193 protein-coding genes, 4 tRNA genes, 2 rRNA genes and 10 pseudogenes (2 of these 209 running past the window's edge) are annotated in these 211268 nt (G+C 60.3%); 104 read left to right on the top strand and 105 right to left on the bottom strand.

From position 1 onward, the window contains the following. The 3 genes from JHX88_RS19945 to JHX88_RS19935 all read left to right on the top strand — a co-directional run. Positions 1-756, top strand: a 23S ribosomal RNA gene (locus JHX88_RS19945); it begins 2074 nt to the left of the window's first position. 100 nt (positions 757-856) lie between these two features. Then, positions 857-971 (top strand): 5S ribosomal RNA (gene rrf / locus JHX88_RS19940). A 68-nt stretch (positions 972-1039) separates the two neighbouring features. Next, positions 1040-1116, top strand: a tRNA-Met gene (locus JHX88_RS19935). Positions 1117-1447: 331 nt separating this feature from the next. On the opposite strand, the pseudogene JHX88_RS19930 reads toward JHX88_RS19935, so the two are convergent. Then, positions 1448-2443: pseudogene (locus JHX88_RS19930) on the bottom strand (IS3 family transposase); the annotation flags it as partial. Between the two features lie 43 nt (positions 2444-2486). Further along, positions 2487-2750: pseudogene (locus tag JHX88_RS22405) on the bottom strand (SGNH/GDSL hydrolase family protein); the annotation flags it as partial. 168 nt (positions 2751-2918) lie between these two features. Here JHX88_RS22405 and JHX88_RS19920 point away from each other — a divergent pair. Next, positions 2919-3134, top strand: a pseudogene (locus tag JHX88_RS19920) (transposase); the annotation flags it as partial. On the opposite strand, the gene JHX88_RS19915 reads toward JHX88_RS19920, so the two are convergent. From JHX88_RS19915 to JHX88_RS19895, 5 genes are all read right to left on the bottom strand, one after another. Continuing rightward, the gene (locus JHX88_RS19915; protein ID WP_084203315.1) at positions 3078-3758 is read right to left on the bottom strand and encodes an RraA family protein; all 681 of its coding nucleotides are present in this window, start codon (positions 3756-3758) and stop codon (positions 3078-3080) included. The pseudogene JHX88_RS19920 and the gene JHX88_RS19915 overlap by 57 nt on opposite strands. Positions 3759-3767: 9 nt before the next feature. Continuing rightward, positions 3768-5051, bottom strand: a complete 1284-nt coding sequence (locus JHX88_RS19910) for a TRAP transporter large permease (protein WP_076528529.1) — start codon at positions 5049-5051, stop codon at positions 3768-3770. A gap of 3 nt (positions 5052-5054) precedes the next feature. After that, on the bottom strand, positions 5055-5618 hold the full coding sequence (locus JHX88_RS19905) for a TRAP transporter small permease (RefSeq protein WP_076528531.1): 564 nt from the start codon (positions 5616-5618) through the stop codon (positions 5055-5057). Continuing rightward, positions 5615-6616 carry a TRAP transporter substrate-binding protein gene (locus JHX88_RS19900; protein ID WP_076528532.1) on the bottom strand — a complete coding sequence of 334 codons (1002 nt, stop codon included), beginning with the start codon at positions 6614-6616 and terminating at the stop codon, positions 5615-5617. The genes JHX88_RS19905 and JHX88_RS19900 overlap by 4 nt, the downstream gene beginning before the upstream one ends. Before the next feature lie 398 nt (positions 6617-7014). Next, complete coding sequence (locus JHX88_RS19895) at positions 7015-7716, bottom strand: GntR family transcriptional regulator (protein WP_084203316.1); 702 nt, start codon at positions 7714-7716, stop codon at positions 7015-7017. 116 nt (positions 7717-7832) lie between these two features. Here JHX88_RS19895 and JHX88_RS19890 point away from each other — a divergent pair, with 116 nt between their 5' ends. The 8 genes from JHX88_RS19890 (at position 7833) to JHX88_RS19855 (ending at position 18762) form a co-directional block, all read left to right on the top strand. Further along, positions 7833-9932 (top strand): hydantoinase/oxoprolinase family protein, encoded by a 2100-nt coding sequence (locus JHX88_RS19890; protein ID WP_076528534.1) that lies wholly within the window; start codon positions 7833-7835, stop codon positions 9930-9932. Beyond that, positions 9929-11539, top strand: coding sequence for a hydantoinase B/oxoprolinase family protein (locus JHX88_RS19885; protein WP_076528537.1), 1611 nt, complete (start codon positions 9929-9931; stop codon positions 11537-11539). Before JHX88_RS19890 ends, JHX88_RS19885 begins: the two co-directional genes overlap by 4 nt. Before the next feature lie 71 nt (positions 11540-11610). Then, entirely contained in the window at positions 11611-13143 is a 1533-nt protein-coding gene (locus tag JHX88_RS19880; RefSeq protein ID WP_076528539.1) for an ABC transporter substrate-binding protein, read from the top strand. 10 nt (positions 13144-13153) lie between these two features. Next, entirely contained in the window at positions 13154-14113 is a 960-nt protein-coding gene (locus JHX88_RS19875) for an ABC transporter permease (RefSeq protein ID WP_076528541.1), read from the top strand. Further along, positions 14110-15981, top strand: a complete 1872-nt coding sequence (locus JHX88_RS19870; protein WP_076528543.1) for a dipeptide/oligopeptide/nickel ABC transporter permease/ATP-binding protein — start codon at positions 14110-14112, stop codon at positions 15979-15981. The genes JHX88_RS19875 and JHX88_RS19870 overlap by 4 nt, the downstream gene beginning before the upstream one ends. Next, positions 15981-16997 (top strand): ABC transporter ATP-binding protein, encoded by a 1017-nt coding sequence (locus tag JHX88_RS19865; protein WP_272848123.1) that lies wholly within the window; start codon positions 15981-15983, stop codon positions 16995-16997. Before JHX88_RS19870 ends, JHX88_RS19865 begins: the two co-directional genes overlap by 1 nt. Next, the gene (locus JHX88_RS19860) at positions 16994-17713 is read left to right on the top strand and encodes an SDR family NAD(P)-dependent oxidoreductase (protein ID WP_272848122.1); all 720 of its coding nucleotides are present in this window, start codon (positions 16994-16996) and stop codon (positions 17711-17713) included. Before JHX88_RS19865 ends, JHX88_RS19860 begins: the two co-directional genes overlap by 4 nt. 239 nt (positions 17714-17952) lie before the next feature. Beyond that, positions 17953-18762, top strand: a complete 810-nt coding sequence (locus JHX88_RS19855) for a creatininase family protein (protein WP_076528545.1) — start codon at positions 17953-17955, stop codon at positions 18760-18762. Between the two features lie 66 nt (positions 18763-18828). Here the strand turns inward: JHX88_RS19855 and JHX88_RS19850 are convergent, their stop codons facing one another. Further along, positions 18829-19743, bottom strand: a complete 915-nt coding sequence (locus JHX88_RS19850) for a LysR family transcriptional regulator (RefSeq protein WP_076528547.1) — start codon at positions 19741-19743, stop codon at positions 18829-18831. 38 nt (positions 19744-19781) lie between these two features. On the opposite strand from JHX88_RS19850, the gene JHX88_RS19845 reads away from it, so the two are divergent. After that, a complete protein-coding gene (locus JHX88_RS19845) occupies positions 19782-20714 on the top strand; it encodes a 2-hydroxyacid dehydrogenase (protein WP_076528550.1) in 933 nt (310 codons plus the stop codon). A gap of 286 nt (positions 20715-21000) precedes the next feature. Here the strand turns inward: JHX88_RS19845 and JHX88_RS19840 are convergent, their stop codons facing one another. From JHX88_RS19840 to JHX88_RS19790, 11 genes are all read right to left on the bottom strand, one after another. Further along, on the bottom strand, positions 21001-21732 hold the full coding sequence (locus JHX88_RS19840) for an SDR family NAD(P)-dependent oxidoreductase (protein ID WP_076528552.1): 732 nt from the start codon (positions 21730-21732) through the stop codon (positions 21001-21003). A gap of 68 nt (positions 21733-21800) precedes the next feature. Continuing rightward, positions 21801-23468, bottom strand: a complete 1668-nt coding sequence (ggt, locus tag JHX88_RS19835; protein WP_076528554.1) for a gamma-glutamyltransferase — start codon at positions 23466-23468, stop codon at positions 21801-21803. 274 nt (positions 23469-23742) lie between these two features. Further along, the gene (locus JHX88_RS19830; protein ID WP_076528556.1) at positions 23743-24087 is read right to left on the bottom strand and encodes a RidA family protein; all 345 of its coding nucleotides are present in this window, start codon (positions 24085-24087) and stop codon (positions 23743-23745) included. Between the two features lie 10 nt (positions 24088-24097). After that, positions 24098-25240: an NAD(P)/FAD-dependent oxidoreductase gene (locus JHX88_RS19825; protein WP_076528559.1), complete on the bottom strand. Its 1143-nt coding sequence runs from the start codon at positions 25238-25240 to the stop codon at positions 24098-24100. Further along, on the bottom strand, positions 25237-26631 hold the full coding sequence (locus JHX88_RS19820; protein WP_076528561.1) for an NAD(P)/FAD-dependent oxidoreductase: 1395 nt from the start codon (positions 26629-26631) through the stop codon (positions 25237-25239). The genes JHX88_RS19825 and JHX88_RS19820 overlap by 4 nt, the downstream gene beginning before the upstream one ends. Beyond that, positions 26628-26921, bottom strand: coding sequence for a (2Fe-2S)-binding protein (locus JHX88_RS19815; protein ID WP_076528564.1), 294 nt, complete (start codon positions 26919-26921; stop codon positions 26628-26630). The genes JHX88_RS19820 and JHX88_RS19815 overlap by 4 nt, the downstream gene beginning before the upstream one ends. After that, complete coding sequence (locus tag JHX88_RS19810; protein ID WP_076528566.1) at positions 26914-28032, bottom strand: NAD(P)/FAD-dependent oxidoreductase; 1119 nt, start codon at positions 28030-28032, stop codon at positions 26914-26916. Before JHX88_RS19810 ends, JHX88_RS19815 begins: the two co-directional genes overlap by 8 nt. After that, on the bottom strand, positions 28029-28829 hold the full coding sequence (locus JHX88_RS19805; protein ID WP_076528568.1) for an ABC transporter permease: 801 nt from the start codon (positions 28827-28829) through the stop codon (positions 28029-28031). The genes JHX88_RS19810 and JHX88_RS19805 overlap by 4 nt, the downstream gene beginning before the upstream one ends. Further along, positions 28826-29677 carry an ABC transporter permease gene (locus tag JHX88_RS19800; protein WP_076528570.1) on the bottom strand — a complete coding sequence of 284 codons (852 nt, stop codon included), beginning with the start codon at positions 29675-29677 and terminating at the stop codon, positions 28826-28828. The genes JHX88_RS19805 and JHX88_RS19800 overlap by 4 nt, the downstream gene beginning before the upstream one ends. Continuing rightward, positions 29674-30741, bottom strand: coding sequence for an ABC transporter ATP-binding protein (locus tag JHX88_RS19795; protein WP_076528572.1), 1068 nt, complete (start codon positions 30739-30741; stop codon positions 29674-29676). The genes JHX88_RS19800 and JHX88_RS19795 overlap by 4 nt, the downstream gene beginning before the upstream one ends. A gap of 77 nt (positions 30742-30818) precedes the next feature. Continuing rightward, positions 30819-31847, bottom strand: coding sequence for an ABC transporter substrate-binding protein (locus tag JHX88_RS19790; RefSeq protein WP_076528575.1), 1029 nt, complete (start codon positions 31845-31847; stop codon positions 30819-30821). Positions 31848-31937: 90 nt separating this feature from the next. Between JHX88_RS19790 and JHX88_RS19785 the strand changes: the two genes are divergently transcribed. Next, positions 31938-32870, top strand: coding sequence for a LysR substrate-binding domain-containing protein (locus JHX88_RS19785; RefSeq protein WP_076528577.1), 933 nt, complete (start codon positions 31938-31940; stop codon positions 32868-32870). A 78-nt stretch (positions 32871-32948) separates the two neighbouring features. On the opposite strand, the gene JHX88_RS19780 is transcribed toward JHX88_RS19785, so the two are convergent. The 7 genes from JHX88_RS19780 to JHX88_RS19750 form a co-directional block, all read right to left on the bottom strand. Further along, on the bottom strand, positions 32949-34094 hold the full coding sequence (locus JHX88_RS19780; RefSeq protein ID WP_076528579.1) for an iron-containing alcohol dehydrogenase: 1146 nt from the start codon (positions 34092-34094) through the stop codon (positions 32949-32951). After that, positions 34091-35479: an aldehyde dehydrogenase family protein gene (locus JHX88_RS19775; protein WP_076528581.1), complete on the bottom strand. Its 1389-nt coding sequence runs from the start codon at positions 35477-35479 to the stop codon at positions 34091-34093. The genes JHX88_RS19780 and JHX88_RS19775 overlap by 4 nt, the downstream gene beginning before the upstream one ends. Before the next feature lie 32 nt (positions 35480-35511). Then, positions 35512-36873 carry a glutamine synthetase family protein gene (locus JHX88_RS19770; protein ID WP_076528583.1) on the bottom strand — a complete coding sequence of 454 codons (1362 nt, stop codon included), beginning with the start codon at positions 36871-36873 and terminating at the stop codon, positions 35512-35514. A gap of 164 nt (positions 36874-37037) precedes the next feature. Continuing rightward, a complete protein-coding gene (locus JHX88_RS19765) occupies positions 37038-38078 on the bottom strand; it encodes a TRAP transporter substrate-binding protein (RefSeq protein WP_076528585.1) in 1041 nt (346 codons plus the stop codon). An 18-nt stretch (positions 38079-38096) separates the two neighbouring features. Beyond that, entirely contained in the window at positions 38097-39422 is a 1326-nt protein-coding gene (locus JHX88_RS19760) for a TRAP transporter large permease (RefSeq protein ID WP_076528587.1), read from the bottom strand. Further along, on the bottom strand, positions 39419-39955 hold the full coding sequence (locus JHX88_RS19755) for a TRAP transporter small permease subunit (RefSeq protein WP_076528589.1): 537 nt from the start codon (positions 39953-39955) through the stop codon (positions 39419-39421). The genes JHX88_RS19760 and JHX88_RS19755 overlap by 4 nt, the downstream gene beginning before the upstream one ends. Next, positions 39955-40689, bottom strand: a complete 735-nt coding sequence (locus JHX88_RS19750) for an N-formylglutamate amidohydrolase (protein ID WP_076528591.1) — start codon at positions 40687-40689, stop codon at positions 39955-39957. The genes JHX88_RS19755 and JHX88_RS19750 overlap by 1 nt, the downstream gene beginning before the upstream one ends. 124 nt (positions 40690-40813) lie before the next feature. Between JHX88_RS19750 and JHX88_RS19745 the strand changes: the two genes are divergently transcribed. Then, positions 40814-41755 carry a MurR/RpiR family transcriptional regulator gene (locus tag JHX88_RS19745; protein WP_084203317.1) on the top strand — a complete coding sequence of 314 codons (942 nt, stop codon included), beginning with the start codon at positions 40814-40816 and terminating at the stop codon, positions 41753-41755. A gap of 172 nt (positions 41756-41927) precedes the next feature. Here the strand turns inward: JHX88_RS19745 and JHX88_RS19740 are convergent. Then, a pseudogene (locus tag JHX88_RS19740) lies at positions 41928-42700 on the bottom strand (ISL3 family transposase); the annotation flags it as partial. Here JHX88_RS19740 and JHX88_RS19735 point away from each other — a divergent pair. Further along, positions 42691-43095, top strand: a complete 405-nt coding sequence (locus tag JHX88_RS19735; protein WP_076528593.1) for an ATP-binding cassette domain-containing protein — start codon at positions 42691-42693, stop codon at positions 43093-43095. The pseudogene JHX88_RS19740 and the gene JHX88_RS19735 sit on opposite strands and share 10 nt — an antisense overlap. A 216-nt stretch (positions 43096-43311) precedes the next feature. On the opposite strand, the gene JHX88_RS19730 is transcribed toward JHX88_RS19735, so the two are convergent. Then, positions 43312-43662, bottom strand: coding sequence for a winged helix-turn-helix transcriptional regulator (locus JHX88_RS19730; protein ID WP_076528595.1), 351 nt, complete (start codon positions 43660-43662; stop codon positions 43312-43314). A gap of 150 nt (positions 43663-43812) precedes the next feature. Between JHX88_RS19730 and JHX88_RS19725 the strand changes: the two genes are divergently transcribed. Continuing rightward, positions 43813-44475 carry a glutathione S-transferase family protein gene (locus JHX88_RS19725; protein WP_272848121.1) on the top strand — a complete coding sequence of 221 codons (663 nt, stop codon included), beginning with the start codon at positions 43813-43815 and terminating at the stop codon, positions 44473-44475. A gap of 416 nt (positions 44476-44891) precedes the next feature. Here the strand turns inward: JHX88_RS19725 and JHX88_RS19720 are convergent, their stop codons facing one another. After that, positions 44892-45197 carry a hypothetical protein gene (locus JHX88_RS19720; RefSeq protein ID WP_141225937.1) on the bottom strand — a complete coding sequence of 102 codons (306 nt, stop codon included), beginning with the start codon at positions 45195-45197 and terminating at the stop codon, positions 44892-44894. A gap of 218 nt (positions 45198-45415) precedes the next feature. After that, positions 45416-45616 (bottom strand): annotated as a pseudogene (locus tag JHX88_RS19715) (IS630 family transposase); the annotation flags it as partial. 92 nt (positions 45617-45708) lie between these two features. On the opposite strand from JHX88_RS19715, the gene JHX88_RS19710 reads away from it, so the two are divergent. The 3 genes and pseudogenes from JHX88_RS19710 to JHX88_RS19700 form a co-directional block, all read left to right on the top strand. After that, on the top strand, positions 45709-46266 hold the full coding sequence (locus JHX88_RS19710) for a dihydrofolate reductase family protein (protein WP_076528600.1): 558 nt from the start codon (positions 45709-45711) through the stop codon (positions 46264-46266). A 215-nt stretch (positions 46267-46481) separates the two neighbouring features. Further along, positions 46482-47522 (top strand): IS110 family RNA-guided transposase, encoded by a 1041-nt coding sequence (locus JHX88_RS19705; RefSeq protein ID WP_146364680.1) that lies wholly within the window; start codon positions 46482-46484, stop codon positions 47520-47522. A gap of 365 nt (positions 47523-47887) precedes the next feature. Beyond that, positions 47888-48360, top strand: a pseudogene (locus JHX88_RS19700) (IS6 family transposase); the annotation flags it as partial. A gap of 75 nt (positions 48361-48435) precedes the next feature. Here the strand turns inward: JHX88_RS19700 and JHX88_RS19695 are convergent. The 7 genes and pseudogenes from JHX88_RS19695 to JHX88_RS19665 all read right to left on the bottom strand — a co-directional run bounded on the left by JHX88_RS19695 (position 48436) and on the right by JHX88_RS19665 (position 60016). Next, positions 48436-49683 carry a glycosyltransferase gene (locus JHX88_RS19695; RefSeq protein WP_076528813.1) on the bottom strand — a complete coding sequence of 416 codons (1248 nt, stop codon included), beginning with the start codon at positions 49681-49683 and terminating at the stop codon, positions 48436-48438. Positions 49684-49704: 21 nt separating this feature from the next. Continuing rightward, positions 49705-53661 (bottom strand): non-ribosomal peptide synthetase, encoded by a 3957-nt coding sequence (locus JHX88_RS19690; protein WP_084203330.1) that lies wholly within the window; start codon positions 53659-53661, stop codon positions 49705-49707. A 166-nt stretch (positions 53662-53827) separates the two neighbouring features. Continuing rightward, positions 53828-54088: pseudogene (locus JHX88_RS19685) on the bottom strand (IS3 family transposase); the annotation flags it as partial. A gap of 71 nt (positions 54089-54159) precedes the next feature. Beyond that, positions 54160-54877, bottom strand: a pseudogene (locus tag JHX88_RS22400) (Crp/Fnr family transcriptional regulator). Between the two features lie 331 nt (positions 54878-55208). Continuing rightward, the gene (locus tag JHX88_RS19675) at positions 55209-56378 is read right to left on the bottom strand and encodes a DUF4185 domain-containing protein (protein WP_084203331.1); all 1170 of its coding nucleotides are present in this window, start codon (positions 56376-56378) and stop codon (positions 55209-55211) included. A 172-nt stretch (positions 56379-56550) separates the two neighbouring features. After that, on the bottom strand, positions 56551-57978 hold the full coding sequence (locus tag JHX88_RS19670) for a protein O-mannosyl-transferase family (RefSeq protein ID WP_176011504.1): 1428 nt from the start codon (positions 57976-57978) through the stop codon (positions 56551-56553). A gap of 223 nt (positions 57979-58201) precedes the next feature. After that, the gene (locus JHX88_RS19665) at positions 58202-60016 is read right to left on the bottom strand and encodes an AsmA-like C-terminal region-containing protein (protein ID WP_141225949.1); all 1815 of its coding nucleotides are present in this window, start codon (positions 60014-60016) and stop codon (positions 58202-58204) included. Between the two features lie 672 nt (positions 60017-60688). Here JHX88_RS19665 and JHX88_RS19660 point away from each other — a divergent pair. The 6 genes from JHX88_RS19660 to JHX88_RS19635 all read left to right on the top strand — a co-directional run bounded on the left by JHX88_RS19660 (position 60689) and on the right by JHX88_RS19635 (position 65413). Further along, a complete protein-coding gene (locus JHX88_RS19660; RefSeq protein WP_272848120.1) occupies positions 60689-62176 on the top strand; it encodes a UbiA family prenyltransferase in 1488 nt (495 codons plus the stop codon). Next, positions 62173-62592, top strand: coding sequence for a GtrA family protein (locus JHX88_RS19655; RefSeq protein WP_076528824.1), 420 nt, complete (start codon positions 62173-62175; stop codon positions 62590-62592). The genes JHX88_RS19660 and JHX88_RS19655 overlap by 4 nt, the downstream gene beginning before the upstream one ends. 101 nt (positions 62593-62693) lie before the next feature. Then, the gene (locus JHX88_RS19650) at positions 62694-63935 is read left to right on the top strand and encodes an FAD-binding oxidoreductase (RefSeq protein ID WP_272848119.1); all 1242 of its coding nucleotides are present in this window, start codon (positions 62694-62696) and stop codon (positions 63933-63935) included. After that, positions 63932-64672, top strand: coding sequence for an SDR family oxidoreductase (locus tag JHX88_RS19645; protein ID WP_076528827.1), 741 nt, complete (start codon positions 63932-63934; stop codon positions 64670-64672). Before JHX88_RS19650 ends, JHX88_RS19645 begins: the two co-directional genes overlap by 4 nt. Positions 64673-64794: 122 nt before the next feature. Next, complete coding sequence (locus tag JHX88_RS22395; protein ID WP_419182373.1) at positions 64795-64983, top strand: YtoQ family protein; 189 nt, start codon at positions 64795-64797, stop codon at positions 64981-64983. A 34-nt stretch (positions 64984-65017) separates the two neighbouring features. Continuing rightward, positions 65018-65413 (top strand): (R)-mandelonitrile lyase, encoded by a 396-nt coding sequence (locus tag JHX88_RS19635; RefSeq protein ID WP_076528829.1) that lies wholly within the window; start codon positions 65018-65020, stop codon positions 65411-65413. 58 nt (positions 65414-65471) lie between these two features. Here the strand turns inward: JHX88_RS19635 and JHX88_RS19630 are convergent, their stop codons facing one another. The 10 genes from JHX88_RS19630 to JHX88_RS19585 all read right to left on the bottom strand — a co-directional run bounded on the left by JHX88_RS19630 (position 65472) and on the right by JHX88_RS19585 (position 74498). After that, a complete protein-coding gene (locus JHX88_RS19630) occupies positions 65472-65948 on the bottom strand; it encodes a hypothetical protein (protein ID WP_076528830.1) in 477 nt (158 codons plus the stop codon). A gap of 2 nt (positions 65949-65950) precedes the next feature. Beyond that, positions 65951-66775 carry a DUF3100 domain-containing protein gene (locus JHX88_RS19625; protein ID WP_076528832.1) on the bottom strand — a complete coding sequence of 275 codons (825 nt, stop codon included), beginning with the start codon at positions 66773-66775 and terminating at the stop codon, positions 65951-65953. Between the two features lie 84 nt (positions 66776-66859). Further along, positions 66860-68410: an aldehyde dehydrogenase family protein gene (locus JHX88_RS19620; RefSeq protein WP_176011505.1), complete on the bottom strand. Its 1551-nt coding sequence runs from the start codon at positions 68408-68410 to the stop codon at positions 66860-66862. Next, entirely contained in the window at positions 68403-69296 is an 894-nt protein-coding gene (locus tag JHX88_RS19615) for an NAD(P)-dependent oxidoreductase (RefSeq protein WP_076528834.1), read from the bottom strand. Before JHX88_RS19615 ends, JHX88_RS19620 begins: the two co-directional genes overlap by 8 nt. Positions 69297-69396: 100 nt before the next feature. Next, a complete protein-coding gene (locus JHX88_RS19610; protein WP_272848118.1) occupies positions 69397-70281 on the bottom strand; it encodes a LysR family transcriptional regulator in 885 nt (294 codons plus the stop codon). A 23-nt stretch (positions 70282-70304) separates the two neighbouring features. Beyond that, positions 70305-71444 (bottom strand): M20 aminoacylase family protein, encoded by a 1140-nt coding sequence (locus JHX88_RS19605; RefSeq protein WP_076528838.1) that lies wholly within the window; start codon positions 71442-71444, stop codon positions 70305-70307. A 4-nt stretch (positions 71445-71448) separates the two neighbouring features. Beyond that, complete coding sequence (locus tag JHX88_RS19600; protein ID WP_076528839.1) at positions 71449-72333, bottom strand: VOC family protein; 885 nt, start codon at positions 72331-72333, stop codon at positions 71449-71451. Further along, a complete protein-coding gene (locus tag JHX88_RS19595; protein WP_076528841.1) occupies positions 72333-73115 on the bottom strand; it encodes a serine O-acetyltransferase in 783 nt (260 codons plus the stop codon). Before JHX88_RS19595 ends, JHX88_RS19600 begins: the two co-directional genes overlap by 1 nt. Positions 73116-73230: 115 nt before the next feature. Further along, on the bottom strand, positions 73231-73938 hold the full coding sequence (locus JHX88_RS19590; RefSeq protein ID WP_272848117.1) for a DUF899 family protein: 708 nt from the start codon (positions 73936-73938) through the stop codon (positions 73231-73233). Between the two features lie 119 nt (positions 73939-74057). After that, positions 74058-74498 carry a VOC family protein gene (locus JHX88_RS19585; RefSeq protein WP_076528843.1) on the bottom strand — a complete coding sequence of 147 codons (441 nt, stop codon included), beginning with the start codon at positions 74496-74498 and terminating at the stop codon, positions 74058-74060. Between the two features lie 107 nt (positions 74499-74605). On the opposite strand from JHX88_RS19585, the gene JHX88_RS19580 reads away from it, so the two are divergent. After that, entirely contained in the window at positions 74606-75253 is a 648-nt protein-coding gene (locus JHX88_RS19580) for a winged helix-turn-helix transcriptional regulator (protein ID WP_076528845.1), read from the top strand. 122 nt (positions 75254-75375) lie between these two features. Here the strand turns inward: JHX88_RS19580 and JHX88_RS19575 are convergent, their stop codons facing one another. From JHX88_RS19575 to JHX88_RS19555, 5 genes are all read right to left on the bottom strand, one after another. After that, positions 75376-76305 carry a 2-hydroxyacid dehydrogenase gene (locus JHX88_RS19575; RefSeq protein ID WP_076528846.1) on the bottom strand — a complete coding sequence of 310 codons (930 nt, stop codon included), beginning with the start codon at positions 76303-76305 and terminating at the stop codon, positions 75376-75378. A 13-nt stretch (positions 76306-76318) separates the two neighbouring features. Further along, on the bottom strand, positions 76319-77197 hold the full coding sequence (locus JHX88_RS19570) for an ABC transporter permease (RefSeq protein ID WP_076528848.1): 879 nt from the start codon (positions 77195-77197) through the stop codon (positions 76319-76321). A gap of 15 nt (positions 77198-77212) precedes the next feature. After that, positions 77213-78163, bottom strand: a complete 951-nt coding sequence (locus JHX88_RS19565; protein WP_076528850.1) for an ABC transporter permease — start codon at positions 78161-78163, stop codon at positions 77213-77215. Between the two features lie 88 nt (positions 78164-78251). Next, positions 78252-79904, bottom strand: coding sequence for a peptide ABC transporter substrate-binding protein (locus tag JHX88_RS19560; RefSeq protein ID WP_076528852.1), 1653 nt, complete (start codon positions 79902-79904; stop codon positions 78252-78254). Positions 79905-79934: 30 nt separating this feature from the next. Next, entirely contained in the window at positions 79935-81512 is a 1578-nt protein-coding gene (locus JHX88_RS19555; RefSeq protein WP_084203333.1) for an ABC transporter ATP-binding protein, read from the bottom strand. 297 nt (positions 81513-81809) lie between these two features. Here JHX88_RS19555 and JHX88_RS19550 point away from each other — a divergent pair, with 297 nt between their 5' ends. After that, on the top strand, positions 81810-82412 hold the full coding sequence (locus tag JHX88_RS19550) for a cupin domain-containing protein (protein WP_076528855.1): 603 nt from the start codon (positions 81810-81812) through the stop codon (positions 82410-82412). Positions 82413-82427: 15 nt separating this feature from the next. After that, complete coding sequence (locus JHX88_RS19545; protein ID WP_076528857.1) at positions 82428-83741, top strand: NAD(P)/FAD-dependent oxidoreductase; 1314 nt, start codon at positions 82428-82430, stop codon at positions 83739-83741. A 148-nt stretch (positions 83742-83889) separates the two neighbouring features. Here JHX88_RS19545 and JHX88_RS19540 read toward each other — a convergent pair whose 3' ends face one another. The 9 genes and pseudogenes from JHX88_RS19540 to JHX88_RS19500 form a co-directional block, all read right to left on the bottom strand. Next, a complete protein-coding gene (locus JHX88_RS19540) occupies positions 83890-84498 on the bottom strand; it encodes an IS6 family transposase (RefSeq protein WP_076528859.1) in 609 nt (202 codons plus the stop codon). Positions 84499-84976: 478 nt separating this feature from the next. Beyond that, positions 84977-86296, bottom strand: a complete 1320-nt coding sequence (locus JHX88_RS19535; RefSeq protein ID WP_272848116.1) for an IS701 family transposase — start codon at positions 86294-86296, stop codon at positions 84977-84979. Between the two features lie 114 nt (positions 86297-86410). Next, a pseudogene (locus tag JHX88_RS19530) lies at positions 86411-87247 on the bottom strand (IS5 family transposase). Positions 87248-87650: 403 nt separating this feature from the next. Then, positions 87651-89075: a M20 family metallopeptidase gene (locus JHX88_RS19525; protein WP_076528799.1), complete on the bottom strand. Its 1425-nt coding sequence runs from the start codon at positions 89073-89075 to the stop codon at positions 87651-87653. 18 nt (positions 89076-89093) lie between these two features. Further along, positions 89094-90095 carry an ABC transporter ATP-binding protein gene (locus tag JHX88_RS19520; RefSeq protein WP_076528797.1) on the bottom strand — a complete coding sequence of 334 codons (1002 nt, stop codon included), beginning with the start codon at positions 90093-90095 and terminating at the stop codon, positions 89094-89096. Beyond that, on the bottom strand, positions 90092-91069 hold the full coding sequence (locus JHX88_RS19515) for an ABC transporter ATP-binding protein (protein ID WP_076528795.1): 978 nt from the start codon (positions 91067-91069) through the stop codon (positions 90092-90094). The genes JHX88_RS19520 and JHX88_RS19515 overlap by 4 nt, the downstream gene beginning before the upstream one ends. After that, positions 91066-91983, bottom strand: a complete 918-nt coding sequence (locus JHX88_RS19510; RefSeq protein ID WP_076528793.1) for an ABC transporter permease — start codon at positions 91981-91983, stop codon at positions 91066-91068. The genes JHX88_RS19515 and JHX88_RS19510 overlap by 4 nt, the downstream gene beginning before the upstream one ends. Then, positions 91980-92957, bottom strand: a complete 978-nt coding sequence (locus tag JHX88_RS19505; protein ID WP_076528791.1) for an ABC transporter permease — start codon at positions 92955-92957, stop codon at positions 91980-91982. The genes JHX88_RS19510 and JHX88_RS19505 overlap by 4 nt, the downstream gene beginning before the upstream one ends. 51 nt (positions 92958-93008) lie before the next feature. Further along, on the bottom strand, positions 93009-94607 hold the full coding sequence (locus tag JHX88_RS19500) for an ABC transporter substrate-binding protein (protein WP_076528789.1): 1599 nt from the start codon (positions 94605-94607) through the stop codon (positions 93009-93011). Between the two features lie 134 nt (positions 94608-94741). On the opposite strand from JHX88_RS19500, the gene JHX88_RS19495 reads away from it, so the two are divergent. After that, positions 94742-95665 carry a LysR substrate-binding domain-containing protein gene (locus JHX88_RS19495; RefSeq protein WP_076528811.1) on the top strand — a complete coding sequence of 308 codons (924 nt, stop codon included), beginning with the start codon at positions 94742-94744 and terminating at the stop codon, positions 95663-95665. 136 nt (positions 95666-95801) lie between these two features. Then, a complete protein-coding gene (locus tag JHX88_RS22390) occupies positions 95802-95948 on the top strand; it encodes an ATP-binding cassette domain-containing protein (protein ID WP_084203327.1) in 147 nt (48 codons plus the stop codon). Between the two features lie 429 nt (positions 95949-96377). Here JHX88_RS22390 and JHX88_RS19490 read toward each other — a convergent pair whose 3' ends face one another. The 3 genes from JHX88_RS19490 to JHX88_RS19480 are packed head-to-tail and all read right to left on the bottom strand — an operon-like array spanning position 96378 to position 98792. Further along, entirely contained in the window at positions 96378-96713 is a 336-nt protein-coding gene (locus JHX88_RS19490; RefSeq protein WP_076528787.1) for a hypothetical protein, read from the bottom strand. Next, positions 96713-97630, bottom strand: a complete 918-nt coding sequence (locus tag JHX88_RS19485) for a DUF6772 family protein (protein ID WP_272848115.1) — start codon at positions 97628-97630, stop codon at positions 96713-96715. The genes JHX88_RS19490 and JHX88_RS19485 overlap by 1 nt, the downstream gene beginning before the upstream one ends. A gap of 22 nt (positions 97631-97652) precedes the next feature. Continuing rightward, the gene (locus JHX88_RS19480; protein ID WP_076528785.1) at positions 97653-98792 is read right to left on the bottom strand and encodes a mandelate racemase/muconate lactonizing enzyme family protein; all 1140 of its coding nucleotides are present in this window, start codon (positions 98790-98792) and stop codon (positions 97653-97655) included. 215 nt (positions 98793-99007) lie between these two features. On the opposite strand from JHX88_RS19480, the gene JHX88_RS19475 reads away from it, so the two are divergent. The 10 genes from JHX88_RS19475 to JHX88_RS19430 all read left to right on the top strand — a co-directional run bounded on the left by JHX88_RS19475 (position 99008) and on the right by JHX88_RS19430 (position 111370). Beyond that, complete coding sequence (locus tag JHX88_RS19475; RefSeq protein WP_076528783.1) at positions 99008-99766, top strand: FadR/GntR family transcriptional regulator; 759 nt, start codon at positions 99008-99010, stop codon at positions 99764-99766. Further along, on the top strand, positions 99750-100532 hold the full coding sequence (locus tag JHX88_RS19470; RefSeq protein ID WP_076528782.1) for an SDR family NAD(P)-dependent oxidoreductase: 783 nt from the start codon (positions 99750-99752) through the stop codon (positions 100530-100532). The genes JHX88_RS19475 and JHX88_RS19470 overlap by 17 nt, the downstream gene beginning before the upstream one ends. Before the next feature lie 2 nt (positions 100533-100534). Continuing rightward, positions 100535-101422, top strand: coding sequence for an SMP-30/gluconolactonase/LRE family protein (locus JHX88_RS19465; protein WP_076528807.1), 888 nt, complete (start codon positions 100535-100537; stop codon positions 101420-101422). A gap of 32 nt (positions 101423-101454) precedes the next feature. Next, positions 101455-102699, top strand: a complete 1245-nt coding sequence (locus tag JHX88_RS19460) for an ABC transporter substrate-binding protein (protein ID WP_076528780.1) — start codon at positions 101455-101457, stop codon at positions 102697-102699. A 10-nt stretch (positions 102700-102709) separates the two neighbouring features. Continuing rightward, entirely contained in the window at positions 102710-103633 is a 924-nt protein-coding gene (locus JHX88_RS19455) for a carbohydrate ABC transporter permease (RefSeq protein WP_076528778.1), read from the top strand. After that, positions 103633-104481 (top strand): carbohydrate ABC transporter permease, encoded by an 849-nt coding sequence (locus tag JHX88_RS19450; protein WP_272848114.1) that lies wholly within the window; start codon positions 103633-103635, stop codon positions 104479-104481. Before JHX88_RS19455 ends, JHX88_RS19450 begins: the two co-directional genes overlap by 1 nt. Positions 104482-104511: 30 nt before the next feature. Next, a complete protein-coding gene (locus JHX88_RS19445; protein WP_076528776.1) occupies positions 104512-105564 on the top strand; it encodes an ABC transporter ATP-binding protein in 1053 nt (350 codons plus the stop codon). A 935-nt stretch (positions 105565-106499) separates the two neighbouring features. After that, positions 106500-108254: an oxalyl-CoA decarboxylase gene (oxc, locus tag JHX88_RS19440; protein WP_076528775.1), complete on the top strand. Its 1755-nt coding sequence runs from the start codon at positions 106500-106502 to the stop codon at positions 108252-108254. Beyond that, positions 108251-109525, top strand: coding sequence for a formyl-CoA transferase (gene frc / locus JHX88_RS19435; protein ID WP_076528773.1), 1275 nt, complete (start codon positions 108251-108253; stop codon positions 109523-109525). Before oxc ends, frc begins: the two co-directional genes overlap by 4 nt. Positions 109526-109651: 126 nt before the next feature. Beyond that, positions 109652-111370, top strand: a complete 1719-nt coding sequence (locus JHX88_RS19430; protein WP_076528771.1) for a DEAD/DEAH box helicase family protein — start codon at positions 109652-109654, stop codon at positions 111368-111370. A 330-nt stretch (positions 111371-111700) separates the two neighbouring features. Here the strand turns inward: JHX88_RS19430 and JHX88_RS19425 are convergent, their stop codons facing one another. Further along, on the bottom strand, positions 111701-112432 hold the full coding sequence (locus tag JHX88_RS19425; RefSeq protein WP_076528769.1) for a DUF899 family protein: 732 nt from the start codon (positions 112430-112432) through the stop codon (positions 111701-111703). Positions 112433-112669: 237 nt separating this feature from the next. Between JHX88_RS19425 and JHX88_RS19420 the strand changes: the two genes are divergently transcribed. Beyond that, on the top strand, positions 112670-113224 hold the full coding sequence (locus JHX88_RS19420; protein ID WP_076528767.1) for a hypothetical protein: 555 nt from the start codon (positions 112670-112672) through the stop codon (positions 113222-113224). Between the two features lie 318 nt (positions 113225-113542). On the opposite strand, the gene JHX88_RS19415 is transcribed toward JHX88_RS19420, so the two are convergent. Beyond that, on the bottom strand, positions 113543-114568 hold the full coding sequence (locus JHX88_RS19415) for a LacI family DNA-binding transcriptional regulator (protein WP_076528765.1): 1026 nt from the start codon (positions 114566-114568) through the stop codon (positions 113543-113545). Positions 114569-114669: 101 nt separating this feature from the next. On the opposite strand from JHX88_RS19415, the gene JHX88_RS19410 reads away from it, so the two are divergent. From JHX88_RS19410 to JHX88_RS19390, 5 genes are all read left to right on the top strand, one after another. Continuing rightward, positions 114670-114746: transfer RNA gene (locus JHX88_RS19410), tRNA-Arg, on the top strand. Positions 114747-114918: 172 nt separating this feature from the next. Next, complete coding sequence (locus JHX88_RS19405; RefSeq protein WP_084203324.1) at positions 114919-115275, top strand: DUF2493 domain-containing protein; 357 nt, start codon at positions 114919-114921, stop codon at positions 115273-115275. Continuing rightward, positions 115275-115508, top strand: coding sequence for a hypothetical protein (locus JHX88_RS19400; protein WP_076528761.1), 234 nt, complete (start codon positions 115275-115277; stop codon positions 115506-115508). The genes JHX88_RS19405 and JHX88_RS19400 overlap by 1 nt, the downstream gene beginning before the upstream one ends. Further along, the gene (locus JHX88_RS19395) at positions 115501-115656 is read left to right on the top strand and encodes a hypothetical protein (protein ID WP_176011503.1); all 156 of its coding nucleotides are present in this window, start codon (positions 115501-115503) and stop codon (positions 115654-115656) included. The genes JHX88_RS19400 and JHX88_RS19395 overlap by 8 nt, the downstream gene beginning before the upstream one ends. A gap of 121 nt (positions 115657-115777) precedes the next feature. Then, positions 115778-116203 carry a hypothetical protein gene (locus JHX88_RS19390; protein ID WP_076528759.1) on the top strand — a complete coding sequence of 142 codons (426 nt, stop codon included), beginning with the start codon at positions 115778-115780 and terminating at the stop codon, positions 116201-116203. 115 nt (positions 116204-116318) lie between these two features. On the opposite strand, the gene JHX88_RS19385 is transcribed toward JHX88_RS19390, so the two are convergent. The 7 genes from JHX88_RS19385 to JHX88_RS19355 all read right to left on the bottom strand — a co-directional run bounded on the left by JHX88_RS19385 (position 116319) and on the right by JHX88_RS19355 (position 123623). Beyond that, complete coding sequence (locus JHX88_RS19385; RefSeq protein WP_076528757.1) at positions 116319-117035, bottom strand: hypothetical protein; 717 nt, start codon at positions 117033-117035, stop codon at positions 116319-116321. A gap of 32 nt (positions 117036-117067) precedes the next feature. Beyond that, on the bottom strand, positions 117068-117211 hold the full coding sequence (locus JHX88_RS19380) for a hypothetical protein (RefSeq protein WP_176011502.1): 144 nt from the start codon (positions 117209-117211) through the stop codon (positions 117068-117070). A 276-nt stretch (positions 117212-117487) separates the two neighbouring features. After that, entirely contained in the window at positions 117488-119515 is a 2028-nt protein-coding gene (locus JHX88_RS19375; RefSeq protein WP_336389916.1) for a TonB-dependent siderophore receptor, read from the bottom strand. 253 nt (positions 119516-119768) lie between these two features. Next, complete coding sequence (locus tag JHX88_RS19370; RefSeq protein WP_076528753.1) at positions 119769-120587, bottom strand: ABC transporter ATP-binding protein; 819 nt, start codon at positions 120585-120587, stop codon at positions 119769-119771. Continuing rightward, entirely contained in the window at positions 120584-121591 is a 1008-nt protein-coding gene (locus tag JHX88_RS19365; protein WP_141225945.1) for a FecCD family ABC transporter permease, read from the bottom strand. Before JHX88_RS19365 ends, JHX88_RS19370 begins: the two co-directional genes overlap by 4 nt. A 29-nt stretch (positions 121592-121620) precedes the next feature. Beyond that, positions 121621-122655, bottom strand: coding sequence for a FecCD family ABC transporter permease (locus JHX88_RS19360; RefSeq protein ID WP_076528749.1), 1035 nt, complete (start codon positions 122653-122655; stop codon positions 121621-121623). Then, on the bottom strand, positions 122652-123623 hold the full coding sequence (locus JHX88_RS19355; protein ID WP_272848113.1) for an iron-siderophore ABC transporter substrate-binding protein: 972 nt from the start codon (positions 123621-123623) through the stop codon (positions 122652-122654). The genes JHX88_RS19360 and JHX88_RS19355 overlap by 4 nt, the downstream gene beginning before the upstream one ends. Positions 123624-123893: 270 nt before the next feature. Here JHX88_RS19355 and JHX88_RS19350 point away from each other — a divergent pair, with 270 nt between their 5' ends. After that, entirely contained in the window at positions 123894-125213 is a 1320-nt protein-coding gene (locus JHX88_RS19350) for an IS701 family transposase (protein WP_419182351.1), read from the top strand. Positions 125214-125300: 87 nt separating this feature from the next. On the opposite strand, the pseudogene JHX88_RS19345 reads toward JHX88_RS19350, so the two are convergent. Further along, positions 125301-126333, bottom strand: a pseudogene (locus JHX88_RS19345) (IS3 family transposase); the annotation flags it as partial. On the opposite strand from JHX88_RS19345, the gene JHX88_RS19340 reads away from it, so the two are divergent. After that, positions 126314-126934, top strand: a complete 621-nt coding sequence (locus JHX88_RS19340) for an acetamidase/formamidase family protein (protein WP_272848290.1) — start codon at positions 126314-126316, stop codon at positions 126932-126934. The pseudogene JHX88_RS19345 and the gene JHX88_RS19340 overlap by 20 nt on opposite strands. Next, positions 126931-127113, top strand: a complete 183-nt coding sequence (locus JHX88_RS19335; protein ID WP_076527262.1) for a hypothetical protein — start codon at positions 126931-126933, stop codon at positions 127111-127113. Before JHX88_RS19340 ends, JHX88_RS19335 begins: the two co-directional genes overlap by 4 nt. Positions 127114-127613: 500 nt before the next feature. Here JHX88_RS19335 and JHX88_RS19330 read toward each other — a convergent pair whose 3' ends face one another. The 7 genes from JHX88_RS19330 to JHX88_RS19300 all read right to left on the bottom strand — a co-directional run bounded on the left by JHX88_RS19330 (position 127614) and on the right by JHX88_RS19300 (position 134673). Further along, complete coding sequence (locus JHX88_RS19330) at positions 127614-128372, bottom strand: HAD family hydrolase (protein WP_076527263.1); 759 nt, start codon at positions 128370-128372, stop codon at positions 127614-127616. Further along, entirely contained in the window at positions 128369-129112 is a 744-nt protein-coding gene (locus tag JHX88_RS19325) for a glycerophosphodiester phosphodiesterase family protein (protein ID WP_076527264.1), read from the bottom strand. Before JHX88_RS19325 ends, JHX88_RS19330 begins: the two co-directional genes overlap by 4 nt. Before the next feature lie 24 nt (positions 129113-129136). After that, a complete protein-coding gene (locus JHX88_RS19320) occupies positions 129137-130009 on the bottom strand; it encodes an ABC transporter permease (protein WP_076527265.1) in 873 nt (290 codons plus the stop codon). Positions 130010-130023: 14 nt separating this feature from the next. Next, positions 130024-130950 (bottom strand): ABC transporter permease, encoded by a 927-nt coding sequence (locus tag JHX88_RS19315; RefSeq protein ID WP_076527266.1) that lies wholly within the window; start codon positions 130948-130950, stop codon positions 130024-130026. A 10-nt stretch (positions 130951-130960) separates the two neighbouring features. Then, on the bottom strand, positions 130961-131947 hold the full coding sequence (locus tag JHX88_RS19310; protein WP_076527267.1) for an ABC transporter ATP-binding protein: 987 nt from the start codon (positions 131945-131947) through the stop codon (positions 130961-130963). Then, positions 131944-132936 carry an ABC transporter ATP-binding protein gene (locus JHX88_RS19305; RefSeq protein ID WP_076527268.1) on the bottom strand — a complete coding sequence of 331 codons (993 nt, stop codon included), beginning with the start codon at positions 132934-132936 and terminating at the stop codon, positions 131944-131946. Before JHX88_RS19305 ends, JHX88_RS19310 begins: the two co-directional genes overlap by 4 nt. Positions 132937-133029: 93 nt before the next feature. Next, positions 133030-134673 (bottom strand): ABC transporter substrate-binding protein, encoded by a 1644-nt coding sequence (locus JHX88_RS19300; protein ID WP_272848112.1) that lies wholly within the window; start codon positions 134671-134673, stop codon positions 133030-133032. Between the two features lie 242 nt (positions 134674-134915). On the opposite strand from JHX88_RS19300, the gene JHX88_RS19295 reads away from it, so the two are divergent. Further along, positions 134916-135734, top strand: coding sequence for a sugar phosphate isomerase/epimerase family protein (locus JHX88_RS19295; RefSeq protein ID WP_076527269.1), 819 nt, complete (start codon positions 134916-134918; stop codon positions 135732-135734). A gap of 1137 nt (positions 135735-136871) precedes the next feature. Next, the gene (locus JHX88_RS19285) at positions 136872-137675 is read left to right on the top strand and encodes a glutathione S-transferase family protein (RefSeq protein WP_336389915.1); all 804 of its coding nucleotides are present in this window, start codon (positions 136872-136874) and stop codon (positions 137673-137675) included. A 206-nt stretch (positions 137676-137881) separates the two neighbouring features. On the opposite strand, the gene JHX88_RS22255 is transcribed toward JHX88_RS19285, so the two are convergent. After that, the gene (locus tag JHX88_RS22255; RefSeq protein ID WP_336389961.1) at positions 137882-138019 is read right to left on the bottom strand and encodes an SH3 domain-containing protein; all 138 of its coding nucleotides are present in this window, start codon (positions 138017-138019) and stop codon (positions 137882-137884) included. A gap of 474 nt (positions 138020-138493) precedes the next feature. Here JHX88_RS22255 and JHX88_RS19275 point away from each other — a divergent pair, with 474 nt between their 5' ends. After that, a complete protein-coding gene (locus tag JHX88_RS19275) occupies positions 138494-139366 on the top strand; it encodes a hypothetical protein (RefSeq protein WP_076527271.1) in 873 nt (290 codons plus the stop codon). Here the strand turns inward: JHX88_RS19275 and JHX88_RS19270 are convergent. Both JHX88_RS19270 and JHX88_RS19265 read right to left on the bottom strand, forming a co-directional pair. After that, a complete protein-coding gene (locus JHX88_RS19270; protein ID WP_076527272.1) occupies positions 139348-139578 on the bottom strand; it encodes a helix-turn-helix transcriptional regulator in 231 nt (76 codons plus the stop codon). The two genes, JHX88_RS19275 and JHX88_RS19270, sit on opposite strands and share 19 nt — an antisense overlap. Positions 139579-139810: 232 nt before the next feature. Further along, positions 139811-139887, bottom strand: a tRNA-Met gene (locus JHX88_RS19265). Between the two features lie 228 nt (positions 139888-140115). Between JHX88_RS19265 and JHX88_RS19260 the strand changes: the two genes are divergently transcribed. The 6 genes from JHX88_RS19260 to JHX88_RS19235 all read left to right on the top strand — a co-directional run bounded on the left by JHX88_RS19260 (position 140116) and on the right by JHX88_RS19235 (position 146030). Next, entirely contained in the window at positions 140116-141714 is a 1599-nt protein-coding gene (locus tag JHX88_RS19260) for an ABC transporter substrate-binding protein (protein WP_076527273.1), read from the top strand. A gap of 9 nt (positions 141715-141723) precedes the next feature. Continuing rightward, positions 141724-142812: an ABC transporter permease gene (locus tag JHX88_RS19255; RefSeq protein WP_084203235.1), complete on the top strand. Its 1089-nt coding sequence runs from the start codon at positions 141724-141726 to the stop codon at positions 142810-142812. Then, positions 142809-143735 carry a nickel transporter permease gene (gene nikC / locus JHX88_RS19250; RefSeq protein ID WP_076527274.1) on the top strand — a complete coding sequence of 309 codons (927 nt, stop codon included), beginning with the start codon at positions 142809-142811 and terminating at the stop codon, positions 143733-143735. Before JHX88_RS19255 ends, nikC begins: the two co-directional genes overlap by 4 nt. Next, entirely contained in the window at positions 143732-144601 is an 870-nt protein-coding gene (locus tag JHX88_RS19245; protein ID WP_076527275.1) for an ABC transporter ATP-binding protein, read from the top strand. The genes nikC and JHX88_RS19245 overlap by 4 nt, the downstream gene beginning before the upstream one ends. A gap of 74 nt (positions 144602-144675) precedes the next feature. Next, positions 144676-145413: an ABC transporter ATP-binding protein gene (locus tag JHX88_RS19240; RefSeq protein WP_076527276.1), complete on the top strand. Its 738-nt coding sequence runs from the start codon at positions 144676-144678 to the stop codon at positions 145411-145413. Between the two features lie 440 nt (positions 145414-145853). Further along, on the top strand, positions 145854-146030 hold the full coding sequence (locus tag JHX88_RS19235; protein ID WP_176011473.1) for a hypothetical protein: 177 nt from the start codon (positions 145854-145856) through the stop codon (positions 146028-146030). 111 nt (positions 146031-146141) lie between these two features. Here the strand turns inward: JHX88_RS19235 and gltX are convergent, their stop codons facing one another. After that, positions 146142-147464, bottom strand: coding sequence for a glutamate--tRNA ligase (gltX, locus tag JHX88_RS19230; RefSeq protein WP_076527277.1), 1323 nt, complete (start codon positions 147462-147464; stop codon positions 146142-146144). Positions 147465-147543: 79 nt separating this feature from the next. On the opposite strand from gltX, the gene JHX88_RS19225 reads away from it, so the two are divergent. Both JHX88_RS19225 and JHX88_RS19220 read left to right on the top strand, forming a co-directional pair. Then, entirely contained in the window at positions 147544-147951 is a 408-nt protein-coding gene (locus tag JHX88_RS19225; RefSeq protein WP_076527278.1) for a metallopeptidase family protein, read from the top strand. Beyond that, entirely contained in the window at positions 147948-148898 is a 951-nt protein-coding gene (locus JHX88_RS19220; RefSeq protein WP_076527279.1) for a 1-phosphofructokinase family hexose kinase, read from the top strand. Before JHX88_RS19225 ends, JHX88_RS19220 begins: the two co-directional genes overlap by 4 nt. A 113-nt stretch (positions 148899-149011) precedes the next feature. Here the strand turns inward: JHX88_RS19220 and JHX88_RS19215 are convergent, their stop codons facing one another. From JHX88_RS19215 to ccmI, 3 genes are all read right to left on the bottom strand, one after another. After that, positions 149012-150070, bottom strand: a complete 1059-nt coding sequence (locus JHX88_RS19215) for an aldo/keto reductase (protein WP_076527280.1) — start codon at positions 150068-150070, stop codon at positions 149012-149014. A 65-nt stretch (positions 150071-150135) separates the two neighbouring features. Then, positions 150136-150603, bottom strand: coding sequence for a Holliday junction resolvase RuvX (gene ruvX, locus JHX88_RS19210; protein WP_076527281.1), 468 nt, complete (start codon positions 150601-150603; stop codon positions 150136-150138). Then, positions 150600-151832: a c-type cytochrome biogenesis protein CcmI gene (ccmI, locus tag JHX88_RS19205; RefSeq protein ID WP_076527282.1), complete on the bottom strand. Its 1233-nt coding sequence runs from the start codon at positions 151830-151832 to the stop codon at positions 150600-150602. The genes ruvX and ccmI overlap by 4 nt, the downstream gene beginning before the upstream one ends. 205 nt (positions 151833-152037) lie before the next feature. Between ccmI and JHX88_RS19200 the strand changes: the two genes are divergently transcribed. The 7 genes from JHX88_RS19200 (at position 152038) to JHX88_RS19170 (ending at position 158714) form a co-directional block, all read left to right on the top strand. Next, positions 152038-153303 carry a sarcosine oxidase subunit beta family protein gene (locus JHX88_RS19200; RefSeq protein WP_076527283.1) on the top strand — a complete coding sequence of 422 codons (1266 nt, stop codon included), beginning with the start codon at positions 152038-152040 and terminating at the stop codon, positions 153301-153303. 91 nt (positions 153304-153394) lie between these two features. Then, a complete protein-coding gene (locus JHX88_RS19195; protein WP_076527284.1) occupies positions 153395-153649 on the top strand; it encodes a hypothetical protein in 255 nt (84 codons plus the stop codon). A gap of 156 nt (positions 153650-153805) precedes the next feature. Beyond that, positions 153806-154141, top strand: a complete 336-nt coding sequence (locus JHX88_RS19190) for a TfoX/Sxy family protein (protein WP_076527369.1) — start codon at positions 153806-153808, stop codon at positions 154139-154141. Further along, entirely contained in the window at positions 154142-154468 is a 327-nt protein-coding gene (locus JHX88_RS19185) for a sarcosine oxidase subunit delta (protein ID WP_076527285.1), read from the top strand. Between the two features lie 6 nt (positions 154469-154474). Then, positions 154475-157405 (top strand): sarcosine oxidase subunit alpha family protein, encoded by a 2931-nt coding sequence (locus JHX88_RS19180; RefSeq protein WP_076527286.1) that lies wholly within the window; start codon positions 154475-154477, stop codon positions 157403-157405. Further along, the gene (locus JHX88_RS19175; RefSeq protein ID WP_076527287.1) at positions 157398-157916 is read left to right on the top strand and encodes a sarcosine oxidase subunit gamma; all 519 of its coding nucleotides are present in this window, start codon (positions 157398-157400) and stop codon (positions 157914-157916) included. Before JHX88_RS19180 ends, JHX88_RS19175 begins: the two co-directional genes overlap by 8 nt. A gap of 198 nt (positions 157917-158114) precedes the next feature. Then, a complete protein-coding gene (locus tag JHX88_RS19170) occupies positions 158115-158714 on the top strand; it encodes a superoxide dismutase (protein WP_076527288.1) in 600 nt (199 codons plus the stop codon). A 152-nt stretch (positions 158715-158866) separates the two neighbouring features. Here JHX88_RS19170 and JHX88_RS19165 read toward each other — a convergent pair whose 3' ends face one another. Then, entirely contained in the window at positions 158867-159808 is a 942-nt protein-coding gene (locus tag JHX88_RS19165; protein WP_176011474.1) for a calcium-binding protein, read from the bottom strand. Between the two features lie 148 nt (positions 159809-159956). Between JHX88_RS19165 and JHX88_RS19160 the strand changes: the two genes are divergently transcribed. The 3 genes from JHX88_RS19160 to der are packed head-to-tail and all read left to right on the top strand — an operon-like array spanning position 159957 to position 163476. After that, positions 159957-160625, top strand: a complete 669-nt coding sequence (locus JHX88_RS19160) for a tetratricopeptide repeat protein (protein WP_076527290.1) — start codon at positions 159957-159959, stop codon at positions 160623-160625. Positions 160626-160669: 44 nt separating this feature from the next. Further along, a complete protein-coding gene (locus tag JHX88_RS19155) occupies positions 160670-161995 on the top strand; it encodes a PQQ-like beta-propeller repeat protein (RefSeq protein ID WP_076527370.1) in 1326 nt (441 codons plus the stop codon). Then, positions 161992-163476, top strand: coding sequence for a ribosome biogenesis GTPase Der (der, locus tag JHX88_RS19150; protein ID WP_076527291.1), 1485 nt, complete (start codon positions 161992-161994; stop codon positions 163474-163476). The genes JHX88_RS19155 and der overlap by 4 nt, the downstream gene beginning before the upstream one ends. Positions 163477-163553: 77 nt before the next feature. Here der and serS read toward each other — a convergent pair whose 3' ends face one another. The 3 genes from serS to JHX88_RS19135 form a co-directional block, all read right to left on the bottom strand. Continuing rightward, positions 163554-164846, bottom strand: a complete 1293-nt coding sequence (gene serS, locus JHX88_RS19145) for a serine--tRNA ligase (RefSeq protein WP_076527292.1) — start codon at positions 164844-164846, stop codon at positions 163554-163556. Between the two features lie 144 nt (positions 164847-164990). Beyond that, positions 164991-165329, bottom strand: a complete 339-nt coding sequence (locus tag JHX88_RS19140; RefSeq protein ID WP_076527293.1) for an ArsR/SmtB family transcription factor — start codon at positions 165327-165329, stop codon at positions 164991-164993. After that, on the bottom strand, positions 165326-165781 hold the full coding sequence (locus JHX88_RS19135; protein ID WP_272848111.1) for a thioredoxin domain-containing protein: 456 nt from the start codon (positions 165779-165781) through the stop codon (positions 165326-165328). The genes JHX88_RS19140 and JHX88_RS19135 overlap by 4 nt, the downstream gene beginning before the upstream one ends. Before the next feature lie 228 nt (positions 165782-166009). Here JHX88_RS19135 and soxX point away from each other — a divergent pair, with 228 nt between their 5' ends. The 7 genes from soxX (at position 166010) to JHX88_RS19100 (ending at position 172266) form a co-directional block, all read left to right on the top strand. Beyond that, on the top strand, positions 166010-166495 hold the full coding sequence (gene soxX, locus JHX88_RS19130) for a sulfur oxidation c-type cytochrome SoxX (RefSeq protein WP_076527295.1): 486 nt from the start codon (positions 166010-166012) through the stop codon (positions 166493-166495). Positions 166496-166501: 6 nt separating this feature from the next. After that, a complete protein-coding gene (soxY, locus tag JHX88_RS19125; RefSeq protein ID WP_076527296.1) occupies positions 166502-166942 on the top strand; it encodes a thiosulfate oxidation carrier protein SoxY in 441 nt (146 codons plus the stop codon). A gap of 21 nt (positions 166943-166963) precedes the next feature. Further along, positions 166964-167293 (top strand): thiosulfate oxidation carrier complex protein SoxZ, encoded by a 330-nt coding sequence (soxZ, locus tag JHX88_RS19120; RefSeq protein ID WP_076527297.1) that lies wholly within the window; start codon positions 166964-166966, stop codon positions 167291-167293. A 73-nt stretch (positions 167294-167366) separates the two neighbouring features. Continuing rightward, positions 167367-168242, top strand: a complete 876-nt coding sequence (gene soxA, locus JHX88_RS19115) for a sulfur oxidation c-type cytochrome SoxA (protein ID WP_076527298.1) — start codon at positions 167367-167369, stop codon at positions 168240-168242. 80 nt (positions 168243-168322) lie between these two features. Then, on the top strand, positions 168323-170011 hold the full coding sequence (soxB, locus tag JHX88_RS19110) for a thiosulfohydrolase SoxB (RefSeq protein WP_076527299.1): 1689 nt from the start codon (positions 168323-168325) through the stop codon (positions 170009-170011). 16 nt (positions 170012-170027) lie between these two features. After that, complete coding sequence (gene soxC / locus JHX88_RS19105) at positions 170028-171296, top strand: sulfite dehydrogenase (RefSeq protein ID WP_076527300.1); 1269 nt, start codon at positions 170028-170030, stop codon at positions 171294-171296. Further along, positions 171280-172266 (top strand): c-type cytochrome, encoded by a 987-nt coding sequence (locus JHX88_RS19100; RefSeq protein WP_141225889.1) that lies wholly within the window; start codon positions 171280-171282, stop codon positions 172264-172266. The genes soxC and JHX88_RS19100 overlap by 17 nt, the downstream gene beginning before the upstream one ends. Before the next feature lie 45 nt (positions 172267-172311). Here the strand turns inward: JHX88_RS19100 and JHX88_RS19095 are convergent, their stop codons facing one another. The 3 genes from JHX88_RS19095 to JHX88_RS19085 are packed head-to-tail and all read right to left on the bottom strand — an operon-like array spanning position 172312 to position 174360. Next, positions 172312-172581 (bottom strand): NfeD family protein, encoded by a 270-nt coding sequence (locus tag JHX88_RS19095; RefSeq protein ID WP_076527302.1) that lies wholly within the window; start codon positions 172579-172581, stop codon positions 172312-172314. After that, on the bottom strand, positions 172578-173477 hold the full coding sequence (locus JHX88_RS19090; RefSeq protein WP_076527303.1) for an SPFH domain-containing protein: 900 nt from the start codon (positions 173475-173477) through the stop codon (positions 172578-172580). Before JHX88_RS19090 ends, JHX88_RS19095 begins: the two co-directional genes overlap by 4 nt. Positions 173478-173508: 31 nt before the next feature. Further along, positions 173509-174360, bottom strand: coding sequence for an N-formylglutamate amidohydrolase (locus JHX88_RS19085; RefSeq protein ID WP_076527304.1), 852 nt, complete (start codon positions 174358-174360; stop codon positions 173509-173511). A 175-nt stretch (positions 174361-174535) separates the two neighbouring features. Here JHX88_RS19085 and JHX88_RS19080 point away from each other — a divergent pair. The 8 genes from JHX88_RS19080 to JHX88_RS19045 all read left to right on the top strand — a co-directional run bounded on the left by JHX88_RS19080 (position 174536) and on the right by JHX88_RS19045 (position 180514). Further along, positions 174536-174610: transfer RNA gene (locus JHX88_RS19080), tRNA-Val, on the top strand. An 81-nt stretch (positions 174611-174691) separates the two neighbouring features. Beyond that, positions 174692-174817 carry a type B 50S ribosomal protein L36 gene (ykgO, locus tag JHX88_RS19075; RefSeq protein WP_076527305.1) on the top strand — a complete coding sequence of 42 codons (126 nt, stop codon included), beginning with the start codon at positions 174692-174694 and terminating at the stop codon, positions 174815-174817. Between the two features lie 78 nt (positions 174818-174895). Then, positions 174896-175396: a DUF1643 domain-containing protein gene (locus JHX88_RS19070; protein ID WP_076527306.1), complete on the top strand. Its 501-nt coding sequence runs from the start codon at positions 174896-174898 to the stop codon at positions 175394-175396. A gap of 179 nt (positions 175397-175575) precedes the next feature. Then, positions 175576-175845, top strand: a complete 270-nt coding sequence (rpsO, locus tag JHX88_RS19065) for a 30S ribosomal protein S15 (RefSeq protein ID WP_076527307.1) — start codon at positions 175576-175578, stop codon at positions 175843-175845. A 110-nt stretch (positions 175846-175955) separates the two neighbouring features. Beyond that, complete coding sequence (gene pnp, locus JHX88_RS19060) at positions 175956-178100, top strand: polyribonucleotide nucleotidyltransferase (protein ID WP_076527371.1); 2145 nt, start codon at positions 175956-175958, stop codon at positions 178098-178100. Between the two features lie 73 nt (positions 178101-178173). Next, on the top strand, positions 178174-178914 hold the full coding sequence (locus tag JHX88_RS19055) for a glycosyltransferase family 25 protein (RefSeq protein WP_076527308.1): 741 nt from the start codon (positions 178174-178176) through the stop codon (positions 178912-178914). Further along, positions 178914-179690, top strand: a complete 777-nt coding sequence (locus JHX88_RS19050) for a hypothetical protein (protein WP_272848110.1) — start codon at positions 178914-178916, stop codon at positions 179688-179690. Before JHX88_RS19055 ends, JHX88_RS19050 begins: the two co-directional genes overlap by 1 nt. Next, positions 179687-180514, top strand: a complete 828-nt coding sequence (locus JHX88_RS19045) for a glycosyltransferase (RefSeq protein WP_076527310.1) — start codon at positions 179687-179689, stop codon at positions 180512-180514. The genes JHX88_RS19050 and JHX88_RS19045 overlap by 4 nt, the downstream gene beginning before the upstream one ends. A gap of 39 nt (positions 180515-180553) precedes the next feature. Here the strand turns inward: JHX88_RS19045 and JHX88_RS19040 are convergent, their stop codons facing one another. Beyond that, on the bottom strand, positions 180554-181210 hold the full coding sequence (locus tag JHX88_RS19040; protein WP_076527311.1) for a redoxin domain-containing protein: 657 nt from the start codon (positions 181208-181210) through the stop codon (positions 180554-180556). A gap of 183 nt (positions 181211-181393) precedes the next feature. Here JHX88_RS19040 and JHX88_RS19035 point away from each other — a divergent pair, with 183 nt between their 5' ends. Beyond that, complete coding sequence (locus tag JHX88_RS19035) at positions 181394-182839, top strand: aldehyde dehydrogenase family protein (RefSeq protein ID WP_272848287.1); 1446 nt, start codon at positions 181394-181396, stop codon at positions 182837-182839. Positions 182840-182930: 91 nt separating this feature from the next. Here the strand turns inward: JHX88_RS19035 and JHX88_RS19030 are convergent, their stop codons facing one another. Genes JHX88_RS19030 through JHX88_RS19020 form a run of 3 tightly spaced genes read right to left on the bottom strand, consistent with a single transcriptional unit; the run spans position 182931 to position 186054 of the window. Next, a complete protein-coding gene (locus tag JHX88_RS19030; protein WP_272848109.1) occupies positions 182931-183440 on the bottom strand; it encodes a PaaI family thioesterase in 510 nt (169 codons plus the stop codon). A gap of 44 nt (positions 183441-183484) precedes the next feature. Beyond that, complete coding sequence (locus tag JHX88_RS19025; protein WP_076527313.1) at positions 183485-184186, bottom strand: response regulator transcription factor; 702 nt, start codon at positions 184184-184186, stop codon at positions 183485-183487. Next, the gene (locus tag JHX88_RS19020; RefSeq protein ID WP_076527314.1) at positions 184183-186054 is read right to left on the bottom strand and encodes a PAS-domain containing protein; all 1872 of its coding nucleotides are present in this window, start codon (positions 186052-186054) and stop codon (positions 184183-184185) included. Before JHX88_RS19020 ends, JHX88_RS19025 begins: the two co-directional genes overlap by 4 nt. A gap of 208 nt (positions 186055-186262) precedes the next feature. Here JHX88_RS19020 and JHX88_RS19015 point away from each other — a divergent pair, with 208 nt between their 5' ends. From JHX88_RS19015 to JHX88_RS18960, 12 genes are all read left to right on the top strand, one after another. After that, positions 186263-188239 (top strand): AMP-binding protein, encoded by a 1977-nt coding sequence (locus JHX88_RS19015; protein WP_076527315.1) that lies wholly within the window; start codon positions 186263-186265, stop codon positions 188237-188239. Between the two features lie 5 nt (positions 188240-188244). Then, positions 188245-189054: an ABC transporter ATP-binding protein gene (locus JHX88_RS19010; protein WP_419182372.1), complete on the top strand. Its 810-nt coding sequence runs from the start codon at positions 188245-188247 to the stop codon at positions 189052-189054. A gap of 24 nt (positions 189055-189078) precedes the next feature. After that, the gene (locus JHX88_RS19005; RefSeq protein ID WP_084203242.1) at positions 189079-190062 is read left to right on the top strand and encodes a branched-chain amino acid ABC transporter permease; all 984 of its coding nucleotides are present in this window, start codon (positions 189079-189081) and stop codon (positions 190060-190062) included. Positions 190063-190197: 135 nt separating this feature from the next. Beyond that, complete coding sequence (locus JHX88_RS19000) at positions 190198-191274, top strand: branched-chain amino acid ABC transporter permease (RefSeq protein ID WP_076527317.1); 1077 nt, start codon at positions 190198-190200, stop codon at positions 191272-191274. 56 nt (positions 191275-191330) lie between these two features. Then, on the top strand, positions 191331-192614 hold the full coding sequence (locus JHX88_RS18995; protein ID WP_076527374.1) for an ABC transporter substrate-binding protein: 1284 nt from the start codon (positions 191331-191333) through the stop codon (positions 192612-192614). 58 nt (positions 192615-192672) lie between these two features. After that, on the top strand, positions 192673-193494 hold the full coding sequence (locus JHX88_RS18990; RefSeq protein ID WP_076527318.1) for an ABC transporter ATP-binding protein: 822 nt from the start codon (positions 192673-192675) through the stop codon (positions 193492-193494). A gap of 9 nt (positions 193495-193503) precedes the next feature. Beyond that, a complete protein-coding gene (locus tag JHX88_RS18985; protein ID WP_076527319.1) occupies positions 193504-194724 on the top strand; it encodes a phenylacetate--CoA ligase family protein in 1221 nt (406 codons plus the stop codon). A 96-nt stretch (positions 194725-194820) separates the two neighbouring features. Continuing rightward, complete coding sequence (locus tag JHX88_RS18980) at positions 194821-195585, top strand: flagellar motor protein MotB (RefSeq protein ID WP_076527320.1); 765 nt, start codon at positions 194821-194823, stop codon at positions 195583-195585. A gap of 83 nt (positions 195586-195668) precedes the next feature. Beyond that, positions 195669-196985, top strand: coding sequence for a flagellar hook protein FlgE (locus tag JHX88_RS18975; protein WP_076527321.1), 1317 nt, complete (start codon positions 195669-195671; stop codon positions 196983-196985). A gap of 40 nt (positions 196986-197025) precedes the next feature. Further along, positions 197026-198483, top strand: a complete 1458-nt coding sequence (flgK, locus tag JHX88_RS18970) for a flagellar hook-associated protein FlgK (RefSeq protein ID WP_076527375.1) — start codon at positions 197026-197028, stop codon at positions 198481-198483. Between the two features lie 44 nt (positions 198484-198527). Then, the gene (locus JHX88_RS18965; protein WP_176011475.1) at positions 198528-199502 is read left to right on the top strand and encodes a flagellin; all 975 of its coding nucleotides are present in this window, start codon (positions 198528-198530) and stop codon (positions 199500-199502) included. Next, positions 199499-200599: a flagellar basal body P-ring protein FlgI gene (locus JHX88_RS18960; RefSeq protein WP_076527323.1), complete on the top strand. Its 1101-nt coding sequence runs from the start codon at positions 199499-199501 to the stop codon at positions 200597-200599. Before JHX88_RS18965 ends, JHX88_RS18960 begins: the two co-directional genes overlap by 4 nt. 247 nt (positions 200600-200846) lie before the next feature. Here JHX88_RS18960 and JHX88_RS18955 read toward each other — a convergent pair whose 3' ends face one another. Beyond that, positions 200847-203153, bottom strand: coding sequence for a transglycosylase domain-containing protein (locus JHX88_RS18955; RefSeq protein ID WP_076527324.1), 2307 nt, complete (start codon positions 203151-203153; stop codon positions 200847-200849). A 353-nt stretch (positions 203154-203506) separates the two neighbouring features. On the opposite strand from JHX88_RS18955, the gene JHX88_RS18950 reads away from it, so the two are divergent. Then, positions 203507-204838, top strand: a complete 1332-nt coding sequence (locus JHX88_RS18950) for an ammonium transporter (RefSeq protein ID WP_076527325.1) — start codon at positions 203507-203509, stop codon at positions 204836-204838. A gap of 87 nt (positions 204839-204925) precedes the next feature. On the opposite strand, the gene JHX88_RS18945 is transcribed toward JHX88_RS18950, so the two are convergent. Further along, the gene (locus JHX88_RS18945; protein WP_076527376.1) at positions 204926-205927 is read right to left on the bottom strand and encodes a polyprenyl synthetase family protein; all 1002 of its coding nucleotides are present in this window, start codon (positions 205925-205927) and stop codon (positions 204926-204928) included. A 76-nt stretch (positions 205928-206003) separates the two neighbouring features. Here JHX88_RS18945 and JHX88_RS18940 point away from each other — a divergent pair, with 76 nt between their 5' ends. The 3 genes from JHX88_RS18940 to JHX88_RS18930 are packed head-to-tail and all read left to right on the top strand — an operon-like array spanning position 206004 to position 207189. Further along, positions 206004-206213 (top strand): putative signal transducing protein, encoded by a 210-nt coding sequence (locus tag JHX88_RS18940; protein ID WP_076527326.1) that lies wholly within the window; start codon positions 206004-206006, stop codon positions 206211-206213. Further along, complete coding sequence (locus JHX88_RS18935; RefSeq protein ID WP_076527327.1) at positions 206206-206964, top strand: tRNA1(Val) (adenine(37)-N6)-methyltransferase; 759 nt, start codon at positions 206206-206208, stop codon at positions 206962-206964. Before JHX88_RS18940 ends, JHX88_RS18935 begins: the two co-directional genes overlap by 8 nt. A gap of 60 nt (positions 206965-207024) precedes the next feature. After that, on the top strand, positions 207025-207189 hold the full coding sequence (locus tag JHX88_RS18930; protein ID WP_076527377.1) for a YdcH family protein: 165 nt from the start codon (positions 207025-207027) through the stop codon (positions 207187-207189). Positions 207190-207272: 83 nt separating this feature from the next. Here JHX88_RS18930 and phbB read toward each other — a convergent pair whose 3' ends face one another. The 3 genes from phbB to JHX88_RS18915 form a co-directional block, all read right to left on the bottom strand. Next, entirely contained in the window at positions 207273-207998 is a 726-nt protein-coding gene (gene phbB, locus JHX88_RS18925; RefSeq protein WP_076527328.1) for an acetoacetyl-CoA reductase, read from the bottom strand. Positions 207999-208087: 89 nt separating this feature from the next. Beyond that, the gene (locus tag JHX88_RS18920; protein ID WP_076527329.1) at positions 208088-209260 is read right to left on the bottom strand and encodes an acetyl-CoA C-acetyltransferase; all 1173 of its coding nucleotides are present in this window, start codon (positions 209258-209260) and stop codon (positions 208088-208090) included. 133 nt (positions 209261-209393) lie between these two features. After that, the gene (locus tag JHX88_RS18915) at positions 209394-210209 is read right to left on the bottom strand and encodes an EAL domain-containing protein (RefSeq protein WP_272848108.1); all 816 of its coding nucleotides are present in this window, start codon (positions 210207-210209) and stop codon (positions 209394-209396) included. A gap of 98 nt (positions 210210-210307) precedes the next feature. On the opposite strand from JHX88_RS18915, the gene JHX88_RS18910 reads away from it, so the two are divergent. Beyond that, positions 210308-210886, top strand: coding sequence for a DNA-3-methyladenine glycosylase I (locus JHX88_RS18910; RefSeq protein WP_076527330.1), 579 nt, complete (start codon positions 210308-210310; stop codon positions 210884-210886). Here JHX88_RS18910 and JHX88_RS18905 read toward each other — a convergent pair. Further along, a protein-coding gene (locus JHX88_RS18905; RefSeq protein WP_176011476.1) for a TlpA family protein disulfide reductase crosses the window boundary here: on the bottom strand, positions 210861-211268 show its 3' portion. It continues 141 nt past the right edge of the window; only the last 408 of its 549 coding nucleotides appear in the window; its start codon lies off the right edge, out of view — the gene reads right to left on this strand; it ends in the stop codon at positions 210861-210863. The two genes, JHX88_RS18910 and JHX88_RS18905, sit on opposite strands and share 26 nt — an antisense overlap.

Here is a 211268-nt window from a genome sequence, read left to right as displayed (position 1 = left end):
TGAAGCGGGAACGCTAGTTTCCGTGGAGCCATCCTTGAGATACCGCCCTTCGCACTCTTGATGTCTAACCGCGGTCCGTTACCCGGATCCGGGACCTTGCGTGGCGGGTAGTTTGACTGGGGCGGTCGCCTCCCAAACAGTAACGGAGGCGCGCGAAGGTTGGCTCAGAGCGGTCGGAAATCGCTCGTTGAGTGCAATGGCAGAAGCCAGCCTGACTGCAAGACTGACAAGTCGAGCAGAGTCGAAAGACGGCCATAGTGATCCGGTGGTCCCGAGTGGAAGGGCCATCGCTCAACGGATAAAAGGTACGCTGGGGATAACAGGCTGATGATGCCCAAGAGTCCATATCGACGGCATCGTTTGGCACCTCGATGTCGGCTCATCTCATCCTGGGGCTGGAGCAGGTCCCAAGGGTATGGCTGTTCGCCATTTAAAGAGGTACGTGAGCTGGGTTTAGAACGTCGTGAGACAGTTCGGTCCCTATCTGCCGTGGGTGTTGGAGACTTGAGAGGAGTTGCCCCTAGTACGAGAGGACCGGGGTGAACGTTCCACTGGTGGACCAGTTGTCGTGCCAACGGCAGTGCTGGGTAGCTATGAACGGACAGGATAACCGCTGAAGGCATCTAAGCGGGAAGCCCCCCTCAAAACAAGGTCTCCCTTGAGAGCCGTGGAAGACCACCACGTCGATAGGCCGGAGATGTAAGCGCAGCAATGCGTTCAGTTGACCGGTACTAATGGCTCGATAGGCTTGATTTGATCCGGAAGAAGACAGATTGTTCCACAATCGCTTCTCCCAAAAGCATCCTTGGACAACATCTTCCCAAAAAAGGGAAAACGCTGATCGTTTCTTTCCCGGTCTGGTGGCCCTAGCGCGAGCAAAACACCCGATCCCATTCCGAACTCGGCCGTTAAGTGCCGTAGCGCCGATGGTACTGCGTCTCAAGACGTGGGAGAGTAGGTCACCGCCAGACCTGGAAAGAAACGGTATCCTCTCTAAACGATAAAACAAAAGCACCGCAATAAATCGCGATGCAATCAGCGCGGGGTAGAGCAGCCCGGTAGCTCGTCAGGCTCATAACCTGAAGGTCGTAGGTTCAAATCCTACCCCCGCAACCATAAAAATACCATAAGAACAGACGCTTACGCCCCGCTCAACGCGGGGCTTTTTGCTATGCGCTAAACACGGTGCTACGCCAGTGCTACGCAAGAGAGTAATGAAGGGCGGGAAGCGAGTGTAACAGAAAAGCCTAGGGGAATGTTGGGAGATAGCGATTCGCAATCTCCAGCGGCAAGTAGATTCGGTTTGCAGCATTTACAAAAGGGAACAAATTTATCTATCGTTCATTTCCATTTGTCGGCCGTCAGCGCCCGTGTGTCCGTCGTCAGAACAATTGGCACATCTCGGGGCGTAAATTAGCGGAGAGTTGGCCTCGTCATTGGTTTGATCCTATGCGGCGAGCTTGCGGTGTTGCAAGCGCCGTTGTTCGATGGTCTTTCGCTTGATCCTTTCGCGTTGTTTGATGATGGTCTCGGCCCTGCCGAAGTAGGCATCAGCGAGCGTCACGTTGTTCAAGCTTTCATGGTATCGCCGGTGATTGTAATGTTCGACGAAGGCCTCGATCTGGGCTTCGAGATCGCCCGGCAGGAAGTAGTTTTCCAACAGGATGCGGTTTTTGAGGGTCTGGTGCCAGCGCTCGATCTTGCCCTGGGTCTGGGGATGCAATGGGCCCCCGCGCACATGGCTCATGCCTTGCGCCTCGATGAACTCCGCCAGTTCGTCCGCGATATAGCTCGGGCCATTGTCGCTGAGCAGCTTTGGCTTGTGCAGCACGGCAGCGCTGTCGCAGCCCGAGGCTTCCAGGGCCAGCTCCAGCGTATCGGTCACATCCTCGGCACGCATGGTGGTGCACAGTTTCCAAGCGATGATGTAGCGCGAGTAATCGTCGAGCACGGTCGACAGATACACCCAGCCCCAACCGATGATCTTGAAATAGGTGAAATCGGTTTGCCACATCTCGTTGGGGCGGCTGGTCTTGCGTTTGAACTCATCGGCTGCCTTGATCACCACGAAGGCCGGGCTGGTGATGAGATCATGTGCCTTGAGGGGCCGGTAAACACTGGCTTCCGACACGAAGTAGCGCTTTTCGCCCGTAAACCGCACGGCCAGTTCTCGCGGGGAGAGCTCGGACTGCTCCAGCGCCATCTCGATGATCTGGTCATGGATCGCAGTGGGGATTCGGTTCCAGACTCGGCCTGGCGCGGATGGACGGTCCTCCAGCGCTTCAGGGCCGCCTGCCAGATATAGATCATACCAGCGGTAAAAGGTTCGGCGTGCGATGCCCAATTGCTCCAGCGTGCGCTTTACCGGCAGGTGGGATTGCTCGACGATGCGGATAATCTCGAGCTTCTCGGATGTGGGATACCTCATTCCTCGTCGCCCCCAAGCGCACACCGTGAGCCTTGCTTTTCGCGGGAACAACGGCAATGCCCGCCTGAAGTTGGTCGAGCGTCATGGGGGATTTGGGAGCGAGAGGAGAAACCGGCCAGGCGATATCGTTGGTGCTGATCAAAAGCACTACGGCATCAACTCCTGGCACGGCGAATACATCACGGTCGATCCGCGCCAGAATGCTCTCTCCCATCCCATCCGAAAGGAGCCTGACACCGGATATGGCGGCACTGATCACCGCGACACCTTCCGGGGCGAGCCGTTGGGCCAGAAAATCAGGCCAGCGCACATCCTCGTTCATTGCCGCACCATTGCCGTCGGTGATGGAACCCCCAATCGCGACCACGACCATCTCGGCCGGACGGTTGGTCAGCACGCTGGCAAGACTTACGCGGGCGGTGATCTCCTCATCAATGCGATCCCCGTCAAGGACAAAGCTCGTCTCTCGCGCGTCCCAGTGAAAATCGGCAAACAGGTCAGATATGACAAGAGGTGATACAGGCGGCGCAATCGCATCGAGATCATGTTCGGTAGGTTGAAGGACTTGCGGCGCATCGCCATCAGATATGACCGATGCCCCAAGGCCTTCCTATCCGTCATCGTCCTCGCTGCAATCGTCATATATTGGCTATGGGTCTTGAGCCTTGGTGCGTATCATTCCGGTCGCCCCGGATATATCTCCTAGGTGGGCTCCCCCGGTAATCCTTGCCTCGTTGATTCTGCCGCGTTCTGTTCGTGTTTCGCCCTCGATCAGGACCGTATCCAGGTCCTCGGGTGCAATGAACAGCAGACCGGATTCATCGGCCAGCACTGCATTACCAGGCAGCACTGCCGCACCTCCAATGCAAACGGGCACATTGAAGCCGCCGCCAGTATCGTAGAGCCGCGTTGTCACAGGCGATGCTCCGCGCGACCAGATCGGGAAATCCTGCTCAATGACCTCGGCGGTGTCCGTATGTGGACCGTCCACACAGCCACCGGCGAGACCCATCATTGCCGCCATGCGGGTGACGCCTCCTCCCCAACAGGCGTATTTCCTGTCTCCCAACCGGTCGACTGCTAGGAAATAGCCCGGTTCCGCTTGGCTAAGGCAATGATGCAGAAGCGTCGAATCCAATCCTGGAATAGCCAGTGTCGCCACAGTAGCGGCCACGACCTTTCCTGGCAGGACAGGCTGGATCGCGGGCGATGCGAAGCCGAAATGATAGAAATGGCCAATGGTCGCTGTCTCGAGCTTGGCAAGACGATCCAGCTTTTCCTGCGGGATCGGTGCAGGCATCGGGTTCAGCTTGTAAGTCAGGTTGGACATGAGGCTCTCTTATTGTTTGCCAAGGACAAGATCAGGAAGGAAGGTCACGATCTGCGGCACATAGGTCAGCAGGATCAGTGTCGCGAAAAGCGGCAGCAGCATCGGCAATACCGCGAGCGTCACCTTTTCAAAGCGCACACGCCCGACCTCGGAAACGATATAGAGGCCGATCCCCATGGGTGGGGTCGCGATGCCGATCAGCAGGCCCAGCTGCATGATGATGCCGAAATGCACGCGGTCGATGCCATAGGCGTCGATGAGTGGCAAAAGCGTTGGCACGAGGATAAGCTTGGCTGGCACGCCCTCTACCACGCAGCCGATCAGGATGACGAATACCAGCAGCAGGGCAAGGAAGATGTTCCGGTTCTCGGTCAGCGAAAAGGTCCAGTCGGCAAGTTTCTGCGGGGTCTGATCGATGGCCAGAAGCCAGCCCATGGCGATGGAAAATGCGATAATGATCATGATGACCGAAGTCATCATCGCGGTGTCGCTGAGTGCCTTGGAAAAGCTCTTGATGGTAAGTTCGCGATACCAAAGGCCAAGCATGATGCAATAGAGGCAGGCAAGCACACCGGCCTCGGTGGCGGTGACAAATCCGAACATGATCGAACCGAGAATGATGGCAGGAGCCAACAGCGCGGCAAAACCATGTCGAGCGGTGTCCGCAACCTCTTTCACGGTGGCGCGGGGTTGAGTGGGGAAATCCTCGAATCCCGCGCGGAGCCGGACATAGACCATGAGCGAGAGACCCACGAGAATACCGGGGACCAGCCCGGCCAGGAACATGCGCTCGATGGATTGCTGGGCGAGAAACGCATAAATCACCAGTCCAATCGATGGCGGAATAAGCGGGCCGATGACCGAGGATGCCACCGTGATCGCCGCCGCGAAATCGGATTTGTATCCATTCTCGCGCATGGCCTTGATCTCTATCGCCCCCAGTCCCGCACAATCCGCCACCGCGGCACCGGAGATTCCCGCGAAGATCATCGAGGACAGCACGTTGACCTGCGCAAGACCGGCCCTGAGATGACCTACCAATGCATTGGCGAAGGCAAAAATGCGTTCGGTCACGCCAGTCACGTTCATCAGGTTGCCCGCCATGATGAAGAATGGCACGGCTGTCAGCGAAGCCTTGTTCACTCCTTCCAGCATTTGCTGTGGAATGATCTGCAATGCGTTGGAAAAATCCGAGGTCAGGAATGTCAGTACCGTGGCGGTGCCGATCGCGATGGATATAGGCACCCTGAACAGGATCAAGACGATAAAGGTACCAATCAGAATCCAGGCCAAGGATCAGATCTCCGGGTGGTGGTTGGTAACGTTCTCGGGCATTCCCGCTCCCAGCTTGGCAAGATCAAGCACGGCGGTGAACGTGATAAGAATTGCGGACACGAAAAGCGGGACCGATAGCGCGAGTCGCGGCAATTCGATACCCGCCGGCAAGATGGCGCCATCAAAGACCCCGCGGGACGTCTCGATGACGACTGGCAATTGCCAAATCAGAACGCCGGTCACAACCAGAGTCGCGACATCTGTCAGGATGCGGGTCGCGACCATGCCGGTGGCTCCCAGGGCATTCGCCAGGAAGTCCACGCGCACATCCTTGAGCCGGGCATAAAGCGCGAAAAAGCCGAAAAAGCTGAGCCAGATGAAGAACACCATGGTCCAGGGCCACATCCAGTAGGCGGCGAGGTTCAATGGCCGCAAAAGGATGGTCGCCGCCGTCAGGCCCAGCATTGCCAGCAGGCAGGCGTTGGACAACCAGAGAAACATCCCGCCAAGGCCCCAGTTCAGCCGGTCGAGCCGATTGAGAATCCGTTGCAACGGAGTCCGCGGCATGTATTCGAGCGGTGTCATTGCGATGGCGCCCGTGCTTCTTCGACGGCTTCGAGGAAACCTTCCGGCAGTTCGCCGGTTTCAGCTTTCCGCTCGTAGTAACTTTGCATCTTTTCAACGAGTGGTGCGGTGTCGAGCACGGTATAGGTCGCCCCGGCTTCCTCCATTTGCGCAATGCTTTTCTCGGCCACTGCCGACATCACTTCCTGCGAATAGTCTCCGGCCTCTTCGTAGGCTTTCACCAGCCCGGCGCGCGTCTCTTCCGACAAAGAGGCATGTGCCTGTTCATTCACCATGAAGCCGATGGACTGCCAGTACTCGTCATGGCGTGTGATATAAGGTGCTACTTCGTTGAAGCGCATGGATTCCACGAGCGCGATGGGTGAGTTCACTGCTTGCACGATGCCTTTCGAGATGCCTTGATAAACCTCGGTCCAGGGCAGGGTGATCACCTCAGCACCAAGTGTGTCCCACGTCTCGATCGCGACCTTGTTCTCATGCATCCGTAGCTTCAGCCCCTCGATATCCGCTGCGCTCTCGATCGGCACGTTGGACACCATCACTCTGAACGGGCCTCGCAGGATGCGGGTGGGGTCTCCGAGTGGACGCACCCCGGATTGTTCGGCGGCGTTATCGAACCAACCTGTCACCGTCTCCGAAGTCATGAAGCGCTGCCAATGATCGTAATCGTCAAAGGCGAAGGCCGCGGCAACCCATGCCAGCGCGGGCTCCCATTTCTTCATGTAGCCGAAGCCCTCGGCATAGATCTGGACGACATTGGCCTGAAGCTGCTCCAGCACCGCATCCTCTTTACCGAGCTGTTCGTTCGGATAGATCTCTATCGTGAGCTCGCCATTGGTATGTTCGGCGGTCAGCTCGGCAAATTTTTCGAATACCTGTCCCTCGGGACTGTCGACGGGCATTTTCGTGGCCATGCGCCATGTGGTTTCCGCATGTGCTGTGGCCGCGAGGACAAGCGTCATTGCGGTAGCATAGGTCAGTACGGTTTTCGTGATCATCGGCTTTCCCCTTGGCGGGATGGCTGTCCCGGTTCGCATTTCATCAGATATCCGCTCGATCATGCCTGCGCTCTCGCTAGCATCCTTGGGTTCGTTCAGGACAGTGAAACGAATGGATCCCGCAGAAGTCCAATTGAAACGGGTTGTCGCGCGATAAAGAAAATTTACCGGGAGGCGTATCGATTATGCCTGCTTTGCAGGCCGACATGACCCGTGGCCGGGGATATCCGCGCGATAAGAAAAATCTTGCCTGCCACAAATCTTTTAAATTGGACAATGGCCGGGGCAAGCGTGTCGGATATGGCTAAGTGAAAGCCCGAAGAAGCCCTCAGCATCGGAGCAAGATCGGCGCAATGTCCATCGAATACGCGAGTCATGCCCACGTCTTCCATCCGCGCCTAGCCCGACAAAGAGTCCATGAGGCGCGGCATCGGCTTCAGATGGGATGCCAGGATTTCCGTCGCGCGGGTCTCGTTGTAAGCTTGCAGCGCGATGATCAGGGCGCGGTGCTCCTGCTCGATCTGCCTGGTCTTGCCGATTCCCAGTTGCAAAGACAGCATGGCAACCCGGGTCAGATTGGCCTGAAGGCTGTCGAAGACCTGGGTCAGGACCGTATTGCCGGCAGCAGCGACCAATGCCTGGTGAAACAGCCTGTTGATTTCCACGCAGGCCAAAAGATCCTCGGTCGAGGTCGACTCATGTGCGTCGCAAAGTTCAGACATGTTCGCCGGGACTGGACGGCGGTTCTGGCAAATAAGATGAACCGCCTGACTCTCGATCATCCGGCGCACCTCGTAGAGATCGCGCAGTTCGGTAGCCGAAAGCGGCCTCACCATCGCCCCGCGCCGCGGATGCAGTTCCAGAAACCCTTCTGCCGCAAGCCGGTTGAGCGCCTCGCGGACCGGGCTGCGCGACACACCGGTCGCTTCGCAGGCCAGCGCCTCTTCGATAAAGCCACCGGGAGGAAAGACCCCTTTCAGAATACCGGCACGGATGCCGTTATAGGCACGCTGCCGAGCGGTAACGGGCGCTTCGCCCAGGTTCTTCGTGGAACGCTTTCTTTCGGCGCTTTCGGGGCCGTTTCCGGTCGGTTCAGTCATATGTCTGCTCCATACTTCGGGCGGCGGAACTCGGCTTTCGCTCCGTCACGGGACTGGACAGTGCTTTCACTCTCTTATTGTATACATGGCGTACACACCAGAAGGACAGCAGTGACATGATGGACGGTTCACGAAATCCCGGCGGTGAGGGAAACTGGCGCGTAGGAGTCGATTCCGGTGGGACTTTCACGGATGTCTGCCTGTTCGACGAAGCCACCGGCGATGTCGCGGTTTGGAAAGTGTCCTCCACGCCCGACGATCCGTCGCGCGGTATCGCGCAGGGTGTCGAAGAGGGGATGCGTGAATGTGCGGGCGTGGTGGATGATCCGGCGGCAAGGATCAGCTATCTGGGGCATGGTACGACGGTTGCAACCAATGCGCTTATCACGCATCGCGGGGCCAGAGTTGGCCTGCTGACGACCGAAGGATTCCGCGACCTGCTGGAGATAGGCCGACAGAAACGCCCCAATCTCTATGACCTGTTCGCTGGCAAACCCCCGGTTCTTGTACCCCGCCCGTTGCGTTTCGAGGTGCCTGAGCGGGTTCTGCACAGTGGAGAGATCGCGACTCCGCTGGATGAAGAGGCAACCCGGGCAGCGGCTCGCGCCCTGAAACTGGCGGGGGTCGAGGCGGTGGCGATCTGTTTCCTCTATGCCTTTGTGAACCCGGTGCATGAAAAAGCGGCACGGCGGATCGTCGAGCAGGAACTGCCTGACGCCTTTATCTGTGCCAGCCATGAAATCGCCCCGGAATTTCGCGAGTTCGAGCGCCTTTCTACTGCAACCGTCAATACCTATCTCGGCCCGATCATGCATCGCTACATCAGTCGCCTGACGCCGCGGCTGATCAGTTTGGGCCTGCCGATCCCACCGCATCTGACCCAGTCAAATGGCGGTGTCGTCCGTTTCGGGGTGGCAGCGCAGACGCCGGTACGGGCCGTGCTTTCGGGGCCGTCGACAGGGGTCGTCGCCGCGCAGGCCATTGGCAAACGCGCGGGTTTCGAGGACATCATCACCTTCGATATGGGCGGCACCTCGTCGGATGTGGCGCTGATGGCGCGGGGGCAGACCACGCAGACCAATGAAAGCCTCGTGCATGGTTACCCGATCAAGGCCCCCATGCTCGATATCCACACGGTCGGGGCAGGGGGCGGCTCTATCGCCTCGATCGATTCCGGCGGGTTGCTCAAGGTCGGCCCCGAAAGCGCTAGTGCTGATCCCGGACCGGTCTGTTACGGGCGCGGAGCGACCGAGCCGACCGTGACCGATGCCAATATCGTGCTGCAGGTGCTGAACCCCACCCATCTGCTCGACGGGCGGATGGAGGTGCGGCGCGATCTTGCCCTCGAGGCAATAGGCGGACTGGCCGACCGGCTGGGTCTGGACCGGATGGATACAGCGCAGGGCATCATCTCGGTGGTGACCGCAAACATGGCCAAGGCAATCCGGGTGATCTCGGTGCAACGTGGACATGATCCGCGCGCCTACGCACTGATGGCATTTGGTGGCGCGGGGCCGCTACATGCAGTGCGGCTGGCACAGGAACTGGGGATGTCGCGCGTAATCGTGCCGCGTAATCCCGGCATTCTGTGCGCGATGGGCCTATTGCTGACCGATCTGCGCGCGGATTTTTCGGTCACCCGGCTGATCCCGCTGGAGAGCGAGAAGCTGGCCGAGATCGCTGCCACAGCCAGCAAGGTTGAAGGCGAGGCCGGGGATTGGTTCACGCATGAAGATATTGAACCGGATCGTCGCCGCCTCACGCGTCGCGTTGATATGCGCTACGAGGGGCAGAATTACGAACTTTCCGTCCCTATCCCGGAGGGACCGATTACCGATGCTACGCTTGAGGCGCTGAGGGTAGGCTTCACCCAGGCGCATGAACAGATGTACGGCTTTGCTGTCGAGGATGAGCGTATCCTCTGCGTGACCTTCCGTGCTGAGGCTTTGGGTCTGGTAAGAAAGGCGGAGCTGCCCCGACACCCGCTCGGCCCCGAAGACGCTGCCGAAGCAGTCATTGGCAGCCGCGATGTCTGGTATCCCGAGACACGCGAATTCACCGAAACCACGCTCTACGCCCGTGATCGGCTGGCGCCGGGGATGTGTTTTACCGGCCCCGCCATCGTCGAGCAGATGGACACCACCACTCTCGTGCCGCCCGGAGTGACAGCGCGGGTGGACGAGATCGACAACCTCATACTGGAGTTGCCTCAATGATCGCACGGCCCGCCGCATTAACGCTGGACCCAATCAACGTCGAAGTGATCGGAGCGGCATTGTCCTCGATCGTCGAAGAAACCGGCGAGGCATTGGTCCGCGCCTCCTATTCCACCAATATCAAGGAACGGCGCGATTGTTCGACGGCGTTGTTCGACCGTGAAGGGCGAACCTTGTGCCAAGCCGAACATATTCCCGTGCATCTTGGCAGTTTCCTCGATTTCATCCCGATGGTACTGGCCAATCACGATCCGGCCGAGATGCGCCCCGGAGATGTGTTTGTTGGCAACGACGCCTATCGCGGAGGCGGTACCCATCTGCCCGATATCGTGCTTGCCGAACCCATCTTTATTGATGGTGACCTGGCCGCATGGACGGTGAACCTCGCTCACCACTCGGACTTCGTGGATCGCGCCCATGCACATATCTACCAGGAGGGATTGCGCATCCCGCCGATCCGGCTGTACCGCGCGGGGAAATTACAGAAGGATGTGCAGGAGCTGATCCTGCTCAATTGCCAGGTTCCCCGCGAACGCTTGTCGGATCTGCGTGCCCAGATGGCGGCAAACCGGGTTGGGGTGAATCGCTTCCAGGAACTTTGCACCCGGTATGGGGTGGAGACAGTGCTGGCGGCGGGGGAGGCGTTGCTGGATTATGCCGAGCGCAAGATGCGCTCGGGGATCGCGGCCCTTCCTGACGGGAGCTGGCGTTTCGAGGATGTGTTTGACACGCTCGATTTCGACGATCCGATACCACTCGCGGTGACCGTGACCATTTCGGGCGACGAGATCGGGCTGGAATTCGAGGCACCAAATCAGATGCGATCGGGCATCAACATGACACGCACCGCTCTGCTGGCGACGGTCTATTACATTGTCAAATCTGTGGTCGATCCGACCATTCTGCCGAATGCCGGGCTTGCCCGACCGATCACTGTCACCGCACCGCAGGGCTCATTGCTCAATTGCAGTCATCCGGCAGCGGTGAACGGGCGAGTCCAGACTTGCCAGCGGGTCGCCGATCTCATCATCGGGGCCTTTGCGCAGGCAGCGCCGGAACGGGTTTCTGCCTGTACCAATTCGACCTGCACCGTAGCGGTGTTTTCCGGCACGCGGCAGACCGGCCCCGATAAGGGGGTTTACTGGGTTTATTTGGAGACCATCGGTGGAGGCGGGGGCGCGCGCCCCGCTGCCGACGGACTGGATGGTATCCATGTTCACGCGACCAACACTTCGAACCTTCCCGTCGAGGCGCTGGAAGTGGAATATCCCCTGATCCTCGAACGCTACGAACTGGTCGACGGCTCGGCGGGAGCCGGTAAATATCGTGGCGGCATGGGGCTGCGCAGGGTCTATCGCGCCACTGAGGACTGCATGGTCCGGGTCGATATCTCGCGTAACCTCTCGCGATCCTGGGGGCTTTTGGGCGGCGGACCGGGTGGCCACGGAGGCTTTGTGACCAGCCCCGGCACTTCTGCCTTCGATCGCGGGCAGGGCGAATTACGCGCTGGAGAATGGCTGGAGGTCGTCACACCCGGCGGCGGCGGCTACGGCCGCCCTGAAGAACGTGCCGCGCCTCATGATGAGGACCAAGTCGCAGCAGGATAACATCCTGATGCAAAAGAAAATATAATCAATGGCTACATCGAGGTAGCTGTCCCGACAAGGAGACCAGGAACATGACCACAGGATTCAATCGCCGCGGATTTCTTGCCACCACCGGTGCTGTTGCCGGCGGCCTTGCCTTTCTCGGCCCGCGCAAGCTCATGGCACAGGAAGGCGGAACGCTACGCTTTGCGTTATCGACATTTCCACCGACATTCGACGCTTGGACCTCCGGTGGGACCGCCGCCGGGACGATCAAGCTGATGATGCATCGCGGGCTGGTCAGTTATGGCTCGGACGGCATGCTGCGCGGTGAACTAGCCGAAAGCTGGGATGTGGACGACGAGGGCGCTTGGGTGTTCAAGCTGCGAGATGCCACTTGGCACGACGGATCGCCCGTAACCGCCGAGGACGTGGCGTGGACCGTTTCGGAAGTGCAGAAACCCGATTCCGCCGCCTATATGCAAGGGCAGTTTGCCCGGATCACGACCGTCGAGACGCCTGACGACAAGACCGTTCGCATGGTCACCGCAGAACCTCTGGCGGTGCTGCCCGGCTGGTTTGCGCATTACCACATGCCGATTCTCAAGAAAGGAGAGGCACCCGACACCAAGATCGGTTCCGGCCCCTTCATGCTGGACAAGGTCGATCGTGGCGTATCGATCAGCCTCAAGGCTTATGACGGTTATTACAAGGAAGGTTTGCCAAAGCTCGCCGGGATCGAGGCGACCGTCTACGCGGATGAGAACCTGCGCGTGGCGGCGCTCGAAGCCGGGGATGTGGATCTTGCCGAATATGTGCCGTGGCAGGCAATGGCGCAGATCGACGAAAACGAGAATCTCAGGCTTGACGGGGTGGATGGTCCATTCATGTACCTGACATTCAACGGCAGCCGCGCGCCCTTCGACAATCCGCTGGTGCGCCGTGCCGTGGCCCATGCGATCAAGCGCGAAGATATCGTGCAGGCGGCATTTTACGGTCGCGGTGGCGCGCTTGAGCACCTGCCCATTACGGAGCAATCAGAATTTTTTAACCCTGATCTCGCCAATAGCTGGAATTACGATCCCGAAAAGGCGATGGCGTTGCTTGCCGAGGCCGGCTACCCAGACGGTTTCGACTGCGTGATGCTGGCTACTGCGCAATACGGGATGCATCAATCCACCGCCGAGGTTTGTCAGGCCTATCTCTCGATGGTCGGTATCAATGCCACGCTTGATCTGCCGGAATGGGCGACGCGAGTGAAGAAGGGCAACGAGGGACAGTTCGATCTCGCGGTGATGGGAACCACAGCGGACAACAACGATCCTGACGGGTTGGGTAATGTTCTGGATGGATCGCTGCCCGCGAATTTCTCGCGCAGCTACGGGCTGGAAACCCCGGAAATTTCCGAGCTTTTCGCCAAGGGTCGGGCAACCTTCGACAGTGAAGAGCGCAAGGCGATCTACAAGCAACTGGAAGAGGTCGCAATCGAAACCACGCCGATCGCAGGTCTAGCCTGGCGCTCGCAGGGCTACGGCATGAAGGCTTCCGTCACCGGCTTTACCAATCTGCCGGGGCAACTGACCTTCTATTCCGGCATCACGCTGGAAGAAACCGTGCTCGGCTGACCGGCACCCCATGCTCAGATATATCGCCTACAGAACCCTCGTCGCCCTGTTTCTCGTCTGGTTCGTCGTCACGGCCGTCTTCCTGCTTCTGCATCTCATCCCGGGGGATCCGGCAGAGTTGCTGTTGAGCCAGGGAGGTGTCGCCGCCGATCCCGAAGCCGTCGCGGCGTTGCGCGAGAAGATGGGGCTCAATGCACCATTGTGGCAACAATATCTCGAGCATATGACCGGATTCCTCTCCGGCGATTTCGGCGAGTCGTTTCGTGATGGCACTCCGGTGATCGAACAGATTGCACTCAGGTTGCCGCGTACACTCGAGGTGATCGCCGGGGCGGCGTTGCTGGCGGCAATCTTCGGGGTTCCGCTGGGCACCTATGCGGCGATCCGGGCGGATGGCAAGGCCGACGCGCTGATCTCTCTGTTGGCGTCGGTGGCCTTGTCAACGCCGGTTTTCGTGGTCGGCTCGGTGATCATCCTGATCTTCGCACAGAATCTGCAAATCCTGCCGGCGGGTGGTTTCGCGCCGTTCTCGCAAGATCCTCTGGAGCATCTGAAACTGTTGCTCCTGCCGGCGGGAACAGTGGCGATCACCCTCTGGGCCGTGATCACGCGGATGAGCCGCGCCTCGGTGCTCGAGGTGTTGCAGCGCGATTACGTTCGCACCGCCCGGGCCAAGGGGCTGGAACGCAACCGTATCCTGCGCCGTCACGTTGTGCGCAATGCGCTGATCCCGGTGCTGACCGTGCTGGGATTGGAGATGGGCACGCTCATTGGCGGTACGGTGTTGGTCGAGTTCGTCTTCAATTGGCCCGGCCTGTCCGGCTATCTCGTCGCGGCGGTGGACGCACGCGACTATCCCGAAGTGGTGGGCATCGTCATGACGATTTCCGTCCTTTTCGTCTTTCTCAATCTCGTGGTTGACGTAGTGAACGCGCTGCTCGACCCTCGCATTTCGTTGGTGAAGTCATGAGCCGCACGACCCGCAAGCTACTGCTTCCCGGTGCGATCATCATGATCGTCGCCGCGTTGGTACTGGCGGCCCCGATCCTGCCGCTGCCCGATGTGCGGGAGATGGACGTGACCAATCGTTTTGCCGGACCCTCGGCTGCTCATTGGCTGGGGCAAGATGGGTTCGGCCGCGATGTGCTTGCGCGGCTGATCTGGGGAGGGCGGGCCTCGCTTTTCATTGCGGTGGGGTCGGCGCTTGCCGCTGCCTTCGCCGGGACCGTGTTGGGATTGCTGGGAGGCTATTTCCGCGGCGTGGTCGAGTTCCTGACGGTGCGTGCCTCCGAGGTCGTGTTGTGCCTTCCGCCCTTGCTGTTGGCGCTGCTGGTAGTGACGATCCTTGGCGCGGGAACATGGCCGTTGATCCTCGCACTGACCATTCTCTACACCCCTAATTACGCGCGAGTTATCTATGCCGCGACGCTGCAAATCCGGGCGCTCGATTTCGTTACCGCGCAACGGGCCATGGGCACACATCCGCTGACCATTCTTTGGCGCACGATCCTGCCCAATGTCACGCCACCGCTGCTGGTGCAGATGTCGCTGGTCGTCGCGTCGGCCATGGTGATCGAGAGCGGGCTGAGCTTTCTCGGGCTCGGGGTTGTTCCTCCGACTCCGTCCTGGGGGCTGATGATCCGGGCGGCGCGCGGTGCGATGGAGGTCTCGCCGCTTCTGCTAGTCTGGCCGTCGCTGGCCCTGGCCGGTACGATCCTGACCTTCAACCTGCTCTGCGACAGGCTGCAATCGGTGCTTGATCCGCGCCATGTGCCGGCCGGGGGCGCGTTGTGGCTGCGCCGATCCTCGCGCCGGTTCGGGGCTGGCAATGCCGTGAACGAAAATCGCGCTGCCAATTCGCCGCTGCTGGAGATTCGCGATCTTGCCATCGCCGTAGAGGCGGGCCGGGATCCGTTGGAGCTGGTGCACGACGTCTCGATCACGCTGAAATCGGGAGAGACGCTGGCCCTGGTCGGGGAATCCGGCTCGGGCAAGACATTGACCAGCCTTGCCCTGATGGGGCTCTTGCCCGATACCCTTGGCGTGTCGGGCGGGCAGATCATGTACGCGCCACGACAGGGCGGGGCGATCGAGCTCGCGCAGCTGGATGAGGACGGGTTCCGCAAGCTGCGCGGAGCCGAGATCTCGATGGTCTTTCAGGATGCCGCCGCCGCGCTCAACCCGGTTCTGCGTATCGGTGAACAGGTGGCCGAGGCTATCCGCGCGCGCAGTGATCTGCAGGGTGTGGCGCTGCATTCGCGTATTGTCGAATTGTTGCGCCATGTCGGCATCCCCGATCCCGAGAACCGGCTGGCCGCCTATCCGCATGAACTGTCGGGAGGGCAGCGTCAGCGCGCGATGATCGCGGTGGCCATTGCCAATAATCCGCGCCTGCTGATCGCCGACGAGCCCACGACCGCGCTCGATCCAACCATCCAGGCACAGATCCTCCAGCTCTTTCAGCAGCTGAAGCAGGACACGCCGGAGATGGGATTGATCTTCGTGACTCATGACCTTGCCGTGGTCTCCGAGATCGCCGACCGAGTGGTGGTCATGTATGCCGGCGAAGTAGTCGAGGAAGGTCCGGTGGCGGAGGTCTTCGCCCGCCCGCGCCACCCGTATACGGCAGCACTTGTCGCGTCGGTGCCCGAGGGCGGGGCGGAACGGCTCATGGCGATTCCGGGAACGGTGCCGCAGCCTCATGCCATGCCACCGGGTTGCCGTTTCGCCCCGCGCTGCACCGACATGCGCCCAGCATGTTCCGCCCGTGTGCCCGAAGCCAACATCCCTGCCGAGGACCGTATGACCCGCTGTATCCGATGGAAGGAGGTTACCTGATGTTCGACATGTCGCAGAATGGAACCCCTCTGGTCGAAGCGCGGGGGCTCGGCCGGAATTTCCCGGCGAGACAGGGTTTGCTGGGGCAACGCCGGGATGTCTGGGCGGTGCGCGATGTGTCGCTTTCTCTTTCGAAGGGGGAAACCGTCGGGGTGGTGGGTGAATCCGGCTGCGGTAAGTCGACGCTGGGCCGAATGATGCTGGGGCTCGATCAACCCACTACCGGCAACGTGATCTTCGATGGCCGTGATCTGAACAGCCTCGCCGGGCGAGAACGTCGCAGGCTCGCGCGGCGGATGCAGATGGTGTTTCAGGACCCGTTCGGTTCATTGGACCCGCGCCGCTCTGTGGGTGCGCAGATTGCTGACGGGTTGCGCACCCATGGCATCGTTCCGGCAGGACAGGTCAAACCCGAGATCGCCCGGCTCCTCGATCAGGTCGGCTTGCCCGCGACAGTTGCGAATCGCCGCCCACATGAGTTTTCCGGTGGTCAGAGACAGCGGATCGCCGTGGCGCGCGCGCTGTCGACACGGCCCGATTTCATCGTCGCGGACGAGCCCGTCTCGGCGCTCGATGTATCGATCCAGGCACAGGTGGTGAACCTGATGATCGATCTTCGGAACGAGCTTGATCTCGCCATGCTGTTCATTAGCCATGACCTGCATGTGGTGCGCCATCTCTGCACCCGGATCGCGGTCATGTATCTGGGTCGTATCGTCGAGGAGGGACCAGCGACGCAGGTTTTCGGCAGTCCGGCGCATCCCTATACGCGGGCGCTGCTCAGTGCTACGCCCTCACTGCATCCCCGCAGATCCGCGACGGGTGAGGGGGTGCTTCCGGGCGAGTTGCCAAGCCCGGCCAACCCGCCCTCCGGCTGCCCGTTCCGCACCCGCTGCCCGATCGCGGAGAATGCTTGCGCTGTTGCGGTACCCGATTATCACCAGATGGGAACGGACTGGCGCGCGGCCTGCATCAAAGCTGGAACTCGTAAAACCGAGAGGAGGGAAAAGGTGTGACCGAAGATGCCCCCGTCGCGATGATCACCGGCGCAAATCGTGGGATCGGAGCGGCAATCGCGTGGGCACTGGCAGGGCGAGGATATCGCCTGTCGCTAGGGCTGCGTGATCCCGGCTCGCTGCCTGCGGACCTGGTGGCGGTGAAACCGCTTGTCTCCGAATATGACGCCGGGCGTGCCGATGCCGCACGGGCGTTCGTCCAGGCGACCGAAAAGCATTTCGGCCGGATCGATGTTCTGGTGAACAACGCGGGAACAGGTGGGCCACTTGAACTTATGCCCGATCCGCCGCAGCCCGACGATGAGATGGAAGAAATGCTGGAACGTCTGCTGGCGGTCAATGTGAAGGCACCATTCCGCCTGACCCGAGCGGCGCTGCCGGCGCTTTGTCGCAGTGGACAAGGGCGAGTAATCGTGCTCGCCTCGCTGTCGGGAAAGCGTGTGTTGGGGCTGAACGCGGGTTACCAGATGACCAAGCATGCCGCGGTGGCCTTGTCGCATGCCGCCCGCCGCGCGGGGTGGGATTCGGGCGTTCGCGCCTGTGCTATTTGTCCGGGCTTCGTCGCGACCGATATGACTCTGCACCATGATCTGCCCCGGCATGAGATCACCCGCCCCGAAGACCTCGCTCGCCTTGTGGCCGATATCGTGATGCTGCCGAACACGGCGAGCGTGTCGGAACTGGCGGTGAACTGGCGCTACGAGCCGGGCCTGTAATGCGGCCTGCGGTGGATAGCCTCTAAGGGGTGCCCGGTACCCGCAAGAGGGCGATCTCGTGGCGATCGGCGGCGCTTTGGGTTGCCGTGCAGGAACATCGGGCGGCACGCCCGCTCGCCCGCATTCATGAAGCCCGAAAATTTTCTCTATCGCCCGACAATCCGTTTCAATTGGACATCCACCGGTCGCAGCCGTTTCACTCTTCCCGAGCGAAACGACAAGACAGCCGGAGTGCAAACATGATCGAGAAAATCCGCATGGCCGAACTGACCTCGGAAGAGGCGCGACAGCATCTGACCGAAGATGCGGTGGTGCTGTTGCCGATGGGTTCGCTCGAGGATCAGGGCATCCATGCGCCGATGGGGGATTACATGGCGGCCGACCTGATGGCGGCCGAGATTGCCAGGAAGGTGCGGGCGGAAGGTGTGTCCTGTTTCGTGGCGCCGGTCATTCCCTTCGGTGGCAAGGACTATTTCGAGTCCAGCCATGGCGGCATCTCGATCAGCCATTCAACGCTTGTAGCGTTGCTTGACGACATGTTCGGCTGTCTGAACCGGCATGGCATCCGCAAGCTGATGATCGTCAATGGCCATGGAGGCAATGTACCCGCCATCACCGAGGTGGCGTTGCGTTGGCGGCAGAAGGCCGGGCTGTTCGTGCCTTCGATGTATCTGTGGCAAGTGGCTTATGGCCAGCTTCCCGATCTGATCGGGGCCGAAACGGCGCGGAAGACCTCGGGCCATGGCGGCGACCCGCTGACCTCGGTCGGGCTGCATTTCTACCCCGATCTTCTGCGCCCCGACCTGCGCCGTGCCGCACCTATGGGCAATGAGATCAAGGGAATGAAAATCTCGGGCTTTTCCACCATTTCCTATGACGGCGCGAATATCCAGGTACCTATCGAGGCACTGGAAGCAACCGAAACCGGCGCCTATGGTTGCGACCCCACGCTTTGCTCGGCCGAGACCGGCGAGGCGTTGGTTGCGCGGCTGACCAGTATTGGTGTGGGGTTAGTGCGGGATCACGTTGCCCGTGGGCTGCATGATTGAACATATGAACGGGGCCGAAGTACCGGGAGGGCGGTCAATACACAAGCCCACCCCGCCTTGGGAGGATCAGGGACAGCCGTGGAAAGAGGCGTAAGCAGGATGATCTGCACACCAGGTCCGGGCAGCTTCACGGGCGATTTCGAGCACGAGCCTTGCCTGCTGGCGGCGGGCGGGGTTGCTATAGGTGCAGATCACTTCCAGCGGTGCAATGCCTTCGGTGACAGGGATGCGGATCAGCCGCCCAGCGGCGATATCCTCCTCCAACGGGATCAGTGCGAGAGCGGAGGCACCATATCCCTGCCGGACCATCTCGCAGATCGTGGCCAGCGAGTTACCGTAGTGCCGGGGCGCGGGTTGCGAAAGCATCTCGTCGATATACTCAGCCACAGGATTGAACAGCGGCGAAGTCTTGGGATAGAGAACCAGCGGCAAGTTTCTCAACGCTTCGGGCGTCATCGGGAAGGCACGATCCGTGACGATATCGGGCCTTGCAACCCAGCCTACCTGATAGCGCGTCATGAAATCCGTTTCCGGGGCCGGATCACCGCTGGCGGTGAAAGCCATGTCGAGCGTTCTGGATTCGACGAATCTTTGCAGCTGCGCATCCGCGCCCGAATAGAAATCGATCATCAGTTCCGGATGCCTGTCCCGCAGCATGTCGCGAAGAAGCGGCCCCCAGGTGATTGTCACCATTCCGGCAAGGCCCAGAGAAAGGCGCTGCTTCTGCTTGTCCAGAAGGCGCGTATTCATGGTTTCGCGCAGATTGAGAAACTGCAACGCGAATTCGGCGACCTCCATGCCCTGATCGGTCAGCCTGAATCCCGGCGCGTCGCGGTCGATCAGAAGCTTGCCAAGATCGTTTTCCAGCGAATGGATACGCGCCGAAACCGCAGGCTGGGTCAGGCCCAGCCGTTCGGCGGTCAACCGGTAATTCTGGATCTGGCTGAGCCAGTAAAATGCTTCGAGTTGCTTGAAATTCATCGCTTCTCCGATAGACCAAATGACAAGAAGGAGATCACATGACCATTGCCGTTTACCTTCCCCTCAAGGACAAGACCGATTGGTGGGTCGAAATGTTGCAGAGTCTGCTTCCTGGATGGACAATAGCGGCTTTGGACACGATCGAAGACCCGGCCTCGGTGCGATATGCCGTCGTTTGGCGTCCGCGTTCCGGAGATCTGGCGCGCTTTCCGAACCTTGAAGCCATCGTATCCATCGGGGCGGGGATCGACCATGTGCTGGCCGATGGTGATCTGCCGCAGGGCGTGCCCGTCATCCGGACCGTGGGCGCAGATCTCACGCAGCGGATGCGCGAGTACGTGGCGCTGCATGTGCTGCGCCATCACCGCGACATGCCGCGCCAGCTGCAGGCGCAGGCCGAGCGAGATTGGCATGCCATCGTGGTGCCCGTCGCGCCCCGGCGGATCGTCGGAGTGATGGGATTGGGCAATCTTGGCGAAGCGGCGGCAAGGACACTTGCGGGGCTTGGTTTCACGACAAGGGGCTGGTCCAGGTCGTCCAAGACCATCGACGATGTCGAAACCTTCGCCGGAAGCGATCAGCTCGACAGGTTCCTGTCGGATTGCGAGATCCTTGTGAACCTGTTGCCCCTTACCGACCAGACACGGGGAATCCTGAATGCCGGACTGTTCTCGAAATTGGCCATGGGGGCCTGCGTGATCAACTGCGCGCGAGGTCCGCACCTTGTCGACGAGGACTTGCTGGCGGCGCTGGATAGCGGCCGGATCAAACAGGCGACGCTGGATGTATTTCATCAGGAACCGCTGCCTGCGGATCATCCGTTCTGGGATCATCCTGCGATCACGATAACACCGCATGTGGCCTCGCAGATCGACGCGGTCACCGGCGGGCGGCTGATCGCGGCCAATCTGAAAGCCTTCGATGAAACCGGAACTTGCGCCGATCTCGCGGATACGACACGTGGCTATTGAAGTATTTTCAGTAGAAGTGGGGACCGCCCTTAGAACCGGAAATGCGTTTAAACAACAAGCTGCAGAACTTCCGTATTTCAACGGGATGTCGAAATGCTGTCGAGTGGCTCCGAGGGAGACAGACACTTCTTGCACCCGGTGATGAGCCGGAGGGGGGGCTTGTCTCTGGCAAATTCTCGAAACCATGCTGCACCAGCTGGTGCGCCTGGAATACTTGAATGGAAAAGTAGGGCTGCGACGTTTCGTGCAGGGATCGGGCCGGGCTATTGTGGCGCGGCCCTGGTGATCAGGCATGCTGGCCGCCATTCACGTCGATCGCGGCGCCGTTCACATAGGACGCTTGCTCCGAGCAGAGAAACAGAACGACCCGCGCCACCTCGTCGGGTGTGCCGAGCCTTCGGAGCGGGATGATCCGCGCCATTTCCTCGGTGCCGGGAGACAGGATCTCTGTGTCGATCTCACCCGGTGTGACCATGTTCACGCGGATGCCGCGCGGGCCGAGTTCGGCGGCGGCCTCGCGGGTCAGGGCGGCAAGCGCGGCCTTGGAGCAGGCATAGGCCACCCCTGCGAAGGGATGCACCCGTGAACCCACGATCGAGCCCAGGTTGACCACCGCGCCTCGACCCTGTTGCAGTTCAGGGAGCAGGTCACGCATCAGTGCCGCTGGCCCCACAAGATTGACCGCCAGCACCTGCTGCCACAACTCGTCGCTGCTTGCGGTCACTCCCATTCGATCGCCGTTCTCGCCCTTGGGCGAGATGCCGGCATTGTTCACGATGGCATGCAGCCCGGTATCGCCCAGCGTTGCGCGCACCCGCGCCGCCAGGTCCTTGCGGGCCGCCGGGTCGGATAGATCGCTCTGGAAATGATCGGTGGCGCCGCCGTGCCAAGGGCAGCGCGAGTCGAAGGCGGTGCGCGAAACCGTCAGTACGCGCCACCCGGCCGCTTGAAATACCTTGACCGTCGCATGCCCGATGCCGCGGCTTGCACCGGTCAGCAATAACGTCTTCTGTGTCATCTGGGTTCATCCTGAATTCTTCGGGTTACATTCTCCGGAGCAGCCCAAAACCGGCCCTGTCGGTCAGGTCAGATATGGAAAGAAACCCCCTCTTCGGCCAGCCCCCCGCCAAGCGCGGAAACCGTTCCGTCCGCACGCCAGCATGCCGCGCCGGTCATCTCTCCGTCGGGGGCAAAGGCGATGGCGTTCATGCCGCCCCCGATATGCGGCACCAGGCGGATGTCATGGCCCATCTTTTCGAGTGCTGCCGCATGATGCGCGTAGTCGGGTTCGAGTTCGACATGCGCGCCCTCGGTCCAGACCCTCGGGGCTTCCACGGCTTGCTGGAGCGTCATTCCGTGATCGATCAGGTTGACGATGGCCTGCAGCGCCGAGGGAAAGATACGTAATGCACCGGGCAGGCCGAGTGCAAAGCATGGCCTGCCGCCTTTTAGCACGATCATCGGTGCCATCGAGGTCGGAACGCGCTTGCCGGGCGCGATGGAGAGTGCTTTGCCCGGATGCGGGTCGAAATTATACATGTAGTTGTTGGGGATGATCCCGGTGCCGGGAACCATGAAACGCGCGCCGAACAGCCCATTGATCGTATGCGTGGCCGAAACAATCAGGCCGTCGCGATCAGCCACGGTGACATGCGTGGTGTTCTGGCTTTCACGGTTGGGGGCAAGTTGATGCGCAGTGCCGGTTTCGCGAATCCGCATACGGCAGTCTGTGGCATAATCCTTCGATATGAACTTCTCTACCGGAATATCGACGAAATCCGGGTCTCCCGAGGCCGCGCGGCGATCCTCGAAACCGATGCGGATCACTTCGGCCAGCAGGTGCAGCCTTTCGGTACTGTCGAACCCCATCCCGGCCAGATCGTAGCCTTCGAGGATATTGAGCATCTGCGTGACATGCACCCCCGAAGATGCCGGCGGCGGCGGCCCTGCAATTTCGTGCCCACGATACCGGCCAATGATCGCTTCTCGTTCGCGCGGACGATAGTTTTCCAGATCGGCAAGCGTGACCGAACCGGTATCCTCATCGCCTGTGGCCAGCCGCTCGACCAATGCCTGTCCAAGCGCGCCGCCATGTAACGCGGCGGCGCCCTGATCGGCGATGAGCGCCAAGCTTTCCGCGTAATCGGCCTGCACGAGGTGATGCCCCGGCTGCGCGGGCGCTCCATCGGGGAGGAAGATACGCGATATCTCTGGATCCGATGCCATGTCCTCGGCGTGGCGTTGAATGGTTCCGGTCAGGTATTGCGTCACCCGAAATCCTCCCGCCGCAAGCCGGATCGCCGGAGAGATGACGTCGGAAAATGGCAGTTTGCCGTGCTGCGCCTGCATGGCGCACCAGCCGGCCAGATTGCCGGGTATGGCAACCGAGCCGGGGCCGAGCAGATTGCGTCGGCCCTCGGTTTCCATGTAGTCGGGCAACTCGTCCGCGACTGGCCGGAACATGTCGGGACGTGCCGAGGCCGCGGCCTGTGACAGGCAGTCGAATACCACATGCGACCCGTCCGGCAGACGCAAATGCGCCACACCTCCACCGGCGATGCCAACCATCATCGGCTCGACAACTGTCAGGGCCAGCAACGAGGCTACCGCGGCATCGACCGCATTTCCTCCGGCAGCTAGCATCTCGTGCCCGGCAGAAGAACCGAGCGGATGGTTGGTCACCACCACGCCCCCGGCCCCTTGCGCGGGGGCTTTTCGGCAGAGAAAGGGGAGGGCGGGTCTTGCTTCGATCATGTCTTGTTCTCTCCTAGACTGACCATCATCGGAGACGGCGCGGAACAGAGATGTTGAGTCCGGGGGCGGGCCGCACAGGGGCTGCCGGGCCTCAGGATGCGATCTTCAAGCTTCCGGCCGGGATTGCCAAGCGATTTTCTGGAACTGGGCAGGATATCACCTTGCAGCGCCGTTGAAATCGACTGGCCAGTCGTGCGACGTCGGAGGAACAGCCATCTGACCCGGCCTTGCAGAAATCCTGAAGAATCGGGCGGCGCCGTCTTCCCGGGAATGCTCAGCGGGCGGCGCTGACTACCACTTCGATCAGCACATCCTTACCCAGTTCCGCGACGCCGATTGTGGCGCGGGTAGGTAAATGCTCGGCCGGGAGCCATTCCAGCCAGGCTTCGTTCATGCCGTCTTTTTGTGAGAAATCCGCGATGTAGATCATCGCCGTGATCAACTGCTCCTTCGAGGAGCCGACCTCTTCCAGAAGCTTGTCGATCTTCTGGCAGACCTGCGCTGTCTGGCCTTTCATATCCAGAGACAGATCATCGGCGATCAGCCCGCCGAAATGCAGGATACCTGCGGCTTCGACGACGCGATGATTGATTTTGGTTTGTACGTAGCGCTTGATCATGCCTGTCTCCTTATTGGCATTGGTTGGAGGGGAAGCGGTCTATCGAGAATTTCGAGAGATCGGTCTGGGTAGAACCGGTGCTTGCAAGCTCGGCCATCAACTCCCCGACAGCCGGACCCAGCTGAAAACCATGGGCGGAATAGCCGAAGGAGTAGAAGATCCCCTCGTGTTTCCTTGATGCGCCGATCACCGGTATTTCGTCGGGCATGCAACCCTCGATGCCGGACCATGTCCGGATGATCGTGGCACTGGCCATGATCGGAAACAGGCTGATCGCGGTATCGGCGGTCAACCGGAGTTGCGAGAACAGGATCTCGGAGCGGTTGCTGGCCGGCTCGGCGATGCCGCGCCGGCCGCCGCCGATGACCACCGTGCCATTGGGCATCTGCTTGAAGGAGAGCGGGCGTCCCGTTGCACCCACCACTGCATTGCAGAAGGCCGGGAGCCGTGACGTGACCAGCATCAGCGGCGCGATGGCATGGACCGGCACCGGCTCGTCCAGTTGCGCGGCCAGGATCCCAGACCAGGCGCCGCAGGAGATCAGCACTTTCGGGGCCCGGTAGCTGCCCGCCGAGGTCGCCACTATCCAGTCTCCTGCCTCGCGCACGAGACGTTCGGCCCGGACACCCTCGACAAAGACCGCGCCCAGGTGCTCTGCCTTTCGCCGAAAAGCGGTCGTGGTCCAGAAGGGTTGCGCGAAACCGTCGTCCAGGCAGGCCAATCCGCCCACGACATGATCGGCGACCGCCGGTAACAGCTCGCGCACGCGAGATCGGTCCAGCACGACCTCGTGTTCGAAACCCAGCATCGCCAGATCGTCCGCACGCTTGCGCAGGCTGGCCAGTTCATCCTCATTCTCGGCAAGCTTGATCTGTGGTGCGATCTGGAAGCCGCAATCTTCGCCTAGCAGATCCGGGATGTCGTGCCATATCTGCATGGAGCGCACGGAGATCGGAACCTCCGCGAAATCCCGTCCGAGACGGCGCACCCCTCCTGCATTCACGCCCGAAGCATGGCGCGCGACGGAATCTTTTTCGATGACGGTGACGGACATGCCGCGCTTTGCCGCAAAAAGGGCAGCCGCGCAGCCGTGGATGCCGCCGCCGATGATGAGCAGGTCAGGCGTCGTGTGCCGGGCCGGAACGATGGTCATGCCGTGTCCCGCGAACCCGGAATGTCGGCCGAGTAATCGGCGAGCTCGGCGAGCGGCAATGGCTTCAGCGGAGGGCGGATTCGATAGTAATCGACATCATCCGGGGATTTTCCGCCGCTTTCGGAGATTACCGAGGTGACAACAAGTCCGCAGATACGGCCCTGGCAAGGCCCCATGCCTGTTCGCAGAAAGGATTTGACTTGGTTCGGCCCGGGTGCGCCCTGCGTGACGGCCTCCCTGACCGAACCGGCAGTGACCTCCTCGCAACGGCAGATAACGGTGGCATCGTCCGGATGCAGAATTTGTCGCGACGGGGCATAAAGCTTTTCAAGAAAGGGCCTGACATGGGCCTCCCGCTTCAGCGTCAGACGGAGTTCGGAAATGCGCGGGTCGGTTCCGTGCCCCTCCTTTTCGGCGATGGCGAGCCCGACGAGCCGTCCCTGCATCTCTGCCGATTTCGCGCCCTCGATCCCGCCGCCATCGCCTGCGACATAAACATGCGCGCAGCTGGTTTCGCGATCTTCGGACAACTTCGGGCGAAAGCACTTCTGGCTGTCGTCCCAGAAATGTCGGCAGCCCAGCAGCCGGGTTACCTGCTGATTGGGAACCACCCCCTGATGCAGCGCTACCGCATCGGTGGCAATTCGATGCTCGGTCCCTTTCGATCTGAACCGGATTGCGCTGACCGCTCCGCTGCCCTCGATGGCGATATCGTCGGCGCCAACATGAATCCTGACGCCGGCCCGTTTTACCTTGCGGATCATCGACATGCCCTTGAGAAGATATTCCCGCGCGCCCAAGGCGGTCATCAGTTCGGGAAGGGCATTGAACAAGCGCCCCCTTGGCACTGTTTCGACGATTGCCTTCGGAGGCGAGCCCGCATCGACCATCTGTGCCGCCAGCAGCCAGAGCAGGGGGCCGCTTCCGGTGAGAACCGTGTCCTGGTAAGTGATGCCGGAGGTTTTCAGAAGAATTTGCAGTGCACCGGCGGTCGTGACGCCGGGCAATGTCCAGCCGGGCAGTGGGCAGGGCCGCTCGATGGCGCCGGTTGCCACGACCAGATGGCTGGCCCGGATGGCGGAGGATTTTCCGTCCCGAGAAAATTCTACCAGCCGGTCGGGGCCGATATTCCAGACGGTGCTGCCCGGGTGGTAATCCACACCGCTCGACTGTCGAAATTCCGAGGCGAGTTCCCGGCCACGGGCGTAATCGTGACCCAGAACACGTAGCCGGTTCTCGGACGCGGATTCGATCGCGCGGTAAACCTGCCCTCCCGGCTGTGGGTTCTCGTCCAGCACGACGGTCGAAAGACCCTTGGCCGCCGCCTCGACCGCGCAAGCCATGCCGGCGGGGCCCGCACCGATGATCACGACATCCTTGAGCCGGGTCATACCTTCACCTCCACGCCGCCGTTTTGTCTGTTGACGGCCAAATCTTGTGAGACCGGGGTCATACATGCCTGCCGGTTCGGCTGGCCGTTCACCTCGACCAAGCAATCGAAACAGGCACCCATCATGCAAAATATTCCCCTGGGCTCCCCCGAAACCGCGCTGTCTCGCAGATGCCGGATACCCGATGCAGCAAGCGCCGATGCGACCGTGTCGCCGGGCCGCGCCCTGATGATCTGCCCCTCAAAGGTGAAGGTGACGGTTTCGGTATCGGGGTCGATACGTTTAGGCATGATCGAATCTCCTGGGAGAGAACGCGGTGATTTCAGGCTCGAATTCGCCCTCGGCGATCATCCGGGCCAGCGGACCGGCATGCGCGGCGGCCAAGGTTACGCCCGAATGGCAATTGATCGTATAGGCTCCGGAAAAATCGGTGGACTGTTGATAGACCGGGAAGCCGTCCGCACTGAGGATGCGGACTGCGCCCCATGACCTGACAACGCGCAGGTTCCTCAGGGCCGGAAAGCAGCGGATCGCATATTGCGCGATGCCGGACATGACCGGGGTCACGGAATCGGTCGAATAGCCCGTGTTTTCGTGGCTGTCACCGATCATGATCGTGCCTTCGTTGGTCTGTCTCAGGACATGTGTCGGCATCGGCAGCAGGGGTGCGACCCTTTCGGTCACGAGAATTTCCCCCTTTTCCGGGTGGATCGGAACATCCAGTCCGAGCATCGGGCCAAGCACCTTGTTGCCATGCCCCGCCGCAAGCACGATCCTGCCGCCCAGATAGCTGCCATGACTGGTAGTGGCCCTGAAGCCGTCGCCGTCCCGTTCGAGCGTTTCCACTCGCCCATCGGGGATATAGCGGCCGCCGCGGAGACCGAGGCCCCTGTGCAATGCGCGCAGCAGTAACAGCGGATTGGCGTGGCCGTCATGCTTGCAGTAGGAACCCGAGATCACTTCCGGTCCCAAACCGGGCACCAACTCGTCGAGTTGTCGTCGATCCAGCATCTCGGCTCCGTAACCGCGCTCTCCGTTGACATTGTGCATTCGCTGGTGCTGGGCGTGGACCCGCCTGTCCTCTTCTTCGGAAAGGATGAAATGCAGGCCGCCGGGTTTCTCGTAGCTGGGGGAAATACCGGTTTCCTCGGCGAGATGTTCGGCGAAATCGGGCCAGAGATCGGCGGATCGGCGTGTCCAGCGGGCATATTCATGCATCTTGTCGCCCTTGGACTGGACCCAGACCAGCCCGAAATTCCCGCGCGACGCCCGCAGCGCGATATCGCCTTCGTCAAGAACGGTTACCGTCAGCCCCCGATCCAGCAGCCCCCATGCGATCGCCGCCCCGACCAGACCACCTCCTACCACGAGCACATCGGAGGTGATGGAATTGTTATTCATCGTTTTCCCTCTCCAATCAGCAGACGGTCCAGACCATAGAGGCGGTCGACAAACAGCATCAGGACGACCGTGAAGAGAATGGCGACGGTGGAAATCGACGCCACGAGCGGGTCCGTGGTCTGCGAGATATGGGAAAAGAGCCGGACGGGCAGGGTGGTTGTCGAGGGATCGACGATGAATACCGTGACGGTGAGTTCGTCAAAACTGGTGATGAAGGCGAGCACCCAACCGCCGATCACACCCGGTATGATTGCCGGCAAGGTGATGCGGCGAAACACCGTCCAGCCGGAGGCGCCCAGTGAGGTCGCCGCCATCTCGACCGACCGGTCGAGCCCGATGACCGCGGCCAGCACCAATCGCAGGATAAAGGGAGTGATGATGATCGCATGACACAGCATCAACCCGAAGAAGGTGCCATTCAGCCCGACAAGCGTGAGGAAACGCAGGAAGGCTATCCCCAAAACGACCGTCGGCACCATCAGCGGAGACAGAAACAGCGATTGCAGCGCCTCGCGCCCCCGGAACCTGCCTCGGCCGATGGCAAGCGCCGCCGGCAGCGACAGCACGGTCGCGACGCAGGCCGAGGCAAAGCCCAGCTTGAGGCTGACCCAACCGGCGGCGATGAAATCGGGGTGGTTCAGGATTTCGCGGAACCAGCGGAAGGAGATACCACTGGGCGGAAACTCCAGATAGCCGGTGGGGGTGAAGGAAACGCCCACAACAACGATGATCGGACCGAGCATGAACAGGGCGAACAGAACAGAGAATAGCTTGGCGAAGATACCGTTCGGTTTCATGCGAAGACCTCGCTGTATCGGCGTTCGACGAGGCGGTTCCAGCTGACCATGATCACCAGCACCGAAAGCAGTAGCAGCATTGCGATTGCGGCCCCGAGCGGCCAGTTAAGCGTATTCATGAACTCGTCATAAACCGTCGTTGAAACCACCTTGACCCGCCGTCCGCCAAGGATGGCCGGTGTTGCGAAGGCACTGGCCGAAAGCGAGAAAACAATCAGCGAGCCCGACAATATGCCGGGGATCACCTGTGGAAACACGACTCTACGAAAAACCACCACCGGTCCGGCGCCAAGTGATTCCGCCGCCGATTCGGTCGCGGGATCCTGTCGTTGAAGCGAGGCCCAGACCGCCAGCACCATGAACGGGATCATCACATGCACCAATGCCAGAACGATGCCGCCCGAGGTATACATCATCTTGACCGGACGCTCGATCAGGCCAAAATCCGTCAGTGCCGTGTTGATGACCCCCTTGTTGCCCAGGAGAATCGCCCAGCCCAACGTCCGGACCACGACCGAGATCAGCAGGGGCCCCAGTGTGACCAGAACCATCACCGAACGCCAGAACGGGGTCATCCGGTTCAGGAAATATGCCTGTGGCACGCCGATGATGGCGCAGATGACGGTTGTCGCCAGGGCGATGGCGAAGGTGCGGCAGAAGATTTCGTAGAAATAGGAGTCGCCCAGAACTTCCTTGTAGTTCGCCAGCGACATGTCGTTGCTGATGCCTTCATAGAAATCGAAGCTGTTGAAACTCAGCACGAAGGTCATGATCAGGGGCACGACGAGAAGAACACCGAACAACGCCAAAGCCGGGGCGCTGAGCAGCCATGATCTTTGTCCTGTCATGTCCGGGAAACCTTCTCCTCGACGGGCAGAATGCGCAGATGCTTGCGGTCCCAGCCCAGGAATACCTGATCTCCGGGCGCGGCCTCCTGATGCCCGATATTGCGGCGGGTGACGAGCAGTTCACCCAGTCCGGTTTCGACCTTCAGCAACCATTGGCTGCCCAGGAAAACCCGCTCTGTAACCTTGCCTGGAATATCCGTGGCAGAAGAGGCGATCTCGATGCGTTCCGGACGAAGAGCGATCACCACCGGACCTTGCGGCAGTAAGACGGGATCGCTTTCGAGCCTGATCCCGTTGCACTCAATGATCGCGCCTTCTGGTGTTTTCGAGATCAATTCAGCCTGCATATTGTTGCTTTTACCAAGGAAATTCGACACGAAGGGCGATGTCGGGGTCTCGTAGACGTCGAAAGGCGTGGCCTCCTGCCGGACCTTGCCGTTTTCCATGACGACGACTGAATCGCTTAGGGCCATCGCCTCGGACTGGTCATGCGTCACCATGACGGTCGTGACCCCCGCCTCTTGCTGAATGCGCCGCAATTCAAGCTGCATCTCCTCGCGCAGCTTGGCGTCGAGATTCGACAGCGGTTCGTCGAGCAGCAGCAACTCGGGTTCGATGACAAGTGCCCGGGCAAGGGCGACGCGTTGCCGTTGCCCGCCCGACATGGCGACGGGATAACGATCCGCGAGATGGCTCAGGTGAACCAGCTCCAGGGCCTCGGCGACCCGGTTTTCGCGTTCACCCCTGTCGATCTTGCGCATCTCGAGCCCGAAGGCGACATTCTCGGCGACGGTCATGTGCATGAACAGCGCGTAGCTTTGGAAGACGATCCCAAGTCCCCGTTTTCTCGCCGGGATGTTGGACAGGTCCTTGCCGTTCAGGAAAATGCTTCCCGAACTCGGCTCGGTGAATCCCGCGATCATTTGCAGTGTTGTGGTCTTTCCGCAGCCCGAGGGGCCAAGAAGCGACACAAAACTTCCCTTGTCGACCTTGAGGTTGAAATCCGAGACGGCGGGAAAGTTATTATACAGCTTGGTCAGGCCTTGAAGTTCGAGGAACGCCATGGAGATACCCTATCGTTCGATTTCGAGGACGGCCGGATTTCGGGCGGTCCGGGAGCGGGGCCGCCCGATCGACGGCGTCACCTCTCGACTTCACGCGCCCAACGCGCGGTCCATTCCTGGCGCAGAGGGTTGATCTTGTCCCAGTCAACCGCCACGAGATCGTTGATCTTCTCGCCATAGGGCAGTGTCTCGGCAAGCTCTGGCGGCAATTCGGAAGTGGTATTCACCGGGCCCGCACCCATCGCATCGCCGATTTTCACCTGGATTTCCGGGTCGAGAAGATATTGCACGAAAGCCTGGGCCTTGTCGGGCACATCACTGTCGACTACCGGGCAGGCGGCCAGCATCAAGGCGATCGCGCCTTCCTCGGGATAAGCGAATTTGGCGGGAAAGCCGGTATCCGCAAGGGATTTGGTGCGCCCCGATCCCCAGATCGAAAGGACGATTTCCTCGGACTGGAACAATTCCGACATCTTGCCCGATGACGGCTCGAAAACCAGCACATTAGGGGCGACCTCGTTGGCCAACACCTCGAAACCGGGGTCGATATTATCCTCGCCGCCACCGCTGAGGCGGGCCATCATGACCAGCGTATGCAGTCCGTAGGTGTTGGAAATCGGCGGGATCGACAGCAATTGTTCGTATTTGGGATCCTTCAGGTCTTCCCAGCTCTTGGGCGGTTCCCAGCCCTCGCGCTCGAACCATTCGGCGTTATAGGTAAAGCCCGTGGCCACGAAGCCGATCCCGACCGAGTTGTCACCGAGTTTCGCGATGTCATAGACGTCGTCATAAACCGACGCCTGCTCCAGCGGGGCGCAAAAACCAAGTGCATCGGCCTGGTACATCGGCCCGTCATCGAGGATGACCACGTCCAGTTCCTGCGCGGATTTCTGCGCCTGCAACCGGGCAAGATTCTCGGTCGAGTTCCCCGGCACGAAGGTGATCGAAACGTCGTTTTCGGCTTCGAACTGGGGGATAATCAATTCTTTCATCAGCGTCTCGAACGAGCCGCCATATCCCCCGACGGTTAGCGTATCCTGGGCGAATACCGCTCCTGCGGAAGCGGTCGTCACGAGCGCGGCTAGCGTCATCTGGCGCGTATTCATGGTACTTCCCTGTTTTGTTGTTTCGATGCCGGAAAGCTGGCCTTTTTTGACAATGGATTTCAATTGAATTAAGTTAAGGAGTCCATTCCATTGGGTTATGAACTGCTGATGGCCCGAACCAATATCCGCCAGATCGAGGCGTTCAACGCGGTGATGAAGGGTGGCTCGATCACCAAAGCGGCGGAAACGCTGTATGTCAGCCAGCCGGCGGTCAGCAAACTGATCCACGCGTTCGAGGATTCCTGCGGTTTCAAGCTGTTCATACGTGCAGCAGGCCGCATTCGCCCGACCGCCGAGGCAAGACGGCTGTTTCTGGAGACCGAGAAATTGCAGGCCGGAGTTGCTCGCGTCGAGAACACCGCCAAGGCGATCCGGGGGCTGGAACGCGGCGAGGTCTCGGTTGTCGCTTTCCCGGCGCTCAGTTTCCGCGTGGTGCCGAAATATGCCGCAATCTTCATGCGTGGCCGCAGGGAGGTTTCGTTGCAACTGCTGACCCGGAATTCGCCCAGCGTCGCGGACACGATGCTCAACGGCGCGGCGGATTTCGGGATCTCGCTATTGCCGTCGCATCATCCGGGAATTGCCTGCAAGCCCTTTGCCGATATCTCGATGGTCTGCGCACTGCCGCCCTCGCATCGGCTTGCCGGGCGCGGCCATGTCGAACTCAGCGACCTTGCCGAGGATCGCCTGATCTCGCTTGGCCGGGCCGATACCTCGCATCAGCAGGTCATGGCGGCCTTTTCCGAGGTCGGGGTGAAGGTTCGATTGGGCATCGAGGCGCAGATGGCGGATGCGGCCTGCACACTTGTCAGCGAGGGATTGGGGGTGGCCCTGGTGCCGTCGCTGATCAGTATCGGCTGGCCTCGGGAGAAGGTGGTCTTCAAGCCGATACGGCCGAAGGTCAGCATGAAGACGTGGCTGTATTCCTCGGCCTTCGAACCGGTGCAGCAACTGGCCCTGATGTTGATGGAAGAGATTCGCAAGGGCATGGAGGAAATCGAGAACGGCTATAGCTTGCCGTAAAGCCGGACAAGCGCGCCGGGATCGAGGTCGGGATGACTCAACCCCGGCGAGCGGAAATCGGCATTTCGCCCAGGCCGCCTACATGCATGCATCATAAAGGGCGCGGGTGTTTTCCCTTGTCATCTCGACCGGGTTTCCACCGCAGGACGGATCTTCGAGCGCCATGTCCGTCAGTTCGTCCAGCCGGTCCGGCTCCACCCCCAACTCGGTCAGGTTTGAGGGGATGGCCATTTCTGTGCGTAGTTCCATCACACGGGCGCGGAAGCCGTCGAAACCGCCTTCGATATTTAGATACGTCGCGGCTCTACCAAGGCGGTCTTCGATGGCGCGGCGGTTGAAGTCCAACGCCATCGGCATGACCACGGCATTGGTCGTGCCGTGGTGGGTGCCATAGATTGCGCCCACCGGGTGACTGAGCGAATGAATCGCGCCCAATCCCTTCTGGAAGGCAACCGCGCCCATTGCCGCGGCGCTCATCATTTGGGCACGGGCCTCGATATCGTCGGGGGTGGCATAGGCGCGGGGCAGGTATTCGTTGACCAGCCGCAGCCCCTCAAGTGCGATGCCCTGGCTCATCGGGTGATAATGCGGCGAGCAGAACGCCTCGAGACAATGCGCGAACGCGTCCATGCCGGTGCCTGCGGTGATGAATTTCGGCATGCCGATTGTCAATTCCGGGTCGCAGATGGTGACGGCAGGCAGCAGTTTCGGATGGAAGATGATTTTCTTCTTATGTGTTTCCGAGTTGGTCAGCACACCTGCGCGCCCGACCTCGGAGCCGGTTCCCGCCGTGGTCGGTACGGCGATGATCGGTGCGATCTTCGAGGCGTCGGCGCGGGTCCACCAGTCACCGATATCCTCCAGTTCCCAGACCGGGATGGATTGCCCAACCATGAGCGCGACCATCTTGCCCAGGTCCAGCGCCGAGCCGCCGCCGAAACAGATCACCCCGTCATGATCGCCCGCCTTATAGGCCTCGATGCCCTCGGCCATGTTGCACTCGTTCGGGTTCGGATCGACCTGCGCGAAAACCGCCCGGCCCAATCCTTCGGCGTCGAGGATATCCAATGCCTGCGCAGTGATCGGCAGTCCGGCCAGCGCCTTGTCGGTGACCAGAAGCGGACGGGCCATGCCCACGGTCTTGCAATGTTCGGCCAGTTCGCGGATGCGCCCCGCCCCGAATTTGATCGTGGTCGGATAGGACCAGTTCGCCTGTAGCGTCATGTCGTCACCTTTTTCAGATGGTAGGATTTGGGCCGCGTCACGGCCTGATAACCAAGCGAAGACAGGGCAGCGCCCCGGCCGGTATCCTTGCATCCCGTCCAGCACAGCGCGGGATCCAGATAGTCGCAGCGGTTCATGAATACGGTGCCGGCTTCCAGCCTCGCGCCAATATCCTGCGCCGCCTGAGCGTCAGCCGTCCAGATCGAGGCCGTCAGCCCGTAATCGCAATCATTCATCAGCGTCACGGCCTGACCATCATCGGCGACCGGCATGATGCCGACGACAGGACCAAAGCTTTCCTCGCGCATGATCCGCATGTCATGGGTCACGCCGGTCAGGATCTGTGGAGCCAGGTAGGCGCCGCCGTCATCCTCTGGAAAGGCGGCCGGGTCGATCTGTGGCGTGGCGCCCATGGCGACCGCCTCGGCGATCTGTTCGCGGATCAGATCGGCAAAGCGGCGCTGCGCCATCGGACCCATGGTGGTATCCGGGTCATGGGGATTGCCGAGTTTCTGCCGCAGCACCCAGGCTGCCGCCTTCTCGACAAACGCGTCATAGAGGCTCTCATGGACATAGATCCGTTCGATCCCGCAGCAACATTGGCCCGAATTGAACATCGCCCCGTCCATCAGCCCCTCTACCGCGGCATCCAGGTCAGCATCCTTGCGGATATAGCCCGGATCCTTGCCGCCCAGCTCCAACCCGGTGGCTGTGAATGTCCCCGCCGCCGCCCGCTCGATCGCCTGACCGCCCCGGACCGAGCCCGTGAAGTTCACGAAACCGAAGCTGCGTGTGGCGATCAGTTCCTCGGTGGTCTGATGGTCGAGCACAAGGTTCTGGAACACCCCGTCAGGCACACCGCCCTGTTCCATCGCCTGCGCGATGCGTTCGCCGACAAGCAGCGTCTGCGAGGCATGTTTCAGGATCACCGCGTTTCCTGCGATCAAGGCGGGCACGACGGTATTGATCGCGGTCATGAATGGATAGTTCCACGGTGCGATCACAAACACGGTGCCGACCGGTTCGCGACGAATTTCGCGGGTGAAGCTCTCGCTGTCCTCGATCACCGTTGGGGCCAGCGCCTCCGGCGCTATCCGGGCCATGTATTCGGCGCGTTCGTTCATGCCACCGAATTCGCCGCCATAACGGACGGGACGCCCCATCTGATCGGCGAGCTCCCCAACGACATTCTCCTTCATCGCATTCAGCGCAGCGATCCCGGCATCGACCCTGGCGATCCGCTCCGCCAGCGGTAACGCTGCCCATTCCGGTTGCGCCGCCCGTGCACGAGAGACTGCCTGCCGCGCGTCCTTCGCGCTCAGCACCGGACGCTCGGCATATACCGAGCCATCTACAGGGGAAATCAACTTGACTGTTTTCGACATCTTGTCCTCTTCTGGCCGTCGTCTTCGGCGTTTCAGGCCCGTTCGAAACCGCGCGCGACTTCCCAATCGGTGACGACGCGGTTCTGTTCTTCCAATTCCCAATGCGCGGCGCGGACGTAATGGTCGACGACGTCATCGCCAAACGCGGCGCGCAGCATGTCTGAAGCGTCCAGCGCCTTGGCCGCATCGGCAAGCGTGCCGGGAATCTGGCGGGCATTCTCGGCAGCATAGGCGTCGCCGGTGAATTCCGGCTCCAGCTCCATGCCCTTTTCCACACCGTCCAGACCTGCCGCCAGCAATGCCGCACAGGCAAGATAAGGGTTCAGATCCGCACCGCCGATCCGGCATTCGACGCGCAGACCCTTTGTCGCCTCTCCACAGACCCGGAACCCGGCGGTACGGTTGTCCATCGACCAGATCGCCTTGGTGGGGGCGAACATGCCGGTGACGAAGCGTTTGTAGCTGTTGACATAGGGGGCAAGGAAAAGGGTCAGCCCCTTGGCATGGGCCAGTTGCCCGGCCATGTAGCTGTGCATCAGGTCGGACATGCCCCGTTGTGCCTGCGGCTCGAAAAAGGCGTTGTCGCCATCCATGAAGAGCGACTGATGCACATGGCTGGATGAGCCCGCCCGCTCATGCGAGTATTTCGCCATGAAACAGGCCGACTGGCCACGCGCCTGCGCGATTTCCTTGGTAGCGGACTTGACCAGCACATGCATGTCGGCCGTGTCCATGGCGTCGGAATATTTCACGTTGATCTCGTGCTGCCCCGCCTCGGCCTCTCCCTTTGAGTTCTCGACCGGGATGCCCGCACCAAAAAGTCCGTTGCGCAGGTCGCGCATCATCGGCTCGTCGGCGAAAGTGCCGGTCAGCGCGTAATCGACATTGTAGCGCGCGGTCGGAAGCAGATCGCGATAGCCGCTATCGAACAGGGACTTGTAATCATTGGCGAACAGGAAGAATTCCAGCTCTGTCGCCATCATCGGGGTGAAGCCCATCGCCTCGGCCCGCTGAACCTGTCGGCGCAGGATATTGCGCGGGGCATGGGGGACCGGCTCATGCGTGTGATGATCATGCAGATCCACCATGCAAAAGGCGGTGCCCGGCGCCCATGGCAGGCGGCGCAGCGTCGAAAGGTCGGGCTTCATCACATAATCGCCGTAACCCGACGCCCAGCTCGACGCTTTGTAGCCCGGAACCGTGACCATCTCGGTATCGGTGGCGAGCAGGTAATTGCAGCAATGCGTTTCTTCCGGGTTTTCCAGGAAATGCGTGGCATGGAAACGCTTGCCCATCAAACGCCCCTGCATATCCACCAGAGCTATCGCCACGGTATCGATCTCACCGGCATCCACGGCGGCTTTCAACTCGTCGAAACTCAGATTGGCAGGCATCGCGGCACTCCTATTCGGGCCTTGTCACTTCCGGGCGCACAACCACAATGCGCGCGCCCCTTCTTCTTCATGCAAATATCCCGGGGGTCCGGGGGGCAGAGCCCCCGGCCATCGCGGGACGCAATAGTCGCTTGCCCCGCCGCGGCATATTCCATCGGCCCCGATCACGAATAGCGATAGGGCGGGCCCGCCTTGCGCATGGCCTCGTTATACTCCCTGATCTTGGCGACGACCTTTGCCTTGACTTCGGATTCGGCTGCGACTTCTTCCCAGAACTCCTTGGCGGCCTCTTCGACCTGGTCCCATTCCTCGGCGGGGATGGTGGTCAGCTTCATCTTGTCGCCGGTCACGCGCAGATTCGCCTCGCCCGACCAGTACCAGTGCTGGCGATAATAATGCGACTGGTCGAACACCGCCTTCATCAGTTCTTTCAGATGCTCGGGCACTTCGTCCCACTGCTCCTGGTTGGCGAAGAAATGGCCGATCCATGCACCCGAGATGCTGTTGGTCAGGAAATGCCCGGTCGCCTCGGCCCATCCGACGGTGTAATCCTCGGTGATCCCACTCCATGCGACGCCGTCCAGCTCGCCCGTTTGCAGCGCCACCTCGATATCCTCCCATGGCAGGGTGACGGGAACGACGCCGAATTTGGCCAGAAACCGTCCGGCGGTCGGAAAGGTGAAGACGCGCTTGCCCTGCAGATCGGCAAGGCTGTTGATCGGCTCCTTGGTAGCGAAATTGCACGGGTCCCATGATCCGGCCGAGATATGCTGAATGCCCTGCTTGGCGTATTCCTCCTTCCAGATCTCGTCCAGCCCGTGATGGTTGAACAGCGCCGGCACATCCAGCGAATAGCGTAGCGCAAAGGGGAAATAGCCGCCGAACACCGTCACCTCGGTCGGCGAGGCCATGCTGTCGTCGTCGGATTGCACCGCGTCGATAGTGCCGTTCTGCATGGCGCGGAACAGTTCGGGTGTGGGAACAAGCTGATCGGCATAGAACAGCTCGATCTCCATCTCACCATTGGCGATCTTGTTGAAAGCATCAATCGCGGGTTTGCAAACATGCTCACCAAGTGCCGCGCCCGCATAGGTCTGCATCCGCCATTTCAGCGGTGCGCCCTGCGCGACGGCAGGGGAGGCCAATGCTCCGGCACCCGCAACTGCTGCACCGCTTGCCAGGAATTTCCGTCTTGTCGTCGTCATTGTCATTCTCCCTGTTGGTTATTGTCCGTAGATCGAGTTCGGCAGCCACATGGCGATGCCCGGAAAAGCGATCACCAGCGCCAGCGTCACCGCCATCAGCGCCACGAATGGCAGGACCGAGCGATAGATCACCCCAAGCGTGAAATCCTTCGGCGCCATGGCCCGCATCAGGAACAGGTTATAGCCGAAGGGCGGGGTCAGATAGGCGATCTGGCAGGTGATCGTATAGAGGATCCCGTACCAGACCAGATCGAACCCGAGTGCACGCGCCATGGTTACATAGATCGGCGCGACGATCACCAGCATGGCGGTATCATCGAGAAACATGCCCATGATCAGGAACGATGCCTGCATCAGCAGCAACACCTGTAACGGGCTGAGACCCATTTCTTGCAGGAACAGGTTCTCGATTGCGCGCCCTGCGCCAAGACCGTCGAAGACCGCCCCAAAGCTGAGCGCCGCGGTGATGATCAGCATGAACATGCAGGTGATGGCCAAGGTTTGCTTCGTGGCCGTCTCGAAAACGTCTCGGGTGAAGCGCCCCTTGATGACGGCGGCGATCACGGCTGACAGCGCACCGATGACGCTGCTTTCGGTCAGCGAGGTCCAGCCCTTGACGAAGGGCACCATCATCGCGGCAAAGATCACCAGTGGCAGAATACCGGCACGCAGCAGGCGGATGCGTTCGCCCCATGTGATCTCGGCGCGTTCCTCGGGCGGCATCGGTGGGGCGAGCGAGGGTTTCAGCCGGGTGCGGATCAGGATATAGAGGATGAACATCGCGGCCATCAGCAATCCGGGTCCGATCCCGGCCAGCCATAGCTGGCTGACCGGCTGGCGCGCGATCAGCGAATACAGCACCAGCACCACCGAGGGCGGGATCAGGATGCCAAGGCTGGAACCCGCCTGGATCACGCCCGAGATCATCGGCTTGTCGTAATTGTGCCGGATCAGCTCGGGCAGGGCGATGGTCGCCCCGATGGCCATCCCCGCCACCGACAACCCGTTCATAGCCGAGATCATCACCATCAGCAGGATGGTCCCGATGGCAAGCCCGCCCGGCATCGGGCCGAACCAGACATGGAACATGCGATAAAGATCCTCGGCCAGCCGGGATTCCGACATCACGTAACCCATGAAGACGAACATCGGCAGCGTCAGCAGCGCATTCCAGCGCATGACCTTCATGACCGCCGAGAAGCCCATATCGGTCCCGCCCGGTCCCCACAGGATCAGCGCGGCGACCACGGCGACAAAGCCGATCGCGCCGAAGACCCGCTGCCCGGTGATCATCATCAGCAGCATGGTCGAGAACATCAGGATGGCGATCCATTCATGGCTCATCGGTCGACGGCTCCCTTGAACGGATGCGGAATCTCGACACCGCGCAGCGTGGCGATGTCACGGATCAGGTGGGCAATGGCCTGCAAGATCATCAAGGCGAAGGCCAGCGTGATGATCATCTTGATCGGCCACAGATAGGGCCGCCACGCACTTGGTGCCCGTTCCCCGATCTGCAGGCTGTAGGCGGTCGAGTCGATCGCACCCCACAGCATCACGCCGAGGTAGAAAAGCAAGCAGAAGATGGTGAAGAGATCCCAGATCGCCTGCCTCCGCGCGGGCATCCGGGCATAGAGCAGATCCATGCGGACATTGGCGCCAAGCTGCATCGAATAGGGCGCGCCTAGCAGGTAATAGGCGACCAGGGTGAACTGCGCCATTTCCAGTGTCCAAAGCGATGGCACCTTGAAAATCTTGGTGATCGAGGACCACAGCAGGACCGCCATGATCGCGAAGAGCAAATACATGGCAAAGCGGCCAAGGCGGTAATTCAGCGCCTCGATTCGTCGGACATATGCGATAGCCCACCCCGGCATCACGCGACCTCCTCGATGGCGGCCTGAAGCACGGGGGCAAGGCGCTCGGCCATACTGACCTGTGACCTGGCAAGCAGGTCGTTGCGGATTTCCAGCATGACACTGGCCAGACCCAATGGCATGGCATTACGGGCGAGCGTATGCGTCACCCCATCCGCCACACTGTAGGGTTCGTTGAGGCGGGTTTCCAGCCCGACATCGCGGGCTGCAACGGCACGGGCCAGCCGGTCATCGGCGTCATGCAGGATGCCGAACTCTACCTCTCGTGTCTGGCCGAAATAGATCCGGGAGAAGCTGTGGACTGTAATCAGGACCGGGCGTTGGCCCACCGCCAGCCGCCTTGCCAGCAGGTCCGAGAGCGCCGCGTGAAAGGGAATGTAGATCGCTTCAGTCCGGCGCAGGCGCTCTTCGGTGGAAAGACCAAGATTTCCGGGAATCTCATGAACCTCGCTGCGCTCCGGCATGGCTGCGGGGGAATGCGGTGGGCGATTTAGGTCATAGATCAGCCGTGATGCCGTGCCGTGAAGCATGGGGGCGCCGAGCCTTTGTGCCAGTTCCCGCGCCAGCCCCAAGGCGCCGGGGTCCCATGCGATATGTGCTTGCCTTTGAGCATCGTTCAACCCCAGCCCGCCCCAGGGAGACGGAAAGTCGTTCGAAGCATGCTCGCAGACCAGTACGGCAGGTCCGGGGGCATTCTCGCATTCGATCACGAAATGGGCTGCATGTTCAGGCATCCAACTCTCCTCTACGGTCAAGCTGTGACAGGTGAACCAATCTGTCAATATCTTTTCATGATGGTAGATCACTGTTACAATCATTACGGAAGCGGGCGATTAAATCTGCCCAAAGGACGATCAGATGACCGAGAATAGCCCAACGCCCGCAGTGTTGATCGAGGATCGTCTCGCCCATCATTTCGAGACTCTGACCCCCTCGGAGCGCATGCTGGCCAGTCATTTGACGCGTCACTACCCGGTCGCGGGGCTGGGCTCGATGCCGCAACTTGCAAAAGAAGCCGGGGTGTCGACCCCAACCGTGCTGCGACTGGTGCAGAAATTGGGCTTTCGCGGCTACCCCGAGTTCCAGACCCAGTTGCGGTCCGAAGTGGAGGCGCGACTGGAATCGCCTCTGTCGAAGCGTGCGCGCTGGAGTGACGGGGTGCCACACACGCATATGCTGAACCGTTTTGCCGATGCCGTGCTGACCAATCTGTCGGTCACACTAGGACGAATCAATCATGCAGAATTCGATGCCTGCGCGACCATGCTGGCCGATCATCAGCGCAACATCTTCGTGTCCGGAGGGCGGATCACCCATGCGCTTGCCGATTATCTGGTGACCCAGCTTGGCATCGTGCGGCCCGGCGTATCGCTCTTGCCGCCCTTGTCGAATGCCTGGCCGCCGGCGCTGCTGGATCTTCGCCCCGGCGACGTGATGATCGTCTTCGACATCCGCCGCTACGAGAATTCCATCCTTGAATTGGCCGAGCTTGCTGCGGAAAGCGGGGCCGAGATCGTGCTGATGACCGATCCCTGGGTCAGTCCCGTCGCCGCCCATGCCAGCTTCAGGTTCTCCGCCCAGATCGAGGTTCCGTCAGCCTGGGATTCATCGGTCGCGATGCTGGTGTTGCTCGAAACCCTACTGGCTGCAGTGCAGGAGCAGACATGGCCGGAAACTGAGGCACGGATGCAACGCCTGGAAGAGCTGTATGAGAATACCCGGCTGTTTCGGCGGGGGCGGTCAGGGGAGGGACGGGCACGCCGTTCGGTCGTGCAACGGAACGCGGTAAGTTCGAAATAAGTCTAGGATCAGTCCCTATAAATTGCTCTTGAAAGCCAGTATATTGACTGTTTCTCGCTTGTCGCGAGCGAAAGAGACAAGCGATGTTTCTGGTTGAGTGCACAGCAGATGCGGCGCATTCAGCCCTTCTTTCCCAAGGTCCGAGGACGTGCCCGATCCGACGACTGCAAGGTGCTGAGTGGCTCGCAGGCATGGTCCGTTGAACCGCAGCCAAGAAAGCTGCGCTCGCGTTCTCCAGCAGGTGCCAGCGGTCGGCAACTTGAACTGCCCGAGGCAAAGCGCGAGAAACGGTGCCGCCATAACCGCCGTTGCGGTCACGGGCAACGATCTCAATCCCAGGGCGGGTACGCAGCCAAGCCTCGACAGTGGCAGGTTCCCGGTCCGGTAGAAGGTCGATAACCCGGCGCCGCTCCAGGTCGCAAATCAGTGTGCCGTATCGCTGTCCTTTGCGCCATGCCCCGTCGTCGATGCCGATGACGCGGAGTTCGCTGGTCACGGCTTCGGGCGTATCTCGAACGCTGCGCAGAAAGATATCTTTGCTGACGGGCAACAGAAGCCGTCCGGCAAGCGCTTGTGCAGGACGCCCGCCGAGAGTAAGTCCTAGATGACGGACCGGCCCTTGCAGACGTGACGTGCGCCGCGCGTATGGCCGGGTGACGACAGGCGGAAACCGCTCCGCGAATATCTTAGCTGGACAATGCATAGCTCGGCATCGAAATCGCCGCGCCACCGAGATCCGTTCCACCTTCCGACCATGCGCGGGAAGATCAGCAGGACGGCGCCTATACCTACTATGAACGTGTCGCGAAATCGTGCCACAGCGCGGACAGGTAGCCGCGGCTTTGGCAGAACCGAGTGGACCCGGATTGTGTTACCATCTAGTTCGACCTGTTCCGCCTTGAGACCCGCGGGCAGTAAATCCGTTCGCGAAAACTGTGACGCCATCGGCAACCTCCTTTAAAGATTGTCGAAATATCGCGTTCGGCATCCCAGAACTGCACCAAATCCGCGTCAGACCCACTTATGCCAGCCGATTCCCGCATGAATTGTCAGGAGGCCAGCGTGTCGCGATAGCGCGAGTACTTGTAGAACGCCCAGCGGTGGTTGTCGCCGACGAGCCAGTCTCTGCGTTGGACGTAACCGTGCAGGCGCAAATATTGACACTTCTGCAGCAGTTGCGGGAACGCTTTGGCTTTTCTTGCTTGTTCATCGACCAGGAACTCGGCGTAGTGGAACCGCTTTGCGACCGTGTGCTCGTCATGTACCAGGGCAGGATCATGGAGCAAGCGCCGACCTCACGCCTCTTTGAGCAGCCCATCACCCCTATACTTGCCGATTGATGAATGCCGTGCCGGTGCTTTCCAACACCGAGCAAGGCTATCGGTTGCGTGAAACTGCGTTCACGGCGCAACCTCTGGTACAAGGGGGATTACTTCGATCCCATGACTCATCGGGGCGGCGAAGTACGTTTGCAGGAAATCGCGCGGAATCACTTCGTAGCTTTGCAGCATGGTTAAAGCATTTCTCGTTCGAATGCAGGGTTGTACCGTATCCTGTCAGCCCCATGGCACAGATTTAAGGTTGTGCCATGGGTGCTGCCGGGGGGAAGCTTCCCACCATTCCCCCAATGCATCGATGAGAGGGACCAGCCTTTCTCCGGCAGGGGTTAGATCGTACTCGACACGAAGCGGATAACCGGAAAATTCGGTGCGTTGGACGATGCCTGCATCCTCCAACTTGCGTAGCTCCAGTGTCAGCATCTTGTGAGAGATTGTCGGATTGTCCCGGCGGAGATCGCTGAAACGCTTCGTCCCATCCTGCAGGTAATAGATCAGCAGCGTCGGCCAGCGACCGCTGAGAACCTGCATGACCTCTTCGATGGGACAACGGGAGACAAGGTTTTTCATTCTTCGTCCATGGTTACAAAAAGGTGCGTAATTTACTTGGGGCAGAGCCTCGCTAAATTCCTCCCACGCTGCGCAGCGTGATCATCAGAAATCACGGAGAATGATAACATGGAACCTATACTATTGTACGGCTTTCCCTCGGGGAGCTCCATGGGGCTTGTTGCCGCGTTCGAATGGCTGGGACGACCCTACAGGCTTTGTCGCGTCGATATGTTCGGCGAGATGCGTGAGCCAGCCTATAGAAGGCTCAATCCACGCGTCGAAACGCCTGTTTTGATCACCGAAAAGGGCGAGATGCTGACCGAGACCATGGCGATTGCAACCTGGCTTGAAGCACGAGATGCGGAACGGCGGATCAGCTTCGATCCGCTGTCGCGGCAGGCCGATCGAATGCATCAGATCATGGCGTTCATCAATACCGGGTTTACTGGCATGTTCGGCCCCCTTTGGGCAGCCATGGAGATGGAGCCTCCCAATCCGGCGAAGCAGTCGGCCTTGAGAGAGTGGGGCCGCGAAGGCGTGATCGAGCGGCATGACAGACTCGAAGAGATGATCGACGATACGAAGTTTCTGATAGCCGACCATCCAACCCTTGCCGATGGTATTCTGATCGGCGTTGCACGGTGGCTGGATTTCCACGAGGTGGCCGATAAGGAACGCTGGCCAAAGCTCGCCGCATTGCGGGAGCGCATCGAGGCTGATCCGGCAGTTGTCTACGCGTCGGGGCTGGAGCGCGGCGAGATGCAGCTGGGCAATGGGGCATGTGCTGCCCATATCGAACTTTCAGAACTGATCGAGCGGTTCGATTCGTAGCAACATCGGGTGCGGGTACTATAGTTGAGAGTTCCACCCGCGCCCGATCGCCTGTTGAACATCTGGTACAGACCGAGTTCGGGTGTCGGCACAACGTCCGCTTTGTTCCGCATTACCGCTATTGGCCGCCTGAAATTGCTGCGACTGGCATGAACGGCTGGTTCTGGGAACACTGGGTCGTGACGCATATGCCGCTCCGAATGGCAAGAATGGACCGACTTTGCTGTGCCGCCGCCGTATATCTCGCGGATTGTGGTCGCAGCGCGCAAGATGGCTTCGGGCCCATCATCATTAGCCGGGCATACGGGATTATAAGCTTCCACGGGCGATAGGGCCGCTTTTCCTTTGTTCGGATTTTCAGCTTTCGGCGGTCATTCTCAAACGTTGAGGTGCCAGACAGGATTGCGCTGACCTGCTCAGTCGATCGTCTGGGGATCGCAAAGAACATCGCGATAGGCGCAGAGATCCGCGAGAAGTTCTTGTTCATCGGCAAGGATGTGATCCCGCTCCTTCTGCCCGACGAGTTGAATAAGGTAGCTTTGTTCATCGATGCCCTGCCGGTCGATGGACGGGTGATAAAGGCTGGATGGATCGTCGAGACTGGGAGCGACCCCAATATCCTCATTGGTGACGAATGATGCATAGGGCATGTAATGCGGTGTGGTCACCGTATGCACCTCCATTTCCGGCGGTGCGACCGTGCGGTGAAGAGGCGCGATCATGTAGGACGTCCCGCCCTTCTCCGGAACCATATATATCCCGTCTTGGAAACCACTTTCGATTTCGGCGTACCGCTCCTCCGGCTCAAGACCTTCCGCCCGCAACCGAGCGGCCTCACTTCGTTTCGAGATCCATCGGCATCCGGTCAAATTCCGTCCCGACGTCCTGGCCAGGGCGGCCGAAGAAAAAGTGAACCCAAATGCCAGGAACAAGAAAGACAACGCTGCTGCCAACGCCAGACCGTGGGCTTCGACGTGCGCGCACGCCGCATGATCTCAAAGGTGTCGTGACCAGCCGCTGTCGCCAGCACGATCTCGGCCCGCCAGACCAGCTTGCACACTGTGTTCCGGTTGGCGATCAGCGCTTGAAGCTCAGCGCGGTCGGCGGGGCCAAGATAAAGGCAGATGTCATCGCGTCTCATGCGCCGAACATGGCGCATCATAACGCAACTGGGAATCTTCTGTCAGATGGCGAACACTAGGTCTTTTCGAGCGGCTGGTTTAGGCTCGTCGCATGGGACGATTGACCTTAAGCATAAACGTCACTCTGGACGGCTGCGTCGACCATGAGGAGGGAATCGCTGACGACGAGACGCACGCGTTCTTCACTCGCCTGATGGACGAGAGCGGAGCGATGCTGTGGGGCCGCATCACCTACGAGATGATGGAGAGCTACTGGCCGGCGGTCGCTCGCGGCGACGTGGAGGCGCCGCCGGCGATACGCGAATGGGCTGTCAAGCTGGACGCCAAACCGAAATACGTGGTGTCATCGACGCGAACGGACTTCCCGTGGACCAACAGCCATCATATTGCCGACGACCTGCGAACAGGCGTACAGAGGCTCAAGGACGCGACTCCGGCCGGCGTGCTCCTCGGTAGCGGCAAACTCGCAACCGAGTTGGACCGGCTGGATCTGATCGACGAATATAAGTTCCTCGTCCATCCCAGGATCGCCGGCCATGGCCCGACCCTGTACCAGGGCAGGCTACCCAGTGCGCGTCGGCTCGAACTGGTCTCGGCGAAGCCGCTGCGCAACGGTGCGGTTGCTATGCACTATCGGCGTGAGCGCTGACTCGGAGCAGCCTCAACGCGCCCAACTCAGGGGTTTGCGCGTCGAAGGAGCGCCGCCGATTTACAGTCGGAGTTGGCCGTATTATACTTGTTTCATTGGTCGGTTTCGCTGCGACCAGCATGAATGACATGGTGTGATCGCGGCGGTCGCTCTCCCCGGGCGAACGAGGTCTGATAGGATCAGCCTCACCAATTAAAGCCGTGAGGAGAACGACCATGAGCAACTATGTTGGTCTCGACGTTTCGTTGAAAGAGGTCTCGGTCTGCGTTGTGGATGCGCAGGGATCGGTTGTGAAACGCGCGACCCTGCCGACGGACCCGGATGTCATCGCCGACCATCTTTCCCGGGAAGTTCCTGATGCGGAACGTGTCGTGCATGAAAGCGGGATACTCGCCACTTGGCTGACGCGTGAGCTTGAGAAGCGCGGTGTCCCGATCATCTGCATCGACGCTCGCATGGCGCACAAGGCTCTGTCTGCGCGCCTCAACAAGTCGGACAAGGCGGACGCGGAGGGTCTGGCGCAGCTGTCTCGGACCGGCTGGTTCACGAAAGTCCATGTTCGCAGCGAAGCCTCCGACCGAGTGCGGGCGCTGGTGGGGGCGCGAGAACGACTGATCCGCATGCGCAAGGATCTCGAAGCCCATATCCGCGGTGTCCTCAAAACCTTCGGCATCCGCATGGGAGCTGTTCCCAGTGCCCATCATCGCCAAGGATTCCGAGACCAGCTTGCCGAGGCTGGAGCCTGCGATCCGATGCTGGGGCTTGTGGCACAGACCATGATACCCATCCACAAGACACTTTGCGCCTCGGCGGAAGCCCTGGCCGATGAACTGATGCATGTTGCCAAGCAGAATACGTTGGCACGTCGCCTCATGACAGTGCCGGGCGTCGGCCCCCTCGTGGCGCTCAACTTCATCGCGACATTGGACGATGCGAGCAGGTTCCGTCGATCGAGCGATGTCGGCGCGTTTCTGGGATTGACGCCACGACGATACCAATCGGGCGAGATCGACAGATCAGGCCGTATCTCCAAATGCGGAGATGCCGAGATGCGACGTCTGCTTGTATCCGCTGCCGCGTCCTTGATGACACAGGTCAGACGGTTCTCACCTCTCAAGTCCTGGGCGATCCGGCTCAGCGCGCGCAAAGGCTTCAAGAAGGCCGCCGTCGCAACGGCACGCAAGATCGCCGTGATCCTCCATGCCATCTGGCGTGATGGAACCGAGTTCAACTGGAAAGGGGAGCCCGCAACCTGACAAACAGAATACCCGCCTGAGGACAGGGCGGGTTCGGCGTCCTCCGGGACGGTGGCAGATCGATCTCGCGTGAAGCGGTCGAGGTGACGCCAACCGCATCAACCTCGTGAATGACATTCCAGACGATCAGCCCCGGACGCCATCATGAAGCGGCACTGCCTGACTTCGGAGAGAACCAAGACCCCGGCGGACAACAGAACCATGCCCTTGACATCACCGCGATCAGAGAACCGGTTCGGTGAAGCCGCGTCGCGCCGGGGCATCGCACATCGAAGTTCGTGGCAGGAAGGGGCCGAATGCCGATCATGTCTCGAGAGGGCATTGCCAAGTTGTTTGGTGTTTGTGACTTGGGTAGAGGTCGAGGCATGAAGATACCCTCGTTACTGCCGCACCTGAAGGGTTTCCGTTTTCCGCGCGAGATCATCGCGTACGCGGTTTGGGCCTACCACCGGTTTACACTCAGCACGGCGGATGTTGAGGATCTCCTGGCCGAACGGGCATCATGGTCAGCCGCGAAACCGTGCGGTTTTGGGTCAACTGGTTTGGCGCGCATTTTGCGGCTTGCTTTCGCAGGAACCGGCCGCATCCGAACGACAAGTGGCACATGGGCGAGGTCGTGATCCCGATTGGCGGCGTGAAACACTGGCTCTGGCGGGCCATCGATGCCAATGGGGATACGCTCGACATCTTGGTTCAGACACGCCGGAATGCCAAAGCTGCCAAGCGCTTCCTGACACGGTTGATTGCGCAATTCGGCCAGCCGCGTGTAGTCATCACCGACAAGCTACGCAGCTATACCAAGCCGATCGCGCGTCTGGCTCATGCGCTGGACCCTAGGCCCCTGACGGACCTTTACGATGTTCGTCATTGTTATCGCCCTGAACATGCTGTGCACCGTACTCGTCGACTGAGATCAGATTAGTCCCCAGTCGCAGAGCTGTGCGACGGCGTGGCTTACCCCGTTCTCCTGTCGCATCCGTGCGCCCACCGCACGGGCGTTCGCCTGCATCTCGGGCGTTAGCGCCTGCCGCACTGCTCCCGCCACTGCATTCACACTCGGCGCCTTCTGCTCCAGGGGCGGCGGTGCGACCCCGCGCTGCTGCAGGCACCACGCCCAGAACGGCTGATCCCCGAAACGGGGCATCACAACCGAGGGGATGCCCGCTCGCGCCGCCGCTGCCGCGGTCCCCGCCCCGCCATGATGGATGGCCAGTGCCACGCGCGGGAACAGCCAGTCATGCGGGCAGTTCGCCACGGTCAGGATATCGGGGCCAGAGATCGCTGCCACCCCACCCCATCCGGTAGCGAGGATCGCACGACGACCGGACGACCGGATACTGTCGCAGATCCGCGCGGTAACCTTCAGCGCCTCGACGCTGTGCATACTGCCGAAACCTACATAGACAGGCGGCGGCCCGTCCTCCAGGAACCGCTGCAACGCAGGTGGAGGGCACCAGTCACCTGGGGTGTCGAGGTGCCAGTATCCGGCCACATGTTCCTCTTCCGGCCAGTGGGGTGAAGGCGGGCAAAGCGTGGGGCTGAACCCGTAGAGCAGCTTGCGCCCCTGTCCCGCGAACCCCGGCCCCGAGCGCGGCAGCGGCGGCAGGTCCAGATCGCGGCGGAGTTGCGAATAGCCGGGTGCGAGCATCTGCCAGGTTGTCACCCGCAGCAGCCGGTAGAGTGTAAGATTCACCCAGCCCGGATAGGGTCGGCGCGGCGGTTTCAACGCCATGGGTGGAATGTCTGGACAGGGAGAGGTGGGCTGCAGCTGCGTCTCCACCCACGGCACGCCCAGCACCTCGGACAGCGAAGCGGCGAGGACCGCCGTCATTCCGTTGCCGATCAACAGGTCCGCATCCGCTGCAGCGGCACGCCCCTCCGCTGCCCAGTTCACGGTCATCTCGCGAAAATGTCCACGCAGCCGCGGCAACAGTGCCAGCGGATTTCGCCCCCGGCGCAACACCGAGGGGTCACGTTTCATTATCTCCAGGAAGTCCGCACTCAGCGGTGCGAATTCCAGCCCCGCCTCTTCGATCAGTGCCGCACAGCCGTTGCCGGTGGCAATGCGCACCGCATGGCCCGCGCGCGTCAGGCCCAGTCCCAACGCGACCAGCGGACGCACATCGCCCTGGGTGCCCGCGGTGAATATCGTGATCCGCATGGGTCCTTTTCCCCGGCGCGGCTAGGCCAGCTGCCGTTCCATGTGCCGCGCCACCACGGCGGCATGGGCCGGGTCGAGCATGTCCTGATGGTGGCAGGCCAGGTCGTGCACCACCAAATCACCGACGCGATCGCGCCAGATCTCCGGCGTGTGGTGCAGCAGCCGGTCGAGCCCGGCGCTCCCGCCATGTGTCGCCCGCAGAAAGGTCATCGAGGCCCGCGTCCGGCCCGGGCGGTAGCGCCGGGCAATGGCGAGATTGTTCTCGATCACGCCACGCAACCGGGCGATCACCACGTCCGGGGATTCGCGCGTAACATCCAACAGCGGATGCGCATAAACATCATAGGCCTGGCACAGGAACTGGGTCAGCTCGGCCATGTCCGTGGGCATCCGCGCCTCCTCGACGGCGCCGAAGCCCAGGAATTCCAGTGTCGCGTGGATCTGTGCCGTCTCCGCGCCGTGATCGCCATCCACGAAGGGATAGGCGTCGAGGATCGTCAGGCTTGCCACTTCCGCGCCGCTCGCCTCCAATCGCTCGGCAATGCGATGGGCCAGCAACCCGCCCATCGACCAGCCCATGAGGTGATAGGGGCCGGTATCCTGAATGTCGCGGATCGCCCGCAATTGGATATCCGCCATTTCCTCGATACTGCCCGGAAGGCTACCATCCCCGACACCGGGGGCCTGAAGCCCGTGCACCGAAATGCCAGGACGCAGGTGGCTGAGCAGTGCAGAATAGCCCCAGGCGAGGCCCAGCACCGGATGCAGGCAGAACACGGTCGGTCCGTTCGCCGCGCCTTCTCGTAGCGTGATCACGGTGTCGAACGGGTCGTGATCCACACGGCTGTCCAGCCGTTCGGCGATCTGGGCGATTGTCGTGGCCTCGAAGATCGCTGCCAATGGCACGCGGCTTCCGGTCATCTCTCGCAATTGCAGGAGCATGCCTGTTCCCAGCAGGGAATCGCCGCCAAGGTCGAAGAAATCGTCATGGATACCGACATGCTCCGTCCCCAGCACATCCTGCCAAAGGCGGACCAGTTGCCGCTCCAGGTCAGTTCGAGGCTCTTCGGCCGCCCGTGCCGTTTCAGTTGCGGCTTGCCCCTCGAACGCGTCGGGCAGGGCCGCGCGGTCGATCTTGCCATTGGGGTTCAGCGGCAGTGCATCCATCCGGACGAAGGCCGCCGGGATCATGTAATCGGGCAACCGCCGCGCCAACGCGCGGCGCAGGACTGTACTGTCGGGCATGTCCGGTGCCGCGACATAGGCGGCCAGAGCCACAGTCCCGCTCTCCCGTGCACAGGCACGTACGACGACCTGCGCGGGATGCACGATCGCCTCCAGCGCCACTTCCACCTCGCCGAGTTCAACGCGATAGCCGCGGATCTTCACCTGGAGATCGTCGCGTCCATGATATTCCAGTACCCCGTCCGCGCGCCAGCTCGCCCGATCGCCGGTGGCATAGATCCGCCCCGCCCCGAACGGATGGGACACGAAGCGCTCCTCGGTCAGTTCCGGCCGGCGATGATAGCCGCGCGCCACTCCCGCCCCGCCGATATAGAGATCCCCGACACCGCCCGGCGGAATGGGCCGCATCGCCCGATCCAACACATAGGCCTGCGTGTTCGCCAGCGGCCGTCCGATCGGCGGCGCGTCCAGATCCTCCGGCCCGATCTCATGTATCGTCGACCAGATCGTTGTCTCCGTCGGACCGTAGAGGTTGATTACCCGGTGCGCGTGGGCGTGCAACTGTTGCGCCAGCGCGGCTGGCAGCGTCTCTCCGCCGGTCAGGACAGTCAGGCCTCGCACCACCTCGGGTTGCCAGCTCATCAGCCCCTGCCAATGCGAGGGTGTGGCTTGCATCACCGTCGCACCACTGTCGGTGATCGCACTGGCCAACCGGTCCGGATCCCGCGCCACATTGCGCGGCGCGACGATCAGCGTTCCGCCGGTGATCAGCGGCAGAAAAAGCTCCAGCGCCGCGATATCGAAGGCCAGCGTGGTGGTCGCCAGCATTCGGTCGGCCGCCCCGAAGCCCACCGCTTCACGCATTGCCACCAGCAGGTTGGTCAGTGCCCGGTGCGGAACGATCACCCCCTTTGGCACCCCGGTAGAGCCGGATGTGTAGATCACATAGGCCGGTGCGTCCGCCGAGACAGTCCCTGCCAGCGGCGAGCCCGGACATTCATCGAGATCGACCTCGTCCAGCAGCACCGTCTCTCTGCCGTCGAGCGCGTCGACCGTATTCCTTGTCGCCAGGCGCAGAACGGGCGCCGCGTCATCCAGAATCGTGGCGTTGCGGGCGGGCGGCGCTTCCGGGTCCAGCGGCAGATAAACCGCCCTGGCCCGCTGCACAGCCATTAGCGTCAACGGCATCAGCCGGTCGCGCGGCAGGGCCACGGCGACGATATCGCCTGTGCTGACCCCGCGCGCCTGCAAGAGCCGGGCTAGGCGATTGGCCTGCGCATCCAGCGCGGCATAGCTCAACACGCCCGCCCGGTCCTCGACGGCAACGGCGTCGGGTGTGGCTGCGCAACGTTCCTCGAAAAGGGTAAGCCAAGGCACTTCCGGCAGTTCGGTCGCGGTGTCGTTCCATTGCGTCAGGATGCGCGCCCGCTCTTCTGGTGCCAGCAGTTCCGCCGTGCCGACCGGCAGGTCGGGATTGGCCACCAATTGTTGGATCAGAAGGTGCAGCCGCGCGACATGCGCCTCTAATTCCTCCATCGAATAGAGCGCGCGATTCGCATCAAGGTCGATCCGCAGACCCCGCCCGTCCCCACGGTCATAGGCGAAGAAGGTCAGATCCTCGACGGTGCCGTTCGACAGGTTATGTGTCCGTCCCTGCAGCCCGCCGAAATTCAGGTTGTAGTCGAAGGGTTCGATATTCACGCCCACCCAGGAAATTTGCTGGTTCGCCGCGATCAGCCCCAGATCGCGGCGCAGATCCTCGTAGCGGTATTGCTGATGGCGCAGCGCGGTGCGCAGCACTCGCGCGACCTGTGAGATCAGGCCGGACAGGCTGCTGTCATGGTCGATCTGCATGCGCAGCGCCACCGCATTGGCCATCATGCCGGGAATGCGGCGGAGATCGCGCCGGGGTCGAGCCGAGACCGGCATTCCCAGCACCAGATCCCCCGCCCCGGTCGTCCGGTGCACGTAAAGCGCGATTAGCGCGGTGATCACCTGCGGCAGACTGGCGGAAGCATCGCGCGCGATGGCACGCAACATCTGCACCTCGCCTTCCTCCAGCATCAGGCTCGCCCGTAGCAGACCGCCCGCACGCACGGCGCTGCGCCGCGTCGCCAGCGACACGGGCGGTGGCAGGTCGCGCATCTCATCCAGCCAATACCTGCGGTCCATGTTGTAGCGGGCGGAATTGCGATAGCTCTGCTCTGCCTCGCGCTGCGCCGACAGCGACAGGAAATCAGGCGCCTCCACCGCGCGGTATTCCATCATGGCGGTATAGACCGCCGCCAGACGCCGGGTGATCATCCCGCCGGTAAAGCCGTCGATCGCCACATGATGACAGCGGTGATACCAGAAATACTGTTCCGCCCCCACACGGAACAGGGCGGAGAACCACAGCGGGTCGTTGCGCAGATCGACGGGACGGTGCAACTCCTCCTCCATCCAGGCCACGGCACGCTCCTTCGCATTGGCTTGAGCGGAGAAATCGAGAAAGGGCAGCCGGTGGTCGTATTCCGGCAGGATGGTCTGGTACGGACCGTCCGGCGTGTCGATCACCCGGATGCGTGTCGCCTCCACCTCGCTCGTGACGGAGTACAGCGCAGACAGGAAGGTTTCGCAATCCAGCGCCCCGGAAATCTCGGTATACTCGGCCAAGTTGAACACTGCATCGGCCGGCCCGATCTTCTGTCCGATCCACAGGCCCTGCTGCGCCTTGGCCAGTGGCAAGGCGGGAATCTGGGCCTCGGCACCGCCGTTTGACAACCGGGGTTTAAGCTCCGAATCAATGTCCATGAGTATGACCTAGCGCAATTTAGGGTGTATTAGTCTCAACAGAATACGACTTTAAGTTGGTTCACAACGATTCTGTTTGGCTTGTCCCGCATTGTCCGTCATCAGATGATCTGGAGCATGTTGGCCTGATTGGTCGCGGAGAAAGTAGCTCTATTGGTGCTTCATTCTATGCCGCAGCCTTTCGAAGCAGCAAGCGGCGTTTCCGGATGGTCAGTTCCTTGATCTCCTTTCGTCGTCCGAGAATGGCTTCTGCCCAACTGCAGTAGACGTCGGCTGGTGTCAAATTGCGCAGGATCTCGTGGTGCTTGTGATGCTCGATGAAGTCACCGATGGCTTGTTCGAGTCCGCTCGGCAGGTAGTAATTTTTGAGCAGAGTGCGGTTTTTACGCGTCTGGTGCCAACGCTCGATTTTGCCTTCGGTCTCTGGAAACATTATGTTGCTGAAGCGCTTTTCCAAACTCATTCGCAGCCGGCTTAAAACAACTTGGCAATGCTTGGTCAAAAGGTAGTCATTTTCGGGATCGGTCCCGTCTGATCCAGATATGCCGGATCGAACGCTGCCAGTGCGACCAGTCGATCGTAATCGTGGAAATCCACCTGCCCATCCCGGAACGTCACCAACCCCTTCCCCCCGAAGTTGCCGTAGAACCCGGTTGATGTGTACTCCGCTCAATCCAGGGCATCCGCGAGATGATATTGCGTCAGCGGTGGCATATTCCGCCTTGCTTCCCAGTCCGACAAGCGCCAGCCGGGCTGCGAGTTCGAGCAGGAAATGCGCCATCCGCGAATCCGCGTCACGCCGTCCGATGCCAACGAGATGTTCGGCAACCATTGCCTCGTCCCGAGACGCCGCCCAACGGATAGCTGTTGCCAATCGCGGGGTTTGCGCAAAGGCGCCCAGCAGATCACTCACCAGAACCTCGACAGCCTGAACTTCACCTATCGGCTTGATGCTATGATCCGAGGCTTGGAGCAGAACGCTGCGCAACCCCAGAAAATCCTCCGGGATCTGGAAATCCACGATCTGGCGGGTGCCATCGGGTAGAATCTTGTAAGAACAGACCCAACCAGCCTCCAAGATATAGGCAGCCTGATCCGACTGTCCCTGATGGACCATGCCCCGTCCGGCGACAAAGGTCCCGCGGCGCTGGTGCAAACGCTTCAGGGTTTCGAGCTCTTGAGGCGACAGGGCCTCATGCTCCGTGCTCAAAAACAGCTGAGTTCGACTGCGAAATTATGGTTTCGATGGCGCCTGAAGAAGGCGCGAAGGTGATCGTGTCAACTACTGGCGAGAAATTCGCAATCCTGGCTGGTGTAGTTTTTAGACCGTTTCGGCATTGTTGCACAAACGAAGGTTCTTGCGTAGGTGCCCCATTCGCCGGTTGTTTTTTTGCGTCACACTAATGCAAGATCTTTCGACGCTGGGCAACTAATACGCAACGTTCTTCGATTGTGCAACAACGCCGGAACCAGGCATGCGCATAACTACAACTTTAGTATTGAAGCATCCCGCCCCTTCGTAAATCGCGTTGGCCCTGTTCTGCAATTCAATTGGATGTGCTTTCCGTGGAGGCTTCGTCCTCGGCAGCAGCGACAATGGGCGCTTCAAAGTGAAGCGGAGCCCGCATCAGGAAGACGTTATAGAGTGGCTTCCACCGAGACATCGTGAAGCGAACCGAGTCATCAAGCGTTTCACCTGGCACGATATAGGGGGCATAAAGACCTGGATAGTTGCTCGCTTCCGCCACCGTCTGGGGCTCACTCCAGGGACCGACAAGTTCGGTCGCGGTTCGCAAGACGATCGCAGCCTGAGTCTCGTCAAGATACATCATCAGCCATCGGCGGTGCGGCTCGCTCCATGCAACCGAAAGCTCACCTGCCGGGGCCGGTACGACGGCCGCCGCAGAGTGATGATCGGACACCCAGCCGCTGCCGTCCCAATAACGGTAGGCGGCAGGATCGAATATGTCATCGCGTTTGGCCCGCCGCAGCCGTACCTCGCCAAAGCGGCCTTCGGGGATTCCGAAGGTGTAGATCATCTCGCCCAGATCGACAAAGGCTACTTGCTCGAAGCCGGAGCCGTTCGGCCAGACGGCAGTCGGTGACCTGTGCCAAGTCTGTCCGTCATCGTCGGAATAGGCGAGGCCGGACCTCCGGACGAGCCACTGGCCGTCCGAGGTCCACATCCGCACCGACATGTAATGCAGCACCATTCTCTCGCCAAGTGAGATGCCGTTGGTGGGGATTACGGTCCACTCAATGCCAGGAACCTTGGCGGAGCGTATAAGCTCTTTAGCGTTACCGTCCGGCCCCTTTATCATCTGGGCAAAATCGAAGGAGCTGAGCGGGTCGGCGATTCGTGCCATTGTGCTGCTGCGCCAAGCATTGCCACCGGGCCCGTAGGTATCTCCGAACACCATGTAGAGTGCGTCCTTGTGTCGAAACATGTGGCCGAGATCGGTGCCGTAAACGTTCCAACGATCAGTCTTGTTGGCTGAGTTTGGACCGGTCAGTTGTTGTATCATCTCGGCCGAACCGACGCGGAGCTTCGCTATGGCGGAGGTCTCCTCGGGCGTGGGCGCTGCAGGCAACACGGCATCAAGCGCAACGTTCCCGTCGCCCGCTCCCTGCATGCTCTGCCTTGCAGGTGCCTGTGTGTTGGCCAGAAGCATACCGGCGGCGATGCTTATTCCGATAGCAGCGAGACGAAAACTCACGCGCGATCTCCTATTCCAAGGAATCTGCCGCGAGCTTCATCTGGCCGACGGAACGTTATTCCTGACCAAGGTCCATAGGCGAAAATCCGCCGAAAACGCAAGTGTAAAACAAATTCTTGTATTCACGATTTCGCGTGGGCGATCATGAAGCAGCACAATGTCGAAACAATCTTCATTCTCCTCCGTCGCCGGTTCCCGCTTCCGAGCCGGCATCCGCGGTGCTGGCGCAGCGGAAGGCATAAGCGGGCCACGGCGTACCCTCTGGTTGATCGAGAGCCCATGATCGGCAGGTGAGTTCGGGATGGCGATGCTCGATCCAGCGCAGGAGCTGCTCACCATCGGTCGGCACGACGATGCCCGCAACTTCATCTTGCTCGACTGCGGCTTCCTCGGCACGCCACGGCACCCGATATCGGGCCGACGGCATTTCGCCGAGAAGTTCGTGGTAAAGCGTGGCCATCCTGAGGTTATATGTCATCGAAACCAGTGGTTCTTCGACCGGGGCCTGAGCGACCAGTGCCGCAATCGTTTCTGGTAATTCAGTGAAAATCGGCTGCCGCGCGGTCAGGCCCTCGGCCATCACCGTGGCCCGCCATGCGCCAAACGCGATCAGTAGCAGGGCTGTGCCCAGTTGCATCAGCCGCCAGCGACCAAGCCACCGGCCAACTGCCGCAGTCGCGCCGACAAGCAGCGGCCCGAGAACCGGCAGGTGGAACGCCTGGATATCGTAAGCGCCGTACCAGATCACGAAAGGCACGAAGGACAACGTCACCCCGAGCATGATCGCCAAGCCTCGCCAGCCTGCATCGCGCCGGCGCCAGCCTGCCAGGAAGAGAACCAGACCCGCGATGATGAGTGGCGACGAGATCCACGGATGCGCTGAGCGCAGCGTGGTGAGGAGCGTCTCGGAGCTGTAGGTCGATTGTAGCCCGGAGCCGTAGAGACCGCTGAAATAGCTTCCGGTGATGTATTGGAGGAATTCCGTTACCGTCGGTGGCAAAGGTAGATATTCGGAATAGGCCGTCGCCGGATCGTAGGTGATGTAGGCGAGGTAGAGATACTGGCTGGCACCAAGCACAATAGCGAGCAGCACGGACGCGATAATCCGCGGATGTAGCAGGGAGCGCCAATGGGCGAGCGTTACCAGCAGGAACAGCGGCACCAGCATGATCATCATCAGATGGTTGCCGAATGACATCGCGTAGATGGCGCATGCCGCGATGAAATAGGCCTTGCGCTTGCTCTCGACGAAGAGGATCAGCAAAAACGACGTCGAAAGGATGAAGGCCAGTGCGAGCGGATAGACTTCGGCCTCGGTTGACTGAACGGCCATCAGGCTGGCGCTGCCGAGCAGGAGCGCTCCTGCGATACCAAATAGCGGGCTGCGGGTCACGCGCTCGACGATCAGAAAGGCTATCATATTGGCGAGGGCGCCCGGAAGCGCGGCCATCGTGAAGGTCATCGCAAGCCACGGCTCGACCGGCAGATCGAGCGCGCGTAGCAAGGCCCCCAGGAACTGAATTATTGGGTAGCCGGGTCCATGGACAAGAATCTGGGTGTGTCCAAGCGCCTGGAACTTGGCTGAGTCGCCAGCGTTCATGACACCGCCGAGTCCCGGAAACAGGCAATAAGCGTAATATGCAATCCAGAATGCGAATACCCCGAAAGCAAGGCACCAACGCATGCAGCGGGATTCTGTCCATTTCCACTGCAGAGTCTGCGTCTGTTGCTGCGGCACACTCATCGCCGTCACGATTTGCACTGGTGGCTGATTCGACCAGCAATGACCGGATATGAGCGTTGAAAGTAAATCATGCTTAGGCTCATTCGATATCGTTATCGACAACGGACTCGGAAGAGAGAGCTTCACCACTGCGCGGCACGCCCGCCGCTACGACCGGTGCCGCGAGGGAGCCCCCGAGTCCGAAAGGCAGATCGACGAGAGGGAGGGAGACGTCGTCATCGGCAACATCTCCATGAAGTTTCGCCTGTCCTTCGCCGCGCATCGCTCCGATTTTGAGGTTTGCCTCTCCACTCAGATCGATGTCGTAGCGTTCTCCTCGGATGCGAGATTTGGAAAGGCGGGCATAGCCAGGTACAAAATCGATTCTGGCCTCTGCCGTGTCGAATTTCGTGCGGCCGCCTGCCGGGATCAGCGGCCCATCCTTCTCTGTCATGATCTCGCGGCCGTTTGCTAGCCCCTCCAGAGTCAGGGGTAGATTGGCTCCCGCAATGCTGCCGTCCCTCGCTTTGGCACTAAGCATCCCATTAAAAGCCTTGACCATCGCGCCCAGCGTCTCGCCTTGGGTCGTGACGTCGATAGCAGCGTCAAGCGTACCTTCGGGCAGTTGTGGTGGACTAACGAGCGATGGCGGCATGAGCGACAGCAGTGCTCGACTGGTCTCGCCCAGTTCGACATTCTCTAGCCGGCCATTGAGCGCAACCTGTGGTGCCCCCTCTTCCGGCTGCGCGCTGAGCGCCAGTTCGCCCCATAGTCGCCCGAGGTCGCCGGCCGCGCCCACTTCCAGCCGGGCATGGCCACCACTGGCATTGAACAGGAAATGTCGTGCCTCCAAATCCTTCCCGGCGAATCTAACGTTGCGGAACCGTGCAGAAAGCATGATGTCGAGTGGAACGAGCCAGTCCAGCGTAACCGGAGCCTCCCGCCAAGCTCCCGTCTCGAGCACGATAGAGGCGTCGCGCCAAGCGGCTATTGCTCCACGCACGACACTGCCCACCTGATCGAATGGCGTCTCTTCACTGCCGAGCGCGATAGCAAGATCACCCTCTGCGAGAAAGCCGCTGAACGAAATGGCCGCATCGGCGATTTCGAGCGTCTGCGGCGTCACGGAGAAATTTCCCTCGAGCACGATCGGGCCTATGCGGGTCAATCCAACGGCGGCGGCGATGCGTCTCAGCGCCGAGATCATCTCGCCTTCCTTAGCGGCGACTGGAACCTCGGGCTGCGGCGGCGTGCCGTTTTCATCCGCAATGTCCGCAGCTCGCAGCGCCAGTCGCGCTTCGCTTCCACTGCCTGAAAAGGCAACTGCGGGATCTTCGAACCATCCTTCCACTTGAAGTCGTTCCTTGCCGGCGGGAATGACACCGGTGAGCAGAACTTCTGTCGTGTCCGGACTCGCCGTCATCCGCAGGTCTATGCCGTCAACGCCGACCCGCCGCCCGGTCGGCCCCTCGTAGGTAAAACTGGCATTGGTGATAATCACTTCTCCGCCTGGGCTCTGATGCTCCGGTTCGTTTGTCTGGGACTCGCGCAACCTGGGCGTTACGGTATCACCGTGAGCCTGAAGCCGAAGCTGCGGAGTATCGAGCGTCAGGGTGTCGATCTCCACCTTGCCTTGCAGCAGGGGAAGCACCTTGAACGTCGCGTGAAGAGAGGCCACGTCCAGTTGCCACTCATCACCGTTAAGGGTTCCTTTAAATACCGCGTTCTCGGCTGTCATCGCCGGACCCCGGTCGAGTGAGACCTCCACATTTGCCGGCAAACGGAACTCGCCGCCGCTCCAAGTCGCGGTATGGGCCGCGAGAGCCTCACGCAACTTGTTTTCAGGAACGAGACTCGGCAGAGCCAAATAGGTCACGGTCGCAGCAGCCATGAGAACGAGCGCAAAAATGGCCACAAATAGCCTGTATGGGCGCGTCGCATTCTTTTGACTTATCCAAGTCACCGTTCTGTGACCTTTCGTTGCTGAATGTGAAACGCTCCTGACTTACTCAAGATCGAACAGCAGCCGAGACATTGTGGCATGTGATTACCGGGACCTCAGAGGCCGTGCAAGGGCGGGGCCGAGCTCGAAGGGCGGTGCTGTGCTTTCGTTGCAGAACCTTCGACATCTCCGTTTCGCGGCTTTGCGAAGCGAACCATTGAAGATAATCGCCATGGGGCATGTTTCGATCTTAGAAAAATCCGGCAAGTCTTTGACTGACCAAGAATTATTACATGCGCAAGATAGGCACCCACCCACGACGCCAACATGTCAAATCCATCCCGGACCACCAACGGCGAACTCCGTCGCCTGAAACATGGTGGCACAGGCGAAAACCGCCCTCGCGAAGGGTCATTTCAGAAGCTCCGAGATCGGCATCCAAAAATCACCAAAAATTCCATATATAACTGAAAAATAGTAGAAAAATCACTAGGTGGCCATGGGCGGATGAGTGGGTTATCTTGCTTTCATGTTACTCCATCTCGATCCGAAGGCAACTCTGATGGCACGAGACCATCTCATCGGCGGGCAGGTCCGATATCCTGCCATATGCAAGTGGCAAGAACTCGCCGACAAGGGAAGCACATGAACCGGGCAGTCCCCCCGAAAATGGCTTCGTCAGCCACGCCCGAAGCGATCATTTCGCCCGAGAAGGGAACACTGGAAGTTCTGGCAGTGGATCTCGATGGCACGTTAATTCGTTCTGATATGCTCTTCGAGACGTTTTGGGCGGCGCTTTCACAACGATGGACGAATATCGCTGCGATATTCGGTGCGCTCCCGGTAGGGCGAGCCAATCTGAAGCGAGCGCTAGACGGACTGGGCGCCGTCGATGTCGCAGCGCTGCCTTTCAACGACGACGTGGTGGCCTATATCCGACGCTGGCGTAACGCCGGTGGGCGAACGGTTCTGGTTTCCGCCGCCGAGCATCGGATCGTCGAGCGGGTCGCGGACCATCTTGGGCTTTTCGACGAGGCGTATGGATCGGACGGGCGGGTGAACCTGAAGGGGCCGCGCAAGGCTGCGTTCCTGTCCGAACGGTTTCCCGAAGGTTTCGCCTATATCGGCGACGAGGACGCCGATTACGCGATATGGGAAAAGTCAAAGCGCGCCATTACCGTGGACGTGCATCGGTCGCTGCGGTCTCGGGTCGATGCACTCGCCGTCGAGTCCGAACACCTGACGACCCACGGATCGCACTTCTGGCCACTCCTACGCGCGATGCGGCCGCTGCAATGGCTGAAGAACATACTCGTCTTCCTGCCCCTGCTCGCGGCGCACCAATTGGAGCTCATGACTCTCGGTCAGGCCGCTCTGGCTTTCGTCGCCTACAGCCTGATTGCCTCGTCGGTCTACCTGCTCAACGACCTTCTCGACCTCGAGGCGGATCGGGCGCATCCCCGTAAGCGCGAGCGTCCCTTTGCTTCAGGGGCGCTGCCACTCTCCTGGGGCACAGCGCTGGCACCAGGGCTTCTGTTGGCAGGTGCCCTCGTCTCACTGGGTCTGGGGCCAGAATTCCTGGCCGTGATGGCACTCTATTACCTCGCCACCACCCTCTATTCCTTTGTCCTCAAGCGCCGGCTGGTGGTTGATATCTGCGCGCTCGCTTCCCTTTACACTTTGCGTATCATCGCGGGCGGTGTGGCGACGGGCATCCCGCTCTCGGTTTGGCTCCTGGCCTTCTCGATGTTCTTCTTCTTCTCTCTCGCCGCGGTGAAGCGGCAGGCCGAATTGGTCTCAAACGTAGCGGAGGGCGAGCACAAGGCACATGGGCGAGGCTACATGACCAGCGATCTGCCCTTGGTCGCCAATATGGCGGTAGCGTCGGGTTATGTCTCCGTGCTGGTCATGGCGCTCTATCTGAATTCGCCGGCGGTACAGATCCTCTATACGTGGACGGCGCCGCTCTGGGGCATCTGCCTGGTGTTGCTCTACTGGATCAGCCGGATGGTGATGCTTGCTCATCGCGGACGGATGCACGACGATCCGGTAGTGTTCGCAGCGCAGGACAGGGTGTCGATTGTCTGTGCGTGCATTTCGCTCGGTCTGGCGCTTTCAGGAATGGTGCTGTGACCAGGACGACGCTCATTGCCCGCTATGGGGCCTTTGCCGTTGCTGCGACACTCGCCAATCTCGGGGCGCAGCGGGCGGTGCTTGCGGTCAACGAGGGACCCCGGGGGTTCGTCATCGCGCTATTCGTCGGCACTCTTGTTGGACTGGTGCTCAAATACTTGCTCGACAAACGCTGGATCTTTGCCGACCGGACGACCGGAATGGCGATGCATGGACGGAAATTCACGCTCTACACAACCATGGGCATCGCTACCACGGCGATTTTCTGGGGAACCGAGACAGCGTTTTGGGCCATCTGGCAAAGTGATATCGCGCGCGAAACTGGTGCCGTTCTGGGCCTCGGAATTGGCTATCTCGTCAAATATCGTCTCGACAGGCGGTTCGTGTTCACCAACACCACACTTGGTACGGCATGACTGATGGGGAGAACCGCATAGCCGAACTCACGGGCTGGGGACGTTACCCGCGCCGACGAGGGGCCTTTATACGCCCTCGCAACCTGGACGACTTGCGAGCAATGATCGGGAAAGGCGGTGTTGTTGCACGTGGCAACGGGCGAGCCTATGGCGATAGCGCGATAGGGGCGGCGGCCACACTCGACATGCGGCGATTGAACCGGATGTTGTCGTTCGATGCACAGACCGGGTGCCTCGTGGCCGAGGCCGGAGTAATCCTCGGCGACGTGATTGCGACCTTTCTGCCCCGCGGTTGGTTCCCCTGGGTAACGCCCGGAACGAAGTTCGTGACACTAGGTGGTGCGATCGCGGCCGACATTCATGGCAAGAACCATCACCGAGACGGCTCCTTCGGCAATTTCGTCGAATGGATCGACGTGATGGGAGCGGACGGTGAGATCACGCGAGCAAGCCGGGAGGAGAATGCCGATCTCTTTGCCTGGAGCGTCGGTGGAATGGGGCTGACCGGCGTGATTTTGCGTGCCTGTATCCGGCTTCGCCCTGTCGAAAGCGGCTGGATCGCACAACAGACCGTCGCGGCGCCGAACCTCGCCGAGGCGATGGACGTCTTCGAGTCTGCGAACGATGCAACTTATTCGGTTGCCTGGGTCGATTGCATCGCTTCGGGGGCGGCGCTCGGTCGGTCGCTGGTGATGACCGGAGAGCATGTTGGTGCAGAAGAACTGCCACACGCCTACCGATCGCACCCATTCAGGACACCGCGCAAGCGCAACCTATCCGTGCCCTTCAATGCTCCGACCGGCATACTCAATCGCTTCTCGGTTCGCGCCTTCAACGCTTTCTATTGGAGACGTGCTCAACGCGCTTCGCGCGAAACGCTGGTTGACTGGGACAGTTATTTCTATCCGCTCGATGCCGTTCTCGGCTGGAATCGGATCTATGGCCGCCGCGGCTTTCTACAATTCCAGTGCGTGCTGCCGCTTGAGAGCTCCAAGGCGGGGTTAGCGGCACTGCTTTCCGAGACAGCCGCGTCCGGACAAGGATCGTTTCTCACGGTGCTGAAGCGGTTTGGTCAGCAAAACGGCCGGTTCTCGTTCCCGATGCCAGGCTATACGCTGGCGCTGGATTTCCCGGTAAGCGCGCGGACGTTTTCGCTGCTTGATCGGCTCGACGCCATCACCTTGGATCATGGCGGACGCTTCTATCTGGCCAAGGACGCGCGCCTTACCGCCACAACGCTCCGCCAAGCCGATCCACGTGCAGATGCATTCTGTACGATGCGGCAAGAATCAGATCTCGACCAAGCGTTCGCATCAGCGCAATCCGAAAGACTGCTTCTATGAAAGACATCGTTCTCGTTCTAGGTGGACGCTCCGACATCGGCCTCGCCGTGGCCCATCACTTCGCTGCAGCAGGACATCCGGTAGCCCTCGCCGCCCGAAATGCAGCCGATCTAGAAGAGGCGCGTGCCGATATCGCCATCCGACATGGCGTTGAGGCGACGTTGCACGAATTTGATGCGCTCGACACCGACGCGCTAAGCGGCTTCGTAAATGCTTTCGATCCAATGCCCGGTATCGTGGTCTCTGCGGTCGGGGCGCTGGGTGACCAAGCGGAGAGCGAGGCCGACCCAGCTGCCGCGGCCCTTGTCATGCGCACGAATTACGAGGCGCCTGCACAGGTTCTGGAACTCTTCGCGGCACGGATGGTGGCCCGGGGAAGCGGTACGCTTGTTGGTATTTCCTCGGTTGCAGGTGACCGCGGGCGGGCTGTGAATTATGTCTACGGCTCGGCCAAGGCCGGGTTCACCGCGTATCTCTCGGGGCTGAGAAACCGCCTGTCGAATTCAGGCGTGCATGTCGTCACAATCAAGCCGGGCTTTGTCTACACGCGGATGACCGAGGGGATGGGATTGCCAGGCTCACTGACCGCCCGCCCCGAGGCGGTTGCCGAGACGATCTTTCAGGCCGTCGCCCGGGGGCGATCCGTTGTCTATGTCAAGCCGATCTGGCGGGTGATCATGGGCATTATCCGTGCCATACCTGAGCCTATTTTCCGCAAAACCCGTATCGGCAGCTGAGCGGCATGGTAGCACGCGCTGGGCTATGGGACTACTGTCCGAAGAAGTCCTCAGTTGCAATTGCATATGCCTGGATCGATCTGTAACCGGCCACGCCGCCTCAGAAGACTGCGGAGTCCGATATTCTCGGTGCCGAAGACAGCAAGTTCTGGCATGATCGCAAAGGCGCATCGCTGAGTGCCTTGCGAACCTGCACAGCAATCGCACGCAGCGAGGTGGTCGTGGTGTGTTCCGGCGAGAATATAAGGTGTAGGGGCAGCGTCTGTGTCGGCCACGGGATGAAGGGCATCTCGACGATAGTCAGCAGATGATGCATCGAATGCAAACAAACGAAAGGATTGGCAAATGAAAATCACCCGCCCGGGGCAAACGTCCTCTCACGCCGGCTCGGCTGACTGGTTTACCGGTCCTGTTCGCATCGATCCGCTGTTCTCGGCCGAAGCTCCGGGTCGCACCAGCGGCGCCCATGTTACATTCGAGCCGGGCGCGCGCACCGCATGGCACACCCATCCGGCCGGCCAGACCCTGATTGTGACCTTCGGTTGTGGCCGTGTCCAACGTGAGGGTGGACCGGTTCAAGTAATCCGCGCTGGCGATGTAGTTTGGTTTCCGGCAGGGGAAAAGCACTGGCACGGCGCCGCTCCCGACACCGCCATGAGTCATATCGCAATACAGGAATCCATCGATGGGTCACCTGTTACCTGGATGGAGTCGGTCACCGACGCCGACTACTCGAACTGACAATTGTCTGGAGAAAACCCAATCACATGATTCCGTGGTCGGGTTGCCAGCCAACTTCTTACAGGAACAACTCCGCCACGAATGCCGAGCCGACATAGGTGCCGGTCATCACCAATACCGCGACGATGAAGATCTTCCATCCCGAGGCCTTGGCGATCTCGATCTCGCGCCGGGCGATAGCGATCCCGGCATAGGCAAGGCAGGGCGTGGCCAGCGTCAGGAAATTGACATGCGCGACCCTTTCCAGCAGCCAGCCGCTTCCCGGTGTCCATGGCAGAGTCGCCACGATTCCGACCAGCGAGATCCATGCCACCGAGGGCAGGTTGACCGGAACCAGATGCGTCAGGAGCAGCCCAGCCATCGCGATCAGGTACAGGATGATCAGCCCGACCAGCCCCTGCATCACACTCGCATCCGTCGCCACCGTATTGCCCACAAGGGCGATCACGCAGACGGCGATCAGCAGTAGCGCTTGCTGGAAAAGATCCGGCTGGGTTTCGGCTTCGGGGTCGAGGGGGATATCCGCGTTGCTCATGATCACTCTCCGGTATTGGCGGTTGCGGGTTCCTTGCGACCCAGAAGGTCATACAGCTTCTCGGTCACCGGCAGGGCGACGAAGATGCACAGATACAGCCCTGTGGCATAGGTCAGCACGTTGCTGGCCCCGGCCAGGGCGAGGATCTGCTCTTCCATTTCCGGCACGGCATGGGCGAGCGCACCCGAGCATGCCGCCATCATCGAGCCCGAGCCGATCCCGCAGGCCATCGCCAGGGCCTCGATGCTGAAGACCCCGGCGGTTGCCAGCAGCGAGGCGAGGATCGCGAAAATGAAGGTGCCGAACAGCGTACCGATCACGTAGACACCCATGACGCCGGCGCCTTCCGGGCTCTTTAGCCCGTATTTGTCGGCGATGATGGCGATATTGGGTTCACGCGCGACCGAAAAGCTGGCGCCGATCGCCTCGCGCCCCATGCCCAGCAGCAATACCGCGACCGGGAAGGCCAGCACGATGGTGCCCAGATTGCCCAGCTCCTGCAAGATCAGTGCCGGGCCGGCGGCGATGATCTGCTCCATCGAGGGGCCGATGATCGTGCCGAACTTGGCGATGAAGGGCATGATGGCGATCACGATCAGCGGCGAGGCCGCCTTGACCTCGCGCTGCCCCAGCCATGCGCCCGCCTTGCGCAGGACGTTGGGATTGATCGCCAGTCCCATGACAAAGGCGTAAAGCAGCGGCAGCAGCAGGATCGAGCCGATGCCGATGGGAACCGCGATGACGCCGATGGCCTCGGCGATGATGGTGATGACCAGCACGCTTGCATGCAGGCGCCAGTCCAGAAGAATGTCCTTCGTGTTTTCCATGGGTGCCCTCTCTGTTGATATCGGCCCGGTTTCGTCACTGGACCGTTTATGGAAGCTTTCGGGTCTTGTCAGCCGGGTTCCGGCTCATCGGCCTGGCGCGTATCCGAAGCCGATGGCCGGATCGTCCGCGGTTTCGACCCAGACCGATTTCGTGGCCGTATAGGCCGCCAGCGCCTCGCGTCCGGATGAACGGCCATAGCCAGACTGGCCAAAGCCGCCAAAGGGCGACATGACATTGATTGTCTTGTAGCTGTTGATCCAGAAGGTCCCGGCCCGGACCCGCGCCGCCATGCGATGCGCCCGCCCGACATCGCGCGTCCAGGCCGCGCCCGCCAACCCGTAGGGCGTGGCATTGGCCAGGGCCACAGCCTCGTCCTCGTCCTCGAAGCTCAGCACCGACAGCACCGGGCCGAACACCTCTTCGCGGGCGATCTCCATATCGGGGACCACGCCGTCCAGCACCGTGGGGGCATAGAAATATCCACCGCTTCCGGTCAGCGTCTGCGGTTTTGCCCCGCCCGTCACGATCTGCGCGCCTTCGCCCGAAGCGGTGCGGACCATGCTGTCCACCTTGTCCCACTGCCGCGCATTGTTTACCGGGCCGATCTGCGTCGCCGGATCGAGCGGCATGCCAACGGGAATGCGTGCGGCGGCCCCCGCCAGTTTCTCGACCATCTCGGCATGGATCGAACGATGCACCAGCAGCCGTGAGCCCGCCACACAGCTTTGCCCGCATGCGGCAAAGATCGCTGCCTGAGCGCCCACTACTGCGCGGTCGATATCGGCATCGGCAAAGACGATATTGGCGGATTTCCCACCCAGTTCCAGAACCGAGGGGATCAGCCGGCGCGCGGCGGCGGCGGCAATCGCGGCTCCGCCCTGCGCCGAGCCGACAAAGACCACCAGCCCGGTGGCGGGATGACCGATCATCTTCTGACCGGCGGTCGGTCCTCGCCCGGCAATCACGTTGACCAGCCCGGCAGGTACTCCGGCCTTCTCGCATAGCGCCGCGATCACCAGCGATGTTAGCGGCGTCAGTTCGGACGGCTTCAGCAGTACCGCGTTGCCCGCGCAGATCGCCGGGGCGACCTGCCAGCAGCAGGTGAAGAGCGGGGCGTTCCACGGCGTGATTTGTGTGACGACGCCGATGGGCTCGTGCCGCGTATAGTTCAGGTGGCTGCTGGGTACGGGGATCACGTCTCCGGCGATTTTGTCGCACCAGCCCGCGTAATACTCGAACATCTCGGCCATGCGGGCCGGCTCTCCGCCGGTGTCGCGGATCGGGCGCCCGGACGAGATAGCCTCCAGCCGCGCCAGCGGTTTGGCATGGGCGCGGATCTGGCGACCGATCTCGATCATGATCCGGCCGCGCTCCGAGGCGGTCTTGGCCCACCATTGCCGCTGCGCGGTCTCCGCGACATCGGCGGCCGTATCTACGACGGCTTGTCCGGCATCCGGGAATTCGGCAAAGACCTTGCCCGTGGCCGGGTCGGTCAGCGCCAGCATCTCGCCATCACCGGCCATCAACTGCCCGCCGACATGGCTTTGCACCTGTCCCGAGCCCAGAAGTTCCGCCAGTAGCCGGGCAATTTCCACCCTGCTGTCGATATGGATATGCGGCATGTCGTCAGTCATCTGTTCTTTCCTTCGCGTGGGCGGCGGGATCGCCCATCAACATGAAATCATCCGTATCTTCCAACCCCGAGCGAGCCTCGGACCACAGTTCCGCCACCAGTTCCGAAACCGGCATCGTGCAACCGGCATCCGAGGCCAGTTCAAGCGCAAGGCGGACATCCTTCCGCATCAACCCGGCGCTGAAGCCGCTGTCGAAACTGCGGGTCAGTACCCAGTTCGGGAAATGCACCTCGCTCAGCGCGCTGCGGCCGGTGGCGCTGTTGATGACCCGCAAGGCATCCTTGGCGGGCAGCCCCGCCGCTTCGGAGAGGCGCAGAGCCTCGGCGGTGGTCAGCATATGGCAGGCGACCAGCATGTTGTTGACCAGCTTGGCGATATTCCCCGCACCGCTATCGCCGACATGGATCACCTTCGCGGCCATGCTATCCAGCACCGGCTGCGCCTTTGCCACCCATTCGGCGTCGCCGCCGATCATCATCGACAGCGCCCCGTTCGCCGCCCCCTGCGGTCCGCCGCTGACCGGCGCATCCAGAAAACCATGCCCGGCCTCGGCCAGCCTTGCCGCCAATCGCCGACTGACCGCAGTCTCGGAAGTCGACGTGTCGATGATGACCATCCCTTGCCGATTGTCGAACACGCCTGCCGCGAAGCCTGCCTCGATGGTTTCCTCGACATGTCGGGCAAGGGGGAGCGACAGCACGACCGTATCGGCGGCATGCATCACCTCGACGGGGGAGGCGGCGATAGCGATGCCGGAATCGCCGGCACGGGCCATCGCAGCTTGCGAAAGATCATAGGCCAATACCGCGAACTCGCCACGGAGCAGGTTCTGGGCGATGCCCATTCCCATCGCCCCCAGCCCGATGACGCCAACCGATTGACCCATAATGCCTCCGCTGCCTGACTGTTTGTCCGACTGTCGGATGACCGGCTGTTCCTGGATAGATGAAAATTATGATACGTTGTGTTGCCGTGCCGGCAACACTTCAGCCGCGAAACGCCACCATATGTGCGGCGAGATATTCGGCGGTGAGCGCCGCCGGGGAAGGTAGCCGTCGCCTCGCGCGTACCATCAGGTGGGCGCTGACATGCTGAAGCGATTCCTCGTCCAGATCGACGATCGCCACCTCTCCCCGCGCTGCCTGGATCGAGGCCGAAAAGCGCGGCAGAAAGGTTCCTCCCATTCCCGCGCCGACATAGCGGATCAGCGCGGCGATCGAAGAGGTCTCTACCTGCGGGCGCAGCGCCAGCCCTTGATCGCTTGCCGCGCGACCCACTAGCGTCCGGATCGCGTGGCGCGCATCGAGCATCGCGACCGGCAGTGCCAGCATCTCGGCCAGCGGGATACGCTCGCGTCGGGCCAAGGGGGAGCCGGCCGGAACAATGGCGCAAAGCGGCTGCCGCGCAATGGCGAGCGAAGCCGTTCTCTCTGTGGGTACCGGATTGTAGGCGATGCCGATATCCGCCTCGCCGTCGATTACTCTCCGCTGGATTTCCTCGGTTCCGGCAAGATCAGTGCGAAAGCGCAGCTGCGGATGCGCAAGGCCCAAGGGCGCCAATCCGTTCTGCATCAGATCGGCGGCGAAGCCTTCGCCAACCGCGATGCGCACCGGCTGACCGCCGCTTTCCCTGAACCTGCCCAGTTGATCCAGCAGGAAGGTCTGTTCGTCCCGCATATGCAGTGCATGTTCACGGACCAGCCGCCCGGCATCGGTCAGCACGATCCCCTGCGAGCTGCGTTCCAGCAGCGTGACGCCCAACCGTGTTTCGGCATCGGCCAGCTTTCGGCTGACTGCCGAAGGCGCGATGTTCAGCCGCTCTGCCGCGCGGCGGATCGAGCCTTCCTGCGCCACGATCAAAAATTCCCGCAAGAATCGGTTGCTCGGCCCTTCCATCAATCACCGGCGGCCCGACGAGCCAGCCGCACCCAGAATTCCGCGCCCGTTGGCAGAACCGCGTCGTTGAAATCGAACTGCGCCGAATGCAGTCCGGGATTGTCGCTGTCGCGCCCGGCGCCCAGCCAGATATAGGCCCCGCGCCGCTCGTTCAGCATGAAGGCGAAATCCTCGGAGGCCATGCTGGGGCCGGTCTCGGTTGTGTCCAGTTCCATGGCTTCGCCAAGCTGCCGCGCCAATGCGGCCTCTGGTGCGGAATTGATCGTCGCCGGGTAGCGACGCTGATAATCCACCGTTGCGTGGCATCCGTGCGCTGCCGCGATACCCTGCGCCACCTCGGCGAGCCGCGCCTCCAGAACATCGCCCGCCCCTGGCGAGAACCACCGGGCGGTACCCCGCAGCACGGCCCGGTCGGGGCAGATATTCCATGCCGATCCGGTATGGATCTGCGTGACCGAGACCACGCCGGGATCCAGCGGCGACAGCCGCCGCGCCGGCAATTCCTGCAACGCCCCGGTCAGGCGGGATGTCGCGGCAATCACGCCATCGCCTTGCTCGGGCATCGCGGCGTGGCTGCCGCGCCCATTGATGACGATCTCGAAGACGGCAAAGGCGGCCATCATCTCGGCATCGCGGGCAACCAGCCGTCCCGGAGGCAGCCCCGGCCAGTTATGGATGCCATAGACGGTATCGCAGGGGAATTCCCGAAACAGCCCTTCCTCGATCATCACCCGCGCGCCGCCATCGTTTTCCTCTGCAGGCTGAAAAATCAGCGTGACGGTTCCGCGTCGAACCCCCTCAGCCGCGATCTGCCGCGCGGCCAGCAATAGCATCGCGGTATGCCCGTCATGGCCGCAGGCATGCATCTTGCCGGGGTGGACCGAGGCGTAGTCGAGCCCCGTGGCCTCCTCGATGGGCAGTGCGTCGATATCGGCTCGCAACGCGACGGATGGCCCGCCTTCGCCCAGCCGTGCCACGACCCCGGTCCGGGCTAGGCCGCGATGGACCTGCCATCCCCAGCCCTCCAGCAATCCGGCGATTAGGCCGGATGTCCGGTCTTCCTGAAAGCCCAGCTCGGGATGGCGATGCAGGTCGTGCCGCCACGCGACGGCTTCGGATATGTGCTCGCTGTCGAACATGCGCTTATCCTTCCTGAAAACTCAGCAGAATGCCGCCCAATCGGTCCGTTTCGGTCAGCACCAGTTGGCGATCGATTTCTCTATAGGCGAAATCGCCCGACTTCAGGAAGGGGTGGAGGCGGTTCAGATCGGTGACGCGCAGATCCAGCGACGCGACCGAGGGCGCGCCGTCCGGGGCCAGCATTTCGGGCACTGGCCCGAACAGCGTTTCGGCGTTGTTGCGGCTGGCCACCCTCCACCAGCCGTTGCCTGTGCGGACCCGAAACCCCCATGCGGTCGGCTCTGCCGTGACGCCATGCAGGCATTGCAGCCAGTCGCGGACCCGGTCGTGATCCTTTGATTCGGCAAGGATGGTGGCCGATGCAAAGCCGGTTGCGCCATTCGGATGATCCATCCATTCTGGAAACTCGATCAGGTCGCGGCGGAATTGCTGGCAGACGAAAATCGAGAGGCGCGAGAGCTCCGGGCGGGTAAAAATCTTCAGCACGGTCGAGGTGCGGTCGGTCGTGCCATCGGCCAGCACCACATCGCGGCCAAAGCGGATCGTGCCCTCGCAATGCCCGCCCCGCGAGACGACCGCCGTCGCATCGCCCTCGGCGTCGTCGCTGTAAAGCGCACTCAGTGCCACGCCTTCACCCTGTGCTAGATGCGAGGCGACATGCCGGCCAAAGCGGAACTCTCCGGCGGGATGGCTGTCCAGCAACCCGTCATCCCATATGCTGACAAGCTCCAGTAATTGCCGCCGAAAGATCACCAGTGCGGTCGAGGTGCCCCAAGGATGTCGGCCCGGCGGCTTCATCGCGAAACCCAGTGACTGGTAGGTCCTGCGTGCCGCTTCCAGATCGCGGACGCCGACAAGCGGGTGATCAATGCCCAATGCCCCGGTCATCATTCCCTCCCGATCCGGTCTGTCGGCACGAAGCCCTGAAATCCGCCGGGCCGCCTTTCGCGCAGCTCGGCCCTTGGTCCGGCGACCAGCTCGCCGGCGGGCACCGGGTGGGTGACGACCGCCCCGGCGGCGACGACGGCACCCGCACCGATCTCGATACCGCCAAGGATCACGGCACCCGCGCCGATGGTGGCGCCCCGGCAAAGCCACGGATGCCGCCGCTCGCCGCGATCCGCCAGGGTAGAGCCAAGCGTGACCCCGTGCCAGAGGCTGACATCGTCCTCGATCACTGCCGTCTGGCCGATCACCACGCCCAGCCCATGATCCAGCCAGACCCCACGGCCGATCCGCGCCTGCGGCATGATATCGGCCCCAAGAGTGCGCGTGAACTGGCCCTTGACGGCCAGCGACAGGGAATGCCGCCCCCGCCGCCACAACGCGTTCGTCAGGCGATAGGCCATCAGGACGTGATAGCCATGGGCGAAATGCAGCGCTCCCGCCATGCCTCCGGGATCGATGTCGCGGGCAGCGGTCGCCGCCAGATCGGTCAGGGCGGCATCGACCGCCTGCGTATCGTCTCGAAAAACCTTTTCCGCCAACTTTCGAACCGACTGGCGGGCAGTGCCTTCGGGCAGGCAGGCAGAGAGGACAGACGCGAACAGCCGGGGTATGTCGGACACCGAGGAGGGGTCATAGCCGAACAACGACGATAGGGCCGGTTCAGCTGCAAAGAGTTCCGCCGTGTCGCGGATCAATCGGGTGGCAGTTTCAGTCGCTGTCATGGTTCATATGCCATCTGTCGAGTTGACTGTCAGCATGAACCAATCGGCGATCCGATCAAGCCGGGATTTCAGTTCACTATGTTGCCGAAATGAGAACGCGAGAGAACTCAGGCGTTCAGTCGTCATATGCCAGTTTCGGATACCAGTCGGTGCCCCGGCCTTCGGGGGTGGTGTCGAGCAGGATCCATAGCGGGTTCATATCGGGGGCATTATGCGGGTCCTGGCCGGGATCAGCCATTTTCGAATTGCCCTCGGCGCTGTAGAAATGATGGATCTTGCCATTGTCGCGTCGAAAGACCGTGTAGGCAGGCATGTCGGCATCGCGACCGCCGACGAAATCCTCGGTGAAATCTCCGTTCGGATCGGAATAGAGCCTGAGATGCTTCCAGCCGCGTTCGCGCCCATAGGCGGCGATCCGTTCATATGGCGAACGCGCAACGACCGCGAGCGCGATCCGCCGTTCCAGATGTGGAACCTCAGGATCCCACGAGCTTAGCTGCGCGGTGCACATCGGGCAGCCCTGTTTGCGTTGGGGACCATACATCATGCTGTAGATGACGAGCGTATCGTGCTTGCCGAACAGGGCGTCGAGGCCAATCTCGCCATCCGGCCCAACAAAGCGATAATCCGTGGTGACCTCGCCGCCCGACGGAAGCCTGCGCCGCATTTCTCCGACGCGCCAGATATGGCGGCGCAGCTCGATTTCTTCGGCAAGCAATGCATTGCGCGCTTCGCGATATTCGGCGGATTCATTGGGGAAGCTGGCTTCGTTCAAACGCGCAAGCTCCGCTGCGGGTACGAGATTTCCGGTATCGGTCATCATTCTGTCTCCTTCCCTTGCTGGCCGTCGGGCGAAGCTTCCGGGTGCCCGGCGGCACTGTTCTGTTCGTGAAAAACATCATGTGTTTGCCCTGCCGCTTTGACGACAGTGCCGCCCGGGCATCACTGTGCCGCTGCTCCTTCGCTCCATGCCGCCATCGCCTTGTCGACATCCATCCACATCAGTTCGAAGATGTGGCCGTCGGGATCCTCGAAGCTGCGGCCATACATGTAATCGCCCATCTCCTGGCGTGGGGTTGGATCGGCCTTGGCCCCAGCTGCCATCGCTTTTGCCAGGGTGGCATCGACAGCCTCGCGACTATCTTCGCTGAGGCAAAGCAGGGCTTCGACCTGCGTCTTGGCGTCAATGATCTGCTTTGATGTGAAATCTGCAAAACGTTCGTGGCTCAGCAACATGATCGTGATCGTTTCCGAGAAGACCATCATCGCTGCCGCGGCTTCCTGGCAAAAGCGCTCATCCTTGGTGGCGCCGATTGCCTGATAGAAGGCAACGGACTTTTCCACATCGGCGACGGGCAGGTTTACAAAGATCAACTTGGGCATTTCGGGCCTCCCTGATTTTCGAGATTCGGTATTTGACGAGGATTCCTTGTTAAGTTATAAAACACAATACAAAAGTTAATAAAGATAATTAAAATGGTGAATCGGCAATGAAACGCTGGTATGATGACGCATGTGGCACGGCATTCGCCTTGGAACTGATCGGAGAGCGTTGGGCGCTGCTGGTGGTGCGCGAACTCATGTTCGGGCCGCGCCGCTTTGGCGATCTTCGTGCCAGCCTCAACGGAATCAGCGCCAATGTGCTGACCCAGAGGCTGGCAGGGCTGGAGCAGGCAGGGATTGTCCTTCGCCGCAAGCTGCCGCCACCCGCATCGGTGTGGGTCTACGAGCTGACGCCTTGGGGCTATGAAAGCGAGGAAGCGATCAAGGTGCTAGGCCGATGGGCGGTCAGGTCGCCCGCGCATGACCCGACATTACCCCTGTCGGAGGCATCGTTGATGCTGTCCTTCCGTACGATGTATGCAGGGGGGATCGAGGCCTTGATCGGTTTCCGTATGGGGGAAGAGGGATTCATCGCGCACGCCAACCGCAACGAGATCGCCATTCGCCGGGACGAGCCTGAGGATGTCGATTTGATATTCAGCGGATCCCCCATGGCGATCGCTTCGGTCGTCTATGGCGGTCGTCCGATCAGTGATGCACAAGCCTCTGGTGATCTGCTGCTGGAAGGAAGCCATAGCTTGGCTGAGGATTTCGTGAAGCTATTTCCTCTGCCGCCAAAAATAGACACGATGTGACCACCTGTTGCATCGCCTGCACTTGCATCCGCAATTCGAGGTGATTGCAGGGAAGATGCTTGGATTGGCGAGATCGACGAGAACTGAAGTCGTGCGGGATGGATTGGGTGTCAGATGCGTCACTAATATCCACGTCGTAAATCGACCACACCCCGCAGCGCCTTGCCCTCGCAGTGGCGGCGGACATTATCGGCGATGTTGTCGATAAAGGCCTCTATCCGGGTGATGCAACCGATATGTGGTGTCAGAATGATCCGGGGATCGCTCCAGAACGGGTGCCCGGAGGGAAGCGGCTCGGGCTCTGTCACGTCGATGACGGCGGCGCGCAGCCTGCCTGCATCGAGTGCGCCGATCAGCGCCTGATGATCCAGTTGTTGTCCGCGCCCGACATGAACAAGGGCGGCATCGGGTGGAAGCCGTTCGAAAAGATTGCGATTTAGGATACCGCGCGTTTCGTCGGTCAGCGGCAACAGGCAGACGAGTATGTCGGTCTGATCGAGAAACGGTTCCAGTCCTTCAGGCCCGTGAAACGTGGTGACGCCCTCGATCCGCTTGGGGTTTCGCGACCAGCCTGAGAGCGGGAAACCGAAAGGAGCGAGGGCGCGTAATGCACCTTGTCCCAATTCGCCCAGCCCCATCATACCTATGCGTCTATTTCGGGCAGGTGGCGGGACAGAAATCTTTTGCCAGACGTGCCGCGCCTGCTGGTCGATATAGCCGGGCAGATCCCGATGCAGGGCCAGAACCGTCATGGTTACATATTCCTGCATCATCGAGGTCAGGTCGTCATCGATGATCCGCACCAGGCTTGCATACGGGGGCAAGCCCGCCTCGGTGAACTGATCCACACCGGCACCAAGCGAAAAAACGGCCTGCAAATTTGGATAAGCCGTGGCGATATCTTCAGGCACCATCCAGGTGAGCATGTAGCGGATGGAGGATTTGTCATAAGGTTCGTCGCCCAGAACAACCTGAATGTCGGGCAAAACCTCCTTGAAGCGGGCTTGCAGGAATTCGCCCCGTTCACGATCCATATTGGCAAGGAAAGTCATCGCGCCCTCATCGTCAGGTCGGCTCGGAACGCACGTCGAACGCGTCGCGCAATCCGTCGCCGATGAAATTGAAGCTGGTCACGGCAATGGTGATCGTGATCCCCGGGACGATCGCAAGCCATGGGGCGGAGTCCAGATATTGCTGCGCTCCGTTCAGCATGTTGCCCCAGCTGGGCAGTGGAGGCTGAATGCCATAGCCCAGAAAGCTGATATAGGCCTCGAGCAGGATCGCGCGCGCGACGGTCAGGGTTGCCGCGACGATGATCGGCCCGACCATGTTGGGCAGCAATTCGCGGAACATGATATGGGTATTGCTGAGCCCCAGCATCCTGCCCGCCATGACGAAATCCCTCTCGCGCAGGGATTTGACTTCGGCCTCGACGATGCGGGCAATCTCCATCCAGCTTGTGACGGCGATGATGACGGTGATCATGACCGGACTCGGATTGATGAAGGCCGCAAGCGCCAGCAGAAGGAAGATCGAGGGGAAGGCCAGGAAGGCATCGACAAAGCGCATCAATGCCGCGTTCACCCTGCCGCCGTAATAACCGGCGACAACCCCTATGACCGTGCCGATCAGGGTCGAGAGGATCATGGCGAAAAAGCCGACCAGCAGCGAAGTCTGGCCCGCAACCAGCAGCCGCGCCGTGATGTCGCGCCCCATCGGATCGGTGCCCAGGTAATGATCGCCGGTCAGGGGGGGCGAGAACCGCGCCCGCAAGTCTATGAACAGCTCGTCATAGGCGAGCAGATGCGGGCCGACGAAGCAGGCCAGTGTGAGCAACAGCAACATCGCCGTGCCAATGATCGCGAGCCGGTGCCGCATGAAACGCGACAGGGCGCGGCTGTTCCACCAGCGATGCGAGGGGGTGTCGAGCGTCGTTTCGGTCATCTTGCTTCCCTCTGGTCAACTCAGGCGAATGCGGGGGTCGATGGCGGCCGAGATCAGGTCGGCGATCAGGTTGCCCAGAAGAACGAGGATGGCCGAAAACATCAGCAGCCCCATGACCACCGGGTAATCGTTATATCCCAGGCTATCGAGGAACAGCCTGCCCATGCCGGGCCAGGTAAAGACGGTTTCGGTCACCAGCGCGCCGCTGAGCAGGTTGGGCAATTGCATGCCAGCCAGCGTGATCATCGGCAACAAGGCGTTTCCAACCACATGCTTCATCAACACCCGGCGCTCGCTGACGCCCTTGGCGCGCGCGGTCTTGACGAAATCCTGATTGATGACATCCAGCGTCGCACTACGCATGTAGCGGCTCCAGATCGCGATATTCACGAGGGCCAGAACGACGCTGGGCAGGATCAGGTGATGCAGGTAGTCAAGGAACGAGCCGTTGCCGATCTCGTACATGTTCCCGGCGGGCAGCCAGCCGAGTTCGAGCGAAAAAATATAGATGCCGACCAGCCCGAACCAGAATGTCGGGATCGAAAGCGCCACCATCGCGCCCACCGTGGCGACATAATCGAAAGCTGAATAACGGTGCGTGGCGCCGCGAATGCCGATCCAGGTACCGATGCCGATGGAAATCGCGGTCGAACTGCCCATCAAAAGAAGCGTCGCGAAAAGATGGCGGCCGATCACGGAAAGCACGGGCTGATTGTCGCGATAGGATTCCCCCCAATCGCCCTGAACCAGCCGCCAGACCCAATCGAGATACTGAACGGGCAGGGGCCGGTTCAGCCCCATCTGCTCGGCGATACGGTCGATTGTCTCCTGCGTCATGCCCGGTGTCAGCGCATATTGCGACAGCGGCCCGCCGGGGGTCAGGTGCAGCATGAAGAACCCGATCATCGAGACGATGATCAGCAAGACAATGCTTTGACCAAGGCGTTTCAAAAGATATCTGGCCATCGGTTATCCTGTGTGCCGGTCATTTGGTTGACGATGGGAGGTCCGGCCCCAGTAGGACAGAGGCCGGACATGGATGCCTGGAAAAGCGTCAGCTATCCCAGTAATAGGCCGCCGCATGCCAGGTATCGATGCGGGTATTGATATTCGGCACGATGCCCTTGATGCCCTCTTTATGGCCGCGGACGGTGGCATATTGGAACATCGGCAGCAGGGGCAGGTCGTCGCGAACGATCTCCTGCAACTGGTGATAGATCTCCTTGCGCTCTTCGGGCACGAAAGTGCTTGTGCCCTGTTCCAGCAGCTTGTCGACCTCTTCGTTCTGGTACTGGCCGGTATTCGATCCGGCACCGTCCTGCGCCGGTATGGCACCGGAATGGAAACGCACCGTCACATCGGCATCCGCCCCGGTGGTGAAGACGATCCCCACGATGACCGTGTCGAATTCCGAATTTGTCCAGTAATCCCCCCACATCACCGCAGGCGGCTTGTTCGAGATGGTCATCTCGACACCGATCTCGGCGAAGGTCTGCTGCATGAATTGCTGAGCCTGCTCCCGTAGATGGTTGCCCGAGGTGGTCGAGTTGGAGAAAGACAGCCGAACCCCGTCCTTTTCCCGGATTCCACCCGCACCCGGGGCCCAGCCTGCATCGTCGAGGATCTGGTTGGCCCTCTCGATATTAAATTCATGCTTGGGAAGGTCGGGATTGTAGAAAAAGGACTGCTGCGGCAGATAGCTTTCGGTCGGAGTCGGCAGGCCGTAATAAAGCGCGTCGATGATCGCCTGTTTGTCCAGTGCCGCGTAAAGCGCCTCGCGCACCGCCTTATCCTTGAACTGTGGCCGCTCCATGTTGAGGAACAGGGATTCCACGGTCGGTGAGGGAACGACCTCCACCACTTTTCCGGGCAGCGATTTCGCCTCTTCGTAATTATCCGGAGTGATGTATTGGGACCCCGCGATGTCGATATCGCCACTTTTGAACTGGGTATAGAGCACCGTCAGATCCGGAATGTACTTGTAGATCAACCGCTCGATATACGGGCCTTCGCCAAAGTAATCGGGGTTGGCGACCAACTCCAGATGGTCTCCCGCCGTCCGGCTGCCCCATTTGAATGCGCCTGTGCCGACAGGAGCCTGGTTGAAAGGTGCGTTGTTGCGATCCTCTTCGGGGCCGAGGATATGCTTGGGTACCATCATCGTTTCCACGAGGATGGCCATATAGGGGGCAAAGGGCTCTTCCATGCGCCAGGTGATTTCGGTCGGCGAGACGACCGTCAGGTCACGGACCAGATCATGCCCGGTGGTGCGCCAACTGCGGAACTCGGGATCCACCACCAGATCGAGCGTGAATTTAACATCCTCGGCAGTAAAGGGTTCGCCGTCATGCCATTTCACGTCATCGCGCAGTTTGATGCGCCATTCCAGGCCATCTTCGGACAGGCCGCCATTTTCGACGGTCGGAACTTCGGCGGCAAGCGCGGGGATGAATTCGCCCTCGGGGCTGATCCGGAACAGCGCGTCGAATAGCGAAAGCTGCACGCCGTCATCCACCTCGATCCGGGGCATGAGCGGGTTGAACACCGTGGGCTCCTGAGAAAAGCCGACGATGATCTGGCCCGTGGGGGAGTCGGGTTGCGCGGCCAGTGCCGTGCTGACGAACAGGTTCGGGGCGAAGAGCCCGGCGGTGCCGGCCAGCCCCATCATCTGCATCGTGCCGCGGCGGGTGATCCTGCTGGATGTCATCTTGATTATACTCCCAATTCGTTTCTGTTGCTATGCGGTTTGGTCAGCGCGTCCCGTGCCGGGAATGGCCGCGACAAGCTGCCGGGTATATTCATGCCGGGGTTGGTGAAAGATACGCGATGGCGGCCCCGCCTCGACGATCTTGCCGCTTTGCATCACCAGGATATGATCGCAAATCTGGCTGGCAATCCGCAGGTCATGCGTAATGAAGACCATACTGACCTGTGTCTCGCGCTGAATTTCGTCCAGCAGTTGCAGGATCTGCGCCTGAATCGAAACGTCCAGTGCGGACACGGCCTCATCCGCGACCAGAACCTCGGGATCGAACATCAACGCGCGCGCGATTCCGACACGCTGGCGCTGCCCGCCGGAAAATTCGTGCGGATAGCGGCCATAGGCTCCTGCATCCAACCCGACCTGATTCAGGATGCGAAGCGCCTTTGTGCGAGCTTCCGACCGTTTCATCCCCTGCGCGATTGGTCCGACGGTGATGATATGCCCGATTGTCGAGCGCGGATTGAGCGAGGCGAACGGATCCTGAAAGATCATCTGGATCTTCGGACGCAAGGGCCTGAACTCGCGCTCGGACATCGGGGCGATATCGGTGCCGCGATAGACGATCCTGCCGCTGTCACTTTCCAGCAGCTTGATCAGAAGCCGGCCGAGCGAGGTCTTGCCCGAACCGCTTTCGCCGACAAGACCGAGGGTCTGCCCGCGCTTCAGTGTAAAGCTGGCATCGGTCACGGCACTGACGACCCGCTTGCGTCCCAGCCATCCGCTGCCGCTGGTATAGGTCTTGTTGAGGTTTTCAACCGATATGACGGTGTCGTCCTGACCGGATACGGCGGCGGGCCTGTCGGGTTGGCCTTCCCCGATCAATTCTGGGACGGCCGCGATCAGGCGCTTGGTATATTCATGCCTGGGCGCGGTGAAAATCTCGTTTGCTGGGGCCTGCTCGACGATCTCCCCTTTTTCCATGACGATGACCTGGTCCGCGATCTCGGCCACCACACCGAAATCATGGGTGATGAACATGACGCTCATTCCCTTGCGCTTCTGTATATCCAGAATCAGCTCGAGAATTTGCGCCTGCGTCGTCACGTCCAACGCGGTGGTCGGTTCGTCGGCGATCAGGATATCGGGTTCGAGCGCGAGAGCCATGGCGATCATCACCCGCTGCCGCTGCCCGCCCGACAGCCGGAAGGGATATTGATGCAGCATCAGCGCCGGATCCGGCAGGCCCACTTCCTCCAGCAGTTCAAGCGCCCGATCCGTCTGCGATTGCCGGGTTCCCGCGCCATGCGCCGCCATGGCTTCGGAGATCTGGTCGCCAACCGTCATGAGTGGGTTCAAGGCCGATAACGGGTCCTGGAAAATCATCGAGATCGCCCGCCCACGAAGGTCGCGCAGGGAATCCTTGTCGAGTTTCAGAAGATCGTCGCCCTGGAACCGAATTTCACCAGACGTCACCCGGATCACGTTCGGCAGCAATCCCATGATGGTATTTGCCGTCACCGATTTCCCCGAGCCCGACTCGCCGATGACGCAGAGCACCTTGCCGCGCGGCAGGTCGAAGGACACGTCCTTCACCGCATATCTGCGCTCCATCCCTGTCGGGAGCTCCACGGTAAGGTTACGTACGGTCAGCACCGGTTCGGATCGCGGGCGCTCGCCGGCGGTATCAGGTTCAGGCCGCACTCAGTCCCCCCTTGGCTGATATTCATTATTGAAATCAATATAAGGTTATATTGAAAAAAATGGCAAGCAATCAGATTTTTCTTGCAGATTTCAGTATTGTCATTGAAGATTTGGAAGAATATTTTCATCATTGAACGCGTTGCCGGGTATTCGACACAGCTTTCGAGTGGGAGCCCGGCTGTCAGGGATATTAAAAGCGGGTGCCTCATGACCCAGGATGAAACAGGTGATGCCGAAAGCGGCTCTTCGCGGCCTGTCGGCGCCACCTTTCGGCATCTGCGCAAACAGCAGGGAATCTCGATTCAGGAGCTTGCCCGGAGATCGGGCGTTTCGGTCGGGATGATCAGCCAGATCGAACGGGATTTGGCCAACCCTTCGATGCGCGTATTGACCGCGATCCGACGCGCCTTGAACATTTCGATGCAGGCGATGTTCAGCGACGATCAACCGGATCTCCGCGAAGAGCCGCCTTTCGTGCGCCGGGCTGATAATCGACCGTTCATCGACCTAGGCACATTGCAGAAAGAATTGCTCACATCGGGCGGTAATCACAATCTGCAGATCATGATCCTCACGATCGCGCCGGGTGCGAGTTCCGGGAATACGGCTTTGAGTTACCCGGCGGAAAAGGGCGGCCTCGTGCTTGAGGGCGAACTTGTCCTGTCGGTGGATCAACGCGAGGCAAGGCTCAAGCAGGGCGACAGTTTCGTTTTCGACAGCGCCCTTGAACATGGCTTCCGAAACGAAGGCGATCGGCCCGCCCGCATTCTGTGGGTCATCGGCGCAGTGCAATTCGACCGACATCTTTGAGCAGAGGGCAAAGACATGACACTGACCGCGGACGGCATGAAGACCACACCCTACTGGTGGGATGCCGCCCCGCCGCAACCACTGCCCGAGAAGCCGATTGAGAAATCCGTGGATGTCGCCATTGTCGGAGCCGGATACGCCGGGCTGACCGCCGGGCTGACGCTGGTGCGGGCCGGGCGCTCGGTTGCCGTATTCGACCGCCAGCATCCGGGCGAGGGGGCGTCGTCACGAAATGGCGGTATCACCAGTGGCAGTATCCGCCCCGACCACCAGACCCTACTACGCAAATTCGGTGAAGCCCGCACCATGGCCATCGAACGGGAGGGAAAGCTTGCGCGAGAGCATCTTTACTCCTTCCTGAAAGAAGAGGGCATCGAATGCGATTTTCAGCTCTCGGGGCGTTTCGGAGGGGCAATCGGCCCGCAGGATTACGAACAGATGTCCCGCAACGCCGAGAAATTACGCCGAGATTTGGGAATCGAAGCCTATGCCGTGCCGCAGGCCGAGCAGCATGACTATATCGGAACGGATTTTTTCCGGGGCGGCGTGGTGCGCATGGATATCGGCGGGCTGCACCCGGCCAAGTTCATTTCGGAGTTGCTGCGCGTGGCACAGGCCGCGGGGGTCGTGATCCACTCGGATACTGCCGCCACGAACATCGACCGGGATGGTCGGGAGTTCATCGTCCGAACAAGCCGCGGACATGTTCGGGCGCGGCAGGTTCTGGTTTGCACGAATGGCTATACCGACGAAGCCAACCCGTGGTTGCGCCGCCGTCTGGTTCCCGTGCGCAGTCGCATCATCGCCACTGAAGAGCTGTCCACCGAACTGATGGCCCGGCTGATGCCGCGCCAGATGATGCTTGGCGATACGCGTACTTTGGGTTTCTATTTCCGGCCCTCACCCGATGGTAAGCGCATTCTGTTCGGCGGGCGCGACGGCACCTATAATGACGATCCGTCCAAGCCGGTTGCCTATCTGCACGGGAATCTGCTCGAGATTTTTCCCGAACTGCAGGGTACGCGGATCTCGCATACATGGTTTGGTAATGTCGCCATGCATCGGGATATGATTCCGCGAATTTTCACCCGCGACGAGATCGTCTATGCGACAGGTTTCTGTGGTTCGGGCGTAGTTTGGGCACCGTGGATCGGGCGGTGGGCGGCGTTGAAACTGCTTGGCAAGGAACAGGACAATCCGTCGGCTTTCGATTTTCGGGCGCCAGCCTCTATCCCGTTTTATCGTGGCAAACCGTGGTTCATGCCTCTCTTCATGGCGCTATACAAGGCGCGGGATCGCAAGAAGATGCGTCGCGAAGGGCGTATCTGATCGGATCGGCCGTCGATCCCCCCTGATCGGAAATGGCAAGCTATGAGCATTGATGCTGGGGGTTGCGGCAAGCAGATCTGTCGCTGTCGAGCAAATGGTACTGTTGCAAAGTTCGACTTTGGTGTGGATCGTGGGCTTTCGGACCGAACTAGCCCGCTAGGCGGGCGAAGACCTGGAAGGGCGAACGGTTCTCGTTGGCAGACTGCCCCTTGCGGATCATATGGGCAGTCTCGATTCCGGCCAACGTCGCTACGGCAGAATGGAACGCCTTGAAGCCCATCATCGGGCCGTCGCCGGTGAACTTCAGGATGACATTGACCGCTTGTAAGCCGGCCAGGTTGGCGCCACTCTTGTCGATCACCACCCGGTCCGGAGGGCCGTTGCTGGCGATGGCCTTTCTGAAAAAAATACGGCGCGCAGCAGGCAGGTGTCGGCGTTCCGACAGCATGAAATCCAGCGTTTGCCGGTCACGATCAATGGCGCGATAGGGATAAGTCCATTTGCCACGAACCTTGATATAGGTTTCGTTAGCCCGCCACGACTTGGCCGTCACCCGTTTGGAGACTTGGGCACGACCGGCAAGCAGCGGCGCATATTTCACCACCCAGCGGTTCAGGGTGGCATGGTCAACCTTCACGCCGCGTTCGGCCATGATCTCCTCAAGATCACGGTATGAGACCAGATAACGAAGGTAGAAGAAGATGGCGAACAAGATTACGCTCTTTTGGTACTGTGGGCCCTTGAACGATATCGCCATCCCAAGTCCTCGCTTCTCTGCTCAGTGCAATCTGCACTTATAGCCTCGTTGGGGCAGAGCCGAAATCTGCGACACAACCCTGCATAATCCGGTCAGGGAGTAGTCAACTGCACGTAGCGCCAACTTGTTGTGCCCTTCTTCTCTAGCGTCTCCACAGCATGGAATGGGTCAGCCAAGGCTTTGGATTCATCATCTCCGATTGTCTCCTTCAACGTATATTCGATTCCTATGTTTGACGCCCATTGACCATAAGGCACGCTCCTTGCGCATGAGTGAATACAAGATTTCGTAAGAATTCCGTTGAATTGATTGGTAGACCGGTCAGTTCACTCAACTTACCGTGGTTGCTGCTTGATCCAATAGAGATATGTGATCCGCCGCGGGTTCGGGTTGCCGCGCTGATAGTACTTCAGTGATGCTGCAACGATGGTTTCGTCGTTTCGATTATATGCGCTAGCACTACTTTGGCAGATTTTTCTCACCCGCTGCGATACGCCTTTCGCAATGAGGGCATCGAATAGGCGGTGGACGCTCCAGGATATCGAGGATTGCTTGCCTGACGGCTGGCATGGTTGGTTGTGGGGGTGGTCCCGGGACTCTTTTTCCCCCGTCCCGCAGCCTTGAGGCGGCGGGATTGGAGGAAGGCGTAGGCGATCATCGTCATCAGTGCGTGTCGGTGAAGACCCGTCCAGGACCGCCCCTCGAAATGATCGAGACCAAGCTCTTCCTTGAGTTGTTGATGCGCCTGTTCGCAGATCCATCGGGCCTTGACGGTAGCGGCGAGCGTCTTGAGGCAGGTGTCGGCTGGCAGGTTCGAGGCGTAATATTTCCGTTCGCCGGTCGCACGGCGTTCACCGATCAGCCAAACCTCCTCGTCACCAGGCATAGCCTGCACACGGCCATCCGCCATGCGATGCCGATAGCCATCGGCGATGCGGACACGGATTGCGGCGAACTGGCAATTCAACCTGCCTTTGGTCCCACGCCTCCAGCTGACCTTCCGCCATTTCTCGTCCTTCAGCATCTGTTCAGCGGAAACGGCCACGCGGTCGGGGAGGTGATATTTGCGGCGGCGACCGCGTCCCACCTCGGGAAAGACCAGCCCGACATCCGCCGGATAGACGTTCTGGCGCCGCGACAGGCCGACCGCCCATGCAAGGCCGCGCTCGCTCAGAGACTGGCGGAAAGGCCCGCCCGATCCGTAACCCGCATCGGCCAGCACACAGCCGAAGCGGACGCCCGCATCCCTCACCCGGTCAATCTCCTCGATGGCAATCTCAGGTTTACTCAGGGCCGCTCGCCGATATTCCGGCACCCGGGCTCGGGCCATGCGGTCGGGATCGTCGGTCCAGACTTCCGGTAGAAACAGCCGCAACCCCACCGCCACCGGCACCTCGCGCGACGCCAGTGTTACCGAGACCAGCGACTGGCAATTCGCGGTCTTGCCCAGCGAGGAGGCATATTGTGGCGCAACCCCAACCGAGCGTTCGCCCTTCTTCGGCAGACAGGTATCATCGATGACCAGAAAGGCCTCCGCGCCGCCAACCAGCCTGTCGGCCTCGGCCAGCAAGGCCGCTTCCAGCGGCGCGCTGTCCCAGACCCCGTCGGCGATGAAATGATGCAGTTGGTCATAGCTGACCGCCCTGTCCCGCTCGGCCATCGGCTGCACGCTCTTGCGATCACCCGGGCCGATCAACCCGGCAACATAGGCCGGACACATCCGCCCCCGCGTCTTGTGCCCAAGCCCCGCAATAAACGGTGCCAGCCATGTCTCCAGATCGTCCCGCCAGTTCTCCATAATCCGCCAGCCTCCCTCAAAGCTGGCTCCCTATGAATCACCCAAAACACCTCCCGTGAATCCGGAGATTGTCGTATCAGCAAAAATCTGCCAAAGTAGTGCTAGGGTCAGGATTCATAACCAGAAGATGACGGTTGCTGCGAGGGCGATGGCTGAGAGGAAGACCTTGGGACAGCGGTCGTAGCGGGTCGCCACGCGCCTCCAGCCCTTGAGCCTGCCAAACATGATCTCGATCCGGTTGCGCCGCTTGTAGCGTCGCTTATCGTATTTGACGGTTGTCTTGCGTTGTTTTCGGCCAGGGATGCAGGCGCGTATCCCTCTGTCTTTCAAGGCTTCTCGAAACCAGTCGGCGTCGTAGCCGCGATCCCCGAGCAGCCATTCGACATTCGGCAGGCTGCTGAGCAGTGCCCGCGCACCGATGTAGTCACTGACCTGACCGTCGGTGACGAACAGGTCGAGCGGGCGCCCCTGGCTCTCGCAGATGGCGTGCAGTTTCGTGTTCATGCCGCCTTTGGTTCGACCGATCAGACGACCACGCCCCCTTTTTGACGGCCATGCCGGTCGCCGTTCGATGAGCCTTCAGGTACTTGCACAGGTTCACTCGAACGCATGGCGTTCGCCTGCTCACATCGATCATCACGGTCTTCTCTTCGGCGTGCTCGGCGGCGAGACCCGAGATCATGCGCGCGAAGATGCCTTTCTCGCTCCAACGCTTCCATCGGCTGTAGAGCCAATCGGGGGCTTTCGCGGCCCCACCGGGGGCCACGGTCCCCCTCATATGTGCGGACCGTAGGCTTCGGGGGCGTCCCGCCATCGCAAACCATTGCGATTGATGAAGATAATGCCGCTTAAGACGCGCTTGCCATCAACCCGAGGCTTGCCGTGCGACTTCGGGAAGAAAGGCGCAAGCTTGGCCATCTGCTCGTCGGTCAGCCAATACAGGTCGCTCATGTCACCGCTCCGTTTTTCGAGCCGTGAATCATGCAGCGCAGTGAAAATCAATGCATTCTGACCCTAGTTCTTCGAACTGGGTTCATTCCGTCCCATGGCACGGATCGAGGGCGGTCAGCATGGTTTCGTCAGGACCATCCTCGAACCGTTGCGGCGTGCTTCGCGGAAACTGCCAACTAGAGCGTATCCGGTTCTCGCTGAATTGATTTTGGATTCCCGTTGGGACGTATCTGTGCTTCAGAATCCATACTGGTGCTGAAGTCCGGCATGGACGTCGAAACCCTGTTCGAATGCCAGCTGAGCGCAGTGTGGACGTCAGCCACGACACGGTCTGGCGGTTCCGGTGTGCCTGCAGGTCCATAATGGCATCTAATACAATGCGCTCCATAGAGACCGTGTCCCATCACTCTGCAGCGATTGGTGGGGTAACCTCGGGCGGGATCGGGCAAGAATAAGGGAATTCGGCCAGATGCTCGTGATGTGCTTTGATTGCGGCAGCGCGCAGGGTGTCGTTGCGCAAAACGGTGCAGGCGGTAGCGGCCATTACCTTGGCGGCGTGGATCATGCCCTTATGGGCCGCAGGCGATTTCCCCTGTGCCGTTTGCTGCCATGTATGCAGCGGTGTGCCAAGGGCGCAGGTGGCGACGCGGGCCTGCACAAGCGGCACCGCCCAGCTGACATCGCCCAGATCGGTTGATCCCATCGCCGCTGCCTGGGCTCGGTCCAGTGGCGCAACAAAATCGCAAAGCGGCAGATCGTAATCCGGCTTTCGGGAAATTTGCGCGAAGGCGGCGGCGATATCGGGCCGTGAGAGGGTTTTGCGGATTTCCCTGGCGTATTCGACATCTTCGGCGTCGAAGGGCACCGGGCCGAGCCGGTCGAACTCGGCCTGCATGGCCTCTTTCAACGGGTGATTGCTGATCAGGTTGGAGACAGCGGAAAAGACCTTGAAACTGACCTCTGTGCCGCTCATCAGGGCGGCACCCTGGGCGATATTGTTCACGCGCTCCACCAGATCCTTCAGGCCTTCGAGATCGGGGCTGCGGATCAGTTGTCTGACCGTGGCCTTGGATTGCACGACATTCGGAGCAATTCCGCCGGCATCGAGATACGCATAATGCACGCGAGCGGCATCGGGCATATGTTCGCGCATGTAGTTGACGCCGATATTCATCAACTCCACCGCATCCAGCGCCGAGCGACCCAGATGAGGTGCGCCAGCGGCGTGCGCTGCCTTGCCGGTGAAGGTGTAGTCGATGCGGGTATTGGCCAGGGAATGTGCATCATCGACGCAGTTGTAACTGGCCGGGTGCCAGCTGATGGCGATATCGACATCGTCAAACAGCCCGTCGCGGACCATGTAGGTCTTGGCGGCGCCGCCTTCCTCGGCCGGACAGCCGTAATAGCGGATGCGGCCCTTGATCCCTTCGGCCTCAAGCCAGTCCTTGACCGCGGTGGCGGCCTGCATTGCCGCCGAACCGAGCAGGTTATGGCCACAACCATGCCCAAAGCCACTGTCGTCGATCATTCTGGGCTCGGCGATGCCCGGTTCCTGGCTGAGGCCGGGCAGGGCGTCATACTCGCCCAGAATCGCGATCACCGGCCCTTCGTTACCGGCCTCGCCGATCACGGCTGTCGGGATTCCTGCGACGTTTTCCTGGACGCGAAAGCCCTGCTGGCGCAGCATGTCCTTATGTGCGGCGCAGGAACGGGTTTCGGTATATGCGATCTCGGGCGTGTCGAATACGGCATTCGCAAGACCGATAAACGCCTCGCGCTTGGCATCGACATGGGACCAGATCGGGTTTTCATTGTTCAGGGAAGTCATGGTTTTCTTTCTTTCGTATCAGGCCGCATCGTTGAGGTGGCAGGCCGAGAGGCGACCGGGGGCAACCTCCTTGAGGGCCGGGACCTCTTCGCGGCATCGGGCATGGGCATGGGGGCAGCGCGGGTGGAAATGGCAGCCTCGAGGCGGGTTTAGCGGTGAGGGAATTTCTCCCTTGATCGCCGAATAGGTTTTCTTGCCGGTCTCGAATGTCGGGATCTCCGATACCAGCGCTTGTGTGTAGGGATGGTTGGGACGTGCGATCAGGTCCTGCGCATCGCCCAGTTCAATCAGCCGCCCCAGATACATCACCGCGATCCGGTCCGATATATGCTCGACCACGCCCAGATCGTGGCTGATGAAGAGATAGGTCAGGTCGAATTCCGAGCGCAGTTTGACAAAAAGGTTCAGCACCTGCGCCTGGATCGACACATCGAGAGCGGCGACGGACTCGTCACAGACGAGGAAATCCGGCTTCACCGCAAGTGCGCGGGCGATGCCGACTCGGGCTCGCTGGCCGCCGGAAAATTGGTGCGGGTAACGCTTACCCATCGCGGGATCAAGCCCAACCTGCCCGAGGATGTCCTCGACATAGGCTGCCGTTTCGCGGCGCGTGGTGATGCCGTGGACGCGCGGCGCTTCGCCGATGATGTCACGCACGCGCAGGCGTGGGTTGAGCGAGGACATCGGATCCTGAAATACCATCTGGATGTCGAGCGCGGCCGCGCGGGCCTCGGCGCCCGTCATTTCCGCGACATCCTTGCCGCGGAACAGGATGCGGCCCTCGGAAGGTGTCAGCAGGCCGGCGACCATGCGGCCGAGGGTGGATTTGCCGCAGCCGGATTCGCCGACCAGCCCCATCACCTCGCCAGTACTGATCTGGAAACTGACGTTATCGACCGCATGGACGGTTTGAGGCGCGATCGATGAGCCGAGCATGCGGGCGGTTTTCTCGGCCATGTCCAGCTCTTTGGTGAAGCGTTTGGAAAGCCCGTCAAGTGCGATGATCGGTGTTTGGGTCATGCGCTGACCTCCGCATGGGGATGGATACAGCGCACATGCCTGTCGGTCCCGATGACCGGGTCGAGCCCGGGTTCGGTCTGGCAAGCGGTATCGGCACGGGGGCAGCGCGGGTTGAACTTGCAGCCAGAGGGTAGTTTGAGCAAAGAGGGCGTCATGCCCTTGATCTGTGTCAGCAGGGTGCCGTGCTGTTTGCCCTTCGGCACGCTTTCGATCAGCCCTTTGGTATAGGGATGCATTGGGGTGGAGATCAGGCTGGCGGTCGGGCCTTCCTCGATGATGCGTCCAGCATACATCACTGCCAGACGGTCAGCGAGGCCCGAGACCACCGCCAGATCATGGGTGATCCAGATCAGGGCGGTGCCGGAATTGGCGCAGAGCTGCTGCACCTCGGCCAGTATCTGCGCCTGAATGGTGACATCCAGCGCGGTCGTGGGTTCGTCGGCGATGATGAGATCGGGCTTGTGCAGTAGCGCAATGGCAATCGCGACGCGCTGGCGCATCCCGCCCGAGAACTGGTGCGGATAACTTTGCAGCCGTTCATCGGGGGCAGAGATGCCGACGGCGGTCAGTGCCTCGCGGGACCGTTCCAGCGCCACTCGGCGCGAGACATTCTCATGCGCCAGGACGGTTTCGACCATCTGGGTGTCGATGCGCAGCACCGGATTGAGGGTCATCATCGGATCCTGAAAGATCATCGCGATGCGCCTGCCACGTAACTGCCGCATGAGGGGTTCGCCGCCTTTGACGAGGTCCCGTCCGTCGAACAGGACCTGCCCCGAGACGATGCGGCCCGGCGGATCGACCAGGCCGAGGATGGAAAAACCGGTCACGGATTTGCCCGAGCCGGATTCACCCACGAGGCCAAGGATTTCACCGCGATCCACCGACAGGCTGACGCCGTCGATGGCCTTGGCGACCCCGTCGCGGGTGAAGAAATGTGTGCTGAGATCGGTGATTTCCAGGAGCTTGCTCATTTTTGCAGCCTCGGGTTGAGGACATCACGCAGCCGGTCGCCGACCAGGTTAAGGCCGATGATGGTGAGAACCAGCGCAATTCCGGGGAAAAGGCTGATCCAGTAGCGCCCAGACAGCAGGAAATCATACCCGTTGGCGATCAGCAGGCCGAGAGAGGGTTCGGTGATCGGGACGCCGACACCGAGGAACGACAGTGTGGCTTCCAGCGCGATGGCTTGGGCAATCTGTACTGTGGCGACCACGATCAGCGGCGGCACGCAATTCGGTAGCAAATGTCGAAACATGATGCGGCGATGCGACAGTGCGAGGCAGCGCGCGGCATCGATGTAATCCTTGCGTCGCTCGACAATGGCGGAACTGCGTACGGTGCGGGCGTAATAGGCCCATTGCACGATCACTAGTGCTAGGATGACCTTGTCCACGCCGCGTCCGAACAGGGCCAGCAGGATCAGCGCGATCAGGATCGCCGGAAAGGAGAGTTGCAGATCTACGATGCGCATGACGAAAGCATCGAAACGGCCGCCGAAATAGGCGGCGGCGACACCGACGATCACGCCGATACTGATGGCGATACCGAGAGAGACAAAGGCCACCAACAGGCTGATGCGCAGCCCGTACATGATGGCCGACAGCATGTCGCGCCCCTGTGTATCGGTGCCGAGCCAATAGGTCATGCCGGTCCCGAAGCTCTGCTCGCCCGGCGGCAGGCCGCCATCCATGATATCCAGTTGAGCCAGTGCATACGGGTTTTGCGGTGCCAGCAAAGGGGCTGCAATAGCGATGATCGCCACGAGGATGAACAGGGCGAGGCCAAGCACGGCGACCTTGTCCTCGACAAATTCCTTGAACACCCTTTTCACTGGATGGTCGATCTTGGCCGGGATGGCAGCAGGCTGATCCGAGGACATGTTCATCCTTTCATCTCCGACAGGCGTACGCGTGGATCGAGGATCGAATAGAGGATATCGACGAAAAGGTTGATCGAGACGATGATCAGCACGGTCAGCATCAGGTAGGCCACGATCACTGGCCGGTCGAGCAGGTTGATCGAATCGATCAGCAGCTTGCCCATGCCGGGCCAGGCAAAGACGGTCTCGGTGACGATCGCGAAAGCCACCATGGAACCAAGTTCCAGTCCGATGATGGTAATGACCGGGATCATGATATTTTTCAGGATATGCACCATGACGACCCGGCGCGACGAGATGCCCTTGGCGCGGGCGAATTTGACGTAATCCTGATGCACGACCTCGCGGGTGTTGGCGCGGGTAAGGCGGATGATCAGCGACATCTTGAACAGCGCCAGATTGACGGCGGGCAGGATCATATGTGACAGCCCGTCAAGGGTCAGGAAGCTGACTTGCATGCCCAGGAATTCTGTCGTCGTGCCGCGCCCGCCAGCGGGCAACCAGCCAAGCAAAACGGCGAAAACCAGGATCAGCAGCATCCCTTGCCAGAAGTTGGGCAGGGAAAAGCCGAGGATCGAACCGCCCATGATCGTGCGTCCGGCAACACTGTCGGGGCGCAGGCCGGCCCAGACACCAAGCGGCACACCGATACCGACCGACAGGATCAGCGCGGTCATGGCCAGTTCCATCGTGGCCGGTAGCCGGTCGAGGATGACATCCACCGCCGGACGGCCAAATACGAATGAAGTGCCCAGATCTCCCTGAAACATGTTGACCACGAAAATGCCAAACTGTTCGTAGAGCGGCTTGTCGAGGCCGAGGCGCTTGGTGGTGGCGATGACTTCAGCCTGTGTGGCTTCGGGGTTGATCAGTACATCCACCGGATTGCCAATGGCGTAGACACCCAAAAACACCAGCACAGCCATAGCCGCGATGGCAAGCAGGCTCTGGCCGAAACGGCGTATGAGATAGACGATCATCGGGTGCTCCGCAGAAGATTGGATCGGAGGGGCCGCAGCCCCTCCACCGGATTACTCAGCCGGTTTGACCTCACTGGCGAGCGTGTACTGATCCACGCGCGGCTCGTAGCTGAGATCGGACTTCATGGCCCAAACCGTTTGCTCGTAATGCAGCGGGATCAGCCCGTGATCGTCCAGCGCCAGCGTTTCGGCCTCTTGCAGCAGCTTTTCACGCTCGGTGTCGTCAATGGTGGACATTGCCTGCTTCAGCAACTCGTCCATTTCCGGATTGGAGTAGCGTCCTGCATTGGTTCCGCCGAGACCGGCTTCCTCGTCATAGGTCGCCAGCAGCGCCTTGAGCGGGTTGGACATCTCGCCTGACGATGCGCCCCAACCGGCCATATAAAGCGGGAATTCCAGGTTGTTCCGGCGCGAGAAGAACTGGCTGGCTGTCATTGCATCGACCGTGGTCGTGATGCCAATCCGCTCCAGCATCTGGGCCACGGCCTGCGCGACCTGTTCATCGTTGATGTAACGGTCATTCGGGGTGCCGAGGGTGAGCCCGAACCCGTCGGGATAGCCTGCCTCTGCCAGCAGTTCCTTGGCCCTTTCCGGATCATAGGAATCCACCGGGCGTTCGGTGGTACCGAACATCGGCGGCGGCAACAGTTCGCCTGCGGCAACGGCATAGCCGCCCATGATCCGGTCAACGATGGCCTCGCGATTGATCGACAGCGAAATCGCCTTGCGCACCTTGGCATCCATCAGGGGGTTCTTGCCATCGGTGCCGGTGATGTCGGGGGCATCCTCAAGTTGTTGCATATGCAAATAGATGATCCGATTGGAAAGGGCGTCAACGATCTTGAAACCGGCATCTTCAACACGTGACACGTCCTGGATCGGCGGCGATTCGATCATGTCCACATCACCCGCCAGCAGCGCCGCGACACGCGGGCCGTTGCTGGTGATCGGACGCAGCGTGACGCTTTCCCAATCGGGGGCGCCGTCCCAGTATTCATCGTTGCGCGATAGAACGATCTCGGCACCGCGGGTGTATTTCTCCAGCTTGTACGGTCCGGTTCCAACCGCGATGTCAGGCGAATTGAAGGCCGGGGCTTGCGGAACATCGCCCATGCCTTCGCAGTTTCCATCCTGTGCGTATGTTACCTGATCTTCGACGCCAAGAGCATCGGCAGACAGGATTGGCAGGCTGGCGAGTTCAGTGGGGAGCAGCGGGTTGGCCTTTTCCGTCTCGATGATCAGCGTGTGGTCACCCTCGGCGGTCATGTTGGCGATTCCGCTGGTATAAATCGTGTATGGGGAAGGCGAGTTTTCAACCAGCGGAATGCGGCAGAAGCTGTAAATCACGTCACGGGCGGTGAAGTCGCTACCGTTGTGAAACTTTACACCGTCTTGCAGAGTGAAACGCCATGTCGTGTCGTTCTCGGCCTCCCATTCACTGGCGAGTCCGGGGCTGACTTTCTGAACAGCGTCCTGTTTCGTCAGGGCTTCGAAGATATTCAATGCGACCTGAATATTCGTCGAAAGCTGGTGAAACTGCGGATCCATAGAGGTGGCTTCGGATTTCAGGCCGATGGACAATTCCTGTGCATTTATGGCGGTTCCGCTTGCCAATAAAACTGCGAGCAGGGAAATTGATCTTAGTTTCATGGGTGATCCTTCCTGTTGTGGCTCCCTGAAGTTCTCGAGATTGCATGATCCAGGGTTGGAAGGCAGGCTATTATGAGTTTACAAAATGTCAATCATTACAATCTATGCATTTTGATCATAGGCTGGTGGGTGACATGAATGGCGAAGAACCAGATCGGCGCAAGGTTACGCTGCGCGAGTTGGAGGTGCTGCAGGCGCTGATCCAGACCGGCACATCAATCAGCGCGGCGCGGGAGCTCGGGATTACCCAATCAGCGGTGAGCCGACGTTTGGCACAGCTGGAAATGCGCCTTGGCTATCCACTTTTCGGTCGCGAGGGCGGGCGGTTGGTGCCGTTGGTAGAGGCGCTGACCATCAGTGAACAACTAGCGCCCATATTCGCCGCGCTGGAGCGCATCACGGTGCCTCGCAGCGCAGAGCAAAGCTATCAGGGCCACCTTCGGATTGCCGCGCCGCCAACTATTGCCCACCGGTTCCTGCCCGGACGGATCGCCGATTTTTGCAAGCGGCATCCGCAAGTTGCGGTCAATTTCGAAGTGCTGGCCAGCGATAGCCTGATCACCAGCATCGCCGAATGCCGCAATGATGTTGGGCTGACCGATACGATCCCCGCGCATGACGGCATTCGATGCGAACCTTTGCTGAAGACGCGTACGGTCTGTATCCTGCCGGCAGAGCATCGATTGGCAGCGCAGACGGTGATCCGACCGGAGGACCTGGAAGGCGAGGCCTTTATCGGCATCGCCCGTCGGCATTCCAACCGGGTGGCCGTGGACAAGGTTTTCGAGCGGGCGGGCGTAAGCCCGCAGGTGCGGGCAGAGGCGGCGACATCGGTATCGATTGTCGAATTGGTGCGAGCCGGGCTGGGGGTGTCGCTGGTCAACCCGTTTCCGATCGTGCACCAGTTGGGGGCCGGGGTGGTGGCTCGCGCTTTCGAGCCCGAGATTGCCAACACCACGCAGTTTCTGCTGTCTTCAAGTCAGGCACCTACGGCGGTGACACGGGCCTTTATCGAGGCAATGAAGGCAGAAATTGAAACGACGGCTTATCAGGTGTGAAGGGCCCAGTCATTGATGCCGTGGATGATCGACTGCGCCTTGGCGGCACCTTTACCTTGCAGGAAGGCACGGGCAAGAACTCCGAGACCGGCGACAGTATCTCGTTGAACGGCCTTGATAATGTAACCGTCCCCCGATGGCAGTGGAACTGCCCGAGGGCAAGATCCTTGCCTTCTGCGGTCCCAATGGCAGCGGAAAATCGACGATGCTTCGCGTGATGCGGGGGGCTGCATGGCGTCGGTTTCGGCATGGCAGAGATCGAGGTAAACTTGTCGCCTCCTGACTGAAGAATGATCTGGCGCGCGAAATCGCAATGCTCGGGCGATCCCCAAGCACTCCGGATGCGCTGACGGTCCAGGAACCGGTTTTCGGCCCTTCGCCGTAGATCACAAAGCGTTCGATAAAGCACTCGACGCTACCGAGATCACCCATCTCGCCGATCATCCTATTGGGAGCCTGTCGGGCGGACAGTCGCAACGCGCCTGAATCGCGATGACACTGGCGCAGGAGCGCATCGCACAGGTATTCGGAATTGAATGTAGGATGATTGCTGTCGATGGCTTCGATAATCCTATCATCGTACCGCTATCCGTGGCGCGCGAATATGGAAGATGATCACACCCGTTTCATGCCCCGATGGGCTCCCCCCCTCCTCCCGAGAATATCAGCAACTGTCGCAAGAGAGCCAAATCCTGAACAGAGCTCGCTCAGGTCAGGCCTTAAGGTGCAAGGTCACCAGAACCTTGGTCGAGGCGCCATCGGGCATTTGGGTTCGAAGGCGGAGCCAATTGCCGAAATGAGCTATTCGTGCCACGGCAAGCCCATCCTTTTCGGCGGGCATCGTCAGTGTGCTGCCTTCAGGGAGCCAGCGTATGCCGTCGGGAGAGATCTCGATGACTGCCTCTGGCTGTGTCCCGACCGGGGGCTTGAGAGCGCGGACGAACAGCACCGCCTCGCGGGCCCAGCCTGCCTCGTAGGGTTCGGTGGCCGCTTCGCCGGTCCAGGTCTCGTTACGCGCGAGGATGGCGGTGATATTTTCCGGCAGCATCAGAAATCCCCCGAAATGCAAACTGAATCGACATAGAGAAAGGCGCGCTTGGCGACATCCGTCTCGGCGAAAAGACAGAAATTTAGCATGCACCACAGGTTCTTCATGGCGGGGATGCGCATCGGCTCGAAGCCCGAGATGTCGAATTCACGGTCATTGCAGCGAAAGCTTGTCGCCCGCATATCGGCGAGGTCGAAATCGAAACGGATGTAGTTCCAGTTCACCTTGGTCGCGATCTCGTTGTAGCAAAGGCGTTGATCGCCGTTCGGCAGGTCTTCCCATCCGTCTGGCGCAAGGTGGTAATGTGTCGCCGTCTTATCGGTGTCGCCCAGCTTGCGCATCTCCGAGATCTGCGACTTGAACTGCCATTTCTGCACATGCTCGCCGTTTCCGGCATTGAGAAAGCGCATATGCGGCATGACCCGCTCGACCCCATGGTCGCGGTCGCCGCCCTGAAGGTCGAAGAGGAAACCGAAGGATCGCACATCGGTATCGCCCAGTTTCAGTTCTGTCGCCTCGGGCTTGAAGGTGACATAGGCCTCGAAACGGATCGGTCCGCGTTCGCGCATGGCCAGCCGCTTGATTGCCACGTTCTGCGCGCCGGGGCGGGGACGGGTGGCGATCTTCAGCGCATAGGAACTGTCGACTCCGCCATGCGAGCCCGCGTCCCAATGGCCCAATGTCGAAAGCATCGCTGAGGTGTGCTGTGCATAGCCCGGAAGCATGCTGTCCAATGTGTCCTCGTAATTGCCTACCAGTTGCGACCAGCCACAATGCCCCCGCGAGAAATCGTCATGACTGATGATGCGCCGCAGCGGCTCGAACCGGCTGAGCTCCGGGTTGGACAGGCGCATAGCCCTGAGCAGGACGGCTTCGAGATCGTCGGTTGGCGGGGCGTTCAGCATATGCGTCTCCATATATGCGTCTCCATGGGGTCTGTCATTCAGGGCTGCGCAGGCGGGCGACCGCGTCCCAGTTGATTTCGAGCCCCAGGCCGGGGCCTTGCGGGACATCGAGCGTGCCATCCTTTTGCCGGATGCAGCCGGGGGCGAGATTGGCCAGTTCGGTCTTGAACGGGCTGCGGTCGCCTTCGCATTCCATGATGCGAAAGGCGGGCATGGCGGCGGAAAGATGTACCGAAGCGGTCTCGCAGACGATGCCGGACATACCGATATGCGGGGCATAGCCAAGATCGAAGGCCTGTGCGAGTTCGGCCATCCGCCGGGTCTCGGTGATGCCCCCGGCGCGGGCCACGTCGGGTTGCAGGATGGACAGCGTGCGGTTCGTGACCAGCCGTTTCGTCTGATCGATCGTGAAATTGCTTTCTCCGGCGGCGAGCGGCACGTCGCAGCGGCGGCGCAATTCCTCGTAGCCCTGCTCGTTCTCGGGGGCGAGCGGCTCTTCGAACCAGACGTAACCGCAATCCGCGAGAGCTTGGCCGACCTGAACCGCCTCGTCGAGGTCATAGGCCCAATTCGCATCGACGCAGAGCGCGATATCGTCGCCGGCCCGCTGTCGCATGAGTTCGATCCGGCGGCGGGCATCCTTGACCGGGCGGGCCATCTTGACCTTGATCTGCCGGAAGCCCTGCGCGATGAGCGCGTCGAGTTCCTCTTCCATTTGCGAATCTTCGCGCCAGTTGACGGCGGCGGCATAGACATCGATGCGTTCGCGCCCAACTCCGCCCAGCAATGCGTGGATCGGCAGGCCCGCGATCTTGCCTAGGATGTCCCAAAGCGCGATATCGACTCCCGAGATCGCCTCGATCAGCATTCCGCCTGTGCGACCCGACAGGGCCCGGCGCATGGATGCCCAATGCGCGGCAATATTCTGCGCCGCCTGCCCCATAAGTCGGGGTTTCAGCGATGTCTCTATCAGTTCAGCATAGGCGCGTGGTGCGAAACGGGCCAATGTCTCGCCGATGCCCGTGATCCCCGCGTCGGTGCGTATTTCCACCAGCACGATCGAAACTTCGGAATAGCTGCCCCACGAGGTGATGGTCGGTTGCGGTAGCCGCTGTGTCAGCGGGTGGGCGATCACATCGGTGATGCGGATCTCCGGTTGGCTGCCGGTGGTCATATGGCCGTCCTCCTTGCCGGATTTGCCGTAAGCGCCGTGGGCCGGCGGGCAGCGAATGTCACTGGCTTCCCGGATGGCTGCGCTGGCATTGCGTAAATCCTTGACTCCCTGAAATTGCCGATTGTGTAACGTTATCCTTCCAACTAAGCAACCTATAAACATAGTTGCTATGTAGGCGATGCCATGTTACCCAATGGCGGAGATGAGGGAATTCCATGCCTGATAACGTGACTGACAAGCCGCTTTTTTCCGCCAAGCTTTCGACTCCGCCGCGTCTTGCGGACGCAGTTTCCGAGGCGATCGCGACGGCGCTTTTCGATGGGCGGATCACGCCGGGAGACGAGTTGCCGTCAGAAGGCGAGATCGCGCGGGAGTTTGGCGTCAGCAAGCCCATCGCACGCGAGGCGCTGCGTCAGCTTTCGGGTGTTGGCCTGATCCAGACGCAGCGTGGCAAGGTCGCCCGCGCCACGGCGATTACCGGAGAGCCGCTGGACCGTATCTATGGCTATGCAGTCCGGTCGAGCCTGGCGCGGCTGCGCGAAGCCAACGAGATGCGCCATCTTTTCGAGACGGGGATCGCCCGGCTCGCGGCGGAGCGGCGCGCAGAGAAAGGCGTGGCCGAGATGCGCGAAGCGGTGCGGGAAATGCGCGCGGGCCTTGGCAAGCCGGAGATCTTTATCGAGGCTGATATCGCCTTTCACCTGGGCATGGCCGAGGCCACGGGCAACACGATGATCCGGATGCAGGGCGAAGGTATGCGCTCGGTCCAGCGTGAAGTGTCGGAACTGTTTTCGCGGCGCTCGAACCGCAGCCCGACGGATTGGGAGGCGACCGTCATGCGCCATGAAGATCTCTTTGCCGCGATTCGCGATGGCGATGGCGCGAAGGCGGTAGAGATGATCGACAAGCATTATGAGGCTGCCGATATCGCCTCCTTCGAGGTTGCCGGCGACATGGATGGCAACGATGCCTGAGATCGGCTCTCTGCAAGGACGGCGGGCGCTTGTGACCGGGGCGGATCAGGGGATCGGCCGTGCAATTGCCCGGGCGCTGCATGCGCAAGGCGCCGAGGTGGTGATACATCATCTGGAAGGTGCCGATCATGTGCGGAACACGCTGCCGGATGCCGAGACGCATGAAGCCGATTTCACCCTGCCAGGATCGGCAGAGGCGCTGGCCGACCGGGTGCTGGAGAACGGCCCCATCGATATTCTCATCGCCAATGCGGCAATCGAGCGGCGGGGGGGCTGGCAGGATGTCACGCCCGGCACGGTGGCGGATCATGTGGCGGCGAATTTCACTTCGCTGCTCGTACTTTGCCAACGATTCCTGCCATGTATGACGGAACGGGGATGGGGGCGCGTGGTGGCCGTGGGCAGCGTCATGGCGGCGCGGCCCCGGGCCGAGACCATCGTCTATGCTTCGCTCAAATCGGCGCAGCTTACGGCCTTGCGTGCCCTTGCGCGTGAGGTCGCGGGGGCAGGGGTGACGCTGAACTCTATCGCTCCCGGCGCCATAGAGACCGAACGCAATGCCGCGAGATATGCCGATCCCGATTTCACGGCCGCGGTCAACGCCAAGATCCCGGCGGGCAGGCCGGGACGTCCCGCGGATTGTGTGCCGCCGGTACTGATGCTCTGCTCGGAGGCCGCGTCCTATATCACCGGGGCAGAGATCCCGGTCGATGGTGGCTGGACTCTTGGCGACGCGCCTGGTGCTTTGCCGGAAGGCAGGAGATGAAGTTGACGCCCGAAATCAGGGTGCTTCATCGGGGCCCGGACATGGTGGGGGAAGGGCCGATCTGGCATCCCGAGCGCCGGGAGCTGCTCTGGGTCGATATCCCTGCCCACATGCTGCATCGGACGCCGCTTGAGGGGGGCGAGCCGCGCAGCGTGACCTTTGACATTCCCCCCGCCGCCCTTGCCCTCGACATGGCGGGCGAGGTGATCGTCGCTGCAGGCACGGGTTGGTATCGCCTTGACGACGGCGGCGGGCTGACCGTGCTTGCCGCGCCCCCGGGGCCGACAGGGGGCTGGCGCATGAATGACGGCTGCACTGATCGGGATGGTCGCTTATGGACTGGGCGGATCGAGGAGCCGAGGGGCTCGGGTGTGGAAGGTCACCTCTATCGGCTGGATGGTGCGGGTGCCACGCCCGTGGTTGGCGGGTTGCGGACGCAGAACGGGCTGGCGGTTTCGCTGGACGGGACCACGCTTTACCTTTCGGACAGTCATCCTGAGGTGAATGTCATCTGGGCATTTGATCTTGATCGCGCGACTGGCGCATTGTCGAACCGAAGGGTTTTCCACGAACCCCGGGCGGGTCGCGCCGACGGCGCCGCGATCGATGCGGAGGACTGCTATTGGTTCGCCGAGATCGATGCCGGACGTCTTGTCCGCCTGGCTCCTGATGGGCGGGTGGTCGCCACCGTGGATCTGCCTGTCAGCCGTCCCACGAAGCTGACTTTTGCAGGACCTGACCTGCGCACCATCTGCGTCACCAGCATGTCGATCCTGCCGGAAGGCAGTGATCCGGCAGGGGAGCCCCTCGCCGGTGCGCTATTGGCATTCGATGTCGAAACCGCCGGCGCATTGCCGACGCCTGTCACGGTCCTGCCGGGACAGGGTTGATAACACCGAACGAATGAATGGGAGGAGATCAGATGCACCCCAGGAGACTTGCCGCGACGGCGCTTGTGACCACGACGTTCATGACCGCACCGCTTGCGGCGGAAGAGCTGCGCTTCACGCTCTGGACGGGAAATGACGCCCATCTGGCGATTTTCAACAAGATCGCCGAGGGCTTCAGTGAGACCCATCCGGACGTGACGGTCTCGTTCGAGACCATTCCCGCGGCGGATTATACGCAGAAACTGACCTTCCAGCTTGCGGGCGGCAATCCGCCCGACCTGGGCTGGATGTTCGAGGACGTGATCCCCGGTTTCGTCGAGGCGGATGTGGTCGAGGATTTGCGCCCGGCGCTGGAGGCCGCCGAGGGATACGAGCTGGAAGATTTCTCCGAACCAGCGATGGCCCTCTGGAGCGAGGAAGATGCCATTCATGGCGTGCCGTTCTCTACCTCGCCATTCATGATCTATTACAACAAGGACATGTTCGATGCCGCCGGTCTCGAGACGCCGCCCGAGCTGGCCGGGAAGGGCGAATGGGACATGGAGAAATTCCGTGAGGTCGCGGCGACGCTTGCCGAGGCGAATTCCGGTAAATGGGGTTTCGAGTTCAAGGACGGCCAAGGCTATGAATCGCGCATTTTGCACGCGATCATGCCTGCGATCCGGGTTCACGGCGGTTATGCTTGGCGCGATGGGGATTGCGGTTTCGACGAACCGGAAGCCGTCGAGGCGATCACCCAGTTGCATGATATGGTCTTCGAGGACAAATCCATCGTGCCGCCGGGTGAGCAGGGGGATTTCTTTTCGGGCAATTCGGCAATGACCGTGAACCAGATCTCGCGGGCTTCTCTGCTGGCGGATGCTGATTTCGAATGGGGCATTGCGCCATTGCCGACAGGTCCCGCAGGGGCTTCGCCGATCATCGGGCAGGCCGGGATCGTGGTCTTTTCCCAGAGCAAGAAACAGGAACTAGCCAAGGAATTCGTAGCCTATATGACCAATCCCGAAAATTCCGAGATCACGGCGGAATTTTTCCCTCCCGCACGTCATTCGGTGCTGCAAAGCGATACCTTCATCGCCGCCAACGAACTGATCCCCGGAGAGCAAATGACCTATGTCGGCAAGGCGATCGAGGAAGGGAACGTGCTGCCGAGCCATCCGCGCTATGCCCAGATCTACGCCGCGATGAAACCGCGCATGGATGCGCTCTGGCGTGCGGATGCCGATGTCCAGGCTTCGCTTGAAGCGGTTTGCACCGCGATCGAAGACCAATTGTGAGCGGGGCGGCATGACGGGCCATATTCGGACCGGGACCACGGCGCCGCGCGCGCCGTGGCTGACCCTTCGTCGCAGGGAGATGTTCGAAGGCTGGCTTTTCGTCAGCCCGACTCTCATCGGGTTCCTGATCTTCTTTCTCGGGCCACTGATCGCGGTCATCATCTATTCGCTGTCGGAATGGAACCTGCTCAGCCAGCAGATGACCTATATCGGCACGGCGAATTATCAGGACGCGCTGACCCAGAATCCCGACTTCTGGCATGTCATCCGTAACTCGGTGATCTTCGCCGCCGGATTGGTGCCATTGAACATGACCCTCGCCCTCGCCCTTGCCCTTGCGCTTTGCCGTCCGGGGCGGGGCGTGGTCTTCTTCCGCACGGCCTTCTTTGCGCCCGTGGTCACCTCGGCGGTGGCATGGGCCATCGTCTGGAAATTCCTGCTTCAGGGAGAGGCGGGCGCGGTGAACCAGATGCTGGCCACGGTGGGGATCGACGGACCCAACTGGCTGCGAGAGCCCGACTGGGCCATGGCGGCGGTGATCGTCACCCGCGTGCTCAAGATGGTCGGGCTGAACATGATTCTCTATATCGCCGCGCTGCAATCCATCCCTCGCGACTACGAAGAGGCCGCGAGGCTGGAAGGTGCGGGAAACTGGCAGATTTTCCGCATGGTGACATGGCCCCTGCTGGCGCCCAGCACGCTGATCATCATGGTGATCACCACGATCGGATCGTTCAAGGTCTTCGACCATATCTACCTGATGACCGGTGGCGGCCCCGAGAACGGCACGCTGGTGCTGGCCTTCTACATCTATGAGCAGGCTTTCGAGTTCTTCAATGTCGGCTATGCCTCTGCGCTGGCGATGATCATGTTCGCGATCGTGCTGGTGCTGGCGGTGGTGCAGATCATGTTGCGGCAGAAAGGATCGGCGTGATGGAACTGACGATACGACAGGCCGGCATCGTCAAGAAGCTGTGCTGGACGCTGGCGCTCTCGGTTGTGGCGGTGCCGTTTCTTTTCCCGTTCCTCTGGATGATCTCCTCGGCCTTCAAGAGCGCCAACGAGATTTTCGGCCAGCCCAGTCTCATCCCCGATGTCTGGCGCTGGCGCAACTTCCTTGAGGTCTTCGAGTATCAGCCCTTCGCGCGACAGTATTTCAACTCGATCTATATCGCGGTTCTGGTGACCGGGCTGACGCTTATCCTGTCCTCGCTTGCGGGGTATGCCCTCGCGCGGATGCGTTTTGCCGGTGCGGGGCTGCTGATGCTTTTCCTGTTGTCGGCGCTGATGGTGCCCGAAGAGGTGACCATCGTACCGAACTTCTTCCTGATGAAGTGGCTCGGGGTGATGGATACGCATATTCCGCTGGTCCTGCTGCCGGTCTTCGGGCCGCACGGGGTGATGGCGACCTTTCTGATGCGGCAATATTTCGTCTCGCTGCCAAAGGAGCTTGAAGAGGCGGGAAAGATGGACGGGCTCTCACGCTTGGGAATCTGGTGGAAGATCGCCCTGCCAATGTCGCGCCCGGCGCTGGCGGCGGTGGCGATCATCACCTTCCTGTTCTCGTGGAATCTTTTCCTCGAACCGCTGGTTTTCCTCTCCAGTATCGAGAATTTTACCCTGCCACTGGCACTATCGAACTTCACGGATCCCTATGGTTCGCCACTCTGGCACCTGCAACTGGCCGCCACCAGCCTGGCCGTGGTGCCCATCCTGATCGTCTATCTGATCGCACAGCGGCAAATCATCGAAAGCTTCGCAATGTCCGGGGTGAAGGGCTGATGTCCCGCTTGGAGCACGGAAAGGTATAACATGAGCAGTCTGAAACTCAGAAACGTGACCAAGGCGTTTAGCAAGACCAAGGTGATCCACGGCATCGATCTAGATGTGGCCGAAGGCGAATTCGTGGTTTTTGTCGGCCCATCGGGTTGCGGCAAATCAACCTTGTTGCGGATGATCGCCGGACTCGAGGATATCTCGGGCGGTGAGCTCTGGATCGGCGGCCGGCAGATGAACGAGGTGCAGGCGGCGCGGCGCGGGGTGGCCATGGTGTTCCAATCCTATGCGCTTTATCCGCATCTCACCGTGCGGCAGAACATGGGCTTCGGTCTCAAGGTGCGCAAGGAAAAGCCCGACAACATAGCCCGCAAGGTCGATGAGGCGGCCATGACGTTGCAGCTTGAAAAACTGCTCGATCGCTATCCGCGCGAACTTTCCGGAGGGCAACGGCAGCGGGTGGCTATCGGGCGGGCCATCGTGGGCGATCCGGATGTGTTCCTGTTCGACGAACCGCTGTCGAATCTGGATGCCGAACTGCGCGTGCATATGCGGGCCGAGATCGCATCCCTGCATCGCCGGCTGGAAAACACCATGATCTATGTCACCCATGACCAGATCGAGGCGATGACACTTGCGGACCGCATCGTCGTCCTGCGCGATGGCCGGATCGAGCAGGTGGGCAGCCCGAAGGAACTATACGCCCGTCCCGAGAATATCTTCGTGGCGCAATTCATCGGCAGCCCGAAGATGAATATCTGCTCCGCCGATGCGCTTGCCCCCGAACTGGCCCGCGCCGGGATTGCCATGGAAGGCGTGGCGCAGATTGGCCTGAGGCCAGAGCATCTGCGGCTCGTGCCCGGGGAAGGTCCCTTGAGCGGGCAGGTTGCGGTCAGCGAATATACCGGCGGCGGATCGCTTCTCCATGTGGAGATCGAGGGGGCCGGAAGGTTCCTCGTGCTTTCGGAAGGGCAGGAGGGGCCGCAACTCGGAGAGAAGGTGCAACTCGATTTCGATGCGGCGAACCTTCATTGCTTCGATGCGGAGGGGCGGGCGCTGCAAACCTCGTGCGAAATGGCCTCCGCATAGGATCATACGCGACCGTTAGCCGTTCCCGCTTGCCGGAAACGGTCTGAATACGCAGATCGTCCGGATTGAAGTGCTGATGGCTGCTTCAATTGCGCCATTGAGGTGGGTTGATTGCCGTAGTGACTTTTCGAGGGGCAGGTCAGGGAGGCACGAAGGACCACGCTGCCTTGGATGCCCTGGGCTTGCCGGTCCGCTTCACCATCACACCCGGACAATGGGGCGATCCTCAGCAAGCGCAGGGGTTGGTCGAAGAGTTGTCAGTCGTGAGTCATGTTTAACGGTTTTCGCCTATGCCGCCGAATATCTTTGCGAGTTTGACCTACCTTTGAATTTCTATCCTGCGGCGACTGGAGCACGGTTGCTATTTACGCCTATCGGGGCGGGCTGGGCAATTGTAGCGCGACAGCTCACTTGAGAACGCCACGACATCCAAGATGAGAATCTGCGGTTCGCCTCTGCCCGCGTTGCAGGAGCGGTTTTGCTCCTGCATAGGCCATGCTGGGTCTCGCTTCTGGGTGATGCTGTGGTCACCGAGACGGTTCTGGCATTGGCAAACTGGCGGTCGATTCCATCTATGCACGGGATTATCCGATGTTGCAGGGCGCATTGTTGCTGATTGCCGGCGATCTATGTGGTGTGGGTAATTGTCCGGCCAAAACCATTTTGGAGCAAGCCGCGCCAGAAGGAACCCTCCCTCCTCCCTCCTTCCGGTTTCTGTGCTTGCCAACGGCTTGCTCTGAATTCCCCAGAAGTCAGCACAGAACAGGTTGCGGTTGATTGTTGGCATTGGTTATGCCAGAGTTTGTGAAGGAGAGCCCCGCGGCCATTGCCGAATCGGAATCCGAAGACGGCAACCGCCCGGTGCCGTGGAACCGATACGGACCGACGGCGAAGGGGTAGAGGACAAGATCGTTGAACAGGAGGAGCAACACCAAATGACTGTCGTCACAAAACTAGAACCGTCCAATACCGACGTGGAGCCGGAATTGACGGATGGTTTTCATCTCGTCATCGACGCACTCAAACTCAACGGTCTCAACACGATCTATGGCGTTCCGGGCATCCCGATCACCGATTTCGGACGGATGGCACAGGCCGAAGGCATGCGCGTCATTTCATTCCGGCATGAACAGCATGCGGGATATGCCGCTTCGGTAGCAGGTTTTCTGACCAAGAAGCCCGGCGTCTGCCTGACGGTCTCGGCACCCGGCTTTCTGAACGGCCTCACCGCGCTGGCCAATGCCACCACGAACTGCTTCCCGATGATCCTGATTTCCGGCTCGTCCGAGCGTGAGATCGTCGATCTGCAGCAGGGCGATTACGAAGAGATGGATCAGCTTGCCATTGCAAAACCGCTTTGCAAGGCCGCATTCCGGATCCTGCATGCCGAAGATATCGGCATTGGCATTGCGCGGGCGATCCGTGCCGCCGTTTCGGGGCGTCCGGGCGGGGTTTACCTTGACCTGCCTGCCAAGCTGTTCCCGCAGGTCATGGAAATGGAAGCCGGGCGTAAATCGCTCGTCAAGGTCATTGACCCGGCTCCGGCACAATTGCCTGCGCCTTCAGCCATCGATCGCGCCCTGGACCTGTTGAAGAATGCCGAGCGTCCGCTGGTGATCTTCGGCAAGGGGGCCGCCTATGCGCAGGCCGACGAGGATATCCGCAATTTCGTCGAGAAAAGCGGTATTCCCTTCCTGCAGATGAGCATGGCCAAGGGGCTGCTGCCCGACACGCATCCGCAATCCGCCGGCGCGGCACGGTCCACGGTCCTGAAAAATTCGGACGTGGTGATGCTGGTCGGTGCGCGCCTCAACTGGTTGCTGTCGCATGGCAAAGGCAAGAGCTGGGGTGAACCGGGCTCGAAGAAACTGATCCAGATCGATATCGAACCCAAGGAAATGGATTCGAATATCGAAATCGCGGCACCGGTGGTGGGAGATATCGGTTCCTGCATGTCCGCGATGCTCGACGGGCTGGGCGACAACTGGAAAAAGCCGCCCGAGGACTGGACGAACACCATCAATGCCAAGAAGGAAGAAAACATCGGCAAGATGGCCGGCCGTCTCAAGAAGAACTCGACGCCGATGGATTTCCACGGCGCGTTGGGTGCGCTGCGCACGGTAATCAAGGAACGGCCCGACGCCATGCTCGTGAACGAAGGCGCGAACACGCTCGATCTCGCCCGTGGCATCATCGACATGTATCAGCCGCGCAAACGGCTGGATGTCGGCACCTGGGGCGTGATGGGCATCGGCATGGGCTCGGCCATCGCGGCAGCGGTCGAAACCGGCAAGCCGGTGCTGGCGATCGAGGGCGACTCGGCCTTCGGGTTCTGCGGCATGGAGGTGGAAACCATCTGCCGTTATAACCTGCCGGTCTGCGTGGTGATCTTCAACAATAACGGCATCTATCGCGGCACCGACACCAACCCGACCGGAGGCCCTGATGTCGCCACCACCGTCTTCGTCGAGAACTCGCGCTACGATCGCATGATGGAAGCGTTCGGTGGGGTCGGCGTACATGCGACTACACCTGACGAGCTTTACAAGGCAGTGTCCGAAGCGATGGACTCCGGCAAGCCCACGCTCATCAATGCCGCAATCGATCCGGCAGCCGGAACCGAAAGTGGCCGCATCGGCAATCTCAATCCGCAAAGCACGGTTGGAAAAAAAGCAGGAGGCAAGAAATGAAAGCCCTCGAAGGAGTCCGTATCCTCGATTTCACCCATGTCCAGTCGGGCCCGACCTGCACTCAGTTGCTTGCATGGTTCGGCGCTGATGTGATCAAGGTCGAGCGCCCCGGCGTCGGGGACATTACGCGCGGTCAGCTGCGGGATCTTCCCGATGCGGACAGCCTGTATTTCACCATGCTCAACCACAACAAGCGCTCGATCACGCTCAACACCAAGAACGAGAGCGGAAAGAAGGTCCTCGAGGACCTGATCCGGAAATGCGACGTGATGGTCGAGAATTTCGCACCGGGCGCGCTGGATCGCATGGGCTTTACCTGGGAACGCATTCAGGAAATCAATCCCGCCATGATCGTGGCCTCGATCAAGGGCTTCGGTCCGGGGCCGTATCAGGATTGCAAGGTCTACGAGAATGTCGCGCAATGCACCGGCGGTGCGGCCTCGACCACCGGCTTCCGTGACGGCCTGCCGCTGGTAACCGGTGCGCAGATCGGCGATTCTGGAACCGGGCTGCATCTTTGCCTCGGCATCGTGACCGCATTGTTCCAGCGCACGCGCACCGGCAAGGGCCAGAAGGTTTCGGCGGCGATGCAGGACGGCGTTCTGAACCTCTGCCGCGTCAAGCTGCGCGATCAGCAGCGCCTGCAGCACGGCCCGATGAAGGAATACAGCCAATATGGCGAGGGGGTCGAATTCGGCGATGCCGTCCCGCGCGCCGGTAACGATTCCGGCGGTGGGCAACCCGGCCGCATCCTGAAATGCAAGGGATGGGAGGACGATCCGAACGCCTATATCTACTTCATCACCCAGGCCCCGGTCTGGGAAGCGATCTGCGACGTGATCGGCGCACCCGAATGGAAAACCGATCCCGATTACGCAACGCCCGACGCCCGACTGCCGCGCCTCAACCAGGTGTTCGGTCGCATCGAGGACTGGACCCAGACCCGCGACAAGTTCGAGGTGATGGATATCCTGAATGCGCGCGACATCCCCTGTGGTCCGATCCTGTCGATGAAGGAACTGGCCGCCGATGAGTCGCTGCGGGCAACCGGTACGATTGTCGAAGTCGACCATCCCGTCCGGGGATCCTACCTGTCGGTCGGCAACCCGATCAAGCTGTCGGACAGCCCCACCGAGGTCACCCGCTCCCCGCTGCTGGGCGAGCATACGGACCTGATCCTTCGTGACGTGCTGGCGATGGACGACGAATCCGTGATGGCACTGCAAAACAGCGGTGCGCTTGGCGACCCTGCCAAGCTGGCTGCCGAATAGAAGCAGTTCTCCCACTTCCCGGTGGGCCGCATGAAATCGCGGCCCACCGAACTGGCCAACGCCATCAGGGCCCGAACTCACCGGACAAATCGACCCACTAACAGCCGCATCGAAAGGTGGTGAACGATGTCGAAACCCGAGATCCGCTTCGACGCCTGGAACCCCGGACTGAAATCAGAACTTCCCTCGGAACTTCTGCCCGAGGTCACGCTCTATCGCCCGGAAAACTCGGAAACCCGATATCGCGAGGCCAAGCAGGCCGCCGAATTCTGCGGGCTGAGGCCCGAGGACATGATTGCCTTCAAACCCGAACGACTGGCGATCCATGATGTGCTGATCCGCGTGACGACGGAACTCTTTGTGCCGGACGGCCCGAACTACGAGGATCTGGGGATCAATCTGCGTAACATGGCCAGCCGCATCCTCGATGGCTGGGTCCACCCCGAAATGCCAGCGCTGCAAAGCGAGTTCTCCGAGCTTCGCTCCAGGGTCGAGAAAAACCTCGCAGAGCGCCTCGATCGCGATATATTCCAGCGGCTCGCCCCCCGGGAAATCGCGGCGAAAACCGGGTTTTTGGAAAAACTTTTCGGAAAAAAGAAGCCGCAGCCTGCAAAAGAACCGTTCTACCCGGAACTGGTCGCACTTTCCGAATGGCGGGACGGCCTCGACCAGATCGACGACCCGTTCGAACATGCCTGCATCCAGGCGCTGCTGACAGTCGTCGGCGGTATCGTCGGACAGCGCGGCCGCCTCATGGCCGACAAGGACCTTGTGGTCACCCACGCGTCGAACCTGGTCTGCAACTCGTTCGGCAGCCGCCTGATCAGTTCGCTGATCGAACCGATATTCCTCAAGGCGGTGGAGCAGGAAGGATACCGCCTCCTGCCCTATCAGTCGCGCCCATTCGTCATGAATGTCAAGGGCGCCTCAGCCGCCGGCAAGAGCACCATCCGCCCGCTGCAACTGGAACTTGCCGAAAGACTGGGGGTGGACTGGACCGATTTCGCCCTCGTCAGCCCCGACTACTGGCGCAAGTTCCTGTTGGATTACGACAGCCTTGGCGAGAATTTCAAATACGCCGCCATGATGACCGGGCACGAGCTGGAAATCATCGACAAGAAGCTGGACGCCTATATGGAAGAAAAGGCATCCAATGCGCAAATGCCGCATCTGCTGATCGACCGTTTCCGCTTTGACAGCTTCAGATTGTCGACCAATCAACAGACGGATGGACGCCTTCTCAGCCGCTTCGGTCACACCGTCTTCATATTCTTCATCATCACGTCACCGACCGAGACCGTCGAACGCGCCTGGACAAGGGGGCGCGAGACTGGCCGCTACAAGGCGGTCGACGACCTGCTCTTTCATAATGTCGAGGCTTATACGGGCATGCCCGAACTCTTTCTCACATGGGTGAGCAAGGAAGATCCGAAGGTGCATTTCGAATTTCTCGACAATGATGTGGCCTATGGGAAACGTCCCCGCACGGTGGCCTTCGGATGGAATGGCGAGATCACGATCCTGGACCCTGACTGCATGCGCCGGATGAACGATTACAAGCAGATCAATGTCGATGCCACGCGCCCGGAAGAGGTCTATCTGGACATGGCCCAGGGCGACGACATTCTGGCAACCTTCATCGAACGGATTCCGAAGGTCACGTTCATCGACAGGCAGGACGCGGCCTCTCTCGCCCAGTTCTCTGATGGGGACTGCCAGTTCGCAAATGCCGATTTCCTCGGCCGCACCGGCCTGACAGGCTTTTCTGCCCCGGAAGATATCGCCGCGGCCGCCTCGCCGATCGACCTGGAACGCGAGAGGCACCACACGCTCGGAGCTTGGTGACAATACGCGCGATAGCCCGGCCGGAAAAGAGGTCGTGCGGACGAGATAAGGCACCCGCGAGAGCCGAGGTCTCGGGCTTGGACGGAACAAGAAGAACTTGCCTCTTGTGCACCCACGCCATCCAGCCATCCGCTTTGTGTTAACCTCGGCTTGGTGTTCGCCATCTGACGAAGGTTCCCAGTCTGCCTCAGGTGTCCCTCGGCTCTTCGGACGAGGGAGCGAGGGGCGGCAATGCGGACAAACCGGACATTGCCGTGTTTCTTCGGTGTTCCCGTTCACATAATGACATGACACACCCCTCCGGGCAAACCAGCGCACCTGGTCGCAGCGTTAATATTCGATCTGCTCCTCGGCGTTCGGTCGCCCTCTGGGAGTAAGGTCCAAAAGTGTCCACATCGGCTCGACCGTGCCGACATGCCGTGGGTCCTGCCCCGGTTCTGATGGTAAGAATAACATTTCAGAGGCCCAACTCAGTCGAATGCTCCCGTCAGAACCTTTGTGGAATACTGTAAGGATCGGCAACTGCTGTCCCTCCGCATCCTCGCCGTGATAGTCACGCTTGAAGCTGTTGTTGGCGGCAGATAGAAGCTTCAGATTGCGCCAACCCCGATGCGCTGCGAAGGCCGCGACCTGTTCGATCGGCGCCTTTGCCACAGCCGCGATGTTTGCTCCCAGCCCCTCAACATGTGGCACCGCTCCCTCCCAGTTGTCCAGCAGAGCAGTGCATGAAGGGCATGGCCCCTCTTCAAGCGGTAGCTCTGCCGCGGGTCCACTGCTCGGACCTTGTCGATCATCACCGCAGTGCCGGGGGAACATGAAATGATAGAGGATCAAGCTATCGGTGCCGGGCTGGAACAATTCAGAGAGCCGTACTTTTGCTGACACGCCTTCCGGGTCAATATGGTCAAATTCGTAATCCTCGGGAACGATTCCGCCCGGCGGGAGAGATCGGATTTCCGCAGCCACTGCCTCCATCTCGCGCCTGAGTGCGCCCTCTCGCTGCAACAGCTTCTCGCGAGCGGCGCGATACTCTGCACTTTCATTTGGAAAGGTCACGCCCATAGGCACCTCCTCTGAAAGGGATTAAATGCAACTATAGCACGCCAACTGCGGATGTCACTGTGAGGGCAGCGATGGGCTCGACGCTGACATCTGACCTTTGTTGTCAGGGCAGACAGACCCCATCTGGCACGAACGGCGGCAATGCGGGACAATTGCGGTCATTGGCTTTCGTGATATGATTGACGCAACAGTGACCACATTTTTGATGGTGATCATTTGAAAGCTTTGGCGGCAATTATGTTTATCGTCACGTCTGCTGCATATGCTGCTGCTGATGAAAAGAGTATAATTGCACAGGAAGGAATCTCAGCACTCGAAAATACGGTTCAGAATTTTCTGATGGCGGTAGAAAGCAAAGACACCAAGACACTCGTCAACATTTCTGCTCCACCAGAAATCGTCACCCAGATCGCCACGGAATTTGGAACTGATGAGACAACTGTTCGCCGGGAACTAGAAGGTGTCTTGTCTGCGGAGAACGTGCAAAGATCTTCATCAATTGATATGAATGCTGTCCGCGTCCGAACGCTTCGCGATGGCACCCATTTCGCACTTCTCCCAAGCGAGACCATATTTGAGGTAAGCTTAGATGAAGGTGACTTCGACGAACTGATGGATGTCGATGGCCCCATGAGGTTTCGGGTGGAATCAACGCTCTTGGCTCTTCGAGGCAAAAATAAATGGTATTTGGTAGGCGTGGGTACGCCTCAGGAGGTGGCAACTCTTAAAAGAGCCTTTCCTAGCTTCTCCGGAATGAAGTTTCCCGAAGAAGCCATTACTCCACTAGATTGATCGAAAACCCGCTAAGGACTCGACGCCGTCATCTGAAAATTTCGCTCAAGGACACTGGGTCCGTGTCCATACCCTGTTTTCATCGGGTATCATATGTCAGGTGGCGAACATTCGGAAAGATTGACGGTAGCTTTCCCGGTGACCCGACATCACCCGGTAGCGTACGCTGCCTGTGTACAGGTTGTGTACGCATTGTGCACAGCTGGTGTACGAATGTCACAGCCAGATTCCCAGCATTTTCTGGGCGAAACGGCTGCCTGTTGCGCATGGTGACAGATGCAACGTACGCATGCGTTGCGCAACGTCTTCCCGGGTTTGTCAGGAGCCGATTTCCCGGATCGTGTCGCCAGGCATGAAGGTAGGCGTCATCTGGATCACCCGGCTCTCCGGCGGCATTTCCTTGCCCGCAACCAGCCTTGCGGCCCGCCGCCCGATCTCGACCCGCCGCGCATCGGTGGTGGTCAGCCGCACCGGCAGCCCGTCCAGAAGATCGACCCCGTTGAAGCCCGCAAGCCCAAGCCTGTTGGGGATGTCATAGCCCTTGTCCAGGCAGTGAAGCAGCCCACCCGCCCCGATCATATCATTGGAAAAATAGAGAAAATCCAGGTCCGGGGCGCGGGTAAGGATACGCTCTGTCAATTCGCGCCCCTTCAGCAGCGACGACCCGCCCTGGTAATATTCGCGCCCTTCAAGCTGCACCCCGGCTGCGGCCAGTCCCTGCTCGAACCCGTCCATCCTTTTGCGGGCGCGGTGATCCTCGGGCATATGGGTGCCAACGAATCCGATCCGCCGGTATCCCGCTTTCAGGATCCGCTCCGCCATTTCGCGGCCTGCCCGGATATGCGAGATTCCGACAAGCGTATCAATGCCTTCGCCATCGGTATCCATGATCTCAACCACGGGAATACCTGAATTCGCCAGCATCGCCCGCGACGCCTTGCTATGCTCCACGCCCGCAAGAATGACGCCCGATGGCCGCCATGACAGCATGTCGTAAAGCACCATCTCCTCCCGCGCGGGGGAGTAATTGGTTACCCCGATCACCGGCTGCAGCCCGGTATCGTCCAGCTCGGCCGAGATCCCGCCCAACACATCCGGAAAGACCAGGTTCGACAGCGACGGGATCACCACGGCGATCAGGTTGACCCGCTGGCTCGCCAATCCGCCCGCGATCTTGTTCGGCACATATCCCAAGGTCTTGGCGGCGGTCAGAACCTTCTCCCGCGTCGCAGCGGACACATCGCCGCGATTGCGCAAGACACGGCTGACCGTCATCTCGGACACGCCGGACGCCTCAGATACATCTCGTAAGGTAAGTGGGCGACGGGGACGAGGATTATTCATGTGCAGCCGATGAAATGAGGATGACAATCGGATGTTAGCGGACATCAATCCTCGCCACAACCTTGCCAATTCCATTCAATCCAGCCAAAACAGCCCTGAACGGCCCCGTGGCTCAACTGGATAGAGCAGCCCCCTCCTAAGGGGCAGGTTGCAGGTTCGAATCCTGCCGGGGTCGCCACCCAAACCATTATGAATATTAAGGAAAATTCAGCCGCACCGGATAGTGCGTTTGAAAGTGCCGTGGCAGAACGGGGCAAGAACGCGCATAGCGGTGCGGCACAGAATTGGCACAGCGATTCACGGCTTGTTCTTGCGCGAATCGCGCCCGCCCTCTTTGGTGAGGTGTCGTGATGCGTGTGATCGTTTGCGTAGGCCGCGATTTTACAAACAGCGCCGCGCTTTGGAGTTACCTAGATTTATTCGGCCCGCCCGAGATAACTGAAATCGTCAGCGGCATGGCCAAAGGCGCAGACACTATCGCAGCTGATTGGGCGCATTGCTTCGGGTTCGGGCTGCTGGAGTTCCCGGCCGACTGGAAAGCCCATGGCCGAGCAGCTGGACCGATTCGCAATCAACGGATGATTGACGAAGGGAAGCCCGACGCAGTGATCGCCTTTCCGGGCGGTCTAGGCACTGCCGATACGGTTCGTCGCGCCAAGAAAGCTGGTCTGCCAGTGTATCACCCCACCGGCAAGGAGCCGCAGTGATGGCGTTGCGCGTCCGTATGAATGGCCAAATATTCTGCGCCGCTCTAACCGAGGCGTTGCCGGGCGATACCTATATCGATGATGCCTTACACTATGAGATGAGCGTCGTTCACCGGGTTCTCGTATCGGAGCCTGCCGAAAAGCATAGCAAATCCGCTCGATGGTGGTGGCGCAGAGCTGTGCCCGCTGGCACTGAAATTGACCCGTTCTACAAGGAGCCGCAGGATGACTGACGCACTCAGGAAGCTGGCCGAGCACCGCGCTGAATTGGCGAAACAAGGGATGGAGCGCCTTGAAGAGGAATGCCTGAGACGGAGGTGTTACGAGCGGTTTATCCGCCCGCCATCCATCCTCAAGGACAAGCTGGCGGATGACCAATGAAGCCCGCCCTTCTCGTCGCCGCGATATTCGGTATCGGTCTGGCGGTGGATTACCTCGACAGCATATCGGCCGATACATCGGATTGGTGCAGCCAGTGGGAACGGACGTATGGGGAGTGTGGATGATGACGCCAGATGAGATCGAGCGCGGGAGGCAATTGTCCGTCGAAGCGCTCAAACAGATTGATCGAGAAGAATTTGATCGATGGTATCAGGAGCAATGCGACCGGGACTATTGGGCGCGTGGGCAATGCTGCGCTGGATGCGATCGCTGGATCAGCGATATGGGCCGTGTCGGACAATGCAAGGCAGCGGGCATCGTGTCTGCAGCTGAGAAAATGACCTCTCTAGGCATCCAAGCAATCAGTGTCCCCCGAACCCCCGGCTTGCCTTACACGCGGGGCGATTTTCACTGCGGCTTATTCAAGGATGAGTTCGATTGGTCAACGCTAGATGCCGAATATCTCGAACGGATCGGCGCTATGCGGCACGGGGAATTGAAGCCGAAGCCCATCCATGTGCGGGAGCACATCAACGAGCGGCGATAATATATCACGGCATGATACAGCTACAGCCCGGTATCAATGAGCGTGTATGCGGAGAAATGCGTGGCAGCGGTAACTTTCGCTGTGGCGTATATTCAACGGATTCGGGGATTGTAGATTACGCAGCAACCTTCACGCGCTGCACCTCGCCATGCTCCTTGCTGTAGGTGATTGCCTGCATTTCAGCCCGCCCTGCATAGGCATGGACAACGGCATAGGCGTCACGCGGGGCAACTGCTCGAAGCTGCTCCCAGACACAGCCGGAAAACTCTTGGCTCTTGTGATGGTGGAGGTGCCCGCTGAACATGTAGCGGAACCGTGTCCGCCCCCATTGCTCGGCATACTGGTCAGCAAGGAACATGACCATTTGCTGCGCCTTGGCCCCATGGCCGTGATGAGCAGCGAGCAGCACCTTGCCCCAATCCATGACGAATAACTCGCCAGGCTCTTTCTGAACGTCGATGCGCGGCTCATTGCGATACCGCTCAGCCAGCGCGAACATGACAGCTAGATAGCCATCCTGATTGTGGTTGCCGGGAAGAATGCGAACATTGACGCGCTCATGCTTGGCAAGGGCGAGATCGATCGCTGTCGCCAGCGCAGTGATGCTGGCTTCGAGAACCTTGAAATACCGCCCATCCACATCGAGAACATGCTTGCTGCGCGGGGTCTGGTTCGTCTGGTCTTGGTTGTGCGTCAGGTCGCCAGTGTCGAGAATAACCGCCGTCTTGGCGGGCGGTGACGATGATATGAGCTGTCCGATCCATGACTGGACCTTTCGGACAGCCATATCCGTGTCATAGGCCTCGCCGGTTTCCTTGCCCCATGAGAGCATCCCGACATGCGCGTCAGGGACGGGATAGACCGTCAGTAGGCTATCTTCGGAATATTCTGGGGCAGAGAGACTGGCGTGGCTGGCTCCATGCCCTCCAGCGCGGCCCTGATGCGCTCCAGCATGTCATCGTCGGCTTTGGGCGGGTCGAACCGGATGCTTGCATGTTTGTCCTTCAACCAACCCACTTGATGCCGGTGCGCAGAACGCGGCGGCGCGACATCGGCGGCATATCACAGCCCTATTTTGCGGGCGATGAATCACGAGAGGTATCCGAAATCGATGGGGCCTGACCCTGGGGGATGCTGAAGCTGACTGTAGCGGGCCCATTTTTCGACCAGCGACAAAATGACATCGCCGATAAACGGTATGGCCGCATATTCCGACCCTTCAGTTAAATTCGCGAAAATCCGCTCAGAGTTCGGCAGGCGATTGAGCCTGCTGAAGTTGTTACTTTACCAGCTATGTCGCAGCGTTGCGGAGATTGATCTGCCGGGATTATAGTAATCGGCTGATCCACGGCCAACAACATGCTGTTCGTCCAGCAGGTTGTGAATATTGATCGCCAGCTCGGTGTCCTGCGACACGTCGTAGCTGTAGGCCGCATCTAGCAAAACGGATGCTTCACTCTCACCGTTGTCATTGGTGGTGGCAAAGTAATAAGAGCCGGTATAGCGGGCGCCCAGGCCGAAGGTCATGTCGCCGCGATCACCCGCACCGGGCAGCGTATAGTCCAGCCACAGTGACGCCATATGGCTGGGAACCGTCTCCAGCTCGTTGCCGACGACATCCATCCCTCGGACGGGATTCGACCGCAGCACCTTGGATTTCGCATAGGAGTAGGACGCCGTCAGACTGATGTTATCCGCGATCTCGGCCTTTGCCTCTAGGTCCAAGCCCCGCACTCGCACCTCGCCGACCAGTGAACGGTCATTGGTGTCTAGATCAACCACAGTGATATTCGTCTTGCTGAGATCATAGATCGCGGCGCTGATCAGCGCGTTGGTGCCGGCGGGTTCGTATTTGACGCCGACCTCGTATTGCTCGCCACGTTCAGGTTCGACCCCGAGCGAAGGCGGAGCCACGGACTCGGCATAGCTCACGTAAGTTGAGACCTCGTCGGTCACCTTGTAAGTCAGCGCACCGCGGATGGATGTCTCGGAGAAATCGTCATCGGCAATTATACGGTCAATTGGGATGCCATCTTCGAAGACCACTTGATTTTCGTGAATATCCAGCCAGTCATGCCGGGCACCCACAGTCGCGATGATCCTGTTGTTGAAGGACAGGTTCTGCTGCAGAAAGATAGCCTTCGTCGTGCTGTCATGCTGAAGGTCCCGATACTGGGTGAGGCTATCGGGCGCTCCGGCGTAGATCGGGTTGCGCGGGTCGATCGGGGCTGCTCCGGCATAATAGGAAGATTGGTCCGACGACACATCGCGATATTCGATTCCCGCCAATGTGCTGCTGTCGACCTGCCCGAAACTGCGGTCATATTGAAGGATCGCGTCACCGACGATCTCGTCCGCCTGACTGTCCGAGGTGATGTAGGACCGCGGGACAGGGAACACGCCGTCATCCCCGCTGATATAGACATAGCCGTAATCGTCCGCCGTGTCGCTGTAGCGCAGGTTGGACCGCAAGGTCAGGCCGCCACCGAAATCATGCTCGGCGATCAGGCTGACGGATTTGCGCTCGACATTCAGGTAGTTGAAATCGGGCTCGCCCAGGAACAACTCTCGATCATAATCACCGTAACGTGGATAACCGCCACTGTTCGGGGTCGCGTCTCGTTCCAGGTAATCGGCAACCAGGTTGAGCGAAGTTGCGTCGCTCGGCTGCCAGGTCAGGCCGCCCATCAGGAATGTCTCGTCATCCCGCGAATGATCGTATTCCCGTTCGCTGTCCTGCAGCTTGCCGGTAAACCGATAGGACAAGGTCGAACCCGGGGTCAGCGTATCGCCGAAATCGAACCCGACTTCCTTGCGACTTTGCGAGCCGGCCGTGGCGAAGACCTCTGAGAACCGCTCGCCACGAGGCCGCTTGGTCACGAAATTGATCGAACCACCCGGATCGGCGATGCCGAATAGCGTCGAGTTGGCGCCACGGATTACCTCGACCCGTTCATAGGCGAGTGGCTCCTCACGGATGCCGCGCATCGAGCCAAGCGTGATCCCGTCGCGATAGGTTGATGCCTGGAAGCCGCGGATCTGGAAATAATCGTTGCGGTCGTCGGTGCCGTAGTAGTCGCTGATGGTACCGGCAGAGTATTGCAGGACATCTTCCACTGTCTGAACGTCGCGTCGTTCCATTTCTTTCTGCGTGATAACCGATACCGAGGCCGGGGTATCCAGAATGCTGGTCGCAATTTTGCCGCCGACCCATAATTCATGCGCAACGACTGAATTCTCGTCGTCATCGCCTCCAAAGCCGGTCGCTTGCAACGTGATTTCGGGAAGCCGGATAATCGGTGAGACGCGCATGTTTTCCTGAGCCGAGGCATCTTGCGCGGTGGCGCCAAAGGGCACCGCGGACAATGCGGTGAAGCAGGTCAGGAGGGCACCAAGCCGGAGCCGACATGGGTTAATTGAAGCATGAACCGCCATATGCGAATCCCTATCTTTTTAGTCGGAATTTGCTCACCCCTAGGACCAGCCACACCGGGATGCAAGGTCGGGAGAGGCTCATGGTGGTCATCTATAATACCAGTTGCACAAAGGCGACAGTATTGATCAACTATTCAGCAGCCACCGATGCCGAGACCCTGTGCCGCCCGATGGGCAGCATCATCGGCCGGCCCGAAACCGGATCGGAAATGACCCGACAGACAAGTCCGAAAACCTGTCGGATATTTTCCTCGGTCAGCACTTTGGCCGGGTTTCCCTGCGCGTGCACTCTTCCTTCGGACATGGCAACCAGGTGATCTGCATAGCGCGCGGCGAGGTTGAGATCGTGCAGCACCATGGCGATGGTGGTGCCACGCTGTGCGTTCAGATCGCAGAGCAGGTCCAGGAGCTCGACCTGATGCGCGACGTCCAGGAAGGTCGTGGGTTCGTCGAGCAATAGCAGATCTGTCTGCTGCGCCAGCGTCATTGCGATCCAGACGCGCTGCCGCTGACCGCCAGACAATTCGTCCACGGCGCGATCGGCAAGCCCGGTAATCTTCGTGGCTTCCAGCGCGGATGCCACCGCCTCGTCGTCCTGCCGATTCCAGCGCGAGATCAGGCCATGGTGGGGGTGGCGACCGCGGCTGACAAGATCGGCGACTGTGATTCCCTCCGGTGCGATCGGTGACTGTGGAAGCAATCCCATGATCCGCGCCAGATCGCGCGTCGCCATGCGGTGAATGGATTTGCCGTCCAGCGTCACGGTCCCCTGCGCGGGCGAAATAAGTCGCGACATGACGCGCAGCAAGGTCGATTTTCCGCAGGCATTGGCGCCGACGATCGCGGTGATCCGTCCAGAAACGAGGTCCAGATTCAACGCCTCTATGATCAGCCTGTCGCCATAGCCCGCCGAAAGCTCCTGGATACGTAAATGGTGATTGACCGTCATAGCGAGCTTCCTGTCCGGTTCGCACGGATGATGAGATAGATCAGGAACGGCGCACCCAATGCCCCTGTCACAACACCGACGGGATAACGGCTGGTAAGGGCGAACTGACCCACGTAATCGCCGATCAGCACCAGCGAAGCACCTATCAGCGCCGAAGGGATCAGGATTGAACCGCTCGGTCCTACGATCCGTGCGGCGATCGGCCCTGAAAGGAACGCGACAAAGGCAATGGGACCGGTCGTGGCGGTCGTGGTGGCGATCATGCCGACCGCGCCGAGAATCACCAGCAGCCGCGTAAGTCCGACTCGCACGCCCAGTGCCGCGGCCAGATCGTCACCCATCCGCAAGGCCTCCAGATCGCGACGCCGGCTGAACAGCAGCCCGCCGAATACCAGCAGCGAGATCAGCAGCGGTGCCGCCTGTTCCAGTCTGGTGCCATTCACACTGCCGCTCAGCCATCGCATCGCCTCTTGCAGATCCCACGCCGGTGCCCGCGCCAGGGCATAGGCGATGAAACTGTCGATCATGGCCGACACCCCGATGCCGATAAGGATCAACCGGGATCCGGACACACCTCCCTTGAAGGACAAGACATAGATCAGCAGGGCCACGCCTAGCCCCGCCGCAATGGCGAGTCCGGACAGCGCGGCTCCGTCCAATGACAGGAACACGATCCCGAAAACTGCTGCCGCGCTGGCTCCGGCACTGACGCCGATGATGTCGGGGCTGGCCAGAGGATTGCGCAGCAGCACCTGGAAGGCGACGCCCCCGAGTCCGAAGGATATTCCCGCCAAGACCGAGATAACTGCACGAGGCAATCGCAATTGCCCGACGGTGAAGCTCGCCCCGGGCACATCCTGTCCCAGCAAGACCTGCAAAACATCACCCGGTGGCGTGAAGCTTTGTCCCAGCATCAGAGTCAGCGCGAAGAATGCCGTCACGGCACCCAGCAAGGTCAGCGAAACCGATCTCAGCCGTCGCGACCGGCGAATCCGGCCTGTCATGAGAGTCTCAAGGGCTGAAACAGAGACGGTCACAGATCACGCACTTTTTGTCGGCGAATGATCCAGATAAAGAAAGGCGCGCCGACGAAAGCGGTCACGATCCCGACATCCAGCTCGCTGGGGCGTGCGATGAGGCGCCCGGTCACATCTGCAAGGATAAGCAGAGCCGCCCCCCCAAGCGCTGAACATGGCAACAGCCAGCGGTGATCGACGCCGAACAGAAGGCGGCAGATATGCGGCACGACCAACCCGACGAAGCCGATGGGACCGCAAACCGCCGTAGCCGCTCCGCATAACATGACTGCCGCAAGCGCCGCCACACCGCGCGCTAGTGCAACCTTTTCGCCCAACCCGGCGGCGACATCGTCACCCAGGGCAAGCAGGTTCAGTTTCCGAGCAGAGAGCATGGCGATGAAAAAGCCCGCCAGCATCGTCGGGAGGATCAACTCGATCCGGTCGAAGGTCGCGCCCCCGACGCCGCCAATCTGCCAGGATCTTACGCCGCCCGCGATATCGTTGCGCGGCAGCACCACCGCGATGGTCAAGGACGAGAACGCCACCGAGGTGGCCGCCCCGGCCAGTGCCAGTTTCAACGGCGTTGCCCCGCCACGACCAAGTGAGCCTATGGCATATACGAACACGGCAGTCAGGCCTGCCCCCAGGATCGCGACCCAAACATAGCTGGCTGCGGAACTCATCTGAAACCAAGCGATGCCGATGACCACGGCCATGGCCGCCCCGTTATTCACCCCGAGGATACCGGGATCGGCAAGCGGATTGCGCGTCACGCCCTGCATGATCGCCCCGGCAAGGCCGAGGGCGGATCCGGCCATGGCCGCCATCAGGGTGCGGGGAATGCGCGTTGCGACCGCCGCCTGTCCAACGCTGTCCGTCTGTCCCTGCAATGCCGCCAAAAGGTCACTCCAGCCCACATCCCGCGTGCCAACAGCGACCGAGATCAGGCACAGGATCACAACGAGTGCGACCAGCATCGAAAGCATCGCGGAACGCGGCGGCCGATATCGTCCGGAGATCTGCGGGGAGGAATAGCCGGTATCGGTCATTCGCTCTTGCGTGCGGCATCCGCAAGCATCGCGACATAGTCATCAAGCACCCAGGAAATCGACAGCGGCGTGGGATTTGCGCCTGTGCCCACCGCGTCATTGCCAAGCATGACGACGGCGCCTTCGGCGACTGCCGGCATCCGCGCCACCAGTGGATCGTCCTTCAGACGATCTGCCAGTTCTTGCGTGCCATATGAGACAAAGATGTCGACATCTTCAAAGCGGTCGATCAACTCGGCACTGACCTCGCCCGAAAACTGACCTTCTTTCGTTGCATCGCGGACGCTTTGAGGAAGCGACAGTCCAAGCTCCTGGAAAAACTTCACACGTGCGTCGTTGGCAGAATAAAACCTGATCACGCTTAGATCGGTCGTGTCCAGATGCGTGATGAACATCGCGGATTTGTCGTTCAGCTCGGGATATCCGGACGCGGCGGCGGCGATTTCGGCATCGAGCTTTCCGATCAGCGCCTCTCCTTCGTCGGACATACCAAGCCCGGCGGCGTTCAAGCGGATCATTTCGCGCCATTCTGTCGCCCAGGGAGAGTCGGGATAGGCCACGACCGGAGCGATCATGCTTAGCGTGTCGTAATCGCTTTGGCTCAGCCCGGAATAGGCGGCAAGGATTACATCGGGCCGGGACGCCGCGACCGCCTCGAAATCTATGCCGTCGCCTTCGTCGAACAGGACAGGCGTCTCGGCTCCCAATTCGTCTAACTTCGCCTCGACCCAAGGCAGCAGGCCGTCCCCGTTCTCATCTCCAAAGCCTGCCGCCGCAAAGCCGACCGGCACCACGCCAAGTGCCAGGGGCACCTCGTGATTGGCCCATGCAACCGTTGCAACACGCTCTGGACGGGTTTCGATGATTGTTTGACCGAAGGCATGATCGATGGTTACGGGAAATTCGTCTTCACCGCCCTGCGCATAAGCCGATCCGGCCAAGAAAATCACAGCGACCGCCGTCGCCATTCGCATGTATCCCGGGGAGGCTGCGTGAATCATCATTCCGCCAGATAACCAATGGTTTTTGTCGACATTTCATGGGGGGTATTATTTGTCAAGTCCGTGATCGGAACTGTTGCAAAACGTAACCAGAGACCACCGGCCGAGTTGTACCCATTCAGGCGCGATCCCCTAGCACTACTTTGGCAGATTTTTGCTGATACGACAATCTCCGGATTCACGGGAGGTGTTTTGGGTGATTCATAGGGAGCCAGCTTTGAGGGAGGCTGGCGGATTATGGAGAACTGGCGGGACGATCTGGAGACATGGCTGGCACCGTTTATTGCGGGGCTTGGGCACAAGACGCGGGGGCGGATGTGTCCGGCCTATGTTGCCGGGTTGATCGGCCCGGGTGATCGCAAGAGCGTGCAGCCGATGGCCGAGCGGGACAGGGCGGTCAGCTATGACCAACTGCATCATTTCATCGCCGACGGGGTCTGGGACAGCGCGCCGCTGGAAGCGGCCTTGCTGGCCGAGGCCGACAGGCTGGTTGGCGGCGCGGAGGCCTTTCTGGTCATCGATGATACCTGTCTGCCGAAGAAGGGCGAACGCTCGGTTGGGGTTGCGCCACAATATGCCTCCTCGCTGGGCAAGACCGCGAATTGCCAGTCGCTGGTCTCGGTAACACTGGCGTCGCGCGAGGTGCCGGTGGCGGTGGGGTTGCGGCTGTTTCTACCGGAAGTCTGGACCGACGATCCCGACCGCATGGCCCGAGCCCGGGTGCCGGAATATCGGCGAGCGGCCCTGAGTAAACCTGAGATTGCCATCGAGGAGATTGACCGGGTGAGGGATGCGGGCGTCCGCTTCGGCTGTGTGCTGGCCGATGCGGGTTACGGATCGGGCGGGCCTTTCCGCCAGTCTCTGAGCGAGCGCGGCCTTGCATGGGCGGTCGGCCTGTCGCGGCGCCAGAACGTCTATCCGGCGGATGTCGGGCTGGTCTTTCCCGAGGTGGGACGCGGTCGCCGCCGCAAATATCACCTCCCCGACCGCGTGGCCGTTTCCGCTGAACAGATGCTGAAGGACGAGAAATGGCGGAAGGTCAGCTGGAGGCGTGGGACCAAAGGCAGGTTGAATTGCCAGTTCGCCGCAATCCGTGTCCGCATCGCCGATGGCTATCGGCATCGCATGGCGGATGGCCGTGTGCAGGCTATGCCTGGTGACGAGGAGGTTTGGCTGATCGGTGAACGCCGTGCGACCGGCGAACGGAAATATTACGCCTCGAACCTGCCAGCCGACACCTGCCTCAAGACGCTCGCCGCTACCGTCAAGGCCCGATGGATCTGCGAACAGGCGCATCAACAACTCAAGGAAGAGCTTGGTCTCGATCATTTCGAGGGGCGGTCCTGGACGGGTCTTCACCGACACGCACTGATGACGATGATCGCCTACGCCTTCCTCCAATCCCGCCGCCTCAAGGCTGCGGGACGGGGGAAAAAGAGTCCCGGGACCACCCCCACAACCAACCATGCCAGCCGTCAGGCAAGCAATCCTCGATATCCTGGAGCGCCCACCGCCTATTCGATGCCCTCATTGCGAAAGGCGTATCGCAGCGGGTGAGAAAAATCTGCCAAAGTAGTGCTAGGTTCGTAGGCTCGCACAAAAGCGCATACGATCCGCATAAGGGACTCGGTGAATCAGGCGCACCGGCGAAGATTTATGGCTCACCAACTGTCCTGCCCCGACAGCGGTAATCCAATCCCGGACGGCCTTGGCAATGAAGTCAGGACCGTCGCCATTGTCGCTCGGACCAATGGCGCTCCAATGGCAACTCGGATCGAATGTGCTCCGGAACGCCGCGCAGGATGAACTGGTCGGACAGTACGTCGATGACATCGGTTGAATTGAGTTTGCGATCGACGCGGATCGACAAGCATTCCCGGGTGAACTCGTCAATAAGGTTGAGCATGCGGAACTTCCTCCCATCATGGGTCCGGCTCTCGACGACGTCGTAGGACCAGACGTGGTTCGGGCGCTCCGGCCGCAGACGGATACAGGATCGGTCATTGAGCCAGCGCCGGCCCTTCTTTGGCTGTTTCTGCGGGACCTTCAGCTTCGTCGGGAAAACAGTCCCCCGGACTGTTTCCTGATCCTCCTCAGTCCCGCCGCCAGATTCGTTCGACACGCTTCACGTTCACAGCCCATCCGGCCTGTCGCAGCAAGGCCGTGATCCGGCGGTAGCCATAGCGCCCATACTGGCTGGCGAGTGCGATGATATCCGCGGTCAACGCGTCTTCATCGGCCCGCTTACGCGGCACTTTCCGCTGTGTCGAGCGGTGCTGCCCGAGAACCCGGCAGGCAAACCGTTCCGAGACCCGAAACTTCTGCCTGACATGATCGACGCAGGCACGGCGACGGGCGGGGCTCAGAAGTTTCCCGATGCATTCGGCATGTCATTCGAACCAGTGGCATTCCATACCTCATCCCGCAGGATCAGCTTCTCAAGCGTCAGGTCGGAAACTGCCTTCCGCAACCGCTCGTTCTCTTTCTCGAGGTCCTTGAGACGCTTCACTTGGTCGGTCTTCAGGCCACCGAACTCCTTGCGCCAACGGTAATAGGTGAATTGCGTCACTCCGATCGAGCGAACTGCTTCAGCTACAGAGCGGCCTTGCGAAACCAACACATCGACTTGCCGGAGCTTGGCGACGATTTCCTCAGGTTTGTGCTTCTTCTGGGGCATTCCTTCATCCTCCATCTGGCTCAAAAGCCTACTTCAGGGAGGACCAATTTTCAGGGGGCAGACCAGTAAGGGCGCTCTTCCGGGTGAGTTTCCAGAGACACCCGAACCCGCCGCTGATGCAAGTGCGGAAAATCCCGAAGCCTATAACAATGTTTCGATCTTCACACCAATCTCCGAGCGCGACGGACAATATTTTGGTGCGCTGCACACAGCCGAAGGCGAGATGGTCGAATTTCCAATTCGGCCTTTCATGGGGCTGATGGGCGTCGCATCTGATACCTCCGAGCCGGTTCATTCGGTGCCGCCCGCCATTTATGGCGGAAATCTCGATATCAACGAGCTCGGCGCCGGTTCAACACTTTACTTGCCAGTCGAGGTGGCGGGCGCACTTTTTTATACCGGCGATCCGCACGCAGCTCAGGGCGACGGAGAGGTTGCGCTCACGGCGCTGGAGCACTCGATGCACCCCACCTTCCACCTTACCGTTCTCAAGCCCGGAGACAAGGGGCTCCCGGTTAGCGGCCATATCGCCCACCCCATGGCTGAGACCAAAGATTATTGGATCGCCATCGGACTGAACAAGGATCTTGACGAGGCATGAAAGAGGCGGTGCGTCAGTCCATTGGGCTGCTGACCGGGCGCTATCAGATGGATCGCGCTACCGCGCTGGCTTATCTTAGCGCCGACGTTGATTTCGAGGTATCGCAAGTGGTGGACAAAACAAAGGGAGTGCATGCGCTAATCCCGAAGGCGGATTTCTCTGCCCTTGCCGTCGACTGACCCTGTGCGACTGATGGGACCAGCGTTGACTGCAAATGTGGATTCGCTCCGGAATCTCCGAACAGCGTGATAAAACGTACTTCAAGATATCTGGTCGGCCGTCTTACAGCGGCCGACCAACCCGTTCTTCCTTGTCTGCTACGCGCGGGAGATGTTTCGCAACATAGGTGACTTGGGCAGGAACCGCCCGTAGCTTTGCGTGATTGGGATAGGTAGCCAAGTATGAATTCGACTCGATCTGGGACGAACTGGGGCACGGAGACGAACGGTAGTAGTAACACATCTCCAACGAATACATTGGTGCCCGGATTGATGCGCACTGATCCCCATCCGCGGTGTCGGCTAATCAGGAAACAACCGAAGACACTCAGGCACCCCCGCTGATGAAAGCTAGCCATGATCTCGACCCTCTGAGGAAGTGGTGCTTGGTTGAAGAGAGGTGATCAACCAAATCCGCAAACGCTTCGGGTAATTCGCTATGGCGCCCGCCAATGGATACCCTAGGCAACTCCGTGCCGTGAGCCAGTTCTGGGTCGGGAAGCACCCGCATGCAGCCGATCTGGCGAATGCGCCTCAAGACCCAGCACCGTCTCCAGTTCCGATACGCTTCGGGCCACGGCTATCGCTCCGGCTGCTTTCAGAATATCGCCGCGATCAGGACGGGGATCTCCGGGCGTCACGAAACCGATCGGGGCCACGCCAGCAGTCGCGGCGGCATGGATGCCGTGCGGGCTGTCGTCGATCATGACGGCGTCGCCCGCCGGGATGCCCATTCGATCAAGGCAGAGCAGAACCAGATCCGGCGCAGGCTTGGGACTCGCCACCATCTCCGCCGAATAGACGTGAGGGCCGAAATAACGCCGCAGCGGCAATAGTCCAAGTGACGCCTCCAGACGTTCGACATCACTGTTCGAGGCGACACAGGCGGGGCGGTCAAGCCGTGTCAGAAGTCGATCGATTCCCTGGACGGCCTGCAGTTTCTGCTGAAAGGCGGGGAAGAGTCTTTCCCTGTATACTTCAAGCAACTGCCCCGCATGGCAAAGCCCGTAATCCTCCCGGCAAATGCGCAGCACCTCGTCTGTCGGACAGCCGGTGAAACGCAGATGTGCCTCTTCGGACGTGATCGCGGCCCCGGCCTCGCCAAGCACGTCTGCCAGAAGCCGAGAGGCAAGCGCCTCGCTATCGATCAGGACACCGTCGCAATCGAAGATCACAAGGCCTGACGGCAAGGATGCGGACGGACAGAGCTCATTGTTCATGCCATCACCTGCTCATTCATTTCCAGCGCCAGATCCGGCCGGTCTGTCGTCAGATAGCCGATCCTGCGGGAAAGCCATGCCCGCATGTCTTCGGGATTGTTGACCGTCCAGACGCAAAGCCGTTCCAGTGGCCAGAGGGTAAGCGTGTCCTCGAATTTCTCGGCCAGGAGATCGTGACGCAGAGCGATGATCTCGACGAGCGGCGCAGCCTTTCCCACGAACGCCGGAAGCCCTCCGTGCTGGGAAAGCCAAACCGGGTCTGCCGAAACCAGCCGCGCGATTCCCGGTGCCTCCGCCTTGCATTCACGAAGGATGCCCAAGTCGAATGACGTAAGATAGGCGCGTTTGCCAAGGCCATGAGCCAAGAGCCGTTCAGCCACGCGCCCGGCAATTCCCGGATAGCCGATCCCCCGCGCATCCAGCTTGATCTCGACATGTAATTGCAGGTTCGGGACGGGCGCCAGAACGCCAAGTACGTCGTCAAGTGTCGGAATCGCTTCGGCAGAGTTCTTCAGCCGTGTCGTCGCTCTCGCCCGGGGCGAAAGGTTCCTGACTTCGCCCTCGCTTTCCGTGGTGCGGTCGAGCGTGGGATCGTGAATGACCACCAACTCCCCGGCATCGGTCAGGTGGACGTCGAATTCGATGGCTGTGCAGCCAAGGCGAACCGCCTGGCGAAAACCGGCAAGCGAGTTTTCCGCCCACAGATCGTGGGCACCGCGATGACCGATGATATATGTCACGGGATTGTCCTTATGGTTGCAATGTCAGCGGATCGTCGGGTCAAGCTTGTCACGTAGCCAATCGCCGACCAGTGAGATCGACAGCGTGGTCAGCATGATCAGAATGGCCGGAAACAGCATTATCCATGGCGCGGTGGTCAGGTATTCGCGCCCGAAACCGACCATGTTGCCAAGACTCGTTTCCGGGGGCTGCACACCAAGGCCGAGGAAGGACAGCCCCGATTCCATCAGGATGATTTCGGGAAAGGTCAGGGTCATCGAAACGATGAGGGTAGAGGCGACATTGGGCAGGATATGGCGCAGATAGACGCGGCGCGGCGTGGCACCGAGTTGCACAACCGCTTCCGCATATCCCTGTGCGCCTGCCGAGATAGCAAGGCCGCGGGCGATGCGGGCATAGCGCTCCCATCCGTAAAAACCCATCAGGCAGACCAGCAACACCATGGAAGAGCCGAAGAAGGCAAGCACCGCCAGCGACATGATCAGGAAGGGTAGCGCAGCCTGAAAATCGGCGAGCATGACGACGAAATGTTCGACCACACCCCGGAACTTGGCCGCAAGGAATCCCAGGGTGGTGCCGAAGATGGCCGAGATGATCGTCGCCCCGAACGCGATCACCAGCGAGACGCGAACCGACTGGATCAACCGCGAGAGCACGTCGCGCCCCAACTCGTCAGTGCCGAGCCAGTGGCCGGGCGTGCCGGGTGGCAAGAGTCGGGCCGACAGGTCCATCTGGGTGATGTCATAGGGGCGCAGCAAATCGACAAATACTGCGCAAAGCACGATCAGGCCAAGCCAGAACAGGCCAAAGATCACCATCCCGGGGATGGCTGTGATCCTACGGATCATCTTGCGCTGCGGTTCGATTGCCGTATCGGAAGGGTTGACGAATGCCATGGGATATCCTCGGGTCAATGAGCGGTCTGGCTGCGCAGCCGGGGATCGAGCCAGCCATAAAGCAGGTCGACGACCAGGTTGGAGACGACCATCACCGCGGCGATCAGCAGCAGGATGCACTGGACCACGGCCAGATCCCGGTTACTGACGGAAACGATCAACAGCCGTCCGATGCCTGGCCATGAGAAAATCGTCTCGACCACCACGGCCCCGGCAATAAGCGAACCAACCATGAAACCCACGATGGTCACGATGGGCACCGCCGCGTTGGGCAGGGCATGACCCCGGACCACGTCGCGCCATTTCACCCCCTTGGCCGAGGCCGTGCGGATATAGGGTTGCCCCATCACCTCGATCATCGCCGAGCGAGAGAAACGGGCGAGGATGCCGATGCCGCCGATCGAGATGGTGATGGCGGGCAGGATCGCATGCTGCCATGTGCCAAATCCGCCCGAGGGCAGTATGTTCCATGTGACGGCGAAGATCAGCACCAGCACCAGCCCCATCACGAAGGAGGGGATGGTGAACCCGAGGACGGCCAACAGGATCACGCCCCGGTCGATGCTGCTGTCACGGTGCAGCGCCGCATAGATCCCTGCGGGGATACCGATGCCCAGTTTCAGCAGCAGGGCAGGGAGGGTCAGTTGCAATGTGGCCGGCACCCGCTCCATCACCAGGTCGATCGCTGGCGAACGGTCGCGCATCGACAGGCCGAAATCTCCGGTGAAAATGGCGCCGAGATAGGAAAAATACTGTTGCCAGAGCGGAGCATCGAGTCCCCATTGGGCGCGAAATGCGTTGATGACGTCCTGCGGCACATCGGGGCCCAGCATCACTTCGGCAGGGTCTCCGGACAGGCGGAGCACCAAAAAGGCGAATGTCATGACCGCAAGCACCGTGACGGCGGCGCGCAGCAGGCGGATGGAAACGAAGCGGATCATCAGATGCTCCTCACGCTGCTTTCGAGGCGGATTGGGCGCCGTCAACGAGATGGCAGGCGGTGCTGTGGCCAGGCTCGTTTCGGCGCAGGACCGGAGTTTCGCCACGGCAGAGTGCGGTCGCATGCACGCAGCGCGGGTGGAAGGCGCAACCATCCGGGCGGCTTGCCGGGTTCGGAGGCTCGCCCTGCAGGATGATCCGCCCGTCAAGCGGGCGTCCGGGTTGGGGAACCGAAGAAATCAGCGCCTGTGTGTAGGGATGACGCGGCGAGGCAAACAAATCCTCGACGGCCCCTTCCTCGACGATGCGGCCAAGATACATCACGGCCACCCGGTCACAGAGATTGCGCACCACTTTGAGATCGTGGCTGATGAAGACCATGCTCAGCCCGTTGCGCTGCTGCAGATCGCGTAGCAGGTTCACGACCTGTGCCTGGATGGATACGTCGAGCGCCGATACCGGTTCGTCGCAAACCAGCAGATCGGGGCGTGTGGCCAGCGCTCGGGCGATCACGACTCGCTGGCGCTGCCCGCCCGAAAGTTCATGCGGATAACGGTTGGCCTGATCGGGGCGGAGCCCCACCGAGGCGATCAGGTCCGCGACACGTTCCGCCTGTTCGGGCTTGTCGCCGATACCGTGAATTTCCAGCGGTTCGGCTATTTGCGCCGCGATGGTCAGGCGCCGGTCCAGTGCCGCCAGCGGGTCCTGGTAGATCATCTGCATCCTGGCGCGAAGCGCACGCCATGCCGGTGTGCCCGGCGCGGGCATCGGCGTGCCGTCATATCGCACCTCGCCGCCTTGCGCCGGATCGACACCCAGAAGCATCCGCCCGAGCGTAGATTTTCCGGATCCGCTTTCGCCGACGATTCCAAGGGTTTCGCCGTGCCGGACGCGCAAACTGACCCCGTCCACGGCGCGAATTGGTGTGGGCTTGCCGAGAATCCCCTGGCGGCTGGAATAGATACGGACAAGGTTGTCTGCTTCGAGAAGGACGGTCATTGCAGGACCTCTTCCTTTGATCGGATTGCCGTGGCGGCTTCGGGGAGCGGATAGGCGCAGGCCAGATACCGCCCATCTCTCTGCGGAAGCAGATCGGGCTGTTCCGATTGGCAGAAATCACGCGCATGGGCACAGCGCGGCGCGAATGCGCATCCCCGAGGCATCTTGCGCGGATCCGGCACGGTGCCGGGAATTGGCGTCAACGGAATGCGTGGCCCGTCAAGCCGTGGAAGCGCGTCGAAAAGACCGCGGGTATAGGGATGCCGCGGGATCTCGAAAAGTTGGCCGACCGGCCCCTGTTCGACGATGCGGCCAGCATACATCACGCAGACCCGCTCGCAGACCTGTGCGACGGCGCCCAGATCATGGCTGATAAAGACCATCGCCATGCTCATCTCGCGCCGCAGCCGCGCCAGCAGGTCGAGGATTTGCGCCTGGATCGTGGCATCGAGCGCAGTTGTGGGTTCATCGGCGATGAGCAGGTCCGGCTCTCCGGCAAGTGCCATGGCGATCATCAGGCGCTGGCATTGCCCTCCGGAAAACTCATGCGGGAAGAGGCCGAACCGGCCACGCGCGTCAGGAATGCCGACCATATCCATGAGTTCCAGCGCAGCGGCCCTGCCTGCGCTTCCCCTCAGGCCGCGATGCAGGCGCAGCGCCTCGCAAAGCTGTTTTCCCACTCTTTGCACCGGATTCAAGGCGCTGGCGGGATCCTGAAAAATCATGGCGACACGTCCACCCCGCACTGTTTCCAGCCGCGAGCGGGACGCGCCGGCAAGTTCGGACGCCTCAAGGCGCACCGAACCCTCCACCCGCGCCTTGGCGGGCAGCAAGCTTAGCGCCGCAAGCCAGGTAACGGATTTGCCGCAACCGCTTTCCCCGACCAGCCCAAGCGCTTCGCCTGCGGCAATGTCGAGGTCGATGCCATGCAATACCGGGACGCCATCGAAAGCGACCCGAAGATCCCGGATCTCGATCAGATTGGCCATCTGCCTTCCTTTCTCGTCAAGCCACCGCCTTGCCGGCGGGAATCAGCGTCCCGGCGAGCGGCATCGCCCGCCGGGACAAGGTCGATGACGATGTCAGCTGTTCGACGGCCAGTTGGAGGCGCGGAAATCCATGGCAAAGGCCGGTGCCGCCTTCCAGTTCAGTTCAGAGCGCATGCCGGTAAAGACAGCGTTCTGGTGCAGCACCTGATAGGCGGGATCTTCGCGCTCCACGATCTCCAGCATCCGGGCGATGGCCTTCTTGCGCTTGCCGTGATCGGTCGAGGTTTCCATGACAATCGACAGGTCATTGAACTCGGCATTGGTCCAGTCCTTTTTCTGCTGAACCTCGCCGTTCGGACCATATTGCACGACCATCGGCGTGATCGGGTCGTTAATATTGTTCGAGGCCGACCAGTCGCGAACACCTTTGATACCGGACGGATCGTGGATCTGGCTCCAGTTCTCCTTCATCTCGATCTCGACATTCAGACCGACCTGTTGCCACATCTCGACCATGATCTGACCATTGGGAACCTGGTTGATGTAGTAGTTGTTCAGCAGGCGGAACGGGATCGCATCGCCCTTGTAATTGGCCTGTTTCAACAAGTCACGGGCCAGGTCCGGGTTGAATTCCGGAACGGTCCAGTTGTCGATGAACATGTCCGAGGACCGGAAGCTTTCGAATTGCAGCCCGGCAGGGATCTTGGTCATTCCACCCCAAAGCGCCTGCACGATCGCGTCGCGGTCGATGGCATGGGTCATGGCGCGGCGGACCAGGGGATCGGCGAGGATTTCGTTCTGGGTATTGAAGACCGAGATCCGGTGATTCCAGATGGTCGAGCTTTGAACCTCGAAACCGTCCGTGTCCATGACCGTGCCGATCTGATCCGGGGGCAGGTCGCAGGCGAAGTCGTATTCTCCGGACAGCAGGCCGTTGATACGGCTCGACACCTCCGGCACTTCGACGAATGTGATGCGCTCCAGCGGAGGGTGACCGCCCCAGTAATCGTCGAAAGCGACGAGGGTCAAAGAGACATCCGGGCGATATTCCTCGACCATATAGGGTCCGGTCGTCACAGGCTTGTTCGCCCATTCCGCATATGTTTCCGCTTCGTCCCATGCGCGGCGATTGGCAATCTGGCTACCGAAGGCATAGAGGCGCCCTTCCAGCGTCACATCCGGGGTCGCGTTGTGGAAGCGCACGGTATATTTGTCGACGACCTCGACACCGGCTAGGGCAGGCCACAGGCGACGACCGATTCCCGGTATGTTGGCGGGCAGATCCTTGGCGGTTTCGGGCTTGAAATTCTCGGCAAAAATGGTCTTGCCGCCTGCGGGCTGGGTCTCGCCGAATACCCGCTCGGGAGAGAACGAGAAAGCCACGTCCTCGGCCGTCATCTCGTCACCGTTGTGGAATCTCACGCCTTCACGAAGTTTCAGTTCGATAGTCTTGTCGTCGATCCGCGTCCACTCCGTCGCCAGCCCCGGCTGCGGTCCCTGGTCGCCCATCCAGTTGCGAAGGATCAGCCCTTCCCAGAGATTGGGGAAGAAGACCCGTTCGCCAACATTCGACTGCTCGTTCCAGATATCGAGAGTGTTGTTGTTGGTGATCTTCTGCACGGCGATGGTCACGGAGGGACGTGTGCCCTGTGCGCGCAGATATCCGGGCAGGATCAAGCTGCCCGTGGCTGCGCCCATCAGGCCAAGCGCATGGCGACGGTTGAGTGTGATCATCATATATCTCCTCATTCCCGGAAGGGATGGATTGTCAGGGTGAGCGGCTCTGGTTGGGCCTCCATGCGGCCCGTTAACTCCGGTTTTGTAACAAGTGGACAACCGTTTCGCGAAGTTTGGGTTACATTTGCCCAAGCTCAGGGTTTTTGCCCGAGATGTGCTGAAATCGTCATCCGGCTGTCACCGAGTCCTCCTAACCACTTCGGTGCATCCATGCATTCGCAACAACCGGAAGACCTGTTTCAATGACCAGCCTGCCACTGCTCGGAGCGGCCATGCCGCTCGATACCCTTGAAACCCTGCGCGATTGGATCATCGAGGATCAGCGCGATCTTGAACTTCAGGATTTCATTGATGCCAAGGTTCTGAATGGAGATTGGCGTCCCATCGTTGACCGGGCACGGGGGCTGCTGGACGGATACACTGGCCGGTTGGGCATCCACGGCCCGTTCTGGGGGCTGCATCTTGCCAATCCCGATCCCGATATGCGTGCCATCGTGACCCGGCGGATGGAGCAGGGTCTTGCAGTCTGCGAAGCACTTGGCGCAACCCAGATGGTCATACACAGCCCCTATTCGACCTGGGACTATAACAATCTCGACAATCTCCCGGGTGCGCGCGAGCGGATCTCCGAACTGGTTCATACGACACTCGCGCCGGTGATCCCGCGGGCCGAAGAGATTGGCGTGACCATGGTGCTGGAGAACATCGAGGACAAGGATCCCGACGCCCGGCGCCATCTGGCCGAGAGTTTCGACAGTTCCGCCGTCGCTGTCTCGATCGATACGGGTCATGCCCATTATGCGCATGGCTCGACCGGTGCGGCGCCGGTGGATTACTTCATCCACCGGGCGGGCGGTTCATTGCATCACCTGCACCTTCAGGACACTGATGGCTACGCAGACAGGCATTGGGCGATCGGCAAGGGCAGCATTAACTGGCCATCCGTTTTCAATGCTCTGGTGCCACTTGGCGACCAACCCCGGTTGATCCTGGAATTGCGGGACAAGGCGGGCATCCTGCCATCGGTGCAATATCTGCGGGAGTTAGGGCTGGCACGATAGGGGATCGCAGGAGCATGTTGGTCGGTGTTTGTCCGCGTGTCCAGCCTGCGCAATTGATGGTTTCGCAGTGCTGGGATTCGCAGTTTTATCACCGTAGGAACGTGACGGCGAAAAGCTAAGCCTCCGGACATTTGCCATGGCAGGCTGCTCGGCAAAACTGTTGCTCCAGCGTAGCTGCTGCCCTATCCCCCTTCATGAGAAACCTGAGCGAACGGCCTCTTGCGTTTTGGGCGGCATGGAGCTTGGTGTTCATGCTGCCTTTCATCCGATCGATCAGCAATACACAAACCTTTCGCCCTCAGGCTTCGGGAAGCGTTCCGAACGACCACAGGGAGAAACCACGTGATTGCTTGGCTGACGTAGCTGGAAAACGTTAGCGCCCACCAGGTTGGCACACCGATGGCCGAATATGATTTCGGTTGGCTCTGGGCAGGACCGGGCCTCACGAACGAACGCCGGTAGGACAGCTCTTCGTAATATGGTCGGCTCAGGATGCCTGCAGTGAGCCTCGTGGAGAGGCAAAAGTGCCTGCTCGGCGGTAAGGAGGGTGGGAGCCGGAACCTGCCGTCACTGACGCTTCCCTACCGCATTGGTGACTCTCGTAACGCCTGGCCATCGAACTGATGATCCGCGCGTTTACGTTTGGCAGCGCATCGACCAGGCATGATGTTTTCGTTGACTCAAAAGGACCTCCCGTTCAATCGTGTCTGGATCGGAGGGAGGAGAAAGCTGATGCAATTGGGAAGGTTGCGTCGCTTTTTTAGCGGGAGATGCCCCACGCGAGCTTCGGGAGGAGGGTCGCGTGGGGCAGACACCCGCAGGGAAGAGCGTTGCGGGCTTGGGCTTTCCCTGTTGAACGTTGGCCCTGACTGACAGACTGCCGATCAATGACCTCGCCGATCAAGCGGAATGCGCGCTGTGTGGTGTCGGCATATGAAATTGGTTCATTTGCTTGCATCCATCCAAGACGGTGCATGATCCAGGGGCAAAGAAAACCCGCGCCAAAAGGATGACGCGAGTGAGTAGTTCCCCAATGCGGCGAAAAAGGGCGACACCGCTAAATTCAGAATATTGGCGGCACGTGACAAAGTCATGAAATGACTATGCCGGAAAACGATTGTTGCTGGCGAGGTGACGATGTCGCTCAACCAGGTTGACGCAAACGCTGAAGACAATGACTGCCATACGGACGGAGTGAACTTTCGCTGCGGTTGGCATGAAGGTCCGTTTTATCTCTATACTTGCGAGAAAGTTGCTCTAAATTTTTGCTTCGAGGACTTGGGAATGCACGAGAACATAACAATCTGGACCCTCGACTGGGTGCCAATGACGAATGGCCCTGCCGGCTTCGTTCGCGACATGCGACTGAGATGGGCGTGTGAGGAGGCAGGCCTTCCTTATTCCGTCCGAACCGTGCCATTCGGGGAAGGCGGTCCAGACCATCTTGCTTGTCAGCCATTCGGGCAGGTTCCCTTCATGTCGGATGGTGATCTTAACATGTTCGAGAGCGGGGCCTGTGTTTTGCATCTGGCGGAGAAGAGCGAGGCGCTGATGCCTCGTGATCCGCAAGAGCGAGCCGAAACCCTTCAGTGGTTCATCGCCGCTCTCAATTCCATCGAGATGGTGTCTGTGCCCTGGTGGTTCCTTGAGGTGACAGGCGCGAAGGAGAACGGGCTGACCGGCTGGCTGGAAAGCCGTCTGGCCCACATGGAGCGCATCCTGAACGAGCGAGAATGGCTTGCTGCCGGTCGATTCACCATCGCGGACCTGATGATGGCGGACGTCCTGCGCGTGGCGAAGCTTCGTGCCTTCGGAGATCGACCGGCAGCGGAAGCCTATGTGGATAGGGTCATGGACCGGCCTGCTTTCAAGAAGGCCCAAGCCGACCAAATGGCGCATTTCGAGGCTGCCGACGCCGTTCGGCGTCAGGCCGAAAGCTGATCATCTGGTTTTGGTTCTCTGCCAGCTGGTAAACCATATTTTGTCCGCTGAAGCAGCCATTGGCTGCCCTACAGGAACCCGGCAATATCGGCTCGGACCGGTCATTTCCTTCGGGTGCAGGTTCGATCAGCGCTGAAGATCTACTTCATAGGAGATGAACTGAAGGAGAAGAATTTCATGAGGGCTTTGGAGTCAAGCTGAAGTGCTCAGAAGACCGCAAGATACTCCGCGGAGACATAGCCCATAGTCTTGGGCGAATCTGCCAAGGACACCCTGCACCACGTTCGGCCACCTGTGGGCTTGCAGCCCCTGCGGACCAATCTGGTTCCGTCCGGCAGGCCCATAATTATATCATGTTCCAGTCCTGGCCCGGACCGTAGTTTCAGGAGATCGTCTGGTCCAGCACCCTTGACCATCACCCTTCCATCCGAACCGGTGCTACATCCGGCGACAAGAATCAAAGCCAATATGGTGCTGAACTTGCTATTGCTCATTTTCTGTCCTCAATCGTTTTTTGTGTTTGACCTGCCGTTGCGACCTGCTCCCTAGTCGCCTCTCGTTCATAACGAGTGTCCTCGAGTTTGTTAATGTCCGGTTTGGGGTTGGGCAAGCGCGCGTGGATGCGCTCCGAAGCGGTCTCGGTTATTGGGACGGAGGATTGGCTGTCTAGAGCAACCTGGGCATCGCCTCCACCCCCATCATGTAGGTAGTTTTCCCTAGGACTTCGCAGCTCCCGACCTTGTCGCGCTAATCCCACCCGACCTCGAGCGCCCGGGTCGGTATGACTTGTCTGTGTTAAACAACAGACGAGAAGATTTATGTCCAAACCCTACGCAGGCACCCCCGCAGCCAAGCTGATTGCAGATCATGTCCATTACCTGAAGCACCGCAAGACCCAGAGCGATATCGCTGTTGAATCAGGCTTCCGGAACTCGAATTTCGTTTCGATGCTCAAGAGCGGAGCGAACAATGTTCCAATCTGTCGCGCGCCCGGCCTGGCTCGGGCGCTGGAGGTAGATCCCGCCCTTCTGATGCGGCTGTCGCTGGAACAGTCGATCGGACCGGCTGCTGCAAAGGCTGTCCTGAGCGTGTTTCGGACGCCGGTCTCCAAGAATGAGCTTCTGTGGTTGAACGAGATCCGTGATTCGTCCGATCACAACGACCCGCATATGACGGCCAAAGGGCGCGCGACGATCCGGGGTATTTCGGAAAATGCGCGAGGATATTTTCATGTTACCTCTCACCCGGCATCGATCGGGAAGTGGGAAGATCTGACGGCCAACGAGCGTGACTGGATCGTGTTTATCTGGATCATTTCCTGTGGCCAGGATCCAGCAGTAAACCCCGACCGGGTTCGCAGACTCAGGACCTTGCAAATGATTAGGACGTGTGATCGAGCTAAGTGGTCACCCGAGATCAGAGCTCGGGCGATGCGCGCTGGAAAGTTGTGGCTTGCTGTGGCTGGTGGGACCACGGGGACCGAGGGACCGCCTAACCCCCAGCTATGCAAGTCTGGCAAGCGAGCCACCTGGGCATTGCCGATGACCATTGACTCGAATAGGGATCCGGCCATGGACAGCGTGCGGTCTAGCCATTCCTCTGGGCGCGATAGTCCTGGATCGCCACACCCTTTCTCGGGGACCCTAATATGGAGCAGCTCGTTCCTATCTCATCAGGCCGCCGACATATAATCGAGCCTTCCAATGAAGCAGGCCGGGAGAGTGCTTTCATGTTCAATCAGGTCATCCAAGCGCCAACGAGTGCAGTTCCCGCCAACCCGAACCGGTCTCGGGAAATTACCCTGGCGCTTCCAACGCCAGATGCTGTCTGTGGAGACATTGTAGCGCTCGGCAACCTGCTCTACGGTCAGGAAGGGTGAGGTGATCTCGACGGATTTGCTCATAGTATTCCTCTAGTTGTGCTGCTCGAATTAGAGTTGTAGCCCTTTTATAACCAGCACGACGGAATTCCGCTCTTGGCTTCTTGCACGAATCGAGATTTTTTCGAGTGTCGGGGCTGCGATGCGTGGATGACCTACTGCGGGGCACACACAGCGGAATGTAGCCCTGAACACGGTCACTGAAGGCCTGAAATGTCAGGACGAAAATTTCTTCATTATATTTCAGGTGGATTGGTGGTAGCGGAGGAGGGACTTGAACCCCCGACACAAGGATTATGATTCCTCTGCTCTAACCAACTGAGCTACTCCGCCATGGGTGGGGGCGATGTAAGGGGTGGCGTCGGAGGCGTCAAGCGCTTTTCTGTCAGGATCGGCAAGCCGGATTACAGGGCATGCGATCCGTGCGCCGAGCCTGACTTGTCGCGACCAACTGAATGGCGCGAAACGAAGTTCACGGGGCTTGCCTATGCCTCGAGGTTGCGCCACCTTGCACAGCATGAACCCCGCGTTGACGGGACGAATTCCGACAGGGAGACTTACATGAAACATCTGCTGACTCCGCGTGCGATCCTTCTGGCATCGGCACTGGCTATCGCACCCGCGGCATATGCCGAAACGCCCGCCGATACGCTGGTCGTCGCCGCCACGATCGACGATATCATCACGCTGGATCCTGCCCAGGCATTCGAATTTTCCGGCATTGACGTAACGATCAACCTGTATGACCGGCTGGTCGATTTCGATCCCATGGATCTTGAAGCTGGTTTCCAGCCCTCGCTTGCGGAAAGCTGGGAAGTGTCAGAGGATGGCAAGTCCATCACCTTCACGATCCGTGATGGCGCGACCTTCCATTCCGGCAACCCGGTGCGGGCCGAGGATGCCGCGTGGTCGCTCCAGCGTGTTGTCAAGTTGAACAAGACACCGGCCTTTATCCTGACGCAATTCGGCTTTACGCCGGAAAATGTCGAGGAAAAGATCACGTTTGAGGGCAACAAGCTGACCCTGAACCTCGACAAGCCCTATGCACAGTCCTTTGTGCTGAACTGCCTGACCGCCGGTGTCGCCAGCATCTTGGACAAGGAAGCCGTCATGGCGAATGCCGAGGGCGAGGATATGGGCAACGCCTGGCTCAGCACCAATGCGGCCGGCTCGGGTGCATATACGTTGGGCGGTTGGCGTGCGAATGAGGCCGTTCAGCTGGCGGCCAACGAAGATTACTGGCAGGGCGCCCCCGAGATGAAGCGGGTTGTCATCCGCAATGTCGCCGAGTCGAGCGCCCAACGCCTCTTGCTCGAGCAAGGCGATATCGACGTGGCCCGGGATCTGACCCCGACCGATGTCGATGCGGTGCGGGAAGTCGACGGGCTGAAAATCCAGGAGGAACCAAAGGGCCGCATTCTCTACATGGGCCTGAACCAGAAGGATGAATTGCTGTCCAATCCTGCTGTGATCGAAGCGATGAAGCATCTGGTCGATTACGAGGGGATCTCGGACAGCTTCCTCAAGGGGATATTCGTGCCGCATCAGTCCTTCCTGCCCAAGGGATATCTTGGGGCGCTGGACGAGAACCCGTGGACCTACGATGTCGAGAAAGCCAAGCAGATCCTTGCAGATGCAGGTGTCGAAGGAGGAACCATCACCACCAAGATCCGCGATCTCCGCGAATATATCGATGTGGCGCAGACCTTGCAGGCTTCGATGGCCGAGGCCGGGCTGACGCTCGAGATCGAGCAGATGACCGGCGCACAGGTTCTGGATGCCTATCGCGCCCGTGAAGTGCCGATCTTCCTTGGCGAATGGGGCCCGGATTATTCCGATCCAAACACCAATGCGGCGACCTTCGCTTTCAATCCGGATAACAGTGACGAGGCTCAGGCCACCGGCCTGCTGGCATGGCGGAATGCCTATGCCGTTCCCGAGGAAATGGGCGCCGCGACCGAGGCCGCAACGCTCGAGCAGGACAGCGAGAAACGTGCCGAGATGTACAAGGATATCCAGCGCCAATACCAGGAAGAAGCGCCGATCATTCCGCTGTTCATCCGTGTTGCGAATACAGGCCTGCAAGAGAATGTCGAGAACTGGACAAGCGGCGGCACAGTGACCAACGCGATGTATCGAAGCGTCACCAAGGGCGAGTAAGCCTTGAGCATGATCGACGCGAATAAAGACGGAAGCGGGCAGGGGCAGACCCCGCCCGCTTCCGCATCGGATCGCCGGGCCGGTCGCAACCGCCGCTTGCGCGGGATTGCCGGAACGCTTCTGTCGCTGGCGCTTACGCTGCTCGGGCTGTTGCTGGTCACCTTCATCATCGGGCGGGTCATGCCGATCGATCCGGTGCTGAAGGTGGTCGGCGACCGGGCGACACAGGCGCAGTATGACGCCGTCTACCAGGCGATGGGCCTTGATCAGCCGCTGGTGGTGCAATTCTTCCGCTATCTCACCGAAGTCGTGACCGGCGATTTCGGGCGCTCGATCTCGACCGGCCAACCGGTGATCGAAGACATCAAGCGGGTCTTCCCCGCCACGCTGGAGCTTGCGTCTCTCGGCACGTTGATAGGCGTCAGCATCGGCGTTCCGCTGGGGGTCATTGCGGCAGCGCGGCGCGGTGGCATCATCGACCAGATCGCACGTGTCGTCGCATTGGTCGGCTACTCGATGCCGATATTCTGGCTTGGATTGATGGGGTTGTTGCTGTTCTACGGCATCCTCGGATGGGTCGGAGGACCGGGCCGGCAAGGCATCATCTATGACGGAATGGTGCCGCATGTCACCGGCATGATCCTTGTCGATTCGCTGATCGCGGGGGATTGGGCGGCCTTTCAGGACGCATTCAGCCACATCATTCTGCCCGCCAGCCTTCTGGGCTATTTCAGCCTCGCCTATATCAGCCGCATGACCCGAAGCTTCATGCTCGAACAGCTTTCGGCGGAATATATCACCACCGCCCGCGTCAAGGGCCTGAGCGAGCGCGCCGTCATCTGGCGACATGCTTTCCGTAATATCTCGATTCCGCTGGTGACGGTAATCGCCCTCAGCTTCGGCTCGCTGCTGGAGGGCTCGGTCCTGACCGAGATCATCTTCAGTTGGCCCGGTCTTGGACAATATATCACCAAGACACTTCTGGCCGGTGACATGAACGCTGTGCTGGGCGGCACGGTCGTCGTCGGTGTCTGCTTCATTGGGCTAAATCTGCTCAGCGACCTGCTGTATCGTGTGCTGGATCCGAGGTCGAAATGAGCGAGACACCCATCATTCAACCGCAATCCCGCCGCGAGTGGCTGCTGTCCGATGCACCGCAGACCCGCCGTCAGGCGCGCTTGGGGGCGATTTACCAGGGCTGGCTGACATTCCGCACCAACAAACTGGCAATGTTCGGACTGATCATCCTGATCCTGCTGATCGGCATGGCAGTATTCGCACCGTGGCTTTCGCCGCAAAACCCATTTGCCCAGAATCTTGCCGAGCGCCTGCAACCGCCCTCGGCGGAGCACTGGCTGGGCACCGATGCGCTTGGCCGCGATATCATGTCGCGCCTGATCCACGGCTCACGCATTACCCTGTTCATTGTGGGCACAGTGGCCCTGATCGCACCGATCATCGGGCTGTTCATCGGCACTGTCGCGGGCTTTGCCGGGGGCTGGGTCGACCAGGTTCTGATGCGGATCACCGACATCTTCCTGGCCTTCCCCAAGCTGATCCTCGCATTGGCTTTCGTCGCGGCACTTGGCCCAAGCATCGGCAATGCCGTTCTTGCATTGGCGCTGACCGCATGGCCGCCCTATGCACGGCTGGCACGGGCCGAGACGCTGACCATCCGTCACGCCGACTATATCGCCGCCGCCCGCCTGCAAGGTGCCGGACCGTTCAGACTACTGATCCGGCATATCTGGCCACTCTGCATCTCTTCGCTGATCGTGCGGGTTGCACTGGACATGGCCGGGATCATCCTGTCGGCGGCGGGGCTGGGCTTTCTGGGCCTTGGCGCGCAACCGCCGATGCCGGAATGGGGGGCGATGATCTCGGACGGGCGGGTCTATATCCTCGATCATTGGTGGGTGGCCGCGATGCCCGGCCTCGCGATCTTCATCGTCAGCCTTGCCTTCAACCTGCTCGGAGACGGGCTGCGCGATGTGCTGGACCCGAAAGGAGACAAGGAATGACCCAGCCTCTCCTGCAAGTCCAGAACCTTCGTGTCACCTTCCCGAGCCGCAAAGGCGATTTCCACGCCGTCCGGGGCGTCAGCTTCGATCTTGGCCGCGAAAGGCTGGGCGTGGTCGGCGAATCCGGCTCGGGGAAATCCATGACCGGCCGGGCTATCCTCGGTCTCATCCGCCCGCCGGGCCGCGTGACCGCCGACCGGCTTGAACTCGACGGGGAGTCGATCCTGAACCTGCCCGAGCGCCGGATGCGCAAGCTGCGCGGCAGCCGGATCAGCATGGTCATGCAGGATCCAAAATTCAGCCTGAACCCGGTGATGACCGTTGGCGACCAGATCATGGAAGCCTATCGCCTTCATGCCGGAGGCGGCAGGGATGTCGCGCGCCAGAAGGCGCTCGAGATGCTGAAGGCAGTCCAGATCCGTGATCCCGAGCGGGTCATGGAGACCTATCCCCATGAAGTTTCGGGCGGAATGGGCCAGCGTATCATGATCGCCATGATGCTGGCCCCCGATCCCCAGATCCTGATCGCGGACGAGCCGACCTCGGCCCTCGACGTGTCGGTCAGGGGCGAGGTACTGAATATCATGGATGGGCTGGTGCGCGATCGCGGCATGGGCCTGATTTTCATCAGCCACGACCTCAACCTCGTCTCGAAATTCTGCGATCGGGTGTTGATCATGTATGCTGGCCGTATCGTCGAGACATTGGCCGCAAGCGAGCTTCACAATGCCCGCCACCCCTATACACGGGGCCTGCTGAGCAGTCTCCCCCGCCTTGATGCGCCGGTCGAACGCCTCTCGGTTCTACAGCGCGAGGAAAGCTGGCGGGACGAGGAAATTGGGGCCACAACATCAGCGAGCACGTGACTCATGCTTCTTCTTCATCCAAATATCCCACGGGGGAGCGGGGGTGTGAAACCCCCGCTTCGGCGGTGCCTGCCATGCTGACCATCGACAATCTCGACGTCTGGTTCGGTTATCCGCCGGATCGTGTTGATGCGGTAAAAAACGCCGCGTTTTCAGTTGCCAAGAGTGAAAGCTTTGGTCTGGTTGGCGAATCCGGTTCGGGGAAATCGACCATCCTGCGCGCCGTTGCGGGGCTCATCGACAGCTGGTCCGGCAGGATCGAGGTCGATGGCCGTCCGGTTCACGCGCGGCGCCGCGACCGGGCGTTCTACAAGACCGTGCAGATGGTCTTCCAAGACCCCTATGCCAGTCTGCATCCGCGCCATTCCGTCGATGCGGTGCTGTCCGAGGCGCTGAACCTGCAGGGGATGGACGATATCGACAGGCGGATCACCAAGCTGCTCGAGGATGTCGGGCTCGGGCGCGGCTTCCGCTTTCGCTATCCACATCAGCTTTCCGGCGGGCAGCGGCAGCGTGTCGCGATTGCCCGGGCCCTTGCCGCCGAACCGAGGCTGCTGCTGCTGGACGAGCCGACCAGCGCGCTGGATGTCAGCGTGCAAGCGGAAATCCTGAACCTTCTCACGGATTTACGTGCCGAGCATGGGCTCACCTACGTGATGGTCAGCCATGATCTCGCCGTAGTCGGGCATATCTGCGACCGGTTGGCGGTGATGCAGCATGGGCGGATCGTCGAGGTGATGTCCGTGGATGCCTTGCGCAAGGGCGCGGGAGAGCAGGAATATACCCGCCACCTGATCGCCGCTTCGGGCTGAGGCGCGTACCCCTCCCTGCAACGGCAGCGTGCGTTGCAGTCGCAGCATCCGCAACAGGGGTGCGAATCAGCCAGCAAATGCTGGGTTTTTGCCTGTGACATCCGTACACCGCGCGTACACAACCTGTACACAGGCCGTACACCGGTAGTACGCTTTGTAGGGCTTCGAAGGCGATCTCGGCTGTCGAGGCAGAGAAAATAAATTCCATTTGGAGCATAATTTTTCAATTACACGCCTGATTGATGCCATAATGGAATAAATAGCAATCGATGGGATCCGGATGACGTTCTTGACCGGGCTTGCTGTCCATCCACCCAGTCTTGCGGCGTTCTGCCTGTCATCCTCAGAAGAAACGCTGCGACATGCTTGCCAAGCGGAACCAATAGCTGCACAGAAATGTTTGAAAGCGTGAGACCTTTCCAAAAAAGGAAACAATAGCCATGCAGAAACCGACCGTCATACTCTTGTGCGGCCTGATGCTGATGGCCGCTGCCTGCGGTCCGAACACCGCCACCCGCGCAACGACCGGCGCCGCGACGGGGGCCGTCGTCGCCGGTCCTGTCGGGGCGGTCGCGGGAGCAGCGATCGGGGGCAGCGGCGCAGTACGGGTCAGGTAGAGTCGACCCCGGCGGGAGCGGTATCATGCGCACCGCGCCGGTCGGAGTGAGGAGATCAGGCCGGCCGATATCCCTGCGAACAGGTGTGACGACCGGCGGCGGCAGCGGGGATCATCCCCGCGCCTTGATCACCTGCAGAAGCGGCATCAGTTCCGACATGTCCGGCCCATGCGCCTGTCCTGTCACAGCCTTGCGCAGCGGCATGAACAGCCCCTTGCCCTTGCGGCCGGTGGCATCTTTCACACGCGCGGTCCATTCGCCCCATGTCGAATCCGAATAGGGCGGCGGGGGCAGCAGCGTCATGGCTTCGGCGATGAAATCCGTATCCTCGGCGTCGATCATCGGATCGGCCCCCTCGCTGCAGATGCGCCACCAGCCCGCCAGGTCATCCAGCCTGGTGATATTCTGCGAGGCGACACGCCAGAACCGCTCGGCCTGCTCTGCGGGAACGCCAAGCGCCGCGATACGGTCCCTGACCGCCTCGAAAGGCAGTGCCTGGTTACGTTCGCGCGTCAGCGGCCACAGGTCCTCGGCATCGAACTTGGTGGGGGAGGCGCCGAAATGCGACGGATCGAATTCCGCCGCCAGCTCGTCCAGGCTCGCCAATCCCACGGGATGACCCGAACCAAGGCGCGCCATCAGCGAGATCAGCGCCTCGGGTGCGACTCCGGCCTCGCGCAAGTCCTTCAGCGACAGGGCGCCGATGCGCTTGGAGAGCTCTTCGCCCTTCGCGCCGGTGAGTAGGCTGTGATGGGCAAAGCCCGGCGGCGTGCCGCCGATTGCCCGGATGATCTGGATCTGAGTGGCGGTATTGGTCACATGGTCCGAGCCGCGCACGACATCGGTGACGCCCATATCGGTATCGTCCACGCTGCTGGCGAAGGTATAGAGCACCTGCCCATCGGCGCGGATCAGAACCGGGTCGCTGACCGAGGCCGCGTCGATCGAGATATCGCCAAGGATGCCATCGACCCATTCGATCCGCTCATGATCCAGCTTGAAGCGCCAATATCCTTCGCGCCCTTCGGCCCGCAGTTTCTCCTTGTCGGCATCGGTCAAGTTCAGCCCGGCACGGTCATAGACCGGGGGCTTGCCCATGTTGAGCTGTTTCTTGCGCTTCAGGTCCAGTTCCGTCGGGGTCTCGAACACCTCATACAGGTGGCCCGAGGCGCGCAGGTTCTCGGCAACTTCGGCATAGCGGTCGAGCCGAAGCGACTGGCGCTCGACCCGGTCCCATTGCAGGCCCAGCCATTCCAGGTCGCGCTGGATACCGTCGACATATTCCTGTTTCGAGCGTTCCCTATCCGTGTCATCGAGGCGCAGGATGAAGCTGCCGCCTGCCTTGCGGGCGATCAGGTAATTGAACAGCGCGGTGCGCAGGTTGCCGACATGGATATGGCCGGTGGGCGAGGGGGCGAAGCGGGTGGTGGTCATGGAACGTCTCCTGTTGCCTGTTGCTCTTTCACAGCCGGGCTTTTTTGTCCATATCGGGGTTGGCATGCAGGAGAAGCGAATGAGTGATTGGGACGGGATGCGCGCCCCCGACGCGGCGGCGATCGAGGCCTTGGCACGCGAGGCCTTGGCGGGGCTGCCCTCGGAATTCGCGGGACATGCGCAGGATGTGGCGATTCGGGTGGCGGAATTCGCGCCCGAAGAGATGCTGGACGAGTTACAGATCGACGATGGCTTCGAGCTGACCGGGCTGTACGATGGCATTCCGGTGACCGAGAAATCCATTGCCGATCAGCCCGGCGGGCCGGATATCGTCTGGCTGTTCCGCCGCCCGATCCTGGATGAATGGGCGGCGCGGGGGAACGTGACGCTTGGCGAACTGGTCGCGCATGTGGTGACGCATGAGCTGGCGCATCATTTCGGCTGGTCCGACGAGGATATCGCCCGTATCGACAGGTGGTGGGAATGAGCCAGCTGCCGATCCTGACGGTCACGCTGAACCCGGCGCTGGACCTGTCTACTGCCGCGGACGAGGTCTGCCCGGATCAGAAACTGCGCTGCGACAAGCCGCTGGTCGATCCGGGCGGCGGCGGGATCAATGTCAGCCGGGCGATCAAGATCATCGGCGGGCAATCCACGGCGATGGTGGCACTGGGCGGCGCAACGGGAACGCGGATCGCCGAGATGCTGAAGGCCGATGGGCTGTCCGTCATCCGGCTGACCGCGCCGGGCGAGACGCGGCAATCGCTGGCGGTGACCGACCGGGCCTCGGGCAGCCAGTACCGTTTCGTCATGCCGGGGCCGGAATGGCACAAGGCGCATGTCTCGGACATGATGGCGGCAATAGCCGAGGCGGCACGTGCCGGGGGCTGGGTGGTCGTTTCCGGCTCGAACCCGCCGGGGGTGGCGCCGGGGTTCGAGCAGATGCTGACCGTCGGGCTCAAGGACGGGCGGGCCAGGCTGCTGGTCGATACCTCGGGCGATGCGCTGCGGGCGCTGGCCGGTTCGTCGACGCCGGTGGATGTGCTGCGCATGGACAGTCACGAGGCCGAGGGGCTGGCCTGCCGCGACCTGCCCCTGCGCAGCGACAGCGCGGCTTTCGCCGCCGGGCTGGTGCGGGACGGGGCGGCGAGATCGGTGATCGTGGCGCGCGGAGCGGATGGCTCGGTCATCGCCGGAGAGGATGGCGCATGGCATGCCGAGGCCGCGAAGGTGCCGGTGGTCAGTGCCGTCGGCGCGGGCGACAGCTTTGTCGCGGGGTTCGTGCTGGCGGTCTCTCGCGGGCAGCCGGTCGAAGAGGCACTGGCGCTGGGCGCGGCGGCGGCCTCGGCTGCGGTGATGACGCCCGCGACCGATCTGTGTCACGGTCACGATGTCGAACGGCTCTATGCCGAGCGGGTGGTGACGCGGTTGTAAGACCGCAGCCCCTTCTTCTTCAGGCAAGTATCCTCGGGGGAATCCGGCGTCAGCCGGATGGGGGCAGACAGCCCCGGCCAACGCCGGAAGCAGGCGCCCCGGTTCCACCCGGATCAATAGGGCAGGCCATGCTCCTTGTGCAGCCGGTCGATGGCCTTGCAGAGCTCTTCGGACGGGGTCTTCCCAAAGCCTTCGATCAGGTGCTCGAGCTGTGCTCCGGTGGTCGCGCCAATGATCGGGACATTCCTGAAGGGGCGCGTCAATTGCCATGCGATGGAAAGCTGAACCGGATCCCAGCCATGCTCTGCGGCAAGCCTGTGATAGGCCGCCACAGCCTTCAGTGCCTGCGCGGTCTTGCGGCCGCCCAGATTGCCGAGCCCGCCATGCGCCTTGTCCACTGCGGCGCGGCTGCCTTCGGGCAAGGCATCGGTTTGATACTTGCCGGTCAGAAGGCCGGCGGCGAGCGGCGAAAATGCCAGCAGGGTCACGTCCTCGGCATTCGCGGCCTCGGCCAGATCGGTGTCATGGAGCCGGTGGAGCAGCGAATATTCATTCTGGATGGCGGCGACGCGCGGCCCACCCGTCCGATCCGCTACATCGCACCAGCGGGTCAGCCCCCATGCGGTCTCGTTCGACAACCCGAATGCGCGCAGCTTGCCCGATTTTACGGCTTCGGTCATCGCGTCAAGCACATCGGCCATGTGGTCCAGGACTTGCTGTTTCGAGCGGCTCGAAGAGTCATAGGTCCAGTTGTTGCGAAATGCCCATGTGCCTCGGACCGGCCAATGCAGTTGATAGAGGTCGATCCGGTCGGTCTGCAGCCGCCGCAACGAGGCGTCGATGGTCTGCCGGATGACTACGCCGTCATAGGGCGCGTTGTCGCGGACCGCCTGGCTGGGTCCGGTGACCTTGGTTGCCACTTCCACCCGGTCGCGATTGCCGGGTCGGGACAGCCAGCGGCCGAGGATTTCTTCCGAGCCGCCGACGGTTTCGCGTCTGACCGGGTTGACCGGATAGAGTTCGGCGCAATCCAGGAATGTCAGGCCGACATCCACTGCGCGGTCCAGCTGGGCATGGGCATCTGCCTCGCTCGTCTGGTTCCCGAAGGTCATGGTGCCAAGGCAGATTTCGCTGACCTCGACATCGCTGCCGCCAAGTTTCACGCGTTTCATGTTTGCCCCTGTGCTGTCATGTCGCGCGGGAAGCTAAGGATAACGGCAGGGGATACAACCCTTTTTCACCCCAGATGGCGCAGCCGGTCCAGGGCGCCCTGCAGGATATAGCCAGCCGCGACCTGGTCGATGACCTCGGAGCGGCGCTTGCGCGAGGTATCTGCTTCGAGAAGCGCGCGTTCAGCGGCGACGGTAGAGAGCCGCTCGTCCCAGAAACCGATGGGAAGATCGGTCAGGCCGGACAGGTTCCGGGCAAAGGCACGGGTCGATTGCGCCCTTGGTCCCTCGGTCCCATCCATGTTGCGTGGCAGACCGAGGATCAGCCCGGTGATCTGCCGTTCGCCCAGGATCGCCAGAAGGTCGGCGGCGTCCAGCGTGAATTTCCGCCGCCGGATCACCTTGAGCGGAGAGGCGACCTGCCGCATTCCGTCACTGACCGCGACCCCGATGGTCTTGGTGCCCAGGTCGAGCCCGGCCAAGGCCCCCATACGGGGCAGCGTGGCCGCCATATCGGCGATATCTTCGTGGATCATTGGGTCAATCCCGCCTTTTCCGCCGCCGCCTGAATCGGGGCAATCGCCTCGGGTGTGGCGCCAAAACGCTGTTGCGCCTCTTGCCAGATTGCGTGGGCCCGTTCGGTCTGTTCCAGAACCGCCAGAGACCCGATCAGTCGCGCCCATTCCTCGGGCGAGCCGCCCTGAGTTGCCAGCCGCGATTCCAGCCCGGCGACCATGCCCTCGATCATCTCCTGCCGTTCCCCGGCGGTCATGTCCTCGGCATCGGCCATCGCATCTGCGTCAGGACCGGGCAGTGCGGGCATCCCGGTGGTTTCCGGTTCGGGCGGAACATAGTCCGGCTGCCCGGCCAGCCAGGCAAGGTCACGGATGCTGGCCCGGATCGGTGCGTTCCAGGGGGCGTCATGGGGCCCCTCTTCGAGGAGCTGGCGCCAGATTGGAAAAGCACGGTCGGGTCGGCCATTCTGCAATTGGAGCAGGCCCAGAAGATAGCGGCCCTGAGGCAGGCTGCGATCCTTCTGCAAGGCGCGGGCAAGCAATTCTTCGGCCTCGGGTGTGATAATTCCGCCTGCCGCCTCGATCATCAGGGCCGAGAGTCGCATCAGTTCGCTGGCACTGGCCTGATCGCCTCGCAGTTCGACCAGCCGCTGCTGAGCCTCTCGTGCGGCGATCATGTTGCCGAGGCGCATCTCGTTCGTGGCCAGCAAGGTCAGCCCTTGCGGATCGTCGGGTGTCCTGGCCACCGCCTCGCGCAGTTGCTCGACCAGCGTGACATATTCCTGATCGACCTCGGGCTTATCGGGTTCGGGGGCCGCCGCCTCGGCCTCGGCCTGGTTCGGACGGTTGTCATAGGCGCGTTCGGCATTCGCGATCCGCGTGGATAGCGGCAAATCCGGGGCATCCGGTGCGCCTTGATAGAGATAAAGCCCGACCGCCCCGGCCAGCAGCACCGCCAGGGTGACGACTGCCCCGGCCATCTTGCCGCCGCGGCGGGACGGGGTCGCCTCGGTCAGCTTGCGATCGGTCTCCAGCACCTTGCGGCCGATCTCGTTGCGCAGGCGTCCGGCCTCGTCCTCGCCGATCACGCCGCGTTCCAGGTCGCGTTCGACCTCGCGAAGCTGATCGCGATAGACACGCAGGTCATAGCTGGCCGCCGAAGGCGTGTCGGCATCGCGCGCCCGCATGAGCGGAGCCGCAATCGCAGCCGCAACCACCAGCGTCAGAAGCGCGCATAACAGCCAGAACATCGGATCTCCTTGGTCTTCCCGATCCGGACTAACCGGTTTCCCCGCGACGGAAAAGTGAAACCGCGATGACAAGCCCGCGATAAAGACCTTTGCATGAGGGTCTTCCTGGCGCGCGGTGTCGCATTTCGCCGCGATCTGCCGCTGGATGCGTAGTCAGGTTGCGCTTCCCTCGCCATGGTGAAACGTGATTCAGGGTGGGGTTTCCATGTCGACAGCATCGCGTTCCGGTCGTTATTCCGTCTTTGCCATAGCCCGCGAGGCGTTGCGGCAGCATCAGGGCTGGCAGCGTGCATGGACGAATCCCCAACCGCGCGACCGCTACAAGGTGGTGATCGTCGGTGCGGGCGGGCACGGGTTGGCGACCGCCTATTACCTCGGCAAGAATTTCGGCATTACCGATGTCGCCGTGATCGAGAAGGGCTGGCTGGGCGGTGGCAATACCGGGCGCAACACCACGATCATCCGTTCGAACTATCTGCAGAACCCCTCGGCGGCGATCTACAACAAGGCGTTGCAGCTATACGAGACGCTGTCGCAGGAACTGAACTACAACATCATGTTCAGCCCGCGCGGGGTGATCATGCTGGCGCAGACCGAGCACGAGGTTCGTGGCTACAAGCGCACCGCCTATGCCAACAACCTGCAGGGCGTGGCGACCGAATGGATCGAGCCTGCCCGCGTCAAGGAACTGGTTCCGATCATCAGCCTGGAAGGGCCGCGCTATCCGGTCCTCGGCGGGCTTTATCAGACGCGCGGCGGCACTGCCCGGCATGATGCGGTGGCATGGGGATATGCGCGTGCTTGCAGCGATATGGGCATGCATATCATCCAGAACTGCGAAGTGCAGGGAATCGAGACCGAAGGCGGGCAGGTGCGCGCCGTCAATACTTCCAAGGGACGGATCGGCTGCGAGAAGCTGGCGATGGCCGTGGCGGGGCATTCCAGCCAGCTGGCCGAGATGGCGGGATTCCGTCTGCCCATCGAAAGCGTGGCGCTGCAGGCGCTGGTCTCCGAGCCGATCAAGCCCTGCATGGATGTCGTGGTGATGGCCAATACCGTTCATGGCTACCTGTCGCAATCCGACAAGGGCGAGATGGTGATCGGCGGCGGCACCGACGGGTTCAACAATTTCACCCAACGCGGCTCGTGGCATCATGTCGAGGAAACCGTGCGGGCATTGGTGGAAACCTTCCCGATGATCTCGCGTCTCAAGATGCTGCGGCAATGGGGCGGTATCGTGGACATGACCGGGGACCGATCGCCGATCCTGTCGGCGACCCCGGTGGGCGGCATCTTCGTCAATTGCGGTTGGGGCACCGGCGGATTCAAGTCGATCCCCGGCTCTGGCTGGGCGATGGCCGAGCTGATCGCGAATGGCTCTCCCGGCCCGCTGGCGGCGGAATTCGGCCTGAACCGCTTTCGCGAGGGGCGGTTCATCGATGAATCCGTCGCCGCCGGCGTGGCGCATTAGGCGGGGTTCCGCGCATGAAAAAACTTGCAGGAACCTTGGCGGTTAATCATGAATTGACTTGTTGCGAACCATGTCAACGAAAGGGACAATCATGGCTGAAGGCAATAAGAACGGGCTCTACTATATCATCGGCGCCGTCGTGGTCGTCGTGGCATTGCTGTTCTTCTTCATGGGCGGCGGTGAAAGCGGTGATCCGGCTGTCGAAGAACCCGCAGCCACCGAAGCACCGGCGGATCCCGCAGCCACAGAGGCCCCGGCCGATGATGCGGCCGCTCCTGCCGACGACGCCGCGGCTGACCCGGCTGCACCTGCCGATGACGCTGCAACGGAAGAGCCGGCGAACTGATGTAGACCGCGGGGGGAAATCCCTTTCTACTTCATCTGAATATTTACTGGGTGAGGCAGGTTTTGGAAAAAGTCTGACAAGGCTTTTCCGGTGCCTCCTGCCCGGAGGAACCGGGGGCGATCCGCTCCCGGTTTCTGCTTGCACGAGGTGCAGGCCATGACGCGTGATCCCGGTCTCGAATCCCAGCTTCTCGACGATCTCGACCATCCCGAGGGCGTCGAGGGCCGCCCGATGTTCGGCGGGCTTTGCTACATGCTGAACGGACATATGCTCTGCGCCGCGCGCGAGGGCCGGGCCATGTTTCGGGTTGGCAAGCAGGCCGAGCCAGAAGCGTTGCGTTTTCCCGGCACCGAACGCATGTCGCAATCCGGTCGCGACAAGCCCGGCTTCATCTGGCTGTCTGGACCTTCGCTTGCCGATGACACGATCCGCCGGGGCCTCGCCCGCATGGCGCTGACCCATGTTTCCATATTTCCGCCCAAGGACCGCTGAATGCTGATATTGACCTGTCCCTATTGTGGTATTCAAGCCGAAGAAACCGAGCTGCATCCGGGCGGCGAAGCGCATCTGAGACGCGTCGGTCCCGATGGCGGCGACGAGGAGTTCGAGGGCTACCTGTTTGCCCGCAAGAACCCCAAGGGCGTGCATTTCGAACGCTGGCGCCATTCCTATGGCTGCGGAAAATGGTTCCATGCCGCTCGCGATACCGCCACATTGCAGGTCTTTGGCACTTACAGCGCACAGACCCCGCACCCGCCCGCCGAGATCGTCGCCGCGATCCGCGCATCCCGCCCCGACTGGCAACCCGACTGGAACTGACGCAAGATGACCTACACGCCTCCCTTCCGTCTGGCCCGTGGCGGCCGCCTCATCGACCGCGCTTTCCAGGTTCCCTTCCGTTTTGACGGCCGCCATTTGCGCGGAGTGCAGGGCGATACGCTGGCTTCGGCCATGTTGGCCAATGGCCAGATGCTCATGGGCCGGTCCTTCAAGTATCATCGCCCGCGCGGCCCAATCGCTTCGGGCGCGGAAGAGCCCAATGCCCTGTTCGGCCTTGGCCAGGGTGGACGGTTCGAGCCCAACCAGCGCGCCACCACCACCGCGCTGGTTCCCGGCATGGTGCTGGGCAGCCAGAATTGCTGGCCCTCGCTGGATGCCGATATCGGTGCGGTCAACAGCTGGCTGTCGCCGATGTTTCCGGCGGGGTTCTATTACAAGACCTTCATGCAGCCGCGCCCGTTCTGGAAACATGTGTTCGAGCCGATCATCCGCCGCAGTGCCGGGCTTGGCCGCGCACCGAAGGAGCGCGACCCCGACATGTACGAGCAGGCCTATGGCTTTGCGGATGTGGTCGTTGTCGGTGGCGGTATCGCGGGGCTGACCGCCGCGCGCGAGGCGGCAGAGCAGGGCCAGCGCGTGATCGTGCTGGAGCAGAACCCGATCTGGGGCGGTCGCAGTCCGGTCGATCACCGCGACGGAGAGGCCGCCATTGACGCGCTGCTGGCCGATCTGCGCGGGCGTGACCATGTCACCCTGCGCCGCAACTGCATGGCGACGGGGCTTTACGATCACGGCTATCTTCTGGCGCGCGAGGCGCTGGCCGATCACGATCCCGACCAAGGCATACCGCGACAGCGGCTGTGGCGTATCCGGGCGGGGCGGATTGTCACCGCGACGGGTGCGCTGGAAAGGCCGCTCAGCTTTGCCTGCAACGATGTGCCGGGCGTGATGCTGGCTTCGGCTGTGCGGGACTTCATCAGCGATTACGGCGTGGCACCGGGCCAGAGGATCGTCCTGGTCACCAATAACGACGATGCCTATCGCACGGCGCTCATCGCCTCTGATGCCGGTCTCGACGTCGTGGCGATCATCGATGCCCGCGCAGATGCCTCGGGCGAACTGCCGCAGGCAGCGCGGGCCCGCAATATCCCCATATTGCTGGGCACAGGTATCGCCAAGATCAAGGGCAACCGCCATGTCGAGGGTGTGGCATTGTGCGATCAGTCCGGCGAAGGTGCGATCAGCGGCGTGCTGGATTGCGATATTGTCGCCATGTCAGGCGGCTGGTCCCCCGTCGTCCATCTGTGGAGCCATTGCGGCGGAAAGCTGCTCTGGGACGAGGGGCAGGCCATGTTACGCCCCGACCCCGACCGCCCGCCCCTTGGGGCGGATGGCCGCGGCAATGTCCTTGCCACTGGTGCTGCGAATGGCGATCTGCGCTGTGCGGGCGATCTGGAACGTCGCGAAGGCGCGACCATGCCTGTCTGGGTGATGCCTCGGAAAGCGCCCTACAAGCTGCGCTCCAAGATGTGGCTGGATTTCCAGAACGACGTGAAGGTGAGCGACGTGGAGCTGGCCGCGCGCGAGGGTTACGCAAGCGTCGAGCATACCAAGCGCTACACCACGCTTGGCATGGCCACGGATCAGGGCAAGGTCAGCAATATCAACGGGCTCGCCGTACTGTCCAAGGCCCTGGATCAGCCGATCCCGGCGACCGGGACGACCACCTTCCGCCCGCCCTATACGCCGTTGACACTGGCCACCATCGCCGCCGATGCGCGTGGCGAGGCGTTCCAGCCCCTGCGCAAGACCCCGATGCACGGCTGGCACGAGAAGCACGGCGCGTCATGGGAACCCGTCGGGCATTGGCGTCGCCCCTATTGCTATCCCCGCACAGGCGAGGATCGGCATGATGCCGTCAATCGCGAGATCGTGGCGGTACGCGGCGGCGTGGGCACGCTGGACGCCTCGACCCTCGGCAAGATCATCGTCAAGGGGCCGGATGCCGGGCGGCTGATGGACATGCTCTATACCAACATGATGTCCAGCCTGAAGGTCGGCAAATGCCGCTATGGGCTGATGTGCAACGAGAACGGCTTTCTGATGGATGACGGCGTGGTCGCGCGGTTGTCCGAGGACACATGGCTGTGCCATACGACCACCGGCGGGGCGGATCGTATCCATGCTCATATGGAAGACTGGCTGCAATGCGAATGGTGGGACTGGCAGGTCTATACCGCCAACCTGACCGAGCAATATGCCCAGATCGCCATCGCTGGTCCCAAGGCCCGTGACCTGCTTGAGCGCCTGCCCGGCAGCATCGATCTTTCCGCCGGAACCTTCCTCTTCATGACCTGGAAAGAGGGGGATATCGCCGGTATCCCCGCCCGAATCTATCGCATCAGCTTTTCGGGCGAACTCAGCTACGAGATCGCGGTGCCCGCCTCCCGCGGCTTGGAATTGTGGAAAAAGCTGCACGAGGTAGGCAGAGATCTCGACATCACCCCTTATGGAACCGAGGCGATGCATGTCATGCGCGCGGAAAAAGGTTTCATCATGATCGGAGATGAGACGGACGGCACCATCATCCCACAGGATCTGGGGCTGAACTGGGCGATCTCGAAGAAGAAGTCCGATTATATCGGCAAGCGCGCCCAAGCCCGCAGCCATATGGCCGATCGTTCGCGCTGGCAACTTGTCGGGTTGGAAAGCCTCGACGGCCGGGTGCTGCCCGATGGCGCCTATGCAGTGGACGAGGGCACCAATTCCAATGGTCAGCGCAAGATGCAGGGACGCGTGACCTCCAGCTATCATTCGCCGACCCTGAACATGCCGATCGCGATGGCGCTGGTCCGGCATGGGCCGAACCGCATGGGACAGATACTGGAGTTCCCGCTGCCTTCGGGCGAGGTAATGAAGGCGCGGATCTGCGACCCGGTCTTCTATGACAAGGAAGGGAGCCGTCTGAATGGCTGAGGCAGTTGCTACCGTCACCCCTGTGGAAGGGCTGGGCATGATCACGATCCGCGCCGACCTGTCGTGTGCGGGCGATGCCATCGCCGAAGCCGTGGGGCTGGTCATTCCCGAGACTTTGCGGATCGTCACCGATGGCAGTCGAAGCCTCGGCTGGATGTCGCCCGACGAATTGCTTCTGGTGCTGCCCGCGCAGGAGACTGCCGAGACCCTCGTCGCACTTGAACAGGCGCTGACCGGCGAACATGCGCTGGTAGCGGATATGTCCGATGCCCGCGCGGTCTTCGACGTCACCGGCCCGCATGCTGAAGACGTGATCGCCAAGCTTTGCCCCGCCGATCCGGTCGCCCTGCCGTCCGATGGCCTGCGCCGCACCCGTGCTGCGCAGACCGCCGCCGCTTTCTGGCAGATCGAGAGCGGATTCCGCATGATCGGCTTTCGTTCGACCGCCGATTATCTGGGGCTGGTTCTGCGGAATGCGGCGATCCCCGGTAGTCAGCTTGCCCCGCGTTAAGCCGGAAAGCCGTAGTCTGGCCCATATCTTCTTCATGCAAATATCCGCAGGGGTGAATTGACCGAGAGGTCAAGAGGGGGCGGCAGCCCCTTATACGCGGTCGTTCAAGAACCTGCCTTCCCCCCTTGCGTTGCCGGGGTAAATGCGGGACTGTGCCCCCGGCTTAACGGCTCAGGCCTTTCATTCAAGGAGAGGAAAATGGCTTTCACCCTTCCCGATCTTCCCTATGCCCATGATGCGCTGGCCGCTGCGGGCATGTCGAAAGAGACGCTGGAATATCACCACGACAAGCACCATAACGCCTATGTCGACAAGCTGAACGAGCTGGTCGCGGGCACCGAATGGGAAGGCAAGTCGCTGGAGGATATCGTCAAGGGCACCTATAATGACGGTGCCGTGGCGCAAAGCGGCATCTTTAACAATGCCAGTCAGCATTGGAATCATACCCAGTTCTGGGAAATGATGGCGCCGAAATCGAGTGCCATTCCGTCGGAACTGGAAAAAGCGCTGACCGAATCCTTCGGCTCGGTTGATGACTTCAAGAAAGAGTTCTCTGCAGCAGGCGCGGGCCAGTTCGGTTCGGGCTGGGCATGGCTGGTCAAGAATACCGATGGTTCGCTGGCGGTGACCAAGACCGAGAACGGTGTGAACCCGCTATGCTTCGGTCAGACGGCCCTGCTGGGCTGCGATGTATGGGAGCATTCCTATTACATCGATTTCCGTAATGCGCGGCCGAAATACCTGTCGAACTTCCTCGACAACCTGGTGAACTGGGAAAACGTCGCCTCGCGCATGTGATCGTTGCGGTCTCGTTATATCCTGCAAGGCCCGCCGGTTTTTATCCCGGCAGGCCTTTTACTTGCCTTTCTCGTGGCAGAGAAATGTTGAAAGGCGTGACCTGCGGCTTATAGCGCCCGCTATCTTCCTTTTACTGTAAACACCGCCACGTCTTACGCCGGTGCTTGTGCGTCCTCGTTCGGAGATTCGGTCAAGGTCGCGATATCGAGCTCGTCACCCGAACCGGCTCCGACGACCCGCGCTATTTCCACGCCATCCATGAAGACAAGGCGATCTTCGCCATTCTCGGTGATTTCCTGCGTGATCTCGGGCAGATCCTGCCCTTCCTCGGGCGAGTTGATCAGCAGGGCGATTTGATCTTCATCCGCGTTATAGTCATTGATTGTCACGCTTGAGGTGATGTCATCCGAACGCCAATCGGCGATGAAGCTATCCTCGCCTTCGCCGCCCGTTCCGTTATCGCCGTCACTCAACCAAAGCTGGTCATTGCCTTCCCCGCCTTCCAATGTGTCGGGGCCATCCTGCTCGGCCTCGGCGGCGTCGCGTGGCGCGGCGCGTTCCATACGCAGCCCGCTCAGCGTGTCGTCACCGGCGCCGCCCAGCACCACATCCGAACCACCCCAACCGAACAGGTTGTCGTCGCCTTCGCCACCGGCGATGCCGTCATCCCCATGACCGCCATTTATGGTGTCGTTTCCAGCGTCGCCGAAGACGAGGTCATCGCCAAATCCGGCATGCACATTGTCATTGCCCTCGCCGGCACGAATGATGTCGTTCCCCGGTTCGCCGCGAATCCCGTCATCGCCGAAGCCGCCGAGGATGTAATCATCCAGGTTGGAGCCCTTGATGATGTCGTCATCCGCGCCTCCGGCCATGGCGGTTGGCTTGAAGGCTTCGGCAACCAGATCGTCCTGGCCGGGTGTGCCTATGGTGAAATCTTCGTATGCTTCGGGATTGAAATCCTCCAGCCCTTCGAACGGTGCGTGATCGGGATCTGGTTCCGGGCCGGAGGAATTGTCGTCGTCATCGTTGCCGAGTGAAAGGCCAAGTGCCAGCGTGGCTCCAAATAATGCCCACCAAGACCAAAGTTGCATCGTATATTCGTCAAGCATTAAAATTGCTCCGTAATCTGTTACATCACATCGGGCGTTGCCTGGAAATTCCCGCCGGCCTCGGCATTGGCAATTGCCTTCCACGCAGTATAAGACCAACGGCGAAGAAAACACGAGAGCAAGGTGCCCCATGGCTAACCAAAATGACAGCTTTATCGACGAGGTGACCGAGGACCTGCGTCGTGATCGGCTGTTTGCACTATTTCGCCGATATGGCTGGATTGCGATCGTGGTGATTTTGGGCATCGTGGGCGGGGCGATCTGGCGTGAATGGTCGCTGTCACGCGAGCGTGCCGAGGCACAGACATGGGGTGATGCCGTCATGGAGGCCGAGGCAAGGGGTGATCCGGCGTCACTGGCGCAGGTGGATTCGCAGGGTTCGGGCGAGCGCAAGGCGTTGAGCGGGCTTCTGGCGTCGGGCCAGTGGGCCGAGTCGGGCGGAACGGATGCCGCTGCCGAGGCGTTGCGTGGTGTGAGCGAAGGGGCAGCATCGGACGGCATTTTGCATGAACTGGCGCAGTTGAAGCTGGTGATGCTGGAGGGTTCCGCGATGGATCCTACACAGCGCGACGAGATCCTGGCGCATTTATCGCGCAGCGGGGCTCCATTCGAATTGCTGGCGCTGGAGCAGAAGGCGGTGGCGCTGATCGAAGCCGGCCGCAGAAATGATGCCGTCACGCTGATCCAGCAAATTCAGAAAAGGCCGGAACTGAGCGAAGCCTTGCGTCGGCGGCTTTCGGAGATGATGATCGCCTTGGGCATCGAACCCGAACCGGGCAATGCCGTGCCGGCCGAATGACGATGCGGAAAAGGTCGATAATGACAGACGAGGGAGGGGCGAGCATGACCGCCACGTTGCGACTGACCATGGCTCTTGCGACCGTAGTGATATTGTCAGCATGCGGGGATCGCGAAGTCATCCTTCCGGGGGAACGGCTTGATCCGCTGGCGGTAGCTTCGCCGGACGGTCCGGCCGTAGAAGGGCCCGCCCCTGTCAGTTCCACGGCCTTGTCGCTGGCGGCACCGCGCGGGAATGGAGAATGGACCCATCGCGGCGGCAATGCCGCCCACCAACCGGGGCATGTCGCCCTCGGGGCCGGAACCAATCGCATCTGGACCGCGAATATCGGCCAGGGCGACGGTCGGCGGCACCGTATTACTGCGGACCCGATCGTGGCCGGTGGGCGCGTATTCACGCTGGACAGCCGCGCGAGGGTGACCGCCACGGCGCTATCGGGCGGAACCGCATGGTCGACCGACATCACTCCGGCCGGGGACAGCCGCGACAGCGCCTCTGGCGGGGGGCTCGCCTATGAGGGCGGGCGCATCTATGCGACGACCGGCTTTGGCGAATTGGTCGCCCTGGATGCCGCATCCGGTGCGGTGCTGTGGCGGCAGCGGATGGACACGGCCATTGGTGGCGGTCCCGCGGTTCAGAACGGCACGGTCTATGTCGCCGCGCGAAACAATATCGGTTGGGCTGTTCGCGCTGCAGATGGCAAAGTGCTGTGGCAAAGTTCGGGCACGCCTTCATCTTCGGGAGTGATGGGTGTTTCGGTGCCCGCGGTTCAGGGTAATACCGTCGTCTTTCCTTTCACCTCGGGACAGCTTCTGGCCGTCGATACCGAAACCGGGGGGACGCTCTGGTCGGCGCAGGTGGCCGGCAAGCGAACCGGCCGCGCCATCGCGACGATTCGCGACGTAACAGGCGATCCGGTGATTTCGGGAGGAACCGTTTATGGCGGCACGTCTTCGGGACGGATTGACGCGGTCGAAATGGCCACTGGAATCCGGAACTGGTCTTCGCGCGATGGGGCCAATGGCCCGGTCGTGGTTGCCGGAGGATCGGTATTCGCGGTCAATGACCAGGCCGAGCTGATCCGGCTGGATGCCGCCACCGGAGGGGTGATCTGGAGGATCGAGTTGCCCTATTATACTGACGAGAAAACCAAGCGGCAGGATAGCATCTACGCCCATTACGGTCCTGTTCTGGCCGGGGGGCGGCTATTCGTTGCTTCGTCCGATGGTGTTCTTCGCGCCTTCGATCCCGCTTCGGGACAGTTGGTCGGGCAGGGGCAAATTCCCGGAGGTGCGGCGGCGGCTCCGGTTGTGGCGGGGCAAACGCTTTATGTTGTGGCCCGCAGCGGCCAATTGCACGCATTCCGATGAGCTTTACCCTCGCCATCGTTGGCCGTCCGAATGTCGGGAAATCGACACTGTTCAACCGATTGGTCGGCAAGCGTCTCGCGCTGGTCGACGACCAACCCGGCGTGACCCGCGATCTGCGCGAAGGGCAGGGTCGCCTGGGCGACCTGCGTTTCGTGGTAATCGATTCCGCCGGCCTGGAGATGGCCGATGACGACAGCCTTCAGGGCCGGATGCGCCGCCTTACCGAACGCGCGGTCGACGAGGCGGATATATGCCTTTTTGTCGTGGATGCGCGTGCCGGCGTCACCGCGGCGGATGAATATTTCGCCGATATCCTGCGCCGACGTGCGCGCCACGTGATCCTTGCCGCCAACAAGTCCGAGGGGCGGGCCGGAGAGTTCGGCGCGCTGGAGGCATATGCACTCGGGCTCGGAGAACCTCTCCGCCTGTCGGCCGAGCATGGAGAGGGGATGGACGATCTCTATCGTGCGCTGGTCCCGTTGTCTGAGCAGGTCGAGGCAGAGCGCCCAGCGCCCATCGAACCCGCGACGGATGTGGATATTCCTGAACAGGAGGCGGACAGCGGCGAGGGCGCTGAAGACTGGCGGCCATCCGAGGCGCGGCCTTTGCAACTTGCGGTAATCGGGCGGCCCAATGCCGGGAAATCGACACTGATCAACAAGATTATTGGCGAGGATCGGCTGCTGACGGGCCCCGAAGCCGGGATCACCCGAGATTCGATCAGCGTCACGACCGAGTTCATGGGCACGCCGATGCGGGTCTTCGACACGGCGGGGATGCGCAAACGCGCGAAGGTGACTGACAAGGTCGAGAAACTCTCCGTGGCCGATGGGCTGCGCGCCGTTCGTTTCGCCGAGGTGGTGGTCGTGTTGCTGGACGTCGCGATACCCTTCGAACAGCAGGATCTGCGCATCGCAGATTTTGCCGAAACAGAGGGGCGCGCCGTCGTGGTCGCCGCGAATAAATGGGACCTGGAAGACGACAAGCCACACAAGCTGAACGAGCTTCGCGCGAATTTCGAACGGTTGCTGCCGCAGCTGAAAGGGGCTCCGCTGGTGACGGTCTCTGCCCGGACGGGCAAGGGGCTGGACCGCCTGCATGCCGCGATCCTCAAGGCGCATGAGGTCTGGAACCGGCGTGTCTCGACGGCCAAGCTGAACCGCTGGCTGGAGGCCATGACCGAGAGCCACCCGCCCCCCGCGCCGGGCGGTCGGCGGATACGGCTGCGTTACATGACCCAGGTCAAGACGCGTCCGCCCGCCTTCATCGTGAAGGCCACCCATACCGACAAGCTGCCCGACAGCTATCAGCGTTACCTGGTCAACGGACTGCGGACGGATTTCGATATGCCCGGCACACCGATCCGGCTGTTCTTCCGCGATCAGGGGGTGAACAATCCCTACCGGGCGAAGGCGAACAAGATTAGCCAGTCCGGGGCGTTATCGAAACACAAGAACCGGCAGCGTCCCAAGGGTGACTAAGTGGAGGGGGCAGTCTGCCCCCATCCGGCTGGCGCCGGATTCCCCCGAAGGTATTTGGACAAAGAAGAAGTCTCGATTCAGGCGAGCTTGCCATCTGCACCAAGCCGGGTTGCGCCGCCAAGATAGGGATGCAGCGCAGAGGGCAGATCGACCGAGCCATCCTCTTGCTGGCCGTTTTCGAGCACGGCGATCAGGCAGCGGCCGACGGCCAGTCCCGAACCGTTCAGCGTGTGGACGAATTCCGGCTTGCCGCCGCCCTCGGGACGGTAGCGGGCATTCATGCGCCGAGCCTGGAAATCGCCGCAATAGCTGACGCTGCTGATCTCGCGATACTGGTTCTGTCCCGGCAGCCAGACCTCCAGGTCATGGGTGATGCGGGCGCCGAAGCCCATATCCCCGGTGCACAGCACGATGGTGCGATAGGGCAGTTCCAGCGCTTCCAGCACCGCTTCGGCGCAGCTGGTCATGCGGGCATGTTCCTCCATGCCGGTTTCGGTATCGGTGATTGAGACCATCTCGACCTTCTCGAACTGGTGCTGGCGCAGCATGCCGGTCGTGTCGCGGCCCGCGCTGCCCGCCTCGGAGCGGAAGCATTGGCTATGCGCGACCATGCGGCGGGGCAGTCTGGCATGATCGATCAGGTCGCCATGCACGGTATTGGTCAGCGTCACCTCGGCGGTCGGGATCAGCCACCAGCCTTCACGGGTCTGATAGCTGTCCTCGCCGAATTTTGGCAATTGCCCGGTGCCGGTCATCATGTCTTCCAGCACTAGAACAGGCGTCCAGGTCTCTTCCAGGTCGTGCCGGGTCACATGCAGGTCGATCATGAACTGCGCCAAGGCGCGATGCAGTCGCGCCACGCCACCCTTCAGCATCACGAAGCGGCTGCCCGACAGTTTCGCGGCGGTTTCGAAATCCATGCCGGGCCTGACACCCGCAATCTCGAAATGTTCGACCGGGGCAAAGCCGAAGTTGCGGGGCGTTCCCCAACGATGCAGCTCGACATTATCCTCTTCGTCCTGGCCGTCCGGAATGCTGTCCAGGGGCAGGTTGGGAATGCCCATCAAGACATCGCGAAGCTGCGCGTCCAGCTCTGCCGCTTCGGTCTGCATGCGGGCGACATCCGCTTTTTTCTTGGCAACCAACTTGCGCAGGCGCTCGAATTCGGCCTCGTCGCCGCGACCCTTCGCGGCGCCTACTTCCTTGCTAGCCTTGTTCTGTTCGGCTTGCGCGGTCTCTGCTTCGACGATCTTCGCCCGCCGCTCGGAATCCAGCGACAGGATATCTTGCGACATGGCCTCGAGCCCCCGCCGCGCCAGGGCGGTATCGAAAGCCTGTGGATTCTCGCGGATGGCCCGGATGTCATGCATATTTGTCACCGTCGAAGCTGGTTATCGAGTTTTGACTAACCCATGCGGCAGCCAGACAAAAGCCTGCTTCTTCTTCATCTTCAATATCCCGGGGAGTCGCGGATAGGCGACGGGGCAGAGCCCCTGACAGAAGGCGACCGATATTCAGTCCGCGCAGAACAAGCGATACATCACGCCCACAACCTCGGCCGCCCGTGGGTCTGCGACGGAATAGAGCCGGGCCTTGCCGTCGCGGCGGCATGTCACCAGCCCTTCGGCACGCAAGCGTGCGAGCTGTTGGCTGACAGCCGCCTGCCGCTGGTTCAAGAGCTTTTCCAACTCGGTTACCGTTTTTTCGCCAGCCGCCAGATGACAAAGGATCATCATCCGGCCCTCATGCGCGAGCGCCTTCAGGAAAGAGGCGGCCTCGGTCGCGCGCCGCATCATTTCGGTTGAACTGACCTCGTCATCGGCGGTCCGATCCCGTTTGTCGATCTGTGTCATCCGCCGGCCTTTCCGGGATTCGCTACGATCCCCGCATCGGTCAGCATCCCGTCGATGAGCGGATAGAAATACTGGTCGCCAGGATACCCCTCCAGCCGTGAAAGCTCGGCGCCATCGCGCAGGAGGATAAAGGTCGGTGTGATGGTCGGGCGTCGATCCAGCGCAATGCCATCGGGCCAGGGGCCGTCGATATCGACCCGCAACAGGGGAGCCGCCTGTCCTTCGACAGATTTAGGAAAACCTGGCCCGATCTCGCGGTCCCATGCCTCGCAATAGATGCAGCCTTCTTGTTCGACCATCATCAAACGTATGGGCGCGGCCTGCCAATCCACGGTATCGCTGCCGATCCGTGGGGCTTCGCCAGCTTGGACCGGCGCGCTGGAGTATGCGCCCCCCAAGATCAGGATGATCGCCGTAATCATGGCGACGGATTTCACGGCAATTGCCCGCATCTGCGGTATTCCTTGCGATTTCAATTATGCATATCTAATCATCTTTGCATGTTGGAACAACAATCCTGTCGAATCTGACTGGCATAATCAGCGGATTCCGCCTGTTGTCTCTGATTGCCCAAAGCCGCTGCTGTGAGAACATATAGCAAAATGTGAATTTTTTGTTGCCAAAGGGAAGAATTACCTCTTACCTTGGGCGCGATACAGGGACACCGAAGGGAGGATCGCATGCTACGCCACGCCACTTCGGCGGTACTGGCGGCGTTATTGGCGCTGGCTTCCGCTATGCCATTGGCCGCCGATACCGCGCCGCAGGACGTCGCTTTCGGGGAGTATGGCTCGATTGAGACACCGCTGTCGGATACAGCCGGAGACCCCGAGAAGGGGGCCGAGATCTATGCCGATAAAGGCAGCGGCAATTGCGTCGCCTGCCATGCGATCAGCGACCGGTCGGATGCAGAGTTTCAGGGCACCATCGGTCCGGCGTTGGACGGTGCCGGTGATCGTTGGGACGAGGCGCAGCTACGGGGGATCGTGGCAGATGCCAAGAAAACTTTCCCTGAATCGATGATGCCCGGTTTCTACAAGACCTCTGGTTTTATCCGGCCCGGTGACGCGTTTACCGGCGATGCAGGGTCGGAGCCGTTGCCGCCATTGCTGACGGCGCAGCAGGTTGAAGATGTCATCGCCTATTTGGCGACGCTGAAGGAGTAAGAAGACATGATGATTGACAGACGTGACGTTCTGGTCAGCGGCGCCTCGGCAGCCGCGCTTGGAATGTTGCCATGGGCCGCTCTGGCACAGGACGCAGAAGCCGAGAAGACGATGGACGAATTGATCGCTGAGTTCACCGGCGGTGCCGAAGTGACTGACGGCGAGGGGATTGCCATCGATGCGCCCGAGATTGCCGAGAATGGCAATACAGTGCCGGTTTCGGTCGAAGCAGAGGGAGCATCCGAGATCCTGGTGTTGGCACCGGGCAATCCGGTTGCGGCCGTCGCGACATTCAAGTTCGGCGAGCTGGCGGGCAAACATATCGCCTCGACACGGATCCGGCTCGCACAAACACAGGATGTCACTGCCATTGCCAAGCTTGCGGATGGAAAATTCGTGCGCACTGCATCCAATGTCAAAGTTACCATCGGCGGCTGCGGCGGCTGAGCGGACAGGAGGAAATTTTAAATGGCAGAAAACGTCAAACCCCGGGTCCGTGTACCGAAGACAGCTTCGGCCGGTGAGGTTATCACGATCAAGACGCTGATTTCTCATCAGATGGAATCAGGCCAGCGCAAGGACAAGGAGGGTAATGTCATCCCGCGTTCGATCATCAACCATTTCAGCGTGACCTTTAATGGCGCGCCGGTGATCGATGTCGACATGGAGCCCGCGATCAGCACGAATCCCTATTTCGAGTTCGAGGCCACTGTGCCGGAATCGGGTGAATTCGTTTTCACATGGCAGGATGACGACGGCTCCGTCTATGAAGACAAGCAGTCCATCGAGGTGTCCTGAGCGCGCTGAATAAGAGGCGAGGCAGCCCCGGTCTGTCATTTATGGCCGGGCGCCACCCAAGGGAGGAAAAACCATGACGACCCTGATCCGTCCTAATGTGCGTGCCGTGATGGCGTCGGCCCTCGTGCTTGCCCTGTCATCGCCCGCCATGGCCCAGACAGAACCCGAGCATACCGACCCGATTGTCATCAATGGCGGTGAGGTCGAAATGCAGACGGCTGTGCCCGCCCCGGATCACCTTGAGGGCGCATTCGATCAGATCTATTCGGGCTGGCTGTTCCGCGATACCGAGACGCAGGCGATGCAGCTGGATGATTTCGAGAATCCCGGTCTGATCTTTGTGGACCAGGGCATCGATGACTGGAATACCGTGGAGGGTGAGGCCGGCAAGAGCTGTGCTTCCTGCCACGAGGGAATCGAAAGCATGGAGGGTCTTCGTGCCGAGGTGCCCAAGGTCAATGCCGAAGGCGAGCTGTGGGCAATGGAAGATTACATCAACGATTGCCGCACCAACCGGATGCAGGCCGAGGCACTGGACTGGAATGGCGGCCGGATGAAGAACCTGACCGCGGCGATCTCTATGCAATCACGCGGAATGCCAATGAATGTGGCGATCGACGGCCCGGCCCAACCCTATTGGGAGCAGGGCAAGGAGATGTACTACACTCGTTTCGGTCAGTTGGAACTGGCCTGCGCGAATTGCCACGAGGATCACTATGGCGACTGGATCCGGGCCGACCATCTGAGCCAGGGCATGACCAATGGTTTCCCGGTTTATCGTCTGAAACAGGCCGCGCTGGTGTCGCAGCATAATCGCTTCCGGGGATGTATCCGGGATACGCGGGCAGAGACCTTTGCGATGGGCACCGACGAGTTTCGTGCGCTCGAGCTTTACGTCGCCTCGCGCGGCAATGGCCTGCCGGTCGAGGGTGTCAGCGTCCGTCACTGAAGATTGGCCCGCGCGGATGAGTCGCGCGGGCCTTTTCATCTCTATTACGTTCACACATATGAATATGTAGGAGCACGCCGATGTTTTCTCGCCGCGAGATGTTGCAGCTTGGACTTGCCGGTTCGGCCGCGATGACGGGGCTTGGTTTCAGCAATCTGCCCCGTGCCTTTGCTCAACAAGCACTGACGCAGGATCAGTTGTTGCAGTTCGAGGATTTCGGCAACCTGACCCTGATCCATCTGACGGACTGTCATGCGCATCTGCGGCCGATCTATTTCCGCGAGCCCGATACCAATATCGGTGTCGGTGATGCGAAGGGACGGGTGCCGCATGTCGTGGGCGAGGCGTTCCAGAAGATGTTCGGGATCGAGCCCGGCAGTCCCGGTGCTTACGCGCTGACCTGGCCCGATTTCACCGACCTTGCCCGGAGCTATGGCCGGATGGGTGGCTTCGATCGTATCGCTACGGTGGTCAAGGCGATTCGTGCTGCACGGCCTGACTCGATCCTGCTGGATGGCGGCGATACGTGGCAGGGCAGCTATACCAGTTTGCAGACCCGTGGCGAGGACATGGTGCGGGCGATGAACCTGCTGGGCAGCGAGGCGATGACCGCGCATTGGGAGTTCACCTTCGGCACCGAGCGAGTGCAGGAATTGATGGAGATGATGGACCAGCCGTTGCTGGGCGCGAACATCTTCGACGCAGAGTGGGACGAGCCTGCATTCGAACCCTCGAAGATATTCGAGAAAGGCGGTTTACGAGTCGGTGTCGTGGGGCAGGCTTTCCCCTATACGCCAATCGCCAATCCTAACTGGATGTTCCCCGAATACAGCTTTGGTATCCGCGAAGAGCGGATGCAGCAAGTGGTCGATGATCTGCGCGCCGAAGGCGTCGATCTGGTCGTCTGTCTTTCGCATAACGGTTTCGATGTCGATCACCAGATGGCAAGCCGGGTGAAGGGCATCGACGTGATCCTGTCGGGCCACACCCATGATGCGATCCCCGAACCGGTCGTCGTCGGCGATACCATCATCATTGCCAGCGGCAGCCACGGCAAATTCGTCAGCCGCGTCGATCTGGATGTGCGCGATGGCAAGATGATGGGTTTCCGCCACAAGCTGATCCCGATCTTCTCGGACGTGATCCAGCCCGATCCCGACATGGCGTCTCTGGTCGAGGAAATTCGTGCGCCCTACAAGGCGGACCTGGAAGAGGTAATCGGCAAGACCGAGGGCCTTCTTTATCGTCGCGGCAATTTCAACGGCAGTTGGGACGACCTGATCTGCGACGCGATGCTGTCCGAGCGTGATGCCGAGATCGCCCTGTCGCCCGGTGTGCGTTGGGGGGCTTCTGTCCTGCCCGGTGATATCACCCGCGAAGATATCCATTCGGTGACGTCAATGACCTACGGGCAGGTCTATCGCACCGAGATGTCGGGCGAGATGCTCAAGACTGTCATGGAGGATGTGGCCGACAATATCTTCAACACTGATCCTTACTACCAGCAGGGTGGCGACATGGTCCGTGTGGGCGGGCTTGGATATAGCATAGAACCCTATGCCGATATGGGGAGCCGCATCACCGGGATGAAGCTGCTCAAGGATGACAGCCCTATCGATCCTGCGCGCAACTATGTCGTCGCGGGCTGGGCCTCGGTCAATGAGGGCACGGAGGGACCGCAAATCTGGGACCTCGTCGAGGATTATATTCGTACGCAGGGCACAATCAGCCCCGCACCCAACAATTCCATTACCGTCAAGGAAGACTGAGGGAGGAGCTACCCAAATGTCAAAATCTGTACCGACCAGCCGCCGCGGCATTCTGCGGGCGGGGCTGGCGGCTGGTGCCTTGTTGCCTGCCGCCAGCCTGTCGGCCCGTGCTCAGGGAGGCCCCGATCCGCTGATCACCGAGGTTCAGGATTGGGCCAGCTATACCGGAGAAGGCGTGGACGAAACGCCCTATGGTCTGCCGATCCACTTTGAAGCCGACGTGATCCGCCGTAATGTCCCATGGCTGACCGCCGATCCGATCAGTTCGATTAATTTCACGCCGATCCACGCGCTGGACGGCACGATCACGCCCGCGGGCTGCGCCTTCGAGCGGCACCATTCCGGTGCCATCGAACTTGCCAAGCCCGATTACCGGCTGATGATCAACGGCCTCGTCGATCGCCCGCTGGTCTTCACCTATGCCGATCTGGAAAGGTTCCCGCGTCATTCCGGGGTCTATTTCTGCGAATGCGCGGCCAATAGCGGCATGGAATGGGCGGGGGCTCAGCTTAACGGCTCGCAATATACCCATGGCATGATCCACAACATGGAATATGTCGGCGTGTCGCTGAAAACGCTGCTGGACGAGGCTGGCATCCAACCCGAGGGCAAATGGCTTTATGTCGAGGGTGCTGATGCATCCTCGAATGGTCGTTCGATTCCGCTGGAAAAGGCGCTCGACGATTGCATGATTGCATTCAAGGCAAATGGAGAAGCCCTTCGGAAAGAACACGGCTACCCAGTCCGCCTGATCGTGCCGGGTTGGGAGGGCAATCTCTGGGTCAAATGGTTGCGCCGGATCGAAGTGACCTCCGGCCCGGTGGAAAGCCGCGAGGAAACCTCTAAATATACCGACACGCTGGATAACGGGATCAGCCGGAAATGGACATGGGTGATGGATGCCAAATCCGTCGTCACTGCTCCCAGTCCACAATCGCCCATCCAGCACGGGAAGGGGCCGCTGGTCATCACCGGTCTGGCATGGTCGGGCAGGGGGGTGATCACCCGCGTCGATGTCTCGACCGATGGTGGCAAGAATTGGCAGACGGCCCGACTTGCAGCCCCCGGTCAACGAATGGCGATGACACGTTTCTGGCTGGAGCATGACTGGAACGGCGAAGAGATGTTGCTGCAGTCCCGTGCTATCGACGAAACCGGCTATGTCCAACCGACCAAGGAGGCGCTGCGCGATATTCGTGGCGAGAATTCAGTCTACCACAATAACGGCATCCAGACATGGTGGGTGCGCGAGGATGGGAGTGCGGAAAATGTCGAAGTGTCTTGATGCCATCCTGCTGAGCGCTTTGCTGGCCACTCCCGTTTTGGCCGATCCGCTCGGTTTAGGGCGGGATGCACTGCCCGAGGAAATCGCCGCATGGGATGTGGACGTCATGCCGGACGGAACGGGTTTGCCGGAAGGCTCGGGCGACGTGATGACCGGCGAAGAGGTGTTTCTGGAAAAATGCGCTGCCTGTCACGGTGATTTCGCCGAAGGGCTGGGCAATTGGCCGCCACTTGCCGGGGGCGAAGATACATTGGACCGAAAGGACCCGGTCAAGACGGTCGGCAGCTATTGGCCCCATCTTTCTACGGTATGGGACTATGTCAATCGCTCGATGCCCTTCGGGCAGGCGCAGCTCCTGACACCCGACGAGACCTATGCGATTACCGCTTATATCCTCTATTCGAACTATCTGGTCGAGGAAGATTTCGTGCTGTCGCGTGAGAACTTCTCCGAAATCGCGATGCCCAATGCCGAGGGTTTCATCATCGATGACCGTTCGGATGCCGAATATCCGCTGTTCACGGTGGAAGCCTGCATGCAGGACTGCAAGGAGAGCGTCGAGATCACCATGCATGCCTCGGTCATCGACGTGACACCGGGTGAAGCCGCTGACGAAGAAGAGGCAAGTCCGGCCAGCAACGAGGAAGAACCAGCCGTCGATCCCGAGCTGGTCGCGGCAGGGGAAAAGCAGTTCAATAAATGCAAGGCCTGCCACATGGTCGGAGAGGATGCGCAAAACCGTGTCGGACCGGTACTTAACGGCATCATCGGTCGCGCCGCCGGAGCAGTTGATGACTACACATATTCATCTGCCATGGCTGAGGCTGAAATCATCTGGGACGACGAAGAACTCCGCGCCTTCCTGGGCGATCCGAAAGGCTTCCTGCCTGGAAACAAGATGTCCTTTCCCGGCTTGAAGGCATCCGAGGATATCGATGCGATCATCGCTTATCTGCGGGCGCATCCATAGTCTTGGCACTTTGGAATTCAGTTACATGTCCGGGATCGCGTCCCGTCAGTCGTTGATATCGCGATCCCAGATACGCACCTGTCCCTTGTTCACCCCCGCGACCCGGCGCAGGATCAGCCAGATCACGCCGGACAGAACGGCCGTCACTACCAACGTCAAGGGCAATCCCGCTGACCAGATTCCGCTGATCAGCAGCAAACCCATCAACCCGACCGCCGCAGCGATCCCCATGAAGATCCAACCCGGCGCGAACAGTTCCAACACCGCCAGAACCAGTGCCGCGATGATCCAGAGCCATCCGTTCAGCCAGATCATTGCTCCTTGCCTTTCAATAGCTTGAATGCATCGGTGAAGGATTCAAGCGCGGCCGCGGGGAGGATGACGGTCTGCTTGCCTTCACCCTTGCCTACCTCGGTCAACGCCTCTGCCTGCTTCATCGCGATCTGATATTGTGCGGCGCGCAATCCGTTCTTCGAGATCGCCTCGGCAACGGCTGAAGTCGCATAGGCCTCGGCATCGGCCAGGATGCGCCGGGCCTTGGCCTGCTGTTCGGCGGCATAGAGCTCGCCATCGGCGGCCAGTTCGACCGCGCGGCGTTTGCCTTCGGCCTCGGTCACCTGCGCGCGGCGGGCGCGTTCGGCGTTCAATTGCTGCAGCATGGCGGCCCGCGTTGCCTCGTCCAGGTTGACGTCGAGGATCTCGGCCCGCGTTACTTCGATTCCCCAGTCATCGACGACATTCACCAGGGAATCACGGATGCGCTCGATCAGCTGCGCCCGATTCGATTGCACCTGGTCCAATTCGACCGTGCCAATCTCGGACCGCACGATTCCCGCAACCGTCGTCGCGATCGCCGCGTCGATATCGCGGATGCGGTAGACGGTCTTTTCCGGCTCGATGATGCGATAGAAGACCGATGTCTCGACCTCCACCAGCACGTTGTCGGCGGTGATGGCATCTTGACGATTGGTGGGAAGTTGGCGCTCAAGGATCGAAATCTTGTGCGCCACCCGGTCCAGGAACGGCACGGTGAAATTGATGCCCGGCCCCAATACCGACCGAAGCCGCCCGAAGCGTTCCACGACGTATTTGTCGGATTGCGGAACGATGCGGACAGCGCTGCTGATCGCCAGGAAGATTACGATTGCGAGAACAATAAGGGCCAGATTCTGGCCAAGCAGATCGCCAAGGATCGTCGTCAAATCTTGCATGGGGAAAATCTCTTTCTGTTTAATGGATTAACTACTCGGCCGCGATGCTTTCATCGGAAATCGTACCTGAATCGAAGGCAGACAGCCTGCGAATCACATTTGTCATCCGTTTGGAGAAACTGGCGAATTCGGGAAGCGGCGTGATTGTGGCCTCGTCCATGTACAATGCCCGATCGATCTCGACCTGCACGACATGGATGTTCCGCCCCGGCCGTCCATAGGTCGAACAGATATAAGCTCCCGAGAATGGAGAGTTCCGGCGCACGCTCCAGCCCTCGTCCTCGATCACGCCGGCGACAAGGTCCAGAACCCGCGCCGCCGCCGACAGGCCATAGCGGTTGCCCAATACAAATTGCGGGCGTGGATCGTGCAGATGGGACAGGGCATCATGCGGCATGGAGTGCATGTCGATCAGGATTGCTTGACCGAAATTCGCCTGTGCTTCAGAGATCAGGGAGCTCAGCGCCAGGTGATAGGGGCGCCAATAGGCATCGATTCGGCGTTCTGCCTCAGTCCGGTCGATGGGGCGGTTGTGAATGGCCCGTCCCTGAGCGACAACGCGGGGAATCACCCCTAGTCCGGCAATCGTGCGCTGGTTGAGCGGATGGCGGGGAATACCGCGCACCACCAGCGGATCGATCTCGTCGGGCCCCCGGTTCAGGTCGATCAGGCAGCGCGGCATGTGGGCGGACAGGGCCACCGCACCATGTTCCGGCGCGGCATCGATAAGCCGGTCGACGAAGGCATCCTCCGACGAACGAAGGGCATTCATCGGCAACGACGTGCTCTCGAGGAACCAGTCGGGATATTCACTGCCCGAATGGGGCGAGGCGAAAATGACGCCGCTCGTCCAATGATCCGGGCGTTTCAATGAAAACGGCATGTCAGGCCTTGTCAAAAAACCATTCCCCAACGTCCAAAGTACAATTACCTTATAGACCAGAGCGCAGCTGTTCCAATAGGCCTTGAAACCTGCTTACGGCGTCTGTATAGACACGCGGACCGAGGCGGTTGCGCCTGCAATTCTTCATGAATTGCGGCAGAATCACCAAAGGTTCGGGCGGTTAGCTCAGCGGTAGAGCACTACGTTGACATCGTAGTGGCCACTGGTTCGATCCCAGTACCGCCCACCATTATTTCGCCGCCCCCGGCAAGTGTCGGGGGCATTTCGTTTTCCTGGCGGCTGCGACGCGCCGCGACGAAGGAGAAGGCCGATGAAGGTTCGTAACTCGCTCCGCTCGCTCAAGAGCCGGCATCGCGACTGTCGTGTCGTGCGCCGCAAGGGCCGCGTTTACGTGATCAACAAGACCAATCGCCGTTTCAAGGCCCGTCAGGGCTGATCGGCGGGATCACCGCGAAGACGAAATCACCCGCCCTTACCGGCGGGTTTTTTCATGTGATTGCGTTTGGGGAGAGCGATGATCGAGCGTCACCATCAGGACGGCAGGGTGCGATCTTCCGCGCTTTATTCGGAATGCGGGGCCTATCGATATGCGCTGACCCGGGAATGGGGGCAGGGCAAGAAACTGCTCTTCGTGATGCTCAACCCTTCGACAGCGGATGAGCGGCGCAACGATCCCACCGTGGAACGATGCGAGCGCCGGGCGCGTGCATTGGGTTTCGATGCGTTTCGGGTAGTGAACATATTCGCTTATCGGGCTACCCGTCCGCAGGATCTGAAACGGGCGCCCGATCCGATCGGAACAGAGAATGACCGGATATTGATCGATAGTGCTGCCTGGGCCGGTCGCGTGCTGTGTGCATGGGGCGCGCATGGCTGTCACATGAACCGTGGCCCGGCGGTCGAGCACATGCTCCGGGCGAGTGGTTGCGTTTTATGGCATCTGGGACAGACCAAGCACGGTGCGCCGCGGCATCCCTTGTATATCAGCTATGCGATGCAGCCGGTGTTGTGGTAACGAGTCCGTGATGTCGCCCACCGGTCGGCGATCATGTTACTGAACGCTTTTCTTTTATAGAAAAACCTTCTATACGCCCTCATCCGCCCGGCCATCGGTCTGGCGGCGATACTCCATGGGCCAGTGCTGGACGACATCCCGGCCTGCGCCATAACTCTCTGATACGAAAGGAGAACCCGATGTCGATTACTGTTGAGGAAAAGGCAAAGGTCATCAAGGAATACGGTACCAAGGATGGCGATACCGGTTCGCCCGAAGTGCAGGTGGCGATTCTTACATCGCGTATTTCGACTCTGACCGAGCATTTCAAGACGCACAAGAAAGACAACCACTCACGTCGTGGTTTGCTTAAGCTGGTCGCACAGCGCCGGAAGCTGTTGGACTATCTGAAGCGCAAGGAAGAAGCGCGCTACACCGACCTTATCGGTCGCTTGGGTCTGCGCCGCTGATCTTTTGAAACGCGCCCGCCGGTCGGGCGCGTTTTCTTATGGTGCCGGGCAATGGGGCCGGGCGCCGGCATGATGAAGGCGCGGCAGGGGCCGTGCCGGTAAGGAAAACGATGTTTGATGAAGTGAAGAAATCGATCCAGTGGGGTCAGGAAACCCTGACACTGGAAACGGGCAAGGTCGCCCGTCAGGCCGACGGCTCGGTCATCGCCACCCTGGGCGAGACGAGCGTAATGGCCGCTGTCACCTTCGCGAAGGAACCGAAGCCTGGTCAGGACTTCTTCCCGCTGACGGTGCATTATCAAGAGAAATTCTATGCCGCGGGTAAGGTGCCCGGCGGCTTTTTCAAGCGTGAAGCTCGTCCCTCGGAAAAAGAGACGCTGACCTCGCGCCTGATCGACCGCCCGATCCGTCCTCTATTTGCACCGGGTTTCAAGCATGAAGTTCTGGTGATCTGTACGGTTCTCAGCCACGATCTGGTCAACGATCCCGATATCGTCGCGATGATCGCCGCCTCGGCCGCGCTGACGATCTCGGGCGTGCCCTTCATGGGACCGATTGCCGCCGCACGTGTGGGTTTCGTCGATGGCGAATATGTTCTGAACCCCGAAGTGTCGGACATGGACAACCTGCGCCAGAATCCCGAGCAGCGTCTGGATCTGGTTGTCGCCGGCACCAAGGATGCGGTGATGATGGTCGAGTCGGAAGCCTATGAGCTTTCCGAGGCCGAGATGCTGGGGGCCGTGAAATTCGGCCATGAGCAGATGCAACCTGTGCTCGACCTGATCATCCAGCTCGCCGAAACCGCCGCCAAGGAGCCATTCGACTTCCAGTCGCCGGAATACTCGGCACTCTATGCCCGCGTGAAGGAATTGGGCGAGGCCGATATGCGCGCTGCCTATGCCATCCGTGACAAGAGCGAGCGGCAGGACGCGGTTCAGGCTGCCAAGACCAAGATCAAGGAAGGTCTGAGCGAAGAAGAGCTCGAGGATGCGAATCTCGGTTCGGCGCTGAAGAAACTGGAATCGGCGATCCTGCGCGGTGACATCATCGATGGCGGCGCGCGTATCGACGGTCGTGACAACAAGACCGTCCGCCCGATCGATTCCGAAGTAGGTCTACTGCCGCGGACCCATGGTTCGGCGCTGTTCACCCGTGGCGAGACGCAAGGACTGATCGTTACCACGCTCGGCACCGGCGATGACGAGCAGATCATCGATGCGCTGCACGGCAATTTCCGCTCGAACTTCCTGCTGCATTACAACTTCCCGCCCTATTCGGTCGGCGAGGTCGGTCGCTTCGGTCCTCCGGGCCGCCGCGAGATCGGTCATGGCAAGCTTGCATGGCGCGCGCTTCAGGCGGTGCTGCCGCCGCAGACGGATTTCCCCTACACCATTCGCCTGGTTTCCGAGATCACCGAGTCGAACGGCTCGAGCTCGATGGCGACGGTTTGCGGGTCTTCCCTGTCGATGATGGATGCGGGTGTGCCGCTCAAGGCTCCGGTCGCTGGCGTCGCCATGGGCCTGATCCTCGAGGATGACGGCCGTTTCGCGGTTCTGACCGATATCCTTGGTGACGAGGATCACCTTGGCGATATGGACTTCAAGGTCGCCGGGACCGAGAATGGCATCACCTCGCTGCAGATGGATATCAAGGTTGCCGGCATCACGTCGCAGATCATGGAGCAGGCGCTGGCCCAGGCCAAGGATGGCCGGATGCATATCCTTGGCGAGATGGGCAAGGCCCTGGCCGAAGGTCGCCGCGAGTTCAGCGCTCATGCCCCGCGTATCGAGACGATGAACATCCCGACCGACAAGATCCGCGAAGTGATCGGCTCGGGCGGCAAGGTCATCCGCGAGATTGTCGAGGTGTCCGGCGCCAAGGTCGATATCAATGACGAAGGCGTGATCAAGATCGCTTCGGCCAATGCCGATTCGATCAAGAAGGCCTATGACATGATCCACTCGATCGTGGCCGAACCTGAAGAGGGTCAGATTTACACCGGCAAGGTGGTGAAGCTGGTCGATTTCGGTGCTTTCGTGAACTTCTTCGGCAAGCGTGACGGGTTGGTGCATGTCAGCCAGATCGCCAATCGCCGCCTCGGCCATCCGTCTGAGGTTCTGCAGGAAGGTCAGGAAGTGAAAGTGAAGCTCCTGGGCTTTGACGACCGTGGCAAGGTGCGCCTTGGCATGAAGATGGTCGATCAGGAGACCGGCGAGGAAGTCACCGAGAAGAAAGAAGAGACCACCGAAGGGTAAGCTCTTCTCTGCCCGGCCCCGATGGTTCTATCGGGGCCGGTTCCCTGTTCCCGACATTCCACGGTGATGCGTGATGTCAGACTGGCCTATCTTTGTTCTGACGCTGCCAGGTGACGACGATCGCCGTCGTCCAATGCTCGATGCACTGGATAGGGCGGGCTTGTCGTATCAGCTTTTCATGGGTGTTGACGGGCGGTCGGGTCTTCCCGCGGAATTCGAAGACTTTGTTGACCGGGATGCGGCTTTCGCCCGGATCGGCCGTCAGATGAGCGATGGCGAACTGGCCTGCGCTTTGTCGCATCGTCAAATCTATCAGTATATCGTTACTTCGGACCTTCCGGGTGCGGTCATCCTGGAAGACGATGGCATTTTACAGCCGGGGTTCGCCGATTTCGTCCGGTCGGGTGATTTTCGGAATGTGCCGATGGTCCTGATCGATTTCGCGTATGGCCGAGCGATGCCGTTCCGTCGGATCAGGGTTCGTGACGGTGAATTGCGCCGTGCCGCAGTGCAGGCGACTATGACGAGCGCCTACAGTTGCTCACGTGAGGCGGCAGAGCGGTTATACGAGACCAGCACTCCTGTCACCCATCCCGCTGATTGGCCGGCCAAGCTATACGATCTGCAGGCGTGGTTGATGGTGCCTCGCCTTGTGATGCACGAGGTGCCGGGACAACGGGTGTCACATCTGGATCAACAGCGAAAGGCGATAGCTGCGGGCAGTCAATCCCCTACCAGACGGAAGGGATCACTGATGGATAGATTACGTCGCCGAATATCGGTACGAGTCGGTCGGGAGAAGGGGCAACGATAATGAAACCGGCAAGTGTCATTTGCATGAAATGGGGCACGCTCTACAGTTCCGAAGATGTGAACCGGCTTTATCGGCAGGTTCGTCGTCACCTGTCCCGGCCGCATCGTTTTATCTGTTTCACCGATGATGCCTCGGGACTCGATTCCGGGATCGAAGCACAGTCATTGCCGGAACTTGGCCTGCCCGAAGGGCATGGAGATACGCGCTGGCGCAAGCTGGCCTTGTTTCGCCGCGATCTGGGCGGAATGCAGGGAACTGCCTTGTTTCTGGATATCGATCTGGTCGTGGTGGATGACTTGTCACCATTTTTCGACCTCCCGGGAGATTTTTTCATTATCCGTGATGATGACCTGTTCCGCCCCAAGCCACTGCGCAGGATCAATCGTGAACGTGACGCGTTCCTGCACAGTGTCGGCAATTCCAGTGTCTTCCGCTTCGAGATCGGGGCGCATGACTATATTCTCGACGCATTTCTTGCCGATCCTGCTGCCGCGACCGCGCGATACGAGATCAGTCAACAGTTCCAGTCGGCTCAACTGGCGAGCCATGGGCATCTGAACTATTGGCCCAGGGGCTGGTGTGTCAGCTTCAAGAATGATTGCGTTCCGCGGAACCTGCTCAGCTATCTCAAGGCTCCCAGCTTGCCGGAGGGCGCAAAGATCGTCCTTTTCGCGGGCGAGCCGAAAATGGCCGATGTCTTTGCCGGAGGTGGGCATCGCTGGTACCGCCGGATCGGTAATATCGATTGGCTGCGCCGCGCGTGGGAAGGTTCATGATCTCGGATGTTTTTCGCCGTCTGAAGCATCGCCAGCGGCAAAAGCGCGCAATCGCCGAAATCGACGCCCGGCCTGTCGAGCCGGGTGCCCCTCATGGCCTGCCTGCTCCACTGATCGTCTCGCTGACCAGTTATCCGGTCCGTTTCGGTACCCTTGCGATCACCTTGAAAGCGATCTTGCGGCAATCTGTCCGGCCCGACAAGGTGATCCTGTGGCTCGCCAAAGGAGACGAGGAATACCTTTCTCCAGAGATTGTCGCCCTCAAATCCGAAGGGTTGGAGGTGGCGGTCTGTTCGGATTGGCGATCCTACAAGAAGATCATCCCCACGCTATCGGCCTATCCCGAGGCCTGTATCGTCACTGCGGATGATGACGTCTATTATCCGCGGGATTGGCTGGCCGAACTTGTGCGGGCCGCATCGGGCCGGGCACAGGTCGTTTGCAACCGCGCACATCGGATCAACCTGAACGGTGATCTTGGGCCTGCAGCTTACGAGGAATGGCAGCACAATATCGCCCGCCCCGAGCAGTCGGCGCTAGTCTTTCTGACCGGGGTCATGGGGGTGCTGTATGCGCCCGGAAGTTTCCACGAGGATGTTCTGCGCGACGATCTGTTTACTCAATTAAGCCCCGGTAGCGACGATGTCTGGTTGTACTGGATGCATCGCATGGCCGGAATCGAAGCGCAGAAGATCGGTGGGCGCGCCAGGATCGTCGAATGGGCGGGCAGTCAGGCGACAAGCCTACGGACCGAGAATGTTACTGGCAGCGGCAATGACCGTGCGGTGCAGGCGATGTTGCGCAAATATGGATGGCCCGGCTGACAAGCCCCGGCAGGTTGGCCGGGGCTTGTCGTGAATGCGTCACGCCGGATCCTTGGCAAAGCGCAGATAGGGCAGCTTGAAATCCAGCTTGCCATATTTCTCTTCGGCTGCCTTGTCGTCCAGGGCCAACGCGACGATCACATCCTGACCCGGCACCCAGTTGGCCGGGGTCGCCAGCGGAGCGCCGTCGGTTTTCTGCACCGCGTCCAGCGCCCGCAGGATCTCGGCAAAGTTCCGGCCGACCGACATCGGGTAGGTCATGGTCAGGCGCACCTTCTTGTCCGGGCCGATGATGAATACGGTGCGAACCGTGGCCGAATGCTGGGGCGTGCGCCCTTCGGTCGGCAGATAGTAATCCGCGGGAAGCATGTCATAGGCTTTGGCCACGGTCAGCGTACTGTCGTCGATGATCGCGAAATTCGCGGGCGTGCCGGCAACCTGTTCTATGTCGCGTTGCCATCTCTGGTGGTCCCCGACGGAGTCGACCGAGACGCCGACAACCTTGGTGCCGCGCTTTTCGAACTCGCTTGCCAATTGCGCGACGACACCGAATTCGGTCGTGCAGACCGGGGTGAAATCGCGTGGATGGCTGAAGACGATGGCATAGCTGTCGCCGAGCCATTCGTGAAAGCGGATTTCTCCCTGGGTCGAGTTGGCGGTGAAATCCGGAGCGGTGTCATTGATGCGCAGAGACATGGGCCGTCCTTTCGTTTGATTGCGTTGCCATCAACATAAGTGCCCGGGCGGGGATTGCCAGCCCGTTGGCATGTCGCAGATTGACAAGTCCGCGGGCAGATCGCCCACCATACGCCCCTTGCAGAGGCCGGGGTGCGGTGTCACCTTCTGACCGACATATCTCAGGAGGACATGATGGGCACACTGCTTGATAAACGCAAATTCTATATCGACGGTCAGTGGGTCGCTCCGGCCAAGACCAATGATCTGGAGGTCGTTGATCCATCGAACGAGGAAGCGGCCGCCGTGATCAGTCTTGGCGGTCAGGAAGACACGGATGCCGCTGTGGCGGCCGCGAAGGCGGCCTTTCCGGCTTGGTCGCGAATCTCTGCGGCCGAACGGTTGGGCTATGTCGAGAAGATCCTCGAGATTTACGAACGCCGCGCCGATGACATGGCATGGGCGATCAGTCACGAGATGGGCGCACCCCAGGATATGTCGCTGGCGGCCCAGGTCGGGGCCGGACGTGGGCATATCAAGAATTTCATCAAGGCATTCAAGGATTTCGAGTTCATTCGGCCGCTTGGGGATCACGCGCCCACGACCATGGTGACCTGGGAGCCGATCGGCGTCGTCGGGCTGATTACACCCTGGAACTGGCCGATGAACCAGGTGACGCTCAAGGTGATTCCCGCCCTGCTGGCCGGCAATACGGTAGTTCTGAAGCCGTCCGAAATCGCGCCTTTGTCCTCGATGGTCTTTGCCGAATATCTGGACGAGGCGGGCTTGCCGAAGGGGGTTTTCAACCTCGTGAATGGCGATGGCGCGGGCGTGGGCACGCAATTGTCGACCCATGACGATGTCGAGATGATCAGTTTCACCGGCTCGACCCGTGCCGGGATCGCGATCAGCAAGGCGGCGGCGGATACGCTGAAGAAGGTCGTGCTGGAACTGGGCGGCAAGGGTGCGAATATCGTCTTTGCCGACGCCGACGACAAGGCGGTGATCCGTGGTGCGCAGCATTGCTTCAACAACAGCGGCCAGTCCTGCAACGCGCCGACCCGGATGCTGGTCGAACGGTCAGCCTATGACCGCGCGGTCGAGACGGCGGTGAAGGTTGCGGAAGAGACATCGGTCGCGACCGCTCATCAACCCGGCAAGCATATCGGGCCAGTGGTTAGCAAGCAGCAATGGGACAAGATCCAGGATCTGATCCAGGCGGGTATTGACGAAGGCGCACGCCTGGCTGCTGGCGGCCCCGGCCTGCCCGAAGGCGTCAATCGCGGCTATTTCGTGCGTCCGACGGTCTTTGCCGATGTCCGCAATGACATGACCATCGCGCAACAGGAAATTTTTGGCCCGGTTCTGTCGATCATTCCTTTCGACGATGAGGAACAGGCCGTCGAGATCGCTAATGACACGCCTTACGGGCTGACCAATTACGTCCAGACGCAGGACGGTGCCAAGCGTAATCGGGTCGCGCGTCAGCTACGCTCGGGCATGGTCGAGATGAATGGCGAGCCGCGCGGGCCGGGATCGGCATTCGGCGGGGTCAAGATGTCGGGTCGGGCGCGTGAGGGCGGCGTGATGGGACTCGAGGAATTCATGGATTCCAAGTTCATCAGCGGTTGGGATTGCGACGCCAGCTAACTTGCCCAATGGCATTGTAAGGAAAAGCAGCCCGGCGGGCTGCTTTTCGATCGTATCACCAAGTTCTGGTGCCCGGTTTTTGGGAAATGCTTTACTCATTCGACACTCTTACCACGGTTCCCTGAGCCGTTGCGCAGAGGGTCTTCTCTTCGTCGTCGATGGCGAAGATGTCGCATCGACAGACCGCCTGACGTCCCGAAACGGATATTGCGCTGGCCTCGGCTCGTATCAATGCCGCTTTTGCTGGCCGAAGGTAGTTTATCTTGAATTCGGATGTGAGGGCGTCGCCCTTCAGTGCCATCCCCCCGGCGAATGTGAGCGTGTTGTCGGCGAGATATGACAACGCCCCGCCATGGGCATATCCGTGCTGCTGCCGAAGCTCGTCGCGCAAGGGCAATTCTATGATCGCGGCGTTCTCTGAGAGGTCTACCAGTTCCGCGCCCAGATACCGGGTGAAGGCTTGCTTCGTGAAAATCGAACGCGCCAGGTCGAGCATCGCATCCTGATTCATGTCGGGCTCCCGAATTCCTTGCAGCGGCAGTATCGACGCCTCTCGATAAACAAGCCAGTATGACGTCGCGTCCGGGAAATGGGCGCGCATCAGGGAATCCGCTCCCGAACGGGGCCGTGCGGATAGCTGCGATATCAGCTGATCTCCGCCAGGAATATGTAGCCCGCGCCGTAGATCGTCTTGATCAGCCGCGGATTTTTCGGATCTTCGCCCAGCTTGGTGCGCAAGCGCGAAATTCGGACATCCATGGCGCGGTCGAAGCTGTCGCCTGCCGTGCCGCCGAGTGTGTCGAGCATCTGGCTGCGGGTGATCAGGCGACGCGGATTGTCGATGAACATGCGTAGAACCTCGGCCTCCGCATGGCTGAGAGGTGCTTCGGTGCCATCCGGGGCTATCAGCATGTAGCGGTCGAAATCGGCGGTCCAATCGGCGAAACGGACCGTCTGGCCGCTGCGGCCCGGTACCTGGGCAGGACGGCGCAGGCGGGCGCGGATGCGGGCGACGACCTCGGCGGGTTCGAATGGTTTGATGATGTAGTCATCGGCCCCGAGTTCCAGTCCGGTCACCTTGTCCTGAACCTGCGCGCGGCCGGAAATGATGATGATCGCAGCGCCGGATTCCGTGGCGAGGCGATGGACCAGTGCCAATCCGTCGCGGTCGGGGAGGCCGAGATCGATCAGGCAGGCCTCGGGAGTGATGCGCCGCAATGCCGCTTCGAACTCTAGGGCACGGGCAAAACTCTGGGTCCGGAACCCGGCCTCTTCCAGTGCCGAGGACAATAGGCGTCGGATCTCGGGTTCATCGTCGAGGATCGCGATCAGCGGAGCATCGGTCATACGGGTTCCTTGCTTGCCTCGGCCAGCGCGGCGGCGAGACGGGAGGTGGTAAAGGGCTTGGTCAGTACCGGCCCCGGCGCGTCATTACGCAGGGGATCGCCCGGAGGCACGGAAGTCATCAGCACGACCGGCAGTCTGTCAGTTGCAAGCTCCAGTCCCAATCCGTCGCCAAGCTGGATATCGGACAGGATCATTGTCAGCCCCGGCAGATCGGTCATCGCCTTCGCTTCGCTCAGGCTGGCGGCTTCGATGACCGCATGGCCCAAGCCGGTCAGCTGGCTGCGGATATCCGTGCGGATAGTATTGTCATCTTCGACCAGCAGAACCATCTGGCGGGTCACGGGACGGTGGGGCAGGCGCAGGGTGACGCGTGCGCCGCCAGCAGTGTTGTCCAGCCGCATCGTCCCACCGATCAGTTTGGTCTGATCATAGACCATCGACAATCCGAGGCCGGAGCCCTGACCCTTCTTGGTGCTGAAGAAGGGCTCGGTCGCGCGGGTCAGTGCTTCGTCTGAAAAGCCGGGCCCGGTGTCGGTGACGGTGATCTCTATCCACTCGCCGCTGGTGGATGCGGTCAGGGCAATATGGCCCGGTCCGGCCATGGCGGCATCGGCATTCAGGATCAGGTTTAGAAGCGAATCCTGCAAGGCGCCGGAATCGAGAAGCAGAGGCTTCTCGGGCAGATCGACGGATACCCCGAGTGTCACTCCATCGCCAAGCGATGGGCGGGCAAGTGCCACGACCTCGCGCAGAAGAGGGGGGAGTTCAACGGGTTGCAGCGACACTTCCCGTCCACCACTGATCTTGGACAATCGTTCGAGCAATGCGGCGCCTCTGCGGGCTGCGGCCAGGGTGGCCTGCACGTCCTCGGCGGCCCCAGTGGGCAGGGGCATCGCGGCCAACCGTCCCTGCAGCCCGAGGATGATCGTCAGCAGATTGCCGAAATCATGCGCCATGCCCGAAGTGAGCTGTGCTGCGAGACTCCGCTTGCTGGCATGGCTCAGCGCTTCGCGGGCCTGCACCTCTGCACTGACATCGGTTGAGAGCACATAGGCCCCTTTGCCCACCCGGTCCGGAGTCAGGGCGATGCGGATACGCCGCCCCGAGGGCTTGTGGGTCATCTCGAAGACCTGCGATTCCCCCGCCAATGCGCGATCTATCCAGGGACGCAGGGTGGCGAAGGTCTGGGCTCCCAAAGCCTCCGCGACGGTGTTGCCGATAACGTTGCCGATGCTGCCGGGGAAGACCATCGGCTGCTGGCGATTCGAGAAGGTATAGCGGTAATCGGTGTCCAGATGGGCGATATGGGCGGGGACCATTTCGGTCACCTGCCGCGTGCGGGCCTCGGTACGTGTCAGGACCCGCTGCGCCTCTTGCAGGGCGGCATTGGTGGCGGCGAGTTCGCGGTTGGCGGCGGCCAGCCGTTCGGCATGATCGAGCACCTGTTCGGACAGCTCCTCGGAACGCGCCCGAAGCAGCGCTTCCTGCTGCTTGATATCGGTGATGTCGGTATAGACCGTGATCCAGCCGCCCTGCGACAGCGGGGCGCCTTCCACGGCGATCCATTTTCCATTAGCGCGCTGGCGCTCGAAATAATGCGGCTGGAAGGTGCGGGCCTGTTCGACGCGCGAGGCCACGGCGGCCTCGGGGTCGTCCTGCGGTCCGTATTCGCCGCGATGGACGATGTGGCGGATCGTATCCTCGAAGCTGGTGCCGGGTTGGACCAATGCGTCGGGCAGGTCGAACATCGCCTGATATTGCCGATTCGAGACGGCGAGCCGCAGATCGGCATCAAAGATCGACAAGGCCTGACCGATGAGGTTGAGGCCCGAATGGGTCAGATCGGCACGAAGTTCCTCGGGCGTCATGACCTGCTCGTGTTTCCGTGATCTGTCATTTGCCCTCCTCCGCCCTCTGCTCTCGGATAGCACCGCTTTGGAATTTGCGGAAGTGCTGTAACATTTCGTAGGATTCGCGCAAAACTACGGCAAAGATTGGCGGCAAATGTGATCGCTATCCGGAGCGGAGGAGGTTTCGGGTAACGCGCAAAAAAAACGCGCGGACCAGGGAGGAGACATGACGGACCAGCATGCGCCTAAGGGTGAGTTGCATTCTGTTCCCGCGCTGTTGGCGCGGAATGCGGCCCGTTTCGGTGACAGGCCCGCCTATCGCGAAAAGGAATTCGGCATCTGGCAAAGCTGGAGCTGGACAGAGGCGGCAGAGGAAATCCGGACGCTGGCGCTCGGATTTCTGGTACTCGGCCTGAAGCCTGGCGATTACGTTGCGATCATCGGACGCAACCGCCCGGCCCATTACTGGAGCATGATCGCGGCGCAGATGTGCGGGGCGATCCCCGTGCCCCTGTACCAGGACGCGGTGGCCGAAGAGATGGCCTATGTGCTGGATCACTGCGGCGCACGTTTTGTGATTTGCGGCGATCAAGAGCAGGTCGACAAAGTTTTGGAAATCGAAGAAACGGTGAAGGGGATCGAGCAGATCGTCTACACCGATAAGCGGGGCATGAGGAAATACGACCATTCCCGCATGAACGCTCTGGCCGATGTGCAGGAAGAAGGACGGGCTGCAGCAACGCGGTTGGGGCCTGAGTTGGACAGCCGGATTTCCGGGTTGGATTACGACACTACCTGCGTGATGCTTTATACATCGGGCACCACAGGCAAGCCCAAGGGCGTGGTGCTGTCGAACCGCAATATCATCGAGACAGCGAAGAACAGTTGCGATTTCGACCACCTGACGCAGCGTGAAGAGATTGTCGCCTATCTGCCGATGGCATGGGTCGGCGATTTCATCTTCTCGATGGGACAGGCGCTATGGGCTGGCTTTACCGTGAATTGCCCCGAGGGCGCCCATACCATGATGACGGATATGCGCGAGATCGGACCAAGCTATTTCTTCGCGCCGCCCCGCGTTTTCGAAGGCCAGTTGACCACTGTGATGATCCGGATGGAGGATGCGAGCCGATTCAAGCGCTGGCTGTTCCATCGATTCATGGCGGTGGCGCGCCGGGTCGGTCCGGCGATGCTTGACGGTGAGAACGTCGGTTTCATGGACCGGATGGCTTACAACTTGGGCAATCTCTTGGTCTATGGCCCGCTGAAGAACACTCTTGGCTATAGCCGCATCCGTGTGGGCTATACAGCGGGCGAGGCGATCGGCCCCGAAATTTTCGATTTCTACCGCTCGCTTGGGATCAACCTGAAACAGCTTTACGGCCAGACCGAGGCTTCTGTGTTCATCACCCAACAGCCCGACGGGCAGGTGCGTTCCGATACGGTGGGTGTGCCTTCTCCCGGTGTCGAGGTTAAGATCGCTGAGAATGGCGAGGTTTTCTATCGCAGCCCCGGCACTTTCGTCGAATATTACAAGAATGCCGATAGCACTGCCTCGACCAAGGATGCAGAAGGCTGGGTGGCTACGGGAGATGCGGGGTTCTTCGAGGAATCCACGGGTCATCTGAGGATCATCGATCGGGCCAAGGATGTCGGCAAGATGGCCGATGGCGGTATGTTCGCGCCCAAATATGTCGAGAATAAGCTGAAATTCTATCCGAATATCCTTGAAGCCGTGGTGCTTGGGAATGGACGTGACTATTGCACCGCGATGATCAATATCGATCTGAGCGCGGTCGGCAATTGGGCCGAGCGGAACAATATCGCCTATGCTTCCTACCAAGAACTTGCTGGTCATCCGCAAGTCTATGCGACGATAAAGGCGCATGTCGAAGAGGCCAACAAGTCCGTCGCCGAAGACGAGATGCTGTCCGGCTGCCAGATCCATCGTTTCCTCGTTCTGCACAAGGAGTTGGATCCAGATGATGGCGAGATGACCCGGACACGCAAGGTCCGCCGCGCCGTGATCGGCGACAAGTTCGGTGATCTCGTGGACGCACTCTATGACGGTTCGGACAGCATCTATACCGAAACCGAGGTCACTTATGAGGATGGCCGCAAGGGCAAGATCAAGGCGACGCTGAAGATCGAGGATGTGCAGGTCTTCGGTGCGGCGCGGCAGCAGAAGGTGGCGGCGCAATGAACCGGATGAGCGAAACCACGACCACCGCGGATGGCCGCCAGACCGGCGGCGTGCTGATGGAGATGAAAGGCATTATCTTGCGCTTCGGCGGCGTCGAGGCAATCAAGGACATCAGCTTTGACATCCGCGAGGGCGAGATCCGTGCGATCATCGGACCCAATGGCGCGGGCAAATCCTCGATGCTGAACGTGATCTCGGGTTTCTATGTCCCGCAGGAGGGCGAGGTTTGGTTCAAGGGCCAGCGCCGCGGGCCGATGAAACCTTACGAGGTGGCGCGCCTCGGTATCGCACGGACGTTCCAGAACATCGCGCTGTTTGATGGCATGACGGTGCTGGACAACATCATGACTGGGCGGCTGAACAGGATGAAATCCGGGTTGCTGTCGCAGGCACTGTGGTGGGGAGCGGCTGAACGCGAAGAGATCAAGAACCGCGAGCATGTCGAGCGAGTCATCGATTTCCTCGAGATTCAGAACATTCGAAAGACGCCGGTCGGGCGCTTGCCTTACGGGCTGAAAAAACGCGTCGAACTGGCGCGGGCGCTGGCCGCCGAGCCGCAGATCCTGCTGCTGGACGAGCCGATGGCGGGAATGAATGTCGAGGAAAAGGAGGACATGTCCCGCTTCGTTCTCGACGTGAATGATGAATTCGGCACGACGATTGCGCTGATTGAGCACGATATGGGCGTGGTCATGGACTTGTCCGACAGGGTGGTCGTGATGGATTACGGCCGCAAGATCGGCGACGGAACGCCTGATGAGGTGCGCAACAACCAGGAGGTCATCGATGCCTATCTGGGGGTGGCGCATGACTGATCTATGCCCATGGGAGGCAATCTGATGGACCAGATGTATTTTGCCGCCGAAGTCTTTCTGAACGGGTTGATGACCGGGGTCATGTATGCGCTGGTCGCGCTTGGCTTCGTGCTGATCTTCAAGGCCTCGGGCGTGTTCAACTATGCACAGGGCGTGCTGGCGCTGTTCGCGGCCCTGACGCTGGTCGGCATCCAGCAGGGGCAGGTGCCCTTCGCTCATATGATCAATGCCATGTTTGGGACACATATCGAACATTTCGGCTGGACCGTGCCGTCGGTGCTGGCGATTTTGCTGACCGGTGCGGTGATGGTGTTGCTGGCCTTCCTGATCGAAAAGCTGGTGCTTCAGCATCTGATCGGGCAGGCACCCATCATTCTCTTCATGGCGACCATCGGTCTCGCCTATTTCCTCGAAGGTCTGGGCGACGTGATGTGGGGAGCCGATATCAAGAACCTGGATGTCGGGTTGCCGCAGGGAATCTCGGAAACCATCGAGACCGCGACGGCAGAATGGTTCGGTTATGGCCTTTTCATCGACCGGCTGGATATCTGGGCCACCCTGATCGCGGCGTTGCTGGTCGCCGCCCTTGTCGCCTTCGCGCAATATACCAAGCAGGGCCGTGCCATGCGAGCGGTGGCCGACGACCATCAGGCGGCGCTGTCTGTGGGCATTTCGCTGCGCTTCATCTGGGTCATGGTCTGGTCGATCGCGGGCTTCGTCGCACTGGTTGCGGGCATCATGTGGGGCACCAAGTCGGGTGTGCAATTCAGCCTCTCGCTGATCGCGCTCAAGGCCTTGCCGGTGCTGATGCTGGGTGGCTTCACCTCGATCCCCGGAGCCATCGTCGGCGGTTTGATCATCGGAGTGGGCGAAAAGCTGTTCGAATTCTTCATCGGCCCCATGATCGGCGGCGCGACCGAGAACTGGTTTGCGTATGTTCTCGCGCTGCTTTTCCTGGTGTTCCGTCCGCAAGGGCTGTTCGGCGAGCGGATCATCGAAAGAGTTTGATGATGGAAAGGTTTTATGCCTCCGGCGGGGATATTTGTATGAAGAAGACGATGGGCTTTCTTCTTCACGGAAATATCCCGCGGGGGTGCGGGGGCGCGAAGCCCCCGCTGCAACGGCTACAAGAGGAGCGCCGCGATGCTGTATCGTGAAGCAGGCGATTTCAAGACCAGCTACCGTGACGACGGGCAGACCTTTCCGATCCGGTTGGACAGGTGGGCCTATTACGCCGCGCTTGTAGTGGCCTTCCTGGTCGTGCCATTCGTAATCAATGACTATTGGGCGAATGCGGTTTTCGTGCCCTTCCTGATTTATGCCATCGCGGCATTGGGGTTGAATATCCTGACCGGCTATGCCGGGCAGGTCAGTCTCGGGACCGGGGGGTTCATGGCGGTCGGCGCCTATGCAGTCTACAAGCTGATGACGGCTTTCCCCGAGATCAGCATCGTCATTCACATCCTGTTGGCCGGTGGGATCACCGCGATTGTCGGCATGCTGTTCGGGTTACCCTCGCTCAGGATCAAGGGCTTCTACCTGGCCGTCGCCACACTGGCCGCACAGTTCTTTCTCGTCTGGCTCTTCAACAAGGTGCCGTGGTTCTACAATTATTCTGCCTCGGGCCAGATCAACGCGCCCGAGCGGACCATACTGGGCTATGCTGTCACCGGTCCAGCCACCAGCGCTCCGGCGAAATACCTGATATGCTTAGTCTTCGCCTTCGTTCTCGCGTGGGTGGCACGTAACCTGACACGCGGCATGTCAGGAAGGAAATGGATGGCGATCCGGGACATGGATATCGCTGCCGAGATCATTGGGGTGAACCCGTTGACCGCCAAACTGTCGGCCTTTGCCATGTCCAGTTTCTTCGTGGGTGTTGCGGGGGCGCTCTTGTTCGCCGTCTATCTTGGGGCGGCAGAGGTTGGCGAAGCCTTCGGAATCAACAAGAGCTTCCTAGTCCTGTTCATGATCATCATCGGCGGTCTTGGCAGCATCTTCGGCAGCTTTGCGGGGGCGGCGTTCATGGTGCTGCTACCGGTCTTGTTGAAGAACGTTCTGGTTGGCGGCCTTGGATGGCCGACCGATCTGGCAGCGCATATCGAGCTGATGATCGTGGGTGGCCTGATCGTGTTTTTCCTGATCGCCGAACCGCATGGTCTGGCACGGCTCTGGGCCTTGACCAAGGAGAAGCTGCGCCTCTGGCCGTTCCCACACTGATTTCAAATGGAAAGACCGGAAAACCGGCAATGTTCAACTTTGGGGAGGAGACCCGAATGAAAATGAAACTCACCGCACTTGTCGCAGCCGGAATGATGGCAGCGGCGCCCGCAATGGCCGATCTGATCGTGCCGAACCTGTCCTATCGCACCGGAGCCTATGGCGCGAACGGCACTCAATATGCCGACGGTTTCAACGACTATTTCACTCTGCTGAACGAACGCGACGGCGGTATTGGTGGCGAGATGGTCCAGGTGCCCGAATGCGAAACGGCCTATAATACCGAGAAGGGTGTCGAGTGTTACGAGGCGACCAAGGATACCGGGGCGTTGATCTATAACCCGCTCTCGACCGGCATCACCTACCAGTTGATTCCAAAGGTCTCGGTCGACAAGAAGGTGCTTTACACGCCGGGCTACGGGCGGACCTCGGCCAAGAACGGCAAGGTGTTCGAGTGGGTGTTCAACGCGCCGGCGAATTACTGGGACGGCGCCTCGGTCGCGGTCAAATATCTTCTGGACGAGAATGGCGGCGATCTGAACGGCAAGAAGATCGCGCTGGTCTATCACAACTCGGCCTATGGCAAGGAACCAATCCGGACCTTGCAGGGATTGGCCGAGAAGCACGGCTTCACCTTATCCGAGATCCCGATCGACGCGCCGGGCCAGGAGCAGAAAAGCCAATGGCTGCAGATCCGCCGGGATCAGCCTGACTACGTCATCATGTATGGCTGGGGCGTGATGAACCAGGCCGCGATCCAGGAGGCCTCCAATATTCGCTTCCCGATGGAGAATTTCATCGGCATCTGGTGGTCTGGTTCCGAGGTCGATGTGACGCCGGTGGGCGCAAAGGCCGATGGTTACAAGGCGCTGACCTTCCACGGCGTTGGCATGGATTACCCAGTCTATGACGATCTGCAGGAATTCGTCATCGAGCCAGGCAACGCCTCGCAGGGTGGCGAGCATGTCGGCTCGGTGCTGTATTCGCGCGGCCTCTATGCGGCCTTGGTGATCTCAGAGGCGATCCGCAAGGCGCAGGATATCGCGGGAGCTTCCCAGATCGATGCTGAACAGCTTCGCAATGGTTTCGAACAATTGGAAATCACACCTGAACGTTTGACCGAGCTGGGACTTCCCGATTTCGGCCCCGAGATCAAAATGAGCTGCGACAACCATGGCGGTAGCGGCATGGCCCGTTTGCAGCAATGGGATGCCGAGGCAAAGGCATGGAACCTGATCACCGAATTTACCGAGCCGGATCAGGAAATCATCGCCCCGCTGATCGCCGAGGACAGCGAAGCCTATGCCAAGGAATCCGGGATCACCCCACGCGATTGCTGATGCCATTCCCGGCGGCGGTCATCGCCGCCGGGGGTCGATACAGGCCCGGAGAACCGCCATGCTTGATGCCGAAAACGACGACACTCTGTTGGAAGTCAATAATGTCGAGGTGATCTATAACCATGTCATCCTGGTGCTGAAGGGCGTCAGCCTTTCGGTGCCCAAGGGCGGAATTACCGCGCTTCTTGGCGGGAACGGGGCGGGTAAGACAACCACGCTGAAGGCGATCTCGAACCTGCTCGCGAGCGAACGGGGCGAGGTCACCAAGGGAAGCATTCTCTATCGTGGCGAGAAGGTGGCCGCCCGGAACCCTGCAGAACTGGTGACCAAGGGCGTCATCCAGGTGATGGAGGGGCGGCATTGTTTCGAGCATCTGACGGTTGAAGAAAATCTTCTGACGGGCGCATATACGCGCCGTGACGGGGCGGCGGCAATCAGGCGCGATCTCGAGATGGTTTATGAATATTTTCCGCGTCTGCGTGAGCGGCGGAAATCGCAGGCCGGTTACACATCGGGCGGCGAACAGCAGATGACGGCGATGGGGCGCGCATTGATGTCCCGCCCCGAGATGATCCTGCTGGACGAACCGTCGATGGGGTTGGCACCGCAACTGGTCGAACAGATTTTCCAGATCGTGAAGGCGGTGAACGAGGGTGAAGGGGTGACTTTCCTGTTGGCCGAGCAGAACACCAATGTGGCTCTGCGATATGCGCATTACGGCTACATCCTTGAGAATGGCCGGGTGGTGATGGACGGACCCGCCACCGCGCTGTGCGAAAACCCTGATGTCAAGGAATTCTACCTGGGCATGTCGGACGAAGGCCGCAAATCCTTCCGCGACGTGCGCAGCTATCGCCGCCGCAAACGCTGGCTGGCCTGAGGAGCGATTATGACCGGCTATTATGATGATCTGGAAACCCGTGACCACGAGATACGGGAGGCCGCACTGGCCGAGGCATTGCCGCTCGTGATCGCGCGTGCCAAGACCGCGCCTGCCCTTGCGCGGCTGCTGCGCGATGTCGAGCCAGAGGATATCGCCGACCTTGCGGCGCTCGCTCGGCTGCCGGTGATCCGCAAGGCTGAACTTTCCGACGCGCAGAAGAAATCTCCGCCATTTGGAGGCTATACTACCCGGCCTGCCAACGAGTTCGATCAGATCTTTCAGAGCCCCGGTCCGATCTATGAACCGGGTCGGCATTCCGGGGACTGGTGGCGATTGGGCCGGTTCCTGCATGCATCGGGGGTCGGGGCTGGCGATATCGTGCAGAATTGTTTCGGATATCACCTGACGCCTGCCGGAATGATGTTCGAATCCGGGGCACGGGCGGTGGACGCCGCTGTGTTGCCCGCCGGCACCGGGCAGACCGAATTGCAGGTATCAGCTGCCGTCGATATCGGCACGACCTGCTATGCTGGCACCCCGGATTTTCTGAAGGTCATCCTCGATCGCGCGGACGAGATGGGTAAACGACTGTCAATCTCCAAGGCTGTCGTCGGTGGAGGTGCCTTGTTTCCATCCCTGCGGCAGGGCTATTCTGATCGTGGGATCGTCACACGGCAATGCTATGCCACCGCGGATCTGGGGAATATCGCTTATGAGAGCGATGCGCTCGATGGCATGATCGTCGATGAGGGGGTTATCGTCGAGATCGTGCGTCCCGGCACCGGTGATCCGCTTCCTGCGGGTGAGGTGGGCGAGGTCGTGGTGACGACGCTGAACCCCGATTATCCGCTGTTGCGCTTTGCCACCGGGGATCTGTCGGCGGTGATGCCTGGCATCTCGCCCTGTGGCCGAACCAATATGCGGATCAAGGGCTGGCTGGGCCGTGCCGATCAGACGACCAAGATCAAGGGGATGTTCGTGCGCCCCGAGCAGGTGGCCGCTTTGATGGCCCGCCATCCCGAGATTGCCCGTGCCCGTGTGATTGCCGAGCGCGACGGGGAGAGGGATGTCATGACCGTGCAACTGGAATCACGAGCCGTTTCCACCGAGGCATATGCCGCTTCGGTCGCGGATATGCTGAAGCTGAAAGGGCGGGTCGAGATCGTGCCGCCAGGAAGCCTGCCCAATGATGGCAAGGTGATCGAGGACAGGCGCAACTACGAATGAAGAAACCTTTAAATATTCGTATTTGAGAGGTTAACTTGTTTTAGCGCTTTGTTGCCCGGATGTTCTCGTTGATGAAACATTAATTCGGGTGGCGAAATGGCGGCGAACAAGGGAGCTGCAGGGGCGGTACTTATTATCAAGCGCGATGTCGGGACCGCCGAAGCAGGGCATCACGGTGGCGCATGGAAGGTGGCCTATGCGGATTTCGTCACCGCGATGATGGCTTTTTTCCTTTTGATGTGGTTGCTGAATGCCACGACCGAACAGCAAAGATCAGGTCTCGCCGATTACTTCAATCCGACAATTGTCCAGAGATCCGGGGCAGATGGCGACGATACCGAGGAAGGTGTTCGCCACGCCATATCCGACAATCTGCCGGACTCGGAGAAGGCTGGCGATTTCGAGCAGGTGGCGAAGCAGGTTCAGGATGAGCTGACTGGGTCCGGGGCCGAGTCCATGCAGATGACCAATCTCCTGCGTCATGTCGTGACCCGGATGACGGATGAAGGGTTGGTGATCGAATTGACCGACCTGACGGATCAGCCTCTATTTGTTGACGACACGGCCCAGCCACAACCAGTATTGAAGGAACTGGCCTCGCTATTGGCGCGTGTTCTGAAACAGACCCGGAATGATTTGGCGATTTCCGGCCATGTCCGTTCTTATCCAGAGGTCTTGGTCTCTTCGCCGGTATGGGCACTATCAGATGCGCGGGCTCATTCGATGCGCAATCTGCTTGATCAGGCGGGACAGCCGGACCGGCGTGTGCAGCGCGTCACAGGCTACGCCGACAGAAAGAATCGTGAAGGCAACCCGATGGCTCCTGCGAACAACCGCATTGAAGTGATTTTACTGAGATAGGCCGGAACGAGCCTGCCCGTTAGGCGGATCTTAAGCTGTCCCTCCGATGCTGTCGACAATACGTCAAAGAGAGGACTCAAATCATGTCCATGACTTCAGCGATGGGCGCGGGTGTGGCCGGCCTTATGGCAAATTCAACGCGACTTGCTTCCATATCGGATAATATCGCTAATACCGGGACCCATGGGTACAAGCGGGTCGCGACGGAGTTCGATTCCCTTGTGCTGAACCAATCGGGTGGCGGAACCTATTCAGCAGGTGGCGTCCGGGCATCATCGAAGCGTGAAATCGATCAAACCGGTACACTGATCTCAACCTCCAACTCCATGGATATTGCTATCGCCGGTGCCGGCATGTTGCCAGTGACATCTATCAACGACGTTACTGGCGGTTCGTCACAACTGCCGATGCTTATGACGCGTACAGGGGGCTTCAATCCCGACGCCAACGGGTTCCTTCGCACGGATTCTGGGCTTGTGCTGATGGGATGGCCTGCGTCGAAGGAGGGTACCGTCCCGACCTTTTCTCGAGATACGATGAAGGGGCTTGAACCTGTGCGGATTGCAGGGGACAGAACCGTCAGTGATCCGACCACACAGATAAAGCTGGGCATAACCCTGCCTGCAAGTGAAACATTGCCGACAGCATCAGGCGATCCGATTGTTTATCCTATCGAATATTTTGGCAATCTCGGCATCAGCAATCAGCTGGAGCTGACCTTTACACCAGATGTTTCGAACCCTGACGGGATGTCGCTCACTTGGCAGGTCGACATTCGAGATCTTGCCTCGGATCCTACGGAAAATCTTATTGGTTCATATCGGATCGCTTTTGATGGCAGTGCTGAACTTGCCGGAGGAATTGCAAATGTGACCAGGCTTTCGGGTGGTGAATATGACCCGGATACGGGGGTATTGGCACTACAGGTAGCCGACGGTGATATGGAAATCGAAATTGGCAAACTTGGTAGTCTCGATGGTTATCTCAGGCAAATCGGAGAAGATTATGCCCCGACCAATGTCCACAAAAACGGTGCGGCGGCAGGGAGGTTGACTTCGACGGAAATCGACGAAAGCGGCTTCATCAAGGCCACCTATGACACGGGTATCGTGAAGACCCTGTATCAGATTCCGCTGGTATCCGTTCCGAATGTTAATGGCCTACAGACTGGCAGTGCGCAAACATTCAGCATTTCGCAGACCTCGGGAAGCTTTTTTCTTTGGAATGCCGGTGATGGGCCAACGGGATCGATTCAGGGCTACGCCCGTGAGGCGTCAACCACCGATATCGCCGAAGAACTGACGCATATGATTCAGACGCAGCGGGCCTATTCGTCAAACGCGAAAGTGATCCAAACGGTGGATGAGATGCTACAGGAAACCACGAATATCAAGCGCTGAACGTTGACGCATTGATGCGGTCAGGAAAGGAATGACAGCGATGAGTCTCGCCAAAGCACTCTCCAATGCAGTATCCGGACTTACTGCTACAACCCGTGGAACAGAGGTTGTCGCCGACAATCTGGCAAATATGCAGACATCTGGATATGCGCGCCGTGAAATTGTTCTCAGTGCGCGGGGTCTGGGCGGGAGTGGAGGTGGGGTCCGTATCGACAGTATCTCTCGCGTCGTAAATGCGGGGCTTCTGGCGGAGCAGCGCATTGCTGGCGCCGCAAAGGCAGAGTCATCAAAGCGCTTGGATTTTTTTCAGAAAATGGAAGAGGTGATCGGGCTTCCCGGCTCTACGGGAGGACTTGGCAGTGCGTTGACAGCCTTTCAGGCGAGCCTGCTCGATGCAAGCGGCCGGCCAGAAGATAAGAACCGGTTGTTAAAACTTGCTCAATCAGCGAAGGAATTGGCTACCCGCCTCAACAGCGCCTCGGATGCCGTTCAAACTGCCAGGACGAATGCGGATTCAGCCATTGCTTTGGATGTGAGCTTGTTGAATGACGGCCTTGCTCAGGTTGCTTATTTAAACCGTCGGATTTCAATCATCTCCAACCAGGGAAAAGACCCATCGCCGCTGATCGATGAGCGTCAAGCGACGATCGATCAGATCAATAGTATCGTTCCGGTGCAAGAGATCGCACGAAAGGCCGGAAAAGTGGCGCTTTTCACGACAGAGGGGGCGCCCTTACTGGATGGCACTGTGCCCAGCCAGATTGCATTTGAGCCCGCGTCGCGTTTGTCGGCGGAACGATCGGTGGATGACAGGTCAGTTGGGCGTCTGATCGTGGATGGGAAAGAGCTTTCAGCGGCTCGGATGCGTTTTTTCTCTGGTGGCACGCTTTCGGCCAATTTTGAAATTCGCGATTATTTTGGCCCCCAGATCCAGCAAGAACTCGATTCATTCGTATTGGAACTACATGATCGTTTTGCCGATCCGGCGGTCGATTCTACGATAACCGCCAATGTTCCGGGGTTATTTGTCGATGGCCGAGATCGGGCGATCCCCGAGAAAATGCCCGGACTGGCTACCCGTATAGCTCTTAATCCTGTTGTTGATCCGTCGGCCGGTGGCGAACTGTGGCGCTTGCGAGACGGGTTGGGGGCCTCGACGGCAGGTCCCGCCGGAGATTCGGGTCTCCTTGTCGAACTGGAAAAAGCCATGCTTCGCCGGAGCGATCCCCCAGCCGGAAGCGTGTTTGGAGAGAAAGCGTCACTGGGTCGTCGCTTGGCAATTCTCGAATCACGCGTGATATCCCGTCGGAATACCGCCGAGGCAGACAGCGCACTAAAGAACAGTCAGGCAGATACGATATCTGGGCGGTTTTTTTCCGAAGGGGTGAACAGCGACGTCGAGTTGCAGCGACTGCTTGAATACGAGCAAGCCTACGCGGCCAACGCACGGGTCATCCAGGCAATCGATGAAATGATGGATCAGGTTCTAAGGTGGTGACTATGTTGACAAACTCGATAGGAGATCAGGCTAGAGCCTTTGCGATGCGATCCAACACTGCGCGTCTCAGGTCAGCACTGCATGTGCTGACCCAAGAGATAGCCAGCGGTGAGGTGGCAGATCTTGGACAGCGTTTGCGGGGAAATTCAGGCATACTGAACGATATAGAAACACGGCTGACCCTGACCGAGCAATATCAGCGGAATGTGAAGGAAGCGGCGGTCCAAACCAATGAACAGCAAGAGGCACTCGGTGTGGTGCACGACGTGACAAGCAAGCTTGCAGCCACAATTTTGGCATCGCCCGTACCAGCAAATCCAAAGGCTCTCGATGCATATGTGATGGAAGCCGAACAGGCATTGACGACCATGGTGTCACGGTTGAACCTTGAATATGGTGGGCAGTATTTGTTTTCGGGGCTCGCAATCGATCAACCTCCCTTGATTTCTGCTGAGGAGATTCTGGATAAGCTTGAGGAACTCACGGAGGGTTTGGCTTCAGCCGACGAGGTCTCTGGTAAAGTATTTGATTGGTTCGACGCTCTGCCCGGAAGTGGCGGGTTTAGCGATGTCGCGTATAAAGGAACCTTGGATGATGTCCGTCGGCTCAGGGTATCCGGAAGCCATTATATAGAGCTGGGGGCAAGTGCTGCGGATCCGGCGATCCGTAATTTGCTAAAAGGCGTGGCTTTGACAGCATTGGCCGGAAGAGGCGTCGCCGAAGATCAATATGACAAAAAGCTTACGATGATGCGCAGGGGAGGGGAGATCGCGTCCGGCAATGAACCTGCATTAGTTGCTTACATGGCGAGGATTGGCATCAGGCAAAAGGGCCTTGAAGTACAAGGCATTAAAAATACTACGTCTCTCTCGATATTGCAGAGGACAAGAAATGACATAAGGCAGGTCGATCCCTACGAGACATCGGTTGCGTTGACCGAGACTGAAAGCCAATTGGAAACTCTTTATACTTTAACAGCGCGCCTGTCTAAGCTGAACCTGACGGAATATTTGCGGTGAAACAGCTTGTCGCGTTGTTCATGTTGCTGGTGTTGTCCACGGCATCTGCCGCTGCGCCGGTTCGCATCAAGGATATAGCGGATTTCGATGGTGTTCGCGGCAATGATCTGGTCGGCTATGGCCTCGTAGTTGGCCTGGACGGTACTGGAGACAGTTTTCGCAACGCTCCCTTTACCGAAGTAATGCTTGCCGGGCTTCTGGAACGATTGGGAATCAATGTGACGGATGATGCCCTACGATCCAAAAACGTTGCGGCTGTGGTGGTGACTGCAGCCTTGCCGCCCTTCGCACGATCCGGCAGCCGTATTGATGTCAGTGTGTCAGCCATCGGTGATGCGCAAAGTTTGCTGGGTGGCACGCTTGTCATGACACCCTTGAAAGCCGCTGATGGCGACATCTATGCGGTTGCGCAAGGGCCGATCATTTCGGGTGGAGTGGCCGTTGCGGGCGAGGCGTCGCGCGTTGTCGAGGGAGTCCCGACGGGAGGTAAAATCCTGGGGGGTGCACGGGTAGAGCGTGAGGTGGCTTTTGACTTCTCGCAAATCCAAAACATTCGAATTGCTCTACGAAACGCGGATTTTACAACAGCGGCGCGGATCGAGGATATAATCAACCGCGATTTCAGTCATCGTATCGCGGTGATGCAAGATAGTGGAACTATCATAGTCGAGTTTCGCAAGCTTGGTCAGATCAATCCTGCGCGGGTTCTGGGCAGGATCGAAAACCTGAAGATCGAACCGGAGGATCGTGCGAAAGTGGTGATCGATCACAAGGCCGGTACGATCGTCATGGGCGAGCATGTCCGCATTTCACATGTGGCGGTATCGCAAGGTAACTTGACCTTGCGAGTCAGCGAAGCTCCGCAGGCGTCTCAACCGAACCCTTTTGCTGATGGTGAAACCGTCACGTTGCCAAGATCATTTGCCGAATTGAGAGAAGAGCCCGGGATAGGATTTGCTGAAGTGGGTGGCGAGGCTTCACTTAGCGATTTGATTGATGGTCTCAATGCGCTCGGGGTGCCTCCGCGAGGAATGATCGATATTCTGAAATCCATACATGCTGCGGGCGCTTTGCATGCAGATTTGATCGTCGAGTAGAATATTTGTGGTGCCTTGGATCATGGGGCCAGATCATGCCTTAGCCACGATCGTAATCCGTATCCTGTTGCGATCCTTGGACATCCCACATGATTTCCTCGGTCTATTCGTGACGTTCGTTCGTCATCTCAGATGATCCGTTTTCCTGAATGTTGCGGTGAACCGGCCTGGTGAGTGGCATCAGCAAAATGTCCCGGCCGTGCCAAGGCTTGTTGAATCCCACTCTCAACATGGTCTCAGATGATATTCAATTCCCTCCCAAAATACCGTTTAGTGCCCGGCTCAGCGCGTCATCTGAACTGGATGAAGTCGAGGAACCTTCGTTTTGAGGTGCATTTCCGGTGACCTCGGTAGGTGCCGTGACGACCCGTCCTCCCTGATCTTCCCCCTGCTGCCGGCTTTCGGCATCCTGCATTGCCCCGGCCAAGGCGGCTGCCAATGGGTCATCGGGCGAACCGGAGGTTATCACCTTGGGCGTATTGCCGCCGCTGGAGACGATAATGCCGCTACCATCGGGCGAAACGGTGGACAGTGGAAGCACAGGCAGGCCCTCGTGAATATCCGACATCACCGCTTGCCAGATTTCCGTTGGAAGCCCACCCCCGGTCACTCCGGACAACGGCGTGTTATCGTCGTAGCCCATCCAGACGCCGGCGACATACTGTTCGGTGAACCCGACAAACCAAGCATCGCGATAACTGCTGGTCGTGCCGGTTTTCCCTGCGACCGGCCGATCGCCCAGCTTGGCCCGTGTGCCGGTCCCCGACTGAACCACTTGTTGCAGCATATAGATCAACTGACCGGCCGCGCGTTGACTGACGACACGTTCGCCGAAGCCACCAAGCTGTCCCATGAGCGGTTGCTCATCGCCCCTGATGTTCAATTCGATCAGACCATAAGGCGCGACCGATGTACCGCCGTTACGAATTCCCGCATAGGCGCCGGTCAATTCGAGCAAGGTTGCCTCGGACGCCCCGAGACCAAGCGAAGGGCTGGTCGTCAGGTTGCTGACAATGCCGAAATCATGTGCCACGCGCCTGACCGCGTCGCGTCCGACCGCCTCTTGCAGGCGGATCGTCGCCGTGTTCAGCGAGCGCTTTAGCGCGTCGGTCAATGTCACGGACCCATAGTAGCGGCGGGTGTAGTTCTTTGGCGACCATGGCTTACCGCCGGGAATGCGGATGGTCAGCGGTCCGTCCTGTACGATGTCGGATGGCGAGTAACCGGCTTCCAGCGCGGCGGCATAGACGAATGGCTTGAAACTGGAGCCAGTCTGCCGTTTGGCTTGAATGGCCCGGTTGAAGGCGCCATTTACGGTTGTGTCGCGTCCACCGATCATTGCCCGGACAGCGCCATCGGCCGACATGATCACGACAGCGGCCTCGGCCTTGCTGCCGTCTTTTACCTTCTCGTCGAAAATGCGCTTCAGCGCCTGCTCAGCGGCTTTTTGGATGCGCTGGTCGAATGTGGTCTTGAGCGTGACATCCTCGGTCGTTTCACTGGTCAGAAAACCGGGGCCGGTATCCATTACCCAATCGGCGAAATATCCCCCTGCACGCTCGGCTGCGGCCTGTGACAGCACGGCAGGATGCGCCTTTGCCTCGGCGAATTGCTCGTCGTCCAGATAGCCCTGCTCATGCATCAGATCCAGAACCAGCCCGGCCCGGCCCTGGCTACGTTCGAGATTCGCTGTGGGCGCGAAATAGCTGGGCGCCTTCAGCAACCCGGCCAGCATCGCGGATTCCGCAGCATTCACGTCCGATGCAGGCTTGTTGAAGTACCGCTGGCTGGCCGCCTCGAAACCGCGCGCTCCGGCACCCAGGTAAGAGCGGTTCATATAGATGTTGAGGATGTCGTCCTTCGAGTATTTCGCTTCGAGCGCAAACGCGAAGGGAACCTCCTTGACCTTCCGCCACAGGCTGGAGACCCGGCAATCCTGTTCGAACTCGGCTTCGTTTTCCCACCGGATCGGGTCAAAGGATTCACCAAGGCAAAGAAGTTTTGCGACCTGCTGCGTGATGGTCGAGCCGCCATTGCCTTCAAGCGGGCCTCGGCCCTCGGCGAGGTTGATCTTGACGGCGCCCGCAATGCCACGGGGGCTGACCCCAAAATGGCCATAGAAACGGCGATCCTCGGTCGCGATGACCGAGTGCTTCAGCACCGGGGCGATCTGGTCGCTGTTGACAGTACCGAAAGTTTCGCCGCGCCATGCGAATACCTTGCCGTTGCGGTCAAGCATCGTGACCGAGCCGCGTGCCCGTGCATCGAAGAGATCTTCAGGTTCGGGCAGGCCACTATAATAATAGGCTGTCGCAGCGCCCATGATGAGCACCATGACCATGGCGAGTCGCCACATGGAACCCCATAGCACTCGCCAGATCAGGCTGACTGTGCCGGCAATACCGCGCAGCAGGACATTCCCCTTCCGAGTCTGACGTCCACGCTTTCCAGTCTTGCGGCGCACCTTGGATGGTGCGCTGGCCGGGGGCTGGTTACGCTTGTCGGCAACCGGGCTGCGGCCCGTGCGCTTTGGAGTGCCGGTTGGTCTTTTCATACCTGCTTTTGCCTGCTCGCTGTGCGGCCGATTGATCGCGGCCAATTAAGCTGACAGCATACATGAGAAGTTTTGAACATGGAATTGTGCTGACCAATCCGTGATCGATTGCTTGTGGCTTTATCAACCCGGAGCCTGCGACTATTGCAAAACGATCGAGCAGTACACCGTGCTTGGAAAATGAATCCTGCATAATTCGGGCGCATATCGGGATATTTATGCCTTTAAAATAGGCATTTCCCGTATCTACTGGCCATAAAATGTCCACAGCCTTGTCGAAACGGCGTCAGATTGTCGATCACGATGCGGAAGGCAGCCGGTCCGGCGGCTTTAAACGCAGACAGGTGAATGACATGAGAAAAACTCCCCCGTTAATCGCGGCATTGGCAATGTCGATTGCCCTGCCTGCCGTCGCGCAGGATACCGTCGCCGCGGATGCAGTTCCCGCGGTCAGCGCGGATGTGAGCTATATATTCAACACATTGCTATTTCTGATCGGGGGGTTCCTCGTCATGTGGATGGCGGCGGGCTTTGCGATGCTGGAGGCCGGGCTTGTCCGATCCAGGAATGTGACGACACAGCTTTTCAAGAATGTTTCGCTCTTCGCTATTGCTGGCATCATGTATTGGCTGATCGGCTACAACCTGATGTATCCGGGGGATGGCTGGACCGTGTCGGGAGTAATCGGATCGATCTTCAGCCCAGTGACACTTGACCCGGTCGGTGCCGGCGATGTGTCCGCAGGCTACTCAGCCGGATCCGATTTTCTCTTTCAATTGATGTTCTGCGCAACCACGGCATCGATCGTATCGGGCACGCTGGCCGAGCGGGTGAAGCTATGGCCCTTCATGATCTTCACCGCATTGCTGACAGGCATAATTTATCCTATCGAAGCAAGCTGGCAGTGGGGCGGTGGCTTCCTCAGCGAGATGGGGTTCTCGGATTTCGCGGGCTCCACGCTGGTTCACGCCACCGGCGGGTTCGCCGCTCTGGCAGGTGCGATCATCCTGGGCGCGCGTGACGGAAAATACCGCGCCGACGGACGCATGCAGCCGATGCCGGGCTCGAACCTGGCTCTTGCGACCTTGGGAACTTTTATCCTGTGGTTGGGCTGGTTCGGTTTCAACGGCGGTTCCCAGCTGGCTCTGGGCACGGTCAATGATGCAGCGGATGTTAGCCGCATCTTCGTGAATACCAATATGGCCGCCTCGGCCGGTGCGCTCGCTGCAATCGCCGTCACGCAGATCATGTATCGCAAGATCGATCTTACGATGGTGCTGAACGGAGCCCTCGCCGGGCTGGTCGCGATCACTGCCGAGCCGCTTTTCCCGTCGATCTTCGGCTCGATCCTGATCGGGGCCGTCGGTGGCGCAATTGCGGTCTTCGTGGTGCCGCTACTGGACAAGTTCAAGATCGATGACGTGGTCGGCGCGATCCCGGTCCACCTCGTTGCCGGTGTCTGGGGCACGCTGATCGTTCCGGCCTCGAATCCTGATGCCAGCTATATCACCCAGCTTATCGGTATCGTCGTCATCGGCGTTTTCACCTTCGTGATCAGTTTCGTGATCTGGACGATCCTCAAGATGACGATGGGTATCCGCGTTGACCGGGAAGCCGAAATCACCGGGCTCGATATTTCGGAAATGGGGATGGAAGCCTATCCGGACTTCGTACAGGCAAAATAACGGGTATCAACAGTCTCTTCCCGGAGAGGGGCGGGCCGAGAAATCGGCCCGCCCTTCCGTTTGGATATAACGAAAGCGGTGGAAAGGTCAGGCGACCCGGCTGACGACGAAATCGGTCAGATCCGACAGCATCTCGCGGATCGGATTGTCCGGCAGCACCGCAAGCGCGGCTTTGGCGCGTCCAGCCCAACCCAATGCATCCGCCCGTGCCGCTTCCATCGCGCCATGCCGGGCAAGCAGTGTCAGCGCGTGTTCCAGATCCCCATCCCGCTGATCTCCAGCCTCGATGGCGCGCGACCAGAACGCGCGTTCCTCGGCATCGGCTTTCGCGACGGCCTTGATGACCGGAAGCGTCAATTTCCGTTCGCGGAAATCGTCACCGATATTCTTCCCGATGGTTTCGGTCGCGCCGCCATAATCCAGCAGGTCATCGACGATCTGAAACGCGATTCCCAAGGCATCGCCATAGTCGAACAGCGCCTGCACCTGATCTTGCGGAGCGCCCGCGATAACGCCGCCCACCTCGGTCGCGGCGGAAAACAGGGCCGCCGTCTTGCCCCGGACCACTTGCAGATAGATCTCTTCATCCGTCGCCAGATCCTGGGCAGCGGTCAATTGCAGAACCTCGCCCTCGGCAATCGTCGCACTGGCATTGGCCAGAATTTCCAGCGTCCGCAGATTGCCGGGCTCGACCATCAACTGAAAGCTGCGGGCAAACAGATAATCACCGACCAATACCGACGACTTGTTGTCCCACAGCAGGTTGGCCGTGGGGCGCCCGCGCCGCTGACGACTTTCATCGACAACATCGTCATGCAGCAGCGTGGCGGTATGGATGAACTCGACCGTCGCGGCGAGGTGGATGTGATACTCACCCGGATAATCCAGCATTTTCGCCGCCGCCAGCGTCAGCATAGGGCGCAACCGTTTGCCCCCGGCCTCGATCAAGTGAGCGGTGACTTCGGGGATGCGCGGCGCATGGCGGCTGGACATCCGCTCACTGATCAGCGCGTTCACCGCTTCCATCTCGGCCGATAATGTCGACGCAAGCCGGTCCAGCGGCTTCAGAACGTTTTCGTTCACACCCATGGCCATACCCCAATTTCTGGACCAACGCATTGCCATGCCATCGACAATTGCGCAACCGCCACATATCCTTTTAACGATGAAGGAGCTTTTTCGCAGCACCGATCCCGTCCGAATATCCAGTGCCGTCAGCTTGCTGGAGCATGAAGGCATAGCTGCCTTCGAGTTGGATCGGCATATGAGCGTTCTGGATGGCTCGATCGGCATCCTGCCGCGGCGGCTGATGGTTGCGGACCGCGACGAATTCATGGCCCGCAGCATCTTGCGTGATGCGGGACTGGATGAGTGAACTGCGTGAAGATGGGTTCCTTGGCGGGCGCTTGCGGATTACGCAACCCGCCCACGGTTATCGTTCGGGGGCCGATGCGGTTATGTTGGCCGCAGCCTGTCCCGCTGAACCGGGGGAGGCTGTGCTGGAACTGGGCTGCGGCGCAGGAGTTGCCAGTCTTTGCCTGGGCTGGCGGGTTCCGTCCGTGCGCCTGACCGGGCTGGAGCGGCAAGGGGATTATGCGAAGCTGGCGCGTCGGAACGCTGCGCATAATGATGTCCCGCTTCATGTCTTGACTGGAGAGCTTGCTACCATGCCCGCCGAGTTGCGGCAGCAAAGTTTCGATCACGTGATCGCCAACCCGCCCTATTTCATGACGGGAACTCGGGCCGCCGATGCCGGCCGCAATCTGTCGCGGCAAGAGGACACTCCTTTGGCTGAGTGGATCGATACGGCGCTTCGCCGACTGAACCCGGGTGGAATGATGACAATCATCCAGCGTGCGGATCGGCTGGACGCTATTGTAATGGCCCTGTCGGGGCGTGCGGGTGCGGTCACAATCCTGCCCATCGCTGCCCGCAAGGACCGCGAGGCTGGACGCATTATCCTGACTGCGCGGAAGGGTGCCCGCACGCCGCTACGCCTGTTGGCGCCCTTCGTGATGCATGGCGGCGACCGCCACATGAGGGATGGAGAGGATTTTTCCGATGCAGCATCGGCTGTTCTCCGCGAGGGAGCGTCGATGGTTCAGTATTTTGCGAAAGATTCGTGACAGAATCAGAGTTCTGTGCTGCAATCCCAGATGTTCGACACACATATAGAGGAGGACGCGATGTCGGTTGCTTCCCACGTTCAAGAACTTCGCAAAAAACACCAGGTTCTGTCAGATGCCGTCGAGAAGGCACAGAAGAGCCCGGGGACCAGTGATCTGGAGATCACCGCGATGAAACGTGAAAAGCTTCGCCTCAAAGAGGAAATTTCCCGGCTGTCGCACTGATCCTGCCAAGCAGTGACGCTGAAATGAAAACGGCCCGCGCCATTGGCGCGGGCCTTGCTGATTGACCGATACCGGCTTGCAGATCAAACGTAGAACTGACCGCCATTCGCGCTGATGGTTGAGCCCGTGATGAAGCCCGCATCGTCGGAGGCCAGGAAAACCACGGCACGGGCGATCTCTTCAGGTTCGCCCAAACGGCCCACCGGGATTTGCGGGATGATACGCTCGTTCAGCACCTTCTCGTCGATGGCGCGAACCATCTCGGTCCCGATATAGCCGGGGCAGATCGCGTTGACAGTGATGCCCGCCCGGGCACCTTCCTGGGCGAGCGCCTTGGTAAAGCCCAGGTCTCCCGCTTTGGCCGCAGAGTAATTCGCTTGCCCGGCCTGACCTTTCTGCCCGTTGATAGAACTGATATTGATGACCCGGCCGAACTTGCGCTCACGCATGCCGCCCCAGATCGTGTGAGTCATGTTGAAGACCCCGGTCAGGTTCGTATCGATAACCTCTTTCCATTGCTGCGGGGTCATCTTGTGGAACATCGCGTCGCGGGTGATGCCGGCATTGTTGACCAGCACATCAACCGGTCCCAGTTCTTCCTCGATCTGCTTGATGCCCGCGGCGCAGGCATCGTAATCGGCGACCGACCATTTATAGGTCTTGATCCCGGTTTCCGCAGTGAAGCCATTTGCCGCGTCGTCATTGCCAGCATAATTGGCCGCAACGGTATATCCTGCCGCTTTCAATGCTTTTGAAATCGCCGCGCCGATGCCGCGTGATCCCCCGGTAACCAATGCAACTTTTGCCATTCATCCCCCCTGTATCTCGAGTTTGCTTGAAATATTGCTATCGAACTGAAGTCATGCGCGCAAGATGATTGCGCGCAGAATTTTCACCATTAACGTTCGAGGCACATGGCAACACCCATGCCACCACCGATACAGAGCGTGGCGAGACCTTTCTTGGCGTCCCGACGCTTCATTTCGAACAGAAGGGTATTGAGGATGCGGCAGCCCGATGCGCCGATAGGGTGACCGATTGCAATGGCACCGCCATTCACGTTCACGATGTCGGGATTCCAGCCCATGTCCTTGTTTACAGCACAGGCTTGTGCGGCAAAGGCTTCGTTGGCCTCAACCAGGTCCAGGTCGTCGACTTTCCAGCCGGCCTTTTCCAGTGCCTTCCGGCTCGAGGGGATCGGGCCGGTACCCATGATGGCGGGATCAAGGCCCGCCGTCGCGTAGGATGCGATCCGGGCCAGAGGCGTCAGACCCCGGCGATTCGCTTCTTCTTCAGTCATCACCATTACGGCGGCGGCGCCGTCATTCAGCCCCGAGGCGTTCGCTGCTGTGACCGAACCGTCGCGGGCGAAGGCCGGGCGCAGTTTCTGCATCGCGTCCAGCGTCGCGCCGTGGCGGATATACTCATCCTTGTCCACGACCGTATCGCCCTTGCGCGTCTTGACCGTGTAGGCGACGATTTCGTCGTCGAATTTCCCAGCCTGTTGGGCCGCTTCGGCCTTGTTTTGCGATGCGACGGCAAATTCGTCCTGCTGATCGCGATTGATGGACCATTTCTCCGCCACATTCTCGGCCGTTTGACCCATGTGGTAATTATTGAAGGCGTCCCAGAGCCCGTCGCGGATCATGGTGTCGATCATTTTCATATCGCCCATCTTCTGACCTGAACGAAGATAGGCCGCATGGGTCGCCAACGACATGCTTTCCTGACCGCCAGCCAGGACGATATCGGCATCGCCGAGGATTACCTGTTGTGCCGCTAGAGCGACAGCACGGAGGCCGGAACCACAGACCTGATTGATCAACCACGCCGCGGATTCAGTGGGCAGACCGGCGTTGATATGCGCTTGGCGCGCCGGGTTCTGACCCTGAGCGGCCGTCAGGACTTGGCCGAGGATGGTTTCGCTGACTTCTGCCGGATCGACGCCAGCGCGGGCAACGACCTCTTTAAGGACGGCTGCCCCCAGATCATGTGCGGGCACATTGGCGAACGAGCCGAGGAAACTGCCCACCGGTGTACGGGCGGCGGATACGATTACGGCTTTGGTCATGTCGGGCTCCTTCCGATCGTTGCCGGGGTTTCGGCGAATCGGACTTAGAATGCGGTTTCATGCCTTGGCGTCAAGTTAATCAACCAGATGCTCATTCCGCTAGTATCCGAGGCTTGCCCAAATCTCTTTGTGATCAACGCTGTGCCATCGAGGGCGGTGCTTTCCATGGCGGGGCGATGGTTGGAGCACCGAAATAATATCCCTGCAGGCAATCGATCCCCATTTCGATCAGGAAGGCAGCATCGTCCGCAGTTTCCACCGATTCTGCGACAGTGAACATGTCGAAATGATATGCGATAGATTGCAGCGCACGTGTCAGCACCTGATTATCGGGATGTTCGGAAATTCGGCGTATGAACTGACCGTCGATCTTGATCATGTCGAAACAAAAATCCCGCAAATAGCGGAAAGACGTATAGCCGGCCCCGAAATCATCGAGAGCCATGCTGACGCCGCGCAATTGAATTTCCCGCATGAATTCAGCTACCTGTTGAGGCAGCTCCATTGCCGAACTTTCGGTGATTTCAAGAATCAGCCTCTCTGCGACATGCGGATCGCTATTCATGCCTTCGCGTAGGATGCGGTTCCATTCAGGGTAGCCGATAGATCTTGCGGACATGTTTACAGCAAGTCGCAGCGTTGGAACCTCGGACAGTGCTTGTAGGCCCAGGGAGAGCGACAGGCAGTCAATCTGCCGTCCCAATTCGGTCGTTTCCGCAGTTGGCATGAAATCTTTGAGCGGCACGATACGACCGCTATCGTCGATGATTCGGATCAGCCCCTCGTAATATGCGACCTGTCGCGATTGCCTGGTCTGGACGATCGGCTGATAGGCAAGCAGGCCACGACCCTTTTCGACTGCGGTATGTACCGAGGAAAGGGTGATGCGGTCCTGCTGGCTGATCACATAGTCCAGTGGTGAACCTTTGGGGGAGATCGCGTCACTCACGTCTGCCTCTTCTTCCAGATAGATTGTCTTGCACTCGCGCCATCTTCGCCTAACTTGGCGCAAACGGGCAGAAAATCTGGACTCGGGGTTAATAACGCATGGATACGAGATGTAGCTGGTGCGGCGAGGACCCGCTTTATGTCACCTATCACGATACGGAATGGGGTGTACCGGAATATGATGCCCGCGCCCTTTGGGAAAAACTGGTGCTGGACGGTTTTCAGGCGGGCCTCAGCTGGATCACCATATTGCGCAAGCGTGACGGGTTCCGCGAGGAATTCGAGGATTTCGATCCCGAGCGGGTGGCCCGGTGGGATGAGGCGCGAATAGGAAAGGCGCTGCAGAATCCGGGAATCATCCGCCATCGCGGCAAGGTTGCCGCAACGGTCCGCGGAGCGCGGCTCTTTCTTGAAATCGAGGAAGGCGAGGGGTTCTCACCGTTCCTGTGGTCGTTCGTAGGCGGCACCCCCGTTCAGAATCGTTTTGCGACGATGGCAGAGGTGCCGACCGATACTGTCGAATCGGCGTCCATGTCCAAGGCGCTGAAAAAGCGTGGGTTCAATTTCTGTGGGCCGGTCATCACCTATGCATTCATGCAGGCCACTGGGATGGTGAATGACCATATCACCACCTGCCCGCGGCATGCCGATGTCAGGGCGCTATCACCTGGCGGATGACCTCTGTTGCGGCATCGCTCGACCAATTCGCATCGCCCACGAGGCGGGCGATTTCCTTGCCCTCGCGGTCGATCAGCACGCTGACCGGAAGACCGACAACGCCCATGTCACGTGCCAGCTTTTGCTTGGGGTCCAGCAGGACAGGCAGGTTCTCGACACCTGTTTCCGTGAAGAATTTATCTATTTTCTCGGGCGGGTTTCGGCCGGTCGCGATGGTCACGACCTGAAAGTCCTCTCCGCCCAGTTCGGTCTGGAGGGCATCCAACGAGGGCATTTCCTCACGGCATGGATAGCACCATGTGGCCCAGAAGTTCACCAGAATGACCTTGCCCTCGTAATCGGCCAGGCTGTGAGTGTTGCCATTCGGATCCGTAAAAGTCGT

The sequence above is a fragment of the Paracoccus saliphilus genome (assembly GCF_028553805.1).
Classification (GTDB): Bacteria; Pseudomonadota; Alphaproteobacteria; order Rhodobacterales; family Rhodobacteraceae; genus Paracoccus; species Paracoccus saliphilus.
This window is presented reverse-complemented; position numbering and strand designations above follow the sequence as displayed.

Coding starts and splice junctions, on each gene's coding strand:
- JHX88_RS19915 (WP_084203315.1), bottom strand. CDS start 3,758: ATGTCCAACCTGACTTACAAGCTGAACCCGATGCCTGCACCGATCCCG.
- JHX88_RS19905 (WP_076528531.1), bottom strand. CDS start 5,618: ATGACACCGCTCGAATACATGCCGCGGACTCCGTTGCAACGGATTCTC.
- JHX88_RS19900 (WP_076528532.1), bottom strand. CDS start 6,616: ATGATCACGAAAACCGTACTGACCTATGCTACCGCAATGACGCTTGTC.
- JHX88_RS19895 (WP_084203316.1), bottom strand. CDS start 7,716: ATGACTGAACCGACCGGAAACGGCCCCGAAAGCGCCGAAAGAAAGCGT.
- JHX88_RS19890 (WP_076528534.1), top strand. CDS start 7,833: ATGATGGACGGTTCACGAAATCCCGGCGGTGAGGGAAACTGGCGCGTA.
- JHX88_RS19885 (WP_076528537.1), top strand. CDS start 9,929: ATGATCGCACGGCCCGCCGCATTAACGCTGGACCCAATCAACGTCGAA.
- JHX88_RS19880 (WP_076528539.1), top strand. CDS start 11,611: ATGACCACAGGATTCAATCGCCGCGGATTTCTTGCCACCACCGGTGCT.
- JHX88_RS19875 (WP_076528541.1), top strand. CDS start 13,154: ATGCTCAGATATATCGCCTACAGAACCCTCGTCGCCCTGTTTCTCGTC.
- JHX88_RS19870 (WP_076528543.1), top strand. CDS start 14,110: ATGAGCCGCACGACCCGCAAGCTACTGCTTCCCGGTGCGATCATCATG.
- JHX88_RS19865 (WP_272848123.1), top strand. CDS start 15,981: ATGTTCGACATGTCGCAGAATGGAACCCCTCTGGTCGAAGCGCGGGGG.
- JHX88_RS19855 (WP_076528545.1), top strand. CDS start 17,953: ATGATCGAGAAAATCCGCATGGCCGAACTGACCTCGGAAGAGGCGCGA.
- JHX88_RS19850 (WP_076528547.1), bottom strand. CDS start 19,743: ATGAATTTCAAGCAACTCGAAGCATTTTACTGGCTCAGCCAGATCCAG.
- JHX88_RS19845 (WP_076528550.1), top strand. CDS start 19,782: ATGACCATTGCCGTTTACCTTCCCCTCAAGGACAAGACCGATTGGTGG.
- JHX88_RS19840 (WP_076528552.1), bottom strand. CDS start 21,732: ATGACACAGAAGACGTTATTGCTGACCGGTGCAAGCCGCGGCATCGGG.
- ggt (WP_076528554.1), bottom strand. CDS start 23,468: ATGATCGAAGCAAGACCCGCCCTCCCCTTTCTCTGCCGAAAAGCCCCC.
- JHX88_RS19830 (WP_076528556.1), bottom strand. CDS start 24,087: ATGATCAAGCGCTACGTACAAACCAAAATCAATCATCGCGTCGTCGAA.
- JHX88_RS19825 (WP_076528559.1), bottom strand. CDS start 25,240: ATGACCATCGTTCCGGCCCGGCACACGACGCCTGACCTGCTCATCATC.
- JHX88_RS19820 (WP_076528561.1), bottom strand. CDS start 26,631: ATGACCCGGCTCAAGGATGTCGTGATCATCGGTGCGGGCCCCGCCGGC.
- JHX88_RS19815 (WP_076528564.1), bottom strand. CDS start 26,921: ATGCCTAAACGTATCGACCCCGATACCGAAACCGTCACCTTCACCTTT.
- JHX88_RS19810 (WP_076528566.1), bottom strand. CDS start 28,032: ATGAATAACAATTCCATCACCTCCGATGTGCTCGTGGTAGGAGGTGGT.
- JHX88_RS19805 (WP_076528568.1), bottom strand. CDS start 28,829: ATGAAACCGAACGGTATCTTCGCCAAGCTATTCTCTGTTCTGTTCGCC.
- JHX88_RS19800 (WP_076528570.1), bottom strand. CDS start 29,677: ATGACAGGACAAAGATCATGGCTGCTCAGCGCCCCGGCTTTGGCGTTG.
- JHX88_RS19795 (WP_076528572.1), bottom strand. CDS start 30,741: ATGGCGTTCCTCGAACTTCAAGGCCTGACCAAGCTGTATAATAACTTT.
- JHX88_RS19790 (WP_076528575.1), bottom strand. CDS start 31,847: ATGAATACGCGCCAGATGACGCTAGCCGCGCTCGTGACGACCGCTTCC.
- JHX88_RS19780 (WP_076528579.1), bottom strand. CDS start 34,094: ATGACGCTACAGGCGAACTGGTCCTATCCGACCACGATCAAATTCGGG.
- JHX88_RS19775 (WP_076528581.1), bottom strand. CDS start 35,479: ATGTCGAAAACAGTCAAGTTGATTTCCCCTGTAGATGGCTCGGTATAT.
- JHX88_RS19770 (WP_076528583.1), bottom strand. CDS start 36,873: ATGCCTGCCAATCTGAGTTTCGACGAGTTGAAAGCCGCCGTGGATGCC.
- JHX88_RS19765 (WP_076528585.1), bottom strand. CDS start 38,078: ATGACGACGACAAGACGGAAATTCCTGGCAAGCGGTGCAGCAGTTGCG.
- JHX88_RS19760 (WP_076528587.1), bottom strand. CDS start 39,422: ATGAGCCATGAATGGATCGCCATCCTGATGTTCTCGACCATGCTGCTG.
- JHX88_RS19755 (WP_076528589.1), bottom strand. CDS start 39,955: ATGCCGGGGTGGGCTATCGCATATGTCCGACGAATCGAGGCGCTGAAT.
- JHX88_RS19750 (WP_076528591.1), bottom strand. CDS start 40,689: ATGCCTGAACATGCAGCCCATTTCGTGATCGAATGCGAGAATGCCCCC.
- JHX88_RS19745 (WP_084203317.1), top strand. CDS start 40,814: ATGACCGAGAATAGCCCAACGCCCGCAGTGTTGATCGAGGATCGTCTC.
- JHX88_RS19730 (WP_076528595.1), bottom strand. CDS start 43,662: ATGAAAAACCTTGTCTCCCGTTGTCCCATCGAAGAGGTCATGCAGGTT.
- JHX88_RS19725 (WP_272848121.1), top strand. CDS start 43,813: ATGGGGCTTGTTGCCGCGTTCGAATGGCTGGGACGACCCTACAGGCTT.
- JHX88_RS19720 (WP_141225937.1), bottom strand. CDS start 45,197: ATGATCGCGCCTCTTCACCGCACGGTCGCACCGCCGGAAATGGAGGTG.
- JHX88_RS19710 (WP_076528600.1), top strand. CDS start 45,709: ATGGGACGATTGACCTTAAGCATAAACGTCACTCTGGACGGCTGCGTC.
- JHX88_RS19705 (WP_146364680.1), top strand. CDS start 46,482: ATGAGCAACTATGTTGGTCTCGACGTTTCGTTGAAAGAGGTCTCGGTC.
- JHX88_RS19695 (WP_076528813.1), bottom strand. CDS start 49,683: ATGCGGATCACGATATTCACCGCGGGCACCCAGGGCGATGTGCGTCCG.
- JHX88_RS19690 (WP_084203330.1), bottom strand. CDS start 53,661: ATGGACATTGATTCGGAGCTTAAACCCCGGTTGTCAAACGGCGGTGCC.
- JHX88_RS19670 (WP_176011504.1), bottom strand. CDS start 57,978: ATGAACGCTGGCGACTCAGCCAAGTTCCAGGCGCTTGGACACACCCAG.
- JHX88_RS19660 (WP_272848120.1), top strand. CDS start 60,689: ATGAACCGGGCAGTCCCCCCGAAAATGGCTTCGTCAGCCACGCCCGAA.
- JHX88_RS19650 (WP_272848119.1), top strand. CDS start 62,694: ATGATCGGGAAAGGCGGTGTTGTTGCACGTGGCAACGGGCGAGCCTAT.
- JHX88_RS19645 (WP_076528827.1), top strand. CDS start 63,932: ATGAAAGACATCGTTCTCGTTCTAGGTGGACGCTCCGACATCGGCCTC.
- JHX88_RS19635 (WP_076528829.1), top strand. CDS start 65,018: ATGAAAATCACCCGCCCGGGGCAAACGTCCTCTCACGCCGGCTCGGCT.
- JHX88_RS19630 (WP_076528830.1), bottom strand. CDS start 65,948: ATGAGCAACGCGGATATCCCCCTCGACCCCGAAGCCGAAACCCAGCCG.
- JHX88_RS19625 (WP_076528832.1), bottom strand. CDS start 66,775: ATGGAAAACACGAAGGACATTCTTCTGGACTGGCGCCTGCATGCAAGC.
- JHX88_RS19620 (WP_176011505.1), bottom strand. CDS start 68,410: ATGACTGACGACATGCCGCATATCCATATCGACAGCAGGGTGGAAATT.
- JHX88_RS19615 (WP_076528834.1), bottom strand. CDS start 69,296: ATGGGTCAATCGGTTGGCGTCATCGGGCTGGGGGCGATGGGAATGGGC.
- JHX88_RS19605 (WP_076528838.1), bottom strand. CDS start 71,444: ATGTTCGACAGCGAGCACATATCCGAAGCCGTCGCGTGGCGGCACGAC.
- JHX88_RS19600 (WP_076528839.1), bottom strand. CDS start 72,333: ATGACCGGGGCATTGGGCATTGATCACCCGCTTGTCGGCGTCCGCGAT.
- JHX88_RS19595 (WP_076528841.1), bottom strand. CDS start 73,115: ATGACAGCGACTGAAACTGCCACCCGATTGATCCGCGACACGGCGGAA.
- JHX88_RS19590 (WP_272848117.1), bottom strand. CDS start 73,938: ATGATGACCGATACCGGAAATCTCGTACCCGCAGCGGAGCTTGCGCGT.
- JHX88_RS19585 (WP_076528843.1), bottom strand. CDS start 74,498: ATGCCCAAGTTGATCTTTGTAAACCTGCCCGTCGCCGATGTGGAAAAG.
- JHX88_RS19580 (WP_076528845.1), top strand. CDS start 74,606: ATGAAACGCTGGTATGATGACGCATGTGGCACGGCATTCGCCTTGGAA.
- JHX88_RS19575 (WP_076528846.1), bottom strand. CDS start 76,305: ATGACTTTCCTTGCCAATATGGATCGTGAACGGGGCGAATTCCTGCAA.
- JHX88_RS19570 (WP_076528848.1), bottom strand. CDS start 77,197: ATGACCGAAACGACGCTCGACACCCCCTCGCATCGCTGGTGGAACAGC.
- JHX88_RS19565 (WP_076528850.1), bottom strand. CDS start 78,163: ATGGCCAGATATCTTTTGAAACGCCTTGGTCAAAGCATTGTCTTGCTG.
- JHX88_RS19560 (WP_076528852.1), bottom strand. CDS start 79,904: ATGACATCCAGCAGGATCACCCGCCGCGGCACGATGCAGATGATGGGG.
- JHX88_RS19555 (WP_084203333.1), bottom strand. CDS start 81,512: ATGGAGCGCAGATATGCGGTGAAGGACGTGTCCTTCGACCTGCCGCGC.
- JHX88_RS19550 (WP_076528855.1), top strand. CDS start 81,810: ATGACCCAGGATGAAACAGGTGATGCCGAAAGCGGCTCTTCGCGGCCT.
- JHX88_RS19545 (WP_076528857.1), top strand. CDS start 82,428: ATGACACTGACCGCGGACGGCATGAAGACCACACCCTACTGGTGGGAT.
- JHX88_RS19540 (WP_076528859.1), bottom strand. CDS start 84,498: ATGGCGATATCGTTCAAGGGCCCACAGTACCAAAAGAGCGTAATCTTG.
- JHX88_RS19535 (WP_272848116.1), bottom strand. CDS start 86,296: ATGGAGAACTGGCGGGACGATCTGGAGACATGGCTGGCACCGTTTATT.
- JHX88_RS19525 (WP_076528799.1), bottom strand. CDS start 89,075: ATGACTTCCCTGAACAATGAAAACCCGATCTGGTCCCATGTCGATGCC.
- JHX88_RS19520 (WP_076528797.1), bottom strand. CDS start 90,095: ATGACCCAAACACCGATCATCGCACTTGACGGGCTTTCCAAACGCTTC.
- JHX88_RS19515 (WP_076528795.1), bottom strand. CDS start 91,069: ATGAGCAAGCTCCTGGAAATCACCGATCTCAGCACACATTTCTTCACC.
- JHX88_RS19510 (WP_076528793.1), bottom strand. CDS start 91,983: ATGAACATGTCCTCGGATCAGCCTGCTGCCATCCCGGCCAAGATCGAC.
- JHX88_RS19505 (WP_076528791.1), bottom strand. CDS start 92,957: ATGATCGTCTATCTCATACGCCGTTTCGGCCAGAGCCTGCTTGCCATC.
- JHX88_RS19500 (WP_076528789.1), bottom strand. CDS start 94,607: ATGAAACTAAGATCAATTTCCCTGCTCGCAGTTTTATTGGCAAGCGGA.
- JHX88_RS19495 (WP_076528811.1), top strand. CDS start 94,742: ATGAATGGCGAAGAACCAGATCGGCGCAAGGTTACGCTGCGCGAGTTG.
- JHX88_RS22390 (WP_084203327.1), top strand. CDS start 95,802: ATGGCAGTGGAACTGCCCGAGGGCAAGATCCTTGCCTTCTGCGGTCCC.
- JHX88_RS19490 (WP_076528787.1), bottom strand. CDS start 96,713: ATGCTGCCGGAAAATATCACCGCCATCCTCGCGCGTAACGAGACCTGG.
- JHX88_RS19485 (WP_272848115.1), bottom strand. CDS start 97,630: ATGGAGACGCATATGCTGAACGCCCCGCCAACCGACGATCTCGAAGCC.
- JHX88_RS19480 (WP_076528785.1), bottom strand. CDS start 98,792: ATGACCACCGGCAGCCAACCGGAGATCCGCATCACCGATGTGATCGCC.
- JHX88_RS19475 (WP_076528783.1), top strand. CDS start 99,008: ATGCCTGATAACGTGACTGACAAGCCGCTTTTTTCCGCCAAGCTTTCG.
- JHX88_RS19470 (WP_076528782.1), top strand. CDS start 99,750: ATGGCAACGATGCCTGAGATCGGCTCTCTGCAAGGACGGCGGGCGCTT.
- JHX88_RS19460 (WP_076528780.1), top strand. CDS start 101,455: ATGCACCCCAGGAGACTTGCCGCGACGGCGCTTGTGACCACGACGTTC.
- JHX88_RS19455 (WP_076528778.1), top strand. CDS start 102,710: ATGACGGGCCATATTCGGACCGGGACCACGGCGCCGCGCGCGCCGTGG.
- JHX88_RS19450 (WP_272848114.1), top strand. CDS start 103,633: ATGGAACTGACGATACGACAGGCCGGCATCGTCAAGAAGCTGTGCTGG.
- JHX88_RS19445 (WP_076528776.1), top strand. CDS start 104,512: ATGAGCAGTCTGAAACTCAGAAACGTGACCAAGGCGTTTAGCAAGACC.
- oxc (WP_076528775.1), top strand. CDS start 106,500: ATGACTGTCGTCACAAAACTAGAACCGTCCAATACCGACGTGGAGCCG.
- frc (WP_076528773.1), top strand. CDS start 108,251: ATGAAAGCCCTCGAAGGAGTCCGTATCCTCGATTTCACCCATGTCCAG.
- JHX88_RS19430 (WP_076528771.1), top strand. CDS start 109,652: ATGTCGAAACCCGAGATCCGCTTCGACGCCTGGAACCCCGGACTGAAA.
- JHX88_RS19425 (WP_076528769.1), bottom strand. CDS start 112,432: ATGGGCGTGACCTTTCCAAATGAAAGTGCAGAGTATCGCGCCGCTCGC.
- JHX88_RS19420 (WP_076528767.1), top strand. CDS start 112,670: ATGTTTATCGTCACGTCTGCTGCATATGCTGCTGCTGATGAAAAGAGT.
- JHX88_RS19415 (WP_076528765.1), bottom strand. CDS start 114,568: ATGAATAATCCTCGTCCCCGTCGCCCACTTACCTTACGAGATGTATCT.
- JHX88_RS19405 (WP_084203324.1), top strand. CDS start 114,919: ATGCGTGTGATCGTTTGCGTAGGCCGCGATTTTACAAACAGCGCCGCG.
- JHX88_RS19400 (WP_076528761.1), top strand. CDS start 115,275: ATGGCGTTGCGCGTCCGTATGAATGGCCAAATATTCTGCGCCGCTCTA.
- JHX88_RS19395 (WP_176011503.1), top strand. CDS start 115,501: ATGACTGACGCACTCAGGAAGCTGGCCGAGCACCGCGCTGAATTGGCG.
- JHX88_RS19390 (WP_076528759.1), top strand. CDS start 115,778: ATGATGACGCCAGATGAGATCGAGCGCGGGAGGCAATTGTCCGTCGAA.
- JHX88_RS19385 (WP_076528757.1), bottom strand. CDS start 117,035: ATGCTCTCATGGGGCAAGGAAACCGGCGAGGCCTATGACACGGATATG.
- JHX88_RS19375 (WP_336389916.1), bottom strand. CDS start 119,515: ATGCGCGTCTCACCGATTATCCGGCTTCCCGAAATCACGTTGCAAGCG.
- JHX88_RS19370 (WP_076528753.1), bottom strand. CDS start 120,587: ATGACGGTCAATCACCATTTACGTATCCAGGAGCTTTCGGCGGGCTAT.
- JHX88_RS19365 (WP_141225945.1), bottom strand. CDS start 121,591: ATGACAGGCCGGATTCGCCGGTCGCGACGGCTGAGATCGGTTTCGCTG.
- JHX88_RS19360 (WP_076528749.1), bottom strand. CDS start 122,655: ATGACCGATACCGGCTATTCCTCCCCGCAGATCTCCGGACGATATCGG.
- JHX88_RS19355 (WP_272848113.1), bottom strand. CDS start 123,623: ATGGCGACGGCGGTCGCTGTGATTTTCTTGGCCGGATCGGCTTATGCG.
- JHX88_RS19350 (WP_419182351.1), top strand. CDS start 123,894: ATGGAGAACTGGCGGGACGATCTGGAGACATGGCTGGCACCGTTTATT.
- JHX88_RS19335 (WP_076527262.1), top strand. CDS start 126,931: ATGAAAGAGGCGGTGCGTCAGTCCATTGGGCTGCTGACCGGGCGCTAT.
- JHX88_RS19330 (WP_076527263.1), bottom strand. CDS start 128,372: ATGAACAATGAGCTCTGTCCGTCCGCATCCTTGCCGTCAGGCCTTGTG.
- JHX88_RS19320 (WP_076527265.1), bottom strand. CDS start 130,009: ATGGCATTCGTCAACCCTTCCGATACGGCAATCGAACCGCAGCGCAAG.
- JHX88_RS19315 (WP_076527266.1), bottom strand. CDS start 130,950: ATGATCCGCTTCGTTTCCATCCGCCTGCTGCGCGCCGCCGTCACGGTG.
- JHX88_RS19310 (WP_076527267.1), bottom strand. CDS start 131,947: ATGACCGTCCTTCTCGAAGCAGACAACCTTGTCCGTATCTATTCCAGC.
- JHX88_RS19305 (WP_076527268.1), bottom strand. CDS start 132,936: ATGGCCAATCTGATCGAGATCCGGGATCTTCGGGTCGCTTTCGATGGC.
- JHX88_RS19300 (WP_272848112.1), bottom strand. CDS start 134,673: ATGATGATCACACTCAACCGTCGCCATGCGCTTGGCCTGATGGGCGCA.
- JHX88_RS19295 (WP_076527269.1), top strand. CDS start 134,916: ATGACCAGCCTGCCACTGCTCGGAGCGGCCATGCCGCTCGATACCCTT.
- JHX88_RS19285 (WP_336389915.1), top strand. CDS start 136,872: ATGTCGCTCAACCAGGTTGACGCAAACGCTGAAGACAATGACTGCCAT.
- JHX88_RS22255 (WP_336389961.1), bottom strand. CDS start 138,019: ATGGGCCTGCCGGACGGAACCAGATTGGTCCGCAGGGGCTGCAAGCCC.
- JHX88_RS19275 (WP_076527271.1), top strand. CDS start 138,494: ATGTCCAAACCCTACGCAGGCACCCCCGCAGCCAAGCTGATTGCAGAT.
- JHX88_RS19270 (WP_076527272.1), bottom strand. CDS start 139,578: ATGAGCAAATCCGTCGAGATCACCTCACCCTTCCTGACCGTAGAGCAG.
- JHX88_RS19260 (WP_076527273.1), top strand. CDS start 140,116: ATGAAACATCTGCTGACTCCGCGTGCGATCCTTCTGGCATCGGCACTG.
- JHX88_RS19255 (WP_084203235.1), top strand. CDS start 141,724: ATGATCGACGCGAATAAAGACGGAAGCGGGCAGGGGCAGACCCCGCCC.
- nikC (WP_076527274.1), top strand. CDS start 142,809: ATGAGCGAGACACCCATCATTCAACCGCAATCCCGCCGCGAGTGGCTG.
- JHX88_RS19245 (WP_076527275.1), top strand. CDS start 143,732: ATGACCCAGCCTCTCCTGCAAGTCCAGAACCTTCGTGTCACCTTCCCG.
- JHX88_RS19240 (WP_076527276.1), top strand. CDS start 144,676: ATGCTGACCATCGACAATCTCGACGTCTGGTTCGGTTATCCGCCGGAT.
- JHX88_RS19235 (WP_176011473.1), top strand. CDS start 145,854: ATGCAGAAACCGACCGTCATACTCTTGTGCGGCCTGATGCTGATGGCC.
- gltX (WP_076527277.1), bottom strand. CDS start 147,464: ATGACCACCACCCGCTTCGCCCCCTCGCCCACCGGCCATATCCATGTC.
- JHX88_RS19225 (WP_076527278.1), top strand. CDS start 147,544: ATGAGTGATTGGGACGGGATGCGCGCCCCCGACGCGGCGGCGATCGAG.
- JHX88_RS19220 (WP_076527279.1), top strand. CDS start 147,948: ATGAGCCAGCTGCCGATCCTGACGGTCACGCTGAACCCGGCGCTGGAC.
- JHX88_RS19215 (WP_076527280.1), bottom strand. CDS start 150,070: ATGAAACGCGTGAAACTTGGCGGCAGCGATGTCGAGGTCAGCGAAATC.
- ruvX (WP_076527281.1), bottom strand. CDS start 150,603: ATGATCCACGAAGATATCGCCGATATGGCGGCCACGCTGCCCCGTATG.
- ccmI (WP_076527282.1), bottom strand. CDS start 151,832: ATGTTCTGGCTGTTATGCGCGCTTCTGACGCTGGTGGTTGCGGCTGCG.
- JHX88_RS19200 (WP_076527283.1), top strand. CDS start 152,038: ATGTCGACAGCATCGCGTTCCGGTCGTTATTCCGTCTTTGCCATAGCC.
- JHX88_RS19195 (WP_076527284.1), top strand. CDS start 153,395: ATGGCTGAAGGCAATAAGAACGGGCTCTACTATATCATCGGCGCCGTC.
- JHX88_RS19190 (WP_076527369.1), top strand. CDS start 153,806: ATGACGCGTGATCCCGGTCTCGAATCCCAGCTTCTCGACGATCTCGAC.
- JHX88_RS19185 (WP_076527285.1), top strand. CDS start 154,142: ATGCTGATATTGACCTGTCCCTATTGTGGTATTCAAGCCGAAGAAACC.
- JHX88_RS19180 (WP_076527286.1), top strand. CDS start 154,475: ATGACCTACACGCCTCCCTTCCGTCTGGCCCGTGGCGGCCGCCTCATC.
- JHX88_RS19175 (WP_076527287.1), top strand. CDS start 157,398: ATGGCTGAGGCAGTTGCTACCGTCACCCCTGTGGAAGGGCTGGGCATG.
- JHX88_RS19170 (WP_076527288.1), top strand. CDS start 158,115: ATGGCTTTCACCCTTCCCGATCTTCCCTATGCCCATGATGCGCTGGCC.
- JHX88_RS19165 (WP_176011474.1), bottom strand. CDS start 159,808: ATGCAACTTTGGTCTTGGTGGGCATTATTTGGAGCCACGCTGGCACTT.
- JHX88_RS19160 (WP_076527290.1), top strand. CDS start 159,957: ATGGCTAACCAAAATGACAGCTTTATCGACGAGGTGACCGAGGACCTG.
- JHX88_RS19155 (WP_076527370.1), top strand. CDS start 160,670: ATGACCGCCACGTTGCGACTGACCATGGCTCTTGCGACCGTAGTGATA.
- der (WP_076527291.1), top strand. CDS start 161,992: ATGAGCTTTACCCTCGCCATCGTTGGCCGTCCGAATGTCGGGAAATCG.
- serS (WP_076527292.1), bottom strand. CDS start 164,846: ATGCATGACATCCGGGCCATCCGCGAGAATCCACAGGCTTTCGATACC.
- JHX88_RS19140 (WP_076527293.1), bottom strand. CDS start 165,329: ATGACACAGATCGACAAACGGGATCGGACCGCCGATGACGAGGTCAGT.
- JHX88_RS19135 (WP_272848111.1), bottom strand. CDS start 165,781: ATGCGGGCAATTGCCGTGAAATCCGTCGCCATGATTACGGCGATCATC.
- soxX (WP_076527295.1), top strand. CDS start 166,010: ATGCTACGCCACGCCACTTCGGCGGTACTGGCGGCGTTATTGGCGCTG.
- soxY (WP_076527296.1), top strand. CDS start 166,502: ATGATGATTGACAGACGTGACGTTCTGGTCAGCGGCGCCTCGGCAGCC.
- soxZ (WP_076527297.1), top strand. CDS start 166,964: ATGGCAGAAAACGTCAAACCCCGGGTCCGTGTACCGAAGACAGCTTCG.
- soxA (WP_076527298.1), top strand. CDS start 167,367: ATGACGACCCTGATCCGTCCTAATGTGCGTGCCGTGATGGCGTCGGCC.
- soxB (WP_076527299.1), top strand. CDS start 168,323: ATGTTTTCTCGCCGCGAGATGTTGCAGCTTGGACTTGCCGGTTCGGCC.
- soxC (WP_076527300.1), top strand. CDS start 170,028: ATGTCAAAATCTGTACCGACCAGCCGCCGCGGCATTCTGCGGGCGGGG.
- JHX88_RS19100 (WP_141225889.1), top strand. CDS start 171,280: ATGTCGAAGTGTCTTGATGCCATCCTGCTGAGCGCTTTGCTGGCCACT.
- JHX88_RS19095 (WP_076527302.1), bottom strand. CDS start 172,581: ATGATCTGGCTGAACGGATGGCTCTGGATCATCGCGGCACTGGTTCTG.
- JHX88_RS19090 (WP_076527303.1), bottom strand. CDS start 173,477: ATGCAAGATTTGACGACGATCCTTGGCGATCTGCTTGGCCAGAATCTG.
- JHX88_RS19085 (WP_076527304.1), bottom strand. CDS start 174,360: ATGCCGTTTTCATTGAAACGCCCGGATCATTGGACGAGCGGCGTCATT.
- ykgO (WP_076527305.1), top strand. CDS start 174,692: ATGAAGGTTCGTAACTCGCTCCGCTCGCTCAAGAGCCGGCATCGCGAC.
- JHX88_RS19070 (WP_076527306.1), top strand. CDS start 174,896: ATGATCGAGCGTCACCATCAGGACGGCAGGGTGCGATCTTCCGCGCTT.
- rpsO (WP_076527307.1), top strand. CDS start 175,576: ATGTCGATTACTGTTGAGGAAAAGGCAAAGGTCATCAAGGAATACGGT.
- pnp (WP_076527371.1), top strand. CDS start 175,956: ATGTTTGATGAAGTGAAGAAATCGATCCAGTGGGGTCAGGAAACCCTG.
- JHX88_RS19055 (WP_076527308.1), top strand. CDS start 178,174: ATGTCAGACTGGCCTATCTTTGTTCTGACGCTGCCAGGTGACGACGAT.
- JHX88_RS19050 (WP_272848110.1), top strand. CDS start 178,914: ATGAAACCGGCAAGTGTCATTTGCATGAAATGGGGCACGCTCTACAGT.
- JHX88_RS19045 (WP_076527310.1), top strand. CDS start 179,687: ATGATCTCGGATGTTTTTCGCCGTCTGAAGCATCGCCAGCGGCAAAAG.
- JHX88_RS19040 (WP_076527311.1), bottom strand. CDS start 181,210: ATGTCTCTGCGCATCAATGACACCGCTCCGGATTTCACCGCCAACTCG.
- JHX88_RS19030 (WP_272848109.1), bottom strand. CDS start 183,440: ATGCGCGCCCATTTCCCGGACGCGACGTCATACTGGCTTGTTTATCGA.
- JHX88_RS19025 (WP_076527313.1), bottom strand. CDS start 184,186: ATGACCGATGCTCCGCTGATCGCGATCCTCGACGATGAACCCGAGATC.
- JHX88_RS19020 (WP_076527314.1), bottom strand. CDS start 186,054: ATGACGCCCGAGGAACTTCGTGCCGATCTGACCCATTCGGGCCTCAAC.
- JHX88_RS19015 (WP_076527315.1), top strand. CDS start 186,263: ATGACGGACCAGCATGCGCCTAAGGGTGAGTTGCATTCTGTTCCCGCG.
- JHX88_RS19010 (WP_419182372.1), top strand. CDS start 188,245: ATGAGCGAAACCACGACCACCGCGGATGGCCGCCAGACCGGCGGCGTG.
- JHX88_RS19005 (WP_084203242.1), top strand. CDS start 189,079: ATGGACCAGATGTATTTTGCCGCCGAAGTCTTTCTGAACGGGTTGATG.
- JHX88_RS19000 (WP_076527317.1), top strand. CDS start 190,198: ATGCTGTATCGTGAAGCAGGCGATTTCAAGACCAGCTACCGTGACGAC.
- JHX88_RS18995 (WP_076527374.1), top strand. CDS start 191,331: ATGAAAATGAAACTCACCGCACTTGTCGCAGCCGGAATGATGGCAGCG.
- JHX88_RS18990 (WP_076527318.1), top strand. CDS start 192,673: ATGCTTGATGCCGAAAACGACGACACTCTGTTGGAAGTCAATAATGTC.
- JHX88_RS18985 (WP_076527319.1), top strand. CDS start 193,504: ATGACCGGCTATTATGATGATCTGGAAACCCGTGACCACGAGATACGG.
- JHX88_RS18980 (WP_076527320.1), top strand. CDS start 194,821: ATGGCGGCGAACAAGGGAGCTGCAGGGGCGGTACTTATTATCAAGCGC.
- JHX88_RS18975 (WP_076527321.1), top strand. CDS start 195,669: ATGTCCATGACTTCAGCGATGGGCGCGGGTGTGGCCGGCCTTATGGCA.
- flgK (WP_076527375.1), top strand. CDS start 197,026: ATGAGTCTCGCCAAAGCACTCTCCAATGCAGTATCCGGACTTACTGCT.
- JHX88_RS18965 (WP_176011475.1), top strand. CDS start 198,528: ATGCGATCCAACACTGCGCGTCTCAGGTCAGCACTGCATGTGCTGACC.
- JHX88_RS18955 (WP_076527324.1), bottom strand. CDS start 203,153: ATGAAAAGACCAACCGGCACTCCAAAGCGCACGGGCCGCAGCCCGGTT.
- JHX88_RS18950 (WP_076527325.1), top strand. CDS start 203,507: ATGAGAAAAACTCCCCCGTTAATCGCGGCATTGGCAATGTCGATTGCC.
- JHX88_RS18945 (WP_076527376.1), bottom strand. CDS start 205,927: ATGGGTGTGAACGAAAACGTTCTGAAGCCGCTGGACCGGCTTGCGTCG.
- JHX88_RS18940 (WP_076527326.1), top strand. CDS start 206,004: ATGAAGGAGCTTTTTCGCAGCACCGATCCCGTCCGAATATCCAGTGCC.
- JHX88_RS18935 (WP_076527327.1), top strand. CDS start 206,206: ATGAGTGAACTGCGTGAAGATGGGTTCCTTGGCGGGCGCTTGCGGATT.
- JHX88_RS18930 (WP_076527377.1), top strand. CDS start 207,025: ATGTCGGTTGCTTCCCACGTTCAAGAACTTCGCAAAAAACACCAGGTT.
- phbB (WP_076527328.1), bottom strand. CDS start 207,998: ATGGCAAAAGTTGCATTGGTTACCGGGGGATCACGCGGCATCGGCGCG.
- JHX88_RS18920 (WP_076527329.1), bottom strand. CDS start 209,260: ATGACCAAAGCCGTAATCGTATCCGCCGCCCGTACACCGGTGGGCAGT.
- JHX88_RS18910 (WP_076527330.1), top strand. CDS start 210,308: ATGGATACGAGATGTAGCTGGTGCGGCGAGGACCCGCTTTATGTCACC.